The sequence below is a fragment of the Collinsella sp. MSK.8.10 genome (assembly GCF_019041915.1).
GTDB lineage: Bacteria > Actinomycetota > Coriobacteriia > Coriobacteriales > Coriobacteriaceae > Collinsella.
Genome location: NZ_JAHPYF010000001.1, coordinates 115344 through 346029, shown reverse-complemented (window position 1 = coordinate 346029; position 230686 = coordinate 115344). Strand labels below are relative to the sequence as shown.

Here is a 230686-nt window from a genome sequence, read left to right as displayed (position 1 = left end):
GGCGCCCGTGACCTCGATCCAGGAATCCTCGCTCGCTACGACCTCGCGGATCGTGTCGTTTTTCATGGCCTCCTGCATCATCAGCGCTACGTCGTGTGCGGTTGAGTGCATATCGCCAGCCCACTCATCAAAGTCCAGACCATGCGGGTTTTCAAAAAGCGTACCGGTGCAGCCGAGCTTCTTAGCGCGCTCGTTCATGGCCTTCACAAATGTGGCCTCGGCGTCTTTGGTCTTAGGGTCGATCTTCTTGCCCACATATTCGGCGAGCACGATGGCGGCGTCGTTGCCCGAGGGAATCATCAGGCCGCGCAGTGCCTGCTCCACGGTAAGCTCGTCGCCTTCGAGCAAGCCGGCGGTCGAATTACCCACGGTGGCCGCGGCGTTGCTCACTGTGACCTTCTCGTCCATCTTGCAATTCTCGACGGTTAGGATTGCGGTCATGACCTTGGTGATCGAGGCAATCTTGACCTGCTCATCGGCGTCGCGGGCATAGTAGACGGTGCCGTCTTTGCCCATGACGAGGGCATTGGTCGCATCGATATCGGGCAGGTTTTCGGCCGTGATACCGCGCACATCGGCGGTTTTGCCGCAAACATTGTCGGTCGTGAGCACTTGGGCGCCGGCGACGGTGGGCACGCCAGCGGCAAGGGCGATAGCGCAGACAAAGCCGGCGGCAAGTTGGGCTGAGCGCTTTGCAAAAGAGGTGAGGGACTTCACGGATTTCGCTTTCGACGGGATGGTCTCTTCTGAAACTAGAGTATATCGTTTGCCGGCGTCGGCGATCATCGCGTGCGTGCGTGACCCACATCCGCGCCCGAACGGGCACAAGGGTGCTTAAGGCCGACTTAATCACCCACGCTTGTTGTGTGTGACGGGCGCCCCCTCGGGCATAATGGAGCGCGAGAGGAGCACGCATGAACGAGCGCATACTGGTAGTTGATGACGAGAAGGCCATTGCCGACCTAGTGGGCATCTACCTTACAAAAGAAGGCTTTGACGTCCAGATTGCCTATAGCGGGGCCGATGCTGCCAAGGCAATCTTGGAGCAGGAGTTCGATCTGGCGCTGCTGGATGTCATGCTGCCCGATATCGATGGGTTTGAGCTGCTGCGTACGATCCGTTCCAGCCATACCTATCCTGTGATCATGCTGACGGCGCGCGATGCCCAGCAAGACAAGATCGAGGGCCTTTCGCTTGGCGCGGACGATTACGTGGTTAAGCCGTTTCGTCCGCTGGAGCTCGTCGCGCGCGTGCACGCTCAGCTTCGCCGCTACACCAGCTACGGTAGCCGTGCACAGGCGGCCGAGTCGCCGACCATTCAGCTCGACGGCTTGGAGATCAACCGCGACGCTCGTTCCGTGACGGTGGACGGTGCACCGGTACGCCTCACACCCACCGAGTATTCAATCTTGCTGTATCTGGTCGAGCATCGCGGCAGCGTGGTGGCCGTGGAGGACCTGTTCCGTGCGGTGTGGAACGAGGATTTTATGCCCGGCTCCAACAATACGGTGATGGTGCACATTCGCCACTTGCGCGAAAAGATTGGCGACGACGCACAAAAGCCGCGCTTTATCAAAAACGTCTGGGGCGTCGGCTACATAATCGAATAACGCTTTTCGCTTGTGAGGATCTTGATATGACAAAAGACGATAGACAAGCGTTCGAGGTGCCCGATCGGCTCTTTGAATACGTGAGGTCGGTCGTCGACAACCGCGCGCTTGCAACGGTGCTGCTCTTTTTGCTGAGCCTGCTGCTGATTGGCATCGACAACATCGCTGGAATCTTGGCGGTGCTGCTTGTCGGCTTTTTGCTGATCGATCGATTTGAGATCGTGCGCCGCTGCATGGTGATTGGCGGCGCCGCGTGGGCCATGACGTTGGCGATTGGCGCCATGGCGCTCGGCGGCATCGAAGGGCCGGTGCTGTTCGATGCCGGCTTTGTATTCAACATGCTTGGCTTTGTGCTGGCGCTTGCCGCGTGCGTGCTGTTCTTGTGCGGCCGCGCCCTGTACTACCAGGGCTACGAACAGGGCGAGCAGCATGCCGATTGTGTGCTGGCCGCTCGTATTCAAGATCGCCTGATCGATCACCCCGACACCTGGGACAACATTGACGGCGACTTCTTGGAGGTCGAGGGCGCCCTTAACCGCGTGCGTGACCGTGAGCGCAAGGTGCAGCAAGCTCTGCGTGACGAGTCGCATCGCAAGGACGATTTGGTCACGTACTTGGCACATGACCTACGCACCCCGCTTGCCAGTGTGGTGGGCTATCTTTCGCTGCTGCAAGAGGCTCCTGAGCTGCCGGTTGAGCAACGTGCGCACTTTACGGGCGTGGCTCTCGACAAGGCACACCGGCTCGATGCACTCATCGAAGAGTTCTTCGATATCACGCGCTTTGACTTCCACGATATCGTGCTCACGCGCGGCTATGTTGATCTGGGGTTGCTGCTGGCTCAGGTGGCTGACGAGTTCTATCCCATCCTCAACGAGCAGCATAAGGAAGCCCAAGTTGATATTCGCGAGGACCTGACGGTGCTCGTGGATGGCGACAAGATGGCTCGCGTGTTCAACAACATCATGAAAAACGCCGTTGCCTATAGCTATGAGGGCTCGACCATCACGATCGAGGCCAGACGCCGGGACGGCGGTGGCGTGCGCGTGCGCTTTATCAATCAGGGCGATCCCATCCCTGAGGCAAAGCTCAAGGTGATCTTTGAGAAGTTCTATCGCCTGGATGCGGCGCGTGCGACCAATCGCGGCGGCGCTGGACTGGGGCTTGCCATCGCCAAGGAGATCGTATGCGCGCACGGCGGTACCGTTGCATGTGAATCGACGCCCGAACACACGATATTCACCATCGAGCTGCCCGCCGCATAGCCAGTGTGCCCTTACAAACACTTGACAATGCGCTCACGTGCATATGAGCCGCGATTCCTACTATCGATACTGCTGAATTGATATCGATGTGGAGGTATGCGGTATGACGGCTGCTGCGGCTGTGGAGCCCACGGAGCTTGAAGAACTCATGAAAGCGCAGGCCGAGGCCGCGCACGAGCGCGAGGTTGGGGATGCGACTCGCCCCACGGCAGAGGATCTTGCCGCCTCGCCGACGCGCATCGATGTCGAGGGCCTCGACCTGTTCTATGGCGACCATCATGCGCTCAAGGACGTGAATATCAAGATCCGCGACAAGCAGATCACCTCGTTCATCGGGCCTTCGGGCTGCGGAAAGTCCACGTTGCTGCGCTGCTTTAACCGCATGAACGACGGCATCAAGGATTGCCGCATCGAGGGCAAGATTGCGCTCGATGGTCAAGATATCCTGGGCGATTACGACATCTGCCGTTTGCGCCAGCGCGTGGGCATGGTGTTCCAGCGCCCCAACCCGTTTCCCATGAGCATCTACGACAACGTCGCCTATGGGCCGCGCGGCATGGGCGTGCGCGATCGCGCTGTGCTGGATGGGCTGGTCGAGGATTCCCTGCGACGCGCCGCCCTGTGGGACGAGGCCAAGGACAAGCTCAAAGAGTCGGGTCTGAGTCTTTCGGGCGGCCAGCAGCAGCGTCTGTGCATCGCCCGCGCACTTGCCGTGCAGCCCGACATTCTGCTGATGGACGAGCCGACCTCGGCACTCGACCCTGTGTCGACGCTGGTGGTGGAGCAGCTGGCCTGCGAGCTCAAAGAGACCTGCACGCTCGTGGTCGTTACGCACAATATGCAGCAGGCGGCGCGTATCTCCGATTCGGTCGCATTCTTTTTGCTGGGTGAGCTGGTGGAGCACGCGCCCACCGCGCAACTCTTCAAGAATCCGACCGATCCGCGCACGGCGGATTATTTGACGGGGCGTTTTGGCTGATACCATCTAGTAAAGGTACCTTTAGGGTTAAGATGCGGTCATGCCGGCCGCAAAGGGGTTCAACATGATCTATTACGTCGAGGACGATGACAACATCAGGGATTTGACGGTCTATGCGCTGCGCAAGCAGGGGATTGAGGCCGAAGGCTTTTCGTGCGACGGTGAGTTTAAGGCTGCCGTGGCGCGACGGGTACCCGATGCCGTCCTGCTCGACATCATGCTGCCCGATACCGATGGCTTGGCGATTATGCGTCGACTGCGTGCCGATCGCCTGACGGCGACGGTGCCCATCATGATGCTTACCGCCAAGGATACCGAGCTCGACAAGGTGATGGCGCTCGATGGCGGTGCCGACGATTACCTGACTAAGCCGTTTTCGCTCATGGAGCTCGCCAGCCGCTGCCGCGCACTGCTGCGTCGCGGCGGCATGGTCAAACAGGCAAGCGATGTGCTCAGCGTGGGCGACATTGTGCTCTCGCCCAGCCATCGTGAGGTGACCGTTGCCGGCGAGTCGCTTAAGCTCACCCTGCGCGAGTTCGACCTGCTCGAGTACCTCATGCGCAAGCCCGGCGTGGTCTTTACCCGCGAGTCGTTGCTGCAGAGCGTGTGGGGCTGGGACTTCGACGGCGGTTCGCGCACCGTTGACGTGCACGTGCAGACGCTTCGCCAAAAACTGGGCGAGCATGCCAGCGCCATCGAGACCGTGCGCGGCGTGGGCTACCGCTTGGCCGAGCCTTCTGCCGGTGATGGTGCCGAAGGTGACGACACCGCGGCCACCGCATCGGAGGAGTAACCCGTGGTCTTCGCCCCCCAGGGAAAACATACGCTGTCGCACCGCGTTTTTGTGACGATCTTTGTCTGCGCCATGGCGGTTATCGTGGCGTTTACGGTGCTGGGTGCGTTCTTTGTGCAAAACACCTTGGCGGATGCCACGAGTGCCAATCTGGCGCAAGAAACCGAGCTCATTGCTGCCGCCCTCGACGAGCAGCAGGAGCCCATCCCGTTCTTGCGTAGCCTCGATCGAGAGGACTTGCGCATCACGCTGATTAACAAGGATGGATCGGTTGCCTACGACAACGAGGCGTCGCCTTCCACACTGCCCAACCATGGCGATCGCCCCGAGGTCATCGAGGCCTTTGAGAGTGGTTCGGGTTCCGCGGAGCGCGCAAGCTCTACGCTCGACGAGATTATGCTGTATCGCGCCGTCGCCCTTGATAACGGCCAGGTTGTCCGCTTGGCGCAGGCCCAGCCTGGCGTTGCGGCGATTTTGCTGTCGATGGTGGCGCCGATGCTGCTTATCGCAGCAGCGGGTGCGGTACTCTCGTTTTTTATGGCGCGCCGCGAGTCCCGTGCCATCATCGCGCCGTTGCAAGAGGTGGATTTGGACCACCCACGCCGTAGCTATGAGCACGCCTATGCCGAGATGGTCCCCATGCTTGAGCGTATCGAGTCGCAGCGCCAGGAACTCAAGCGCCAAATGGCGGTGCTAGCGGACAACGACCGTATGCGCCGCGAGTTCACGGCGAATATCACCCATGAGCTCAAGACGCCGCTTACGGCGATTTCGGGCTATGCCGAGCTCATCGCAAACGGCATGGTCGAGGGCGAGGGCGACCTGCGCAACTTTGGCGGTCGCATCTATCGTGAGGCGGGCCGCTTGGCAGCGCTTGTCAACGATATCCTTACGCTGTCTAACTTGGACGAGGCCGAGCGTGCAACTGAGGGCGAGGCGGTGCCCATTGGTTCCACGGAGCCTATTGAGCTCTCGCGTGCCATCTACGCGGTCGAGCAGCGTCTTGAACAGGTCGCCCGTCAGGCGAATGTGACGATAAGTCATGAGACCAAGCCTGTGGTCATCGAGGGCGTGTCGCGCTTGATTGACGAGCTCATCTATAATCTGGCAAGCAACGCCATCCGCTACAATCGACCCGGCGGTACGGTTACGCTGCAGTGCGGCACCAACGACGAAGGCCATCCGTTCCTTGCGGTCGCCGACACGGGAATCGGTATCGCGCCTGAAGAACAGGGCAAGGTATTTGAGCGGTTCTATCGCGTGGACAAGAGTAGGTCCAAGGCGCGCGGCGGAACCGGTCTGGGGCTTGCAATTGTCAAGCATGCGGCCCTGTATCATCACGCCACGCTCGATTTGTCGAGCGAGTTGGGCGTGGGAACCACCATTACGGTGACGTTTCCCATACGGCAGGACGAGCCATTCGCATAGCGATACAACATAGATATTGATGCAGACGCCGCATTTGACTTTCGGGTGCGGCGTTGTTGTACAATTTTACGATTGCTTCCGACATTTTTACAGGAGAGCCTGTTTCTTATGTATAGAGTTTGGTCTCGGTAAAAAGATGCGATAACATACGGACAGTTTTGTCAATCCGAACTGGGGAAATGAAAGGCAAGCTGCATGACCCTTCTCGAACTGTTCCAGCTGCTGAAGAAGCACCTTCAGCTGGTCATCACCCTTCCGGTGGTCTGCGCGATCGCCATGGGCATCGTGTCCTTCGTTGCGATGGACAACACCTATACCGCGACGACGAGCATGTACATTCTCGCCAAGACCGACGATAGCGGTCAGATGAGCTACAACGATCTCTCGGCGAGTCAGATGCTTTCCAACGATATCGCCACGCTGCTGGATAGTGATAGCGTTAAGAGCGGCGCAGCCAATGAACTGGGCCTCACCGATCTGGATGACTACAAGGTGTCTGTTTCCTCCGAGACCACCACGCGTGTCATTACGCTTTCGGTTACCGGCACCGATGCCAAGGAGACGGCTAAGGTCGCAAAGGCCATGGCCAGCTCGGTGAGTACGGTCGCTCAGAACGTCGGCGCTGCCCAGAGCATCAACGTTATCGACGAGGCTAAGACCCCCGAAGCCCCCAGCGGTCCCAAGCGTATGCTGTACGTTGCTGTCGCGTTCCTCGCGGGCATCTTTATCGCAGTTGCCTATGTCGTTTTGGCAGACATGCTCAACACCCGCATCCGCGGTGCCGAAGAGGCAGAAGAGCTCCTGGGCATTCCCGTTGTTGGCCGAATTCCGGCTATGAAAGGTGGTAAATAGGCATGGCTAAGGCAAAGAACACCGATAAACTCGTTGTACAGAATGCCGCCAAGACCCTTCTGGCCAACATCCGCTTTGCGAGCGTGGACGACCCCATTCGCACCATCACCGTTACCTCCTCGATTCCCAACGAGGGCAAGTCTACGGTTTCCATTAACCTTGCTCAGGCAATCGCCACGAGCGGCAAGTCCGTGCTTCTGGTCGAGGCCGATATGCGCCGCAGGTCCCTTTCCGATATGCTCGGCGTTCGTTCGCGCGGCGGACTCTATGCGGTCCTTTCCGAGCAGATCTCCATTGACCAGGCAATTGTCGAGACGGGTCAGAAGAACTTCTACTTCCTCGATGCCGAGCCGCATATTCCCAATCCTGCCGACATCATCGTCTCTCACCGCTTTGCCAAGCTGGTAAAGGCGCTGTCCGCCAAGTTCCAGTACGTCATCTTTGATGCTCCCCCGGTCGGCACCTTCATCGATGCTGCCGAGATTGCCAGCCTGACCGACGGCACGCTGTTCGTGGTGCGTGAGGATTTCACCAAGCGCGAGGAGGCGCTCAACGCCATCGGTCAGCTAAAAAAGTCCGAGAAGGTCAAGCTCATCGGTACCGTTATGAACTACTGCGAGACCGAGACCAGCGAGTACTACTACTCCTACTACACCAAGGACGGTAAGAAGGTGAAGAAGGGCTCCGACGATCAGGGGACTTCCAAAAAGGGCATCTTCACCAACCGAGCAAACGTTTAGTTGATTAAGGCTGACCTATGCGTGACATTCATTGCCATATCTTGCCGGGTGTAGACGACGGCGCCGCCGATCTCGATGAGAGCTTGGCGATGCTCGAGGCTGCCAAGCGGGCTGGTGTAACCAGAATTGTTTGCACTCCTCACTGCCGTGATCCCTATTTTGATTACGACAAGATGTGGGATGCCTTTGAGCTGCTGCGCGATAACGCTGACGGTTTTCCGCTCCAGATGGGCTTCGAGGTCAACCATCGAAAGCTCGTTGAGCTTGGTATCGATGCCGCGGAGCACTTGCATTTCGATGGGACCAACGAGTTTCTGCTCGAGCTTTCGACGCATGCCGATGCGTATGCGTTTAGAGAGTACGAGAACACGATTTACGATTTGCAGTGCCGTGGCTACCAGGTGATCATCGCTCATCCTGAGCGCTATCGTGCGGTTCAAAAGGATGTAAGCGTGGCGGAGCGCCTGGTCGATATGGGCTGCAAGCTGCAGGCTTCGGCGGACTTTATTGCCGGCGGTCGCTTTGGTCGCGAGAAAAAGCCGGCACAGCGCCTGTTCGATCAGAACCTGTACAGCTTCATCGCGAGCGATGCCCATAACGTGGGTCATTACGACTGTCTGGCGAAGGCTCGCGCGAAGTTTAGCGTGCGCGGAGCTCATTTTCGCTAAAATCTGTCCCTAACGTTCGTGTCGAATGAAGGGGTGGCTATGGATATTCAACTTAAGACGGGTTGCTTTGAGGACGCGGCGCTGGTGCGCCGCGCCGTCTTTATGGACGAGCAAGGCTACGAGAGCGAATTCGACGCTATCGATGAGGCGCAGACTTGCATCCACGTGACGCTGTACGTGGACGGCGAGCTCACCGGCTGCTCGCGCGTGTTTCCCGAGGAACTGGAGCGCGCGGCAGATGCAGAGGCTCCGGTTTCGCCGGCGTGCGACTTGGACGAAGGCGTCGCAGCGGGGGAGACCTATATTATGGGGCGCGTCGCCGTGCTGTCCACCATGCGCCGTCGCGGTCTGGCAAGCAAGATTGTCGAAGCCAGCGAAGCTGCTGCGCGCGATGCCGGCGCCAAGCTCATAAAGTTGCATGCACAGGAGTACGTGCTGCCGCTCTATACCAAGGCGGGCTACACACAGATTGCGCCGGTGGACTATGAGGACGAAGGCCAGCCCCATGCCTGGATGGCCAAACTGCTAGGCGACAGATAGGGACGTTCCTTTTCTGCCGGCAGCTGGGGACACTCCTTGGCAATCGACGCATGGGTGTTCCAACATACAGTTTTTCGATTCCGTATGTATATATGCGCGCTAATAGGTTATAAAATCTAAGTCTGAACATAGCAGGTCTGCGATGCGGCTCGGGCAACCGGGCCGTTTTTGCGGGCAGGGGTAGCGCGAAAGGACTGCACATGCGTCAATTTAAGACCGAGAGCAAAAAACTGCTCGACCTCATGATCAACTCCATTTACACCAATAAGGAAATCTTCCTGCGCGAGCTTATCTCCAACGCGAGCGATGCCGTCGACAAGCTCAACTTTAAGAGCCTTCAGGATCCGAGTGTCAAACTCGACCAGGGCGACCTGGCCATCCGTGTCTCCTTTGATAAGGATGCCCGTACCATCACTATTTCGGATAACGGTATCGGCATGACCGCCGAGGAGCTCGAGCGCAACCTGGGCACCATCGCCCATTCCGGCTCCGAGGAGTTTAAGACCGAGAACGCCAAGCAACAGGGTTCCGATGTCGACATCATCGGTCAGTTTGGCGTGGGTTTCTACTCCGCCTTTATGGTCGCCAGCCACGTGAAGGTCGTCAGCCGCGCTTACGGCGAGGAGGCCGCCCACGTTTGGGAGTCCGACGGTCTTGAGGGCTACACCATCGAGGATGGCGAGCGTGCTGAGCACGGTACCGATGTCATCCTGACGCTGCGCGAGAACGAGAAGCTCGACGCCGACGGCGAGGCCGAGACCTACGATCGCTTCCTGACCGAGTGGGGCCTCAAGAGCCTGATTCAGCAGTACAGCAACTATGTGCGCTACCCGATTCAGATGATGGTGACCAAGAGCCGCCAGAAGCCCAAGCCTGAGGACGCCGGCGACGACTACAAGCCCGAGTACGAGGACTATCAGGAGCTCGAGACCATCAACTCCATGACGCCGATCTGGAAAAAGCGCAGCTCTGACGTTGAGCAGAAGGATTACGACGAGTTCTACAAGTCCACGTTCCACGACTTTGACGATCCCGCGCGCACTATTAGCTTCCATGCCGAGGGTACACTTGAGTACGATGCACTGCTGTTTGTGCCGGGTCGCGCCCCGTTCGATCTGTACAGCAAGGACTACGAGAAGGGCCTGGCGCTCTATAGCTCCAACGTGCTGATTATGGAGAAGTGCGACGACCTGCTGCCCGACTACTACAACTTTGTGCGCGGTGTCGTGGACTCTGCCGACGTGACGCTCAATATTTCGCGTGAGACGCTGCAGCAGAACCGTCAGCTCAAGGCCATTGCCAAGCGTGTCGAGAAGAAGATTACCGCCGATCTCGAGGACATGCGCGACAACGACCGCGAGGCATACGAGAAGTTCTTTGAGAACTTTGGTCGCGGTCTTAAGTACGGCATCTACTCGAGCTACGGCATGAAGGCCGACGAGCTCGCCGACTTGCTGCTGTTCTGGTCTGCCAAGGAGCAGAAGATGATCACCCTTGCCGAGTATGCCAAGGGCATGCCCGAGGGCCAGAAGGCAATCTACTATGCCGCCGGCGATTCGCGCGAGCGCCTGACCAAGATGCCCGTCGTGAAGGGCGTGCTCGACCGCGGTTACGATGTACTGCTGCTGACGCAGGACGTGGATGAGTTCACCTTCCAGGCCATGCGTGAGTACGTGGCTGCCGATATGCCCAAGGTCTACGAGGATGACGCTGCTCGCGAGGCTGCCGAGAAGGCAGTTGCCGATGGTGCCGAGCCCGAGGTCGAGGATCGTCATCTAGAGCTCAAGAACGTTGCGACCGGTGATCTTGACCTGGCGACCGAGGACGAGAAGAAGGAGGCCGAGGACGCCACCAAGGAGAACGAGGACCTCTTTAGCGCTATGAAGGAGGCGCTCGGTGACAAGGTCGAGAAAGTCGCCGTCTCCGCGCGCCTGACCGATGCCCCCGCTTGTATCACCACCGAGGGCCCACTTTCGCTCGAGATGGAGAAGGTGCTCCAGAAGGGACCCGAGGGCGCGCCCGACGGCATGCCCAAGAGCCAACGCGTGCTCGAGCTCAACGCCAAGCACCCGGTCTTTGACAAGCTTGTCGCTGCCCAGAAGGCAGGCGACGCCGACAAGATCAAGCAGTACTCTGGTCTGCTCTACGATCAGGCCCTGCTGGTCGAGGGCATCCTCCCCGAGGACCCCGTTGCCTTCGCGGCGGCTGTTTGCAACTTGATGTAGTTAGGTAGTTACGCGGTTTTACCAAACCGCGTAACGGCTCGACGCTGCCCTCAGTTCCGCCGTTCTAACGAACGGCGGACCAGTCGACGCTGCGCGGGCGCCAGAGCGACAACTTGTCATTCAAAGAGGACGGCATGACCAGAAGGTCTATGCCGTCCTCTTTTCATGCCAATTTGTTCGCTCTGGCGCCCGCTCGCTGGCATTGCTAAAACATCGATGTTACCGTGGTCCAAACTAGTCGTTGGGGGCGTTCTTGTTTGACCAGTCGTTTAAGAACGTCCCCGATGACTATTTGAATTGCTAATTTGTGCGGGTTGTGGTTTTGTGACCTGCTGAAATTTAGGATACTGTACAACTGTACGTTAACTCATCTTCGTAGTATATTGCTACCCGCAAAACTCAACACCATTGTGCTTTGAGACGTTAAAGCGCCTACTACAATGGTTGTCGATAGTACGATTCGATTCAACGACAGGATGGATGGTCCAAGCGTGAGTCTCGGCAGCAAACTATCCAACGCAAAGGTCTCCTTTGCGATCTTTAAGCGTGACATCAAGCGATTGCTCGTGAACCCCGTCGCCTTGGTGGTTACCCTTGGCGTGTGTGTTATTCCCTCGCTGTATGCCTGGTACAACATCGTGGCAAACTGGGATCCGTATGGAAACACCCAGGGCATCAAGATTGCTATCGCCAACAACGACCAGGGCACTCAGAACGACCTGGTGGGCGAGCTCAACGCGGGCGACCAGGTCGTCGATCAGCTCAAGGAGAACGATCAGTTGGGCTGGACCTTCGTCGATTCGTCGGCCGATGCCAAAGAGGGCGTCGAGAGCGGGGAGTACTATGCGGCCATCGTGATTCCCAAGAACTTCTCGGATAACCTGGTTTCGATGCTCGACGGCAACTACCATCAGCCCAAGCTTACGTACTACGTCAATGAGAAGAAGAGCGCTATTGCGCCCAAGGTTACCGACACCGGTGCAAACACCATCGAGGAGCAGATCAACTCGGAATTTGCCTCCACGGTGGGCGAGACCGTTGCCAGTATTGCCAAGGATGCCGGAGTCGATTTAAAGGACAAGGCAACCCAGACTCAGGATTCGTTGGCCGGTTCGGTATCAGAGGCTTCCGATACGTTGGGCGAAGTGCGTGATTCGATTGGCGACATGAATGCCGCCATCGATAAGACGAGTGGTTCCATTGCCTCGGCAGATGCGGCACTTGCCGGTCTGCAGGGTCAGGCGCCGTCGCTGACGCAGGCGATCTCCCAGGGCAACGACCTGCTGGGCGAGGCTCGCGCCACGGCGGGCAACTCTGTCGCCTCGCTCTCCAAGGCGCTCTCGGAAGGCAGCCTTGCGCTCACCAAGACGTCAGCCTCCGCGAACGCTGCGATTGGCAAGCTGACGGGCACGGTCACATCTACGACTACCCGTATCGACAACTCGCTTGAGTCTCTCCAAGCGACGATTGACCACAATAAGGCCGTTATCGGGCACTTGGAAATTCTCGTCAATGACACGTCGACAGGTTCCAAGGAAATTGACGCGCGCATTGTATCGACCATCGATTTGCTCCGCGAGCAGAATGAAAAGCTTCAGAGCATCAAGGACGGTCTGTCTGCGCAGTCGAGCGCCATGGCGAATGACGCCGCGACTGTCTCGGGCGCCAGCGACGCTATCAATAACGCAATTCAGACCGGTGCGACCAACCTTGGCCAGGCCCAGACGGACCTGGGTCAAAACGCGCTGCCGAAGGCCTCGAGCGCGCTCGATTCCTTTGCCGCCGTCTCGGGTGATCTGACGGGCATCGTGTCTGGCCTTACGCCTACTATTGCAAGTGCGCGTGGTACACTTTCGCAACTCAACGCTACGCTCGGTCAGGCCAAGACCACGCTGTCCCAGACCGATGCCTCGCTTGCCAAGGTCCAGGACAAGCTCGCAACCGCCGCCAACGACATCGCGGCGCTGCAGACCTCCGAGTCTATGGGCGAGCTGTCTGATCTGACGGGCGTCGATGTCAATGACGTTGCAGACTTCATGGCATCTCCGGTCGAGCTGACCTCAAAGTCAATATATCCGGTCAAGAGCTTCGGCTCGGGCATTGCTCCTTTCTACACCAATCTGGCGCTGTGGGTGGGCGGTTACGTGCTCATCGCCATCTACAAGCTCGAGGTCGATCGCGAGGGCATTGGCAGCTTTACGGCGCGTCAGGGCTACTTCGGCCGTTGGATGCTCCTGGTGATCTTGGGCGCGCTCCAGGCCATCATCGTGACGGTGGGCGATCTGGTGATTGGCGTACAGTGCATCAACCCGCTGCTGTTCGTGCTGGGTGGCATCGCCATCTCGTTTACGTACGTCAACATCATCTATGCGCTGTCCACCACGTTTAAGCATATCGGCAAGGCGATTGGCGTCATTCTTGTCATCGTGCAGATCCCGGGTTCGTCGGGCATGTATCCCATCGAGATGATGCCCGGCTTCTTCCAATGGCTGCATCCGCTGCTGCCCTTTACCTACGGCATCAATCTGCTGCGCGAGACGGTCGGCGGCATGTACTCGTTCAACTACCTGTTCAACCTGTGCATCTTGGGCGTATTCCTTGCCATTGCACTCTTTATTGGCTTGCAGCTGCGTCCGTTGCTGCTCAACCTCAACCTGCTCTTTGATAAACAGCTTTCCACGACCGGTATGATGATCTGCGAGTCCAATGACCTGCCGCGCCAGCGCTACTCGCTGCGCACGGCCATGCGCGTCATGCTCGATTCCGATTCGTACCGTCGCGAACTGCTCGATCATGCGGTCGCCTTTGAACATCGCTACCCGTACTACATCAAGGGCGGTTTCGCCGCCGTGGTGGGCGTTCAGGTCCTGCTCTTTGTTCTGTCGACGGTTCTCGATATCGACAATAACGGCAAGATCATCCTGCTTGTCATTTGGATTATCTCGGTCATTGCCATCTGCGGCTGGCTTATCAATATCGAATATATCCGCGCGAGCCTCAATACCCAGATGCGCATCTCGGCGCTTTCGGATGAGGACCTGCGTCGCGAGATGCGCGAGCATACGGCCGCCATTCCTGCCGCCCGCCGCATGTTTGGCCTCAACGCCAGCGAGCGTGGTGCCAAGGGCGGCGATCAGTCCATGGGCCGCTTGCCGCATATAGGCTCGAACCATAAATCTCAGGACAGCGACAGCACAGCCACAAATGATGGAGATACCACCCCGCTCGGCAAGCACTCCAAAGGAGGTGAGGCATAAATGAAGAACATCCTGCATCTGTTTAAGCGCGATGTCCAAAACGTGTCTCGCTCCGTCATCGGCTTGGTTGTCGTGATGGGCCTCATTATCGTACCGTGCCTGTACGCGTGGTTTAACATCGCCGGCAGCTGGGATCCGTACGGCAACACCGGCAATCTTAAGATCGCCGTGGTCAACACCGACGAGGGCTACGAGAGCGATCTGATCCCCGTCGAGGTCAACGTGGGCGAAAACGTGACCGCCACCCTGCGCGGCAACGAGAACTTCGACTGGGTTGTGCTCAACGACCGCGATAAGGCAATTGAGGGCGTTAAGTCGGGCGCGTACTACGCTGCCGTCGTTATCCCTAAAACGTTTAGCGCCGACATGATGACGCTTTTCTCGACTGAGGTGAAGCACGCCGATATCGAGTTTTACGAGAACCAGAAGGCCAACGCCATCGCGCAGATCGTGACCGAGAAGGGTTCGAGCGCCGTTCAAAGCCAGGTTAACGAAACTTTTACCGAGACCATTACGAGCATCGGTCTTAAGACGGTGTCCAGCCTGCTCGATTACATGAGCACCGACCAGGTCAGCAACTTTATCGCCAACCTGTCCTCGACGCTCGGCGATTCGGTCCAGGACCTGCAGGACGTTCAGGCCAGCGCAACGTCGCTTGCGGGCATTTTGAGCTCCACGTCCGATTCGCTGACGTCGGCGAGCGGCATGCTCAAGCAGACCGGTGCCGTCGATGAGTCGACAAAGCAGCTCATGGAACATGCCAAAAGCGGCATCGATGATTCCAAAGAAGCGCTTAAGGCGGCAAACGGTGCCATCGATGCCGCAATCGATGGAAGTGCGGGTTCGTTCGACAATGTGTCTGCCGAGCTCGCGAAGGCGTTCGACACCGCAAACCAGCATGTCGACCTTACGGTGTCCCAACTCAACGATGCCGCTGCGGCCCTCAATGCGCGCGCCAAGGATATCGATGCGATGGCCGATCAGCTCCGCAGCCTTGCCGACCAGGTGAGCGATGAGAATTTGAAGGACGGCCTCAAGTCCGCCGCGACGTCGCTGGGCAGAATCGCCGTTGAGTACCGCAACAATGCCAAGGATCTGGCGGCTACCGCGAAGTCTCTCTCCGATAGCATGGCCGAGGTCAACAACTCGCGTGCCGAGGTCGATCAGGCCATCGCTGATGCCAAGGCCGGCATCGCGGGTGCCAAATCCGATTACGATTCCACGTTCTCGGTTAAGGCCAAGGAGCTCAAGAAGACGGTTTCGGGCATTCTGGACTCGCTTGATGGCATCTCGGGCGACCTGGATAGCGCCGTAGGCGGCCTGACCGACGCATCCGGTTCGCTGGCAAAGGGCCTCTCCAAGGCTGCAAAGCTGGTCAACAAGGCTTCTGATCAGCTGGGCGAGGCGTCGGACAAGATCAGCGCGTTTAAGGACGAGCTCGACGGCGCCTTGATGTCGGATGACCTCGCTACGATCAAGACGATGATCGGCAATGATCCCGAGGGTCTGGCCGTGTCGCTTTCCGGCCCCGTCGCGCTCGATCGCAAGCCGGTCTATCCGATTCGCAACTACGGTTCGGCCATGGCACCGTTTTACACGATTCTGTCGCTATGGGTCGGCTCGATCGTGCTGGCGGCCATGATGAAGGTCTCGGTTGACGATGAGCTCATCAACGAGCTCATCCCCGTGCGCCTGCACGAGATCTACCTGGGCCGCTACCTGTTCTTTGGCGGTCTGGCCCTGCTGCAGGCAACGCTCGTGTGCGCGGGCGACATCCTGTTCTTCGGCATCCAGTGCGACGACCCGCTGCAGTTTGTGCTGGCGGGCTGGGTCGCGAGTCTCGTGTTCTCCAATATCGTCTACACGCTTACGGTTTCGTTTGGCGATATCGGCAAGGCGCTCGCCGTTGTGCTGCTGGTCATGCAGGTCGGCGGTTCGGGCGGCACGTTCCCCATCGAGATGACCGGCCCCGTGTTCCAGGCGATCTATCCGTTCCTGCCGTTTACCCATGGCATTAACGCCATGCATGCCGCCATGGCTGGCGCCTACCATATGGAGTACTGGGTTGAGCTGGGCATTCTGGTGAGCTATCTGATTCCGTCGCTGGCCCTGGGCGTCGTCTTCCGCCGTCCGGTCATCAAAGCCAACGACTGGATCATCGAAAAGCTGGAATCCACAAAGCTGATTTAGTGCGGCAGCGTTAACGCTGACGCAGCGTGAATGCGGCTCGCGCAGCGTCGGCCGGTCCGCCGTTCGGTAGAACGGCGGAACAAAACTCTGCCGACGCTTTAGCGCGGTGAATTGCGTGGGCTGCTTGGTTGTTGCTACAGTAGCGGGGCGTGCCGGGGGTCCGGTGCGCCCCGTTTTTATTTGACCATGAGGCGGCACGCAGCCATACGCGTGCGGACACCACGCCAAGATTGAGTGTGAGGATGTTCCATGGCCCAATACGCTGCCAACGAAATCGAAAACATGCCCGATAGCCCTGTCGCACGGGAGGACCTGGGCGCCGGCGGCACCTCCCGCGGCGCCGGCGCGCGTTCCCCGTTCTTCTGGAAGGTCTTGCTGCTATCGGTGGCGGTCATCTGGGGCTATTCCTTTACCACCATGAAAGATGCGCTCGACACCATTCCGGTGTTCGAACTGCTCTATATTCGTTTTCTTCCGGCTTCGCTGGTTATGTTCGCCATCTTCCACAAACGCATCATCGCGCACTTTAATGCCCGCAACCTTATCGTCGGGCTTGGTATGGGCGCACTTATGTGGGGCGCGTACGGTTTGCAGACGATTGGCCTGGCACAGACCACGGCGGGCAAGAGTGCATTTTTGACGGGTACCTATTGCATCCTCGTGCCGTTTGCGAGCTACGTCCTAAGCGGCGAAAAGCTTACCCGTTACAACTTGGGCGCCGCGTTGCTGTGCCTGGCGGGCATTGGTCTGGTGGCGCTCGATAGCGTCGAGTTCAATGTCGGCGATGTCATCACACTGGGCGGTGCGGTCTTCTTTGCCATCCAGATGGCGGTGACCGCCAAGTATGGCCGCAAGATGGACATCAACGTCATCACGTTTTGGATGTTTGTGGGCAACGGCGTGCTGAGCCTGATCTCGTCGCTGCTATTCGAGACCCAAGCGCCGCTGTCCGTTTGGACGCCGAGCTTTATCAGTGTGATGGCGTTTCTCTCGGTGGGCTGCACATGTGTGGCTCTGCTCATCCAAAACGTCGGCCTGGCGCATGTCCCGGCCTCGACGGGCTCGCTGCTCCTTTCGATGGAGTCGCCTTCGGGTGTGCTGTTCTCGGTGCTGCTGATGGGGGAGGCGCTCACCTCGCGCCTGCTCGCCGGCTTCGCGCTCATCTTTCTTTCGATTATCTTGAGCGAGACGCATTTCGATTTTTTGCGTCGAAAGCCGCGTCTGCAATTGTAAACAATTTGTTGCGCCGTCTCCCGGGGCGGCATTTTTTATGCGTCGCCCTTAAAGTAGTACCTTGCACTTTACACTATCAAAGTGCTTGCTGCAAAAACGTTACTGGAGGGCATCTATGGCACCAGCACTGTCCGATCTTCAACCGCAATCAGCGCCCAAGGCCACCGCGGCGGCGCAGACCGCTATCGGTGACGGTCTTGTTGCAGAAGCTCAGGCTTTTGCAGACGAGCTCGCTGCGTGGCGACACGATTTACATCAGATGCCCGAGCTGGGTAATAGCCTCCCGCAGACCTCTACGTATATCCAAGCGCGCCTGACCGAGATGGACATCCCATTTGCTACGCTCGTCGATGGTTCCTGCGTTGTGGGCCTTGTCGGCGCCGGTGCCGCCGCGGCCCAAGGCAATGGCGTCTGCACGAATGAGCAGGCCGGTACGGTCATCATGCTTCGTGGCGACATGGACGCCCTGCCCGTTGCCGAGGAATCCGGCGAGCCCTTTGCATCCACCAACGGCTGCATGCACGCTTGCGGTCACGATATGCACGCGACGGCGCTGCTTGGTGCGGCTCGTATGCTCAAGGCCCGCGAGGCCGAGCTCGTCGACGCCAATGCCACCGTCAAACTGCTGTTCCAGCCGGGCGAGGAGACCTTTGAAGGGGCACGCGCTGCCATCGCCGATGGCCTGCTGCAGAACCCGCGTCCTCAGGCGGCCTTTGCCATGCATGTCAACAGCCAGTCGCCGCTTGGCCTGGTGCTCTATGGGAGTCCGGCGCTCTCGGGCGTGTACGGTTTCCGCATCACGCTGCAGGGCAAGGGTGGCCACGGCTCCAGCCCCGAGATCTGCATCGACCCCATAACGGCCGGTGTGCATGTGCACCTGGCACTCCAGGAGCTTATCGCTCGCGAAGTGCCGGCGGCCAAGGAGGTCGCACTGACCGTGGGTAAGTTTGCCGGTGGCCAAGCGGCCAACGTCATTCCAGATACCTGCGTGCTGGAAGGCACACTGCGCGGCTTCGACGTCGAGCTCATGGAGCACCTCAAGACCCGCATCGCGGAGGTTGTCAAAGGTGTTGCCGCGACCTATCGCACGCCGGCGGCCATCGAGACCCTCTCGGATGTTCCCCCGCTCGTCCTCGATGACAACATGACCCAGGCTTCGCTTGGCTATGTGGGTGCGACGCTGCCCAAGGTCGCCTTCCTGCCGCTGTTCCACGCCATGGCGAGCGAGGACTTTGCGCTTATCTCGAGTGAGATCCCGAGTGCGTACTTTACCGTGGGCGCTGCCGTGACTGATACGGACGAGCATTTTGCTCAGCATCATCCCAAGGCACGTTTTAGCGATGCCGAGCTTCCCCTTGGCGCCGCGGCTTATGCCGCCGTCGCTTTGGGCTACATCGCCGACCACCGGTAGCACCCAATCTTGCTACTCGTTTGTTTAAGATGGTCGGCGGCACCGTGGGCGCCATCGTTTCGGGTGTGCTGTCCGATGCCACGGGCTCTTTTGCGAGCACCTGGATTGTCTGCTTGGTGTGCTCGGTGGCTATGTTGGTGTTTCTGCTGGCGTCTGAGCCCATCGCCGCCAAGCTGCGTGCAAGCGTGGCGGGGGAGTAGACGTCCGTCGCTCTTTTCTGTTTGCCCCGTTCTGTTTGTGGCCGCCCTGGAAGCCGAATGGATGCTCGTACCATCATTCGGTTTCCAAGGCGGCCACGGGCCTACGAAATGATCCGTTTTCCTCCGTCCCCAGCAGATCATGTGACCCGAAGGGGACGGAGGAAAAGGGATCACAAATAGCGGCGGCGCATCTGGCCGAACGAGTCCCCATACCCTCGTTCGGTCAGACGCGCCGCCGCGTTGCTGCTTTGTGCCGTATAATGTCCACTACCTATGACGCGATACAAAAGAAAGGTGTTTGCCCATGCAGGCACAGAAGGCGGAGGGAACCCGCGACCTTATCGGCGCCGAGATGCGCGCCTGGCAAAAGATGCAGCAGATTGCGGCCAGCGTATTCGAGCCGTTTGGCTTTAAGCCCATCGAGACGCCCGCGATCGAGCAGGTTGACGTGTTTGTCCACGGTATCGGCCAGTCGACCGACGTCGTGCGCAAGGAGATGTTCCGCGTGTTTAGCGGCGCCAACCTGGAGCGCGTCTTTACCGAGGGCACCGACACCAAGCTTAAGCCCAAGCAGCGCCTAGCACTTCGCCCCGAGGGCACGGCCGGCGTGGTGCGCGCCGTCGTCGAGAACAATCTGGTGCCCCAGGGCTCCACGCCGTTTAAGGCGTACTACGCCGAGGCCATGTTCCGCGGCGAGCGTCCCCAGAAGGGCCGCCTGCGCCAGTTCCACCAGGTGGGCATCGAGTGGCTCGGCGCTCCCGATCCGGCGGCAGATGCCGAGTGCATCATCATGCTCATGGAGTTCTACAAGCGCCTGGGCTTCGATCTTTCCAAGCTTCGTCTGCTCATCAACTCGATGGGTGACGCCCAGTGCCGTCCGGCTTATCGCGAGCAGGTTAAGCAGTTCATCCTCGATCACGCCGACGAGATGTGCGATGAGTGCCGCGAGCGCGCCGAGCTCAACCCGCTGCGTGCCTTCGACTGCAAGAACGACCACTGCCGCGAGATCATGGCCGAGGCTCCGCTGATGGGTGACAACCTGTGCGATGAGTGCCGCGAGCACTACGAGCAGGTCAAGCGCTATCTGGATGCCGCCGGTATCGAGTATGTCGAGGATCCCACCTTGGTGCGCGGCCTGGACTACTACACCCGTACTGTCTTTGAGGTCGAGGCCCCTGGCGCCGGCGTCGGCTCCATCGGCGGCGGCGGCCGCTACGATGGCCTGGTCGAGCTCGAGGGTGGCAAGCCCACGGCGGGCGTCGGCTTTGCTGTCGGTTTTGAGCGCGCCCTGCTGGCCCTGCAGGCCTTTGGCAGCGATTTGGGTGCCGATGAGGCCCCGTGCGTCTATGTCGCCAACGCCGGCAAGGAGCTGCGTCAGAACGTCTTTGCCATTACGCAGGAGCTTCGCGCCGCAGGTATCGTGACCGAGGCCGACTATCAGGGTCGTTCGCTCAAGGCCCAGTTTAAGCAAGCCGATAAGGTAGGCGCCAAGCTCATCTTGGTCCTGGGTGGCGACGAGCTTGCCGCCGGCAAGGTCAAAGTGCGCGACATGCAGAGCCATGACGAGGTGCTCGCCGATCTGGACAACGTCGTCGAGGCGGTTCGCGAGCGCCTGTAGCGCATCTTTTTGAGCTTCGGGCCTGCTAACGTGCCCTGCTCATGGAGAGCGATTGTTACGGGGGTGTTTCGCTTTTATGCGGAATGCCCCCGTTTACGTATGCCGCCCACCGAGAAATACGACCATTTAGGGCAAAAATCTTTGCAATGCAGAAAATACTTTTGTGTGGTAAAGCGCAATCAGTGTCGAAAGTATTTCTCAAGCGCCTATAATGAATACCGCATGTTACGTGCATAGAAGGAGGAATGGGAGGAAACGTGGCTGAGAACCTAAGCAACCAGTCTGTACCCGAAGCCGCGGCGCGCGTCGCTGCCGTGGTCAACCGCCTCGTTAACCGAATCGGCTCGAATGCCGAGTCCAGGGAGCGTCTCGCCGAGATCGAGATCCCCGAGGAGCTGCGCGACAATCTGGCGCTGTTCTTGCGCCTGGAGCGCCGTGTGCTTAGCGAGTATGATCCCGAGATCGCGGACCTGTTCGACAAGATTTTGACAGCCGAGATTGTGGTCAATGCCGGCAACCCCGGTACCTGCGCTGCCGACGAAGCCGTCGACGAGCAGGGCGTGCCCACCGCCGACGAGCCCACTGCCGTGGCATTTCGTGAGGTCGTCGATTTGATCGACAGCCTGCCGCTCGATAAGCAGCAGGTCATCGTTCGCGCCTTTACGAGCTTTTTCCATCTGGCAAACCTGTCGGAGGAGAACTACCGTGTGGCGCAGCTGCGCGAGCGCGAGGCCGGTGCGTCGACCGATACCGAGGTCGATCCTGCCAACGAGCTTACCGTTGCCTATCACCAGCTGGTGAATGAGCTGGGTGTCGAGGGTGCCAACGAGCTGCTCGACAAGCTCGAGTTCCACCCTGTCTTTACCGCACATCCCACCGAGGCCCGTCGTAAGGCCGTCGAGGGCAAGATCCGCCGTATCTCCAACCTGCTGGAGGAGCGTCCGCGTCTGGGCGGCTCCGACCTGGTGGAGAACGAGCGCCATATGCTGCAGGAGATCGACGCCCTGGTGCGTACGAGTCCCATCGCGCTCAAGAAGCCCACGCCGGTCGAGGAAGCCGATACCATCATCGACATCTTCGATAACACGCTGTTCGACGTTATCCCCGTTATCTATCGTCGTTTTGACGATTGGGTGCTGGGCGACAAGGCCGGTACTGTGCCGCCGCTGTGCCCGGCGTTCTTCCATCCCGGCAGCTGGATCGGTTCCGACCGCGACGGTAACCCCAACGTCACCGCCAAGGTGAGCCGTGAGGTCGCCGCCAAGTACTTTACGCACATGGTGCTCAAGCTCGAGGACAAGTGCCGCCACATCGGCCGCAACCTCACGCTCGAGGCTACCTACAGCAAGCCGTCGGCCGAGCTCATTAACCTGTGGAACCATCAGGTCGAGATGAGCCCTCGTTACACGGCCCGCGCCGAGCTGATCTCCGAGCACGAGCCGCATCGCGCCGTCATGCTCGTCATGGCCGACCGCCTGAACGCCACCGTCCGTCGTATCACCGACACCATGTACCACAGCGCCGACGAGTTCCTGGATGACCTGCGCGTCGTCCAGCGTTCGCTGGCCGCCTGCGGTGCCGTCCGTGCTGCCTACGGCCCGGTCCAAACCATCATCTGGCAGGTCGAGTCCTTCGGCTTCCATATGGTCGAGATGGAGTTCCGTCAGCACTCCGTGGTGCATGCCCGCGCCCTTAAGGATATCCACGAGAACGGTATCCATGGCGACCTGCAGCCCATGACGCGCGAGGTCATCGATACCTTCCGCGCTATCGGCTCCATCCAAAAGCGCTACGGCAAGAAGATGGCGCACCGCTACATCATCTCGTTCACCAAGAGCGCCCAGCATGTGGCCGACGTCTTTGAGCTTGCCCACCTGTCCTTTGCACACGAGGAGGATGTCCCCGAGCTCGACGTGATCCCGCTGTTCGAGCAGCTCGAGGACCTCGAGGGCTGCGTCGACGTGCTCGACCAGATGCTTACGCTGCCCGTGGTGCAAAAGCGCCTTGCCCAGACCAACCGCCGCATGGAGGTCATGCTGGGCTATTCCGACTCCTCCAAGGACGCCGGTCCTACCACGGCCATGCTCGCGCTGCACTCCGCGCAGGAGCGCATCGCCAAGTGGGCCGAGAAGAACGATATCGACCTGGTGCTCATGCACGGTCGCGGCGGTGCCGTGGGCCGTGGTGGCGGCCCGGCCAATAAGGCCGTGCTGGCGCAGCCCAAGGGTTCGGTCAACTGCTTCTTTAAGCTCACCGAGCAGGGCGAGGTCATCTTTGCCCGTTACGGCAACCGCACGCTGGCTCAGCGCCATGTTGAGTCCGTTGCTGCCGCAACGCTTTTGCAGTCGGCCCCGAGTGTCGAGAAGACCAACACCGAGACCACGCAGAAGTTCTGGGATATGGCCGAGAAGCTCAACACCGCAAGCCACGAGCGTTATCTGGACCTGCTGAACACCGAGGACTTTACACCGTGGTTCTCGACCGTGACGCCGCTGACCGAGGTCGGTCTGCTGCCGATCGGCTCGCGTCCCGCCAAGCGCGGCCTGGGTGCCAAGTCGCTCGACGACCTGCGTACCATTCCGTGGATCTTCAGCTGGAGCCAGGCACGCATTAACCTGGCCGCTTGGTACGGCCTGGGCACCGCCTGCGAGCAGTTTGGCGATCTGGACCAGCTTAAGGCTGCCTACCAGGAGTGGCCGTTCTTCCGCACCTTTATCGACAACATCGAGATGTCGATCGCCAAGACTGACCAGCGCATCGCCAAGATGTATCTGCACCTGGGCGATCGCCAGGATCTATCCGAGAAGGTCTTCACCGAGATGCAGCTCACTCGTAAGTGGGTCCTTGCCATCGTCGGTGACGAGTGGCCGCTGCAGCGCCGCCGTGTGCTTGGCTGTGCCGTTCGCGTGCGCAACCCCTATGTCGATGCTCTGTCCATCGCCCAGGTCCGCGCCCTTCGCGAGGTGCGTATGAACCAGGACGAGATGACCGAGGAGAAGAAGGCCGAGTACATGAGCCTGATTCTTTCGACTGTGACCGGCGTCTCGGCAGGATTGCAGAACACGGGGTAATCGATAGCCCTGTGGCTCTCACCGGGACCCGATGGGTTTCCCTCTGAATGCGTCCTCGCACTTGAAGCCCCCTTATCCTGCTCCTCTGGAGCTGCGGATAAGGGGGCTTCGTGCTGCGGAATGCATTCAGAGGGAAACCCGTCGGGTCCCTTCGTCCTCGGTCTTCGGGGATTAAAGCTGAGGAGAAGAATGGCGCGCTTCGCGCTTAATGTGGAGTGTGGCGAGGGCTTCTTGCGTCCTGCGGAGTGTGCCTAAAAGTAAACTAATGGCGGACCCTGCGATGTCTGCTCTTCGGCGGATCAGCCGCTGGGTGAGGGTGGTGCTTGGGGCGACGTGCAAAAAACGGAGTTTTCAGCAGCCAAAGATTGGTGCATAAGGCTGTGGGTGACGTTCGCGGCCCCTGTTGATGCTTTTGCACGACGATTGGGCTTTGGCGATGTTCATATATGGCTGGTTTCTCGCCGCATGCTATCCAGATGGGACGAGTCATGAGGACTATCTACCTTTTGAAAGACTTTTGACGCCAAAATCTTATCCCGCGATGCTGAATACTCGCAAAAATGCACGCTCCGGAGGGTACCACCCTGTTACGGCTAGAAATCCATGCGCCGTTTTATGCAATTAATTAACGCATTTATGCAAAATGGCTTACGTGCATACGTCTCGGGCTAGATGTTTGCCTCGGCGCTGCGTAAATCATCCTGTCTATAGTGTCTTTGACAGGCGGCCGCGGTCCCCTTTGGGGTCGCGGCCGTTTTATTGTGGGTCAAATATGAACGTTGTGTTAATGAGTCGGTGGACGGTGGTGTTTTTCGGTGAGCGGCGTATCCTTCCAACGGTTTATCTAGTGTGTCAGTTGAAAGGAAGAGGGCGCTCGTCATTGTTTGAATGTGAACTGCCGTTTGACCACAAGACGTTGCATCTGGAGCTCGAGGATAAGAACTTCGCGGGTGTGATGGAAGGTCATCAAAACGAGTTTAAGACCACGAAATCACAGGAAGAGCTGGTAGAGGAGTCACTTGCCAACCCTTATGGCTCGCCTTCGCTCGAGGAGCTTTGTGCTGGCAAGAAGGATATTGTCATCATTAGCTCCGATCATACGCGCCCCGTTCCCTCGCGTGTGACGATGCCTATTCTGCTGCATCACATCCACTCCGCTGCGCCTGAGGCGCGCGTTCGCATTCTGGTTGCTACGGGTATGCATCGTCCTTCGACGCACGAGGAGCTCGTCAACAAGTACGGCGAGGAGATCGTTGCCAACGAGGAAATCGTTATGCACGTCGCGACTGACGACAGCATGATGAAAAAGATCGGCACCCTGCCTTCCGGTGGCGAGTGCATCATCAACAAGATTGCCGCCGATTGCGATCTGCTGCTTGCCGAGGGCTTTATTGAGCCGCACTTCTTTGCCGGTTTCTCTGGTAGCCGCAAGTCCGTCCTGCCTGGCATCGCCAGCTACAAGACCATCATGTACAACCACAACGGTCAGTTTGTGAATGATTCCCACTCGCGTGCCGGCAACCTGTGCCACAACCACGTGAGCGAGGACATGTTTGCCGCTGCCGAGATGGCTCACCTTGCCTTTGTGCTTAACGTGGTGCTCAACGGCAAGCACGAGGTCATCGGCTCCTTTGCCGGCGACATCCACAAGGCGCACGAGGCTGGCTGCGAGTTCGTGAAGAGCCTTGCCGGCGTTGAGCCCGTCGAGTGCGAGATTGCCATCACCACCAACGGCGGCTACCCGCTCGACCAGAACATCTATCAGGCCGTGAAGGGCATGTGCTCTGCCGAGGCTACGCTTCCCGAGGGCGGCGTGATCATCGACGTCGCCGGTTGTGCCGACGGCCACGGTGGCGAGGGCTTCTATCACAACATCGCCGACAACGATCCGGCGGAGTTTGAGCGCGCCTGCATCGACCGTCCTAAGGACGAGACCCTGCCCGACCAGTGGACGAGCCAGATCTTTGCCCGCATCCTGGCGCATCACCCTGTGATCATGGTCACCGACCTGTGCGATCACCAGATGATCAAGGATATGCACATGACGCCGGTCAACACTCTCGATGAGGCGCTCAAGCTCGCCTTTGAGATGAAGGGTGTCGATGCCAAGGTGGCCGTCATTCCCGATGGCCTGGGCGTTGTCGTCGCGCAGCACTAGTACGCGGCCTAAACGAATCGTTTATAACCGACAAGAAAGATAAGGTTTTATGCTTACCAAACTCCTCTGCGAATTCGGCGCAACGGCCCTCATGATCATCTTTGGCGTGGGCGTGCACTGCGATACCGTGCTCAAGGGCACCAAGTATCAGGGCTCCGGCCACATGTTTGCCATCACCACCTGGTCTTTTGGCATCTCGGTCTGCCTGTTTGTCTTTGGCGGCGCCGTGTGCATGAACCCGGCTATGGTGCTTGCCCAGTGCATCGTCGGTCTGGTGCCGTGGAGCAGCTGCATCCCCTTCATGATTGCCGATATGCTCGGCGGCTTTGTGGGCGCCGTAATCGCTTGGCTTATGTATGCCGATGAGTTCAAGGCTTCCGAGGGCGTCGTCGACCCCATTGCCCAGCGCAACATCTTCTCGACCAACCCCACCACCGAGGGCACGAACTATGCCCGCAACTTCTTCTGCGAGGCCATCTGCACCTTCGTGTTCATCAGCGCCATCCTTGCCGCTGCTAGCCGCGCTGGCGAGAACGTTCTGATGCTCGCCATCTGCGTTGGCCTGATCGTTTGGGCCGTTGGCATGGGCATGGGCGGCATCACCGGCTTCGCCATGAACCAGGCTCGTGACCTTGGTCCTCGCATGGCCTATCAGGTGCTGCCGATCAAGAACAAGGCTGACAACAACTGGAAGTACGGCCTGCTTGTTCCTGGCATCGCTCCGTTTGTCGGTGCTATTGTGGCCGCGCTGTTTGTGCATGGTTTCTTGGGCATGTTCTAGTCAAAGGACGGCTCTATAAGGTCCGGGCTCGGTAGGGGTTAACTTTCCAACGCGTCCTCGGACATGCAAAAAGGCTCGCTGCGCACTTCGTGCGGCGAGCCTTTTTGCGTCCTGCGGAGTGCGTTGGAAAGTTAACCCCTACCGAGCCCTGGGCATTCTTGGCTGTGTTCGAACAAGCAACCCAACATATATATCTGAATTTGGATGTGGTGGGCGCTTGGCTGTTGGGTGCTTTGAAATGCAAGCGGTACTTTGGGAAGGGGCGACGCCTTGGGATGGGATGGGGCGTTTAGTTGAAGAGGGGTTTTATGGCTGAGAGGTAGTCTTTGGCTACGTCGGCTTTGGCTGCTTGGAAGTTGTGCCAGGCCCACCATTGGACCATTCCTACGAAGCTTGAGGCTATGTGGTGTAGTAAGAAGCTGCGGTCCATGGTGGCGGCGGGGCCTGCGGGGTCGACGGGGACGGTTTCGGCTGCGCGCGACATGATGGTCTTGCGGAGGCAGTCGGCGAAGACGCGTGAGCCGGCGCCGGCTACGAGGGCTCGAACGCCCTGACGGCGTTCCCAGAGGTTGTTGAGGATATGCTCGACTTGCACGAGTGGGTCGTCGAGCGGCGTACCATCGTCGTCGAGGGCGTGGGTGCAGATGTCGCTCACGAGCTCGGACAGTAGGTCGTCTTTGCTCTTAAAGAGGCCGTAGAATGTCGCGCGGCCTACGTGGGCGCGCGCGATGATGTCGCCGACGGTGATCTTGCCGTAGTCCTCTTCGCGCAGCAGCTCGGAGAACGCCGAAACGATGGCAGCGCGGCTTTTTGCCTTGCGGGCATCCATGGCTATGCGTCCGCGTGAACGAGCAGGCAGCGGAGCGTACCGGAGCAACCCTCGTAGGGGCGCTTGCCAGCGCCGTAGCCGACGGCTTCGATGCGGTAGCGTGAGGGCAGTTGGTCGGACGTACGCAGCGCGGTGACGATGGCGGCGCCCGTGGGCGTCACGAGCTCGCCGGCGACCGGTGCAGGCGTGAGGGCGATATTGCCCGCCTGGCACAGGTTGACGACAGCGGGGACGGGAATGGGCATGAGGCCGTGGGCACAGTGGATGGTGCCGTGGCCCTCGGAGAGCGACTCGACGACAATATCCTCGATGCCCAGGTCATCGAGGCAGATGGCGACAGAGCAGACGTCGACGATGGAATCGACGGCGCCTACCTCGTGGAACATGACGGTCTCGGGCGTTTTGCCGTGGGCCTTTGCCTCGGCGGCGGCGAGCGCGGTAAAGATGGCGAGCGCACGACGCTTGGTGCCATCGCTTAGCTGCGAGCCGTCGATGATAGCGGTGACGTCCGCCAAAGAACGGTGGTGATGGTGGTGGGCGTGATGGTGACCCTCGTGGCCATGGCCGTGGGTCTCATGATCATGCTCATGGCAGTGCTCATGCTCGTCATGGTCATGATGGTGGTGCTCGTGCTCGTGCGTGTGCTCGGCAGCTGCTTCGTTGCCGTAGAGCCATGCCATGTCGTGGTCGTGGTTCTCGAGCTCTTCTGCCAGCTGAACGTCGAAATCGCAGGCGTCGATGCCATGCTTGTTTACGCGCGTCACGGAGATCGAAAAGCCGTCGACCGGCAGCGTGGCGAGCTGTTCGCGCAGGTGCTCCTCGCTGGCGCCCAGGTCGAGCAGGGCCGCGACGGTCATATCGCCGCTGATGCCCGAGGTGCCGTCGATGATAAGCGTATGCTGATGGTTGGACATGGAATGCTCCTTAACGGGCGCGGGATGTACCGGCGCTCAGATGATTGATAAGACTTGCCTGGTAGGCGGCACCAAAGCCGTTGTCGATATTGACGACCGAAACGCCACTGGCACAGGAGTTGAGCATGGCGAGCAGCGCGGCTACGCCACCAAAGCTCGCGCCGTAGCCCACGCTGGTGGGAACGGCAATGACCGGACAGCTCACCAGACCGCCGATAACGCTCGCCAGGGCGCCTTCCATGCCGGCGATGGCGATGACCACCTGCGCCTGGGCAAGTTCCTCGGCGTGAGCGAGCAGGCGGTGCAGGCCGGCGACACCCACGTCGTAGAGGCGGTCGACCTCGTTGCCGTAGAACTCGGCCGTCAGTGCCGCCTCTTCGGCGACGGGCAGGTCGCTCGTGCCGGCGCAGGCGACGACAACGCGTCCGTTACCGGTGGGGGAGGGCTTGCCACCCACCAGGGCGAGCTGGGCGTTCGGGGCATATCCCAGGTCGATGTCGTTGCCGAGAAGCTCCGAGGTACGGGCTGCTTTTTCGCTGTCCAGGCGCGTGACCAGGATGCGCTCCTGACCGGCATCGCGCAGCGCTTCGATAATGGCGGCAATTTGCTCGGCGGTTTTACCGGCGCCGTAGACAACCTCGCCGGCTCCCTGGCGCACCCCGCGCGAAAGATCGAGCTGCGCAAAACCCAGATCGGCGGTTGGCGCCGTCTGGAGGCGCGTGAGGGCGACTGCCGGGGTGACTACTCCGCCGGCAACATCGCTCAGCAATTGCTCAAGATCTCGCTTATCCATATATGTTCCCTTCGACGGCGCAAAGTCTAGCACTCAAAGGGTATGTTTCCGAACACTAAGACAAAATTGTTCGGAAACTATAGGACAGACTGATTCTCTTGTTAGAAGGATCGACTAGTCGCGCAGGATGATGTCCATGGCGAGCATCAGGTTGCGCTCATCGATGGCAAACGGGGCGGCTTCGCGCGTTTTGGGCTTGGCGCAAAACGCGATGCCCGTGCCCGCGGCCTGAATCATGGGGATGTCGTTGGCGCCGTCACCGATCGCGACGGTGTGGGCCATGTCGACACCGCACTCAACCGCCCAATCCAGCAGCTGGATGAGCTTGGATTCCTTGGTCACGATGTCTGCCGCCAGCTTACCGGTGAGCTTGCCGTCCACGACCTCTAGGCGGTTAGCCAGGCAAAAATCGATGCCCGCGGCGGCCACGATCTTGTCGGCCACCTCATGGAAGCCGCCGCTTACCACGCCGACCTTCCAGCCCTTGCTGTGCGCTGAGCGCACAAGCTCCAGCGCGCCAGGAGTAAACGTCACGCGCTCAAAGGTACGCTCGAACACACTCTCGTCCAAGCCGGCAAGCAGCCCCACGCGCTCCTCGAGCGCCTGCTTAAAGTCCAGTTCGCCGCGCATGGCGCGCTCAGTGATCTTCGCCACTTGCTCGCCTACGCCGGCCTCCTCGCCCAACAGGTCGATGACCTCCTGGTTGATGAGCGTGGAGTCGATATCCATAACAATGAGCCGTGCAGTCATGACGGGCCTTTCCAAGTGCTGTTTTATTGGGGCATATTGTCGCACGTGACGCGTGCAGACGGGTGCCGCGACGCATCAATTGTTTCGTCTCCGTCAAGTCTTTGGGCAGGAGCCACTTTTCCGCGGCACATCGACACAGGTGCGATAAGATAGAACGCCATGTCTGGCTGCGCGGTTTACGCAGGCTGGGCAAATCTGTACGACGCCGCCCGGAACGACACGGGGCGGCACAGATCCATAAAGGAGGATCACTGGTATGAGCCAGACCCGTCCCATCGATGAGCATTCCATGCACACCCGTACCTGCGGCGAGCTTCGCTTCGAGAACGTGGGCGAAGAGGTCACCCTCACCGGTTGGGTGAGTCGTCGCCGCGACCACGGCGGCCTTATCTTCTGCGACCTTCGTGACCGCGAGGGCATCACGCAGCTCACCTTCGACCCCGAGCACTCCGACGGCGATGCCTTTAAGATCGCCGAGACCATGCGTCCCGAGTGGCCCATCAAGATCCACGGCGTCGTGCGCGCTCGTGGTGAGGAGACCACCAACACCAAGCTCGCGACCGGCGAGATCGAGGTCCTGACCGACCACGCCGAGGTGCTCAACACGTCCGTCACCCCGCCGTTCCAGATCGAGGACGGCATCGAGACGAGCGAGGACACCCGCCTGCGCTATCGCTATCTGGACCTCCGTCGTCCCGAGATGATGGCCAACCTCAAGCTGCGCTCCGACTTTACCTTTGCCATTCGGGAGGCGCTGCACAACCGTGAGTTCATGGAGGTCGAGACGCCCTCCCTGTTCAAGTCCACGCCCGAGGGCGCTCGCGACTTCATCGTTCCCAGCCGTATTCAGCCGGGTAACTTCTACGCCCTGCCGCAGTCCCCGCAGCTCCTGAAGCAGCTGCTCATGGTCGGTGGCGTCGAGCGCTACTACCAGGTTGCCAAGTGCTTCCGCGACGAGGACCTGCGTGCCGACCGTCAGCCCGAGTTCACCCAGGTCGATATCGAGATGTCCTTCGTGGACCAGAACGACGTCATGAGCGCGCTCGAGGAGGTCCTGGCCGACGCCTTCGGCCGCATGGGCGTCGAGATGCCTACGCCGCTGCGTCGTATGGACTACTGGGAGGCCATGGACACCTATGGCTCCGACAAGCCCGATACCCGCTATGGCATGCACCTGGTCGACCTGACCGACATCTTCGCCAACTCCAAGTTCAAGGTCTTTGCGACTGCCGCAAACGAGGAGGGCTCTGTCGTCAAGGCCATCAACGCCAAGGGCGCCGGTGCCTGGGCACGTGCCAAGATCGATAAGCTTGCCGGCGTGGCCTCCACGTTTGGCGCCAAGGGTCTGGCGTGGATCGCTTTCCGCGAGGACGGCTCCATCAACAGCCCCATCGTCAAGTTCTTCTCGGACGAGGAGATGGCGGCTCTGCGCGAGCGCATGGACGTCGAGCCCGGCGACCTTGTGATGTTCGCCGCCGGCCCGCGCCTGCTCTCTGACGAGATCCTGGGCGGCATGCGTTCCCACATGGCCAACGCGCTCGAGATCAAGCGCGAGGGCCACGACTTCCTGTGGGTCGTCAACTTCCCGCTGTTCCATTGGGACGAGGATCGCAAGGCCTATGCTGCCGAGCACCAGCCCTTTACCCTGCCGACCGAGACCGACATCGCCAAGATCGAGGCCGATCCGCTGGCGGCTGGTTCTTGCACCTACGACTTTGTCATGGACGGCTTTGAGGCTGGCGGCGGCGGTATGCGTATCCACAACGCCGAGATGCAGATGTCCATGCTCAAGCTTCTGGGCTTTACCGAGGAGCGTGCCGAGTCGCAGTTCGGCTTCCTCATGGAGGCGCTCAAGTTTGGTGCGCCCCCGATGGGCGGTTTCGCTCTGGGCCTGGACCGCGTGTGCATGCTGCTCACCGGCTCCGACTCCATCCGCGACGTCATGGCGTTCCCCAAGACGGCCAGCGGCTCCGACCTCATGTCGGGCGCCCCGAGTGCCGTTTCCGGCGCCCAGCTCAAGGACGTCAGCCTGCGCCTGATGTAGGCGAGCGACTACATATTGCCCGTTGCGAGGGAAGGACGCGTGCCTTCCCTCGTTTTTTATACGCCGAGGTTGCGAGGGTATAGGTTGACTGGGCGTCGCGGAAACTACGTCCCAGAATTTGCGTCCAAAACGGGTCGCAGTTTCCCAAACAGGCCCCTTTGGGAAACTGCGTCCCAGAATCCAGCCAAATAACGGGTCGCACTTTCCGGTTGAGCCTTCTGGCGGGCTTCAACAAGCATCTAACGCTACAATAACTACCACATGGCTGGGTTTGCCAGCCGAATGTACGATGTCGTGGGAGGGGACATGGTCGAGTTTACAAAGACGATTAAAGATCCGTTGGGATTGCATGCCCGCCCGGTTGCGCTGCTCTATGACATTATCGCCAAGCATCGTAGTGACGTGTCGGTCAGCATCGGTGACCGCCATACCGACGGTCGCGACGTTATAGGGCTCATGGCACTCTGTGGCGAATGTGGCGAAGACGTCGTGTTCCGCGTTTCGGGCGTGGATGAGGCCTCCTGCGTCACGTCGATCAGAAACCTCTCGCTCTAACCTCAACAATGTGACAAGGGGACAGTCCCCTTGTTGCATAAATTGGTATGACAAGGCACCGCAAAGAGATGGTCTTTGCCGCGCCCTTTTGTTTCGTATAGGAAACTTTTTCGAAATCTGAATGGGGACCCTTTCCAAAAAGTTAACCACGTGTTAGTTTACTAAAGCGAACATAGGCGTGGTTAACTTTTACCGCGTCGATGTTGAGGACGAACTGACGTTAGGAGCCACTCATGTCTTGCGGACCGCAGATGCCGGCAATGCCGCTTTCGATGGTAAAAGCGGGCGAAACCGTGCGCGTGTCTCGTGTAAAGGGCAATGAGGATATGAAGCACCACCTCAAGGACCTCGGCTTTGTCGAGGGCAGCGAAATCCACGTGGTGAGCTCGAGTGGCGCCAATATCATCGTCACTGTGCTCGGCGCACGCTTTGGCATCGATTCCAAGGTTGCCATGCACATCATGACCGTCGGTTAGTCCACAGCATTTGATAAAAACCGAAAGGGGGACAAGAGGATGAAGACGTTGGGTGACGTTAAGGTGGGCGAGAGCTCCACCATCGTCAAGCTTCACGGTGAGGGCGCGCTTCGCCGCCACCTTATGGACCTGGGGCTCATCAAGGGCACTTCGTTCAAGGTCGTAAAGGTAGCACCGCTCGGCGATCCGGTCGAGATCAACGTGCGCGGCTACGAGCTTTCCATCCGCAAGGAGGAGGCGGCCGTCGTCGAGGTCCAGTAGGGGCTTGCTACGTATATTTCTGCAGATAAAGTTAGGTTTTTCTAACTTAATGCAGCACTTTGAAGCACATTATCCAGCCTGCGCGGAGAAAGCAGCGCAGGCACACAAGGAAGAAGGATTGAATGGCGGATTCTCAGATCCATGTCGCGCTGGCGGGTAACCCCAACTGCGGCAAGACCACGCTTTTCAACCTGATCACCGGCGCCAACGGCTACGTTGGCAACTGGCCCGGCGTCACGGTTGAGAAAAAGGAAGCCAAGCTCCTAAGCGACAAGAACGTTACCATCACGGACCTCCCTGGCATCTACTCGCTTTCCCCCTACAGCCCCGAGGAGCAATGCTCGCGCGATTACCTCATGAGCGGCGAGCCCGATGTTGTCGTTCAGGTCGTCGATGCCACCAACCTCGAGCGTAACCTGTACCTGGCGCTTCAGGTTATCGAGACCGGCCTGCCCGTGGTCGTTGCCCTCAACATGGCCGACCTGGTCGAGAAGAACGGCGATAAGATCGACACGGACAAGCTTTCCAAGAAGCTCGGTTGCCCGGTCATGATGATCTCGGCTCTTAAGAACAAGGGCATCAAGGAACTCTTCGAGCAGGTCAAGAAGTCCGCTGCTTCTAAGGGCCAGGTGCCGGAGCACAAGTTCGATTCCTCCATCGAGGACGTTCTGGACCACATCGAGAACAATCTGCCGGCAAGCGTTCCCGCCAAAAAGCGCCGCTATTACGCCGTCAAGCTGTTCGAGCGCGACGCGGACGCCTGCAAGCTCATCAACCTCACTAAGGAGAAGGCTGCTCGCGTGGAGCAGCTGGTCGCCCAGTGCGAGCAGGACTGCGACGACGATGCCGAGTCCATCATCACCGGTGAGCGCTATGGCGTCATCGCGCACATCATCGATGAGTGCATGACCAAGGCTCCGGCCAAGATGAGCACCTCCGAGAAGATCGACCGCGTGGTTACCAATCGTATCCTGGGCCTGCCGATCTTTGTGGTCATCATGTTCTGCGTGTACTACATCGCCGTTTCTACCTTGGGCGGCACGGTGACCGACTTCACCAACGACCAGCTCTTCGGCACCGACGGCTGGTATGTGCTCGGCCAGGGTCGCGACGCCTACGACGCAGCTGTCGAGGCTGCGGGCGACAATGCCGACTCGGTCGACCCGGCACAGTACGGCCCCTATGTTCCGGGTATTACCACCGTGGTGCACGACGCCCTTGTGGCGGGTGGCACCGAGGACGGCGGCCTGGTCGATTCGCTCGTCTGTGACGGTATCGTCGGCGGCCTGGGCGCCATCTTCGGCTTTGTGCCGCAGATGTTCCTGCTGTTCGTCATGCTGTCCTTCCTGGAGGACTGCGGTTACATGGCCCGCGTCGCCTTCATCATGGACCGCGTGTTCCGCCGCTTTGGCCTGTCCGGTAAGTCCTTTATCCCCATGCTCGTGTCCTCGGGCTGCGGCGTCCCCGGCGTCATGGCTACCAAGACCATCGAGAACGAGAAGGACCGCCGCATGACGGTCATGACCACCACGTTCATCCCCTGCGGCGCCAAGCTGCCGATCATCGCCCTGCTCATGGGCTCCATCATCGGCGATTCTTCCACCACCGCCGCGTGGATCAGCCCGCTCTTCTACTTCCTGGGCGTCTTTGCCGTCATCGCCTCGGGCCTCATGCTCAAGAAGACCAAGCTCTTCGCCGGTCGCCCGACGCCGTTCGTTATGGAGCTTCCTGCCTACCACTTCCCGGCGATCCGCTCTTGGGCGCTGCACGTGTGGGAGCGCTGCTGGGCCTTTATCAAGAAGGCCGGCACGGTCATCTTCGCGTCCACCGTCGTGGTTTGGTTCCTCTCCAACTTTGGTAGCTACAACGGTTCTTTTGGTTTCCTGCCTGCGATGGACGGCATCCCCGAGGAGTTCATGGACTACTCCGTGCTTGCCATGCTCGGCAACCTGGTCGCTTGGATCTTCGCCCCGCTCGGCTTTAGCACCTGGCAGGCCACCGCGCTGACCGTCTCGGGTCTCGTCGCCAAGGAGAACGTCGTCGCCACCGCCGGCTCGCTGCTGTCCGTCGCCGACGCGGGCGAGACCGACCCGAGCCTGTGGACCGCGTTTGCCGGCATGTTCCCCACCATGGGCGCTTGCGTTGCCTTCGGCGCCTTCAACCTGCTGTGCGCTCCGTGCTTTGCCGCCATTGGCACCATCCGCAACCAGATGGATTCCGGCAAGTGGACTGCGATCGCCATCGGTTACGAGTGCGCCTTCGCTTGGGTGATCGGCCTGTTCATCAACCAGTTCTACAACTTGCTTGTTCTTGGACAGTTTGGTATCTGGACGATTGTGGCCATCGTGCTGCTGGTTGCGATGCTCTTCCAGATCTTCCGTCCCATGCCCAAGCATGCATGGACCGACGAGGACGAGACCAACACTGCTTCCGCCGCAGTTTCCGCTTAAGTCCGAATAAGGATTAACCCCTTTCCACGAGCCCGGGTGTCCCAGCGACCCCGGGCTTTTTGTGCATGGGAGACAGATTACTTTGCCCCAGAAGTTAAGATGTGGCGTTTCCGCAGATAAAACCGACCAAAATAAACCTGTCCCTTTTTGGTAGGTGGAGAATGGGGTAAAGTAAGTGATGGTTAACTAGAGGAGGCTTGCTATGGCACCTATCGATATTGTTGTACTGGCTGTTATCGGTATTGCGTTTGTCGCGGTATGCGTGCGCATCCACCGTAAGGGCACCTGCGCCGACTGCGCTCAGGGTGGCGTTTGCACCGGGCATTGCTCCAACAAAAAGACGTGCGCCGCACTTAAGGGCGTGGACAAAATCGCCGAAGACCTGGGCCGCGGTATCAAATAAGGTCCGGACATCAAAGCGCCCCGTGGGCATTCGTTCGCGGGGCGCTTTGCGCATTTGAGCGCGAGCGAGGCGAGCTGAAGAGTATTTTTGGGTATCGTTAAATCAGTTGCGGTGAAATACGGACTGTTTTGGCTGTCAAAAGCCTTATCTACTCCGTATTCCACCGCAACTTTTTGTGGGGTGGGCTAGAGACGCTGCATGCGGTACCCGACACCCATGTGCGTCTGAATCATCTTGGGGTGAGAGGGGTCTGCTTCGATCTTCTTGCGCAGGGTGCGCATGAACACGCGCAGACTCGCCAGATCGCTGTCCCAGCTCGTGCCCCATATCTCGCGGGTGATGAAAGTGTGGGTGAGGACCTTGTCGACGTTTTTCGCCAGAAGGACGAGCAATTTGTACTCGGTTGGGGTGAGCGAGAGCTCGCGTCCGTCTTTCGTCGCGTATCCCGCGGCGTAGTCGATATGCAGCGGACCGTTGTCAAACGTGCTCGCTTCTGTCGACTCGCTCGACGCCATCGAGGAGCGCCTCAAATTCGCACGGACGCGCGCGAGCAACTCATCCACAGAAAAGGGCTTGGTGAGGTAGTCGTCTGCCCCTGCGTCAAGTGCTGCAATCTTGTCGGAATCTTCGGTGCGCGCCGAAATGACGATAATGGGGACTGCCGACCAGCTTCGGATCTTCGCGATGACCTCGATACCGTCAATGTCGGGAAGGCCGAGGTCGAGCATGATGAGGCTGGGGCCGTGCGACACCGCATCCATGATGGCGGCCTGGCCGTTGCAAACCTTGCTCACGACATAGCCGTGGAGGTCAAGCGCGGTCGAAACGAGGTTTTGAACGGTCAGGTCATCTTCGACCAGGAGGATGCGTGGCTTAGCGGCATTATTCATGAATCTCGATCTCCTCGGCAGGCAGGGTAAAACGGAAGACGGCCCCATGGGGGTGGTTGTCGCGAACTTCGATGACGCCGCCATGCGCCTCTACGATGGAGCGGCAGAGCGACAGCCCAAGGCCGATGCTTCGACGCGAATCCACGGGCCGCGTATTGCTTGAGGTGAAGAAGCGCTCAAAGATATGAGGCTTGTCGCAGTCTGCCACACCCGGCCCATCGTCTGCGACGTCCACCACGACGAACGCGCCCTCGCGACGTGCGCTGATGGTGACAGTCGAGTCCTCGGGCGTGTATTTGAAGGCGTTCATGATGAGATTCGTAAGCACCTGCATGATGAGATGGACGTCGATGCGTACCAGCAGGATGTCGTCAGTGTGCTCGATGGTGACGGCACGTCCATGCGATGCTTGGGCGACATGGCTGAGGGCGGCCTCGATGACCTCGTCGATGAGCTCGGATGTGAAGTTGAGGCGAATGGTGCCGTCCTCGACGCGTGTGATGGCGAGGAGGTTCTCCACGGTATCGATAAGCCAGAGGGAGTCGTCGTAGATGGCATCGGCAAGATCGCAGCGTTGTTCGAGGCTGAGCTTCTCGTCGCTCTTCCGAAGGATTGCCGCAGATCCGGATATAGCCGTGAGGGGTGTCCTCAAATCATGGCCGATGGAGCGCAAAAGGTTGGCGCGCAGCTGCTCGTTTTTCGCCAAGACCGCAGCCTCTTCGCGCTCTTGCGCCGCCCGGTCGCTTTCGAGCGCCAAGGCGCATTCACCTACGATAGATAGGACGATCGAATGCTCGAAGGCTTCGATCTCGCGCCCCTCCAGGGCGATGCCGATGACACCGAATACCTTGTCGCCGGTGCGAACCGCGAGGTAGAGACAGCGCGCCTCAGGCAGGGTCCGCGTGCTTGCGCCCGCGCGCTTGTTGTTGGTGTAGGTCCAGGTTGCAACGGCGCGCTCGTAGTCGGTGAGCAGCGACGCGGATCGGTTTTCGGTGCCAGCGGACTCATAGAGCGTCTTGCCGAGCGTGCCGTGTTCGGCGGTGTAGAAGACCACGTCGAGTTTTAGCAGTTTGATGAGTTGGTTCATGGCGACGCGGGCGCACTCCTCCGCGCTATGGGCTTGCTGCAAGAGCTGGTTCGTTTCGAGGAGTACGCGCGTTTTGAATGCGTTCTCGGCGGAGGTACGGGCGTTGTCGGCGATGCGCGCAGTTAACTCGCCGGCGACCATAGCGGTAGCGAACATGATGCCGAACGTGACCAGATAGCTTCGGTCGTAGCTGGCGAGCGAAAACAGAGGCGTGACGAAGCAGAAGTTGTAAAGCACTACAGAGAGCACGCTCGATACGATCGTGCAGATACGCCCCGTCGTGGTGACGGCGGTCAGCAGGGCCGTGAGGATATAGAGGGATATGATGCTGGAATCGGCAAATCCCAGATGGCGAAAAGCCGTGCCGATTGCCGTGGCGACAAGAGAGAGGGCCAGCGTGCGAAGTACGTTTCGGCTGCTGGGCGGCTGCAGGGAGAGCGCACGGCGGCGTCCTTTGGGCCGGGAGGGCGGAGTCGACTGGTCTGGAATGATGTAAATGTCGAGGTTCGGGGCGAATGTTATGAGCTGTTCTACGAGAGATTTGCGGCCGAAGAGGGTCTGACGGACGCTGCTGCGCTCGCCCGTGCGCCCCATGACGATCTTCGAAATACCCGACAGGCGCGCGAACTCGGAGATCTGAAACGCGACGTCGTCGCCATAGACGGTTTCCATATGTGCTCCGAGCTGCTCGGCTAGGGCGATATTGGCTGCAAGCTTGGTGCGCTCATCATCGCTCATGGCTTGCGTGCGCGGGCTCTCTACGAACAGGGCGACGAGCTCGCTGCGAAACGCTTTCGCCATGCGTGCGGCGGCACGGACGATGCGGGGATTGGTCGGCGCCGGGGAGACACAGACTAAGATACGCTCCTTGGTGTAGTAGTCACGGTTTCCCAGCACGCGTGCGGCGTCTGTGAGGTGGCCGGTGCGATCGGCGCAGCGGCGCAGCGCGATTTCTCGGAGTGCGGTGAGGTTCTCGACGGTAAAAAAATGCTGTTGCGCTCGGTCGGCTTGTGCGGGACGGTAGACGAGGCCGGCGCGAAGGCGCTCAAGTAGGTCTTCGGGCTCTATGTCGACGAGCTCGACCTGGTCGGCATCATCGAAGATACGGTCGGGGATTCGTTCGCTCACGACAACGCCGGTGATGGATGCAACCATGTCGTTTAGGCTCTCGATATGCTGAACGTTCACGGTCGTATAGACGTCGATGCCCGCATGTAGAAGTTCCTCGACGTCTTGATAGCGTTTGTCGTGGCGAGACCCCGGCGCATTCGTATGGGCGAGCTCGTCGACAAGGATGAGCTGAGGGGCGCGTTCGATAGCCGCATCTAGATCGAACTCGTTGAGCGTAATGCCGTTGTGTTCGATGAGTTTACAGGGCACGTTCTCAAGCCCTTGTGCAAGATGGGCAGTTGCCGGACGTTCGTGCGGCTCGATGTATCCCGCGACGACGTCGACACCTCGCCGCTTGGCGGCGTGGGCGGCTTGAAGCATCGCATAGGTTTTGCCCGCGCCAGCAGCGTAGCCAAAGAAAATCTTGAGGTGTCCCCGGCTGGTTCGAGCGTCATCGGCGACCTCGTCTTTCTCAATTGCCTTGAGGATGAGGTCTGGATTGACGCGAGTGTCCGATGCGTCGCGCTGCATAACGTAGCCTTTCTGAAGCGTTGTCCATGCGTGCATACGCGGTGAGGACGCCACTGTATGCTCGCGAGGTCGAGTATAGGCGCACTGCAGCCGCAATAGTGCTTTCTACCTGCATCTTTACGGCATCTTAAGGACGTGAGCCCCGGCCCTCACGCCTCTTTAATCCCTAGAAGCGTTTACTGTCCCCAGACGCTTGCGAGAGCAGGCGTCCGAGACATCGGACCGCGCGTGAAAGGGGCGGTAAATGGACATCCTCATTCCCATCATCGGAGTTATCTGCATTGGACTCTTTATCTATTACATCTACATTCTGATGAGGAGTGATTCGTAAACTATGGAGGCTGCGATTCAGTACATCTTGTACTTTGCCGTGCTCGTCGTCCTGGCCGTTCCGCTCGGTCGGTTCATGGCCCATATCATGGATGGTGAGCATACGTTCCTGTCGCCCGTGATTGCTCCTGTGGAGCGTGGCGTCTATCGTCTGCTTCGCATCGACGCGGCAGAGCAGATGGGGTGTAGGCGCTATCTGGCAAGCGTGCTGGTCTTTTCGGGGATCGGCCTCGTGGCTCTTGTGGCACTCCAGGCACTTCAGTCTTTCTTGCCAGGCAATCCCCAGCACCTGCCGGGTGTGTCATGGGACCTGTCGTTTAATACGGCTGCTTCCTTCATAACCAACACCAACTGGCAATCCTATTCCGGTGAGACCACCCTGTCCTACTTTGTGCAGTTCATGGGCCTCACCGTGCAGAACTTCGTTTCCGCTGGCACCGGTATTGCGGTCATGTTCGCGCTGATCCGCGGCTTCCGTCAGGTCAAGGAGCAGGGTCTGGGTTCCTTCTGGGTCGACCTCACCCGCGCCGTCCTGTATGTGCTCATCCCGCTGAACCTCGTGTTCGGCATCTGCCTGGCTGCCGGTGGCGTCATCTCCAACTTCCAGCCGGCTCAGAAGGCTGAGCTCGTAGAGCCCGTCGCTGTCCAGCCTAATGCAGGCGGCGGCTGGAGCGTCATCGACGGCGCCCAGATCGAGGGCGACACGGTCAAGGTCGACGGCAAGGTCGTCGAGGGCGCGCGCGTGGTCACCGAGCAGTTCCTGCCCCAGGGTCCTGCGGCCAGCCAGGTTGCCATCAAACAGTCCGGCACCAACGGCGGCGGCTTCTTTGGCGTGAACTCTGCGCATCCGTATGAGAACCCCAATGCCTTCACCAACATCATCGAGATGACCAGCTTGCTGCTGATTCCGGTCGCCTGCTGCTTCACCTTCGGTATCGGTGTCAAGAATGCCAGGCAGGGCAAGGCCATCTTCGCGGCGATGCTTATCCTGCTCGTGGTCTTTACCGGCATCATCGCTGTTAACGAGCATATGGGTACGCCGCAGCTGGCAGATGGCGGCGCGGTCAACATCGAGATGACCGATGGCCAGGCGGGCGGCAACATGGAGGGCAAGGAGAGCCGCTTTGGCATCGCCTCCTCTTCCACCTGGTCCGCTTTCACGACGGCTGCTTCCAACGGCTCGGTCAACTCCATGCACGACTCCTACACCCCGCTCGGCGGGTTTGTCCAGATGCTCCAGATAGCGCTGGGCGAGGTGGTGTTCGGCGGCGTTGGCTGCGGCCTGTACGGCATGATCGGCTTCGCCATCCTCACGGTGTTTATCGCCGGCCTTATGGTCGGCCGCACGCCCGAGTTCCTGGGCAAGAAGATCGAGCCGACCGAGATGCGCTGGGCGGTGGTTCTGTGTCTCGCCACCCCGTTCGCCATTCTGGTGAGCTCCGCTATCGCCTGCATGGTGCCCGGTCTTGTCGACCAACTCAACAACGGCGGGGCGCATGGCTTCTCCGAGGTCCTGTACACCCTTACTTCGGCTGGCGGCAACAACGGCTCCTCATTCGCCGGCATGAACTGCAACATCCCGTGGATCAACGTGCTGCTGGGTATCGAGATGCTGTTCGCGCGGTTCCTGCCGATTGTGGGCACGCTCGCCATCGCGGGCTCGCTGGCCGGGAAGGGCAAGGTCGCCGAGAGCGCCGGCACGCTTTCCACCACCAATGCCATGTTCGTGTTCCTGCTGGTATTCGTCGTTCTGCTGATTGGCGCCCTGAGTTTCTTCCCGGCGTTGGCGCTTGGTCCCGTTGCCGAATTCTTCCAGATGGTTGCGTAAAGGAGTCGCAGATTTATGGCTATGCAAAAAGACATGATGAGCCGCGCGGTGCGCGATTCATTTGCCAAGCTTGACCCCCGTGTCCAGGTCCAAAACCCGGTCATGTTCCTGGTGTGGCTGTCGGCCGCCATGACCTCCATTCTGGCCATCGCCTCTATTTTTGGGGTACAGGACGCCGACGTTCCCACGTACTATGTGATTGCCATTGCCGTCATTCTCTGGCTGACCGACCTCTTTTCAAATTTTGCCGAGGCACTTGCCGAGGGCCGCGGTAAGGCGCAGGCAGACTCCCTGCGTGCGGCGAAAAAGGACGTCGAGGCCCATCGCATCGAGTCCGTCGAGGATAAGGATCGCTTCACGGTCGTTCCCGGTACCGAGCTCTCACGCGGGGATCTGGTGGTCGTGCGCGCCGGCGAGCAGATTCCGGGAGACGGCGATGTCATCGAGGGTGCCGCCTCGGTTGATGAGTCGGCCATCACCGGCGAGTCTGCACCCGTGGTTCGCGAGGCTGGCGGCGACCGTTCTGCCGTCACTGGCGGCACCACCGTGCTTTCCGATTGGATTGTGGTGAAAATTACCAGCGAGCCTGGCCAGAGCTTCCTGGATAAGATGATCGCCATGGTCGAGGGCGCCGCCCGCAAGAAGACCCCCAACGAGGTCGCGCTCGAGATCTTTCTGGTTGCTCTGTCCGTCATCTTCATCCTCGTGACGCTCGCACTGTACTGCTACTCGAGTTTCTCTGCAGGGCTCAACGGTATGGCGAACCCCACCGCTGTGACCACGCTCGTTGCCTTGCTCGTCTGTCTGGCGCCCACCACCATTGGTGCGCTGCTGTCCGCCATTGGCATCGCCGGCATGAGTCGACTGAACGAGGCCAACGTGCTGGCCATGTCCGGTCGCGCCATCGAGGCCGCCGGCGACGTCGACATCCTCATGCTCGATAAGACCGGCACCATCACCTTGGGCAACCGCCAGGCCGCTGAGTTCATTCCGGTCGACGGTGTCGATCCGGCAGAACTCGCCGATGCCGCGCAGCTGTCCTCTCTGGCGGATGAGACCCCCGAAGGCCGCTCCATCGTCGTGCTCGCCAAGGAGCAGTTTGGGCTGCGCGGCCGCACGCTCGAGGACAAGGGCATGGAGTTCATCCCCTTCACCGCGGCGACCCGCATGTCCGGTGTGAACTACGCCGGCAGCGAGATTCGCAAGGGCGCGGCCGATTCCGTTCGCGCTTATGTGGAGGCTGCCGGAGGAGTGTTCTCGAAGGAGTGCGACGAGGCCGTCGAACGCATTGCGAAGGTGGGCGGCACCCCGTTGGTCGTGGCAAAGGACCGACGTGTGCTGGGCGTCGTCTACCTTAAGGACATCATCAAGTCCGGCGTGAAGGAAAAGTTCGCCGACCTGCGCCGCATGGGTATCAAGACCATCATGGTGACGGGTGATAACCCGCTGACTGCCGCCGCTATCGCCGCCGAGGCGGGCGTGGACGACTTCCTGGCCGAGGCCACCCCCGAAGGCAAGCTCGAGAAGATCCGCGCGTTCCAGCGCGAGGGCCACCTGGTCGCCATGACCGGCGACGGCACCAACGACGCACCGGCGCTGGCGCAGGCAGATGTTGCCGTGGCCATGAACACGGGCACCCAGGCTGCCAAGGAGGCCGGTAACATGGTCGACCTCGACTCCAGCCCCACCAAGCTCATCGAGGTCGTGCGTATTGGCAAGCAGCTGCTCATGACCCGCGGTTCGCTCACGACCTTCTCGGTGGCCAACGACGTGGCGAAGTACTTCGCTATCATCCCGGCCCTGTTCTCGCCGATCTACCCGGGCCTTGGCGCGCTTAACATCCTCGGTCTGGCAAGCCCGCTGTCCGCGGTTCTTTCGGCCATCATCTATAACGCGCTCGTTATCGTCGCGCTGATTCCGGCCGCGCTGAAGGGCGTTAAGTACCGCGAGGTCCCGTCCGGACAGCTGCTGACCCACAACCTGCTCGTGTGGGGTCTGGGCGGCATCGTTGCCCCGTTCGTATTCATCAAGCTCATCGACATGCTGCTCGCGTTCTGCGGCATTATGTAAGTGGAGGTTTGTATGTTCAAAGGTGTTGCATCGCGCGCACTGGGCGTGTTCGCGCTGTTTACCGTTGTCTGCGGCCTGGGCTATACGCTCGTCGTGACCGGCATCGCCCAGGTTGCGTTCCCGTATCAGGCGAACGGTTCGCTCATCAAGGTCGACGACAAGATTGTGGGCTCCGAGCTGATCGGCCAGAACTTCGAGGATGAGGACCACATGTGGGGCCGCATCCAGAACGTGACTATCGTCGAGGGGGAGGACGGCGGGCTCATGGCCTACGGCACCCCGTCCAACCTGTCCCCGGCGAGTGAGGAGTATCGGCAGCTGATAGATGCGCGCGTGAAGAAGATCCGCGCCGCCAACCCCGATGCCGATATGGACGCCGTGCCCGTCGACCTGGTGACGTGTTCGGGGTCCGGCCTCGACCCGGAGATCTCTCCGGATGCCGCCGAGTACCAGGTCCCGCGCCTTGCCAAGGCAACGGGCAAAAGTGAGGACGAGGTGCGCGACATCATCGCCGCGTGCACCAAGGGCCGTTTCCTCGGCGTGTTCGGCGAGCCCACGGTCAACGTGCTCAAGGTGAACCTTATGCTGGACGGCGCGCTGTAGGTGAGGGAGTGGCGGATGAGGGCATGACTGACTATCTGAGCCCTCAATTCCACCCCGCCCATCAGTTGCGGTGAAATAGTTCCTGTTTGGTGCGCCAAGCGCCTCATTCAGGAACTATTCCACCGCAACTTTTTTGTGGGCCGAGCAGAGGCTGGGGAGCGCGTGCGGTCGGGTACCGTGCGGTTACTGATACGATAAGTGTGTTAGCAACTGCCGCCGAGCGGCTCAAACGAAAGGAAGCCTGTATGGAGTCCTCCGCCTATCCGATGCTCTTTAGCCCGATCAAGGTCGGTACGACCGAGGTCAAGAACCGCGTCTTTATGCCGCCGGTGTCCACCAACCTGGCCGATCATGGCTATGTGACCGACGACTTGGTCGATCATTACCGTGCCCGTGCCAAGGGCGGCGTAGGCCTGATCATCACCGAGGTCGTGACGGTCGAGCCCACCTATACCTATCTGCCGGGTGACATGTGCTGTTACGATGACACGTTTATCCCTGGCTGGGAAAAGCTCGCCGCGGCCGTCCACGAGTATGGCTGCAAGATCATGCCGCAGCTCTTCCACCCCGCCTACATGGCCTTTAACATTCCGGGCACGCCGCGCCTGATCGCTCCGTCCTTTGTGGGCCCGTCCTATGCCCGCGAGGCGCCGCGCCCCATTACGGTCGATGAGATTCACGAGCTTACGCATCAGTTTGGCGACGCTGCCGTGCGTATGCAGAAGGCTGGCGTCGATGGCGTTGAAGTCCATGCGGCGCACGCCCACGGCATGCTCGGCGGCTTTTTGACTCCGCTCTACAACAAGCGTACCGACGAGTACGGCGGCTCGCTCGACGCCCGCATGCGCTTCCTGCTCGAGGTCATCGCCGAGATTCGCGAGCGCTGCGGTAAGGACTTTATCATCGACGTCCGCATCTCGGGCGATGAGTACACCGATGGCGGCCTGACCCTCAACGACATGATCTACGTCTCGCGTCGCCTGGAGAAGGCCGGCGTCGACATGATTCACGTGTCGGGCGGCACCACCATCAAGCGCGGCTCTGCGATTCCCGCTGCCGGCACGCAGCAGGCCTCGCACGCCGCTTGCTCGCGTGAGATTAAGAAGCACGTGAACATTCCCGTCGCCACCGTCGGCCGCATTAACGAGGCATGGATTGCCGAGGAGCTGATTGAGGACGGTGCTGCCGACATCTGCATGATGGGCCGCGCCAATCTGTGCGATGCCGAGTTCTGCAACAAGGCAGCCGCCGGCAACGCCGATGACATCCGCCCCTGCATCGGCTGCCTGCGCTGCCTGAACGGCATTATGTTTGGCAAGCGCATCTCCTGCACTGTCAACCCGGACGTGGAGCGCGACGAGGCCGGCTACGAGCCTGCCGCTGAGGCCAAGAACGTACTGGTTGTGGGCGCCGGTCCCGCGGGCATGGAGGCGGCGTTCATTGCCGCCAAGCGCGGTCACAACGTGGTGCTCGTGGATAAGCAGGACGAGCCGGGCGGCGAGATGCGTATCGCAGCCGTTCCGCCGGCAAAGCAGGAACTCACCCGCGTGATCAAGTATCAGTATCGTCGCCTGGCCGAGGCCGGCGTGAAGTGCGTATTTGGCACCGAGCTTACTGCCGAGGACATTCAGCGTGACTACGCGGGCTACGAGGTTGTCCTGGCTTATGGCGCCGAGCCCATCGCTCCGGCCTTCATGCAGGGCTTTAAGCAGGTTATGACGGCCGACGACCTGCTGGGCGGCAAGGCTTTTCCGGGCAAGAAGATCGTCATCGTGGGCGGCGGCACCGTTGGCTGCGAGACGGCCGACTACTTGGCCCCGCTGGTCAATGATCTGTCGCCGGCCAACCGCGATGTCACCGTCATCGAGATGACCAAGACGCTCGCCGCCAACGAGGGCGGTGCCGGCCGCGCGGTGCTCATCACGCGCATGCTTTCCAAGGGCGTTCACGTGCTGACCGAGGCCAAGGTGACCGAGATTACCGAGGACACCATCAGCTACGAAAAGGACGGCGAGGTCCACACCATCACCGGTGCCGATACACTGGTGCTTGCCATGGGCTATCGTCCCAACACCAAGCTTGCCGACGACCTTGCCGCTGCCGGCGTTACCACCCACGTGCTGGGTGACGCCAACAAGTGCGGCAACATCCGCGACGCCATCGGCGATGGCTACAAGGTTGCCTGCGAGCTCTAATCAACCCCTTTGCGCCAATCGATTGCAAAAAGCGGCGGCTGCCCTGTGTGTTGGGCGGCCGCCGCTTGCGTTTTGCCAAAGAAAGATTATTGTCGGGCCCTAAATGCCTTTTGCTTCTGCTCCCTCCGCAATCATGTTGCGGTTATACACCAGGTGCAGATACATCGCGTCATGCGCGGCGGTGGGATTGCGCGAGGCGATGGCGTCGGCCACATCGCGGTGCGTGCGGATAGTTTCCTCGACGAGCTTTTTGTCGGTCACGTCGATAAAGAGGGGGACGGATGCCTTGAGCACGCCCATCAGGCGGGGAACGACGAGGTTTCCGCCATCCCAGGGCGGCTACATGGAGTAGCGCCCGTGCGCATCGATTCCCTCTCATTGATGTGCGGCACAAAGAACCCCGAGCTCACACGAGCTCGGGGCCTTTTTCGTCTGGATTGGGGACGCATAGCCGGACGAAAGCGTGTTGCGTTTGGCGTAAAACCATACGAAAGTGCAATTTGCGTCTTATTTCCGAACGTAAAACAGACGAAAACCGTTTACGTCTGCTTTAAATCCGTACGAAAACGGTTTTCGTCTTGCAGGGAAGTTGCCGTTTCTACAGTTCAACTTCCAGTTCGGCTTTGTGTTCGCAGAGGTAGTCGCGCATGTAGGGGATGGCAAATGAGACCTTGCCGTACGAAGGAGCCTCGATAATCGATTCTCTTAACAGGCGGCTGCGGACGGAGCTCACCTGTTGAGGCGTTTTGTTTAGGGCATCGGCAACCATGCTGGTCGAGCTCGTCTGCCCCAAAGACGCCATGCTCAGCAGATAAGCGATGCACGTGGGCGGAATGCGCTGCAGCGCGGGCTCAATCACCATGGCGCAGAAGCGTTCGCGTGCCGTTGCAATGCCACGCTCGGCTTCTTCTTCTCCAATAATCGCTGTATGTGCGCGTCTTGCCAACTGCCATGCGTAGTATCCAACGAGTTGGATCATGAAAGGATAGCCTTGCGTTGCCTCGGCAAGTTGGCCGGCAATACCTGGCTGCAACTCCATGCCAGACGCTTCAATGGTTTCCTCGAGGGAGTACGACACTTCGGTTACTGCCACGGCCTTCAGATCAAAGGGGAGGGCACGGCGCAAAAACGTAAGTGTCTTTCCGTTGATGATGCTTTCAATCATCGAAGGCAGCCCAGCAAAAACAAAGGCGATATCAAGGTCTTCGCCGATAACCTGCTGAATCGCAATGGAGAGCGTTCGGACCTCATCGAGCTCTGCGTCTTGAACCTCGTCGAGAGTGATGAGCAGGCCATTTCCATTCTTGGATATTGTCTGTCTCATGGCGTCGCGTAGCGATGGGCCGATTCGCTCAATATCTATGCTGCCGATGGATATGCCAGCTACGGTGGGCTCAAATCTGGCGTGTTTGGCCTGGAATTTGGGCTGCAGCTGTTCGAGAATGCGCTGGCAAAGTCCCTCGGTTGCGACCTCTTTTATGACCGTCCAGCCACGGCTTTGCGCCAAACGTGAGCACTCGTCAAGGAGGACCGTCTTGCCCGTTCCACGGACGCCAGCTATGCGCATTAGGCGCCCCGGGGCACCAGGCCCGTTGGCGAGGCCTTCACTGAATTCTTCGAGTACATCTTCGCGGCCGATAATCGTGGGAGGTGTTTTACCTGCTGTGGGCTTAAAAGGGTTTGTTTGCATGTGAGCCACCTTTGCTCAAGATATAGCAAGATATAGCAAAGTATAGCAAGATATAGCAAAGTATAGTGAGATATAGCAAAGTAAGCGCTACTCGCGGGTTTTGCGGTGGTGCTATTTTCCAAATGCCGCGCGGATAAAGCGCTGGACGAACAGCTTGTTGGCAACTCACGAGGGCTCGGGGTGCCAATTTGGGGTGCAGTAGTGCTGTGCCACGAATAGGGCCTATCTACTACGTTTAAGCCGCAGAGGTCAACCACAGTCGGCTATTTTGAAAATCGATAAGCTCTCTATCTGCGGTTTTGTTTTCGCACTTTTCAGCATGGTCTGGGCTCTCCGCGTTAACGTAGTAGATGGGCCCCTTTTGTGGCAAGGGGCCGACCTGCGGCCCGGGGTGGCCAAAAAGCCCCGTCCCAAAAAGACTGTTGGAAGTTGCGGTGGAATAGTTCCTGTTTTTGCTGCTGAAGGCTTTGAGCAGGAACTATTCCACCGCAACTTATGAGGGGGCGGGGGATGCGATAGTATTACATGGTGATATTCGACAAACCGTGGGCTTCATCCGAGGGCTTTATGGAACAACACCAGCATTATCAGAGCCTGCAAGATCAGGCATACAACGCACTGCGCTCCAAGATCATCTATGCCGAGCTCAGGCCCGGCACGCGCCTTTCGGCGATTGGTCTGGAAAAGGAGACGGGAATCGGGCGCACGCCCATTCGCGAGTCCTTTGTGCGCCTGCGTGAGCAGGAGCTGGTGGAAACGCGTCCCAAAAGCGGCACCTATGTCTCGAAAATCAGCATGGAGCGTGCCGAGAATGCCTGTTTCTTGCGCGAGAAACTCGAGAGAAGCGTGCTTATTAAATGCTGTTCGGCCGCCTCGCCCGAGCAAAAGCATCGGCTTGAGCAGATTCTTGCCGAGTCCGAGTCGCTCGACCATAGCGAAACGCGTCGCTTTTTCGACTTGGATAACCTGTTTCATGAGACGTGTTTTGTGATTGCCGGTCGCCACATGCTGTGGGATTGGATGAAGAGCATCAATACGCATTTTGAGCGGTATAACTGGCTGCGTATGGTGTCGCAGGATTTGGATTGGGAGCCGATTCGTCGGCAGCATCGTCGGATTCTCGAGGCCATTAAGAGGGGCGATACCGATGCGGCGAGCTATCTGGCCGAGACACACTTGCACCTGATGCCCGAGGAGCAGGGCCCGGTTATTGCCTTGCATCCCGACTATTTTGAGCTGTCCAAAGACTTGTCTATCTAGCCCATTATCGCATCTGTTCGAGACACAAAAATGGTGCTGCTCACCTACGGCACTTTGCAAGCGAGATTTTTAAGAAAATGCCTAAAATGGCTCAGACTGCTGACAATGGGGAAACGGGGTGCGCCATGGCGCAGATGAGAATCAAGGACATTGCCGCCGAGGCGGGCGTGAGCCCGGCCACGGTCTCGCGCTATCTCAACAACCGCCCCGGGCAGATGACCGAGGAAACCCGTGCTCGCATCGCGGCGGTTATCGAGCGCACCGGCTATCGCCCACGTGCCGCCGCGCGCAATCTGCGCAGCTCGCGTACCAACCTCATCGGCGTGATCTTGGCCGACATTGCTAACCCGTTCTCGAGCGCCATGCTCGAAGGGCTTTCCGCCAGCGCCGCCGCGCGCGGCTGCTCGCTTATGACGGCCATTAGCGGCAATGATCCCGCCAAGGAGGCAGAGTCGCTCACCAGACTTATCGATGCCGGCGTGGACGGCCTGGTCGTCAACACCTGCGGCGGCAATGACGAGGCGATTGCCGCGGCTGCGGGGCGCCTGCCCGTCGTGCTGCTCGACCGCGATATTGCCGCCGGCGGTGTCGATCTGGTGACCTCCAACAACCGTGAGCTGGTCGCCGGCCTGGTAGACGCCTTGGCTGTCGCGGGCAGCGAGCGCCTGTGCCTGCTCACCGAGGCAAGCGATGACAGCCCCGTGCGTCGCGAGCGCGCCGAGTCCTTTGCCGACGAGCTTTCGCGCCGCGGTCTTGCGGGCGAGGTCGTCACCCTGGCCGACGGTGGCGCCATGGGCGTTGGCCGCCTGGACGAGACCATCCGCGGCTATGCGGGTAAAAAGCTCGGCCTCATTGCCGTCAACGGTCTGGTCTTCCTGCGCCTGACCGAGGCGCTGGCACAGTTGGGACCTTCGTTGCCGGCGGGTCTCAAGATCGCAACGTTTGACGACTATCCCTGGAACCACGTGCTCTTTGGCGGTGTGACCACGGCCGCGCAGGACACCCTCACCATTGCCGAGCGCGTAGTCGAGCGTCTGTCCGAGCGCATCGACGTCGTTACCACTACGGTGGGCGATGCCGCAAAGCTCGCCCCTAAGCGCATCGAGATCCCCGGCCACATCGAACACCGCGCATCGACCTCGCGCTAACCATTCGTTCGTGACCGCCTGTTCACACACGTTTTTTGAGCGCTTGATACGCTTTAACCCTGCGGAAACATTTTTCTGCGATAGTATCTGCGGTATAGACCAGTCGAAACCCGCCCGAAAGAAAGGGGAGCGACATGAACCAGCAGAACATCGATTACGTACTCCGCTCCGTAGAGCAGCGTGACATCCGCTTTGTGCGTCTGTGGTTTGTCGACATTCTCGGCCGCCTCAAGAACTTTGCCATTAGCCCCGAGGACCTCGAGGTCGCTTTTGAGGAGGGCATTGGCTTTGACGGCTCCGCTATCGAGGGCTTTGCCACGCCCGAGGAAGCCGACATGCTGGCGTTTCCCGATGCTTCGACCTTCCAGATTCTGCCGTGGCGCCCGAGCCACAACGGTGTCGCCCGCGTGTTCTGCGACGTGTGCACTCCCGATCGCAAGCCGTTTGCCGGCGACCCGCGCGATGCCCTGCGCCGCATGTTCCGCAAGGCCGAGAAAGCTGGCTATCTGCTTAACGTGGGCGCCGAGCTGGAGTATTACTATTTCCCCGACGAGCACACCCCCGAGCCGCTCGACAACGTGGGCTACTTCGATCTTTCGGTGAGTGACGCCGCCCGCGACCTGCGCCGCAACACGGTCCTCACGCTCGAGAAGATGTCCGTGCCCGTGGAGTACACCTTCCACGCCGCCGGCCGCTCGCAGCACGGCATGAGCCTGCGTCACGCCGAGGCCCTGAGTATGTCCGACGCCGTCACCACGGCCAAACTCATCATTAAGCAGCAGGCCTACGAGAGCGGTTGCCACGCCTCCTTTATGCCCAAACCGTTGGCGGGCGAGGACGGCAGCGCCATGTTTTTGCATCAGTCGCTGTTCGACCACGACGGCAACAACGTCTTTTGGGGCGAGGACGACGAGAGGTACCACCTCTCCGATATCGCCAAGCACTACATGGCCGGCATCCTTGCGCACGCGCGCGAGATTAGCGCCATCACCAACCCCACGGTCAACTCGTACAAGCGCATCACCACGGGTGGCGATTCCGTGCCGCAGTACGCCACGTGGGGCCTGCGCAATCGTGCGAGCATGATCCGTATCCCGGTCTACAAGCCCGGCAAGCAGCTGTCCACGCGCATCGAGCTGCGCAGCCCCGACCCCATGGCCAATCCGTACCTGGTCAACGCCGTCACGCTGGCGGCTGGTCTCGATGGCATCGAGCGCAAGCTGGAGCTCCCGCCCGAGGCCACGGCCGAGACGCTCAAACTCACCGACCGTCAGATGCTCGAGGCCGGCTACGCGCCGCTGCCGCGCTCGCTCAAAGAGGCGCTTGACGTCTTTGAGGACTCGCAGTTTATGAAGGATGCCCTCGGCGAGCACATTCACAGCTTCTTCCTCAAAAAGAAGCGCAACGAGTGGCATAAGTTTGAGTCCACGATCACCGAGTGGGAGATCAAGCATTATCTGGCGAACTCCTAATCGCGCTGGCTTGTTCCAGTACGATTGAGCTCATTTCCTTGGAGGCCGATATGTCCGAAAAGAGTGCCCTGTTCATGGCGCGCACGACGCGCTTCCACGAGTTTGCCCGCAGCTTGACGACCACCCTGGGTGTCGAGGTGAGCCTGGCTACCCCCGATTCGCCTACTGCGGCGCACGACTTTGACCTGCTGATCCTCGATTCCGACGGCATTCGCAGCGATCGCATCGATCAGATTGCCAAGTGGCTTGACGATCGCGGCGGCGTCCCCATGTTGGTGATCGTTGACGACGAGGCGCTCGGCACCCTGCGCCTGCCGAATCACGCGCATGCCGACTTTGTATGCCCCACGGCGACGCCCAACGAGCTCAAGGCTCGCGCGCAGCGCCTGATGGGCGAGGAGGAGACTGTCACCGCCGACGATGTGCTCAACATCGATAACCTCGAGATTAACCTGGCTACCTACCAGGTGACACTCGATAACGAGCCCATCGACCTGACGCTGATGGAGTACTCGCTGCTGAGCTTTTTGGCGACGCATCCCAACCGCGCCTACAGCCGCGAGGTGCTGCTGCACCGCGTGTGGGGCTTTGAGTACTGCGGCGGCACGCGCACCGTCGACGTGCACATCCGACGCATCCGCTCCAAGGTGGGCCCGCAGATTGCGGCACATATCACCACCGTCCGCGGCGTGGGCTATCTGTTTAAGGACTAGCTTTCCACCACAAAGGGGACAGGCACCTTTGTGGTGGTTTTGACGCAGGTGCGGGTTCCTCTCGAATCTGCAACAGAACTTAAGCCTTCCTAAAAGATTGCGTTCTCATACACGTGCACCCGCATATTGGGGTACAACTCAACGTGAACAATGATGGCCCGCCACATGTTTGGCGGGCCTTTGGTTATTTGACGAAAGGATCGCAGCCATGAGCGAGAACGATTCCCAGCGTCCCCAGGATGCGGGCAACGCTGGCGAGACCCAGCAGCAGCCGCGTGTGCAGGTGGAGTCGACGCCTGCCGGCAGCAACATTCCCTACGTGCAGGCCTACGACACGCAGACCGGCAAGCCGCTCGGCGGTCAGCAGGTTGTGAACAAGCACACGGTGGTCAAGACCAAAACCAAAAAGCTGCCGATCTTTATTACGGCACTCGCCGGTTGCGCCTGCGGAGCCCTGCTGGTCATTGCGCTCATTATGAGCGGCACGCTCGATATCGGTGGCGGCAAGAATGCCGTGACGGCGGGCGCTTCGGGTTCATCGACGCAAAAGATCACGATCGATTCCGAGGACACCACGCTGGCCGAGGCCGTTTCTGCCAAGGCGTTGCCCTCCGTGGTTTCCATCACTGCCACTTCGAGCGGCAGTCAGAATGGCTCGCTTTCGCAGTCTGCCGATGAGTCGGATAGCTCGGGCAGCGTCGGTTCGGGCGTGGTGCTCGATACCGAGGGCCACATCCTCACCAACAACCACGTGGTTGATGGCTATGACCAGTACGTGGTGACCATGGACGACGGCACCACCTATGAGGCCGAGTTCGTGGGCAACGACGCCTCGAGCGACCTCGCCGTCATCAAGCTCAAGGATGCTGACGCCTCCAAGCTCACGCCGATTGAGATCGGTGACTCCTCCAAGCTCAACGTGGGCGAGTGGGTCATGGCGATCGGCTCGCCGTTCGGCAACGAGCAGTCTGTCTCTACGGGTATCGTGTCGGCGCTCTATCGTTCCACGGCCATGAGCTCTACCAGCGGTAACACCATCTATGCCAACATGATTCAGACCGATGCCGCCATCAACCCGGGCAACTCCGGCGGCGCGCTCGTCAACGACAACGGTGAGCTGGTGGGCATCAACTCGCTCATCGAGAGCTACTCGGGCTCCAGCTCGGGTGTTGGCTTTGCCATTCCGGTCAATTACGCCAAGAACATTGCCGACCAGATCATCGACGGCAAGACGCCGGTGCATCCGTACATGGGAGCTACGCTTTCGAGCGTCAATGCGCTTAACGCCCGCACCAACAAGCTGAGCACCGATAGCGGCGCGTATGTGGCGAGCGTCGTTGAGGATGGTCCTGCCGCCAAGGCCGGCATTCAGGAGGGCGATGTCATTACCAAGCTGGGCGACGACGAGATTACGAGCGCCGATGGCCTGATCATCGCGCTGCGCAGCCACGAGGTGGGCGAGAAGGTCGAGATCACGCTCATGCGCGGCAAGGAAGAGAAGAAGGTCACCGTCGAGCTGGGCTCCGATGAGGAGCTGCAGAACCAGCAGCAGGACGACAGTTCGACCGACACCGGCAACGGCGGTATTACCGACGAGCAGCTGCGCCAGTACCTGGAGGAGCTGCTGGGCCAGCAGGGCCAGGGTCAGGGCTACGGCCAGGGTTACTAACGAGCCATTTCGCACATGCCGAAGCCAGAGGGGCTGTCCCATCAACGCGGGACAGCCCCTCTTTTCTTATTGGTCCGTTGGGGGCGGAGGAAAACGGATCACTTGTGGCTGGCAAGAGGCTTAGTTCGGAATGGCCTGGACAGTTAGTTCAGATACGTATAAATCTGGGGCAACTTGGGATGCGTTTTGAACAATTTTTGATTGGGATGGGGCTCGAATGGGTGTTTGGAAGGGAGAGCGGGACGTTTACATGGTCTCGAGGAGCCCAAATTAGTCGAAACAGGGGTGTTCGTGCCTGATTCAGCTCTAGGATTTATACGTATCTGAACTAACTGTCCACCCCAGTCTGGCGGCTGCCGATTCGGTGCGGTTCGAAAGGGTTATTCGGCCCCATCGTGACCGGTGGTACTCTAGTATCCGTTTGAAATCGAGCGAAGGAGTGCCGCTATGGAGCAATCGAGCCTGTTTGGTGACGGCGTGGACATCGATACCGAAACGCCCACGACCGCGGAAGCCACCGCACCGACCGATGCCCGTGCTCAGGCGGCAACGCGCGCGGCCGAGCTGCGCCACGAGCTCGATTACCACGCGTACCGCTACTACATGCTCGACGCACCCGAGATCACGGACGCCGCATTCGATAAAATGCTCGTTGAGCTGCAGGAAATTGAGGCGACCTACCCCGATCTGGTAATGCCTGACAGCTACACCCAGCGCGTGGGCGGCTACGTGAGCGAGCAGTTTACGCCGGTCACGCACATGGCACGCATGTATTCCATGGACGATGCCATGGATCTGGACGAGCTCGACGCGTGGCTCCAGCGCACCGAGGATGCGCTCGGCGCCGGCAGCGTCACCTATACCTGTGAGCTTAAGATTGACGGTCTGGGCGTGGCGCTTACCTACCAAAACGGCACCTTCGTGCGCGCGGCCACGCGCGGCGATGGCACCACGGGCGAGGACGTGTCGCTCAACGTCCGTACCATCAAGGATGTGCCCATGCACCTGTCCGAGCCGGCGCTCGCTCATATGGGCGCCGACCGCGAGCGTACCATCGAAGTGCGCGGCGAGGTCTACATGCCCAAGGGCAGCTTTGTCCGCCTGAATGAAGAGGCCGATGCCGAGGGCCGCGACCCCTTCGCCAACCCGCGCAACGCCGCCGCCGGCAGCCTGCGCCAAAAGGACCCCAAGGTCACGGCGCGCCGCGATCTTGCCACCTTTATCTACGCCATCGCCGATACCGATCCGCTGCACGTCCACAGCCAGCGCGAGTTCCTCGATTGGCTGCGTAGCGCCGGCTTTAGCGTCAACCCCAACGTGGCTCGTTGCGCAACGCCGGCAGAGGTCCACGAGTTCTGTGCCCAGGCGCTCGAACATCGCGGCGACCTGGACTACGACATCGACGGTGTGGTCGTAAAGGTCGACAGCTTCCAGCAGCAGATCGACCTGGGCTTTACCGCCCGCGCACCGCGCTGGGCCATCGCCTTTAAGTTCCCGCCCGAGGAAAAGCAGACCGTCCTGCGCGAAATTCGCATCCAGGTGGGCCGCACCGGTGTGCTCACGCCGGTTGCCGAGTTCGACCCGGTGACGGTCGCCGGCTCCACCATCGCGCGCGCCACGCTGCACAACATCGACGAGATCCGTCGCAAAAACGTGCGCGAGGGCGACACCATCATCGTGCACAAGGCAGGCGACGTAATCCCCGAGGTCGTGGGCCCGGTGCTCGACAAGCGCCCGGCCGATTCGGTCGACTGGCAGATGCCCGAGGTCTGCCCCGTGTGCGGCAGCCCCGTGGTCCACGAGGATGGCGAGGTTGCCTACCGTTGCGTCTCCATCGACTGCCCCGCGCAGCTCAAGGAGCGCCTGCTTCACTGGGTGAGCCGCGGTTGCATGGACGTCGACGGCCTGGGCGACGAGATCGTCGACAAGATGATCGCCGCCGGCCTGATCCACGATGTCGCAGACTTCTACCAGCTCACGGTCGACGATATCGCAGGTCTAGACACAGGGCGCACTTATGCCAGCTCCAACAGCAAAAAGGGCGTCAAGAAGGGCGATCCCATTCCGGTAGGCCTCAAGACAGCCGAGAAAATCATCGCCGAGCTCAACAAGTCCAAGAGCCAGCCGCTCGGTCGCGTGCTGTTTGCTCTGGGTATCCGCCACGTGGGCAAGAGCGTGGGCGAGGTCATCGCCGAGCGATTCCTGTCGATTGACAAGCTCATCTTGGCGAGCGAAGAGGACATCGCCGAGTGCGAGGGCATCGGTCCCAAGATCGCGGCGAGCGTCAAGCAGTTCCTGGCCGTGCCCGAGAACCTTGCCGTGCTGGAGCGCCTGCGTCAGGCGGGCCTGTCGCTCGAGGTCGATTTGGGCGCCGCACACGCGCAAGCTGCAGCCGACGCTGGCGTGGCGGGCGAGCTCGCCGACGCACAACCGCTCGCGGGTCTGACCTTCGTGCTCACCGGCACGCTCGTCAACCGCACGCGCGACGAGGCAGGCGCGGCGCTCAAAGTGCTCGGCGCCAAGGTTTCGAGTAGTGTGTCGAAGAAGACGAGCTATCTGGTCGCTGGCCCCAAAGCGGGCTCCAAGCTCACCAAAGCCGAGCAGCTGGGCGTACCCGTGCTGGACGAGGACGCACTCGAGCAGATCTTGGCTACTGGTGAGGTGCCCCAGGCTTAGGACATCGATAATCAAATTAGAAAACCTCCCGGAAAGGTTGATACTTTCCGGGAGGTTTTTATTTGGGCGTGGTGGCGGGCAGCATGATCTGCGTCATGTAGGTTGCTGAGGGTGACCCTGCGGAGCGGTGTCGTTCCGGAGCGATAGAAGATTCATACAAAGCAAAGGGGGCCCGCAGTGAGGTTCCACAACGGGGCTGCCCCATTGTGATGAGTTTTATACACTTTAACATTAACATTAACGTGTATACTTAGCAGTGAAGATATATGTTGAGAGGAGCAGTTATGGTTACCGTCGCGTTTTCGGAACTGCGCCAAAACCTTACGCAGGTGGCCGAAAAGGTTGCCAATGAGGGCGAGGAGGTTGTGGTCTTCAAGCGGAGCAAGCCGTTGTTCAAGATCGTGCCGCTCGACTATCAAAGCCCGGTTGCAGTGGAATATGACGCTGCCCAGGAGCGCGGGGGTGCAAAGCCGACGTGCGGCTCGGACAAGCCCAAGCGCGACGTGGGTACGATGTGGCATCCCAAGATCACCTGGAAGGAGATCCGTGAGATGCTCGCGGAGAATGAGGACTACCAGGAGTATCTCGATATCGTAGCCAAAATGCCAAAAGGAACGCCGCTCGATACGATGACGGTTGAAGATGAAAAGCGCGTCGCGAGGGAGCGCTACCTATGAGAGCATTTCTCGATACCAATTTTCTGCTCGATTGCGTGCTTCCGGGCCGGCCGGAGCACGCAGCGGCGCAAACGATCAAGGGGCTCGTCGACGTGGGGCTTATCGAAGGCGTTGTTTCGGCCTGCTCTCTCAAGGACGCGTATTACATTCTCACCAAACAGGCCGGCGAGGCGCGCGGGCGCGAGGTAGTGCGCGACTGCCTTAAGAGCTACTCGGTAGAGTCTCTCGACCAAGAGGCTTGTTTTGCCTCCGCCTATTCCGATGAGCCGGACTTTGAGGACGGCTGTATCCGTGCGATGGCCGAGCGTGCCGGCGTGGACTTTATTATCACGCGTGACCGCGCCGCTTTTGTGCGCTCGACCATCAAGACCTTCTCGCCTGCAGAGTTCATCCGTGCGTTTCCGATTCCGGAGGAGTAAAACCGCCATATCGGGGACTGTCCCCGGCGTTTAGCGAGCTTGTTGGGAGGCTCCTGGTTCAGTGACTGTTACAAAAAACGGCTATAGCAAATTTGTTGTACTTCGATACGAGGACTACGACCTCATGGTTCAGGAACAGGCTAAGGCTCGTCTGATGGCTCGTATAGCTGTGGCCGAGCGGGAGCGTGCTGCTGGCACGGCGCGTGATGCCTTTGAGGCTCTCGATGACCTTGAGGCAAAATATGGCCTATAACGTCAAGATTCTGCCTTCAGCCGAACGTTTTCTAGGCAGTTCTTATCTGGACGGGGCAACCGGCACCGTGATTTGCGTCACGTAGGTTGTGGGGTCGTCGCTGATGATGTCGTCGATCAGGGCGATCTCGCGTTGCCCCGCTACGCCACCAGCTTGTCAAAAGCCCCGCGCCGGTTGAGTACGGTAAACGCGACAACACAGATGACCGCCGACAAAATCGATCCGCACGGCGAGGCGATGCCCATGGGAAACAGCGTGTCGGAATAGGCGTTCGACAGCAGCCACGCGCCCGGCACGCGAATGAGCGCCACGGCTAGTACGTTGTGCGCAAAGCCGATGTAGCTCTTGCCATATGCAGCGAAAAAGCCGCTAAAGCAAATGTGAATGCCGGCAAAAATCGCGTCGAAAATGTAGCTGCGCATATAGCCGGTGCCGGCGGCGACTACTGCAGCGTCCTTGGCAAAAAAGCCGATAAACGCCGGTGCCACTAGCCACATCAGCACCGTGATCAGGCAGCCATACACCACCGAGATCGTCATGGCGTCCTTGAGCACCTGACGCGCGCGGTCGCCCTTGCCCGCGCCAGCGTTTTGCGCCGTGAGCGCGCTGACGGTGGCGCCCATGGAGCTCGGCACAATGAACAAAAAGCTGATCATCTTCTCGACCAGGCCCACGGCGGCGGCGTCGACGAGCCCTCGGTGGTTGGCGATGACGGTGATAAACATAAACGCCACCTGGATGCAGCCGTCCTGCACGGCCACGGGCACGCCGATTTTAAGAATGCTGCCGAGCACCTCGGGCTGGGGGCGCAGGTCGCTGCGCTTAACGTGGATGTTCGTGCGGCGGCTCTTGAGCCACACGAGTGCGAGGGCAACGCTGGCCGTCTGGGCGGTTACCGTGCCGAGCGCCGCGCCCACGGGGCCGAGTCCCATGTGCCCGATAAACAGAAAGTCGAGCGCGATGTTGATGATGCATGCCACGCCGATCACGTACATGGGCGAGCGCGAATCGCCCAGCCCGCGAAAGATGGCCGAGAGGATGTTGTATGCGGCGATAAACGGAATGCCGACAAAGCAGATGCGCAGGTAGGCGGCGGTTCCTTCGACCGCCTCGGCCGGCGTGCCAATGAGTGCCACGATTTGCGGGCACAGCGCGAGCAGGACAGCGGCCAGCACCACCGAGACGCCCATAAAGAGCGTGATGGTATTGCCGATGGCGGTCTCGGCGCGGTCGAAGCGGCGCGAGCCCACGGCGTGGCCGACGATCACCGTCGTTCCCATGGCCAGGCCCACGAGCGTCACGGTAATGATATAGAGCGTCTGCGCGCCATTGCCCACGGCGGTGATGCCGGCGGCGCCGCTAAACTGCCCCATCATGTACAGGTCGGCCATGCCGTAGAGCATCTGCAAAAAATACGAGAGCATATAGGGCAGGGCAAAGACCGCGATGGTCTTGAGGACATTGCCGCGTGTGAGGTCGTGTTCCATGGGCGGGGCTTTCTGGCTGGGTTTGTTTAGCTACCAGTGTAGTGAAAACCCTACAACGATTGTAGAGTCAAGGTTTGTGTCGACAGTGGGGCGAAAAAGTCTCGCGCACCATTATTCCGAGCGAATATGGACACACGTCACGAGAACTCGCCGCCGGCGCTAACCTTGCAGAAAACGATTTCGGAATACTTGACACCATTATTCGGCGCGCAATAATACGTGCGTTTGCGAACAACGTTTGATGGGGGTTGAACCTGCGTGCGCAATCTCAAAATACTGTTTTCCTATCTAGGGGCATACCGTCGCGATGCCATCCTCGGCGTGTTCTTTGTGTCGGTCGAGACGGTGCTCGAACTGTTTATCCCGGTCATCATGGCCAACATCATCGATGTGGGCGTGCCTGCGGGTGATATCAACTACATGCTGCTGCAGGGCGCGTACATGTTGGTGTGCGCTGCGCTTTCGCTGGTACTGGGCTTGGGTTATGCCCGCACGTCCGCCCGCGTTGCCTCGGGCCTAGGCGCTAACCTGCGCGAGGCCGAGTACAAAAAGATTCAAACGCTCGCCTTTGGCAACCTGGACAACTACGACGCCAGCTCGCTCGTCACCCGCATGACCACGGACATCACCGTTATCCAAAATGCTGTGGGCAACGGCTTTCGCCCTATGGTGCGCGGCCCGGTGACGCTTATCGTCGGCCTTATCTACGCGCTGATGCTGTCGCGCCCGCTCGCCACCGTCTTTGCGATCATCTTGCCCGTGCTGGCAATCGTACTGGGCGCCATCACCTATCGCGTCAGTCCGCTCTACCGCCAACTCCAGACCTCGATGGACCACCTCAACGGCGTGGTACAGGAAGACCTCACCGCCGTGCGTGCCGTCAAGGCCTACGTTCGTACCGAGCACGAGGAGGCCAAGTTCGACACCGTCAATACCGAGCTCGCGCGCACTGCGACAAAGACCTTTGGCAGCGCGGTGCTCAACCTGCCGGTGTTTCAGCTGTCGATGTACGTGGCTGCGCTCTCCATCCTGTGGATTGGCGGCCGCATGATTCTCGCCGGCAAGCTGGGCGTGGGCTCGCTCACGGGCTTTATGAGCTACGTGCTGCTGATCATGAATTCGCTCATGATGATTTCCAACGTGTTTTTGCTGCTCACGCGCGCTCTTACGAGTGTGGGCCGTATCGCCGAGGTGCTCGATGAGGAGCCCTTTATCGTCAACCCCGCGGGAGACCTCGCGATTGCGGCGCCAGCGGACGGCAGTATCGAGTTTCGCGACGTTTCCTTTAAATACCGCGCGGATGCAGCCGAGGATGTGCTCGAGCATATCGACCTTCGCATCGAGAGCGGCTCGACGGTGGGCATCCTCGGCGGCACGGGCTCGGGCAAGAGCTCACTTGTGCAGCTGATTGCGCGCCTGTACGACGCTACCGAGGGTGCCGTGCTTGTGGGCGGACGTGACGTGCGTGACTACGACCTCGCCGCCTTGCGCGACGCCGTGGGCATTGTGCTGCAAAAGAATGTGCTGTTTACGGGTACCGTGCGCGAGAACCTGCAGTGGGGCAATCCGCAGGCGTCGGACGATGAGCTCCTCGCGGCTTGCCGCGCGGCGTGCGTGGACGAGTTCCTTGATCGCATCGGCGGGCTGGACGGCGAGTTGGGCCAAGGCGGCGCCGGTGTCTCGGGTGGCCAGAAGCAACGTCTGTGCATCGCGCGCACGCTGCTCAAGCATCCGCGCGTGCTCATTTTTGACGACTCCACCAGCGCGGTCGATATGGCGACCGACGCTAAGATTCGCGAGCACATCGCCCGGATTTCCGATACGACCGTGCTCATCATCGCCCAGCGCATCGCGAGCGTCATGGATGCCGATCGCATTGTGGTGCTGGACGACGGTCGTGTCCACGGCGTGGGCACGCACGAGGAACTGCTGGCGGGCGACAACATATACCAGGAGATTTACGCCTCGCAGATGGAGTTTGCGGGGAACGCGGACGCCGGCGATGGCAACGACGGTGGCTGCGCGAATGATCCATTTTCCTCTGTCGCATGCGGATCACCCTTGGAAGGGGGTGAGCGCCATGCCTAAGACCGCAGCCCAAGCACGCCCGGCCGACCTCAAGCGCACGGTGCGTCGCTTGCTCTCCTACATGGGGCACGCCAAGTTCTCGTTGCTCGCGGTGGGCGTGCTCGCCTCCGTCGCCGCCATCGCGAGCCTCGCCGGCACCTACATGGTGCGCCCCATCGTTAACGGTTTGGCTACGGGCGGGGAGGAACTGCTCGCCAAGCAGGTCATCCTGACGGCGATCATCTACGCCGCGGGCGTGCTTTCGGCCCTGGGCTACTCGCAGATCATGGTGCGCGCGGCCCAACGCGTGGTGTCCGATATTCGCCGCGATCTGTTCGCACACATCCAGACGCTGCCGCTCAGTTATTTTGACAGCACGCGCTCGGGCGACATCATGAGCTTTTTCACCAACGATGTCGACACCGTCTCCGAGGCGCTTAACAACAGCTTTGCCAACGTGATTCAGGCCGCCATTCAGGTTGTGGGCACCACGGCCATGCTCATCATCCTTAACTGGCAGCTCACGATTATCACGCTCGTGTGCGATGCGGCCATTGTGCTATATGCGCGCTACTCGGGCGCGCGCTCTAAGCGCTTCTTTGCCGCCCAGCAGGCATCGCTTGGCGACCTGGACGGATATATCGAAGAGATGGTCTCGGGCCAAAAGGTCATCAAGGTCTTTAACCGCGAGGCAGTGAATGTCACCGGCTTCACCTGCCGCAACGACGAGCTTCGCCGCACCGGCACCGCCGCCGTGAGCTATGCCAACTCCATGGTGCCCATGACCGTCGTGATTGGCTACGTCAACTATGCCATCGTCGCCGTGGCGGGCGGCATGCTCTGCATCAAGGGCCTGGCCGACGTGGGTGCGCTTGCAAGCTACCTGGTCTTTGTGCGCCAAGCCGCCATGCCCATCAACCAGTTTACGCAGCTCGGCAACTTCTTGCTCAACGCGTTGGCCGGTGCCGAGCGCCTGTTTGCGGCTATGGACCTTAAGCCCGAGGTGGACGAGGGCTGCGTGGAGCTGGTGCAGACGGGCGACGCCGCGTGGGCGTGGAAGATTCCCGAGGGCCAGGGCGTGGGCGCGTACGGGCATCTGCATGACGTGGCTGCCGTTGATGAGTCGGGTCGCGCGGTGGCTGCCGACGGCACCGAGCTCACGTGCGGCTTGGTTTCGCTTGCCGGCGACGTGCGCTTCCATGCCGTGGACTTTTCCTACGTGCCGGGCGCCCGCGTGCTCACGGACCTCAACCTGTTTGCCAAGCCGGGGCAAAAGATTGCGTTTGTGGGCTCCACGGGCGCCGGCAAGACGACCATTACCAACCTCATCAACCGCTTCTACGAGGTCGATGACGGCGAGATCACGTACGACGGCATCGACGTCAAGCACATTGCCAAGGCCAGCCTGCGCGGGTCGCTTGGCATTGTGCTGCAGGACACGCACCTGTTTAGCGGCACCATTGCGCAGAACATCCGCTTTGGCAAGCTCGACGCGACCGACGAGGAGGTGCGCGCCGCTGCCGAGGCCGCCTGCGCCGACTCGTTTATCCGCCGCCTGCCGCGGGGCTACGACACACCGGTCACGGCCGACGGCGCCAACCTGTCGCAGGGTCAGCGTCAGCTGCTCGCCATCGCGCGCGTGGCCGTCGCCGATCCGCCGGTGCTCATCCTGGACGAGGCCACGAGCTCCATTGACACGCGTACCGAAAAGCTCATCGAACGCGGTATGGACCGCATCATGCGCGGACGCACCACCTTTATGATCGCGCACCGCCTGTCCACCGTCCGCGACGCCGACGCCATCATGGTCCTCGAACACGGCCGCATCATCGAGCGCGGCACGCACGAAGAGTTGCTCGCCCAGCACGGCGAGTACTGGCAGCTGGCGCATGGCTTAAAAGAGCTGGATTAACCCGTTCGAGCACGATGCTTTGATCCCTCCGTGCCCCTCACCTCGCCTCAAACCATCACAACATTCGACGCTTTTTGCCAAAATCGGGAAATGCATCGAATGTTGTGATGGTTTTTCTGCCACTCGACCGGGTGGAATCGCTTTCTTGCGCACGAAGGTGTGCGAACCCGTGAGCAGGGGAATAAGGTTGGTTATCCGACTCCATTGGAGGGCTCATGGACCTGCCGATCGTCCTGTCCCATAAGACTGCCTGGCTGTACCACAACGTGGCGCGCCCGTCCGAGCCGCTCTCGCGAGCAAGCAGCCTATACGATGAGGACTCGCTTGCTAACGAGGCGGAGCCGACCGCGAGCCTGCCCAAATTGGGACTTGATGCCAAAGGGCTGAGGGCTTCAACGGCAGTTGGGATCGTTGCCGACTATCTGGTTTCGCTCGGTATTCCACGAGAAGAGCTCGATCATATCGACGCGCTCGTCAACTTCGATTTTGAGCGCTCGACGCCGGCTGGATTTAGGTGCCACGTGTTTGGAGCGCCGGTACCTCCAGGCCATCTTATCGAGGTGGCAGAGGGCCTTCTGGTGGTTGATGAGGCCATGTGCTTTGTCCAAGCGGGTTCGTGGATGAGCGAACCCGAGCAGCTGGAATATGGCTACGAAATCTGCGCCCGATACCATTTGAATCATCTGTCGACAGGCGATTATATCGAGATGGGGCAGAGGTATACCGTTGCCGACTTGATTGCCTATTGCAATGAGAACCGATCTCGTCAGGGGGCTATACGCGCGGCCGCCGCGCTCAAGCGCGTACACGATGGCGCGCGGTCGCCCATGGAGACGGCCACCGCAATCATGGTCGTAGCAAAACGTTCTCAAGGAGGGCTTGGATACGCCAAGGTCGAGCTCAACCATCGGGTCGATGTTCCCAACGAGTTCAAGTATCTCGCTAAGGCCGGGTATTTTGAGATTGACGTATATGCGCCTGCAAGCGGTACGGGGATTGAATACAACGGTTCGGACCATCTTGATAAACAGCGCAGCGCGTCGGATGCGGAGCGTATGACCGTGCTGAGCGCGCTGGGCTTTAGGATGATCGTCCTCACCGGGACTCAGTTTGCCCACCAGCTGCAATTGCACCGGGCGATGAACGCCATCGCGCTCGCTATGGGCCTCAAGTGCGACCGAAGCGAGACATTCCAGAAACGTCAGAACGACCTGCGAGAATTCGTGATTCGGCACTGGGACGGTGGCCTTTAGGGGTGTTTTGGTCCTTCTACGGGGTACCGTGGGCAGGCAGACCATCACAACATTCGACGTTTTTCGCTAAAAACGGGAAAAGCATCGAATGTTGTGATGGTTTGTATGTTGAGGATGGGCTTGGAAAGACCGTTTTGCTCGAAGCGACCTGTCCTGTCGTACGGGTGTCGGCATGATTCTCGCGTGGGGTATTATGTTTTCCGAAGAATAAAACGCCGTGTGAGGGGAGGGCCGCGTGGACGGGCACGTGCAACATGACGGCTTTGGCCGCGATATCAACTACCTGCGCATTGCCGTTACCGACAAGTGCAATTTCCGCTGCATCTATTGCATGCCGGCCGATGGCGTGGCGCCCCGCGCGCACGACGAGCTGCTCAGCGCCGAGGAAATCGCCCGCTTTGTGCGCCTGGTGGCGGGGGAGGGTATTCGCCGCGTGCGCCTGACGGGCGGCGAGCCGCTGGTCAGCCGCCGCATCATCCCGCTCATTCGCGACATCCGCGCGATTCCGCAGATCGAGGACATCTCGCTCACCACCAACGGCGCCCTGCTGCCCAAGCTGGCACCGCAGCTCAAGGATGCCGGGCTTAACCGCGTCAACATTTCGCTCGACACGCTCGATCCTACGCTCTTTGGAAAGATCACGCGCCTGGGCCGACTCGAGCAGACCATGGCTGGCATCGACGCGGCGCTGGCTTGGGGCTTTGAGCCCGTTAAGGTCAACTGTGTTGTTGTGCGCCGGCTCAACCAGGATGTGACGGCCCTCGCGCGGCTCACGCTCGACCGCCCCATCCACCTGCGCTTTATCGAATACATGCCCATTGGCGACGAACACACGAGCTCGCATTGCGCTGTGGACCCGCATGCGCCCGCGCTCAATCCCGAGCTGTGGGACGCGAGCGATACCGTGCCGAGCGACGAGCTGCGGGCGCGCATCAATGCCGGGGCCGCCGCGGCGGGACTGGGCGAGCTCGAGCCGCTCGGCATCAACGACGCTCCTGCCGGCGCGGGCCCTGCGCGCTATTGGCACTTTCCGGGCGCGGCGGGAACGGTCGGCTTTATTAGCGCCATGTCCAATCATTTTTGCGCGAACTGCAACCGTCTGCGTCTGACGGCAGACGGCAACGTGCGTCCGTGCCTGTTTAGCGATGCCGAGTATTCGGTGCGTGAGGCGCTGCGCCGTGGTGATGATATGCAGGTACTTTCGATTTGGCGCGATGCCGTGGCCCACAAACCGCAGGAACACGCGATAATTGAGGGCACGCAACGATTTATGTCCCAAATCGGAGGATGATCATATGGCCAAGAGCAGGTACGCCGATGCCACCAAGGCCGCTCGCAGGGCCGCGATGTCTGCCCATAAAGCCTCAGTCGCGGCTAATACTGGCAACGCCGACACGTCCGTGCAGCCGACTACCAGCGCTGCCACCGAGCCCGCCCGCGACGCCCGTCGCGACGAGCTGACGCACGTGGATGCCAAGGGCGAGGTTCGCATGGTCGACGTGTCCGACAAGGCCGAGACCCATCGCATCGCCATCGCCGAGGGCACCATCCTCATGCACCCCGAGACGCAGGCCATGGTGCTGCAGGACCGCGCCAAAAAGGGCGATGTGCTCGCCTGCGCGCGCGTGGCGGGCATCATGGCCATCAAACGCACGAGCGATATCATTCCCATGTGCCATCCGCTGCTCATTACCAAGAGCAAGTGCGACATTGCGCCCATCGCTGCGGCGGGGACGCCGGCCGAGGACGTGCCCGAGGGCTGGGCGCCGGCGCGCGCGGACGGGCAGGTTGGCTTTCACGTACTGGTTACGGCCGGCGTGACGGGCAAGACGGGTATCGAGATGGAGGCCCTGACTGGAGCGAGTGCCGCGTGCCTGACCATCTATGACATGTGCAAGGCGGTCGATCGCGGCATGGAGATCGTCGACGTGCGCCTGCTGCACAAGGAGGGCGGCCGCTCGGGCGTGTGGGATCGTGCAGAGCGTCAGGCCGCTGCTGTTGAGGCCGTGGCCGCTGACGGTGCCGCGCCCGCAAGCGCACCCGTCGCCGCCGCGTCCGCAGCTCCGGCACCGGCCGTCCCCGCGATCGCGTTTATCGGCTACCAAAACTCGGGCAAGACCACGCTCGTCGAGAAGGTCATTGCCGAGCTCACCCGCCGCGGCCTGCGCGTGGGTTCGCTCAAGCACCACGGGCACCACGGCTTTGATATCGATGTGCCTGCTAAGGATACGTGGCGCCATCACCAAGCCGGATCCAAGCACGTGGGCCTCATCTGCGCCACGCGCTGGGCGGAGTACGCCGACACGCGCGAGGAGGACGAGATGCCCGCGCGTGAGCTGCTGTCGCGCTACAACGATGTCGACGTGGTGATTATCGAAGGCTACAAGACCGAGGGCTTCGACAACATCGTGGTCGCGCGCTCCGGTGTCGACCGTCTGCGCGGCAAGAGCTCGCTCGACCTGGTCGACGGTCACACGCTGGCCCTTGCCTGCAACGAAGCCCTGGCGCGTCAGGCCTTCGACGCCGGCTTTGCGACCCGAGCCATCAACATCAACGACGCCCGAGCCATCTGCGACCTCATCCAAGATCATCTGGCCTAAAACCTGCCAAAAAGGGACAGGTTTATTTTGGCAGGTTTTATCTGGGCAAACGTCACTTCCACCACAAAGGGGCACCTTTGTGGTGGTTTTTGCTTTAGTAGATGTGTGGGACATGCCTTACAATCTACCAAGTAGTTCATGACGGGCGAAAAACGGGGAGAAGGGTCCTGATGCGTCCTTAATGTTTCATGCGGATAGATTGATTTGACAGGCGGTGGCGAATGCCCACCGCCCGTATTCGTATGAAACAAGGAGTCTCCATGCTCGCATCTCTTCTCTCAAAGCCTCAATCATCGCTGTCCGTGCAGGCCAAGCGCCTGGTGGCGATGCGTTTTCTCATCTACACCGGTTTTCAGACCAGCTACTTTATCGGCGTCATCGGAACGCTCACCTATGCGGACGATGCCTCGGTCGTCGCGACATCGCTGGCAGTCCTCTTTATGAACGTCTTCGTGATTCTTGGGTCCTTTGCGGGCGGCGCGGCGCTCGACGCTTGGGGCCCGCGCCGTCATTTCTTGCTGAGCATCGTCGGCACGCTGGCAACTGGCGAGGCGATCATCGCCTTTGGCAGCGCGACCGGCATCGTCCTGCTCGGCGCGGTGCTCCTGGGCTTCGTGATGGGATTCGCCCAGCCCATTGCCACATCCTATCCGGCCTACCTCACCGATGATCTCGTCGAGCTCAAAGACATCAACTCAGCCATCGCCATGTTCTCAAACGTGAGTATTATCGTTGGCCCCACGCTGGGCGGCTTTGTCGCGGCGGCTGCGTCGTCGCGCGCGGTGTTCGTGCTCATGATGCTCTTTACCGTGCTGGCGTTCGTCGTCGGTTGGGGCTTTAGGCCGCAGACCAGCCATGTCGCCGGGTATGCGGATGCCGATTCGGCAGAGGAAGGGGAGCGTGCGGGACAAAGCTCCAAACCCAGCACGTCCGCCCGTGCCACCTTCGCAGCCAGCATCAAGACAGTCTTCACCAACAGCGTCCTCGCGCTACTTTTCTGCATCATCTTTCTTTCGAACTTTGGCTATGGCGCCTTTGACCCGCTGGAGTCGTTCTTCTACCGCGATGTCCTGCGCGTCGGTGTCGAATGGATGGGCTGGCTCTCGTCTGCCTGCGGCGTGGGCGCGGTGCTGGGCGCCGTCCTCGCGCTCCGCTTGCCGTCGCGCTTTGTCAGCCTCAAAACGCTGCTCGTGGCGCTCATGTCCGTGGGCCTGGGAAGCCTGCTCTATGTGGGAACACCGTACGTGGGTGTAGCCCTCGTCGGCCAGATTGCCCTGGGCATAGCTTGGGGCATCGTCAACCCGCTCCACAACACGATCGTGCAAACGACGGCCCCGCTCGAGCAGCTCGGTCGCGTGAACTCGGTCATGGGCTTTGGCAATATGTTTGCCGGCGTGGCGCCGCTGGCGATTGCCCCGTGGCTGGCAGCGACGTTTGGCGTGCAGCAGACGCTCGTAGGGGCGGGCATGGTCGTGACGGCGGTTCCCGCGGCGTTGCTGCTGTTTGGCCACTGGCATTTTGATCGTGCCGCAAAGCAGTAAAAACCATCACAGCATTCGATGAAAATCGCGATTTTGCCGAAAAACGTCGAATGTTGTGATGGTTTGCGCTCCGGGCCGGGACACCCTTCGGGTCCGGCCACCACAAAGGGGCCAGACGCCTTTGTGGTGATCGGGTCCCAACGGCCTGTGCCTTGGTATACCATGTACGCCGTTCACGAATATACCCCACACCGCCGCACAACCTAGAAAGGCCCCCATGGACACCACCTTCAGCCACATCAAAGCCGTGTTCTGCGATATCGACGGCACGCTGCTCACGAGCCAGCACACGGTGTCCCCGCGCACCGTGGTGGCGATCCGCGCCCTGCGCGAGCGCGGCGTGCTCTTTGGCCTGTGCACCGGGCGCGACGCCCACGCGACCGAGGCCATGTACGAGCTCTGGGGCATCGAAGGCCTGGTGGACGTGCTCGTGGGCTGCGGTGGCGCCGAGGTCATCGGCCGCGCGCACGACATCAACGAGCTGAGTTATCCGCTGCCGGGCGAGACCATCGCGCGCATCTGCAAACACATGGCGGACCTTCCGGCAACGCCCGTCTGTCCCCGAGACGGCGTGTTCTACGTGCCCGAGAGCAACGCGTGCGTCGAGCACCTGTCGCGCGTCGACGGCGTGCCCTACAAGGTGGTCGATTTTGCCGAGTTCTTGCGCGAGCCGCAGCCCAAGGTGATGTTTACCATGGCGCCCGAGGTAATGCCGCGGGTGATTGAGCGGGCGTCGACGCTCGCCGACGACACCGTTAAGGCGGCGGCTCTGCAAACCACGCAGCGACTCTACGAGTTCATGGATCCGCGCGTGTCCAAGACGCGCGGCCTTGTGCGCGTGGCGGAGCTCAACGACATGGAGCTCCAGGACATCTGCGTGTTTGGCGATGCGGACAACGATACCTGCATGGTGGCTGACGCCGGCGTGGGCGTGGCCATGGCAAACGGCAGCGACGCCACCCGTGCCGCCGCCGACTTTGTAACCGCGAGCAACGACAAAGACGGCATCGCGATCTTTATCGAGGAGCATCTGCTGTAGCGCCGGGGGAGAACCACCACAAAGGGAGCAGGTACCTTTGTGGTGGCCTCAGACGATTTGGGTGAATTGATACCTAAAATCTGCGCGAAAATTCAAATAACGTTGTCTGAACATCATGCTTCTAACCACCGATGAGTTAAAAATATTCCCATCAATTTGGTAGTCTATTCCTCCCGGTTAATGATCTACCGCTCACGGTCGATTTTCGACCGTTCGCAGGATGCATGCTCTTGAGCAAAATGTTGTGCAAATAAATAAAATGCTATTAAAAAACTGATAACTGGCTTAATTACCAGCAGAAATAGATATTTCATAGCGAATAAACGAAGGTAAATCCGAGCAAATGTCAAGAGAATTGAGAATTCGCTACAAAACTATCGGTATTTTTGCTTAGATGTTCAAACAATCGTTACAATATGTACTATAAGCGTGCGCAATTACAGATTGCGCAGATACGTTTGATAGTGAAAGAGCAAGATCGCGGTCTCTTGGGGAGGAGACATCGATGAAAGCGAATTCAGAAAAAACTAAGCAGAGTAAAAAAGCGACGCGCCGTGTACTGGCAGGCGTTTTGTGCGGAGCCTCCGTTTTGAGCCTGGTACTGTCGCTCGTCATGCCTCCGATCTCGCAGGCCATTGCCAACGATGCCGAGGCGGGTTCTACCGGAGAAACTGTGACGGTGGGTGGTTCCTCAACTGAGTCTACTGATGTAGGTAACACCAGCGAGGATGCCGAAAACCAGAATAACAACGAGACCGATGACGGCGAGGCTGACTCTTCAAATAGTGTTGAGCAGGCTCAGAGTGCGAATGCGGCTTCAGCGAGAGCGACGGCCACCGTGGGGCCGGGTATTTACGTTCCCACGTCTATCGGTGTCGGCACGGACGTCACCACCGCGCAAAACGATCCCGGCGTTGCCACATTCGTTGGAAGGGACATGTACGTAGGAGGCAAGCCTACGGACCCCTCCTACCTCAGGTCCGACAACGTTGCAGGTTCATATGCCGTCGAGGCCGAGGGCCTTACCGTCGTGCAGGGTAAGCTTGCGCTCAATCCCCTCAAGGAGAGCTGGTCTTACACGGATGGTATGAACAATACGTCTGGCGCGGGATTTCGCTTCGGTACCGTTGGCTTTGGTGCGCAGTTTCGTCCTTCTGCGGGCAGCGTCGTTCTTGCGGTTGCGGGCCTGAGTAACGCGACCTCTATCAACGAAATCCAGGTTGGTACAGACGAGCCCGCCTCGGCGACCGTTGGTGCCTGGAATAAGGGCGCCTGGGTTGGTAGGCAAAAGAGATCACATAACGCTGAAGCCATTGGCTGCGACTATACCGCGGCAATCGCGGGAAACCGTACAACCTGGATGAACAACGCCGATCGCCAGTCTGTCGTGAAGATGCAGGGCAACTGGTCTGACGATGGCCTGTTCTCGGGCAACGATGATGGCGCGAGCATCATGTCGAGCATCAACGGTAAGAATTACACCAATTTCCTGGAGTCCGAAGTAAAGGCGAAGATCTCCGAGCCTCTCGCAAAGCTTAAACCCACCGGGAGTTGTACGGTCGATGTTGCCGAGGAGAATTCCAACTACACCATTGCAAAGTACAACAAAGACAGTAGGGCGACGTACGGCCTCAAGTTCGACAACTCCATTAAGAAGTTTAACCGCAAGACGAGTTACACCGATGTAACCGGCAACAGCGTTTCCGGCGAGGTGACCCTTGTCAACAACGAGAAGCTCATCACGTTTACCGGCGATGCGGACGATAGCGGCAAGGGCTCTTCGCTTCAAGTCTTTAACCTGAAGGCGTCGGATCTTACCAACTCCTATAGAGGCGCGATCTACCGTGGCGTGGACTTCAGCTTCAATAAAATACCCGTGGGCGCCTCCGTGGTCGTCAACATCATCGATGAAGAGGGGACCCGGACCCCGGTTGAGTTCAACACCGGCTGGCGCTTCTGGTGGAATGGTGAGGAAATCTCCCGTGGGTACGAGAGCGGTAGCAACGACAAAACTAAGTCTGAGTACTCCATTGCCGCCCAGAGCATCCTGTGGAATTTCGCAACGGCCAAGCAGGTCACCATCCGAGGTGGTATGGCCCTTGAGGGCAGTGGTGGTGACGGGAAGTGGACAGACGACGACCCGGCAGCCGCCATGTTGGGCAGTATCGTTGTTCCCAACGGCAGCTTCGAGGATCACGTGACCACCAACGGGCGTGTTTATGTTGGCGATGACTTCCAGATGTACAACCCCACGGTCGCGTGGAATTTCGGGGATATCGAGGGTAACTCGGCTTCCGTCATCGATATGGATCAGGAGCGCCACAACTTCCCATGGTCCGGTACTTACACGCCCGACGGGTCCGCGGTTGCGTGGGGCAAGGTTGACGCTGCAGACGACACCACACCGCTCGCAGGTTCTGAGTGGGCGATTTACGCGAGCAAAAATGATGCGGAGAACGATTTGGACCGCATCGTCTCTATTGTGGATAACGGCACGAATGACTCCGATTCTACCGTTGGCACCATTCAGTACGACTACCTGAACCAAAAGGCCACCATTGGCGACACGAACTACTTCACGTACTACATTCGCGAGGTCAAGGCGCCGGAGGGCTACCAGAAGTCAGACACCATCTACTACGCCACTATGAACAATACTGGCGAGAAGCCGAACTATGTTCAGGGTTATGTGGATGAGAACGGGAACAACGTTTCGTTCGAGAATAACCCCAAAGGTGCCATTCCCAACACCAAGATTATCACCGGTACGGTGTCTTGGACCAAGGTGGCGGAGGACGACGCAGATCACACTCCTTTGGCTGGTTCCGAGTGGAAGCTAGCGAAACTGGGTGCCGATGACTTGACTGAGGAGAAGTCCTGGACCGTGAGCGATCAGTCGGCTTCGAGCGAAACCACTTGGGCCGATACCGACGACACGAATGGCAAGTTCACATTGGCCGGTCTGCTGCCGGGCACGTACACGCTCACGGAGACCCAGGCTCCGTTTGGCTACGAACTGAACAAGAACACCTACTACAAGTTCACGGTGGACAGCACAAACGGCTCCATTGCGTGGAAAGAGAACGAGCAGCCGAGCATCGTTAGTGGCACTACGTACATCTCCGACAAGTGCAGTGCTACGTCCGTGAAGATCCCGGTGACCAAATCCGTTCGCAATACGGACTGGCCGAAGGACGATAAAGGCAAATATGTGCCGTTCGAGTTCAGCATTGAGGCTACCGGTGACTATGCAGCCACAGCCCCCATGCCCGAACCCATGCCCGAAGCGTCCAAGATTTCTGTTGCCCCAGAGGCAGGGGAGACCGACGCCGCCAAGCTCAACAACATCACGGCGACCTTTGGCGCCATGACGTTCAACAAGTCGCACCTGTCCGATACCCCCGGTAAGGCGGGTGACTACGCCAGGACCTACACCTACACGGTGAAGGAGATCGCGCCTATCACCGGTGCCATCGATAAGCTCCGCTACTCCAAGGCCGAGTACCAGGTTGCCGTCACGGTGAAGGCCGTCATGAATGAGACCACTGGCAAGTACACCGGTCTTACCACCTCTACCACCGTTACGCAGATGAAGGATGACATGGGCAACACCCTTGGCGAGAACGGGCAGGGCGTCGCGGTTCAAACCTCCGCCGGTGCGGACCCAACCATCATTCCCGTCTCCACCTTCACCAACACCTACTCCACCTCTTTGCCCCTTTCTGGTATGTCGGGCGTCACTCTGACGTACCTTGCCGGCGCGGCGGTGCTTTGCGCTGCTGCGGCCTGGATGCACATTCGTCGCAAGGCGAATGCGAAGGGAGGTAAGCGTCGTGAATAAGAAAGTTTGCTCCTTCCCGATCTTGTTTGCGCTGCTTGCCCTCCTGATCGGCACCTGCGCGGTTGTGTTCCCCGCTTCCGCGCAGGCCGCGCCGACCTCGACCGGTTCCATCACGGTGAGCGGCACCGTGGCGAGCAGCTACGACGCCTACCAGATCTTTAGCGCCAACGTCGTCGACGGCGACAGCGACGCCAAGACCGCCACCGACCTCGCCTGGGCAAGCGACGCCGCGCGCGATGCCGTGTTGCCTGTGCTGCACAGCGCCGGCATGCCCAATTCCCAGACCACCGCGCAGGAAGCTGCCGAGTGGCTCAACACCGATTCCCACCTTACGAGCGCGCTGAGCGCACAGCTCGCTCGTTCCCTCCAGAGCTCTGATGCCGCGTCCGTGGCCCTTAACGCGGGCACGGCGGCCGAGCTGCCCTGCGGCTACTGGCTCATCGTCGCCGACGACGACGCCATCGCCCAGGGCGAGGCCGGCACCGCGCCGGTCATGGCCCTGGTGGGCGGCAGCGCCGTCACCGTCAAGCCCAAGGCGGCGACGCCCAAGGTCGCCAAGCATGTGCTGGAGGACAGCACCGCCGCCTGGCAGAAGGCCGCCGACGCCACGGTCGCCGACGACCTGTACTGGCGCCTCTCGGCCACGGTCCCGGCGGGTCTTACCGCCTACGACACCTATACGGTGCGGTTCGTTGATACCATGGGCGCGGGGCTTGACCCCTCCAAGGTGGCCGCGAGCATGCGCGTGTACGTGGCGGCGGGCGCGGACGGCGGCTTCGACGCCGTCTCGGTCGGCAAGGACGGCCGCGTCGGCACCGAGCCCGCGAAGGGCTGGACCGATATCACGGCCCAGTGCGCCACCAAGGTAGCGGCCGACGGCAAGACCTTCACCGTGCGCACCGGCGACCTGATCGCCGCGCTCGGCGGGGCCGACGCCTTCACCGCGGGCGCCCGCGTGGTCGCCGTGTACAATGCGCCGCTCAACAGCGCGTGCAACCACGGCATCGCGAAGGGCAACCCCAACGAGGTCTACCTGCGCTACCCGCGCTCTCCCTTTGCCGACCAGTCCGGCGACGCCGGCTTTACCCGCACGCCGAGCGACGACGCGTGCGCCTACACCTGGGATCTCGCGCTCACCAAGCGCGGCAGCGACGGCGACAAGCCGCTGTCCGGGGCGGTCCTGAGCATCACCGACGACCGCGGTCGCACGCTGACGGCCGACGGCACGTGGGATGCGGAGGGCAAGGCCACCGTCACCACGGGCGAGGACGGCCGCGTGACCGTCTCGGGCGTGGACTCGGGCAAGCTGGAGGTCCGCGAGCTCAAGGCGCCCAAGGGCTACACCGCCTTTGAGGGCACGCGCTCCGTGACGGTCAAGGCCGAGGGCCTGGACGTCGACCAGGTGGCCGCCGCCAAGCCCAAGCTCACCATCACGGCCGAGTCGCCCCTGCGCGCCGACAGCGCGGACGGGTCGACGGGCAGCCTGGAGGCGTCGCTCATCAACACGCCCACCAGCACACCCCCTAGCATTACCACCGGAGGCTTTATGCCCTCGACTGGCGATATGGCAATGTACGCCGCGGCCGCCGCAGCGGTCGCCGGAGCCGCGCTCATCGTGGTCGCGCTCCTGGTCAAGCGGGGAGGTGGCAGCCATAAAGAGTAGCTGGCAGCCCCACAGAGAGCGGGGCGAGACGTAGCGAAGTAGATGCTAAGACACAGGCAGACAGATTTAGATCAAATGGAATTCGAGCAGAAAGCAGAGGAAAAGAAGATGAGCATGAGCAAGAACATCGCACGCCTGGCAGTAACCGCCGGCCTCACAGCAGCGCTGAGCTTCGGCGGCGTGATGGCCCCGGTGAGTATGGCGTTTGCTGATGGCACGCCAACGGTGGCTCAGGATGGCAATGTAAAGATTGACGAGAAGACCTATACGGATACAACCTTTAAGGGTATCCAGATTTTCAAGGCCAAGGTCACGCAGGATTTGGAAGGCGTTAAAAACTGGAATGGCGCTAAGACGCTTTCCGACATTGAGTGGGCGTCAGATGCCGTTAGGGATGCTGTGATCGGGGCATTTGCCGATACTAGCGACGTTACAAAGCCCTCCGGCAATGATGCTCAGAAGTGGGCTGACTGGCTTAAAGTTAAAACCGAAGGTGAGTACAAGTCAGGTACAGACAAGACTACTAAGCTCGATGCCGGAAAGACTCTCGACAAGATCGCCAAGGCACTGGAGGACGCCAATATCACTGAAGGGACGGATGAGTGCAAAACGAGCCCCAATGGCACCTTCACTGGTCTGAATACCGGCTACTGGCTCTTCGTGACTAAAAACGTCAACACTAGCACTAATCCACCCAAGTGCGACACCGATACCTTCACTTCGCCCATTTTCGTCGTTGTTGGCGGTTCTGCTGAGACCATTGCTCCCAAGAAGCAGGTCCCCACTGTGACCAAGGCCGTTAAGGATGACAAAGAAGGCGGCTCTTTTGGCGATAACGTGTTCACGAATCCCAACATGGCTGCGGACTCCCGAATGGATCAGTTTATCGATTATCAGCTTACCGGTACCGTTGCGGGTAACATCAACACTTACAGCACCTCCTACAAATACATCTTTACGGATAAGCTTCCCGAATCCATGACGCCGAAGTTTAAGGACGGCAGCACGACGCCAGACGTCACGGTCAAAATTGGCAATATAAAGGTCAGCTCCTCTAGCTACGAATTAGACTACAACAACAACGTACTCACAGTTAGTTTCACTGATCTTAAGGCGTGCGTGGACGAGAGCGGCGACCCTATCGCCCTGGATGGCAACTCTAAGGTGACCGTTGAGTACCAGGCCAAGCTTGACTCCACCAAGATCTTCGACGCTAATGATGCCATTAAGACTGATTTCGAGGGACTCGTCGGCAAGGCGCAGAAGAATGAGGTTAAGCTTACCTACTCGAATAACCCGCACGGTGTCGGTGAGGGCACTACGGTCATTCACCGTGCTTATGACTATACCTACGGCATCGATGTCACCAAGGTCGGTAGTGACGCTGTAGATGGCAAAAACCCGACTCTTTCGGGCGTTAAATTCACTCTGCAGGAGAAGAATGGCGATGCTACCGAAAACAAGTACATCGACGCTAAAGGCATAAAACATAACGAGGGCGAAGTGGTGCAGCTTACCACGGATAACGACGGCAAGATTAACGTTGTTGGTCTTGATGAGGGCACCTATGTCCTCAAGGAGGTTGAGCCTGCTCCTGGGTACAACAACTCCGCAGCAAGTGGTGTTACCTTTACTATCAGCCGCACGCTCAATCAGGCCGGTACGGATGTAACGCCTGACACTACGAGTGCCATCGTGGCAGGTCAAGATGTTGTTCAGACTGGCTCTGCAAAGGCTGAGGTCGGTAAGCTCAGCTTCACCATTGTCGACCAGAAGGGCACCGGCCTTCCCCTCACCGGTCTCAACGGCGTGACCTTCACTTGGATTGCTGGTGGCGCGGTGCTGTGCATCGGCGTGGCGCACCTCATCCGCAGCCGTAAGCAGGCTGAGGAGTCCGAGCAGGAGTAACGCTCACTCACCCATCCCTTTGGCAGGTGGGATGTGATGGCCATGAGACTTGCGGACACTTTTCTCGTCCATCCACGTTCTTGCTTTGCCATTCTCTTTTCGGGGCAGACTCCGCACTGGAGTTTGCCCCGTTCTTTTTGGATAACACAGGCAGCCTCCACCGTCCGATGTGGACTCATCCGTCATCGCGTTTCTTGACTCGTATGAAGTTCGGTTTAAGGTCCGTAGGCGCACGCGCAGTGCGGACGGTGGAAGGCATTTGCGCCGCAACAAGCGCAAATAAGAATGCCCGGGGGTAGGATCCCGGGCATTTAACAAAACCAGAAAACTAGGCCGCCCGCGCTCCCAAACATTTACGCGGGGTGTGTCGTTTTCTATTGACATTGTATCCCGAATCGCCCAGCCGATCCGGGATATTTTGAAAACGCAAATGCTGGCTTATCCTCGACTGGACGGTGCAGTCTAGCGGCGTTGTCCGGCGCGGAAGCTTGCTAATCGGTTATTATTTGTTTAGACAACTTGAGTTGTAGAGGAGTGACCGGCGATGGTGCAGGGCGCCAAACATATGAAGAGCAATAACGCTGCGGACAACGGCGGCTCAAGCCCTCAGCCCAAACCTCAACCAAAGCCCAAGCGCCGCCGCAAGCGACTGCCGCGCTGGGCCGACCGGCTCATCACCATCGTCATCATCCTTATTGGCGTGGGCCTTATGACCTGGCCGTGGATCTTGGACCGGCTCGAGGCCTCGGGCGTGTTCAACCAGATCAGCACGGTGTCCAGCACCGTGGACGCGCTGTCTGCCGAGGAGCGCGAGCGCATCCTGCTCCAGGCGCGCTCCTTTAACGAGCAGCTGGCGGGCGAGGCCACCGAGCTTCCCGCCGACCAGATCGAGCCCTACGCCCAGCAGCTCATCTTTGACCGCGACCCCATGATGAGCTGGGTCGAAATCCCTTCCATCGACGTGAGCATGCCCATCTACCACGGCACGAGCGAGGAAGTCCTTATGGCGGGCGTCGGCCACCTGGAGGGCACGAGCCTGCCGGTTGGCGGCACCTCGACGCATTGCGTGCTCACGGCGCACTCGGGCATGCGCAACCTGAGCATGTTCGACGACATCCATTCGCTGGAGCCCGGCGACCTGGTGCTGCTGCACACCATGAACAAGACGCTCGCCTATAAGATGGTGGACTCCGAGGTGGTGCTGCCCGAGGAGATGGAGTCGCTGACCATCGAGCCCGGCGCCGACAAAGTGACGCTCGTCACCTGCACGCCCTACGGCGTAAACGACCATCGCCTGCTGGTGCATTGCGTGCGCACCAAGTACAAAAAGAAGGACGTCGACAAGCAAAAGTCGCTGGCCGGCCGCCACTGGGGCAAGCGCGAGTTTGCCGTGCTCATTGTGGTCGTGGCCATTGTGCTGTTGCTGCTGGACATCGTGATCCACGCGGTCCGCAAGCGCCGCAAGGCCAAGGCCTCGGCATAAGACATTCTCCAGAACCACCACAATGAGGACAGGCACCTTTGTGGTGGTCGGGGGCTTCCAAACCATCACAACATTCGATGAAAATCGCGATTTTGACGAAAAGCGTCGAATGTTGTGATGCTTTTCGTTGCGGGCGCGACGTTTTTCGTTTTGGGCGCGACGGTTTTCGTTTCGGACAGGACGGTTTTCGCTATGGACGGTGCGGTTTCGCTCCAGAACCGCCAGTCCGCAGCCTGCCAGCCCGCCGCTCTCGTTACGTTTTCGCTGCATTTGGGTAAAGCGCCTGCTCCAAGCGGCGTTGCCTTGTATACTAGAGCGGTTTATCTGTTATGCGGAAGGGAGCGCCTATGGCACTCAGCGAGAAAGACGTGCGCGGCATCGCCGAGTACGCAAAGATCGCACTGACCGATGACGAGCTCACCCAGATGACGTCCTACCTGAACGACGCCGTCCAGATGCTCGAGCCCGTCTTGCAATATGACTTGCCCGACGTGGAGCCCACGTTCCATCCCATCGGAAGCCTGTCCAACGTGATGGGCGATGACCTGCGCGAGCCCGAGCGCGACCTGCCGCTTGACGTCGCGCTGGAAAACGCCGGCAGCGCGCGCGACCGCTACTTCCGCGTGCCGTCCATTTTGGGAGAGGGGGAGAGCGAGTAATGGCGCAGAGCTTCGATTCCCTTACTGCCGCCCAGATCGCCGCGGGCGTTGCCGCCGGCGACTTTACCGCTACCGAGGTGGCCCAGGCCTCCCTTGACGCCATCGAGGCGCGCGAGGGCGGGGTCCAGGCATTCCTGCAGGTGGCGCCCGAGCTTGCGCTCGAGGCCGCCGCGCGCGTGGATGCCGACCGTGCCGCCGGAAAGTCGCTGCCCCCGCTCGCGGGCGTGCCGCTGGCCATCAAGGACAACATGAACCTCGTGGGCACGCGCACCACCTGCGCTTCCCGCATGCTCGGGGACTACCAAAGCGTCTACACCGCCACCTGCGTCCAGCGCATGCTCGATGCCGGCTGCCTGCCCATGGGCAAGGCCAACATGGACGAGTTTGCCTTTGGTAGCTCTACCGAGAGCTCGGCCTTCCACCGCACCAACAACCCCTGGGATACCGAGCGCGTGCCCGGCGGCTCTTCGGGTGGCTCTGCTGCCGCCGTCGCCGCGGGCGAGGTCGCGCTCTCGCTGGGATCGGACACCGGCGGCTCCATCCGCCAGCCGGCGGCGCTCTGCGGCGTGGTGGGCTTTAAGCCCACGTATGGCGCCGTGAGCCGTTACGGCGTGGTTGCCTTTGGCTCGTCGCTCGACCAGGTGGGGCCCTTTGGCCGCACGGTCGAGGATGTCGCGCTGGCCATGAACGCGCTTACCGGTGCGGGCCACGATCCGTACGACTGCACCAGCCAGGATTGCGCCGTCGACTTTACCGAGCACCTCAACGACAGCATCGAGGGCAAGCGCGTGGGCATTATCCCCGCGTTTATGGAGGCCGAGGGCCTGACGCCCGAGGTCAAGGCCGCTGTTCAGCGCGCCGCCCAGGAGCTGCAGAACCAGGGCGCCGAGCTGGTCGAGGTCGACCTGCCGCACCTGGACGCCGCCATCGCCGCCTACTACGTCATCGGCCCGGCCGAGGCGTTCTCCAACCTGGCCCGCTTCGATGGCATTCGCTACGGCTATCAGGAGGAGGGCTGCGCCAACCTGTCCGACCAGAGCTCGCTCTCGCGCGCCCACGGCTTTGGCGCCGAGGCCAAGCGCCGTCAGATGCTCGGCGCCTACCTGCTGAGCTCGGGCGTGTACGACAAGTACTACTACGCCGCGCAAAAGGCCCGCACGCTCATCACGCAGGACTACGACGCCGCGTATGCCAAGGTGGACACCATCCTCATGCCCGCCTCGCCCCGCACGGCCTTTAAGTTTGGCGAGATCAGCGACCCCACGCAGATGTACCTCTCCGACCTGTACACCATCTCGCTCAACATCTGCGGCAACGGTGGCATCTCGGTGCCGCTGGGCCTGGGCGAGGATACTCATCTGCCTGTTTCTGCCCAGCTGGTTGGTCCGGCGTTTAAGGACCGTCAGCTGCTCACGTTTGCCCGCGCCCTGGAGCGCGGCTTTGCCGATACCGTCACGGGCACGCCCGCGCTTTCCGTCGCGCCCGATTTTGCCGGGAAGGGAGGCGAGCTGTAATGAAGGAGCTTTCCGAGGTCCTGCAGGATTGGGAGGCCGTGATCGGTCTGGAGATCCATACCGAGCTCACCGCACTCGATACCAAGATGTTCTGCAACTGCAAGCTCAGCCACGATGACGAGCCCAACGCCAACGTGTGCCCGGTGTGCCTGGGCCTGCCCGGCGCCCTGCCGGTGCCCAACAAGCGCGCCATCGAGAGCATCGTCAAGGCGGGTCTGGCCACCAACTGCGAGATTCAGCGCCACTCGATGTTCTACCGCAAGCACTACTTCTATCCCGATATGGCCAAGAACTTCCAGACCACGCAGGGTCCGGTCGCCTTTGCCATGTACGGTCACCTGGATCTGGATGTGACCGGTCGCGGTGCCGCCGAGCGCCCCGACTGCGCGTTTGGCGAGGCCGAGGCCCAGAGCCTGGCGAGCGCCTCGGCCAACGCCGAGGGCCTGTCCACGTCCATGACGTCGACCATGTGCGAGGGCAATCAGCGCGCCGGCCATCTGGCCAGCTATGACGCGTCCAACCTGCAGATGCCCGAGCGCCGCGAGGACGGTTCCTACACGGTGCCCATCCGCATCCTGCGCATCCACATGGAGGAGGACGCCGCCAAGATGGTCCACGTGGGCGGTGCCGAGGGCCGCATTACCGCCGCGGCCGAGTCGCTCGTCGACTACAACCGCTGCGGTACGCCTTTGATTGAGCTCGTGACTGAGCCCGACTTGCGTACGCCTGAGGAAGCGCGCCTATTTATGGAGAAGCTCCGCCGCATCTTTGTGACGCTGGGCATTTCGGACTGCTCCATGGAGAAGGGTTCCATGCGCTGCGACGGCAACGTGAGCCTGCGCCGGCGCGGCGAGACCAAGCTGGGTACCAAGACCGAGCTCAAGAACCTTAACTCGTTTAAGAGCCTGCATGATGGCCTTGCCTACGAGATCTGCCGTCAGGCAGAGGTGCTCGAGGAGGGCGGCATTATCTATCAGGAGACCCGCCACTGGGAGCCCAGCCGCAAGCGCACTGTGGTCATGCGTGTGAAGGAGACGGCAGACGACTATCGTCTGTTCCCCGACCCCGACCTGGCGCCGTTCGACCTGGACGACGAGTTTATCGACCGCTGCCGTGGCGAGATTCCCGAGCTGCCCGATGCCAAGTGCGCCCGCTTTGAGGCCGACTTTGGTATTAAGGCGGCCGATGCCGAGCAGATTGCCGGCGATCCGGAGTTTGCCGACTTCTTTGAGGCCGCCGCTGCCGGTATGGCCGGCAAGGAGGCCCAGACGGTCGCAAACCTGCTGGTCAACGAGATGATCGCCTACCTTAAGGGCGCGGGTGTGTCGCTCGCCGAGTCCGGCATCGCGCCGGCTCAGGTGGCAGCCCTTGCCAAGCTGCTGGCGACCGACGCCATCAGCTCCAACCAGGCGCACGAGGTCTTTGAGGCCATGGCCCAGACCGGCGACGACCCCAACAAGATCGTCGACGAGCGCGGTATGCGTCAGGTGAGCGATGCCGGCGCGTTGCAGCCGATTGTGGACGAGGTGCTGGCAAACTGTGCCGATCAGGCACAGCAGTATCGTGATGGCAACCAGAAGGTCATCGGCTTTTTGGTGGGCCAGTGCATGAAGGCGAGCCGCGGCAAGGGCAACCCGAAGCTCTTCAACGAGTTGCTGAGAACGTCGCTCTCGTAAACGGGAACCCGGGAGCCCCGGCAGGGCGGGTGCTTCCTCAAAATTTCGAACAGTCCTGCGCAAGACGAAGGCCACATTAAGTGGCCTTCTTTGCGTGCGGAACTCATTTTGAGCAAGCACCCGCCCTGCCGGGGCTTCCGGGTTCTGCAACGACTCGGCCGTTCGGGTCAGGTGGGGCCGAATTGAATTTGGTGATGAGGGCGCCGTTGGCGCCCTCATTCTTTATCTTTATATATGTTGGGAGCGCCAGGTGGTGGGGGTGGTGCTGGTGTATTGTCTGAATGCTTGGGCGAAGGCGGCCTGCTGAGGGTAGCCTAGACGCTCTGCCACCTGCGCTATCGTGAGCGCGCTATCGGCCAAAAGGTCCTGTGCTCGCTCCATGCGGCGTCTGCGAATGTAGGCGCCTAGGGACTCGCCAGTTTGGGCCTTAAAGGTGGCGCATAGTTTGGAGCGGCTTGTGTAGAGCCTCTCGGCCACCTCGTTGATACCCACACGTCTGCCTTTGTCGAGCTCGCGCTCAATCATTGCCGTTGCTTCTTCGGCAATGGTTATGCTGGCGCGTGTGTCTGCCGCCTGCTGCGCCTGCTTGTGGGCCGCGCGCGAACAGGCGAGCTCCGCGACCATGGTCTCCACGATGCCTTGCATATAGACGTGTCCGCCTACGGTGCGGGCGCGGTCCTCGTTAATCCGGTGCAGCGTGTGGCAGATGGCAGACGTTGCTTCCTCGTGCCACGACTCGGCAAACGCCTCAAAGACCCCCGCGAACTCAGTGGGATACCGATGCTCCAGCTCGTCAAAATACCCGGGCAAAAAGAGCACCGAGCGCGAGTGATAAAGCTGCCCTGCAAATAGCGGGCTTAGCTCCTCGCCACAGTTATCTTGGATAAAGCTGCAGACGGCATTGTTTGGCCACGGTCCATGCAAGGGTTTAAGGTTCGCAGGCGTTATGCCAGTCTCGGGCATGCATGTAAGTGTGGGCGCGCTGACCTCGCTCACGCAGGCGTACGGCTCGGGTGTGTATTCGGCCAGGTACATATCGTGCGTCGGGGTAATGAAATGTTCCATGACGATGCAGGTGGGGGAGAGGGGCATGATCCATGCGCGGCCGTGCGCCCGGTCGTTTGCCACCTCGCCGGTAAAGACGGCGCCCTTGCCGGTAAGCTCCAGGCCAAACTGCTCAAACTGCGGTGCGTAGAGCTCGGTTATGTCGGTCGCTGCCCGCCGTATTTGCAAAAGCGTCCCTTTCCTTTGCAGAAACGTCCACGCCTGGCTTGATTGTGAGCCATGGCTAACACATCAATGATAAGTTCATTACGGTTAACTCTCAAGCCGTTAGAAAGGAATCTCATGGCAAAGGGATCAAAAAGGGAAGGTGGAGGCATCGGCGAGTTGCTCGCGTATGCTGGTGACCGTAAATTCCTAACGTATTTGGGCATGGCGCTCTCGGCGCTCTCGCAGCTGCTGGGCTTTGGCCCGTACGTGTGCATCTGGTTTGTCGCGCGAGACCTTATCGCTGTGGCGCCTAACTGGAGCGAAGCCACCGATATCGCGATGTATGGCTGGTGGGCCGTTGGTTTTGCCCTGGCAAGCATCGTAGTGTATTTCGTGGGGCTCATGTGCACGCACCTGTCCGCGTTTCGCTGCGCGTCCAATATTCGCAAGACTGCGAGCGAGCACCTGCTTAAGCTGCCGCTTGGCTACTTTGACACGCATGCCACCGGTGAGCTGCGCCGTATCGTAGACGGATGCGCCGCCTCCACCGAGACCCTGCTCGCGCACATGCTACCCGATATCGCCGGCGCCACCGCCATGGTCGTGGGCTTGCTCGTGCTGCTTTTCGCCCTCGATTGGCGCTTGGGCGCGGCATGCCTTATCTCGGTCGCCGTTTCGCTTGGCGCCATGGCCACCATGATGGGCGGCAAGGGCGGCGAGTTTATGAAGGCCTACATGGGCGCGCTGGTCAAGATGAACAAGACCGGTACCGAATACGTACGCGGTATCCCCGTGGTCAAGGTGTTTCAGCAGACGGTCTACTCCTTTAAGGCCTTCCACGATGCGATCGCCGAATACGCCGACATGGCACAAAACTATTCGGGCACGTTCTGCCGAGGCCCGCAGGTGCTCAACCTTACCGCGCTCAATGGTCTTGTGGCATTCCTGCTGCCCGTGGCGCTGCTGTTGGCACCGGGCGAGACGGACTTCGCGCATTTTATGGCAAACTTCACGTTTTACGCGATATTTTCGGCCGTGGTGCCGACGGCCATGACCAAGCTCATGTTTGTGGGCGAGGCCTCTCAGATGAGTGCCGATTCGCTGGCTCGCATCCGAAGCGTTATGGATTCCAAACAGCTCTCCGTGCCCACCCAACCCAAGCACCCTGCCGGCAACGACGTGCGATTTGAGGATGTGAGCTTTACCTACGAAGGCGCCGAGGCGCCTGCCGTCAACCATGTGAGTTATAGCGTTTCCGCTGGTAGTACCCTCGCCCTGGTGGGTCCTTCGGGCGGCGGTAAGTCAACCTGCGCAAGCCTGATCCCGCGTTTTTGGGATGTTTCCTCGGGTCGAGTGCTCGTAGGCGGTGTGGACGTTCGCGATATGGATCCACACGAGCTTATGGACCAGGTCGCCTTCGTGTTCCAGACCAACCAACTGTTCCGACAAACACTTGCCGATAACGTGCGCGCCTCCAAGCCTACGGCCACTGATGACGAAGTACGTGCGGCCCTCTCCGCAGCTCAGTGCGACGACATTGTGGCCAAGCTCCCACAGGGCATCAACACCATGCTCGGCGCCGGCGGAGCATATCTTTCGGGCGGCGAGGTCCAGCGCGTGGCACTCGCCCGCGCGATCCTTAAAGACGCGCCTATCGTGGTGCTCGATGAGGCCACGGCGTTTGCCGACCCCGAGAACGAGGCGCTCATCCAGCGCGCCTTTAGCAAGCTGGCGGCGGGTCGCACGGTCATTATGATTGCGCATCGGCTCTCGACCGTAGTAGGCGCAGACCAAATCGTGGTGCTTAACCAGGGCAGCGTGCAGGAGTCGGGTACTCATGCCGAGCTGCTGTCCCAAAATGGCCTGTATGCCAAGATGTGGGCCGAGTACGAGCAGGCCGCGAGTTGGAAGATTACTGCTACGACCGCGGATGCCGCCGTCGCGAAGGGAGGCGAGGCCTAAATGTTCGCCTCATTCCAAAAGAAGTATTTCCTATCCGATAAAGGCATCGCCGGCGTAAAACGCGGTGTCTTCTGGACCGCGCTCACCAATCTTATTACCATGGCCGGCATGGGCTTTTTATTCCTGGTTATGGCCGGCTTTGTCGAGCATTTCGCCAGCGGGGCTGACCTGCCGGATGCCCTGCCGATCGTGGGCGGCCTCCTGGTCTTTTTCGTGTTGCTCTTTGCCTCTAACTGGCAACAGTATTACTACACCTATTGCATCTTTTACGAGGAGTGCGGCAAGCAGCGTATGGAGATCGCCGAGCGCTTGCGCAAACTGCCGCTGTCGTTTTTTGGTCGTCGTGATCTGGCCGATTTAACCGAGACCATCATGGGTGACGTTCAGACTATGGAGCACGCCTACAGCCATGTGCTGGGAGAACTCTGGGGCGCCATCATCGCAAGCGCCATTGTGTTCGTGGCGTCGCTGTTCTTTTGCTGGCAGCTGGCGGTCGCGGCGTTTTGGAGCATTCCCGTGGCCTTTGCCGTGCTGTATCTGACACGTGGCCCCATGACCCCGGTGTTCGACCGCGTGCGCGCCGAGAAGGTCAAGGTCACCGAGGCGATCCAGGAGACGCTCGACTGCGTGCGCGAAATCCGCGCCACCAACCAGGAGGCCCATTATCTTGAGGGGCTCAACGCCGTGATCGATGCCGAGGAGCGCGAGACCACCAAGGGCGAGCTCGTCAACGGGCTTCTGGTCAACTCCGCCTTCTCCATTCTGCGTCTGGGCATTGCCACCACGCTGGTCACGGGCGCCACGATGGTCGCCTCCGGGCAGGTCGACTTTTTGGTGATGTTTGCCTTCCTGCTTATGGTGAGCCGTATCTACGCGCCGTTTGACCAGGCGCTAATGTTAGTGTCCGAGCTGTTTGTCGCCGAGTCGTCTGCCAAGCGCATGCGTTCCATCATGGAAGAGCCTGTGGCGCGGGGCAGCGAGAAATTTGAGCCCGTGGGCCACGATGTGGTGTTCGATCACGTAGCATTTGGCTATGGTGCGGGCGAGGACGGCCGCGCCGGCGAGAAAGTTCTTATCGATGTGAGTTTTACCGCCAAGGAAGGCGAAGTTACGGCGCTGGTCGGTCCTTCGGGTTCCGGTAAGTCTACGGTGAGCCGCCTGGCTGCGCGCTTTTGGGATGCCACCGAAGGCACGGTCACCGTGGGTGGCGTGGATGTTGCGAGCGTGGACCCCGAGGTGCTGCTGCGCGACTACGCCATTGTGTTCCAAGACGTGCTGCTCTTTGACGACACGGTGATGGGAAACATCCGTCTTGGTCGTCGCGATGCCACCGATGAGGAAGTGCTTGCTGCCGCGCGTGCCGCCAACTGCGACGAGTTTGTGAGCCGCATGCCGCAGGGCTATGACACCATGATTGGCGAGAACGGCTCAAAGCTGTCCGGCGGAGAGCGCCAGCGCATTTCCATCGCTCGCGCGCTGCTCAAAGACGCGCCTATCGTGCTGTTGGACGAGGCGACGGCGAGTTTGGATGTGGAGAACGAGACCGTGGTACAGCAGGCACTCTCCCGTCTGCTTACAGGTAAGACAGTTATCGTTATTGCCCACCGTATGCGTACGGTAGAAAATGCCGACAAAATCGTTGTACTCAAGGACGGTGTGGTTGCCGAGCAGGGCACTCCGGCGCAGCTCAAGGCGGCAGGTGGAGAATTCGCCCGCATGGTTGCGCTGCAAAAGGAAGCAGCTACCTGGCAGTTGTAAGAAGGGGCAAAGGGACAGTCCCTTTGTCACATTGACAATCGGTTACTCCGCATCGTTAATTTTCAAAAGGTTAGCCATGGCTGACCTAGATAGTTAGATAAAATTGAGATATTTCAAAAGCGTGCTCGAGCAAACTTGTTTACTCGGGTGCTGAGGCACCGTGCCGCGTCCAATGCGGCAAAAGGGAGAGACATCATGAAGAAGTCCACGTTCAACACCCTGCTTGTCGGTGGCGGTTTTCTGCTCGGCACGGCCGGCATCAAGCTGCTCACCAGCGCTCCGGTAAAGAATGCCTGCGTGCAGGGTATCGCGTGCGGCATGCGCATCAAGAACGGCTACCAGGACATGGTCGAGCAGGCCAAGGCCAATGTCGATGACATGGTTGCCGAGGCTGCCTACATCACCCAGAGCGAGGCCGCTGCTGACGAGGCAGCCGAGTAACGCTCCCAGGCACAAACTATGAGATTCTCGATTATTAGCGAGATCCCCGGCAGGACCCGTCTTCAATTGGCGGGTCCTGTGCCAGAGAGCGATCTCGATGCACTTCTTAAGCTTGGCGGCGAAATCGACGGCGTGCGCAAAGTGCGCGTGTATGGCCGCATTGGCCAGATGGCGCTGGAGTACGACGAGCAGTGTCGTGCGAGCGTGCTCGACGCCTTGGGCGCACTCGATGCTCAAGCCGTCGCCGATGCCAAGTCGGGCTACGTGATGCAACTCGAGCCGCGCAAGCACAAACTCGTTATGGACCTGGCGACACTCGTCGGTGCCCATTACGCACGTCGCTGGTTTTTGCCCACGCCCCTGCGTGCGGTGTTTGTCGTGGCCGGTTACATGGCATTTTTGCGCGCTGCCCTTCATGAGCTGGCGCAGCCGCGTCTGACCGTTCCTGTGCTCGACGCTTCGGCCATCGGCATTTCGTTCGTCAAACGCGACGTCGACACCGCGGGCCAGACAATGTTCCTGCTCAACGTGGGCGAGCTGCTCGAGGACTACACGCGCGCCATGAGCGAAAACGAGCTCATCAACTCGCTGCTCGACGTGCCCGATAAGGCACAAAAAGTGGTCGGTGACACCGAGGTGAGCGTTCCCGCCACCGAGCTTGAGCCTGGCGATCTGGTCGCCGTGCGCACTGGCATGTCCATTTGCATCGACGGTGTTGTCGAGCAGGGGAGCGCTATGGTCAACCAAGCGACCCTGACCGGCGAGCCACTGGCCGTCGAGCGCAGCGTGGGCGACGACGTGTTCGCCGGGACCGTCGTGGAAGACGGCAGCATCTTGGTGCGCGTGCGCACCAACACGGCTCAGACCAAGCTCCGCTCGATCGTCTCGCTCGTGCAGACGGCCGATTCACTCAAATCCGAGGGCCAGTCGCACATGGAAGACCTCGCCAACAAGATCGTCCCGTGGAACTTCTTGCTCGCGGGTCTTGTCGCTCTCACCACGCGTAGCCTCATCAAGACCTCGGCGGCGCTGATGGTCGACTACTCGTGCGCACTCAAGCTCACGGGTTCCGTTGCCGTCATGACCGCTATGAGCGATGCCGCCAAGATGGGCGTCATGGTCAAGGGTGCGAAGTACTTTGAGTCGTTTGCCAAGGCCGACACCATAGTGTTTGATAAGACCGGCACGCTCACCGAGGCACAGCCGCGTCTTGCCTGCGTGCTCACCACCGATGGTTGGTGCGAGGACGAGGTACTGCGTCTTGCCGCTTGCTTGGAGGAGCATTTCCCGCATCCGGTGGCAAGCGCCGTGGTCAATGCGGCACGCGAGCGTGAGCTCGAGCATCGCGAGCGCCACGCCGCCGTCGAGTGCATCGTGGCGCACGGTATCGCTTCGTCCATCGAAGGGCGTCGCGCCATCATCGGCTCCGCTCACTTTGTGTTCGATGACGAGCATGCCCAGCTAGAGGCAGAGACGCAAGAGCAAATTGAGTCCCAGATGCAGGGTCTGTCGCCGCTGTATCTGGCGGTCGACGGCAAAGTCGTCGGCGTGCTCGGTATCGAGGATCCGCTTAAGCCCGGAGTGCGCGAGGCCATCGCCGATTTGCATGCGCTGGGCGTCAAGCATGTCGTTATGCTCACGGGCGACTCCGAGCGCACGGCCGAGCGCATTGCGCGAGAGGCAGGGGTCGACGAGTTTAAGGCCGAGCTGCTGCCCGAGGACAAGTACGCCTACGTGGAGCAAATCAAGCGCGAGGGCCGTCACGTCGCCATGGTGGGCGACGGCGTCAATGATTCGCCGGCGCTCGGTTTAGCCGACGTGGGCCTGGCGATGGGTGGCGGAAGCGATATCGCTAAGGAAGTTGCTGACATCATCCTGACCGATACGGACCTTGCCGCGATCGTGCGCCTGCGCCGTATGAGCCAGGGTCTCATCGACCGTCTGACGAGCTCCTACTCTAAGGTGATGCTCACCAACTCGGCTCTGCTGGCGCTAGGCATTACCGGCGCGATTACCCCACAGGCGTCGTCGCTGCTGCACAACGGCTCGACGATCGCCTACAGCCTGAGCAACGCGAAGGCTTACCTGCGTTAGGGTTTTCGATTGAGCTTATGGCCTGCATTCGGGCGGTACCGCAGCCGCCAGGGTGCAGGCCTTTTTAGGCAAGTGCAGCTTTGATGGCGGGGATTTCGGTGAGTTGCTCGGCTGCCTTTTCGTCGGAGCTGTCGAGTGCTGCCAGACTGCGGTAGACCCACTCGTTGACCTGGGTGTTCTTGACGCCTGCGGTCTGCATAAGGGTGCCTACTTCGCGGATTGCTGCGAGCAGATCGGCTTTGGGGCCCGCGAGCTCGATCTCGATGTCGTGGTAGGCGGCCACGCCGCGGTTCTCGCTCACGTGGTCGATAAAGCCCTCGACGGTCTCGAGCTGCTGGGCGAGAGCTACATCATCGTCAGCGTCCAGCGCGACGAGTGCGTTCGATACCGTGAGGGCGGGATGCCCGCAGGGGACAAAGCCTTCGATGACATCCATAGCTTCGGTAATGGTTGAGCCCAGGCCTGCGAGGGCATTGACAAGTTGCTGCTTGGTATCCATAACGGTCCTTTCGACGGGTCAATTTTGCTTGGCGAAAATATACGTGACGCGTTCGGTGGCAAAAGTGCGAAGTATGGTGCACATTAGGGTCTTCACAGCTCGTGCATAGAGCAGCTGTCTGCCTTTAGAACGTGGTAAGATAGCTATCCACGAGCGGGGTTCATCCCGCGTGTTCCTTGAAAAGTCGACGGTTATCGGGTGTTTGCAGGCCCGATACCATCCAGACTTTCCCAACATTCGGGGGCGACTGGTTTCGACACGATAGCTCTGAGAGAGGAAGCAAGCCGAGGTCTCCTCGCCTCGTTAAACGGGGGTACCGTCAAATTGAATTGACAACAACTCTTCTTTTGAGCCTATGGCTCTCGCTGCTTAGTTTATAGCGGCGCGTCAACCCGGTGATTTCCCCGACACCGGCGCGACGTCATTTTAGGGGAATGCTCCCGCGCACGTAATCGGTATGGCGCGGGCTAAGACCGAACCGGTTGGGATGCTGCGAGCGTGTCGCTGTGCGCAAGGCGTCCGAGACTAAACCAGCGACTGAGCTTGGAGATGCCAATCAGGGGGCTTTCGTGGACCGGAGTTCGATTCTCCGCGCCTCCACCACTAGTTACAGGCAGGTAGAGAAGTGTCTCTACCTGCTTTTTCATTAATTACAGATACCGCGGAGAATCGAACTCTATGCAGGGCGCGAGCGTCAAGCAAACGCGAAGCGTTTGTAGCGAGCGGGCGAGGACGCCGGCAGGCGGCCGAAGCCGGTGCGTATTTGCGAAGCAAATACGCGGATTCTCCGCGCAACGCCCCGGCCCAATATCTATGCGATGTCGATTAAGCTCCGGCTGCCCATGCCCCGCTCCAACGCAAGCCCCAAACCGCGGAGAATCGAACTCTATGCAGGGCGCGAGCGTCAAGCAAACGCGAAGCGTTTGTAGCGAGCGGGCGAGGGCGCCGGCAGGCGGCCGAAGCCGGTGCGGATTTGCGAAGCAAATACGCGGATTCTCCGCGCAAACTTTCGACTCAAAACGGATGCGATGTTTGTCGAATGTCAGCTGGTCAAGCCCAGCATCAACGGATCCCCCGTACCGCGGAGAATCGAACTCTGCGCAGGGCGCGGGCGTAAAGAAAACGCCGCAGCAACGCAGGGTGGGATGCGCTTTCCCGGCGGCAACTCATACTCTGGGGTTGACTTGACCGCCCCGCCCTCCGCAACTCCAAAACCAATGCGCTCTCTATCCCAAAACTGGGTAGAAGAAGGCCAAAACGAAACAGCAGGAGGTCAACATGACTGCAGAGGATAAGGCAAAGAACGCCGGCAAGGTCGCGCTCGTCCTGGAGGGCGGTAGTTTTCGCGGACAGTTCACCGCGGGCGTGCTCGACGTTCTCATGGAGGCCGGCGTCGAGATTCCGGCGGTATATGGCGTATCGGCCGGCGCCCTCAACGGCGTGAACTACAAGTCGCATCAGATCGGCCGTGCCAACCGCATCAACCTGGCTTTCTGCAACGACAACCGCTTCATGGGCGCCGCATCGTTTGCGTCCACGGGCTCTATTGTGGGTTACGACTTCATCTTCAACGATGTCCAGGACCGCCTGGATCCCTTTGACAACGAGACGTTCGACGCGAGCCCCATCGAGATGTACGCCGTCGCGACGGACATGCTCTTTGGAACCGCCACGTATCTCCCGGTCAAAAGCGCCGTACTTGACCTCGATGCCGTGCGCGCCTCTACGTCGCTGCCGCTGGTGACGCCGCCGGTCGAGATTGACGGGCACAAATACGTCGACGGCGGCGTGGCCGATTCGGTCCCCATCGAGCACGTGCTGGAGGAAGCGGGCTTCGACCGCGCGGTTGTCATTGTCACGCAGGACCGTTCGTATGAGAAAAAGCCCTACGAGTTTATGCCTGCCGCGCGCGCCCGCTATGCCGACTACCCCTATCTGCTCGAGGCTATCGAGACGCGCCACGACCGTTACAACATCCAGCGCATGCACCTGTGGAAGTATGAGCGCGAGGGCCGCGCGTTGGTCGTCGCTCCGCAAAAGCCGGTCGAGGTCGGCCATGTCGAGCACGATTCGGCAAAGCTTTTGGACCTGTATATCCAGGGCCGTCAGGAGGCAAAGCGCCTGCTCGCGGAAATCCAAGAGTTCGTTGAACGCTAGCGACGGCGAACCCTCAAAAAATGACAACAGCTAAAGAGCTGGAAAGATCACGGCTCGTGGATGACATGTGCAGAAACTCTGGTCGGAGTCAAAATACCTGTTGACTCGTACGACGAGCGGGGTAATATGGACGGGTTACTTGCAGAGCCCCGTGAATCTCTGTAACAACACGTACTGTACATGGAGGAGTCTAAGTGATTTCGAAATCGACTCACTACGCCAAGCAGGGCGAGATCCAGCGCAACTGGGTTCTCGTCGACGCCGATGGTGCTGTCCTGGGCCGTCTTGCCACCCAGATCGCAATGATCCTGCGCGGTAAGAACAAGCCCCAGTTCACGCCCAACAGCGACTGCGGCGACTTCGTTGTCGTCATCAACGCCGATAAGGTCCAGCTTACCGGTAACAAGGCCGACACGAAGACCTATTATCGCCACAGCGGCTACAACGGCGGCCTCAAGGCTGAGAGCTTCCGCCAGGCTATGGAGAAGCACCCGGAGAAGGTCATCGAGCGCGCCGTTCGCGGTATGCTGCCCAAGACCACCCTCGGCCGTGCCCAGATGACCAAGCTTAAGGTCTACGCTGGTGCCGAGCATCCGCACGCTGCCCAGAACCCCACGAAGATTGAGCTGGAGGCTTAAAGATGGCTGAGAACACCGTTGTCTACCAGGGTACCGGCCGTCGTAAGAACGCCGTCGCCCGCGTCCGTCTCGTCCCCGGCACCGGCAAGGTGACCATCAACAAGCGTGACGCCGAGCAGTATTTCGGCCGTCATCAGCTCGTTGAGAACGCCCTTGCTCCCTTCAAGGTGACCGACACCGCCGGTCAGTTCGACGTTATCGCTCTGTGCGATGGCGGCGGCATCTCCGGTCAGTCCGGCGCTCTGCGCCTGGGCATCGCTCGCGCTCTTCTGAACGCTGGCGACTACCGTGCTGACCTCAAGAAGGCCGGTTTCCTTACGCGCGATGCTCGCGTGGTCGAGCGCAAGAAGTACGGCCTCAAGAAGGCCCGCCGCGCTCCCCAGTTCTCCAAGCGCTAAGGTTTTATCTCCTTTCGAGATACAATGTACAAGCGGGGCCTGCCGATTTCCTCGGCGGGTCCCGCTTTTCTTTTTCGACTAGGGTGGGCGGTTGCATATCGCCTGCTAGGGAAGGAGCGATCCTATGCCCCAGAACATCTTCGGTACCGACGGCGTCCGTGGCGTCGCCAATGCCGACCTCTCGTGTGACCTCGCGTTTCGCCTGGGCCGCGCGGCGACCAAGTTCCTTGGTCCGGACATCTGCATCGGCCGTGACACGCGCCTTTCGGGCACCATGCTCGAGAGCGCTCTGACCGCCGGCATTATGGCCGAGGGCGGCCGTCCGCACTGCTGCGGCGTCATCCCCACGCCTGCCGTGGCACTGCTCACCGTTCAGAACGAGCTCGACGGCGGCATCGTCATCTCCGCTTCGCACAATCCGCCGGAGTTCAACGGCATCAAGTTCTTTAGCCGCAAGGGCATGAAGCTCCCCGATGCTGTCGAGGAAGAGATCAGCGCCTGGGTCATGTCCGAGGAAGCCATGGCTGCCGATACGCTGCCGACCGGCGCCGGCGTGGGCCACATTATCAAGATGAAGGACGCCCGCAAGGCATATGTCGACCACGCCATCGATACGCTTGATGGCCTGAGGCTCGACGGCCTGGTCGTTGCCGTCGACTGCGGCCATGGCGCTTCTTGCCAGACTACGCCCGCCGCGCTGCAGCGCCTGGGCGCCACGGTGCACGCTATCAACACCGATTACTGCGGCACCGACATTAACGTTGAATGCGGCTCTACGCACCTCGAGCCCCTGCGCGAGCTCGTGCTGCGCACCCATGCTGACATCGGCCTGGCCCACGACGGCGACGCCGACCGCGTACTGTTCGTGGACAGCGAGGGCAATGAGATCGACGGTGACTACATCCTGGCTATCTGCGGTTCTGACCTTGCCGCTCGCGGCAAGCTAGCCAACTCCGAGATCGTCTCGACCGTCATGTGCAACCTGGGCTTCTCCATCGCTATGAAGGAGCAGGGCTTCGAAATGGTTCAGACCGCTGTGGGCGACCGTTATGTTCTTGAGCGCATGCTCGCGGACGGCGCCGTCATCGGCGGCGAACAGTCCGGGCACATCATCTTCCTGGAGCACAACACCACCGGTGACGGCCTGGTGACGGCCCTGCAGCTGCTGGCCGTGCTCAAGCGCACCGGTCGTACCCTCACCGATCTTGCCGGCATCATGAAGAAGTACCCGCAGGTACTCGTCAACGTGCATTCCGACAACAAGGCCGGTCTGGACGATTGCCAGCCCATTTGGGACGCCGTCGCTGCTGCCGAGAAGGAGCTTGACGGCCGCGGCCGCATTCTGGTGCGTCCGAGCGGTACCGAGCCACTGGTCCGCGTGATGGCCGAGGCCGAGACGCACGAGCTGACCCAGCGCGTTGTCGACGACATCGTCGAGGTTGTCAAGCGCGAACTTCCCTAATGGTCAAAAACCGTTGCCGAGTGGTAAACTGTTAAGGTTATTTTGATTGATTGGTATGTCCGAGGGGGAGCATGTTCACTAAAGTCCTAAGGTCTTTTGGTATGCGTGGTCGAGTCCTTACGCTGGATGCTCCCATCTCGGGCGACGTCATTCCGCTTTCCGAGGTAAACGATCAGACGTTTGCCACCGGCCTTTTGGGCCAGGGCGTTGCCATTCAGCCCACCGGAACGCGCGTAATCGCGCCGGCTGATGCCAAGGTCGAGGCCATTTTTCCCACGGGGCACGCCGTTGCGCTTAACACGGTCGATGGCTTGGACGTGCTCATCCACGTTGGTTTGGACACTGTTCAGCTCGAGGGCAAGCACTTTACCGTACATGCGCAAGTGGGTGACATCGTCCATAAGGGCGATGTACTCATTGAGTTTGATCGCGAGGCAATTGCTGCCGAGGGCTACGATGTGACGGTTCCCATCTTGGTGTGCAACTCCGTTGAGTTCTCGAGCATCAAGGGCTCCGTTGGCGTGCATGTCGAGGAGATGGACCAGCTCATCGTTGCTCGCGAGCGCTAGCAAGTGCACGTGGCCATTAGCCTACAATTCAAACACGTTTACGGAGGGCGCCCTTGAAAGAGGACGCCCTCCGTGGCAAGATGGGATTCGTCCGAAGCTAAACGGCTTTGGGTCACCGTGGACGGGCAGGGGCCTCGACGCGGCTAGACACGAGACACATACATTACGCGACCTCGCCCTGGTGGCCGCACACGTTGGTTGCGGCCGACGCGGGCCGCGGGCAAGTGCTTGTAAGGGAGCCTTGCCTCTCTTGTACGAGAAAGGACGCGTAATGAAGATCATTAAAGCTAAAGACTACGAGGATATGAGCCGCAAGGCCGCCAATATCATCTCGGCCCAGGTTATCCTCAAGCCCGACTGTGTACTGGGCCTTGCCACCGGCTCCACCCCGATCGGTGCCTACAAGCAGCTCGCTGCTTGGTACAAGAAGGGTGACGTCGACTTTGCCGAGGTCAGCACCTACAACCTGGACGAGTATCGCGGCCTTTCGCACGACGATCCCCAGAGCTATCACTACTTCATGCGTGAGAACTTCTTCGATCACATCAACATCGACCTGAACAACACGCATGTGCCCGACGGTTCCAACCCCGACGCCGCCGCTGCCTGCTCTGAGTACGACAAGATCGTCGCCGCCGCCGGTTACCCGGATCTGCAGCTGCTCGGCATTGGCAACAACGGCCACATCGGCTTCAACGAGCCCGATGACCACTTCTCCAAGGGCACGCACTGCGTCGACCTCACCGAGAGCACCATTCAGGCCAACAGCCGCCTGTTCGACAGCATCGATGATGTTCCCCGTCAGGCCTACACCATGGGCACTCAGACCATTATGTATGCCCGCATGATCCTGGTTGTCGCCAACGGCGAGGCCAAGGCTCAGGCCGTGCACGATATGTGCTATGGTCCGGTTACGCCCGAGTGCCCGGCTTCGATCCTGCAGCTGCACACCAACTGCGTTGTCGTTGCCGACGAGGCCGCCCTTTCGCTCTGCGAGTAGCGCGAATCCTGCAGCTCGACATAGCCTTGCCTAAGGCCTCCGCTTTGCGGGGGCCTTTTTGCTATCCCTTTTTGCCCACTCGACCAAAAACTTGCCGCAAGCTTGACGAATGCCGGATGTCCAACAGCCTGATTCATTCTATACCAGATTCTATGCAAAAATGCCACTAGAAGGTCGTAGACGGTAGAGGGTGCTAGGCGAGTTGAATGACATAGCTGAACCTTGTTCATCTGCGTTACACTGCCGCTTAGATGGGACAAGCTGACAAGCTCATTTACCTGCTTAAAGACCGATTAGTCGGGGGATTAATAACAATCGGCCCTCGCTGTACAAAAACTTGCCGCTTGCGTACCAAAAGACAACCTAAAACACAAGGTCGCTCTATTCATGGCGCGGCTTGTATGGTCTTGCGGCTACAGTGTCCATACGGTCGAGTTGAGGAGCGGGCATGGTAAACGATTTGAGCAGTATAGACGAGCTCGAGCTGATGCCGCTGGGCGGAGGCTATATGGTGCGACGCGAACGCTTGATGAATGAGCTTATCGCCAAGGGCCGAAAGGCCGGCATCGTGGTTCTTTATGCGCCCGACGGGTTTGGGAAGACCTCGGTGCTGCTGCAGTACACCCATGAGGTTAAATGCGACCCGACGCGAGGCCCCGTGCGGATTATCGAGGCCGATCGCGCCACTGGGCGCGAGGTGTTTATGCAGCTCGAGGTGGTTACCGAAGAACTCAAAGACAAACCGCACTCCCTTATCGCGATTGATAATGTGCCAAACCTCGATCAGCACGATACCGAAGACCTCATCGACAGGATTCGCGGGCTGCGCGCTATGGGGGTAGGGGTCTTTATCTCCTGCCGTCCTTCAAATCGTCAGCTGATTCATGGGCTGGGCGATTCGGTCAAGATCAATGCGCAGATGCTCAAGGTGCATGCCTATGAGTATTCGGCGTGGGCATCGGCGTTTTCGATCAGCACATCGCTTGACTTCTATCAGCTCACGCAGGGCGTGCCCGAGCTCGTCTCGGCATTGCAGACGGGTCTGTATGGCCAAGGTGACGTAGCCGGCCTGCTCGAAAACGAGATTGTCAACGTATATGGCGCGGCACTTGTCGACCTGGCTTCGCTCGACAATAATGCGCTGTTTTGCGTGGCATGTCTCATGGTTTTGATGGGCGAGGGCAATATCGCAGAACTCGAGGCTTGCGGGGTGAGGCTGTCGATGGTCGATCAGTCCTACTTTGTACGCGACTACCCGATCTTTGGCTTTGATCCCGCCGAGCGGAGTTTTACGTGTCTGGGCACGGAGGATAACGGACGCTTGCGTTTGCGTAAGTTGGTGGCCGAGGTTCGCCCCGAACTTGTTCCGAGGGCAGCCCGGATTTTGCTTAAGGCGGGCCGATGCGATGCGGCGATGGGCCTGGCGGACGCCTTTTTGGACCGTGAAGCGGTCCTTGAACTTGCTGGGCAGTATGGGGTCGATCTGGCTCTGACGGGGCACGGGGCCGATATCTGCCGAGCGGCGCTGGGCACGATCGATGCCGACGATCCGGCTCCAGAGCCAACGCCTGCCGAAGCGCTTGGCGTATATCTGGCAGCGGTCAGCGTGTCCAATACAAAGCTCGCTCGCTATATGGCATCGGTCGTCGAACGCGGGGGCGAACGGGCGGCCTGCGAAATAGACCCTGTTTCATGGAGGGTGGCCCAGACACTGACGGCTGTTTGCTATGGGGACAACGGGCTTGGGCTTCCTACGAACCTGGCCGTGCCAGAAATCGAGACATCCCATACCGCACTCGATATGTTGTCTGCGCATGTCGAGGTCAAACGCTGTCTGACCGAGCGGGGAAATGACGGCGGCGTTCTACAACAGCTCAAAACGAGCAAGGCCTACGACTGCGAGCTCGACATCGCGGGGATTGTTATACGGGCCGATAGCATGCTGGTGGAGCTCTTTGACGGGTCGTTTGCGGGAACCGACGAGCGCGACGACGAGATGACGGTGGTGCGGGAGGCGCTCGACGTACGTGGGCTTAGGGCGATGGCCATCTGGGTGCGCATGGTGTTGGCGGCACGGCGGCTCCTTTCCGGCTTGCCGGTAACCGACGATGCGGCGTTCAACGAGCTCGATCGTTTTGCCGTGCGCATGCGCGACAACCAGATTCAGCTGTTTGGCCTGTTGCTAGAAGGCTGGCAGTCACTGGCAGAGGGACGGCCGGTTAATGCAAAGTTCCGTGCGGTCCAAGTGCTCAAACTTGCCGAGGAGTCGATTGCGTACATGCGCGATAACGCATTGCTGCTGGAGCGCGCGGCATATCTGCGTAACACCTCGATGGTTTCGGTGCGCGAGGAAGCGGAGCTACTCGATATAAGCCAGACGCAGGTTGGTGGAGCGGAGGCCTGGATGGTGGCGCTGCATTTGGCCTGTGCGGGCCGAGACAGCGACCTTGCGGCCTGGATGTCCATGAATCGCGCGGGGATTCTAGAGCCATCGTATCGGCTCTTTGCGCGCCTTGCCATGCATTGTCTGGGCGAGCCGGCGGCCAGGATACGCAAGAAGCTTCCCGTGCGCGAGCTGTCGCGGTACTCGCTGCGCGACGATTTGGAAGGGGAGGGCGAGCGTCTGTTCCAGGCCGGCGAGGTTGAAGCCGTTGATACCATCGACCATATCGAGATTCGCATGTTTGGTGCGTTTCGCGCCGAGCGCGACGGGTTTCCCATCACGGACAAAATGTGGCGCCGCAAGAAGGCGGCGACGCTTGCCGAGCGGCTTGCGCTGGGCATGGATGCGCTCGTCGATCGTGAGACGCTGGCCATGGAGCTGTGGCCCCATGCCGAGTTCAATAGCGCCCGCAATAACCTGTACTCGACGATATCGCGCTTGCGGTCAGCTTTGGGACCGACGCCGGATGGCAAGTCGTGTGTGCTCATCCAAAATGAATGCATCGGACTCAACGGCGACTACGTCAAGACCGATGTACGGCTGTTTGACCAGATAAGCCGCGAGGTTTTGGGAAATCGCACGGGTGCGCGCGGGCCCCATTTAGTTGAACTGTGCCTTAAGATTGAGCAACTTTATGCCGGACCGCTGTATGTTCCCAATGGCTGTAATCCCACCTACTTTTTGCGTATGCGACGCATTATGCAGTCAAAGTACATCGATTGCATGATTAAGGGAGCAAATGCCGCTCTAGAAGAAAACGATCTGCAGTCGGCGATTTGGCTGGCGGAGTCGGGGCTTCGGCAGGAAACGGCGCGCGAGGATATGGTGCGCTGCGCCATGCGCGTCTACAGTGCGGCGGGCCGGCGGCGCGATATTGTCGAGCTGTACAGCGGGCATATGCACCATCTGAGGGAGCAGGTCAATGGCGTGCCCGAGCCCGAGACGCGGCGTCTATATGAGCGCTTGGTGGAGGGGCGGCTCAATCGCGTGCTGGTCGAGCGATAAAAAACGGGCGCCCGAATCAATCGGATGCCCGCAGACTACTCGGTATGGCCAGTCAGTTTTAGACGAGCTTGATCTTCTCGATGTCCTTGCGCGAGGACTCGCGATACAGCGAGAACTTGCGGCCGATGACCTGGACGACCTCGGCGTGACAGCGCTCAGCGAGCTCTTCGGCGGCTTCGCGGGCGGAAAGGCTGGAGCCATCGAGCACGGAGCACTTAACGAGCTCGTGCTTCTCCAAGTAGGCGACTGTCTGCTCGACGGTGCCCTCGTTGACATCGGACTTGCCGATGATGATGGCGGGGTTGAGGTGATGGGCCATGCTGCGAAGCTGCTTGACCTGTGCTCCTGTCAGTGCCATGGGTTCTCGCTTTCTATGTATGGGGCGCCCCGCGATGGGGCCTTAATCTACGTGAGCTGTCCCACGATAGCGCAGGAACGGCGTGGTGTGGAGCGCGTTTGCCCAGTTCAAAAAGAATGCGGATGCCGAGTGAGTGGGCGGTGCGGGCTGCGAACAGGCTATGAGCTGGGCGCAGAGACCGGCTCCCATGCAATAAACGCCCAACGAACCTTGCGGACATGATCGAGCATATAGCGCCCCTGCGGCACGCCCTTGGACCCCGGCTCGCCGGCATGGGGGTTCTCGATCATGTGCTGGGCGATGTAGTCGCGCAGACGGTCGATCTTATCCTCGTTGCCATGCTCGAGCATGCGAGAAAAGTCCGCCACACCTGCCTCAAGGCTATCGAAGGTATCGCGACGAGGCGATTCAAAGTACGTAACCTGCGGCAGGGCGCCCATTTGAATGAGGATGTTGAAGGCGTACACAAAGCCATTACTGCAGGTAACCGAGGCACCAATGGCGTTCATCAGGTGCAGATCATAGCGCGGGCTGGAGTTGGCGACCATCGTGACAGCACAACGCCGACGAGCCGTACGATCAAGCTTGGCAAGCGCGCCTTTTAGATTGGTCGTCGTAACCGACCGACTGGCAAAGGCAACATCCACCGCTTTCGCGACCGGTCCAACCAAATCCCAATCATCATCCCAAGCAAGCTCAAGCGGTGTAATGCGATTCTCGAGCCCATAGTACTCAATGCCAGCATCAAGCGTGCCCAACATGGCAGGAGAGAAGTCGGCAGCAATCACGGAATGCCCAGCCTGAGCAAGCGGAATAGCAATCGACCCAGCCCCGCACCCCATATCGAGCACCGACTCGCCGGGCTCAAGCGCCAACAGCTTTATAAAATCCCGAGCATAAGGGGCAGTCTCCAACGGCCGAAAATGCCGAGCCCTTTTATCCCACTCAAAAGAATCATCAGCCCGCCGCCGATCAGCTTGCAGACGCATCCACTCGCCATTCCAATCAGCAGAAAGAAGCTCAGAGCGAGCATCCCCATCAACCACGGGCCAACCTCCTAGCAACAAAAAAGCGACTCCCCCCAAAAGAAGAGCCGCAACCAGCATATATCAGAAAAAGAACCGTTCCAACGCCAAACCGCCCTCACAACCAAGGCGGGCAGGAGCGAAGCGACTGCCATACGGGATAGAATCCAACTGAGGTCCCGTTGTGCGGGAGCCCCGGGGAGGGCAAATATATAAGGTCGATCGCGAGTTCCGCACGAGCCGGAGAGCACTTAATGTGCTCTCCGTGCGAGTCAGGACTGTCCGAGCAGGCGACCTTATATATTTGCCCTCCCCGGGGCTCCTCGCCCGAACCCCTCAGCTAGTTCTTCAGCGAGTTCAACGGCGCCGGGAAGCGTCCACCGCGGTGGGCAAGCACGGTGCCGGCGTTGGGGTTCACCGGCATGATGGGCGCACGGCCAAACAAGCCGCCGTACTCGACGCAGTCGCCCACGCCCTTGCCGATAGCAGGAATCACGCGGACGGCCGTGGTCTTGTTGTTGATGACGCCGATGGCCATCTCGTCGGCGATAATGCCGGCGATGGTCTCGACCGGGGTGTCACCGGGGATGGCGATCATGTCCAGGCCAACGGAGCACACGCAGGTCATGGCCTCGAGCTTCTCGAGCGAAAGCGCACCGGCCTCGACGGCGGCGATCATGCCGGCATCCTCGGACACGGGGATAAAGGCGCCGGAGAGACCGCCCACGCTGGAGCTGGCCATGACGCCGCCCTTCTTGACGGCATCGTTGAGCATGGCGAGCGCACAGGTTGTGCCGGGGCCACCGCAGGTGCCCACGCCGATGATCTCGAGGATACGGGCAACGGAGTCGCCGATGGCAGGCGTGGGAGCCAGCGACAGGTCGACAATGCCCTTCTCGACACCCAGACGATGGGCGGCCTCGCGGCTCATGAGCTCGCCGGCGCGGGTGATCTTAAAGGCGGTCTGCTTAATCTTTTCGGCGACCTCCATCATCGATGCGGAATCGGGCAGCGTCTCCAGGGCTGCGGCCATAACGCCGGGGCCCGAGACGCCAACGTTGATGACGGCGTCGGCCTCGCCACCGCCGTGGACGGCGCCCGCCATAAACGGGGAGTCCTCGACCATGTTGGCAAAGCAGACAAACTTGGAGGCGCCGACGGAATCCTGGTCGGCCGTGAGCTTGGCGGCATCGATGATGGTCTGGGCGGCCATGAGCACGGCGTCCATGTTGATGCCGGCGCGCAGGCTGGCGACGTTGACGCTGGAGCAGACGCGGCTGGTGGTAGCGAGCGCCTGGGGGATGGACTGGATGACGCGGCGGTCGGCGTCGCCGATGCCCTTCTGGACGAGTGCGGAGAAGCCGCCCAGGTAGTCGATGCCGAGGGTCTCTGCCGCGCGGTCGAGGGCATGCGCGATGGGGGTGAGATCCTCATCCTTGCAGCACGCGGCGATCTGCGCCACCGGGGTGACGGAAACGCGCTTGTTGACGATGGGGATACCGTACTCGCGCTCGAGGTTCTCGGCGGTCTCGACCAGATGCTCAGCCGTGTGCGTCACGTGGTCGTAGATCTTCGTGCACATGCGGTCGAGGTTCTCGTCACCGCAACCCATGAGCGAAACACCCATGGTGATGGTCCTGATGTCGAGGTTCTGTTCCTCAACCATGCCGCGGGTTTCCGCGATTTCTGCGGGCGTGATCGCCATCCTTGCGCTCCTATCTGCCAAAACGAGCATAGTCTTATCTATTCTAACGTGCCGCACGTGCCAAGTGGCGCATGCGGCACGTTTTGGTGCTCGGTTGTTTCCGTTGTGTTACTGCCCAAAGACCTCTTCGGCGATACGAGCGCTTTCGGCGGCGTCCTTGGCGTAGTAGTCCGCGCCGATCTGCTTGGCGTATTCGGGGGTGAGCACGGCGCCGCCTACGATGATTTTGACGCCCGGCACCTCGGCATGAAGCAGCTTGATGGTCTCCTCCATGGCGACGACCGTGGTAGTCATAAGCGCCGAGAGGCCGACGAGCTTAATGTCACGCTCCTGCACGGTCTTGAGCACCTCTTGCGGGTCGACGTCGCGGCCTAGGTCAAAGACGGTGTAGCCGTAGTTATCGAGCAGCATCTTGACGATGTTCTTGCCAATATCGTGGATGTCGCCCTTGACGGTGGCCACGCAGATCTTGCCCTTGTCGGCGATCTCGCCGGCGGGCATTAGGCGCTTGATGGTGTCGAAGCCCACGCGTGCGGCCTCGGCCGAAGCCATAAGCTGCGGCAAGAAGAACTTGCCCTGGTCAAAGAGGACGCCAACCTCGTCGAGGGCGGGGATAAAGTGATTGTTGATGAGGTCCATAGCGTCGTGGTCGGCCAGCAGGCGCTCAGTCTCGGTCGCGATCTCGCCTTTGCGGCCCGAGACGACCATTCGACGAATCGGGTCGTCGTCGCCGTCGGCGGTGCCCGCGGCAGGCGCGGCATCACTCGATGCGGCCTGAGCTGCTGCCGGGTTGGCGGCGATCTTGTACGGATCGGTCCAGCCGGCATAGCGCTCGATGTATCCGGTCGAGCCCTCGTCCTCAACGCTCAGGACGCGATAGCTGTAGACGGTATCCATAAAGCGCTTGGAACCCGGGTTCATGATGGGGGCGTCCAGGCCCGCGCCGAAGGCGGCGGCCAAAAAGACCGAGCCCAGCAGCGGGCGGGCAGGCAGGCCAAAGCTGATGTTCGACACGCCGAGCGCGCATTTGACGCCCAGACGCTCCTTGCACAGGGACATGGCGCGCAGGATCTGCTCGGCCTGGCGTTGATTGGTCGAGGCGGTCATGACCAGGCAGTCAATGAGGATGCGATCCGGTCCGATGCCGTAGCGGGCAGCCTCGGCCACGATGCGCTCGGCGATGGCGAAGCGAGCCTCGGCGGTATCGGGGATGCCGCCTTCGTCGAGCGTAAGGCCGACAACGTTGGTGCCGTAGTGGGCGACCAGCGGAAAGATCTCATCCATGATCTGCTGCTTGCCATTGACCGAGTTGATGATGGGCTTGCCGGCGTAGCGGCGCACGGCGGCCTCGACGGCCGCAGGATCGGTGGAGTCGATCTGCAGCGGCAGGAGCGTGGAACCCTGGAGCTGTTCGGTCGCCTGTTGGATAATCTTGACCTCGTCGATCTCGGGCAGGCCCACGTTGACGTCCAGGATGTCGGCGCCCTGCTCCTGCTGGCTGATGCCCTGGCTCACCACGTAGTCCAGATCGCCGTCGCGCAGGGCCTGCTGCAGGCGCTTTTTGCCGGTGGGGTTGATGCACTCGCCGATGACGGCGATTTTGTGGCCATCGCAGGGGAGGTCCACCACGGTCTGGGCGCTCGTGACCGACATGCTGGGCTTGCGGTGGTGCGGACTGGGCGTGTGGTTATCGATAAGCGTGCGCAGCGCTGCCATGTGCGCCGGCGTGGTGCCGCAGCAGCCGCCCACGACGCTCACGCCGTCGGCGATCATGCCGGCGACGGCCTCGGCGTACTCGGGTGCCTGGATATCAAAGACGGTGTTGCCGTCGTCGTCCACATGGGGGAGTCCCGCATTGGCCTGCACCATAACGGGTTTGTCGGTAACGGTGAGCATGCGCGCGGCGAGTCCTCGGAGCTCGGCCGGTCCCTGGCTGCAGTTGATGCCCAAAACGTCGGTGCCGATGGCGTCGAGCGTGATGGCGGCGACCTCGGGGCTCGTTCCCAGGAAGGTGCGACCGTCTTCCTCAAAGGTCATGGTGGCAAAGACGGGCAGGTCGGAGTTCTCGCGGCAGGCGAGGACCGCCGCCTTGATCTCGGCCAGGTCGGTCATGGTCTCGATAATAAAGAGGTCCACACCCGCGGTGACGCCGGCGCGCACCTCCTCGGCAAAGAGGTCGTAGGCCTCGTCAAAGCTGAGGGTGCCTAAGGGACGAAGCAGCGCGCCGATGGGGCCGATATCGCCGGCGACGTAGCGGGCGCCGGCCTCGCGGGCGCAGGTGACGGCCGCGGCAAAGACGTCTGCCACGGTGGCGGCACCGTCGAGCTTGTGGGCATTGGCGCCAAAGGTGTTGGCGGTGATCACATCGCAGCCGGCCTCGACATATTGACGTTGGATATCGGTGATAACCTGGGGCTCCTCAAAGTTGAGCAGCTCGGGCAGGGCGCCCGCCTTCATGCCGGCCGCTTGCAACATGGTGCCCATGCCGCCGTCGAACAGCAGGTGTCCCGTGCCCTCGATGGCCGCACGCAGGCGATCGTCCTTAATGCGCAGGTCGTCGATCGTGCGCGTCTTGTACGTGGCACCGTTGCGACGTGCGGCATCAACGGGTGCCGCCAATGCAGTGCCGTCAGAATCATGAGTGATAAGCGGAGTAAACATCGAGGGCTCCTAATGGCTGGAATAGCAGGTGGTGTGGGCGGCGCGGAAGCGGCAGTGCTCGCGCATGCGGCAGATATTGCAGGTGGGGCGGGTCTGGGCGTCGTGGACCTCGCCGTCAAACAGACCGATCACCGCGGTCACGCTTTTGGTGGGCATGAGCAGGCTGGTGGGCGTGACGGTCAGGCCGATGAGCCGCGTGGCGTTGAGCGCATTGACGATCGAGCGCTGGGCCGAGAGCGGGCAGTCGCCGTAGCCGGGACTAAAGCGCCAGTTGCCGGCGAGCCCATGAACGGCGGCGTCCGTCTTGATCTGCTGGTCCATTTGCTCAACGGCGGCTTCCACGTAAGCGGAGCACGCGGCGTCGAGCACGGCGCCCTCCAGGGGATGTTGGGCTCCCGTGGTGCGCAGGCGACGCTCGGCGTCCATGCCGAGGGTGCATGCCATGAGCGCGGCAAAGCGGGCATCTTTGAGATGTCGATAGATATCGCGACCTCGCAGCTCAACGTTGGTGCCGACCAAGCGAATGCAAGGCTCACTTTGTTCGTCCACGCCCGTGGCATCGACGGCAAATACGCGGCGCACGCCACGGGGCTCAATGTCAAGTTCCAGACGCTCGACCACAAGCTCAATACGTCGTGACAGCTCGGGCTCAATCTGCTGGCCGCCGTAGCCTAGATACCGCAGCATCTCGGCACGGTCGACACGGGGATGGTGCGCAGCATCGACACGGTAAAGCGCCGGCGACGCAAGGTCGGCCGGCACTTCGACAGCGGTTGTATCGATGTGCGGTTTTTCCATTACCCCAGGCGCTCCATAATGGTCGCGGCGATCGCAGGACGGTTCATAGTGTACAGGTGCAGGCCGTCGGCGCCGTGCTCCTTGAGGTCGCAAAGCTGGCGGGCGGCATAATCTACACCGGCTGCCTGCAGGCTCTCGGGGTCGTTCTCGTACTTGGCGAGAATCTTGATGACGGGGGAGGGCAGCGACGCGCCGCACATAAAGACCATGCGGCTAATCTGCGACTTGCCCATAAACGGCATGATGCCCGCGGTGATGGGCACCGTGATGCCCGCTTTATCGGCAAGCTCGCGGAAGCGGTAGAAGCACTCATTATCAAAGAAGAGTTGCGTCACAAAGAAGCTTGCGCCGGCGTCCTGCTTTTGCTTGAGGTGTTCGACCGAGAGGTTGAGGTCCTCACAGGCGATGTGACCTTCGGGGTAGGCTGCGGCGCCCACACAAAAGCCGGCGTCGACGAGCTCGGGGATGAGGTCGCGGGCGTAGGCGTAGTCGGAGGCGGGCTTGTCGTCCTCGGTCGCGCCAGCGGGAAGATCACCACGCAGGGCCAGGATGTTTTCCACGCCGGCGGTGCGATACTCGTCGATCTTGGCGGCGATATCGGCGTGCGACCGGCCCACGCAGGTAAGGTGTGCCACCGAGGGTGTATCGAATTCGCTCGTAATCATATGCGCGATGGGGGCGGTGGTGGCGCCGTTGCCCGAGCCGCCAGCCGAGCAGGTGACCGAGACAAAGCTCGGCGAAAGCTTGCACAGATTGCCTGCCACCTCGCGAGCCGTGTCGAGGGTAAGCTCGCCCTTGGGCGGGAACATCTCAAACGAAACGGGTGCGGTGCCCTGGGATGCTGCCTGCTTAAAAACCTCGTCGACGCGCATATCGTGCTCCTCTAGATACGTAATAGTGTGATGTGTTGTAAGGATTCTACAGCACCACTGTGTCACGGTGGAGTTTCACTCGCTATTTGGGGATACCAATAGAAAATGCTTTGCTATCGGCATTTCCTATAACAGGGCGGTCAATCTAGGATGGGGCTATAAAGACTGGTATCTGATGTGAAATACCAGTTAATAGAGCCCCATCCCAAATTGACTACCCTTAAACCATGGGGAAAGGTCTGCAATTTATACAGTTGATTGGCTGTTGAGGGTGGCAACGCCGCCGCGATGCGGTAACCTCATTGATTGGTTTCGCGACAGCAACATAACGGTAATGTTGCGGAAACACGGCGAGTCTAAGCTATGACTCGTTCGTTAGTAATCAACACCGCTTCTCACGCGGTGCCGATACGAAGGGAGTTCCGTATGGCCGAACTTACTGACCGCTTCGGGACCATGGTGTTCTCTGAGGAAGTCATGAAGGACTACCTCCCCAAGGACATTTGGAAGCGCCTTGCTGCAACCCTCGAGGGCGGTGAGCCGCTCGACCTGGATGTGGCCAACGCCGTTGCCCATGCCATGAAGGTCTGGGCCATCTCCAAGGGCGCGACGCACTACGCGCACTGGTTCCAGCCTCTTTCGGGCATTACTTCCGAGAAGCACGACAGCTTCTTGGAGCCCAACCACGACGGCACCGCCATTACCAAGTTTACGGGCAAGAACCTCATCCAGGGCGAGCCGGACGCCTCCAGCTTCCCCAACGGCGGCCTGCGTGCCACCTTCGAGGCCCGTGGCTACACCGCTTGGGATCCCACCAGCCCCGCCTTTATCAAGGACGATGTCCTGTGCATCCCCACGGCTTTCTGCTCCTACACGGGCGAGGCCCTGGACAAGAAGACCCCGCTGCTGCGCTCCATGACCGCGCTCTCGCGTGAGTCTAAGCGCGTTTTGGCGCTGTTTGGCAAGACCCCCAAGAAGGTCGTTCCTTCCGTGGGCGACGAGCAGGAGTACTTCCTGATCAAGAAGGACGCCTACCGCAAGCGCAAGGACCTGGTCATTACCGGCCGCACCCTCTTTGGCGCCGCTCCCTGCAAGGGCCAGGAGCTCGAGGAGCACTACTTTGGCGCTATCCGCCCCACCGTCTCGGCCTATATGAAGGATCTGGACGATGAGCTGTGGGCGCTTGGCATTCCCGCCAAGACCAAGCACAACGAGGTTGCTCCCTGCCAGCATGAGCTTGCCCCCGTCTATGGCGAAGTCAACGAGGCCATCGACCAGAATCTGGTCATGATGGAGAAGATGAAGCTCATCGCCTCCCGCCATGACTTGGTCTGCCTGCTGCACGAGAAGCCCTTCGAGGGCATTAACGGTTCGGGCAAGCACAACAACTGGTCGCTTGGCACCGAATCCGAGAATCTGCTCGACCCGGGCGACACCCCGCTCGACAACCTGCAGTTCATCGTCTTCCTCACCGCGGTGATCGAGGCCGTCGATAACTATCAGGAGCTTCTGCGTGCCTCCGTTGCCTCGGCCGGCAACGATCATCGTCTGGGCGCCAACGAGGCTCCTCCGGCGATTATGTCCATCTTCCTGGGCGACCAGCTTACCGAGGTCGTCGAGAAGATCATCGATGGCAAGGCTTCCGTCCATGCCACGCGCGGCGTGCTCGACCTGGGCGCCGATACCCTGCCCAAACTGATGCAGGACAACACCGACCGCAACCGCACCTCCCCGTTCGCCTTCACCGGCAACAAGTTTGAGTTCCGTGCCTGCGGCTCCGAGCAGAACGTTTCCGACTCCAACCTGGTGCTCGATGCCGCCGTGGCCAAGTCGCTCAAGTCCTTCGCCGACGCGCTTGAGGGTACGCCCGAGGATGAGTTCCAGGACGCTGCGCTCGAGTACTGCAAGAAGGTCCTGACCGACCACCAGCGCATCCTGTTCTCCGGTGACGGCTACTCCGATGAGTGGCCCGTTGAGGCCGAGAAGCGTGGTCTTGCCAACAACAAGACCACGGCCGACGCCCTGCCCGCCTTTGTTTCCGATAAGGCCATCGCACTCTTTGAGGAGACGGGTGTCCTGACCAAGGCCGAGGCTCAGTGCCGCTACGACTGCAAGCTCGAGAAGTACAACAAGCTCATGAACATCGAGGCCACCACGATGGTTCGCGAGGCGCGTCGTACCTATCGCCCGGTCATTACCGCCTATGCCACCAAGGTCGCTAAGGGCCTTGAGACTATTCGTGCCGCCGGTGCCGAGGCCGCCATGCAGTGCGAGCAGAACACGCTCAACAAGCTCTGCAACGGTATCACCACCATCAACGACTCCATCAAGGCGCTTGACGCCGTGCATCAGAAGGCTGAGGCCCTCGATGGCCAGGAGCAGGCCAACGTGTACGCGCACGAGGTCGTTCCCGCTATGGATGCGCTGCGTGCCGCCGTGGACGCCATGGAGGAGATCGTGGCAGCCGACTACTGGCCGGTCCCGACCTACGACGACATCCTGTTCTACGTGTAGGGCGTAACTGACATATCGTCACGGTATTGAGCCGGGGTCCGCATCATGCGGGCCCCGGTTTTTGTTTGCGAAGGACGCTTTGAAGCCCGTTTTGCCGCCGATTTGCCTAGGTATAAAGGGCTATGGGCAAAAAACGTCAAATATGAGTACTGTCACAAGTCCTGTAACATTATTTATTTGCAAAATATGTAGTGTTACGCAACATATGCCCAAGTACTTAGCCGATAAACGTCTGCAATTTTTCCGCCGTAGGACGCCTGACGGCTAAATCGCCTTCTGAAGGCATGAAATCTCTGTAACTAAAATGGTAACAGTACTCATATTTGCCATTTTTTGACCACAGGCCTTGCGATGATGCCGGGATCCGCACCCTGCCGGGTTCGAATCCCGGCATATCGGTAGCAAAAAGCCCGTCACCGCGGGGGTAACGGGCTTCTTAATTTAAATGGTGCCCCCAGCGGGATGTCCGCGTGCGGCTGACGCCGCCCGCTTTCGCCGCGTCGCTTCGCTCCTTGCGTGCTGCGCTGGAAAACGCTTCGCGTTTCCTCAGCTCCGCACCCTGTCGGGTTCGAATCCCGGCGCATGGGTAGCAAAAAGCCCGCTACCGCGAGGGTAACGGGCTCTTCAATTCAAATGGTGCCCCCAGCGGGATTCGAACCCGCGATATCCACCTTGAAAGGGTGGCGTCCTTGGCCGCTAGACGATGGGGACAGCGGGAAAGAGTATAGCAGACTTTTTTAGCCGTTCACATATCGTTGGCAAACTGAAAAACCACCACAAAGGTGCCTGTCCCCTTTGTGGTGGCGAGGCGTTAGGGGAGGAGCTTCATCGCGGCGTCGTGGGCGGCGTGCTCGTAGGTGTCGTCGAGGGGTTTGAGCGGCAGCAGGGCTGTGGCCTGCGCATCGCCGCGGCGCTCGAGGGCATGCGCGATCAGCCAGTCGGCGAGTTCGGGGTTTTTGGGCAGTGCCGGTCCGTGTAGGTACGTGCCGATGACGCCCTTGTAGATCAGACCCTCAAAGCCGTCGTCGCCGTTGTTGCCGGTGCCCGTGACGACGGACGTTCCGAGCGGCGTGGCATCGGCGTCCAAAAGCGTGCGGCCGCCATGGTTCTCGAATCCCACAAAGGGCTCGGGTGCCAGGTCGGTTTTGACGGCTACGTTGCCGATCAGGCGGTCGGAGCCGCGTACGGTTTCGGCGGCAATGACCCCCAGACCCTCAATGCGATTCTCACCCATATAGTACGAACGGCCGAGCAGCTGATAGCTGCCGCAGATGGCGAGCAGCGAACCGCCATCCTCAACATAGGATGCGACCTTGTCTTTTTGAGCGAGCAGCTCGTGTGCCACGGCTAGCTGGTCGCGGTCGGAGCCGCCACCCATCATGACGATATCGGCATCGGTGAGATCGAGTGACTCGCCCATACGGACCTCGTCCACGCGAACGGGGATGCCGCGCCAGGCGCAGCGACGCTCGAGGGCGATAACGTTGCCGCCGTCGCCGTAGAGGTTGAGGGCATCGGGGTACAGGTAGACGATGCGCAGCGGGCGCGAAAGCTCGACTGGCGCGATGCCGACGGGGACGGCACTGCCATCGGCACACGTTGCAGCGCGGGCAGCAACCGTGGCTGCATCGGCACCCTTCAGCCCATCGAGTTCTTTGACCAGCGGCGGGAAGGCCGTGTAGTTGGCGACGGCATAGAAAGTGTCGCCTGCGGCTTCATCCGCAACGGCGCCAATTGCCTGCGCGACGTCCGAGATAATCGCGGCATCGATGCCGGCGTACTTGAGGCGTACCTGCATGTCGTGCGCACGCGTGCCTCCGGCAAAGGCGACAAGACCCGGTGTGTCGGCGATGCGCTCGAAGTCGACGTCGTAGATCCACGAGACATCGTGGCCGTCGGCGTCGTTGTCGTTCAGGAAGAAGGCGCAGAGCCTGCCGCCTGCCGTTTTAATGGACTGGATCTGGCGATCGAAGCCCACGGGATTTTTGGCCAGGTTTGCCTCGACGATACGGCCGGCGATCTCCCAGCGGCCCATACGTCCGCCGGCGGGGACGTAGGCATCGAGCGTAGGCTGTAGAAACGCCGTGTCCACGCCCAACTCGCGTGCGGCAAAGAAGGCGGCGGCAACGTTATAGACCATGTACAGGCCGTTGTAGCGTGTGGCGATGTGTACGGCAGCCGCGTCGGGCGCAGATCCAAAGACCAGGTCGAAGCCGTAGCCGTCGCAGCCGAGCTTCACGTCCGTCACGCGACGGACAAGCGCAGGGCGGGCCCAGCCGCACGAGGGGCAATGGTAGGCGCCGAGCTGGCCGTATTGCACGTAGTCATACTCCAGCGGCGCGTTGCACTGTGAGCAAAAACGTGAGTCGCTAATGCGGTCGGACTCGGTGTTGGTGGCGCCGTCGATGCCAAAGGCAATACTCGCGTTGGGAACGCGCGCGGCAATCGAGGCACACAACGGGTCGTCTGCGTTGTAGATGAGCGTTGTTGCCGGCGAAAGCTCCAACGCATGGGCGATGACCTCCTGGGTGTGATCGATCTCGCCATAGCGATCTAGCTGGTCGCGGAACAGGTTGAGCAGCACGAAGTACGTCGGCTTGAGCTTGGGCAGAACGCGTACGGTGTAAAGCTCATCGCACTCAAAAACGCCCACGCGCTTGCCACCGGCTCGCTTGAGGCCGCTGCGCGCCTCGAGCAGTGCGCCCACCACGCCCGGCTCCATGTTGTTGCCGGCGCGGTTGCATACCACGGTGGCGCCGCTGGCGGCAACGGCGTCGGCGATGAGGTTGGAGGTGGTGGTCTTGCCGTTGGTGCCGGTGATCACCACGCTGCGGTCGACAAGGGCAGCGAGGTCGCTCAGCAACTCGGGGTCGATCTTCATGGCGATGCGGCCGGGGAGCACGCCACCCTGGCGCTTAAGGACGGAGCGCAGCCCCCAGCGAGCGATATCGCTCGAGGTGCAGGCAAGAGATGAGCGGAGGTTCATGAAACCGTTCCTAACGTAAACGACATGGTCGGGTCGAGTGCGTCACTAAAAACCGTAGCGGCGCGCAAATTCCTGGGCAAGCTGCGACACGTCTTCGCAGGCATTGGCCCAGGGGGCAAAGTCGGGAGTGTCCGAGATAATACCGTCCGCTTCCCAAACGGCCTGGTGCGAAAGATCCCAGGGATCGTGTGGCTCGGGCCGGCAGGGAAGGTACGGTGTCTGGTACATGGGGTTCAGTAAGAAGAACGCACCGCCCTCGCAACGGTTGGCAAACTCACGCAGCGCGCGTGTCGCCGGGCGCATCTTGTTTGTTTTGAACAGCAGAATCGTGCGGGCGAGCAGATACCAAGGAGAGTTCTCGAGCGCGTCAGCCCCGATCTCTTCCTCGAGCTGGTGGGCCAGGGCAAAAAAGCCGTCCTGGTCTTCCAGGCGAGCGAGGGCGAGCAACACGGTGCCTGCGGCTCGGGTGGGGTAGCCTTCCGCCTTAAGAACACGGCGGGCGTAGTTGGCGGCAGCACGGTAGCGAGCGCTCGCCATGCACAGCTGCGAGATGGCCTCGAGTGTGTGAAGCCACCCGATAAGAGCCGGCTCGCTCACGGTGAGCTCTGCCGCCGTCACACCGTCCGTCAAAACCTTATTGGCCCAGTAGTGCGGGGCTTCCATGTCGAACCCGGGCACGCTTTGCTGCAGGTAATCGGTTGTGGTCGCCTCGAGCTTCATCAGGTCGCCCAGGCAGGCGTCAACGGGCGTGTCAGCCAGGATGATGGCGAGCAGCTGGGCATCGAGGACATACGCATCGACGCGGACAATCTTGAGCAGCTCATCGCGCATGTCGTCGAACAGACGATTGCGCGTCTGCTCGAATTCCTCGTCGCTGCCCATGTCCTCGATGCGATGGAGCTCGTCGAGCAGGTGGCGATGAACACCGGCATAGGACAGCAGCGCCTGGGCATGCTCGGACTGCGCGTACTTTTGGGGATTCGCGCTAATGTCGTTATGGACAAGCTCGCGTGCTGCATCGGTGAGCTCGGGGTGCGACGCAACGTAGGCGCGCTCCAGGTAGGCGGGGATGTAGACGCTCGGATCCATTAGAGGTCTCCTCCCTTAAACGGCAAACCCTGCTCGGCCGCCCGCAGTATGCGCTCATCGATTTGGGAACGCACGATATCGTTGGTGGCGACCCAGGCGGCAAAGCTGGCGTTGTCGGGGGCGCCCAGGCCCTCCTGCAGTACCGGCGTCGCCTCGGATAGCGCAAGGACAAGCTCGTCGGTGGAGCCCGCACCCACGTTGACGCGGGCATAGACGCCATCGGGAAACTCGGTTTGGAAGTAGAGCGCCTCGGCCGCGTGCGGACACGAGCGTGCAAGGATACGCAGGTAGTGCTCGGCGCCCTCGTAGTCCAGCTCGCGCCAGGCTGCGCTCATCAGTGCGATGAGCGTCCACGGGTCCAAGTCGCGCTCTGCATCCTTGGGACGGCGGCGCAGCGGGGTATTCGCGAGGTACGGCACGGAGTGTGCGGAGCGAAAGCGCTTGAGCTCCTCGGCGGGGTATTCGAGCTTTGCCATGGCGAGCATCGCGGTGTGGCGGACACCAGCGGGGTCGTTGGGCGCAAAGTCCAAGCTGCGGTTTGCGGCTTCGAGCGACATGCGGTAGCGGCCGCTAATGAGGGCGCGCGACGCAAGGGCGGCAAGCCAGCGCAGGTAGGGACGGCGGGTCAGGTCGCCTGCGGCCTCACGCTCGTAGGGGTCTTGCGCCGAGGCGATCTTGAGCGCCAGGTCGTGCTCGACCTCATCGCACTTGGACACCAGGTACTGTACGTATTCCTCGTTGGATTCGGCGGTGAGTGCCGTCAGCATGCGCTGGGCGTCCCAGTTGGCCGGATCGAGTGCGGCGGCCTCGCGAAGCATGTTCTCGGCAGCGGCCTCTTCCTGCTCGGCCTGGGCATCGTCGGGGATAAAGGGAATGCGGTAGTCGACAGCCTCGACCACCTTGGCAATGAGGTGCCCGGCGCGGTCGCGGTCGTGCACGATGAGCGGTGCGGGGTTGCGGGTGAATTGTTCCATCAGACGCTCTACGGCGGCAGCGTCGGTGAGCGGGATATTGTCGCGGCGCAAGGCCTCAAGAACGAGGCGATGGCAATCCTCTTGAATGGGATCGAATGCCATGGGGCCTCCTTTGCTGCGGTTAGGGTTCAAATATCTCTATATAAGGTTCTAGTTTACCCGCATGTGGCACACCGGGGGTGCCGCACTTGGACATGCACCTTTGCACCACGAAGACGGATGTCGCACAAATGTCGGCACCTTGGACGACTGAGTGGTATCACTGTGCCGCAAACGGTCGATTTTTGGCGGCGAACGGGGCGCATTTTGGAGGGGCACAGTCCTGCCCGGGATATGTGGTCAACCTTGATAAAACGTTTGCCCAGCTTGGGAGTATGGATGCCGCACAAGGGTCTTCAGGGATAGAAAAAACGTTTCATCATTGTTGGCTTTAGGTGAATAACTGACCAACCAGAACGGTAAAATAGTGTTTGTCTGAGCGTTGAGACGTTTAGACATCGCGCATTGTCATCGCCGGCAACGCGCAAACCGGTCCTAACGGAGCCAATTGGGTGCTCCGTTATATACGCAAGTCTAAGAGGGGCTTGTTTAGGAGGCACAGTATGGGACGTTTTACCAATCCTCGCGATCTGTACTTTGGTGAGGGCGCTCGCCACGAGGTGAAGAACCTCAAGGGCAAGAAGGCCATCATCGTTTCTGGCGGCAGCTCTATGCGCCGCGGCGGGTTCCTGCAGGACGTTGAGGCCGACCTCAAAGAGGGCGGCTTCGAGGTCAAGCTGTTCGAGGGCGTCGAGTCCGACCCGTCCATCGAGACGGTCATGAAGGGCGCCGAGGCCATGCGCGAGTTCGAGCCCGACTGGATTATCGCCATCGGCGGCGGCTCGCCCATCGATGCCGCTAAGGCCATGTGGGTCTTCTACGAGTATCCCGAGGAGTCCTTCGATAACATCATCCAGCCGTTCAGCTTCCCTGAGCTGCGTCAGAAGGCTCATTTCTGCGCCATCTCCTCTACCTCCGGCACCGCTACCGAGGTCACCGCGTTCTCCGTCATTACCGACTACGCCAAGGGCATCAAGTACCCGCTGGCCGACTTCAACATCACCCCTGATGTCGCCATCGTCGACCCCGAGCTCACCTACACCATGCCCGCCAAGCTGTGCGCTCACACCGGCATGGATGCTCTGACCCACTGCATGGAGGCCTACGTTTCCACCTGCGCCTCTATGTTCACCGACGCCAACGCCCTGCACGGCATCCGCGAGATCGTCGAGTGGCTGCCCAAGTCCTATGCTGGCGACCATGAGGCCCGTCAGCACATGCACGAGGCTCAGTGCATCGCCGGTATCGCCTTCTCCTCGGGCCTGCTCGGCATCGTTCACTCCATGGCTCACAAGACCGGTGCTGCCTTCGAGAACGGCCACATCATCCACGGTGCCGCTAACGCCATGTACCTGGGCAAGGTCATCCAGTGGAACTCCAAGGATCCCCGTGCTGCCGAGCGTTACGCTTACGTGGCCAAGGAGATCCTGCACCTTCCCGGCGAGACCAACGAGGAGCTCATCGCTGCGCTCGTCCAGAAGATCCGCGACCTCAACGACCAGCTCAACATTCCGCAGTCCATCAAGGATTACGCGAATGGTGGCGTGAAGGTCGACGCCGAGAACCCGCAGATGGTTTCCGAGGAGGAGTTCCTCGCCAAGCTGCCCGAGATCGCCGCGAACGCCGAGCAGGACGCCTGCACGCCCGAGAACCCGCGTGAGACCAAGGCTGCCGACTTCGAGAAGATCCTCAAGGCCTGCTACTACGACACCGACATCGATTTCTAATCGACTCTTGTTATCGTAACGAGGGGCTCCGCACGTATCTGTACGGAGCCCCTTTCTTTTTAATTATTAGAGAATGGGATAAAAATGGCTGCAATTTTCAATAGCCCCAGCAAGTACATCCAGGGTCCGGACGAGCTCGCCAAGCTCGGCTCCTATGTCGAGCCGCTCGGCGCCAAGGCTCTCGTTATCGTGACGCCTTCGGGCAAGAAGCGCGTCGGTGCCAAGATCGAAGGCGGCTTTGCCGAGGCTAAGGCCGAGCTGCTGTTTGAGGACTTTAACGGCGAGTGCTCCAAGGGCGAGGTCGATCGCCTGGTTGCGCTCGCCCGCGACAACGGTTGCGACATCATCGTCGGCGTCGGTGGCGGCAAGATCCTCGACACCGCGAAAGCCGTCGCCTATTACCTGGAGTCCCCGGTTATCATTTGCCCCACCATCGCCTCGACCGATGCACCGTGCTCGGCACTTTCGGTGCTTTACACCGACGACGGCCAGTTCGATAAATATCTCTTCCTTAAGGCAAACCCCAATATCGTCCTGATGGATACGACGGTTATCGCGGCGAGCCCGGTGCGCCTGACGGTTTCCGGTATGGGCGATGCGCTCGCAACCTACTTTGAGGCCCAGGCGACGCATGATGCCGACGGCGGCACCTGCGCTGGCGGCAAGGGCGGTATGGCTGGCCTGGCGCTCGCCAAGCTCTGCTATGAGACGCTCGTGGCCGATGGCGTTAAGGCCAAGGTTGCGTTGGAGAAGGGTGCGCTCACGCCTGCCGTTGAGCACATCATTGAGGCCAACACGCTGCTTTCCGGCATTGGCTTTGAGAGCTCAGGCCTTGCTGCTGCTCATGCCATCCACAACGGTTTGACGATGCTGCCCGAGTGCCATGGCATGTATCACGGCGAGAAGGTCGCCTTCGGCACCATCGTCCAGCTGGTACTCGAGGACGCTCCGACCGAGAAGCTCGAGGAAGTCTTGGGCTTCTGCATTGAGCTGGGCCTGCCGGTCACGATGAAGGAACTTGGCGTTGCCGAGGTTACGCGTGAGAAGGCTATGATTGTTGCCGAGGCCGCGTGCGCGCCCGAGGACACTATGTGCAACATGCCGTTTGAGGTGACGCCCGAGATGGTCGCAAACGCCATTCTGGGTGCCGACGCGCTGGGCCACTACTATCTCATGGATGAGTAAATCAAGCTAAGGAAGGGGCAAAGCAAGCAGATGGCTTTGCCCCTTTTTGCTATGGTGCAAAGTAACCTGTCTCCAATGCAGAAGTTGGTGCAGGGGGGTCAGGTTACTTTGCACCAATCGTTGTTTGATGAAGGGCGGATTCTCGTATGGCGCTTCCTATGGTTTACGGCGGTCCTGGCCGGTATGTTCAGGGGCCGGGCGAACTTTCGCGTCAGGGCAGGTATTTGTCATGGTTGGGCTGCGCTGCCTATGTCTTGTTTGACCAGGGCACCGAGGATCGGCTGTGCAGGCAGATCGTCGATGGATTTCTGGATGAAGATCTAAGCGAGCCGTTCTTTAAGATTTACAACGGTCCGTGTACGGAAGATGCCGTTGTCGAAATGGCCAAGGAAGCCCGGGCCGAGTATTGCGACATGGTGGTGGGCATTGGCGGCGGCAAGATGCTCGATATCGCAAAGGCAGTAGCGTTTTATGCTGAGCTGCCGTTGTGTGTATGCCCCACGGCGGCCTCAATGGATGGTCCGTGCAGCGAGATTTCCGATGCCGATCTGCAGGGTGTTGCAAATGCGGTCTTTAGAAACGAGCGCAATATGGCCAACGAGCAGGCCAAGGTGACCAAACAAAAACTCGTGCAGCTCATGTGCGAGGCATAGCTTGGCACTTGATTGACCTTGTGCAATCGAGGCGGCGATAGGCCATGGGCTATTTGCCGCAAAGATGCTCCGCGTGTAATTTGCCCGAGGCGTGGGCCGATAGCGTATCATTATCTCTTGCTTGTTTGCACTGCTCAGGGAGGGGCCGCGCATGGCGCAGGAACACGATCTGTTTGATGACATTATCGAGATCAGCAAGGGTTTCGACTTTCTTAAAAACCCGCTTGGCGGCGTGACCGATGCACTCGATCCATCGGCGCCGCAGTGGAATCCTGCCGACTACAAGGAGCGCCCGCGCGGCAACACCATTCCGTGCTTGACCTGCAAAAACGAAAAGAGCGGCTGCACCGCGTGCATGGACGTGTGCCCGGTCAACGCTATCGAGGTCGAGGAAGACTCCATCGAGATCCTCGACTCCTGTCGCAAGTGCGGCCTGTGCGCCGCTACTTGCCCGACGGAGGCGATCATCTCTCCGCGCCTTGCACCCAAAAACGTCTACGACGACATTGTCTCGGCGGCTACGAGCCACGAGACCGCCTACGTTACCTGCACGCGTGCCCTTAAGCGCATGCCGCGCGAAAACGAAGTCGTCGTTGCCTGCGTGGGCGATATTACGGTGGAGACCTGGTTCTCGGTACTGGCCGACTATCCCAACGTGAGTGTGTACCTGCCGTTGGGCGTGTGCGATAAATGCCGCAACACCGGCGGTGAGGACATTCTTGGCGAGGCGATTGCGAAGGCCGAAGAGTGGTCTGGCACGGGTATGGGCCTAGAGGTCGACCCCAAGAGCCTCAAGTGCCATAAGCGCCGCGAGTACGAGCGCAAGGAGTACATGGAAAAGATTGCCCGCACCACGGGCCTAACGGTGACCAAGCTCAATCCGGCGACGGCGGCGCTGGCCTCGGTGACGCAGAAGTTGAAGGCTCACCGTCACCAGATCACGCAGCTCGAGCGCACGCTCAACACCATGTGCGGCACCACGACGACCAAGCGTCGCCGTTCGCTCACGCACGGGCGGCAGCTGGTGCTCTCGACGCTGCAGAACCACCCCGAGCTTGCCCAGAATATGCAGGTGAGCACACCGGAATGCGATTTTGACAAGTGCACGTCGTGCGGCGAGTGCGTCAACGTGTGCCCCACGTTTGCCTGCGATTTGGTGGGAAGCGGTCGCTTTGCATTGGAGTCCACGTATTGCCTAGGTTGCGGAGCCTGCGTCAAGGTGTGCCCCGAGCATGCGCTCAAGCTGGTCGAGCACGATGCGTCCAATCTGGTCGTTGTCGACCCCGAGGCCGAGGAAAAGGCCGCTCAGAAGGCCAAGGCCCACGAAGAGGCCCAGAAGGCCAAGGCCGAGGCAAAGGCCAAGCTTGACAAGATGCTCGATCAGGTGGAGAAGCTCGCGGACTAGTCAGCGAGCTCTATCTCTGCTTCATTTGCGCCGCCGTGGTGTCCGGATTCGCCCGGATGCTGCGGCGGCGCTATACTTATACTGTTTGAAGTACTGTACCAAAAGGAGCTGTCGTGTCCCTTTCCATCGGTATCGTGGGCCTGCCCAACGTGGGCAAGTCGACGCTGTTCACCGCGCTTACCAAAAAGACCGGCCTTGCCGCCAACTACCCGTTTGCCACGATCGACCCCAACGTGGGTATCGTCGATGTGCCCGATAGGCGCCTGCAAAAGCTCGCCGACATCGTTAACCCCGGCCGCATTGTGCCGGCGACGGTCGAGTTCGTCGACATCGCTGGCCTGGTGAAGGGTGCCAACGAAGGCGAGGGCCTGGGCAACCAGTTCTTGGCAAACATCCGCGAGACCGACGCCATCTGCGAGGTCGTGCGCTACTTTAAGGACCCCAACGTCATGCGTGAGGTGGGCCGCACGGGCGAGTTTGTCGATCCCGCCGGCGATGCCGACACCATCATGACCGAGCTCATCCTGGCCGACATGGGCACGCTCGAGAAGCAGCTGCCCAAGCTCGAGAAGGAGGCCAAGCGCGACAAAGAGCTCATGCCCAAGTTCGAGGTGGCCAAGCGCCTGCTCGCTTGGCTCAACGAGGGCAAGCGAGCCGCGTCCATGGAGATGACCGACGAGGAGCGTGCCGCCGCCAAGGGCCTGTTCCTGCTCACTATGAAGCCCATTCTGTACGTGGCCAACGTGGACGAGGATATGCTCAACGAGGACCTGGCGCCCATCGATGGCGTCAAGCCGTTGCCCATCTGCGCCAAGATTGAGGCCGAGCTTTCCGAGCTCGATCCCGAGGACGCCGCCGACTACCTGGAGAGCTTGGGCCTGGAGCAGCCCGGTCTGGACGTGCTCGCGCAGGCGGCCTATAAGCTGCTCGGTCTGCAGTCGTTCTTTACGGCCGGCGAGATGGAGGTCAAGGCCTGGACGGTTCGTCAGGGCGCGACCGCCCCGCAGGCCGCCGGCGTCATCCACACCGATTTTGAGCGCGGCTTTATTAAGGCCGAGGTTATTGGCTATGATGACTACATCGAGCTCGGCGGTGAGCAGGGCGCCAAGGCCGCCGGCAAACTGCGTATTGAGGGCAAGGACTATGTCATGGCCGATGGCGACGTCGTGCACTTCCGCTTTAACGTGTAAGGGCGACGCATATGTTTAAATACGGCAAAAAAGCTGGCTACATGGGTATTGCGCTGCTCGTACTTGCGGTGATTCCGCTGGTGGTCGCAGCGTGCGTTATCCCCAACATTGGTCCCGAGGTGGCAACGAAGTTTAACGCCGCCGGCGAGGTGACGCGCTGGGGCAAGAGCTACGAGTTGCTGGCGCTGCCGGTGCTCAACCTGCTGCTGAGCGTGGCGACATACTTTACGGCGGGACGTCAAGCTAAAAACAATGATGACTCCGCCGCCATGGCGCGCATCGTGTGCGAACGCTACCTGCGCAACGGTTGCATCACGGGTGTGTTCCTCAACGTGATCAACGTTTACTTTATGTACTCGGCGATTACCGGAACGGGCTTTGGCTTTGGTTTCTAGCTTGTCCTTTTAGGCAACGAGCCTGCAAGCATATTCGATGGCTGCTGCGAGGCCGCCGCTCGATCGTGGTTTAAAGACCATGTCGGCGGCGGCCTCGTTTTCGTATCCGGCGCCGCGAAGGGCGAGTGCGGTACCGGCTTCCAGGAGAAGGGGCAGACCGCGTTGGCTGGTTGCGATTACGGCAGCCTGATTGAGCGAGCAGCTGTGCGCTTGGCATTGGATGGCAAGTTCACCTTGCGCCGGGCAAGGGACCAGAACGGCGGCGACGCGACTTGATAGCAATGCAAATGCTGTGCGCTCATCGGGCGAAAGGCATTCAGCTTCAACGACGACGAGCTTGGGCGGTGCGCTGTTTGTGCGAAGCGTAGTTCGGTGCATGCGGACCGAAGAACCCGACATAGAAAACTCCTGTGTATTCGGCAAAACGTAAACTATAGTTTACGTTTTTGTTCAGCTCCATTTCAAACTCGGCTGCATGGACGAACGTGCGAAACAGATTCTTGGCAAGCGAGTCGAGCAGACGCGCAAGGACCTTGGTATCTCCAAGGTTGATTTTTGTGTGGCGACAGGAATCAGCCGACCCTACCTCGACCGAATCGAAGATGGGACGGCAAATTTCACGCTCAAGGTTCTATTTAAGATCGCGCCCGCACTCGGCATGACGGTGTCAGAGCTTCTCGAGGATATCGAATAGGGGATACCCGTCGACAACTGAATTACGCCATCGGGATGCGGTCGTGGTTGACTTGACTGTAGAACAGGCGCTGAATCTCGGCCGCATCACGTGATTGGCCGAGCGCCCACATGGTTTTGGCCACGAGCGTCTCGGTGGTCATGTCGTCGCCGCGCAAAATGCCCGGATGATCGGCGTAGGCACGGCCGACCTCATAAACACCCAGGTCAAGGCCCTCTTCGGGGACCTGTGTGGTCATAACGACGGTGCGGCCCGAATCGACCCAGCGGAAAATTGCCTCCTGGAACGACTCGCCGGACTCACCAAACTCGGGGATACCGCCAATGCCAAAGGTCTCCAGAATCACGGCGTCGTAGCTATCGGCAAGGGCGTCCAGGATGCCCGGGTTTACGCCAGGCGTAAGCTTGAGTACAAATACGCGCGGGTCGATGCTGTCGTAGAAACGCACCGGGTTTTCGCCTTGATGCGTGCCGTGAAGCCCGTTGCGTACGATGCGGTCATTGCGGATATAGGCGATGGGCGGATAGTTGACGCTAATGAACGCGTTAAAGCTCATGGTGCGCTGCTTGCGGGCGCGCGTGCCGGCAATGGCTACGCCGCCAAAGACAATCGAGACGTCGTGCGAATGCTCGTCGAGCGCATAGAGCAGGCTCTGGTACAGGTTGAGCTTGGCGTCGGTAAAGGGATTGCCCATGGGCTTTTGCGAGCCGGTGAGTACGATGGGCTTGGGGCTGTCCTGAATCAGATAGGAAAGCGCTGCCGCGGTGTAGCTCATGGTGTCGGTGCCGTGCAGAATCACGAAGCCGTCGTGGTCGGCATAACCCTCGACGATGACGTCGCGGATACGCATCCAGTCGCTCGGACGCATATTGGTGCTGTCGATGTTCATGGGCTGCACGACGTCGAGCTCGCAGAGGCCCGAGATCTCGGGGACGCTCTGGGCGAGCTCCTCACCGGTCAGGGCGGGGGAGAGGCCGTTGCCGTCCTCGGTCGATGCGATGGTGCCGCCCGTGGCGATGAGAAGGATGCGCTTCATGCTGGTATTCCTATCGTATTTGCCGCCCCAGAGGCGGAGTCGTTCGGCAGTATTGTGGCACAGGGCGTCGAATGTTCAAACGTATTACATCATCTGTAACGTTTGGTAATACTTCAATTGCCGTCAAATAGGGGCCCTGGTCGTGCGTTTGCCGTGCGCTGATGGCTGCGAGGGACGAGAAACCCCATATAACGTGTACACTATGGAAGTTATTTTCGTTCATTCACGCGGGTGGGCACCGGCTCCCCGCCAACAAGAGGGGGAAACCATGGATCAAAAGGCTTCCGCAAAGGTCCTCGTACTCGACTTTGGTGCGCAGTACGGTCAGCTCATTGCCCGTCGCGTCCGCGACCTCAACGTGTATTCCGAGATCGTTCCCTGCGACATCTCGGCCGATGAGATTCGCGAGATGAACGCCTCTGCGCTCATCCTTTCCGGCGGCCCGGCCTCCGTGTACGCCGAGGACGCTCCGTCCATCGATCCCGCCATCTTTGACCTTGGCCTTCCCGTCCTGGGCTTTTGCTACGGCCATCAGATCACGGCCGTGACGCTCGGCGGCAAGGTCGGCCACTCCGAGGTGGGCGAGTACGGCCGCGCCACCATCACGCGCACGGCTGGCGCCAAGCTCTTTAACTCCACGCCTATGGAGCAGACCGTGTGGATGAGCCACCGCGACGCCGTGTCCGAGGTGCCCGAGGGCTTTACCATTACCGCCAGCACCGACGTGTGCCCGGTTGCCGCCATGGAGTGCGTCGAGCGCAAAATCTTCACCACGCAGTTCCACCCCGAGGTCAAGCACTCCGAGTACGGTCAGCAGCTGCTGAGCAACTTCCTGTTTGAGATCTGCGGCCTGGAGCCCAACTGGAGCATGGACAACCTGGTCGAGACCATGACGGCCGAGTTTCGCGAGAAGGTCGGCGACGACCGCGTGATTCTGGCCCTGTCCGGTGGCGTCGACTCCTCCGTCGTGGCTGCGCTGGGCGCCCGCGCCGTGGGCAAGCAGATGACCTGCGTGTTCATCAACCACGGTCTGCTGCGCAAGGGCGAGCCCGAGCAGGTGGAGGAGGTCTTCACCAAACAGTTTGACGTCGACTTTATCCACGTCCACGCCGAGGACCGTTATGCCGAGCTTCTGGCCGGCGTGACCGAGCCCGAGGAGAAGCGCCGCATCATCGGCACGCAGTTCTGGAAAGAGTTCTTCGCGGTTGCTCAGCAGCTCGAGACCGATGGCAAGCCGGTCAAGTACCTGGCTCAGGGCACCATCTATCCCGACATCATCGAGTCCGGCGCTCGCAAGACGGGCGGCAAGACGGCCACCATCAAGAGCCACCACAACCTGATCCCGTTCCCCGAGGGCGTGCACTTCGACCTCATCGAGCCGCTCGATCACTTCTTTAAGGACGAGGTCCGCGCGCTTGGCCTAGCGCTGGGCCTGCCGGGTCATATTGTGTTCCGCCAGCCCTTCCCGGGACCGGGTCTGGCCATCCGCATCATCGGTGCGGTCGACAAGGAGAAGCTCGAGATCCTCAAGAACGCCGACGCTATCGTGCGCGAGGAGCTCGACGCCTACAACCAGCGCCTGTTTGAGCAGACCGGCGAGCGCAACTCCGAGCACAGCTGCTGGCAGTATTTCGCGGTCCTGCCCGACATCAAGTCCGTCGGCGTTATGGGCGACGAGCGCACCTACCAGCGCCCGATCATCCTGCGTGCCGTCGAGTCCAGTGATGCCATGACCGCCGACTGGGCCAAGCTGCCCTACGACGTACTGGCCCGCATCTCCGGCCGTATCGTTGCCGAGGTCCCCGGCGCCAACCGCGTGTGCTACGACATCACGTCCAAGCCGCCCGCGACCATCGAGTGGGAGTAGTCTGACAGGGTTCTGACCTGTATTTTTGAGTGCCGCACTGTGCTGCTGAGTTTCGTTTTGTACGAGAGTCACGGCAAAGCCGCCAGCGACATTGGTGAGTAAATCCGATTATCGAGCCTCTGTTCCCGCGTCGGAACGGAGGCTTTTTCTTTGGCTATTTACTCCCTTTCACCTGCAATTTCGCGATTTACTCCCCGTGTTTCGAGACGGCAAGGCACGGGGCGGTATTCGGAGGAATGGGAGTAAGGATTTATCCCGAGTGAGTAGACGCGCGATTTTTGTCCCCGAGAACGAAAAGGGGCCGTTTTAGGTCCTTTGAAACTCAAATCGAACTCAATAGGCCTTTTGACGGTCTCTGTGCGGCGTTTTCCCAGGTCGTTAATGGGGAGTAAAGAATCTCACCGTCTCAAGGAAAGCGGGAGTAATCAGGGGAAATGCCGCGGGGTACCGCCGTGTGCCGCCATGTAAGCCACCGCGTCATTTACTCCCCAGGTGCGCCGAAAATGCCTTTGCATGCAATGGGGAGTAAAAACTCAACATACGCAGGCGTGAGCGGCGCTCACCGCCTAGCTTGGCGTCCTGATTCGGTTGCGCTGGTTGCGAAATGCGGGGAGCCGCTACAGCGAGGCTTTCCAGTCCTCGTATTCGTCGGCGTCGATCTCGCCGTTCTCGAGCTGCGCGCGCTTCTCTGCCCACAGCTCGATCGCCGTCGCGGCTTTGGGCGCGTGCGGAGCCTTGGGGTTCAGGGAGAGGCCCGTGCCGTCGGCGGAGGGAACGATGCCGAACGAGTCCTCGAGCCGCACGAGCAGCGACATGAGGTCGCCCGCGGTCTCGACGCCATAGTCCTTGAGGGCGTTGACGGACACGCCGAGCGCCGCGGAGATGGACTCGAGCAGCTCGGGCTTGACGGCGCGGACGCCGCTCTCGTAGTGGCGCACGGCCCCCTCGGTCAGGCCGACGGCCTCGGCGAGTTGAGCCTGCGTCATGCCGCGCGACTTGCGGTACCGCCTTATGTTTTTGCCTACGGACATGCGCCCTCCTCCTGGAATTACGTATCAGCACATCTTATCAGCGTACGTAAATGTACGCAATTCTATTGACAGTACAGATACGTACGTTTACTCTGAATCTGTAAACCGTACGTATTCGTACGCCATTGATTGGAGGAGCCATGGACGAGAAGGTGGCGAAGACGCCGAGGCCGCACATGCTGGACGCCGACGAGGTCGCGGAGCTGCTGAGGATCAAGAAAGGCAGCGCCTACGAGGTGATCAGGAAGATAAACGCCGAGCAGGAGGCGCGCGGGCGCGTGGTTATCCGCGGACGCGTCCGGAGCGACGTCTTCGACGCCCTGTACTTCCCGGAGGTGGACTGACATGCCCGTGTACAAGGATGGCAACAACGGCACGTTCTACGTGCAGTGCTACTACCGCGACGCCCGCGGCTCGAAGCGCCACAAGACGAAGCGCGGCTTCTCCTCCGAGGTGGAGGCCGCAGTGTGGGAGAGCCAGTTCAAGAGCCTTAACGGCGGGGCCATGGACATGACGTTCTCCGAGTTCGTCGAGGTGTACGCCTCCGAGGTGAAGCCGCGCGTACGCGAGCACACGTGGATCACCAAGGAGTACATCATCAACGACAAGCTCGTGCCGTTCTTCGGAGACATGCGCATGTGCGACGTGAGGCCGATCGACCTCATCAGGTGGCAAAACGAGCTCACCGAGCACCGGGACGCCGACGGGAAGCCCTGGGCGCCGACGTACCTGCGCACGGTGAACAACCAACTGAACGCCATCTTCAACCACGCCGAGCGCTACTACGGCCTCACCGACAACCCGGTGCGCAGGGTCGACAAGATAGGCTCGAAGAAGGGCGGCGAGATGCAGTTCTGGACCAAGGACGAGTACCTGAGGTTCAGCGAGGCGGTCATGGACAAGCCGCTGTCGTTCCACGCCTTCGAGCTGCTGTACTGGACGGGCATACGCTGCGGCGAGCTCCTGGCGCTCACGCCGTCCGACTTCATGCTGGATAGCTCGCGGCTGCGCATCAACAAGTCGTACCAGAGCCTCCACGGCGTGGACACCGTGACCGACCCCAAGACGCCCAAGTCCGTGCGCACGATCGTCATGCCCGCCTTCCTTCGCGACGAGATGGCGGACTTCATCGAGATGCGCGACGACGTCGCCCCCGACGAGCGCCTGTTCGCCGTGACCAAGCACTTCCTGGCCCACGAGATGGAGCGCGGGTGCAAGGCGTCGGGCGTGAAGCGCATCCGCATACACGACATACGCCACAGCCACGTGAGCCTGCTGATCGAGATGGGCTTCTCCGCGCTGGCCATCGCCGAGCGCATGGGCCACGAGGCGGTGGACATCACCTACCGCTACGCGCACCTGTTCCCCACGAAGCAGGACGAGATGGCCGCCGCGCTCGATGGAGCGAGGGGGTAAGCAAGATGCCGTGCGAGAACAGCGCCCGCAAGCGCAGCAAGACGATGGCGTTTCGCTGCACGCCCGAGGAGCACAAGCTCATATGCGAGATGGCAGCCTGGAGCGGCATGAGCAGGCAGGACTACATCATCGCCAAGCTCACCGATACCCAGGTCGAGGTGAGGCCCTCTGTAAGCGTGCAGAAGGCGTTGAAGGACTCGATGGCGGAGTTGTCCAAGGAAGTACGGCTGGCGGCCTCCTACGGCGAGCTGAGCGAGTCCCTGCAGCAGAGGATCGAGCTCGTGATGAGGTTCTTCCTGGCGCTCGGCGAGGGGGTTGAGGCACCAGTGACGGAAGCGCCACCGCAAACCTCGCATTTGGAAGAGCCGACAACATCCGTCATGGATGCGGGCTCCGACACCGCAAGCATCTTCGAGATGGGGCGCATGTAAGGTTTAACGCCAGACCTCCAACGCCTTGTCCGCAAGCCATTCGGCGCGATCGGCGATATCGCCCTCGTCCCAAGACTCCTTCTCCAGGGCGCCGGCCATGGTCGCAAGGCCGGCGGCGCAGAGGGCAAGACCGTCCTTGTATCCCTTTCCCTGCTTCTTGGTGGGCCAATCGGCATCGCGGATGGAGGCGTTGAGCGAATGCGTGATGATGGCGAGGTTGCCGAGCGTGAGGAGCTTCCTGTCCCTTCGCGTGGCAGCCTCATCGTCGAGGGCTCCCCATTTGTTGCGCCACTTCTTGGGCATCATGTGTTCGAGGGTGTACTGGTTGAACCCGAGCAGGGCCGTGCTGCTCATGCCTGGGCGAATGGCGCTTTCCAGCAGATAGAGAACGCCCTTGGACTGAAGGTTGTACAGACACGATTCCTCGAACGCCCTTCGAACCTCGTCATCGCCGGGCATGTACGTCGTCGCCTCTTCGTTTGCTTCAAGAGCCTTCCTCAGCGTCTCCGCGTCCTTCACCTCGTTCAGGATCAGCGAGGTGAACAGCCTGTTGTAGTTCTTCGTGGTCGCCTGAACCAGCGTTCGGCGGACGATGTAGCTCTCAAGCAGGGCGAAGACCTCGGATTCCTCGCCCGAAGACTCCGCGTTCTTGCGAACGTAGAGCACGTACGGGATGAGCGTCGAGTTCTTGAGGCCGAATATCAGCACGTTCAGGCGCTCGACGCCGGGAGCGGAGGGGATGTCCGCGTCGCAGTAGCCGGGGTCGAACGTGGACTCGAACACCTCGGCATACGCCTTCATGCTGTCGAGGATCTCGTCCTTGTCTCCGTTGCAGTACCTGCCGATGAAGTCCTTGTAGGACTGGAAGAGGTTGGACGTGCGCGAATAGAAGAGCTTGTCCTCGGTCGTGACGCCGCGCTTCTTGTCCTGAACCAGGATCTGGAGGAACGCGTCGAAGAACAGGTCGACGAGCGTGCGCTTGATGCGCCCGGTAACGACCTCCTGCTCCCAATACTCCCTCTTCTCCGCCGTGGGTTCGAAGACGTCCTCCCAGCACTCCTTGAACGCCTGCTCGTTCTCGCGGTTGAAGAAGTAGTTCTTGAGGAGCTCCGCCGTCGTCAGGCGCACCCCGAGCGAGTTGATGGTGTCGAATATCTGCTGCTCGTCCTCGCCCTCGGTGAGATCGATGCAGACGAACTGGACGTTCGACTTGATCGTGTTCCTGTCGACCTTCTCTGGGTCGATGTTCTTGAGGAAATAGTTGTAGGCAAGGACGATGGACGAGGAGCCCTCGACAGGCTCGCAGCCCGTGGCGCTGACGACCTTCTCGAAATCCTGCCGGTCGTACTTGCCATGTCTCAAGGCGACTTCGCCGGTCTCCAGGACGAAATCTCGCTCGAACAGCCTATCGGCGTCGATTCTCGCGCAGAGTGCCTTGAAGAAGATGACCATGGTCGTGAGGCGCTGCTGGCCGTCGATGACTGTGCGAACCTCGGACACCTCGGACCAAGTGTTGCCGGAGGAGGCTTGCTTCAGGATGATCGAGCCCAGGAAATAAGGTCGCTTCGAAGCCGTGACGAACTCCATGTCGCCGAGGAAGCGCTCCCATTGCTCTTCTCCCCAGACGTACGCCCTTTGGTAGAAAGGTATTTCGAGCAGGCGCGATCCGTTGAACACGCCGCTTATCGTAGATTTTCCTGCATCCATCCTTAAAGCCCTATCTTTCCTTCGCAGTTGTTACTTATGAGCCAATATCGTCAGTGCGCCGTTCGGCCTCTTAGTATTCCAGGCTCTTGGCATCTTCTCCCAGCAGGCGCTCGAAGACGATACGCAGGTCCTCGTCATCGAGGTAGCCGCCCTCAAGGCAGCCGCGGTCGATGGCGTCGAGCATCGTCTGCTCCTTCTCCTTCAAGCGGTCGTAGATCACGGCGTCGAGGGATAGCTCCCTGCCGTCGCGCATGAACTTCTCGCGCATGAAGTAGTAGCGCGTCTTCTGGTCGTCGGGCAGGCCCAGACGGTGTATGCGGTCCTTTGACTGCAGCAGGTGCACCAAGTTGTAGCTGTACTCGAAATACACCGCGTCGTGGCAGACGCTGTGCAGAGAGACCGACTCGGCAAGCGTCTGCGGGTTGGTCACGAGCACCCTGAAGCGCCCCGCGCGGAAGTCGTCTAGAATCTCGCGTCTCTCTTCCTGTGGCGTGGCGCCGTAGATCGCCTCTGCCGGAATCCCCATGGCGGCGAGGTCGCGGCGGAGGTTGCTGATGCTGCGTACGAAGATGCACCATACTATGACGGGGCGGCCTTCGGCGACGATGCGCTCCACGAGCCGCTCGCACGCCACGAGCTTCGAGCTCGGGCGGCTTCGCTCGATGGCCTCGTAGAACGTCTGCGAGAAGTCGACGTAGTCGATATCCGAGTAGTCATCGCCGACCTGGTCGAGCACGTACTCGAGGTCGCCTGGGTCCACTGCAGAGCAGAGCATCTCGGGGTCGCTCTCGAGCTGCAGGGTGCGTATGATCCTCGCGAGCGCGTTGGGGCAAGACGCGTACAGGACTCGCAGCAATGTGTCCTCATCGGGCGTCGCCTCGACCTCCACGATCTCGTCGGGCTCCGGGCGCGGCACGCCGAGCTCGTCCTTGTTCGTTCGGCAGAAGAAGGGCGCCAGGCTGTCGTTGAGGCTTGCCTGGAGGTCCGCATCGGGCGCGCGGAGCTCGCCCGGCTCGTAGCCGAAGAACGTGTCGTAGTCCTCGGGGTACAGGATGTGCAGCAGGTTGTAGATGTCCTGGTAGGTGTTCGGGATGGGCGTTCCCGTAAGGGCGATCACGAACTTCGCGCCGTCGGCCGCCTCGAGCGCGGCTTCCGCGCGCCTGCCGCCGATGGCCTTCACCCGGTGCACCTCGTCGAAGACGAGCAGGGTCTGGTCGGGGATGATGGCATGCAGCTCCCGCACGTAGCCCGAGAGCGACTCGTAGTTGAACGTGAACAGGTTGCACGCGCCGCTGTCGAGCGACAGCGCGTTGCGCCTGCGCTCGGTCGACATCGCCGCTATGGCGGGGTCTCCCAGCGAGAAGCAGCTCAAAGGCAGCTTATCCCCGAAGGTGGCGACCCACTCCTTCTCCCACGACTCGAAGCCGTTCTTGGGGCAAACCACCACGATGCGGCGCGCGAGCCCCAAATGGCGAAGGTAGGCGAACACGCCGAGCACCGTCGCGGTCTTGCCGGCGCCGGGCACCGAGAAGTCGGCCGCGCGCCCAACCGTCGCCATGAAGAAGGCGTCGAGCATCTGCCGGTCGCGCAGGGGACGCACCATCGAGGCGTTCACTACGTCGCGGAACTCCCGGAAGCGCGGCCCCAGCTGGGGGTCGTCGGCGATGCCCTCGGCGGTCTGCGCCTTGATGGCCAACCCCACCTCGGAGCGCTCGCGGATGTAGGTCTCGCCGGCGTTCACGAAGGCGCCGAAGCTCGGGTCAACCGCGACCTCGACGCCGTGGCCGTCGGCCTCCATGATCGCCTCGAGCATGTCCTGGCACTCGCGAAGGCCCATGCCGCCGTCGAGTAGGATGCGGTCGCGATCGGTGCCGTCGACGGCGCTCGCCGGGTAGTACAGCCAGGCGCGCCATGCGGTCGAGGCCATGAACGAGGCGATGTCTTGCCCCTCGATGCGCAGGTACATGCCGGGGCGCGCCTCGTCGTAGCAGACGACGGCCCTAGGCGCGCTCATCGATCTCACCGATCAGCTCTTCCACCTTGTCGGCGACGGCAACGAGGTTGCGGCGCACCTTCTCGAGCTCGTCGGGTCCCAGCACGTCGAGCATCTCGGGAAGGATCTTCTCGAGCTCGGAGAGGCAGTCGGCGGATTTCTTGGCGGGCGTGTCCATGAGCTTGACGCGGCGCACGGTCTCTCTTGCGCGGTCGCCTGCGCGCTTGAAGCCGTCGACGAGGTTGCCGTCCGAGCGCAGCTCGCTCACCTTCTCGCGCGTGAGGGCGTCGGGACCCATCTTCTCGAGGAGCTCGGACATGGCCTGCAGCTCGGCGGCCTTGAAGTCGGCCTCCGCATCCGTGCCTGCCACGCTGCCGAAGTCTCTCACGTATCGGGTGATGTCGCCCTCGGGCTGCACCACCATGTTGGCGAACATGAGTCGTTTGACAAGCTGTTTGTCGCGCCTGTTGTCGTACTTCTTCAGCACGCGGCTGAACTCGCCCAAGGGGCCATCGACCTTGAGGGCGCGGGCGAGGTGGTACTGCTCGGGGGCCTGGCAGAATTCGAGGAACTCCTCCATGTACTGGGCGCGGTCGACGAGTTTTTTCACCTCCGCCTCGGTCATGCCCGTCGCGTTGCCGTACTCCGCAGGGGTTATGAGGTGGTTCTTAACCACGTCGCGGTATACGCCGACGAGGCGGTCGACGGGATCGTACGCCACCTTCTCCTCTTCGCCGATTTGGATGGCGAGCTCGAGCAGCTTGATGCGCTTGGGGTCGCTGCCTGTGGCGTCGTCGAGGATGGCGGCCTCGAACCAGCCCGCCTCGTTGTTCGCCCGCGCGAGGCGGCGGACGCAGGTCAGGCGTCGGTTGCCGTCGATGACGCGTCCGTCGTTGAGCACGATGCCCGGCCTAAGCTGGCCGCGAAGGGCGATGCTCTTCTCGGTCTTCCTGAGCGCGCCGGGGTTGCTCTCGACGATGAAGTCCTCGATGACGCCGTTGTACTCGTCGCGGCCAAGGGCGAGCAGATCCGCGCCCTGCGCGGAGTTGTACTCGCTTACCCAAGTGGCGATGCGGTCGTTCTGGTCGTTGTAGAACAGCAGATCGCACTTGATGCGGTAGATGTCGAAGTCGCGCGTCACGTTGTCGATGGAGTGCTTCTCCTTGCGACCCGTCGGCAGGACGTTGCCAGTCGCGATCCCTTCCTCAAGCAAGCTCATTTCGTGCCTCCTTCTTCCATGCCTCCATGGATGAGTAATATGCGTCCCCGATGTCGTCGTAGTAGACGTCGGAGTTGTAAATGGTCGTCGTCAGAAGCGGTGCCGGGCACGTGATGCCCAGATCGTTCGCGAGCAGTCTCGGCAGGTCATCGCGCTCGATTCCCTCATGGTGGGCGACGATCCACTCGATGAGGTCGGCTGCGGAAAGCCGCCCCTCGCCTCCGGCGACGAACACCTTGGTTCCGGCGAGCGTGCAGCTGCGCAGGAGCCCTCCCGCGTCGAGCAGTCCCTCGTAGAAGTCGTCGGGCATGTCCAGCCCGTACAGCGGATGCGGAGTGGCGCCGCCCGCGCGCAGGCTCGCCACGGTGAAGGGCTCGCCTTCGGGCGCATCCACGCTCACCGCGGGCGCGTACGACTCGATGTCCGCCATGCGCGCGCCTAGCACGTCGTGCAGCCGCGAGAACGAGATGTAGCTGTCGCCCTCGTAGAGAAGTAAGCGGTGGTCCGAAAGCGCCTGGCGCAGCACCTGGCGGAAGGCGGGGTGCTGCCACACGGCGTTCTCGAAGCCGGCGTCGCCCTTCGCGAAAGACGGATGCTCGGCCAGCAGCCGCGTGAAGTGGTCGTTCGGGGTGCTCCCTTCTCGGAAGAGCAAGCCGCGGTCCTCGTAGTAGCCCGCATCCTCGATGCCGCGGTCGAGCGCTTCGGGCGGATCGTCGGGAAACTCGAAGGCGAAGCGCCGACGCACGAGGCCTTCGTCGCAGATGCGGCCGGCAAGCTCCCGGGCAAGGAAGCCCTCGAGGGTGGGTGCCTCGCGCTCGGTGTCGTGCGCTACGGGCACATCCGCACGGGAGGCCGGGGCGCCCGTCGGGCATTCAGCGACCTCGACGCCAAGCCACTCCGAGAAGCTCACGTCCGCGGGCTCGGCGAACAGGTCGAGCCATATCGCGGCGATGCCTGCGCTGAAGCCGTATTCGCGCTCGTAGGCTTTCGCGGCGACGTTTCTGGGCTCGTCCGCATGGCGCTCGGCGAAGGCGCGCACCTGACGGCGGCGGTCGACCTTGCCGAACCCGACAGAGAGGTGGTCGCCCAGGGTGACGCCCTCGTCTGCGTTCCAGAAGACCTGCTTCAGCTCATCGTAGAGAGCGATGGGCGTGGTGATCCCCACGCGCCTTAGCTCATTGCGCGAGACGCGAAAGACCAGGCGGGCGCAAAGTTCGGTATCCTCACGCCGTGCCGCACTCACCGCCGCTCGCGCAGCCTCTGCACGCCCATCCTGTTTGCTGTCGACTACTTCCGCCACGCGCTACGCCTCGCCCAGCTTGGGCCCGAAGACGCGCTCGACGTATGCCTCCAGCGTGCCCTCCTTGGCGAGCTCCGCGGCGTCCGCGAGCTCGAAGTTAGAGTCACATCCTTGGCCGACCTCGTCGTGGAAACCCAGGATGAAGTGGGTGGCAATCTCGTAGATAATCTTGGTGGGCGCGATGCCGAACACCTGATGCTCCAGGATGTGGTCCAAACGCTCGCGGTCGTCCGGGAAGGCGGCCTTCATGCCCTCGCTTCGGTACAGGCGCTTGATGATCTCGGTGATGTAGAGGCCAGACTTCATATACAGGTCGGCGAAGGTGTGGCTCGGGTCATCGAAGCAGCCCGGGTTCTCCTTCTCGAAGAGGTCCACCATCTGAACCACGACGTTGCGCGGCGTGAAGATCTGATTGGTCTTCTGGGGCGGCACGTAGTCGAAGATGTCCTCTGTCTGGGACTCGTCGAAGTAATTGGCCAGGCGTTCGCGCAGCTTGATGAACTCGCTCACGGAGTCGTTGAATACGACCTCGTCGAAGAGGTGCCCAACGAAGCGCTTTACCTCGCCGGTCTCGCCATCGGTGTAGTCGCCGCCATCACGCAAAAAGCGGAACTCATCAACGGTGATGCTCGTGACGTCCTGGAAGACGTCAGCGGGGATCACGGTGTCGAAGTTCGCGAGCGTCGTGCCCTCTTCGCCGTAGGCCATGAGGAACGACGGGATGGTACGCGAGAAGCCGCGCAGATGAGCGCGCACCTTGTCCTCGATGCCCTGCTTCTCGTCCTCTTTCTTCGCCGTCTCCACCTCGCGCACCACGGTCTCGCCGGCGCGTTGCACGAGCTCCTCGCGGGAGTCCTCGAGCTTCTGGGCGAGCGTCTGGAACGCCTCCGCTTTCTGCTCGTCATGGCGCTTGTTCACCTCGGCGCGCTCGGTCTCGCTTGTCGCCGCCTTGAGCTCGTCCTTGCGCGACTGCTCGATGCGGCGCGCCTGAATCTGGTAGTTGCCGACCTGGCGGTTGAGTTGGATGTCGGCGTCCGCCTGGACCTTGCGCTCGATCTGCTGCTGCTGGCGCGGCTTGAGCTCGCTGCCGTAGCTCTCCTTGGCGGCCTGTACCAGAGGCGCGGTCACGCTCTGCTTGAAGGCCTCCTTGAGGTTGTCGAGCATCACCCGATCGTCGTCATCGGCCTCGTGGGCTTTCGCGATGTCGTCCATGTGGCCTGAGAATTCGACGGCGATGTCGCCGTAGACCTTCGGCCCGAAGATGTCCGCAGCCTTGCCTACGACCTGCTCGTCGGGAATCTCCACCTCGCCCTCGTCGTTGATGGAGAGCTCGTCGGCCGTGCCCTCATCGATCTCGACCTTGTTCTTCTCGGCGTTCTGTGCCTTGCCCTGCTCGTAGGGATCGAAGCGCTGGATGATCTCCACGACCTCTGCCGGCGCGCGGAAGACGCTCGCGATGTTCTGGAACAGGAAGTTGCTCATAAAGCCGCGCCTGACCACCTCGCGGGCATGGATGCGCCTCGGCACGCTGAGCACCTGCTCGGCGTCGAGCTCGACCATCTGCCCCTCTTCGTCCTCGCCGTAGACGGGGAAGAAGTTCAGCAACTGACGGATATGGCGCTCGCGCGTTTCGACATCGCCGCCGCCGCGCGCGGTCTCGCCGTACAGGTCGTTGGCGAACTGCTCAAAGATAGTAAGCGTGCGCGCCGGGTCGAAGTCGAAGACGTAGGCGTTCTCCTTGCGCGCGTAGTTGCCGCCGCCCAGGTCGAACAGGCACGGGTTCTGGCTGCGGAAGGCCGCCTGCATGTACAGTGCGGGGCTCGCCATGTTCGAGAGCATGAGCACGGCGGTCCACTCCGGCACGGTCACGCCCGTGGTCAGCTGGCCGACCGAAAGGGTGATGGTCCTGTCGTGGTCCTTGATCGCGCGGCGTACCTTGTCGAGCGATTTCTCGTTCTCGTCATCGGCGTCGATCTTGCCGTCGCCAGCAGCGAGTACCACCTCGTAATCCTTGAAGACGGGGTGCGCCTGCAGCTTCTTGGCGAGGGCGCGGGCGGAGTCGACGCGGTTGAGCATCCAGAACGTGTGACGCAGCTCGTCGCGCAGCCCGGGTGTCGAGAACGGGAACTTCTCCTGCGTGGTGAGCGCGTCGAGGAACTTATCCACGTCGGCGTCGTGCACGAAGCCGCCGTTGTGCTTGGTCGAGAAGAACTCGTTGAGGTCGAAGGCGAACTCGGTCTGCTCGCCATCAATCTCCATGCCGCCGCGGGCCTCCTGCTCGACGATGTCGCTCATCTGGTAGGTGAGCAGGTTGAGCTTGGGGAGGTTGGCGTAGGGGTTCGGCTGCTCAGAGTCGGCAGGCCAGTCACGCTTGGCCTGCTGCTCGTCGGCATAGGTCCAGTTGTAGATGGCGTCGTCGGCGAACTTCTCGTTTGCGATGGCCTTGAAGGGCGTGCCAGAGAGGTGCAGCGTGAAGCGGCGCTTGATGTGGTCGAATGCCACGTCGGTCTTGAAGGTGTCCACGCCCTCGTGTGCCTCGTCGATGATGAGCACGTCCCAGGTGAGGTCGGCCACCTCGTCGAGCTTCTGGTACACGCCGCCGAAGCGGATGGAGCCCTTGAGGTCCTGAAGGCTCACGAACTCGATGAACCCCTTGGGGCCTTCCGGGTCGTTGCGGATGGCGCGCAGGTACTCCTCGCGGCTGAGGCAGTAGGGCTTGCCGGTCAGAGCGTCCACGCCGCTGATGAAGCGGTAGCCGCCCTCCAAGCCCACGAACTTCACGTAGTCGTCGTACCAGGAGTTGGCGATGGCAGGGCGGTTGGTGACGATGAGCACCTTCTGCGCGCCGATACTGCGGCACAGGTCGTATGCGGTGAGCGTCTTGCCGAAGCGCGGCTTGGCGTTCCACAGGAACTCGCCGCCGTGCGCGCCGCCCTCGTCCCAATGGGCGCGGGCGAAGGCTCCCGTCTGCTCCACTGCGCGCTGCTGCTCGGCGCGCAGGGTGTAGGAGGCAGCGCCGGGTGCGTCCAGCACGCCGTCGGTGTCGCGGAACCGGTAGAACTGCTGGTGAGACTCCTCGCCGCTAATCTTGAACCATTCCTTCTTGGGTTCGCGCTCGACGCCCTGCTTCTCGAGGTAGGCGTGGAAGTCGGTGTCATGGAACGTGCCCGCACGGTGCTCCCACGTGGCGTTGCCGCTCCACTCCAGATGCCACTGCACGTCGGCGGTGTGCGTTTGCTGTTTGATTCGCTCGCGCACGTCCTGCTCGGTGTAGCCGATCTTGGTCCAGCCGTTGTGGCGGACGATCTCGGGCGTGGTGTAGGCATAGATCTGCGGCACCGCGGGAGCGGTGGTCTCGATGATCTGGGAGATGTCGATGCTCGCCATTGCTAGTCCATCTCCTTCACATGGGATTCGATGAACTGAATCTCCTCGTCGTCGAGGCCGTACTTCGCATAGAGCTGACGGTCGATGTCAGCAACAGACTGCGACCAATCGATGTCGGAGTCAGAAGTAAAGTCCTGTAGGGGGACATACTTCCATTTTGGTGCGGGATTGTGCTGCGTAATCTTCAGAATTCCGAGCATGGTCCGAGCGAACTTCGATTTTATGTATTTGAGGAGAGCCGTAGCTTCCGCTTCGGAATTGAAACTGCCAATGCTTATGAAGGACTGCGTATGCCCTATTAAGGGCCGCCCTATTAAGGGCGTAGAAAGCACTTCTCCAAGCGCGCCCGATCCGTTGGCGGCAGGAACAAGTACTTTCCATTTGTCGAGGTTCGGATGCGGAGCGATATATCTGGCGGAAATGAACTTGTAAGCTCTTCCGGCGCGACCTCTGCCAAAGATTCTGATGCAACTATCTCCGTCGCCAGGCATCTCGTCAAAGAAAACTACATTGTTAAGGTTGTCGAGAACGTTTGTCTTAAGGTCATAGTCGTGGTTCTTGCTCAACAGACCATGGTCGTCGTCAACATAACGAATCTCGGGATGGTCTTCGTGCATGGCTTCAGTGAAGTGGTAGCTATCGGCCGCGAAGATGATATCGCCGAGGGGTTGGATGCCATGTTTTACAACCTTCTCTTTGATGGTACGAAGCTCATCGAAATGTGTGAACACTTCTATCGCACCGAAATCCCGATCAGCATCTCGATAGGTAACGGCAACACCGCCCTTGATGTCGGTATTCGGAAAGGCGCTGGACGCATCCGCTTTATAGCTCATCACTTTGAAATGGGGGTCGTTAAGCATCTTCCTGTTCCAGGCCTTTGGGGTTGAGCCGGCGTCAAATAGGAATCTAGCGGGAGTGACAAGCTCCACCTTGTCGGAAACCTTGAACGCCGAGTCCATAAACTCGTGATAGATGGGCGGTGCATAGGTCTTATTGCCAGAATCTTGTTCCGCCACTGAAAGCTGATATGGGGATTACCGATTACCGCATAGAACTTCTTTCCCATAATTGCTGCCTCACCTTTCAATGCGGCGAACTCGAAGGGCTCGCCGTTCTGCCAGTCGTATATCACGCAGAGGGGAACCGTTTCCCTTGGCTCCTCTTCTTTGGTCTCTTCGGTTGTCTCGTCGGGGAATACGTCATCGAACAGGTCGAAAAGCGACGGTTGCATCGGCTCCGGCTCGGGCTCCTCGAACGTCCCCAGGGTCGACTCCACCTCGGCGCCCATCTTGTTGGTGGGCACGGCGTCTGTGAAGCCGTTCATCTGCCAGAAGTTCCAGGAAACGATCCATGCCGCCTGCTCGAGCTCGTCCTGTTGGGGGCCCGACCCCCAGCGATTGCGGAGATGCTCGACGAACGTCTCGAGCACATTGACGCGAGCAATAAGCAGGTTGTCGCCCTGGTACTCGAAGCCGTACGTCGCGCGCAGCGCGTCGAGGGCCCGGCGCACCCATTCCTTGCGAGTCTTGGTCTTCTCGGTCACAACGCGAAGCTTGCGGTCAAGGAAGCCTACGCGCTCGCTTACGGGTAGCTCGTCTCCCGTCACGGTGTCGTAGCGCGAGCACACAAACGGCGCCTCGCCACACGTGATCTCGAGCCGCGTAGCCTCCACGTATGCGCGCCAGCCGTGTCCCTTTGACTTTGGAAATTCGATTGGATCACTAGTCGGCGTCCATGTATTGGCGCCATCATCCGCAACGATCTCGGTGTTGAAGACATCGCGCCGGCCGAACCAAGCCTCGTCCAAGTCGTTGTTCATCTGATTGCACAGCCATGACGGGGTGAACACCTCGGCGCGGCTCTTGGTGCGCTGGGATTGCTTCTCCTGCTCTTTGGCGATGCGCGGCTTGATGACGCCGGAGTTCATGCCCGTGATCTTCTCGACGGTCATCTCGTCATCGCCCATGTAGCCGTCGCCTAGGGCCTCGTATTCGTTGTCGGCCCATATGATGTTGCGCCCCGTAGTGCGGTCGCACAGCAACGTCTTGAGAATGAAAGTCGGGTATCGGCGGTCGAAGGACTCTATGAAGCCTTCGACCGAGATGTCGTGCATTGGCTCCGTCACGGGCTATTGTCCCTTCTTCGCGAGCTCTTCGATCATGCAAGTGCGCACAAAGGCGGAGAAGCTCATGCCGCGAAGGGCAGCCTCCTCCTTCGCCGCGTCGCGCAGGGTGTCGGGGATGCGCAGGGTCACAGATACCTGGTCGCCGTTTACCAGGAAGCTCCTGATCTCGGTCTCGCCGGGGTTACCCTTGATGAGCTCCTTATAGCCGTTAGACATTCGCGCCTCTATCCCTCGAAATGCAATACAAATGCGTTTTCTGAATTATAACGCAGCGGTACGCCGCGGCACTGGGAATAGGGGGACATCAGCCGCTCGGACACAATGCGACACCGGGCGGCGGAGAAGATCATCCGGCCGGAATCAAGGAACAGTTTCCGGACCGGGTTTCGTTCCTCAGTTATCGCGCGGTTTGACTTTGGCCCGCTCCTCCGCATAGAGGACCTCGTTCTGAGCCTCCAGGATGCGCGCCGCGTCGCCGATGCGCTCGGCACACCTCTCGCTTATAGACCTCAGGGCCAGGACCCCCTCGACGTCGAGCGGGTCCAGCTGGTCGGCGTGAGCCAGGGACTCGAGCAGCTGGTCCAGGCCCCTCGCCAGCCTCCCGGCATCTGCCACCGCGTCGAGCAGTTCGAGGCGCTATATCTTTTCTTCGTAACCCAACATCTGCTTGTCTCCTTCTCTCAATGCTCATGTACGGTAAGGAAGCAAGCAACCGAAAACAAGAGATAGACCGCCAGCACTACACTATTCCGAACCAAAGACCAAAAGATAAGCATTGTGGGAAAATCTAAACTTTTGGATTTTCCTACAATGCCAACTACGGCGGAATCCCTCCCACTCCTTATATCTTTCTGTATACATTGAATTTGTATTTAGTAAAATGCAGACAACACCACGGATCGGCTTTTGGTTGGACAATTCCAACCAAACACCACAGCAGACAGCAGAAAACATTCTGAACGCTAGGAAGCCGGTATGATTGTTACATATAAGGGGAAGAAAAATTTCTTTTAGGTACTTGCTTTCCTAAAACTGATGTGATACAATGATTTAATACAGAAAAGGAGTAAAAAATATGCGGCAAGGTATTCTTAAATAAAATTTGATAATGGGCGCAAAAATGATTGCCCCTTGCAGGGGCTTAGTTTTTGTACCCAATTTAAGAATACTTTTGCCTTTTTAGTAAATATCGTGACGGACAGCGGCTCATGTAAGCCGTCATACTTCTGTTTGTCCGAAGTCATGATCCCCAGCGGTAAAAGTATTAGCCGCTGGGGATTTTTGCGCCCATTTGGGCCTTGTATGGAGGATAGACATGAACATTATCAATATCGGGATTCTTGCCCATGTAGACGCTGGAAAGACAACCTTGACGGAGAGCCTGCTATATGCCAGCGGAGCCATTTCAGAACCGGGGAGCGTCGAAAAAGGGACAACGAGGACGGACACCATGCTTTTGGAGCGGCAGCGTGGGATTACCATTCAAGCGGCAGTCACTTCCTTCCAGTGGCACAGATGTAAAGTCAACATTGTGGATACGCCCGGCCACATGGATTTTTTGGCGGAGGTGTACCGCTCTTTGGCTGTTTTAGATGGGGCCATCTTGGTGATCTCCGCTAAAGATGGTGTGCAGGCCCAGACCCGTATTCTGTTCCATGCCCTGCGGAAAATGGACATTCCCACCGTTATCTTTATCAATAAGATCGACCAGGCTGGCGTTGATTTGCAGGGCGTGTATCAGTCTGTTCGGGATAAGCTCTCCGCCGATATTATCATCAAGCAGACGGTGTCGCTGTCCCCGGAAATAGTCCTGGAGGAAAATACCGACATAGAAGCATGGGATGCGGTCATCGAAAATAACGATGAATTATTGGAAAAGTATATCGCAGGAGAACCAATCAGCCGGGAAGAACTTGCGCAGGAGGAACAGCGGCGGGTTCAAGACGCCTCCCTGTTCCCGGTCTATCATGGCAGCGCCAAAAAGGGCCTTGGCATTCAACCGTTGATGGATGCGGTGACAGGGCTGTTCCAACCGATTGGGGAACAGGGGAGCGACGCCCTATGCGGCAGCGTTTTCAAGGTGGAGTATACAGATTGTGGCCAGCGGCTCATCTATTTGCGGCTATACAGCGGAACGCTGCGCCTGCGGGATACGGTGGCTCTGGCCGGGAGAGAAAAGCTGAAAATCACAGAGATGCGTATTCCATCCAAAGGGGAAATTGTTCGGACAGACACCGCTTATCCGGGTGAAATTGTTATCCTTCCCAGCGACAGCGTGAGGTTAAACGATGTATTAGGGGACCCAACCCGGCTCCCTCGTAAAAGGTGGCGCGAGGACCCCCTCCCCATGCTGCGGACGACGATTGCGCCGAAAACGGCAGCGCAAAGAGAACGGCTGCTGGACGCTCTTACGCAACTTGCGGATACTGACCCGCTTTTGCGCTGCGAAGTGGATTCCATCACCCATGAGATCATTCTTTCTTTTTTGGGCCGGGTGCAGTTGGAGGTTGTTTCCGCTTTGCTGTCGGAAAAATACAAGCTTGAAACAGTGGTAAAGGAACCCTCCCTCATTTATATGGAGCGGCCGCTCAAAGCAGCCAGCCACACCATCCATATCGAGGTGCCGCCCAACCCGTTTTGGGCATCCATAGGACTGTCTGTTACACCACTCCCGCTTGGCTCCGGTGTACAATACGAGAGCCGGGTTTCGCTGGGATACTTGAACCAGAGTTTTCAAAACGCTGTCAGGGATGGTATCCGTTACGGGCTGGAGCAGGGCTTGTTCGGCTGGAACGTAACGGACTGTAAGATTTGCTTTGAATACGGGCTTTATTACAGTCCGGTCAGCACGCCGGCGGACTTCCGCTCATTGGCCCCGATTGTATTGGAACAGGCATTGAAGGAATCGGGGACGCAGCTGCTGGAACCTTATCTCTCCTTCACCCTCTATGCGCCCCAGGAATACCTTTCCAGGGCTTATCATGATGCACCGAAATACTGTGCCACCATCGAAACGGCCCAGGTAAAAAAGGATGAAGTTGTCTTTACTGGCGAGATTCCCGCCCGCTGTATACAGGCATACCGTACTGATCTGGCCTTTTACACCAACGGGCGGAGCGTATGCCTTACAGAGCTGAAAGGATATCAGGCCGCTGTCGGTCAGCCGGTCATCCAGCCCCGCCGTCCAAACAGCCGCCTGGACAAGGTGCGCCATATGTTTCAGAAGGTAATGTAAAGATACCTACCGTCAACGCCGAGAAATTTATGGGCATTGTCCGCAAGCACCTTGCCTTTGAAGAACTGACCCCCACTCTCTTGCGGGAAATGATCGAGAAAATTGTGGTGCATGAGTGCAGCTATGATGAGAACGGCACCCGCAGGCAGGACATTGAGATTTATTACAGCTTTGTCGGCAAGATTGACTTGCCCGAATAACCGCCCGACCTATCCGACACAATGGCCAAGTGTCGGATAGGAACGGCAAAATTTTTTGCACTTCTATTGCTTCTTTATCACACATAAGCAAACGGACGTGTCGCGCAGCACCGTAGCCGTTCCGCGCAACGAAAAGCCTCACCGCCAGCGATCTCGTGCGCACATCGGCCGCAAGCGGCACGGGAGAGGCCGTCCCGATTAGGGTAGCGGCGCCGCGACTCGGAAACGCGCCTCCGTCCTCCACGCGACGTCCCGACGTAACCCTCGCGAGCGCCCCGGCAACCGCCGACGGGCCGCATCCCATGCCCGGAGGGTCTCGGCGCCCATGGCCGGTTCCATGCCGCACGCCTCCGCCCCTCCGACCCGAAACCCGCCCCGGCGCTCCTTGGACGCGCAGGGTCGCACGCCGGCAGGCGGCCCGCAAGGGCCGCGACACTTTTTCGGGTTCTTCGCCCCATGCGCTGCGCGCGCGAACAACGCGAAAAACTGACGTCGGGAGATTTCTACAACCACGTCCGACTTCGTTTCCTCCCTTGCCGGCACGCCCGCGCTGCATGCGACTCACGCGACGCAAGGCACGCCACAGGGGCGGGCCTCAGAGTCTAAGGAGCAAGACATGAACGACATGAAGGAAAAGGCGATGGGCGCGGTCAAGGCCTTCCTCGAGCGCAAGGGCTACGAGATCGTCGACGAGGCCTGGCAGGGGCCCGAGGGTATCGGCGGGATCGACCTCGTGGCGGTGGACGAGGACGGGACCCTGGTGTTCGTCGACGCCACGGCCCGGATCGGGACGGACGGCTTCCCCGAGGCCCACAGGGCGCGCGGGCTGCGCGAGGCGCTGGCGGCGACGTGGCTCGCCGGCAACGGCGACGACTACGCCGACACCCCGGTCCGCTTCGACGAGGTGGCGATGATGGTCGTCAAGGAGAACCGCGCGCTCCTGCGCCACCACGTCAACTGCTTCGGCGAGATGGAGCCGCTCTCCTAGGCGGCGCGCCCGGCCCCGGGCTCCCGGGGCCGGGTTTCCCCGAAACTCGGCCCCTGTACCACGAAAGCGTACATATCCGTACGTTTTCGTGGTACACTCCGCTTGTCGGACAAATCCGTACGATTTTGTCCCGACGCTCCGAGACTCGGGGCGCGCCGGACCGGATGCGGCGAGGCGCGCCCCACGCTAGAGAGGACGCGACCCATGCGCACGATAGCCATTTCCAACTACAAGGGCGGCGTCGGCAAGACGACGACCGCCGTGAACCTGGCGGCCATCTTCGCCGCCCGGGGCCTTCGGACCCTGCTCGTCGACCTCGACCCGCAGGCGTCGGCCACCGACTTCTTCGGCCTCTACGACCGGGCCGCCTCCGAGCGGCGCACATCGGTCGAGCTGCTCTACGGCGGCGCGCCCGTGGAGGAGATCGCCTACGCCGCCGGGGAGAACCTCGACGTGGTGGCCTCGACCATCGACCTCGTCGACCAGAACGAGATGCTCCTGCGCGAGCAGCGCCTCAAGTTCGCGCTCGACGACGCCTCGGGCTCCTACGACGTCTGCCTCATCGACTGCAGCCCCGTGATGCGCAGGCTCGCCTTCAACGCCTACCTCGCCGCCGCGGAGGGCGGCATGGTCGTCATCCCCGTGAAGCTCGACTCCACCGTGATGCGCGGCACGGCGCTCACCGTGGAGGCGACGCGCTCAATCGCGGACGCCCTGCGCATGCCCACGCCCAGATGGAAGATACTGCGCACCTGCGTGCCCGGCCGCATGACCAACGCCGAGACCACGGGCGCGGCCGTGCTCGACGGGTTCTTCCCAGACGAGCAGTTCGAGACGGTCATACACGCGAGCAGCAAGGTCTGCGAGGGCAGCTGGCAGTGGAAGCCGGTGGCCGCCTTCGAGCCGGGGAGCCGCCCCGCGCGCGACTACGAGGCCCTCGCCGACGAGGTGTACCGTGAGCTCGCCTAGCCAGGTGGCCGCGGGATTCACCATCACGGGGCTCCTCGACGGCGCGTCCCGCACCCGCGGGCGCTACCCGGTGTCCGAGATCGCGGTGGCCGACATCGCCGACCACCCGGCGAACGCCGCGTACTCCATGGACCCGGCCGGCATAGCCGAGCTCGCCGAGTCGATACGCCAGGACGGCCTCACCGACCTGCCGCTGGTGCGCAAGGTCGGAGACGGCTCGTGGCAGATGGTCTCCGGGCACCGCCGCAAGGCCGCCTACGCGCTGCTCGCCAAGGACGACCCCGCCTACGAGAGGATGCCCTGCCGCGTGATAGAGGGCATCGACGACGAGCGGGCGGTGACGCTGCTCCACGCCGCGAACTACTTCACCCGCGCGCTCACCGTGACCGAGCGCGCCGCCGCGACCGAGGCGCTCAGGGGCGACGCCGTGCGCCTGCGCTCCGAGGACCCGTCGCTTTCCGGCATGCGCGTCGACGACGTGAAGGCCGCCATCATCGAGCGGCAGACGGGCCGCAAGGTCTCCGGCAAGACCATCGCGCGCGAGGAGAGGCTTGCCCGCAGGATCGCCGAGGACCTCTCGCCCGAGTGGGCCGCCGAGGCCGACCGAGGCAACCTCAGCGCCGAGGCGGTGCGCTCGCTCGCGGGCATGCCGAAGGAGCGCCAGGCGGAGATGCACGCCGCGATGGAGCCCTGGCGGCGCACCAAGCGGGAGCTCTCCGACTACGTGAGGAGCGAGAGCAAAACGCAGGCCGGCCCCGACGGGCGCATCGCGAAGGCCGCGAGGCTCGTGGCCGACTTCCTCGAGAGCCCGCCCGAGAGCCCGAGCGCTGCCGACCTCTCGCTGCTGCGGGAGATGGCGCTCATGACCGCGCCCTACGCGGAGGCGGGCGCAGGAGCCCGGAAGGTCCGAAGAAGGGCCTCGCATTCGAAATCCAGCAAGTAGCCTATGGCGTCCGACATCGCGTCGGGCGTCCATAGCACTTGGGGACCGGGCGGCCTCGGACCCGTCATGCCGCGGGCCGTTGGGGAGCCCGCTTACGCGAGGCCCGGTCCCAGAGGCGGCGCCCGAGCCGGGCCGCCGCCTGCGGGGGATCCCCCGCGCCCCTAGAGAGACGCGCCCGCCGCGCGGCGGGCCCGAGGAAAGGAATCCGCAATGGAAGATAGCACCGGCGGCGCCGGGGGCAAGGAGCGCCGCGTCACGTTCCGCATGGAGGGAGGCGACTACGACGCGCTCTGCGAGCGGTGCGAGCGCGCGGGCCTAAGCAAGTCGGAGTACCTGCGCTACCTCGTGCGCATACCGCTGGCGACGGAGGCGAACGCGGGAGACGAGCACCGCATACTCGTCGACCGGAAGGCCCTGTGGGCGATGTCGCGCGAGCTCACGAAGTGGGGCTACCACTACAACCAGGCCGTGCACGCGATGAACCTCATCAACTTCCACGCGCGCCACGGGCACGTCGACCGCGACCTCGTCGCGGAGAGCGTCCCGACGATCGAGCGCGAGCTCGCCGACGTGAACGCCGCGGCCCGCGAGATGGCGGCGGAGCTCGGTCGCATCGGCGCCGACTCGCTCGTGGAGGGCTCGCCATGCCGATCCTGAAGCCGATAAGCGGCCACGGCTCGACCGGAGGCATCCGCCGCTACCTCGAGAAGGGAGGCCGCGCCCTCGCGCGCGACCTGTTCAACCTGAGCTACGACGAGCGCGACGCCGGCGCGCTGGGGGAAGGCGCCAAGGAGGCCTGCGCCTGGGACGCCGAGATGGACGCCACGCGCGCCGCGTTCGGCACGGACGCACCCTGGCGGGGCAAGCCCGCGCGCACGTTCAAGCACTTCGTGCTCTCGCCTGACCCTGGCGACGACATCGACCTGGCGGCGCTGCGCGAGCTCGCGTGCTCGTGGGCGCTCAAGCACTTCGGCGACCACGAGATCGCCATCGTCTACCACGACGACAACGCCCGCGGCATACCGCACGCGCACATCGTCGTGAACAACGCGAACCTCCGCACCGGCTACCGCATGCAGACCCAGCATCCCGAGGACCTCAACCGGGACCTACAGGACATGGCCCGCGAGCGCGGGCTGTCGGGTCTCTCCAACGACCGGGCGCCCGAATCCCCCTCAAAGGCGCGCGGGCATGCTGGCGCGGGCGGGCCCAGGAGCCGCAGGAGCGTCTACCTGGGCCGGGCCGAGAAGGAGATCATGCGCTCGGGCGGCTACTCGTGGGTCGGCGACATCCGCGCCCGCGTCGCGCTCGCCAAGACCACGGCGCGCGACGAGGCGGAGTTCCTCGGCATCCTCGACGCCCTGGGCGTGCACGTCGCCGACAACTCGGCCAAGGCGCGGCGGGACGACTGGGTGTTCAGCCTGGCCGAGGAGCCGTCCAAGAAGGTAAGCGGCGAGCGCCTGGGGTTCGCCTACGGCAAGGAGATGCTGCGCCGCCGCTTCGAGCGCGAGGGGGCCTACCGTCCCACGGACGCGAGCGCCGCGCGCATCCGCGAGGCCGCCGAGCGGGCTCTCGAGCTCAACGACCTCTCGGAGCTGAGCAGGCTCTCCTCGGCGCTCGAGACCTGCGCGAAGTTCGACGTCGAGTCCATCGAGGAGTTCGGGCTCAGGATGGCGACGCTCGAGCGCCGCGGCCAGGCGGGCGGCGAGGGGTACCGCCGCCTCGAGGCTGCGCGCGCCTACATGGCCGAGAACGGTCTCATGCCCCTCAAGACCCGCTACGGGGACGATGGCGGGCGCGGTGCGGCCGAGGGAAGCTCGCGCGACGGGCGCCGCGAGGACGAGCGACAGCGCATCCTCGCCGCCGAGCGCCAGCGGGCCCAGCAGGACCAGCGCAGGGAGAGGGGCCGGAGATGATGGTGAGGATAGAGTACGAGGGCGGCAGGACGACGCTGTTCGACACGCTCTCGTTCACGGAGGGGTCGCCGTTCTCCGGCGCGAACATGCTCACGGAGTTCGAGCTCGAGATGCGCGAGGAGCCCGAGAAGGGGCTCTGGCTCACGGCGAACTGGCACCAGGTGCGCGACGACTGGCGCGCCGACGCGCCCGCGGACGGCATCCCGGCGGCGCGCAGGTCCCGCGGGTGGCGCTTCATGCTGGCCTCGGAGGCCGAGCTCGGACACGCCCGCCGCGTCCTGCTCGACGGGGACGAGGCGTTCGCCCGGGTGCGGGGGTACCTGTGCGACGCGGCAGCGATCGGCGCCTGCTACCGCGAGCACGTGGGCCCTCCCTCAAAACCGCTGAAGTCGCAGATAAGGGACCTGCAGCGCGCGCTGGGGAGGGCGGAGGTCCCGGGCGTGCCCGACGAGCTGGCGAGGCTGCTCGCGGAAGAGAAGGAAGAGGGCGCCGACGAGGGCGCCCGCAAGGTCAATGAAGATTGGGGTGACGTCGATGAAGAGGCTTGGTAGGTTTCTCATGGCGGCGCTTAAGGTCACGCTGAGCTTTTTCGTCTGGCTGTTCCGCGCCGTGTTCAAATGGGTGATGTAGTAAGAGGCGGGCAATTGCCCGCCTCTTTGTCTTTCCTAATCTGTCTGATCGTCGATGAGCCAGCAGTCGGTCCCATCAGTGAGCAGCGTCCTGGCTGACCGGGATACCGCCGCGATGCGTTGGATTTCGCCTTTTCGATCTTCGGCCTCGGACCTCAGCTTCGACTCTCCGGAGCGTAGGCTCGCGCGCATCTCGACCTTAGCTTCGAGGAGTTGCTCTTTTGCGGCGGCTCTGGGCGTCTGAGAGACCAGCCTCTTGAGGGCGTTCCCCTGGGCTCCGCGCGGAAGCGCGATGGGCGCCCCTTTCATGCCCCCGATCTTCATCTCCATGAGCGCTGCGAGGACCTGCCTCTTTTTCAGAAAGCCCTGAGATTTGTCCAGGATCCGCTGCTCTTCGATGAGGGCGCTGCGGTCGTCCATGCTGCCGTCGTAGTACATGCGCGTCATGGCGAGCGCCGACAGGGCCTGGAGGCACCCCCCTTCGAGGCCTTTTGTCTCCATTCTGGGAATATATCCTGCTCATTTAGGGTTATTCGCGCTGAAAGATTTTGACTAGCTTGGTGTCCTTTATTTCGTAAATAATGTCTGCGACGTTCTCGACCAGCCTCTTATCGTGGGAGACGAACACTATCGTTCCGGCATAGGCGCTCATCATCTGCTCGAGGGCTTCGGCGCTCTTGATGTCCAGGTAATTTCCAGGCTCGTCCATGAGCAAGATGTTGTATCTGCCCAGCAGCATCTTCGCGAGCAGCAGCTTGATGACTTCGCCTCCCGAGAGAACGCCAACGTCCTTTGCCAGGTCACGCGGTCCGATTCCCATAGAGGCGAGGATGCTTCGGATTTCGGTCATGCTGTACTCGCAACCATCCTGCATGAACGAGATCGCAGACTGACGGGCGTCGAACTTGTAGCCTGTTTGCTCGAAGTAACCGATCTCTGCCTTGGGAGAGATGTTGATACCGTCGGCGCGTCGAGCGATTGCCTTCAGCAGGCTGGTCTTTCCTGTGCCGTTGCCACCGGTGATGGCCACTTTGGCACCGAGCGGTATCTCGAATTTCGCGTGGTCATAGAGCATGCAGTTGCCGAAGCTCAAGCTGAAATCGTCTGCCGAGATGGGAAATTTACTATGCAGTTCCAGGGCCTTGCTCTGGCGGAACCGCACGGTGCGAATGCTGTCGGGGGCCTCAATCCCTTCGAGCGCTTCGAGGCGCTTCTCCATGTCCTTAGCCGCCTGGTACATCCTCTTCTGTTTGGTGCCGGTTGCTTTCTGATGCCCCAATCGACCTGCATACTCGTTGCTTTTCTTTGCGCCCTTCTGCTTGGCGTCGACCTGCCGTGCTTTTTTCCGTTGTTTTTCGATGGCGGCTTCAAGGCGCTCGCGCTCGCGCATCGCCTCTTCGTATCGAGCCGCCTGAACTTTGCGCTCTTCTTCTTTCTGTCGCAGATAGTCGGAGTAGTCACCCCAGAATTCGGAAATACCGCCGTCTTTGAGCTCCCAGATCTTGTCTACCACCTGGTCGAGAAAATGACGGTCATGGCTCACGATGAGCAGGGCCCCATCAAATGCCTTGAGTTGTCCGACGAGAAGGCTGATGCCGTCTTGGTCGAGGTGGCTCGTAGGCTCATCAGCAAAGATCGCGCTTGCATGCTGGGAGAGCGCAGAGGCAATCTTGGCGCGTGTTTCCTCTCCGCCGCTCATCGTCTCCTGCGCCACTCCGGCGACGTTGAGACGGGAGAGCATCTCACCGTTGTCCTGAGCCGCATCAAGGTCGAGTTCATCGAGCTGGCCGATGAGGGCAATGCTGCCGAAGCGCCTGACGTCGGCGTCCGCAATGGTAAGATTGCCGCTCAGAATTTTAAGCAGGCTGGTTTTGCCTGCGCCATTGTCTCCCACCAAGCCGATGCGATCGTAGGAGTAGATTTCCAACTCTTCGATATCCAGGATATCGCGGCCGGCATATTCCAAAAAGATGTCTTTAGCTTTGACTATGAGTTCCATAGGTTGAACCGCCTTTTGTGTATTAGCCTTTTACTGGAAGCGCAGCCATGCCAATAAAGAATCGTTCACGTCGATTTTTCGCCTTTGCCCAATTGCCGGCGCGAGCGTTTTGACCTTGCGCAAGCCGGCAAATCCGAAAATGATAGTTGGCGACGAATAAGGAGCGCGATGTGGGATGTCGGCGCAATACCTCGTCGTCGCAAGGGCTTGAAGGCTGACGCGCGAACCGATGGCTGCCGCCTCTTTTTTTCGAATACTTGGGCTATTGAATCCGCCCGGTATCTCTTTTCCCCACGTTTCGGACGCTCGGAGCAAGCAGCATAGCCATCGCAAGCAGTACCATGGTCGCTCCAGAGCCGACGAACCACAACGGAGCTCCAAGCATATCCGCAAAAACGGAGGGGGCCGCGAGGCCCATGGGCATGGCCCACGCCATGATGGTTCCGTAGAGGCCGAAAACGCGGCCTAGGTACTCAGGAGGTATCTGCTCCTGCATAAGGGCAGTCTGGGTTCCCGCGTACAACGGGGAGCATGCGCCCATAAGAAAGCTCACCGGCAGGAAAGCAGCGAACAGCGACGGGCCGAGCGATCCGGATACGATTGCGGCAATGCCGAAGCCGGCGATCGCGGCGACCATGGTGAGCGACCTATTGCGGAACCCTCCCGTAACCGCCAAGATGCCGGACCCAGCCAGCATGCCTGCGGAGAAAAGGATTTCCGCCAAAGCGGCATCCCCCGTGCTACCGCCAAAATGCCCCAAGGTCATTATTGGGAACAATGCCGCGAGCGGAGAGAACGCGAAAGCGAAGACGAACCCGCACCAAAGAAGGGCGAACAGCCCCCTGTATCCCCTGATCAGCTTGTAGCCGTCCGAAATCTCAGAGAAAAGTTCTCGAACTTTATTGGAAAAGGACGAGCTGCGGTCGGCTTCGTCGAGTCCTCCTGCGTCTATCTGAGCGGCGAGGACGGCTAGAGAAGCGAAAAGCGCCCCCAGCACGTCGAGGCCAATCATGGCGGTAATGCCCGCCACAGGATAAATCACTGCCGCGAGCGCGGCGCCAAGAATGTATCCGGCGGACTGAATCGCTTGCATCACTCCCGATAGGCGAACGAGATGCTCTGGCGGGGCGAGATGGGGCGTGAGGGATTGGGAGGCCGGCGTGTAGAACGAAGTGCCAGCTGCGCGGAGAAACAGGGCGATGAGTATTGACCACGCAGGTAAGCTGCCGGCCAACGAGGCAATCGCCAAGGCGGCGCCCACCGCGGCAACGAAGAGGTCGGCGCCGATGAGAACACGTTTCAAAGGCAGCCTGTCGACAACGGCGCCCGCAAGGACTCCGAACAAAGCAATCGGCAGAAAGCCTGCTAACGATGCCAGGGAGAGGAGGGAAGATGATCCTGTCGTGAGGGCGATATGCCAAATGAGACCCATTTGGAGAATCGAGCTCGTCAATGTCGACACGAGCTCCCCGCCCCATACGAAACAAAGCTTGAATTGCCATGAATGGCACAGCGAAACAGACCTGCGCCGAGAGGTTTCAAATATCATGGTTATGTCCAATCGTGAAATGGCGTGCAGAAAAACAGCGCGACGCCACAACAGCGCCGCTTTCTAGGCGCTCATCCACGTGCGGAAAAGACCAACCACGACACCCCTCCTTTGTTAATTCGGTCTGGCAAACCATGTAATATTAACGAGGCTTGAGTTTGCCTGTCAAGAATCGACCATCGGTAAGGGCAATCCTCTCTGGCCATTCGATTCCTTTTGTATCTATGGCTGCATAGGTGACCCGCCAGGGCTATTACGCGTGGAAGAGGCGCCTGCCGAGCTGGCCGATGAGGCGCTGAAGATGGCCCTGGTCAGGCGAAACGATCCCAAGGGATGCGTACATCATTCGGATAGTAAGAATGTTGCCAGCAGGTTTTGCGGCAACCGCAAAGGAGCCGTATCCTGCAGCTGGAATCACGTTGCAGCATCCTGACCCGCATTCCGATTGGCGGACGGCCCGCTTCGGCATCCTGACCAGCACAGCGATCGAGCCTTGTCATTCCTTGGATATGCCGGTTGCTCGGGGCGGTCCCGACGGAGGCCCTCGCCTCCCCGGTCCGTGACCCAAGAAGGGCAAGCATGCTGATCTGCATGGCTGGTTCCTCCTTTATGTAGACGACCATGCAAAGAAGGGACAACCGAGGAGGCAGGTTACTGATGCGGGCTCCCGCACGCCCATGACTACCCGACGGGCTGTTTTTCATCTCCGATGCCCGCATTGCAGCATGAACGAATGTGCCTCGACATCTCTGCTTGCATGGTACGACTGGGATCGCACCTCGACGCATCCTTGCGCATACTGCCTTCCAGGTTTCGAAACCGGGAAGGAGAGTGTATGTGAGCGACGATATCGGCGCCGATTCGACGCTCGAGAGGGAGATTGCGCCGATTCTATCCATCGGGGATGCATTCCCGAAGATTCTCATCACTCGCACGAGGCATGAGCCCCATACCCGGGAGGGCGTGCTCGTGCTGAATTTCGCGAGGTGGCTGCTTGGCGGGTAGGGTTCTGAACGTCGCATTGGGATATCGCGCGACAGGGCACGCAGGGCTGTTTGTGCCCGCACGGGAAACGCCGTCGCCATGCGGGCGGCCTGTCGTGTCCGATTAGCCTTTTGCTAAACAGGCTTACGCCAACTCATGGGCAAGCCACCTGAGACTATTCACTTTGCTTATCGTTGACAAAGACCTGTGGCCTGCGGTTTTGTGAACGGCTCGTAAGCCACCCGCGTCGACTCACTTACTGTTGAAGCTGGTGGCTTGCAGGCTCAAAGGCGGTTGAGTTTCAAAACGGGCGTTTTCGGCGATATCGAGCCTCCAAAGGCGGCTCTCCGTGCCCCTTTGGACAAAAATAAAAACTCAATACTCTGAGTTTGAAAATGGTTTTTGAAGTTGTCCCAGCTTTTGTCCCCGAAGCCGATGAAACGCGACGTCGCGTCATTCAGCGGCACTCACTTCGAGATGCCGCCGAAAACTGGGCGCAACTGGAGTGACGAGACGGCAAAACTATAACCACCGAGTGGGAGTAGGAAATTCGTCAGTTATGGGGGTATAAATCGTCGATTCTAACAAAAATACCCCAATAAATCTGATATTTGCTATACTGGCCCCAGTCGGGAGATTGGGGCCAGTATGCGTTTGTTCGAGCGCGGGGACTACCTCGAGAAGATCCGCGGGTTCTATCACGATGACGGCGTGATAAAGGTGCTCACCGGAGTGCGCCGGTGCGGCAAGTCGTGCCTCATGCAGACCATCGCCGAGGAGCTCAAGGAGACAGGGGTCCGGGAGGACCGCATCATCTACCTCGACCTCGATCGGTACGGCTTCCGCTCGGTGAAGACGCCAGACCAACTCGAGGCGCTGATTAAGCCCGCGCTCAAGATCGATGGCATAAAGTACCTCTTCATCGACGAGATACAGAACGTCGAGGGTTTCGAGGAGGTCGTGAACGAGTTCCGCGCCGAGGGCGGATTCTCCATCTTCATTACCGGCTCGAACTCCTACCTGCTCTCCGGTGAGCTGGCCACCAAGCTGACGGGGCGCTACGTCGAGTTCGAGGTGCAGACGCTCAGCTTCAAGGAGTACCAAGAGATGAAGCGCTTCCTTGGGCAGGCGGTCGATTCCAACCCCGTGGCCGAGCTCGACCGCTACATCCTTGAGGGAGGCTTTCCCAAGGCGCTCGACTATCCCAAGATGGCCGACAAGCGCGTCTACGTGGGCTCCGTTATCAGGGAGATTTTCGAGAAGGACATCCGCCGGCGCATGAAGGTGAAGAACGTCTCGGTCTTCAACCGGGTGCGCGACTACGTCATCAACAACTTCGGCGCGACGACCTCGCTCACGAACATCCTCTCGGACCTCGAGCAGCAGGGCGTTCGCATCAAGCGCGAGACGCTCAATCGCTACCTCCAGATACTCGAGGACGTCAAGATCATCAGCAAGTGCGCGCGCTTCGACATGAAGTCGCGCAAGTCTCTCCAGGGCGAGCAGAAGTACTACCTCGCCGACCTCAGCTTCTACTTCGCGCTCAACACGGACAACCGTATCAACTACGGGCCCGTGCTCGAGAACATCGTCTACAGCTACGCCAGGAGCCTGGGCTACGAGGTGAGCGTGGGGCGCATCGGCAAGCTCGAGTGCGACTTCGTCATGCGCTCGCCCGAGATGGAGTACGCCTACGTGCAGGTGGCGATGACCATCGTGAACGATCGGAAGACCGAGGACCGCGAGTACCGTCCGCTCGAGCAGATACGGGACAGCTGGCCGAAGTTCGTCATCACGCGCGGTGACCCCATCCAGCACCGCGGCGGCATCGTGCACGAGAACGTGACGGAGCTGATCGGGGAGGGGCGGACGTGCGGGATGGCACGGTCGAGCTCACCCTAAGATGTGAGTTGCTGAATCAGTGGAATCTCGTCATGGAGGATGGAAGAAAGATAGATTGGAATGTTATTTTCGATGGAATTGGTTCGCAGATTGTCGGAGTGCTTGTCGGTGCTTTGGTCACATCGGCAATAAGCATCCCTATCAGCTATAACGCTGGGAAGAGGTCTGTAGCCCAGAAGCAGAAGGCGGGCAACAACGCCGTTCAGACTCAGGTCGGTGTTTCAAATGAGCGGTAAGGCAATTCAAAAGGCAGGCGCTAATTCAAATCAGGTGCAGGCGGAAACCGTAAATCAGTACTTAGGAATAAGTGAGAATAGGGTTTCGGAGATAATTAACGAACGCTGCTCCCAAGCGCTCGCGAACTGTGTTCTCGAATCTCGATTTGTTGCCGAACAGAGGATTAGTGAATTCAAGACAGAGATTATTGGATTATTTGTTCGCAAGCCCAATTTGGTCAATGCATTAGCAGAGCCTTCCTGTGTCGATTCCTTTGGGCGGGCAGCTCGTGTAGCCACCAGATCAACCGAATATAAGGATAAAGAACTGCTTTCTGAATTGCTTGGCCGTCGATTCGAGGAACCGAACAATCGTCATGTGGCGGCTGGAATTAATAGAGCCATTGAAATCGTTGACTTGATCACAGGCGAGGAGCTGAATGGATTAACCGTATGTTTTGCAGTTAATCAGTACACGCCTATTTCAGGAGCAGTCGGTGAGGGGCTTGCTGCGCTTGACTGCTTATACGGAAAATTGCCAATACACGAACTTCCAAATGGGGGAGCATGGATTGACAATCTTGATATTCACGATGCTTTGCGAGTTTCGCCATTCGGCAGTTTATTGAAGCTCGCCGACTATTATTCCAAAGCTATTTCTGGTTATGTTGTCTGGGGCTTAGAAAAAGATTCAGAGCAGTTTGAAAAGGCCGCTCGCTCACTTTCTGAAGCCAATATTCCTGTAGACGTCTTACTCGATCATGAGTTGCATGATGGTTACGTCAGGCTCAAAGTCCCCAACCGCGGCGCCATCGACGAAATTATCATTATCGGGCAGGGAAATGGTTCGCCAAATGGCGTACCTCTGAATCCTGAACAAATCTCTGTTCTTGATAGATTGTTCGATCAAATGAGCGTTGCGGAGCACGAACAAGAAATGAAGGTCGCGCTTGAACGGAAGCTCGAGAACTATCCAAATATATTAACGGTGCAGGACTGGTGGAACAGCATTCCGTCGGCGCCTAGACTTACCGTTGTTGGCAAGGCCCTCGCCAACGCCAACGCAAGAAGGATTGACCCCACGTTGCCCGATTTGGAGATTTGACTATCAGATAGTCCTGTAAATAAAAGCTTTCATTCGGAGGTATCCACACATCAAAATGAAAAAGATATTAGTTTTGCTCGTGATGCTAATGTAGGAAGCCACAATAAATTGGGCGGCATTTAGGCTCATTCTTCGTATTATGAGTGACTATGGAACGAGCGTTTAAGCAGCATCTATTCTGGACATAATCTGGACAACATTAATATAAATGTCCAGAATAATGTCCGGAATAGAGCGGAGCACCACATGAGCGACGCGCTTGACAGATACATCCAAGCTGGCGAGGGCATAAGCGTCGAGTTCAAGCGCTGCGGCTCCCAGCCGGGCAAGGACACGTTCGAGACCATTTGCTCGTTCGCCAACCGACAGGGCGGTAGCGTGCTGCTCGGCGTGCGAGACGACGGCACTGTTGAGGGTGTGCCCGAGGCCTCTGTACTCTCCATCGAGCGGAACATATCCAACATCACGAGCAACCCGAACCTGTTCAACGTGTCGCCGCTGGTCGAGTTCGAAAGGCTGCGCGACTCTGAGGGCAGGCTCGTCATACGGGTCTGGGTGCCTATGGGGCCGTCCCTCTACATGTTCAAGGGGGTCGTGTACGACCGCGTGGCGGACGCTGACGTGCGCGTGAAAAGCGATGTCCAGATCACCTCGATGATGGCCCGCAAGCAGAGCTACTACTCGGAGCGGACCGTGTACCCCTGGGTGACCGAGGGCGATCTGGAGATGGGACTTCTCGACGCAGTGCGAGATGCGCTGCGCGCGAACGATGCCGACCATCCGTGGCTCTCCCTCTCTGACGGCGAGCTTCTCCGCGCCGCCCGTCTCTACGGGCGCGACCAGCTGACGGGGGAGCGGGGCTTCAACCTCGCCGCCGTCGCGTTGCTGGGGAAGGAGGATGCGATCCTCGACGTCATGCCGCTCTATCGGACCGACGCGGTACTCAGACGCGTCGAGGCCGATCGCTACGACGACCGGCTTGTCTGCAGGAGCAACCTCGTCAGAGCGTACGACGAGCTCGTCGGCTTCTGCGAGAAGTGGCTGCCGGACTCCTTCGTGCTCGATGGGGGGCAGCGCAAGAGCGCCCGCGACGTCATCGTCCGCGAGCTTGTGTGCAACTGCCTCATCCACCGGGAGTTCGTCAGCCCGCACATCGCCCGCATCGCTATCGATGGGGAGGGCATCCGCACGAGAAATGCGAGCCGCGCGCTCTTCGCCGGTCCCGTGACGCTCGAGAGTCTCGACCCTACTCCCAAGAACCCCATCATCGCAAACTTCTTCACGCAGATGGGCCGTTCCGAGGAGCTGGGGAGCGGGACGAGGAGCCTCTACAAGTTCTCGCGGCTCTACACGGGGAGGGACCCCGTTCTTGAGGACGGCGATCAGTTCACCGCGTTCGTACCGGTGCCGCCTGTCATGGCGAGCGCGGCAGGAAACGAGGGAGATCATGATGTTACGGCGAGCGTTGGGGAAAGCGGGGCTGTCGGAGGGCCCAAGGGGAACCGTACGCGTGCGGAGGTCGAAAACGTGGTCGATGACCTTCTCTCACGTTCCAGTTCGTTTGCCGCAACGGATGTCAGCGAGCGGGTTGCCGCGGTGAGCGGGAGGACGGTGAGGCGTTATCTTGCCGACATGGTGAAGGAGGGCAAGCTCGTTTCTGATCCGCGCGGTAGGTCGACGACCTATCGGGCTGGCAATTCGGCTGATGGTCTCAGCGGTGATTGTTGAGCTCAGCCTTATCAGAGGTGCTTATTCTCCTTATGGCATGCGGGTTCCCGTCGGGAAGCCCCCGACCGACAAATCGGCATTGAGTTCAATTTGAGTTCAACTCGGACACGCGAAATGCGGCTGATTTCGGTTAATGGGGAGACGACGATATACCACGTGGACGAGCGGCGATGAGAGTGCGCGATTTGATTACTGAGTGGGAATAGAACATATGTTTGATTCTATGCTATAATGTTTGCCAATGGGCTCGGCGTCTTCCGAAGCCGCGCCCATTGCTGTATTTGTTCGGATATCGACGGAAACCCAAGCTCAGGGAGGTTTGTTGCGATGGCATACGATTTCAAGAAGGAGTTCAGGGAGCTCTACAGGCCATCGGGCAAGCCGGGCGTCGTAACCGTTCCGCCTATGAGCTACGTTGCCGTGCGGGGCAAGGGCGATCCCAATGCCGAAGGCGGCGAGTACCAGAACGCGTTGCCGCTGCTCTACGGCGTCGCCTATACCATCAAGATGTCGAAGAAGGGCCCGCGAGAGATCGAAGGCTATTTCGACTTCGTCGTGCCTCCGCTCGAGGGCTTCTGGTGGCAAGACCGCGCCGATGGCGAGATTGATTATGCGCGGAAGGATGACTTCAACTTCATCTCGTGCATCCGTCTGCCCGATTTCGTCACTCGCGAGGACTTCGACTGGGCAGTTTCGGAAGCTGCCGCCAAAAAGAAGCTGGACTTCTCGGCGGTCGAGCTGCTGAGGGTCGACGAGGGCCTTTGCGTTCAGTGCATGCATACCGGGCCTTACGACGACGAGCCGGCGACCATAGACGCCATGCGCACATTCGCGGCGGAACGGGGCTACGCCCCCGACTTCTCCGAAGCCCGCCTCCATCACGAGATCTACCTCTCCGACCCACGCAAGTGCGCGCCGGAGAAGCTCAAGACCGTGATCCGCCATCCCATAAAGGCGATGTAGCGAAGCGAGTGACGCCGATCGCTCCGGCTTTTGGGGTTTATCAATTGGCAGTCCGCGATGATCGAGCAGGCTGCCCTGCCTCCCGGCAGGCGCGCAATTCCTTTAGTCGATTCGTCTCGAGGTGCGCTTTTTGCTCATCTTGTGGCCCAGAGTTATGATACTCCTAAAAGTGTAACCAGATTCGAGTTTTAGGAGCAGCTCTTGAAGTGCAGCAGGCTCAGGAACCGTGGCAGGTACCTCGAGGAGGCAATGCTCTTCCGTGACACCGACCTCATCAAGGTGATTACGGGCGTGCGCAGGTGCGGCAAGTCGAGCCTTCTCGATCTTATCAGGATAACCATTGAGTCCGAGGGGGTCGCTGACCGCGGTTTTGTGAGCGTCAACCTGGAAAGCAAGGGTGCGGGCATCAAGACGGAAGACCAGCTTTACGATCGCATTCGCGGGTGCCTGTCGGACAAGGGGCGCACCTACGTCTTCATAGACGAGCCCCAGAGAATCGATGGCTGGCAGGATGCGGTCAATGCGATGAGGGTCGACTTCGATTGCGACATCTACCTCACGGGCTCGAACGCGTATCTTCTCTCGAGCGAGCTGGCCACCTATCTGTCCGGGCGCTACGTAGAGGTAAAGATGCTGCCCCTGTCCTTCTCCGAGTTCGCTGACTTCTGCGGGATCGAGTTTGCAGCGGGAAGGTCGGTGGCTCTCACCCCCGAGGGGGACCCCGTTCTCTTTGACGATATGCTTACTCGTTACCTTGAGTACGGGGGCATGCCAGCCATTGCATCCCTATCGACGACCCAGGCGCAGCACTCGGCATACATGTCCGGAGTCTACGAGGCCATCGCCGTGCGCGATATCGTCAACCGCGAGCGCGGGAAGGGCAAAAGCGCGGTGACCGACCCTTCTCTGCTGCGCTATGTGGCCGAATTCCTGGCGGACAACATCGGCAACGAGTGCTCGTCGAACCGAATCGCCGGCGCGTTAACTTCTGCGGGGTCGAAGACCACGAACAAGACCGTTTCCTCGTACGTGGGCGCGCTCGAGGAGGCCTTCCTGTTCTATCGTGCCACGCGTTACGATCTGCACGGCAAGGCGCTCCTTAAGACGAATCCGAAGGAGTACATCGTCGACACCGGCTTCAGGACCTGGATGGCCGGCTATAGGGTCACGGATACTGGGCGCCTGTTCGAGAACGCCGTGTATCTCCAGCTGCTCTACAAAGGGTGGAGCGTGCATGTGGGCAAGCTCTATGGCAAGGAGGTTGACTTCGTCGCGACGAAGGACGGGCGCGTGCTCTACGTGCAGGTGACTGACGAGATGTTCGCAAGCGAGACCAGGGAACGCGAGATCGCCCCTCTGAAGTCGATACGAGACAACCACGAGAAGATCGTGGTCGTGAGGCAGGGTTCCTACGACACGGACATCGGCGGCATTCACATCGTGAGCGCGAGGGACTTTTTCCTCTAGGGCCATGAAATTCATCGCGAAGCAATCAGGTCAAGTCGGGAACAATGTCTGACATCGTGTGGCGATAGCATCGTGCGCGCGATGTCAGTTTTGGCTTCAAGATGGGTAAAACCGCACGGCGCACTGGCTGCCACGTCGGTCACGGATGAACTCATGAGATAGCCACCTGGCACGATTCCTCTTTGCGATCAATAGTTGAAACTTATGACCTGCGGTTTTGCGAACGGCTTGAAAGCCACCCGCGTTAATTCACTTACGATTACAGCTGGCGGCTTGCAAGCTAAAGGGCGGCTGAGTTTCAAAACGGGCATTTTCGGCGCCATCGAGCCTCCAAAGGCGGCCAATCGCGGCCTTTGGGACAAAAACAAAAACTCAACGTCCTGAGTTTGAAAAAAGTTTTTGAGGTTGTCCCAACTTTTGTCCCCGAAGTCGACGAAACGCGACATCGCGTCATTCGGCGGCACACGTTCCGTGTCGATGCCGAAAACTGGGTGCAACTGGAATGACGGGACGACAGAGCCAAAGCCATCGAGTGGGAGTAGCGGGAACTGTGTTCTGAACTCGCGTTTTAGCACTGCTGAGTATCGTCGTATGCTGTTTTGACATCGCCGCAAAGCAAAGCCAGCAGCGAAATAACGGGAATAAAGGCCCCCGAACCCTCTGGTTCGGGGGCCTTTTCCTTGCATTCCTACCCGAAAACGACTCCTCGTCGAAGCCCTCCGAGCATCGGGCGGCACTATCGGGCGTGGGCGTTCTCGTAGGCCTCTTTAATCTCTGCCGGCAAACCGTCTGGAATCAGCGCCTTCAGCTCAGCCTCGTTATCGCCTTGATTTAGCTGCTCGTAGTACCAGCATTTGAACTTCAGCATGTCGAGCGCGCGGTTCATGTCCGCGATCTCCGATTCCATGTGGGCCTTCCGCTCCTCGAACATGGCCTTGCGCTGGGGGTATGTAGATGGGCCCTCCGCGCACCATTCCATGAACAGCCGGATGTCCTTGATCTCCATCCCCGCCTTCTTCAGGCATTCGATGACCCGAAGTGCCTCGAGCTCCCTATCGCCGAATTGGCGAATGCCGGACGCCCGCTCCAATCCCGGGAACAATCCCTGCTTGTCGTAATATCGCAGCGTTGAAGCGGGCAAACCGAACATCTCAGCCATCTGTCCGATTGTGTACATGGCTCCTCCGAAACAATGTCGAATTCATTCCTTGATCTAAAGTCAGGTTTAGGTATTACCTTCATTCTCGTCAATGCAAATCGGGAGCGCAAGGGGTGTTCCGTAATGAGCAAAACGGTTTTGATAGTTTCTTCAAGTCCACGAAAGAATGGCAATTCCGAGACGCTGGCGGAGGCTTTCGCCAACGGCGCGCGGGAGGCAGGTCACAGCGTTGAGACCGTGCGTCTGCGCGAGAAGCAAATGGGCTTCTGCAAGGGCTGCCCTGCCTGCTTAAAGTTGGGGCGTTGCGTCATCCAAGACGATGCCGTGGAAATTGCCGCCAAGATGCACGACGCTGATGTCCTGGTGTTCGCAACGCCCGTTTACTACTACAGCGTCTGTGGCCAGCTCAAAACCATGTTGGACCGCGCTAACCCGCTTTTTGGCTCCGATTATGCATTCACCGAGGCATATCTGTTGGCGACGGCGGCGGAGAACGGGCGCTCGACCTTCGACGGGGCGAAAAAGGCGATGCAGGGATGGGTTGACTGTTTCTCCCGCTGCACGCTCGCTGGAACGGTTTTTGCCGGCGGCGTGAACGGCGTGGGCGCAATCGCTGGGCATCCCGCTCTGGAGCAGGCGCGGCGAATGGGCATGGGAATCTAGCTGGGTTGTTTGGCCGTGCAGAAATAGATTTGTGTCAAAACCATCGACAGGAGGAGATCGATCATGGCAATTAAACAGACGGCGGGCAGAGATGCTCTAGGGGAGTTCGCTCCCAAATTCGCACAGCTCAACGACGACGTGCTGTTCGGCGAGGTGTGGAGCCGAGAGAGTGAGCTCTCCCTGCGCGACCGCAGCGTGGTGACAGTGGTTGCCCTGATGTCGCAGGGACTGACGGACTCTTCGTTCAAATATCACCTGACGTCCGCAAAGAACAACGGCGTGACTAAGGCGGAGATAGCGGAGATCCTTACGCACGCGGCGTTTTACGCAGGCTGGCCCAAGGCATGGGCGGCCTTCCGCATGGCGAAGGAGGTCTGGGCGGACGACGATGCCGCCGACGCAAAGGCTCAGCACCAAAACGAGATGGTTTTCCCTGTCGGTGCCCCCAACGACGCCTTCGCGAAGTTCTTTATCGGTCAAAGCTACCTCGCGCCCCTTTCCACCGAGCAGGTCGGCGTCTACAACGTGACGTTTGAGCCTGGCTGCCGCAACAACTGGCATATCCATCACGCCAAAAGCGGTGGCGGACAAATTCTCGTCTGCGTGGCTGGTCGAGGGTTTTACCAGGAGTGGGGCAAGCCGGCACAGGAGCTGCGCCCCGGCGACGTGGTCAACATCGCCCCGGGAGTGAAGCACTGGCACGGCGCCGCGCCCGACAGCTGGTTCTCGCATCTCGCGTTGGAGGTTCCGGGCGAGGATGGCTCTAGCGAGTGGCTGGAGCCTGTGGACGACGACGCGTACCTTAAAGCGACCAACAAGGAGGCTTAAGCACCGTTGCCCGTCCGTGCCGTCGAGAGCAGCGTGCTCAAATCGGCCTGAATCGCCTCTGCCTTGCTCCCGAGCTGCAATGGGGCTGAGTCGCCCGTGATGTTGACGCTCAACAGGTGCGCATCCGGCAGCTTCGCGGTCATGCTCCAGAACGGGAGCGTGATGATGCCAGGGGTCATTTCGCCCACGCCGAGCTCCAGCAACAGCATGCGGCCATTGCCGCGCTCGCTCACAAAGCGCTCGTATCGCTCGAGGTTCTCGCGCGAAGGCCGGGGCCATATCGCCATCAACGAGAATCGTCTCGCACGAAGCATCGAGCGCCATGGTCTGGCTGTAGTTGAGCACGGTGCACGTGGTGTGTTCGCAGGCGTTTGCGATCTGAGCGAGCATGTGCTTTATGACGCCGTTGCGCAATCCCACGCCCAGTTCAAGGAAAAGAATCTTCTGATGCGCGTGCGCATCGAACCAGTCGGATACCTTGCGGTACTGCTCTTTGTCCACAGCGTTCAGGGAAATCTAGCGGTCAACCGCCTGCTCGGTTGGAGGCGGGGACCCGAGTTCGCCCACGCCCAGGAGCTGCTCAGCGCCTATTCCGAAGGGGGCATGCGAGCGGTATCGGCTCGTCACGATTCCCGTAGTTGATCTTGACTGTGGACTCCTTACAAGTCTTGCTCGAGATCGAGCGGAGACTGGGCCCTGCCGAAGCGGAGCTATGGCGACCAAAAATGTTGCCAGAAGACGCCGTCGACGCTGTTTGCGATGGGGCAGAGCTCGATGGCGGTTCGGCACAGTCTGTTTCGTCGGTTTCGCGGGGCGTTGATGGCCTGAAGGCGACCGTTGGAAAAAGCTCATTTCCGTGGGGAAGAAACTTCTCGGTGAGTAAAGCTCATCGGAGCGGGGATAGAGCTTTGTCTGCGGGGTACGAAATGCTGGCTAGCGGTTGCGACGCCTTGTTGCAGAAATGCCAACTGCCGCAACTACAGCACCGGCAACACTCAGAGCGGCTGCCATCGCACGGTTGTCGCCCGTCGCGGGTAGGGTGGCCGCGGCTGGTTTAACCGCCGCTACTGCCTTGGTGGAAACGGGATTTGCCGTGGGCTTTTTTGCATTGGGCTGCGGTGTGGGCTCGGGCTTGGTTTCCGGTTCGGGTTTGGAACCGCTCGTATCGGTTGCAAACAAGTGCACGTCACTGTCGAAGACGTAACGGATGTAGTAATCGTGCCGCGTTTCGTGCATAATCCCTTGCCCGCTGTCGAAGTCACGGTCAACGTGTGTGCCAAGGTAGGTTGAGCTGTTGAGGTTCAGCCTGTAAGGGATTTGATCGTCGGCGTAACTGCCTGTAAAGACTACGGTTGCTCTAACGTGATTGTCGATCATGGTCAGGGCAATAGAGACGCTGGCCTCTTTGGGGTTCTCGGTTTTTATAAGGCTTTCGGTATCGGTGTCGATCTTGAAGAGATGGACGGTGTCGTTAAGTCCGTAGATGAAGTCCTCGGGTTTGTCGGGAAAATCGTATACAAGAGCCTCGTTCTGGACCAACTCGAAAGCAGGGGGTAGCTCCAAATCGTAGTAATGATCGACGACGGTGGTTGCTGTGAGGCTGCCTTCCGCGTTGACTTCGTCGCAGGTGATGGGTGCTGCGACATCGGGTTCGGGCGTTTCGGTCGCCAGTGCTGCGCAGGGTAGCAAAAGCTGCCCTGCCATAAGAATGCTTACTCCGAAGGCAACGACTCTGGCGCCTGCATGAAGCTTGACGTTGCGGATAGACAGGCCAGTGCGTTTGTAATGGGTTTGCGGTGCAACATGCTGTCCATACATAAGGCGCTCCTTGTTCGTAGGCCGGTTTCCGTGGATCTATATTGCGCCTGCCCGATTCGGCCAGGCGCATACACGCGAACGCTCACGCGAGTAGGAGAAAGCTCTAGTTAATTTTCCCACAGTCGACACTTTGCGGCCAACGATTTGCTGTTCAATTCTCGGAGAGAGAATCAAGACAGTTGAGGAGTTGTCAGGCGATGAGATTGTGTCTAGAGAGCGCGAACAAGAGATGTGGTCTGCGGACGACTGAATAGCTCCATCCGTTTTGGTTGCAACGAAATGTGTGCCGCGCGCCTGCGGCATGAAGGAGGGGGATTCTTATGAATATCGTTGTGTTGAGCGGCAGCCCGCGTAAGGGCGCCAATACCGATACCATGGTCGAGGCGTTTGCCGAGACCGCGCGCGAGGCCGGCCATACGGTCGAGGTCATCCGCGTTGCCGGCAAGAAGATCGCCGGCTGCTTGGGATGCCGGTACTGCTTCGCCCATGAGGGCGTCTGCGTGCAGAAGGATGACATGGCCGACGTGATCGAGTCGCTGAAAGACGCAGATATGGTCGTCTTCGCCTCGCCTATCTACTGGTTTGATATCACCGCGCAGGAGAAGGCCGCCATCGACCGTCTGTACGCCTTCGGTGCCACGGGATTCCCGTTCACCAAGACGGCCCTTTTGCTCGATAGTCACAGCGAGGGTGTCTATGACGCGGCGATCGCCATGTACAAGTCAACCTGCGCATACTGCAAGTGGAAGGACCAGGGCATTGTCACCATCAGCGGTATGACCGAGCGCGACAGCATGGCCTCCTCGCCCAAGCTGGAAGAGGTGCGAGAGCTCGCCCGCAAGCTGGCGTGAGAGTGCACTTCTGCGAGTAAATGGTAAAAGAAAGGGGCCCGGAGTGCAGTTAATCGCACCTCGGGGCCCTTTCTTTTACGGATTCGTGGCGGTACGACTTCCGCGGTTTTAACCAATCGCGTTAGTCAAACAGACTCGGCATGTCGTTTTCCTTCATGAGGGCACCGGCGGAGGGCAGGCTCTGCGCGGTGAACTTCTCGGCCGAGACGCCGGCGCCAAGAATCTCTTCGGTTGTACCGACAGTGGTGACCGAGCGGCCCTTCTTGGCCGTGAAAGCCTGGACGCCCTGCGTGTTGGTGGTCGTCTTGGTCTTGAGCAGCGACGTGTTGAAGTTCATCAAACGATAGTCGCTCGAGACCAGCGCGATGTCGCGATCTTCCTTGAGCACCTGGGCATACAGCAGCTTGCTGCCACCGTAGATGGCGTTTTTGAGGCGCTTGCGGTTGGTCTTGGTGACGTATCCAGAAAGCGCGACGCGCACCACGCGGCCGTTCTCAAAGACAAACAGCACGTCGGCCTTATAGTCCTCAGGGTCGATGACCCAGATGACGCTCTCGTCGGGTTCCATCTCAAGATCGGTCGGCAGGTACGAGCCCAGCTGGGCCGACTTGGTGTCCTCAAACGCTGCAACCTTGCACTTGTACACCTGGCTCTTGTTGGTAAAGACCAGCAGCTCGTGGGTGTTGGAGGACGGGAACTCGATAAAGGGTTTGTCGCCGTCCTTGTACTTGAGCGTGGTCGCCTTCTTGAGCACGCGGTCCGTCATCTTCTTAAGGTAGCCATCGCGCGAGAGCATGATGGTGACCGGGTACTCCTCGACCTCGGGCTCCAGGCTCACCTCGATGACCTCATGGGGTTCGATCCTGCCCGTGCGGCGCGGCATCACGTACTTCTTGTTGACCGCGGCCAGCTCGTCGCTGATGACTTTCTTGATGTTCTCCTCGCTGGAGAGGATCTCCTCAAGTTCGGCAATCTCGCCCTCAAGCTTGGCAATGTCCTTGGTGCGGTTGAGGATGTACTCCTCGTTGATGTTGCGGAGCTTGAGCTCGGCAACAAACTCGGCCTGGGTCTCGTCGATGTCGAAACCCTTCATAAGGTTGGGCACGACCTCGGCCTCGAGCTTGGTGCCGCGGATGATGGCGATCGCCTTGTCGATATCGAGCAAGATTGCCTCAAGGCCGTGCAGCAGGTGCAGGCGCTCGGACTTTTTGCCCAGGTCAAAGTTAATGCGGCGGCGCGTGGACTCAATACGCCACTTGACCCACTCGTGCAGGATCTGGCGCACGCCCATAACGCGGGGATAGCCGTCGACGAGCACGTTGAAGTTGCACGAGAACGAATCCTGCAGCGTGGTCGAGCGATAGAGCTTCGCCATGAGCTTGTCGGGGTCGACGCCGCGCTTAAGGTCGATAGCGATGCGCAGGCCCGAAAGGTCGGTCTCGTCGCGAATGTCTGCGATCTCCTTGACCTTGCCCTCTTTGGAGAGCTTGACGATGCGCTCGATAATGACATCGGTCTTGGTGGTGTAGGGGATCTCGTAGACCTCGATGATGCGCTCTTCGGGAATCCAGCGCCAGCGGGAGCGGATCTGGAGGCTGCCCAGACCGGTCTCGACGATCTTTTCCATCTCCTCGCGGCGGTAGATAATTTCGCCGCCGGTCGAGAAGTCAGGCATGGGCATGTACTCGAGCAGGTCGCAGTCGGGATCCTGCAGGTAATGCATTGTGGCGGTACAGACCTCGTTGAGGTTGAAACCGCAGATATCGGATGCCATGGCGACGCCGATGCCCTTGTTGGCCGAGACGAGGATGTTGGGGAACGTGGTGGGCAGCAGGCGCGGCTCCTTCATGGCGCCGTCGTAGCTGTCGACGAAGTCGACCGGGTCCTTGTCGATGTCCTTGAAGATCTCGGCGCTGATGGGGGAGAGCTTGGCCTCGGTATAACGCGAGGCGGCGTAGCTCAGGTCGCCCGAATAGTACTTGCCAAAGTTGCCCTTCGACTCCACAAAGGGGGCGAGCAGCGCCTCGTTGCCGGTGGCCAGGCGCACCATCGTCTCGTAGATCGCGGCGTCGCCGTGTGGGTTGAGCTTCATGGTCTGGCCCACGATGTTGGCGCTTTTTTGGCGCTCGCCCTTGAGCAGACCCATCTTGTACATGGTGTAGAGCAGCTTGCGGTGCGAGGGCTTAAAGCCGTCGATCTCGGGGAATGCACGCGAGACGTTGACGCTCATGGCGTAGGGCATGTAGTTGACCTCGAGCGTCTGCGTGATCGGCTGGTCGGTGACCTCGGAGTGCAGGCCGATGACGTTCTCGGCGTTGACCTGCTTTTTCTTTGGCTGGTTCTTCGTCTTCTTCTTTGCCACGATTTCCTCTTGAACTTCTTATGGGCCGTCGTTATCGATTTGCTGCTACTGCAGGTCCAGCTGGTCCAGATATTCCTTGCCGTGCTCGGAGATATGACGCTTACGGCCCGCCTCGTCGTTGCCCAGCAACAGGTTGAACATGGTCTCCATCTTGGTGACGTCCTCGGGCTCCACCTTGATCAGGCGGCGCGTCTCGGGGTTCATGGTGGTGAGCCACATCATGTCCGGATCGTTCTCACCAAGACCCTTGGAGCGGTTGATCGAGCACTTCTGGTCGCCGATCTCCTTGAGGATGCCGTTCTTCTCGAGCTCGGTGTAGGCAAAGTAGGTCTTCTCTTTGCAGTTGATCTCGTAGAGCGGCGACTCGGCGATATACACGTAGCCCTCGTCGATAAGCGTGGGCACCAGGCGATAGAGCATGGTGAGCACAAGCGTGCGGATGTGATAACCGTCGACGTCGGCGTCCGTGCAGATGATGACCTTGTTCCAGTTGAGGTTGTCCAGGTCAAAGGCGCCAAGGTTCTTGATGCGCTTGTCCTTGATCTCCACACCGCAGCCCAGTACGCGCATGAGGTCCATGATGATGTCGGACTTAAAGATGCGCGGGTAGTCCTCCTTTAGGCAGTTGAGGATTTTGCCTCGGACGGGCATAACACCCTGGAACTCGGCATCGCGCGAGGTGCGAATGGCACCTGCTGCCGAGTCGCCCTCTACGATGTAGATCTCGCGGCGGCTCTTGTCCTTGGAGCGGCAGTCGATGAACTTCTGCACGCGGTTGGCCATGTCGGTCTTCTGCTGCAGGTTGGTTTTGATGCTCTGGCGCGTCTTCTCGGCATTCTCGCGCGAGCGCTTGTTGATGAGCACCTGCTCCATGATCTTGTTGGCGGCATCTTTGTTCTCGATCAAGTAGGTCGAGAGGCGCTCCTTAAAGAAGGCAGTCATGGCTTGCTGGATAAAGCGGTTATTGATGGCCTTTTTGGTCTGGTTCTCGTAGGACGTCTGGGTGGAGAAGCAGTTGGTCACCAGTACCAGGCAGTCCTGGACGTCCTGCCACTTAATGCCGCTCTCGTTTTTGTTGTACTTGCCCTGTTGCTTGATGTAGGCATCGATGGCGCTGGTCAGAGCACTGCGGGCAGCCTTCTCGGGCGAGCCGCCGTTTTCGAGCCACGATGAGTTGTGGTAGTACTCCTGCATCATGAAAGTGCGCGAGAAGCACATGCAAGCAGTGATTTTTACGTTGTAGTCGGGCAGGTCCTCGCGATCGCGACCGCGACGGTCGGCCTCGATAAAGAAGGGCTCGGTAAGGTAGTCGGTACCGACCTTCTCGAGCACGTAGTCCTCGATGCCCTTGGGGTAGCAAAAATCCTCTTCGGAAAACTCGCCATCGTCGCCCTCGATGCGCAGGCGGAAGGTCACGTTGGCGTTGACCACGGCCTGGCGGCGCATGGTCTCGCGATACCACTCGTGGGGGATACTGATGGAGGTAAAGACCTCAAGATCGGGACGCCACTTGATGGTGGTGCCGGTGCGGTCCTCGTCACTGGGTTCAATCTCGAGTGCCTTCTTTTTGGCGCCGACGACCTTACCCTTCTTAAAGTGCAGGGAGTACTTGTTACCGTCACGCCAAACCGTGACGTCCATGTACTCGGAAGCGTACTGGGTCGCACAGGAGCCCAGGCCGTTGGTGCCGAGCGAGAAGTCGTAGTCGCCGCCCTGGTTGTTGTTGTACTTGCCGCCGGCGTAGAGCTCGCAAAAGACGAGCTCCCAGTTAAAGCGCTTCTCGGAAGGGTTCCAGTCGAGCGGGCAGCCACGGCCGTTATCCTCTACCTGAATGGAGCCATCTCGAAAGGCGGTGAGGGTGATAAGTTTGCCGTAGCCCTGGCGTGCCTCGTCAACGGCGTTAGACAGGATCTCGAAGGCGGCATGCGCGCAGCCGTCGAGTCCGTCCGAGCCAAAGATGACGGCGGGGCGCAGGCGTACGCGCTCCTCGTCCTTGAGCTGGCGGATACTGTCGTTACCATAGTTTGCGGTGTTTTTTGCCATACTCGCTCTCTCGGTGCTCCTTTGCTGCGTTTAAGTCATATAGATAGTCAAGGTAGCATAGCCCAGCCCATAGGCGATTCCAACCAACACGAAATCCATCGAACAATCGTTCGGATTAACAGGGATAGTGTTTAGTGGTAGCGCTGCATTGTTAAACAAATTTGGATACAGATGAATTTTATTTAATAGGGACCTAGTTTTACTAAACAAAATCGAACGATGCTGATCGCACGAGCGGGCACATCGATTGACTATCAATCACGTTTACTCGGAGAAAACCGAGTCGGTTTTGTCCGAGTAAGTTTGAAGACGGCCGAATGCGTCCTGCTGCGTTTGCGGTTGGATGCGTTTATCAAAAACGTGCCATGCGGATTGTTGGCGAAAAGACGCCGTGCCAAGCTCGAGGCAGAACTCGACTCCTCTGACGATATCTAATGCGTAATGGGCTGGCTCTGGGTATCCAGAACCAGCCCATTTTGATGTTCGATGAGCCGAGTTGGCGTCTCTCACAAAGGTAACTAGGAGCTAGCGAGGCCTATCCGAATTGCCCTCATTGGCGGTATCTTTTTCGAGCGCCGTGCGGCGGGCGCTGTAGGCGATAAGGCCGGCGCCTGCCGCGGCGAGTGCTGCAGCGGCTGCCGTAAGGGGAGCGTTGACATCGCCCGTGCCCGCAAGCGCGCCCGCTTTTCCGGAGCGCTTGTTATTGCCGTGGTCCTTGCCACTGCCGGAGCTGCTTCCGCCCGCGCCGCCGCCCTCGTCAGTACCGCCGCCACTCGAGCCACCATCGCCGTCTGCTGCCATCGGGGCGTCGTGAAGTCCTGTCGTATCCGCGCTGTCGCATACGCCGATCTGAACTTCCGAGCGCTCGCATGCCGCGTCGGGCACATGAAGCTCGTGCAGTACGGCACCCAGCGCCGAGTTTGCGCCTGGTCGAATTTCCTCGAGCGTTACGGGATCGAGCGCCACCAGATTACGCGCCTTCGCATACAGCGTTACGCGTTTGCCCACTTCGTCGCTCCAGCTCTCGGGGATGGCGAAGCTCATGCGAAACTGTGCCGTGCAACCCGGTGCCAGCACGGCGTTGCCGTTGTCGGCTACCAGCGGGTGCGTTGCAAAACGTGCGCCCAGCGTCTCGAGCGCGTACTTCACGTGTGCCATGTCGTTGGCCGGAGCATCTTCGGAAAGCTCTGGATCAAAGATCGATGCCGTGCGTGCGTTCGCTCCGAATCCGATGGATGCGCTGGAGAACGGCTGGCTGGAGCCCTCTCGGTATAGATCGATTGTGCCGGCGGTGAGCAGCGTGTTGCCGTCGTTTCGCACCGTGACCATGAAGGATTCGCCTGCTGCTCCGGGCACCACCGCGCCCGAGGTAGCGACCGCGCCCGTCGGAGTGGCACACGCCGCCAAGGGTACTTCGATGCCGTGCAGCTCTGCCTCGCTCTGCTCGGCACTCACAATGTGCGTGGCGAGTGCGGAGAGCATGCCTCCCGACGTCAAAAACGTCGTTATCTGATCGACGGGATGGTCCAGCTCGCACATCACGAACGGCTCCGTGAACAGATCGCCTGCCAAGGTGCTGGCGAAGATGCGGAAGTGCTTGCCCATCACTGCTACCGGGTTGCCTTCTTCGTCGTAGGTTTGTCCCACCTTGCCATCGGTGTTCTCTACATAGAGCACGCACCTGCCGTTGTTGCTTACGCTAAACGATGCCGGGCCACAGCCTGCGGCACCCACAGGCTGCGTTGCAAATGCCGATGCGTCTCGCGTCCAAGTGATATGCTGCAGTTGTTCGTTGACGGTTGCCAAAAAGCCCGAATGTTGTGGCCACGGCACCGCACGGGGTACCGTGGCGTCTGGTGGCATAACGCCCCAGCCTGCAATGGACTGGCCGATCACGGCGTACGATGCGCAGCCGCAACCGTCTGCAGTCTCGTACGCAACGGGCACCACCATTTTGCCGTTGATATTCTCGGGCTCGCCCAGCTCGATACTCGACGGTGCTTGTGGAAAGCGGAGAACTTGGCGGAACGTCAGGCTGTCGCCCGAAACGTCCGACCACAGGGTAAAGCACTCCAGCGCAACCTCAGCCTCGCTGCCGAGCGCCTTTTCTGCGGTGCTTCCACGGCGGTGGAGATAGGCACCCGACAGGCGTCCGTCGACCAGCGTCTTGCCCACCGTGATGCGCGGGCACTGCAGGCAATGGTAACCGTCCTCCTGCAGGCGCCCGCGCGAGATGCTGCGCCACGACGTGTGCGATATCACGCGAACTTCGCTATTACTTATGCGCAGGCGCACAACGGACAGTATGCCGGATGTGCTCGCCGTATCGAAATGGGTGTTGTCGCCGGCGGGGCGCTCGCCCGAGACCAGCAGCACGTAGGCGTCCTGGTTTCCTCTTCCGTCCGTATATTCCACCACGTCGAAGTCGTAATCGTATATGCCGTCGCGCTCCACGTCGCCCTCGCCAAACCCAAGGGGAAAGTCCACGGGCGTGGGAGCGGACCACGTGCCGTTTGCCTTTGTGTGTACCACCAGGCGCGAGCGGCCATTGTCGCCGTAGCGCACCGAGGCGATACGGAACAGGCATTCTACGTCGGCAATCATTGCCAGCTTCATGTGGGCTTCGCTGAGCACGCCAGCAAACAGCACGTTGTCGCTCGAGGGTTTGATGCCGCCACGCTCGTCCTCCGACACGCCGGCAGAATTGGCGTTGGGGTCCGCAACGGCGTTCGTCGCCTGCCCGATATAGGTGTACTCATACATCGGCGCGGTGTTTTCGTCGTTCTCTATCAGTGCATGGACGAAATGCTCGATCTGTCCCGTGTCGTCGCTCTCCGCGTCCGCCTCGAGCTCAATGCGCGTGACCGCCCGGTCCCAATCGCGCACGACGGGCGCGACGTTTACGACGGCGGCCTTAACCTCGGCGCGTGCGAGCAGCTCGGCGTTGGTGACGATGGTGGCCGATGCGATAAATTGCGGCACACCACCTGCCTCGGCGTTGCCGGGCGTGCCGAAGCAGGCATCCAACGTATAAGGCGTATTTCCACCCAATGCCAGCTCAGAGCGCTGGAGTACATACTGGTCGCCATTGTTCGCCGACATATTCCACGAATCGATGAGTGTGGGCCACGACCCCGACCAAGCCTTGGTGGTCCACTTGAACATTACGAACTGGAGTATCACATCGACATCGACGTCTGCACCTACGCGCAGCCGCGGAAGCTGGTGTCCATCTGCCTTCTCGTACCCAATGAACAGCGTGAGGGATGCAGCACCGCGCACGGCAGACGAAGCGACGCCTGCAACGCCGGCGCCAAAGGTGACGGCAAGCCCGATCTGGATGGTGAACGAGCCCGACGTGTTTGAATAGTCGAGCGAAATGTTTTTAAAAAACGCCGCGCCGCTGCCGTGCGTGTGGGCACCCACAGCGAGCGCCAGCTTCGCCAGCACCCAAGGGTTGACGTTTAGGAAAAATGGCACCGGTCCTAGGGTAAACTGCTCGGTCCAATTGAGGTCGGTTCTTACCTGGAAGAGGGCCTTAATATTGCCGTATGCGGGGTCGTTGTTGTTACCCCAGGTTTTGCCCACCCAATCGTAGGCAAGCGAGCCGTACAGCTGTGTGGCGATATCCATCGTGAACAGCGGCGTGCAATGGTGGCGAAGGAGCTTGGTGTTTCTTGGATCGGTGCCCGAACCGGCACTCATACTCTTGTACTGATTCCACTTCCCCTCCATCTCGTCGAGGTAGCGGTTTGCCTGCTTGGCGCCCGACTCGCGCGGCGATTTCTTCCAGTACTCCGGATCCGGATTGCCCGAATCGTTCATATAGCTGGCTGGTTTGTATCCTCCACCAAACAGCACGTATCCAGCAAACGAGAAATCGAAGAGGATCGGAAATGTGGGCATCCAGCACGTGAACTTATTACCACCGATGCCGGGAAACGATGTGGGGAAATCAAACGGAGTGATCTCTTGGTCCATAGTGGTGGGGACGATAGTGGTCGATCCGGATTCCGCCTTTGCCGCCGGCGCGGTGACAACGGCCATGGGGGAGGAGAGCGTGTAGGTTTTGTCCTGGTAGTCGAGGACAAAGCGCAGCTTGCATCCTTCTTCCAGAAGGCTCGACGCTGCATCGAGGAACTTGTCTTCGAGTGTGAACGTCGCCAGATTATCCGCGCCCGATGCGCTGGCCTTGATCTGACCAATCTGCGTGACGGTTTCGGTTGAGCTGCCCGCAGCGGGCATCACTTTATTGATATGCAATGTTGCCTGCCCGCCCTGCGGCAGATGAGCCTGCACGGTAAATGCGTGCGTATCGGGCTGCTCGTTTGCCGTGTCGTCCTTCGGCAATGCCATGAACGTGGCTTCAGCGTACTGGATGTCCCATTCGTCGAATGTGAGCTGGCGGAAGTACGGCTCGCCGTCGGAAAGCGGACGCGTGGGCGCGGTTATGGCGGTGCCGCCCCGGATACGCGCAAGGGGAATCTCGACATCGCGGTAGCCCGCCATGCTAATGGAGATGCCGCCGTTAAAGTCGTACGCGTCAAGGAGCGTTGCCTCGTCCACGTAGCCTTCCGAAAGAGGGGCGACCTCAAAGATGGCCGTGCCTTCGTCATCGGTCGTGGCGGTTAGCTGCTTGCCTACGGCATAGCGCGATGTGAGCGTGACCTGGGCACCTGCGATGGGCGTATTCTTGTTGGCGACGTCGACCACGACCACACCAAACATGGTGCGCGAGAGAACGAGCACCTTGAAGGGGTCTTCTTCGTCGGCATAGGCCGCGGTGGGCGCGAACGGCAGCAGGAAGGCATTTTCGCTTCCCGGCACGCGAGGCAACATGATGCTCGCTAGCGAGGACGCTCCGGCAACAAGTAACGAACGGCGATCAAGCATCTTGGGCTCCCATCCCGCAAATATCGGTGGAAATAATCCAATTGTGCGAGAAGGCGCCCCGTGGCGGTAGTGCCGTTCAAGGGTCAAAATGTCCAAATTGATCGAGCGAAGCGTCGGGTTCCGGAACGTGTTCGATGCGCTTGGCAGCCCGGTCGCTAACGCAACATGTGCGCGACCAGCTCGGCGCGCGTGCCGATGCCAAGCTTTGCATACACGTTGGACAGCCGATTTTTAACGGTACCCGGCGATACTCCCATATGGCGTGCGATTTCGGCGTTGGTCCACCCACGACAGGCGAGCATGGCCATGGTGAACTCCGTGGTCGTTAGATCGTCTGCTACGTCCTCGCCCGAATCGGGGTTGTGGATGCGCCGCCAACCGTAGCTGAAGCGGTATGTGATCTCGATGATGCGAGCGAAATCGTCGGGGTATTGCGTTTTTAGGCACGCCTCGATGAGCCCCTGTAAAAGGCCGTGGTGCTCGCCGATGAGCTCGATAAGGCCGTCGGGACGCGCAATGTTCCAAGCAGCTCCGAAATGCGTCCTTGCGGCGTCGATGTCCTTGAGGCTCATGCATGCCATGGAAGCTGCCAGGTGCAGGAACAGTTCCGAGATGGGATAGCTTCCCTGTTTCATGATCAGGGCGTTTTCCGCCATGCCCAGACTGCGGCCATATTCGCCGCGCAGGTACAGGGCATGCGCCATCACGTAGCTGGCGAACAGGCGCAGGCCTTCGGGCAGATGCGCCGCAAGCGGATAAAACTCTTCGGCAGAATACGGGGAAGGCAAGTGCAGCAGGACGCTCGCGGCCGAGGCGAACAGGATATGCGTGGCGTGGACGGCGGGCGATTCCTCGTCGGCCGGCGTATCGAGGATGCCCGCAAGGCACCGGCGGGCGTCGGCGATACGGTTGAGCGACAGACTGGCGTATCCGCAGATAAAGCATGCGGAATAGCGCAGCGCGGGATCGGTGACGTCAAGATAGGGGTGCGCCGTCTTGGCAGCGAGGGTGGCCTGTCCGCGAAAGTACAGCGCTTCTGCCGTGGCAATGGCGCGTGAATCGGGGTCGGAAATGCCTGCAACCGCAGCGTCAATCTGCCCCGGCACAAAGGCGGTGCACATCAACGGCATGGGAACGCATGGGTAGCCATCGCAGTCCATCTTCCATCTCCCAACAGCTGGCAACACTAGCAGCAATTGTACTCTTGTTGCTCGGGACTGGAATTTGTGGGTATCGCCTACGATTGTGCCGAACGTATAAAGGAAGAGTCTATTGGCGATGCTCCCAAGGTGGCTACCGAAGTCTAGCTGACCTTGGGATATAGAAAAACTGCCGCCCCTGCAAAAAGCTCTGTCGCAGCGATGGGAAACGTATCTCGTTCTGCATATAATGAGGTCATATGACGGTGCGTCTGCATACGCGCGGCGCATTTCCATCGAACCGAGAAGGAGCTCTGCATGGATCCCAACAAGCGTCCCGACGACATGGTACGTATCACCACTCCCGAACTTGCCCAGGCGTTCATCGAAGAGCAGGTCGCTGCAATCCGCGAGCAGATCGGCGACAAAAAAGTCCTGCTGGCTCTTTCCGGTGGTGTCGACAGTTCGGTTGTCGCGGCCCTGCTCATCAAGGCCATCTGCAAGCAGCTCATTTGCGTGCATGTTAACCACGGCCTGATGCGCAAGGGCGAGAGCGAGCAGGTCGTCGACGTCTTCAAGAATCAGATGGATGCCAACCTGGTTTACGTTGACGCCACAGATCGCTTCCTGGACAAGCTCGTGGACGTCGAGGAGCCCGAGGCCAAGCGTAAGATTATCGGCGCCGAGTTCATTCGCGTGTTCGAGGAGGAGGCCCGCAAGGTTGGCGATGAGGTCAGCTTCCTCGCCCAGGGCACCATCTATCCCGACATCCTGGAGTCCCAAGACGGCGTGAAGGCTCACCACAACGTGGGTGGTCTGCCCGAGGATCTGCAGTTTGAGCTCTGCGAGCCCGTCAAACTGCTGTACAAGGACGAGGTCCGCGTCGTGGGTCGCGAGCTCGGCCTGCCCGAGAACATGGTTGAGCGCCAGCCGTTCCCCGGTCCCGGCCTGGGCGTCCGCTGCCTGGGTGCCATTACCCGCGACCGCCTCGAGGCACTGCGCGAGGCCGACGCCATCGTGCGCGAGGAGATCGACAAGGCCGGTCTGACCATCTGGCAGTACTTTGCCGTGGTGCCCGACTTCCGCGCAACCGGCGTGCGCGAGGGTAAGCGCGCCTACGATTGGCCCTGCATCATCCGCTGCATCAACACCGTCGATGTCATGACCGCCGAGGTGCCCGAGCTCGACTGGGCGCTGCTCAAGCGTATTACCGCCCGCGTCACTGCCGAGGTTCCCGGTATCTGCCGCGTGTGCTACGACCTTACGCCCAAGCCCGTCGGCACCGTTGAGTGGGAGTAAGCTTCTACTCTTTTGGACGAATTGCATTGACGGAGAAGGGGTCCCGCGCAAGCGTGTGCGGGACCCCTTTCGTTTTACTGTTCGGTTAACGCTACGGATTGTTTTGGAAGGCTTACGAGCATGGTGGTCCCGTTCTCGGAACTTGCTTCGACCTCTACAGCGCCACCGTGAAGCGCTGCAATCTCCCAAACGAGTGCTAGTCCGAGTCCTGCGCCGCCGTATGCCCTGCTGCGGGATTTGTCTAGACGAAAGAACGGCTGGAAGATGCTCTCTCGGTACTGCTTGGGTATTCCCGAGCCCTCATCTTTGACTCGCAGGAACACGTGGCTGTCGTTGTCGCAGATGGAGACGTTGACAGTCGAGCCGGGGCGGCTGTAACGGATGGCATTTTCGACCAGGTTAAACACCAGCCGATAGAGGAGCGTGTCGCTCCCGATTACTAAAGCGTCTCCAGCACAATTGAGGGCTATGCCCTTATTTTCGGCAAGTGGCGCAAGGTCGGTGAGGACCTCTTCGGACAAGGGACCAAGTTCAACATCGTCCTCGCAAGGAACGCTGCGGAGCTCACTCATCTCGAGCAACACCTTGGTCATCCGCGACATCCGCTCAGTTTGTTCTTGTAGCAGGCCGAGCAGCTCGGCTGTTTCGGGTTGCAAACCGGAGTGCTCGGAGATGAATAGTTCAATCTGTGCTTGCATAAGGGCGAGCGGGGTGCGAAGCTCGTGTGCGGCGTTGCCGGTAAACTGACGCTGTGCAGAGAACCCTTCGCCAAGACGGGCGATCATGTCGTTGAAAGAGGCGCTGCATCGTTGTAGCTCGGTGGGCACATCTTCATTGAGTCTGATTTCGCTTAGGTTGTCAGGTTGCACACGCTCAACCTGAGCTGCAAAAGCCCGTAGCGGTTTGAGTGCACGGCCGCTCACAAAGTATGCCAGCGTGCCGCCAAGGAGTGTGACTCCAGCCGTGATGTACCAGGCTGTCGTGCCAAAAGACTCCTGTGCGTCGTTTACGACGATCGTGACCTTGTCATCGAGGGCTGCTTTCGTTGGGTCGAACGCCTGGAGCGAATCTTCGCCGGTTGCGTTAAAGGCCGAGATGTCGCTGCCGATGGCATCCATGTAGCGCATGCCCGTATAGCCGACCAGGCAGTTCGTCAGCACGCATGCCGCACACGTGAGCAGCGCCGTCATAATCGTTATGCGCCATTGCAGCGAAAGCCTTTTCATTCGCTATCCTCCATAACATAGCCCTCTCCAATCCGATTGCGAATCGGGTCGTATCCCAAAACGATGCGTAGCTTTTTGCGGAGTGATGAGATGTGAACGCGGGTTGCGTTGCTAAAGCTGTTCACGCTGCTATCCCAAACGTGCTCGATAAGCTCCTCTTGACTTACCGGTCGCCCCTGATTAAGCATCAGGTATTCCAAGATTCCCGTTTCTTTGCGCGTAAGAGATAGAGCCTCGCTGTCCACGGAAGCGATGCGCGCCTTGGTGTCAAAGCTGAGCTTTCCGCAGGTTAAAACTATGTCGCTTTGTGTAAAGCGTCTGAGGGTAAGGCTGCGAATCCTTGCCGCAAGCTCGTCCAGATGAAACGGCTTGGTGAGGTAATCGTTGGCGCCGGCATCAAGTCCGGCGACTTTGTCGGATACTTCGCCACGTGCGGACAGAATCAGTACCTTAGTTTCGCAGTCAGTTTTCCTAAGTTCCCTGAGTACGGCCGTGCCGTCGATACGGGGAAGGTTGAGGTCGAGTACCACGAGGTCGAAGGCCTCAACGTTCAGTAGGTCGAGCGCCTCCTGTCCGTCGTGACAGCAGTCGACGCTGTACGCCAAGTTTCGCAAACTGCGTGCGATCGTGTCGCACAGTGCTCGCTCGTCTTCGACGATCAAAATACGCATAACAGTCTCCTTGCACATTCCAAATCGCGCTTAACACGGATTTTATAGTCGATATGGTCCAATGGTCGCGTAACGAAAGGAGTGGTCGGATTGTTCAAAGCGGTAAAACCCGTGGTACAGGTCGCTTTGTTGATCGTCGGAATTGCCATGGTGTGCTTTGGCGTTATGCGTGGCGAGGCGGATGCCGTGCTGGCCAAAGCGATTAGGCTGTGCTTGGAGTGTATCGGAATTGGATAAAAGAAAAAACACTGCATCGCATCTTTTGGCGAGATTCCGCGGATTGATTCAGGCGGCGGCGACGCTTGCGACCAATATTCACCTGCCTAACTTTGCCAAGGGGGGCATCTACCAGGGGGCGGGCAAAGCCGTCTGCGTGCCGGGGCTCAACTGCTACTCGTGTCCGGCGGCCTCGGGTGCGTGCCCCATCGGGTCGTTTCAGTCGGTGGTGGGATCGTCTAAGTTCAGCTTTTCGTATTACGTCACCGGAACGCTCATTCTAATCGGCGTGCTGCTGGGACGCTTTGTATGCGGCTTTCTGTGCCCGTTTGGCTGGCTGCAGGAACTGCTTCACAAGATCCCCGGCAAAAAGCTCTCGACGAAAAAGCTCAAGCCGCTCACGTACATCAAGTATGCCGTGCTGCTGTTTGCCGTGGTGCTGCTGCCTGTCTTGGTGGTCAACGATGTGGGCATGGGCGACCCGTTCTTTTGCAAGTACATCTGCCCACAGGGCGTGCTCGAGGGTGCGATTCCGCTGTCCATCATGAATACGGGAATCCGCTCCGCGCTGGGAAAGCTCTTTACCTGGAAGCTCGCGATTCTCATTGCGGTTGCGGTGCTGAGCGTGTTGTTCTACCGCCCCTTCTGCAAATGGATCTGCCCCCTCGGCGCATTCTACGCGCTCATGAATAAGGTATCCCTACTGGGGATTCAGGTTGACGCGTGCAAATGCGTCTCGTGTGGCAAGTGTTCAAGGGTTTGTCAGATGGACGTTGATGTGGTCCGCGCGCCCAATCATGCCGAATGTATCCGGTGCGGAAAGTGCATCGGGGCCTGTCCCGTCGATGCCATCAGCTATCGCTATGGCCTGGATGTGTCGGCGGAAAAGCTTCCCTTGACCGCCGATAAAAAGTAAACAAGCTTCGACAAAACGGAGGAATGACTATGAAGCTTTCTAAGATTGCGGCCCTGTTTATGGTGCCGGTATTGGCCTTGTGCCTTGTGGCATGTTCGGCGCCCGGTGGCAATGCGAGCGAATCTGCGAGCTCCGATCCTAAGATCGCAGAGCTCACTGCGCAGAAGCCGGCCAATGCCGACGAGGCCGCCGAGCTGTATGCGAAGCTCATGCAGAAGGAGAACGAGATCTTTTCGAGTGATAACGCGCTGTGGGAAAAGGTATTCAATGCGGCAAATAAAGACTCGGCAATGATTGAGGATGGCAGCAATTACGGCGATTTTCTGCTCAAGACCATCGACGGCGCCAAGGATGAGTTTACGGCGGATGAGCTTAAGACACTCAAGGCCGGTGCACAGCAGATCAAGGAGATCGAGGACAAGCTCGAGAGCCTGGAGAAGGAGTTCCCCGGCTGTGGAAGCACGCCGAGTGCAGGCGAGAGCGTCGACGCTTCGACCGCTGGCATGACGGCTGGTGCCAATGCTTCGAGCGAGGCGACGAAGTTCCCCAGCTTTACGGGCAAGGACCTGGATGGCAACGACGTGAACAGTGACGAGCTGTTCTCTAAGAACAAGGTCACCGTCATGAACTTCTGGTTCACCACTTGCAAGCCGTGCGTGGGCGAGCTGGGCGATCTTGAGAAACTGAATCAGGAGCTTGCCGAGAAGGGCGGCCAGGTCGTGGGCGTCAATTCCTTTACGCTCGATGGCAACAAGGGCGAGATCGCAGATGCCAAGGACGTGTTGAGCAAGAAGGGCGTGACGTATAAGAACATCTGGTTCAAGTCGGATAGCGAGGCCGGTAAGTTTACGTCAAATTTGTTCTCGTTCCCGACAACGTATGTCATCGATCAGAATGGCAACATCGTGGGAGAGCCAATCATGGGCGGCATCAACTCCGCCGAGCAGCGAGAGGCGCTCAACAAGCTGATCGATCAGGCGCTTGCTAAGAGCGAGCAGTAAGTCCGAATGTGACAAAGGGACAGTCCCTTTGTCACATCGTCGATGTTATGTGCGGGATGGTGCGCCACGTGGCGTGCCGTCCCGTTCGTTATTTGGGGCGGTTCCCTACATTTCTCACTGGTACCGGCAAAACAGTTTCCATTGATACGGCTCCTAGAGACCCAGAAGGGCACACATAACGGCCTTGATGGTGTGCTGACGGTTCCCTGTCTCACGGAAGATGACCAAAGCGTTGGCCTCAAAGCGCTCGTCGGCAATCTCAAAGCCCTCGGTGATGATCTTGCGGTGCAGGTTATTCTTGTGACAGTTGGCTTTTGCTGCTCCCTATTATTCCTGATAGATTAGACCATGGGAGAAGGAGTCGCAGATGACCATGGTGCAAAACGTTGTAGAGAAGCTCCCTTTTTGGGCGCATCTGTCTTCTGACGAGAGGACGATCGTTTTGGAGCAAGTCGCCTTGCGCACCTTCGATGCCGGCCAGCTTATCGGCGGCAGCGATAGCTCCTGTACCGGCATGTTCCTTATCGTTCAGGGTGGTGTCCGCGTCAGCCTTCTTTCCGAGGAAGGCAAGGAGGTCACGCTCTTTAGGATTGGGTGCGGCGAGTGCTGCGTTACAACGGCTTCGTGCGTAATTCGGCAAATCTCCTTTGGCACGTTGGTTGCCGCAACGGAGAAATCCGAGTTCCTTATCGTGCCTATCGGTGTTTGCGAACATCTTGCTAGCAACAATATCTTCGTCAAAGTCTTTATGCTCGAAGTGGAGGCGCGGCGCTACTCTCAGGTGGTTCGTGTGCTCCAACAGATGCTTTTCCGACGTCTCGACCAGCGTGTTGCCGACTATTTGGTTGAGCGATGCCAGGCAACGGGGTCAATGGAGCTCCGGGTCACTCAAGACGAGTTGGCGCGTGACATCAACTCTGCCCGCGAGGCGGTGACGCGCGTGCTGCGTCGTCTTGCCAATGAAGGTCTTGTCGAGGTGAAGCGCGGGCGAATCCTTGTTCTGGATGTCGACGGTTTGACACGCCTGCCGTAGCGACGGCTTTGCCATGGTGCCTATCCGCCCAGCGCCTGGCACTCGCTTTTAAGAAAAAATTGTCCCATACGGTGACTTGGTCACGGAACCGGTCTGCGCCTTCCGGGCATACTGGCATCAAACGATAGGGCAAGCGAGCAAAGGAGCTCATCATGGGATTGTTCAATCTATTTGCTGGGGCGGATATCAACAAAGGTGTTGAAGAGTGCCGTGCGACCGAAGGTGCGGTGTTGATCGATGTGCGTGGCGCCGATGAGTATCAGCAGGGACATATCCCCGGTGCCATTAACATTCCCCTCGATGGCGTCAATCGCGTGCTTGTCGAGTATCCAAAGAAGGATACGCCTCTGTTCGTGCATTGCCTGAGTGGCGCTCGTAGCGGTCGCGCTGCGAGCTTTCTTCAGCGTGCGGGCTACGTCAACGTGAAGAACATCGGCGGAATCAATAGCTACAGCGGAAAGGTGGTGCGTTAACTATGAAGGTGGTTATCGTGGGGGGCGTTGCTGGCGGTGCGTCGGCGGCAGCGCGCTTGCGCAGGCTTGACGAGCAGGCGGAGATTGTCGTTTTTGAGCGCACAGGTTATGTCTCCTATGCTAACTGCGGATTGCCATACTTTATTGGCGGCGTGATTGAGGAGGAATCTGCGCTCACGCTGCAATCGCCCGAGGGCTTTTGGAATCGATTCCGCATTGCCGTGAAGACGAGCCACGAGGTGATCGCCATTCATCCCGATGCGCATACGGTTGACGTTCGCGACCTGCTCACCGGCGAGGAATTTGTCGAGACGTATGACAAGCTGATTCTTTCGCCAGGCGCGCATCCCATTCGCCCCGCTCTTCCGGGAATCGATTTGGATAAGATCTTTAGCCTTCGAACGGTAGAGGACACGCTGCGCATTCATGGTTATGTGCAAGAGCATGAGCCGAGGAGTGCCGTGGTGATCGGTGGCGGCTTTATTGGTGTTGAGGCTGCCGAGAACCTGCGTGACTTGGGTCTCGAGGTGACGCTTTTGCAGCGCCCCGGGCAGCTGATGAACAACCTGGACTACGACATGGCGACGCTGCTTCATGCAGAGGTCCGCGAGCATGGCATTGACCTGCGCCTTCGTGCCGACGTTACGGGCTTTGAAGAGGCCGATGGCCGTGTGGTCACACATGTGGCGGGCGATGATTCCATTATGGCCGATATGGTGCTACTCGCTATCGGCGTTGCGCCCGAGAGCCATTTGGCAAAGAAAGCTGGTATCGAACTGGGCATCAAGGGCTCCATTGTGGTGAACGACCGCATGGAGACGTCTGCTCCTGACATATATGCCGTGGGTGATGCCGTGCAGGTCAAGCATCAGGTGACGGGCGAGGACGTGGTGATTTCCCTTGCAGGCCCCGCTAATAAGCAGGGACGTATCGTCGCCGACGTGATTTGTGGCTTAGGCAGTCGCTATCAGGGCTCGCTGGGTTCTTCGGTAATCAAAGTGTTCGACTTGACAGCTGCGAGCACGGGCCTTTCTGTGAAGGCAGCGCGTGCGGCGGGAATCGATTACGAGAACGTCGTGCTGTCACCTGGATCGCATGCGGGTTATTATCCCGGGGCCACGCCCATGACCATGAAAGTTGTGTTTGAGAGGGAAACCTTGCGTCTGCTGGGCGCGCAGATTGTGGGCATCGATGGCGTGGACAAGCGCATCGATGTGCTGGCGACGGCAATCCAGGCCGGTATTCGGGCCGATAAGCTCAAGGATTTGGATTTGGCGTATGCGCCGCCATATTCTTCGGCGAAAGACCCGGTGAACATGGCCGGTTTTATGATCGAAAACGTGGGCTCGGGCATGCTCAAGCAGTGGCATTGGGAGCAGGAACCGGATCTGCCGCGCGATGGTAGTGTGCAGCTGCTCGATGTCCGTATGGTTGGCGAGTATGACCGCGGACATATCGACGGCTTTGTGAACATTCCCGTCGATGACTTGCGTGCTCGCTTGGGGGAGCTTGACGTGACAAAGCCTGTTTATGTTATTTGCCAAAGTGGTCTTCGCAGCTACATTGGCTGCCGCATCCTCGCTCAGTACGGTTTTGACTGCTATAACTTCTCGGGTGGCTATCGCTTCTTTGCTGCTGTGACTAAAGACCATCGCGGTAGCGATAACGTGATGCCGTGTGGATTGGAAAAGTAAGGCCTTTTGAGCGGCGTGTATGACAATGACAAGATAGAGTAGGACAAACGCGTCGAATACGAACGGCGGAGGAGAGCGGGCGGGGTGCCTGCGCAGGAGAGGTTGCCGTCCATGCTGGAGCTCAAAGGAATTTGCAAAAGGTACGTCACGCAGTCGTTTACGCAGGTGGCGCTCGACAGCGTGAGCCTGTCTTTTCGCGATAACGAGTTCGTGGCCATTCTGGGCCCCTCGGGTTCGGGTAAGACCACGATGCTCAACGTTATCGGCGGACTCGACCACTTTGACTCGGGCGACCTGCTGATCGATGGCATCTCGACCAAGGACTTCAGCGACCGCGATTGGGACGCCTATCGTAACAATCGCATCGGCTTTGTGTTCCAGAGCTATAACCTCATTCCGCATCAGACCATTTTGGAAAACGTGGAGCTGGCGCTTACGCTCACGGGCGTGGGGCGTGCCGAGCGCCGCCAGCGTGCGCGCAAGGCGCTCGAGGCAGTTGGCCTGGGCGAGCACGTTGACAAGCGCCCGAGCCAGCTTTCGGGCGGGCAGATGCAGCGCGTCGCCATCGCCCGCGCCTTAATCAACGATCCCGAGATTGTGCTGGCTGACGAGCCGACCGGCGCCTTGGACTCAACGACATCCGTACAGGTCATGGATTTGCTCAAGGATGTTGCGCGCGATCGTTTGGTCATCATGGTCACGCACAATCCCGAGTTGGCATACAGGTACGCCACACGCATCGTCACCCTGGCGGACGGCAAGATCACCGACGATTCAGATCCCTTTGATGCTACCGAGGCCGCGCGTCGCGAGGCCAAGCCCACGCGCAAAACCTCGATGAGCTTTGTGACGGCGCTGGGGCTTTCTGCCCGAAACCTCATGACCAAGAAGGGCCGTACGGCCATGACTGCCTTTGCGGGTTCGATTGGCATTATTGGCATCGCAGCGATTCTGGCGCTGTCCAACGGCGTAAACGGCTACATCAAAAAGGTCGAGGAGGACACGCTCTCGAGCTACCCGCTTACGATTTCCAAACAAGATTATGACCTGTCATCCATGATGGGCGGGAATGGGACTGCGGATGAGGAGGCGTCCAAGGGCGAGGGCTCGTCTGACGGCGCCACCGGCGGCAAGGCTAAGGGAACCGATACGATTCCCGTGGTCACGGCCGTAAAGGATATGTTCGCAAGCGTTAAATCTAACGATATGACGAGCTTTAAGACATGGCTTGACGACGGCGGCAACGGTATCGACAAAGAGGTCAACGCTATCCAGTATGGTTACGGTGTGACGCCGGTTGTCTATCGTTTGAACGAGGGCGACGAGAAGCCCGTCCGGCTTGTCCCCAACGCTATGACCGAGGCCATGAGCGGAGGCGCGAGCTCGGCGGCAACGGTGAGCATGGAGTCCATGGGGACCTCGGTCTTTAACGAAATGATTGACGACCAGAGTCTGCTCGATAGCCAGTACGATGTCGTTGCCGGCCATTGGCCTACGTCCGCCAACGAGGCTGTGATGGTGCTTTCGAGCCGCGGCACAGTGGGCGACTACACGCTCTACAGCATCGGCGCGCTGGATATCGATGAGCTCAACGGCCTGGTTAACAGCGCCATGACGGCTGACGGCAGGGTCGAGACGCCCAAGAGCGGCACCGACTTTACCTACGACGATGCGCTGTCCACGACGTTTAAGGTGCTGTCGCCGGCAGATGCCTATCGCAAAAATGAAGAGACCGGCATGTGGACTGACATGTCTGGCGATGCCGACTTTATGGCGGCCAAGGTTGCCGACGGCATTGACGTGCGCATTGTGGGCGTGGTGCGACCCAACGAGACGGCCAACGCGAGCGCATTATCCCCGGGCATTGCCTATACGCATGCGCTGACATGCCAGCTTATGAAGCGCGCCGCCGATTCGCAGATCGTGCAGGAGCAGCTTGCCCACCCCGAGACGGATGTCTTTACGGGCAAAACCTTTGACGAGTTGCAAGGTGAGGCCAAGCAAGGCGTGGATCTGGGCAGTATGTTCAGTGTGGACGAGGCGGCGCTGAAGAGCGCGTTCTCGTTCGATGCATCTGCGCTCTCGGGCGCGGCGGGCGGTGTCGACCTTTCTGGTATCGATTTGTCCGGGCTGAACATTGACCTTTCGGGCGTTGGTAAGGACATCGACTTTAGTGACATCATGGCCAAAGCGCCGGCCCCCGATTTCTCGGGTATCTTTGACGGTCTGGAACTTGCGCCCGAGCAAATGAAGCAGGTGGGAACACTAGCCAACCAGCTGTTTGAGGGCTTTTTGCGGTCTGATCAGTTTAAGGAGCTGACACCCGATGATCTTAAGGACGCGTCAAAGCTTGCCGCCGCGTTCTCGACGTATCTTGAGAACGATACGGCAGCTCAGCAAATCCTGGCCCAGCTCAAAGCGCTCGGCGGCGATGCCCTGGCCGAGCGCCTGCGGCAGGCGATGACCGACTATGTGCAAAAGCAACTGGCTCCGTATCTGCAGCAGGCTATGGATCAGGTGATGAAGGCAATCAGCGAGCAGATAGCGTCGACGGTATCGTCCCAGCTCAAGGCGGGCGCGGCAGGGCTCATGGACCAGATGGCGACGCAGATGTCTTCGAGTTTTGCCAACCTGGCGAGCGCCATGCACGTGGATGCGAGTGCCTTTGCTCATGCTATCCACTTCAACATGGACGCCGAGGACCTGAGTTCGCTCATGATGAGCTATGCCAAGGCGTCGAAGCTCACCTACGATAACAATCTGACCACGCTGGGCTATGCGGATGAGGCAGACCCCATCTCGGTTAAGATTTTCCCGCGCGACTTTGAGGCCAAGGAGCGCGTGCTCGATCACATCGATGCGTACAACAAGCAGGTCAAAGCTGCCGGCCACGATGAACAGGCAATCTCGTACACCGACTACATGGGTATCATCATGGGTTCGGTGACCGACATCGTGAACACCATCAGCTTGGTGCTCATCGCATTCGTGAGCATCAGCCTGGTCGTGAGCTCCATCATGATCGGCATCATCACCTACATCAGCGTACTGGAGCGCAAAAAGGAGATTGGCATCCTGCGCGCGATCGGCGCGTCAAAGCGCAACGTGGCCAACGTATTCAATGCCGAGACCTTTATCGAGGGCCTCATTGCCGGCGTCTTTGCCATTGTCGTTGTGGTGCTCGTGAGTTTTCCGGTCAATGCCTGGGCGCTTGCGGCCAAACAGGTCCCCAACCTGATGAGCCTGCCCGTGCAGGATGCGCTGGTGCTTATTGCGATTTCGGTGCTGCTGACGGTCGTCGCCGGCCTGCTGCCTGCCCGCAGCGCATCCAAAAAAGACCCCGTAGAAGCCCTACGCTCCGAATAATGTGACAAAGGGACAGTTCCTTTGTCACATTGAGTGGCTTGTAAATCGAGGTCTAATACTTTTCCCGAGAAGTGAACGAGTGAAAACGGGCCCCCGAAGTATCGGCGCTTTCGAGATGCAATTTCCTGCGGTTTTGCCAGTCAAATCCTGCGGGCTTGACGTCTAAAAATGTCGATGCTTCGGGGGTCCAAAAACGGTCGTTCACTTCTCGGGAAAAGTATTAGACCTCGATTTTGCAAGGGCCCAATTACCGTTCGGCACGTTAAGAACTCCCTTTCCCCGCTTAATGCTTGACGAAGAGTCCCCTGGTTTATATACCTATCGGTAGGCATATAGGATGTAATGCCGATAGAAATGGAGTGACCATGGCTCTCACCGTACCAGACGAAAAAGACCGTCCTCGCGAGAGCGGCGCATTTGCTTGGATTGTCGTTATTGCGCTCGGCTTAATGTCCGCCGGGACGACTGGCACATATAGCATTATTGCCGGCTCATTCGTTGCTCCAGTATGTGAAGACCTGGGCTTTGAGTACACCTCTTTCTCTTTCTATTTCACTGCGATTCTTCTTGGCCTTGCACTTGGACTTCCACTTTTGAGCCGTTTCATTCCAAAAGTAATAGGCAAACCGGTGCATATTTGCGTTGAACTCGTCCTTATTGCCGCCGGCGCCGCAATGGCGTTCTACACCGAAGTCTGGATGTTCATCGTCTCCGCTGCGGTGATCGGCATCTGCTTTTCATTCACAACGGGCGTCTGCATGTCCGATGTTATTGACCAATGGTTCAGTAAATCGTCCGGTCTTGCCATCGGCCTTGCTTGGGGCGTTAATTCTCTCTGTACGCTGTTGTTGAGCCCTGTCATTACGCTGGTTATCGAGCAACAAGGCTGGCGTACGGGATACATCGTACTCGCGGCCGTTTCTGCAGCTATGATTTTACCTGCGAGTGCATTTATCATTCGCCTTAAACCCTCTGATCGCAACATGCTTCCGTACGGAGAGACCGCCTCTGAAACCCATGAGAGACACAGCGTCGATGAGCGGGAAGATACCCTTTCGGGCATGGCACTACGTGATGCCACGAAAACGCCGTCTTTTATTCTCTGTGTCCTCCTGCTTTGCGTGGCGCAGCTCACCTGCTGCATGAACCAGTTGTTTCCAACCTATGCAAGCGAGGTCGGTTTCAATCCCATCGTAGGAAGCTTAATGGTCTCGGCAGCTTCGTTCTCCGACATCTTCCTAAATCCCTTCGTAGGCAAAACATGTGACAAGCTCGGCTCTATTAAAGCAACGGTCGCGTGGACAGGTGTCAGCATTTTTTCGTTCCTGCTTCTCATCATTGGCGGAAGCAATGAGACTGTTTCAATCATTGCAGCTGGCGTAAACGATGCCATGTTCGCCATTGTTGGAACCGCAATGCCGATGCTTCTCCTCTCGCTCTTTGGATCACGCGATTTTGGAAGGATCTATTCGATCGTTTGCTCAGCGGGCTATGTCGTCGGTGCTTTTGGAATGCCGGTCATGATGAAGGTTTACGGCATGGCAGGGTCATTCCAGGGAGTATTTATCTTCTGCATTGCCTGCAACCTTATGATTGCTGCGTTTGCTATCGTTTCCGGCTTTCTCAGTAAGGCTGCTGAAAAGTAATAAGCGCCGATTGCATCGGCATAGATTGCCACGCAACAGGGGTCGACTCCAAGCCAGACTGGAGTCGGCCCCTGTTTTCGTTTAAAGGTTGCCCGCAGGCACCATGTGTGCCAACATGCGTTTCAGCTTGGCTGGTCTATTTGAACATAAGCTCGACTATTCCCGCCCAAACCGCTTTTTCATCAATATCCTCACCTTGAGCGACCGTATTGCTCGCTCCCTCCAGAACGGTATAAAGAATTTGTACGTAGAGCATCACGTCGGCACTATCGGAAAACGCGCCAATCTCTACACCATGAAGAAGGATGTCTTTAAGCGCATCCATGGTTCGTTTGGTCGCCGTCGCTTGACGTTCCTGAACTGCAGGAATTCGATTTGCTTGAACGCTAACCTCGGCCAGCACGCGCCGGCGTTTTTCATCGCTTCGATAGCCACCTATAACTGAATTGCCGAGCTCGATAAGCGCGGCCTTGAACCCGTCCCTATCGACTATTAGCGAGTAGTCGCGCTGATAGTCAATGGTCGGAAACATGCTGTCCAAGAGCGTAGTGAAAATCTCCTCTTTAGAGGGAAAGTAGTAGTACACCGACGGCTTGGATATACCGACAAAGTCGCAAATCTTTCCGATAGACGCTTTGTCATAACCGACTTCTGCCACAAGATCGTACATTGCGTCCAATATTTTTTTTCTTGTGCTCACGCTGCATTTCTCCATTGCAAATCACTTCCGCACTACCAACATTATTAAGGATGGCAACGGAACATCAATTCGTGTCCAAACATGACCACTATATACGGTGAACGGTACGTATCAGTAGGCGAGCGGCAATTATTCAAAACTATCTACCGAACGGTAGGTATAGTAGTACTATAGCAGGTGAAACCCCGCTATTGTCGCGGCCGGACAGCATCGCGGGAAACCCGACGGAAGGACCAACCATGTACGAGAACTATCGTATGCCGGGCGAGTTCGAGAAGCGCTCCAACGTCTATGTGACATGGCTTCCCGATTACATCCGTGCAGAGGGCTACGATAACCGCCAGCCCTGCGTTGACGTGATCAAGGCTCTGCTCGAGTATGGCGACGTTACGGTCAACCTCAATTGCGGCACCCCCGGCTCCTATGAGGAGGCTTGCTCACGCCTGAAGGAGGAGGGGGTTGATCTCGATCGTATCGAGATCACGCAGTTCGAAGACTCCAACTTCTATGTCCGCGACAACGGCCCCAGCATCATGGTCGACGACAAAGGCCATTCTTATATGGTCAACCCTGCTTGGACCTATTACGGCGTGTGGGACAAGAACTCCCCGGAGTGCCAGTCCGCACGTAAGGCAGCCGTTCACATGGCGGTTGCGCTCGGTTGCTTCGATATCGTCAATTCCGAAATGGTTTCGGAGGGCGGCGATCGTGAGTTTGACGGTCACGGCACCCTGATCGCCATCGAGGACACGGAATGCCGTAAGCGCAATCCCGAGTTCACGAAAGATGAGGTAGAGGCCGAGTATAAGCGCATCTACAACCTCAACAAGGTTATCTGGCTTCCTCAGCCCATGCTTGAGGACGACGATTATCGACTGGGCATCCTCGACGAGAAGGAAGACGGAACCCCCGTTTTTGGCATGAGCTTTGCCGCTCACATCGATGAGATGTGTCGCTTTATCACTCCGAACAAGATTCTTCTTGCCGAGGTGTCCGATGAAGAGGCAGCCTCGAGCAAGGCTGGCGCAGAGTCTCGTCGCCGCATTGAGGCGGCCTACGAGATCCTGAGCAACGAAACGGACTGGGAGGGCAAGCCCTTCGAGATCGTTCGTATGCCCACCGCCGAGCCGATTGAAGTCGTTATCGCCCCTGGCGATGAGGATTACGAGCTCTATAAAGGCTTCATCGACGAAATGGGCGGCAAGTTTATGGATGGCACCCCCTGGCCCGAGGGCCCCGTCCACTTCTACGCTGCAGCGAGCTACTGCAACTTCCTGATCTGCAACGGCGTCGTTCTTGGCCAGCGTTATTACCACGAGGGCATGAGTGAGGTCGTGAAAGAGAAGGACGAGCAGGCCAAGGCGGTTCTTGAGAGCTGCTTCCCCGATCGCAAGGTCATCATGATTGATTCCCTCGCGCTTAACCTGTCCGGCGGCGGCGTGCACTGCTGGACTAAGGACGTGGCGGCCAGTCGTTAGTGAGCCTTAGAGCCTGCGCTCTTTGGCTTAGGCGCCACATGTACCGCTCCCCGAGGGATATCCGTGTTTCCTTCGGGGACACATTTAGCAATAATTTTGATAATAATTCGAAAGGAAAATAGACATGAACAACAGCCTCCGCGGTCGCGACTACATCAACATCCATGATCTCTCCTCCGAGGATTTCCGCTATCTCATCGATCTTGCCTGGAACCTTAAGGCTCAGAAGAAGTCTGGTGTCGACCAGCGCTACTTCCCCGGCAAAAACGTCCTCGCCAACTTTGAGTGGGGCTCGACTCGTACTCGTTGCGCATTCGAGACCTCCTGCAACGATTTGGGCATGGGCTTCACTTATCTGACCAACTCCCACATGGGTGACTGCGAGACCGTCAAGGATGCCATGCGCGTCTTCAACGGCATGTATGATCTCATCGTCTACCGCGCACAGAAGGACGAGCAGTTCCTCTATGACGTCGCCGACCTGGTTGACATCCCGGTCATCAATGCCCTTACTCTCGGCGATCACCCGACTCAGATGCTCGCTGACGCTCTTACGATGGAAGAGCAATGGGGCGGTCTGCGTACGAGCCGCGGCAAGAAGATGGCTTTCGTTGGCAACTGCGCCGGCGCCCCGGTGTGGTATGGCCGTCTGTGCGCGATGCTCGACATGGACTTCCTCGCCATCGGTCCCGACGACCTCCGTCATCAGATGTGCAAGGAAATGGTCGAAGAGGTGGAGGCCTGCTACGCCAAGTACGCTCCCAATAGGACCTTTACCATCACCTCTGACCTCGATGCCTTGGATGGCGTTGACGTTATCGTTACCGAGGAGTGGCGCTACATCAACCCCGAGTGCGGCGAAGAGGTTCTGGATCCCGACGACTACAACTCCTGGCTGGGCGATGCCGAGTCTCTGTACCCCTATCGCGTCACCAGCGAGCTGTGCAAGCGCACCAACAATCCCGACATCTTCTGCATGCATGAGCTTCCTTCTGTCCACAACGCAGATCACCGTGTTGGCAAGATGCTCCTCGACCAGTGCAAGAACGACCTCCATCGCGAGATCATCACCGAGGGTTTCGAGATTGCCGACGAGTGCTTTGAGGCCAACGCTTCGGTCATCTTCCGTGAGGCAGAGAACCGTCAGCACACCATCAAGGCCGTTATGTGTGCCCTTCTAGGTCTCTAGGAGTTGTATCAATGGAAAATGCAAAGTTAAAGAGCAGCAAGGTCTACGCATGGGTTCTCGTAATCGCGCTTGGCCTCATGTCTGCTGGTACGACCGGATCCTATAGCGTAATCGCCGGCTCCTTCGTCGCGCCCGTGTGCGAGGAGTTCGGGTTTGACTATTCAATCTTCTCGTATTACTTCACCGCGACGCTCATCGGTCTTGCGGCGGCGCTTCCGTTTGTCGGAAAACTCATCCCCAAGGTTGTTGGCAAGGTTTGGCTCCCCGTCGTCGAGCTTATTCTGCTCGCCGCCGGCGCAGGCATGGCTTTCTACACCGAAGTTTGGATGTTCATCGCCGCTGGCGCCCTGATTGGCATTTGCTTCGCCTTCACCACCGGCGTCGCCATGTCCGACGTTATTGACCAGTGGTTCAAAAAATCTGGTGGCCTGGCAATTGGTCTTGCTTGGGCAGTGAACTCGATTTACATGCTCATCATGAGCCCCGTCATCACCTCTGTCATCGAGGCCGCTGGCTGGAGGACTGGTTATCTGGTGCTCGCTGGCGTCTCCGCCGTGCTCATTCTCCCCGCTTCCGTCCTGATTATCCGCTATAAGCCTCAGGACAAGGGCATGCTGCCCTATGGCTACGTCGAGGGCGAGACGGTCGCCGAGACCGAGGAGACGACCGAGGATAGCACGCGTGGCGTTAGCTATGCGCGCGCCATTAAGTCGCCTGCCTTCTTCTTCTGCATCGGCTTCCTCTGCCTCGTTCAGCTCACTTGCTGCATGAACCAGCTCTTCCCGACGTATGCTTCCGAGGTTGGTTTTAGCCCCATGGTGGGCGGCTTCATGGTATCCGCTGCATCGCTCTTCGATCTGTTCCTCAATCCGATCGTCGGCACCACTTGCGATAAGTTCGGCAGCACGAAGGCCATTCTGGGCTGGCTCGCTGTCTCCATCCTCTCCTTTGTCATGCTCATGATGAGCAGCGGCAACTCGACGCTCAGCATCTTCGCAGCAGGCGTGAACGACGTAATGTACGTCATCGCTGGCACTGCCCTGACCGTTTTGGTTATGGATGTCTTTGGCTCCCGCGATTTCGGTCGCATCTTCGCGCTGATCTGCTCCGTGGGCTATATCGTCGGCGCCTTTGGCATGCCCGTTATGATGAAGGTCTATGAGCTTGTCGGCTCCTTCCAGGGCGTCTTCATCTTCTGCATCGCATGCAACGTTATTATCGGCCTGTTCTTGCTGCTGGCAAAAAAGACTGGTAAGAACCTCTCCTGGGACGAATAGTCCGATTCGTCTTAGACATACGCTGTAGGGCTTAACCTGCAGCCGCTTTGGGGCATCGACTAACGTCGGTGCCCTTTTTCATCGAATGTGACAAAGGGACAGCCCCTTTGTCACATTGAGTGGCTTGTAAATCGAGGTCTAATGCTTTTCCCGAGAAGTGAACGAGTCAAAATGGACCCCCGAAGCATCGACACTTTTGGCGAGCAATTTCCTGCGGTTTTGCAGTCGAATCCTGCGGTTTTGATGCCTAAAAATGCCAATGCTTCGGGGGTCCAAAAACAGTCGTTCACTTCTCGGGAAAAGTATTAGACCTCGAGATATAGACGATGTTCGCGAGCGGCAATTAGAGCGTAAGCCTTTAGTTCTTTTTTGCAGAGAGCATGAGCCTAATTTCCGGATGGGTGTATTCGTCGAAATCTTCTGCGGCTTCGGTGTCAAAGGTGTAGTACGACTTGATAGATTCGTCCTCCGTCTTGATGCTGATTTCTTTATATAGGGATCCGGCTAAAAATGTCTGTTTAAAATCATCCGACAGGCTGCATGGCGTGAGGAGGCCCGGTGTGGCAACGGAAATGTCCAACCCGTTGAGCGGGGCGCAGAGCGTCGCGATGTCCTGCTCGGCGCGAGCGAGGTTGTCTGCAAGGCTTTCCTCGGGGTTGACCTGACTGGTGTAATCGACGTCCGTGAGCATGCCGTCTGCATCAAAAGAAAGGTAGACATAGGCTGCTTGAGCGCCAAGGTCATTGTCGCGCAGATAGCCGATAATGCGGTAGCCGTAGTCGTGATACGACTCGTATGGGTCGTCTGCCGCGACGCGTTCACACACGGGCTCCAGGGCATCTTGCGCGATGGCGAGCTGCTCGGCAACTGCAGCCTTTCTCGCCTGAAGCTCGTTATTTCCCTGGACAAACTGCGGGATGTAGACGCCAAGCAGCACAATGGCGGGCACCACTGCGAGAGCTATGGCCTGCTTCTTGACGCTTGGAATCGTCACGCCGTATGCGTTTGCCATGGCCTCGGCATTGCTCGAGGTCTCGGCTAGCACGTCTGCCGCGGTGGCAACTGCCCCTACGGCGCCGGCGACCTCCGCGGCGCCGCCCAGGTTGCGCGCGAGATCGTTATCACTGTTCTTGAGCAGGCGGCCGGCAGCTTGCGTGGCGAGCACGCCGGCGACCTCCGCGGAGCGGTCTTTGTTGGTTTGGGCTACCGCAAGCCTGCTCTGCAGCTCCTTCCACTGTTTGCCCTGCATTCCAAAGCGCGGCGCAAGAGCGCAATAGCAAAAGACGACGAGTTCGATTACGGTGAGTGCGATGGCGGTATATATGCCCGCGGGTTGGAATTCCTTTTGGTGGAACGCGATATCGTTGATCATTTGGAGCGGCAGCATGAGCAGACATGCTACGAACGACATGACGAGTGCGGTCGCTGCGATCTTGGGGTACGCACAGTACCGCTGAATGCGTTTCTTTTCACGTTCGGTGAGCTGATGCATGGGGGCCTCGACTCTCATCGTTTTTCGGGGGCGATGCGCACACGCTCTTGAGTATAGATGAGTGGGGGAGCTGCTGCGGGGCGGCCCTACTTGCTGTTCGTGGACACCGTTCACCTTCGTTGCACAGGGATGGTTGGAGGGCTGGTTGGCGTCAAGTAACCGCCTCCGCCTTGTGGGCCGCCTCGAGGACAAGGCATAATGCATGTGACAAAGGGGCAGTCCCTTTGCCACATTGATTTGAGAGTAGATGTTGATGATTCTATCGCTTGCCCCTATGGAGGGGATTACCGGGCATGTGTTCCGTCGCGTGCATGCGGAGTGCTTTGGCGCGCTCGACTGCTATTACACGCCGTTTTTGCCGCCGCCGCGGGTTGGCAACCGTTTTGGTGGCAAGGCGTTTAAAGAGGTCGACCCTGTCAATAACCAGGGGCTCAACGTGGTGCCCCAGCTCATGTCCAAGAATGCGGATGAGTTTGTGTGGGCGGCGCACGTGCTCGCCGACATGGGCTACCGCGAGGTCAATCTCAACCTGGGTTGTCCCTCGGGAACGGTTGTTGCCAAGGGCAAGGGCTCGGGTTTCTTGCGTAATCTCGACGAGCTCGAGGTGTTCTTGGGCGATGTGTGCGAGCGCTCGCCGTTACCGGTATCGGTAAAAACCAGGCTGGGGTTGGAGCGCGATGACGAGTATGAGCGTGTGCTCGATCTGTATTGCCGCATGCCGCTGGCAGAGCTGATCGTGCATCCGCGCGTGCAAAAGGACCGCTATACGGGCTCGCCGCGCAAGGAGTTTTACGGCGAGACGCTGGAACGTGCGCCGTTTCCGGTGGCATACAACGGCGACATTTTTGATCTTGAGGATATGGACGCGCTGGTGGAGGCCTATCCCGGCACGCGCCATGTGATGCTGGGGCGTGGCCTGCTCGCGAACCCCGCTCTGGCTCGTATGGTCAACGGCGGTCCTGCTGCCACGGCAGCCGAACTGCAGCGTTTCCACGACGCGCTATTCGCGGCCTATGCAGAAGAGATTGGTGGCAACGCGGTCTTTCGCATGAAGGAGTGGTGGTTCTACGCCAAGTGCGCTTTCGCCGACCCCGCTACCGTTCACAAGCTCGTACGCAAGACCAAAAAGGTCGACGAATACCGCGCCGCCGTTGATCGTGTCTTTCGCGAACAGTCACTCGCGCCCATAGCCTGTTTCCACGGCTAGCTAGTCATCGGGGACGTTCTTTAACGACTAGCTATTTAAGAACGTCCCCGATGACTATGTTCCCAACGACTATGTTGCAAAAAGCTGTACACCAGCATCCAAAGATGTCGAAAAATGTCGACTTTGGATGCTGGCGTACTTGTTTGGGCCGTATGGGGTGGAGCCTTGGACGGACGGGGTGCGCGTGCTAGAGCAGGTTCTTTTGTGCCCACGCGATGATGTCGCTCGATTCGTAGAGCGGCTTTCCGTCAATGAATAAGCAAGGAACCTGGCGCTTTCCGCCGACGGTGATGAGCGTCTGCTCGGCATCGGAATCGGTCGAGATATTGCGCTCGGGAATGGTCACGCCGTTATCGGCCAAAAAGTGCTTGACCTTTATGCAATACGGGCAGCCGGTCATAACGTAGAGCACGAGCTCGTGATCAGTAGCCATGGGTCTCCAATCGGTTGAGGTTTCAATTGAAATACCCAAAGCCGCCGCGGTCTATGCGCGGGCCAGTGACGACTCGATGGCATGGACCAGAAACGCCGTGGCTCCGGTGCCGCAGGGCTTGTCGTAGTAGTCGATAAAGCGCTGATCGGCAAGATAGCCGTGGGCGAGGCCCAGGTATGCTTCGTCTTGGGGTTCGTGTCCCCAGTTAAGGCCAATCCATCGACGATGCATCGCGACAAGCTTACGAGCCTCGTTGCTCTCTGGGTCGCCAATGCCTATGGCAATCGAGAGCTGGCCCAGAATAGCGTGTTCAAGTTCCTTCATGTCGTTCCATGTCTCGGGGTCCATGTCCAGCAGCGCTTCGTTTGCTGCATCGAAAGCCTCATCGCCATAGCGCGCCCGCGCCTCGGCACCGTAGCGCTCCTCGTTTTCTTGCACGGCGCGCCAGCGCTCCAGTTGCGGCAGGACGGCGCCCATGAGCGAGACGGCTTCGTCGAGCGACATGCCGGTGTTTTGCGCCAGCCGCGGAGCGCAATCCTCGATCATCGCCTCCATGGTGGTGTCGTAGGTGTACTTGCCGTGGGCGTAGCACCACTTGCAGTAATGGTCGGTCGTGGCGCCCGTTGCATCGGTGCCGCAGTCGTCGGGCGTGAGTATCATGCCGCAGCTCTGGCAATAATGCTCGGGCATTTCGAGCAGGTGGGACAGTGGCTCGCCGGTTACGGCGGCAATGAGCTTCATCATGTCGATGCCCGGGGTGACCTCGTCGCGCTCCCAACGGCTGACGGCTTGGCGTGTGACGAAGAGCTTGGCGGCGAGCTGCTCCTGGGTAAGGTGATGGGCGCGACGAACGGCAATGAGCTTTTCTGCAAAGGCCATAGCGGCTCCTTTCTGCTGGTTGATGGCTTAAGCATACGCGGCGGCAGGCGCCCTTCCAAGCAACCGTTGGTTGCACGACAGGAGTCCACGGCGAAGAATTGCGCGCAACGCCCCACGCCTCCATGCCGTACAATGACCGGCATGGAACCTATTGCACACATACATACCGACCTGCCGCAGAAGTTCGGCATTCCGCGCAACAGCTTTTTGGCGCCTCATCTGCAGGGACGCATCGTCTTTGAGCCGGAATTTGCCTCCAGTGCGGCGGTCGAGGGTCTGGACTCCTTCTCTCACCTATGGCTGCTGTGGCGCTTCGAAAACGGAACGCCCGGCGGCACGGCTAAGGACATAGCTGCCGATGCCAAGACGCAGGACAGGTCCGGCACCAACGCAAAATGGTCGAAAACCGTGCGCCCGCCGCGGTTGGGTGGAGCCAAGCGCGTGGGCGTGTTTGCCACGCGCAGTCCGTTTCGCCCTAATCCCATCGGTCTTACCTGCGTCAAGCTCGATCGCGTCGAGCTCACCGACAATGGTCCCATCATCCATGTGCTGGGGGCCGACCTGCGTGACGGCACGCCCATCTACGACATTAAGCCCTATATTCCATTTGCCGACTGTCACCCAGATGCGACGGGCGGCTGGATTGAGGGTACTCCGTGGCAAGAGCTCGACGTCGAGTTCCCACAAGCGCTGCAGGATATGGTCCCGCCCGCAAAGCTCCCTGGTTTGGTCGAGGTCCTTCGCCAAGATCCGCGCCGCGCGGGCAGCAAACACGAGCCAAACCGCATTTACCACTTGGCCTACGCCGGGCTCGACATATCGTTTACGGTCGACGAAACCCAGCTAACCGTAGTCGCCGTCAACGACGCGCAAGACTAACCAGCCATTCGTCCGCACCCGTCAAATTAAGCGCCAAACTCCGCGCCAAAACCGCCCACGCTGGTGGACAATAACGCCTATCGAATCATTCCGCTCTGCACGGGAGTCCAGCATGAAATACGACTTCACTTCAATCATCGACCGCCACGGCATGGACTCCATCGCCGTTGACTCTTGGGGCGAGATCCCCGGTATGGCTCCAAACGCACCCGACGAGGGCTTCGACCGCATTCCCATGTGGGTGGCCGACATGAATTTTGCCACGGTGCCCACGGTCCAGGAGTACATCATTCAGCGCGCGCAGCACCCCATGTTTGGCTATTTCAATCCGCGCCCCGAGTACTTCGACCGCATCATCGAATGGCAGGGTCGCCGCAATGGCGTCGAGGGCCTGGCGCCGGAACATATCGGCTACGAAAACGGCGTGCTGGGTGGTGTCGTGTCGACGCTGCGCGCGTACGTCCAGCGGGCGATGCGGTGCTGGTCCATAGCCCCACCTACATCGGCTTTACCAAGTCTATCGAAGCCGCGGGCTATCGCATTGTCCACAGCCCGCTTAAGCTCGACGATCAAGGCGTGTGGCGTATGGACTCTGAGGACATGGAGCGCAAGCTCGCCCAAAACCACATCCATGCCGCGGTGTTCTGCTCGCCGCACAATCCCTGCGGCCGCGTATGGGAGCGCGACGAGATCGAACGTGCCATGGACATCTATCGCCAGCACGATTGCGTGGTGATATCGGACGAGATTTGGTCCGATATCATCCTGCCGGGTCACAAGCATATCCCGACACAGTCGGTGAGCGAGGATGCCCGCATGCGCACGGTTGCCCTCTACGCGCCTAGTAAGACGTTTAACCTGGCGGGTCTGGTCGGCAGCTACCACATTATCTACAACGAGACGCTGCGCGACCGCGTGTGCGCCGTGTCCAACAAGACCCACTACAACGAGATGAACGTCCTCTCCATGCATGCGCTTATCGGTGCCTATCAGCCGCAAGGCTACGAGTGGGTGGACGAGCTCAACCAGGTGCTTGCCGGCAATATCGAGTACTTCTGCGATTACGTGGACGAGCATTTTGAGGGCGTGTCCTATTCGCGTCCGCAGGGCACGTACATGGTGTTTCTGGACTGCACCGAGTGGTGCCGCGAGCATAGCCGCGATATTCAGTGGTTGCTCGGCGAGGGGGCGCGCGTGGGCGTGGGGTATCAGGACGGCCGTCCGTTCCATGGGCCCTGCCACATTCGCGTGAATCTGGCGCTGCCGCTTTCGCGCGTAAGGGAAGCGTGCGACCGCTTGGACCGCTACGTTTTTAATGCACGGTAAGTGTGCGCTGCATGCGGGGCCTTCTGCCAAGTCGGCTAGAAGGTCCCGCATGGTAATGCGTCTGTAACCATTGGGCGCTTGAGTGGTTTCATTTGCTATTATTTTTAGCATTTCAGTCTGTAAACAGGATCTTCTGGAGCTCGATGAAAAGACCCCGTCGCTCGGTTGCCATATCGTTGTTTGTTGCGCTTGCAGTGGCGAGTGCCTTTGTCGTAGCGATAGCTGGCTGTTCCGGGTCGAACGACGGAGCCTCGACGTCTGCATCAAAAGGTCCGGACGCCTCGCAGGTCAAAGACGACGACCTTAAGACACTCAACGTCGGCAGCGACCTCTATCCACCGTTTGTGTATACCGACGAGTACGGCGATATCGTTGGCCTGGATGTCGAGATATTAACCGAGGCTTTGGCCCGCATTGGTTACAAGCCAAAATACCAGCTGATCGATTGGGAAAAGAAGAAAGAGCTGCTGGCGAGCGGCGAACTCGATTGTGTCATGGGCAGCTTTAGCATGACTGGTCGCGAAAACGAGTATCGTTGGGCTGGTCCGTACCTTGCGAGTCGCCAGGTGGTCGCGGTCGATCCCCAGAGCGATATCTACACGCTTGCCGATCTTGAGGATAAGATCGTGGCGGTTCAGTCCACCACCAAGCCCGAGGGCATTTTGCTCAATCGCACAAATGAAAACGTTCCGCAGATCAAGGAACTCTACTGCTTTTCGGACCGTTCGTGCCTGAACCCGGCGCTCGTCGAGGGCCTGGTCGACGCCATCGCCGCGCATGAGTCCTTGCTGCTCACCTACGAAAAAGACTATGGCGTAACGTATCGCATTTTGGATGAGCCGTTGCTAGAGGTCGGTTTGGGCACCGCTTTCGATATCAACGATACGCGCGGCATCGACGTTAAGCTCACTCATGCCTACCAAGAAATGCTTGCCGATGGCACCATGGAACGCCTGGTGTCAAAGTACTTCGATGACCCTTCGCCATTTTTGAATGTGGAGGGCCTGTCATGATCGATGCGCTCGACCACGCCGCTCAGGAGCGGGGCAATCGTTCGGCAGGGGCATGGCTCCTTGTCGCTCTGCTGGGGATAGCGCTCTCGGTTGCTGCCGGCATGATGAGCTACGGTTACATGACGGCCCAAACCGAGCAGCGCTTTGCCGACGTTGTCGATTACGTGGCGACGCAGAGCCTTTCCTACGATGCATTCAACAGCGCCTATACGACCAAAAACCTGATTCGCGTTATGGAGATCGCCGGAGAGGCTGCCCGCGATATGGAGCGCGACGGTTCGGTGGATAACGCCACGCTGGAGCAATATGCCGACCAGTTCAACGTGAGCGCACTGATCGTGACGGACGCATCGGGCAATTTGGTGTCCGAGTCCTCGACCGATGACGTGGGCTACGAGTCGCTCGCTACGTATCTCAAAGGATCACCCGTGCTGGAGGTGGCAGCTCATCCGCTTAAGTCCTATACCGCCCGCATCACGCTTGCGGATGATTCGGTCGCAGACATTGGCTGCGTGACTCGGCAGGATGGCGAGGGCATCGTTATCGCGGTAAGGCATCAGAGCGCGAAGGCGGTTGCAAGCAATACACTCAAACTGCAGAGCTTGCTTGATGGCTATGAAACCATCGATAGCGGCAATATCGTGATCGAAAGCGACGGCAAGGTCGTTGCGACCAATGCCGTTGAACCCACCGTATTGGGCGTGTTCGATCTGCCTGCGACGGATGTCTTTATTGTCGACGGTATTAAGGATCGATGCCTGGCTGGTAAGGTCAGATTGGTTAACGCCGACGGCGAGTGGTATTTGGGCACATTTGGAAAAGCGCACAAATTCTATGTGTACACCTATGCCTCGGCGCAGCGCTACTTTGAGGTCGCCGCGGCTGTTGCCGCCGGCGTGCTGGTGCTCTACGGCGGTGTTATAGCCGTTGTTGTGACGGTGCGTCGCCGCGCTGATCGTCGACGTTTGACGGACTTGCTGCAGCAGGAGCGCGACTATGGCGACAAGCTGGCAAAGGCGGCGCGTGAGGCCTCGTCTGCCAACTCGGCAAAGACGGAGTTTCTGCGTCGCATGAGCCACGATCTGCGCACGCCCATCAACGGCATTCGCGGCATGGTCGAGGTTGGCGATGCCAATGCGGACGATCTGCAAAAGCAGACTGAGTGCCGCTCAAAAATCTGGACGGCATCGGGACTGCTGCTCGACCTTGCCAACGAGGCGCTCGATATGAGTCGCCTGGAGAGCGGGCAGGTCGACCTGAACCTCGTGCCCATAAATTTGGTGGCCCTCAACTGTGAAGTGCGCGATATTCTGGAGCGCCAGGCCGAGGAGCGTCTGGTGACAATTATCTCCGACCAGCAGACGCTTAATCATCCCTATGCGCGGGTGAGCGTGACGCACCTCAAGCGTTTGTTGCTCAATATTGCCGGCAATGCCGTCAAGTACAACCGCCAGGGCGGCTATGTCCGCCTGGTGTGCCGCGAGGTGGAGCCAGCGGATGGCGTCCCCGTCTATGAATACACGATCGCCGACAACGGTATTGGCATGAGCGAGGAGTTCCAAAAGCACCTCTACGAGCCGTTTTGCCGCGAGGAGCAGCAGGTGGAAGGCGCTTCGTCGGGAACTGGCCTGGGCGCGCCTATCGCAAAACAGCTGGTCGAGCTTATGGGCGGAACCATGAGCTTTACGAGTGTCTTGGGGCAGGGGACGACGTTTACCATTCGCCTGCCGTTCGAGAAGTGCGACCGCTCCGAGATTCCTCAGGCAGTTCCCGCGGATGCGGGAGACGGCGATGCGCTCCAGGGCTTGCGCGTTTTGCTCGTAGAGGATAACGATCTGAATGCCGAGATCGCGCAGTTTACGCTCAGCCGTGCCGGTGCCATCGTGACGCATGCTAAGGATGGTGAGTCTGCCGTCGAGATGTTTACCGCGAGCGCACCGCACGAGTACGACGTGGTGTTGATGGACATCATGATGCCTGGCATCGATGGCCTTGAGGCCACGCGTCAGATTCGAGCACTCGATCGCGAGGATGCCGCGACCACGCCGATTATCGCCGTGAGCGCCAACGCCTTTGCCGACGACCGTAGGCTTTCGCGTGAGGCGGGCATGAACGCGCACCTAAGTAAACCCGTGAGCTCGCAAGAGCTCGTCGAGGCGCTAGCGCACATCGCCGCCGACGCTTCATAAGCATATGGCCCGGTTCCAAGGTGGGTTGGAACTGGGCCATATTGTTATTGATGAGGCCTGCTGAGGGGCTTACTTTTCTTGAATCTGCTTACCGCAAAGATGCTCAATCGTAATCTCGTAGAGTTGGACGCCCTTGATGTCTTTGGCGATTTCCTCTTCGACTTCCTCGGCAGAAGGGTAGTACTTAAGCGCGAGCTGGCGGACTTTGTCCTCGATAAACGCGGGAGTGTCATTTGCCAGGCGACAGCGGCCAAAGACCACGGTACTCATAACGTATGGAGCCCAGTCACCGTCCTGGTACCACTCGTTGCCGTAAACGGTAAAGCAGACCTTGTCATTGCGCTTGAGTGCGTCGACCTTGTGGCCAGCCTTGGCGCCATGGAAATAAATCTTGTCGTGCTCGGCGTCAAAGAAGTAGTTGACGGGAATGGCGTACGGGTAGCCATCGTCGCCGTTGACGGCAAAGACGCCGCGCTTGCAGGTAGCGAGCAGTTCGCGCGCTTCCTCGTCGGTGATGGCGCGTTTCTTTCGACGTAAGGGCCTAAACATCGTTGGTTTCCTTTCTGGTCGTGCGTGGTGGTTGAGCACAAACTATAGCGAAACGGATCCGTTTTTCTTGATGCGGGCGAGTATGTTTTTGAGCTTGTTAAAGTCGAGCGGTTTGGACAGATGGGCGTTCATGCCGGCATCGTGTGCCGCCTTGGCGTCCTCGGCAAAGGCGTTGGCGGTGAGCGCGATGATGGGGATATCGGCTGCATCGACCTTCTCACTCAGACGAATCGCGCGGGTTGCCTCATAGCCGTCCATGCCCGGCATCATGATGTCCATCAGAATCGCATCGAAGCTGCCGGCGGGATGCGACAAGTACAGATCGACGACTTCGTTGCCATTGGCGGCCCGGGTGACCACGACGCCCTCGGATTCTAACAGCGCCTGGGCAATCTCGGCATTCAATTCGTTGTCTTCGGCGAGCAGCACGTTCATGTCGGCGAGCGAGCAGTCGAGCACCCTCTCGACCGTATCTGCCCGCGCCTGAGGGTTCTTGTCGATATCGAGCGGAATCTGGACGTTGAACGTACTCCCCACGCCAACCTCACTCGAAATCTCAATCGTACCGCCCATCAGTTCAATAAGCGACTTGACGATTGGCATGCCCATGCCGGTTCCTTGGAACTTGCTGCGCGCATCGTCACCTTCTTGGGCAAACGGTTCATAGATATGCTTTAAAAACTCGGGAGCCATGCCAATGCCGGTATCCGAAACGCTAAAGCAAAAGAGTGCGCGCCCATCATCGAGTGGCTTGGTCTTTGAACTAAAGGTGACGGAGCCGCCGTGCTTGTTGTACTTAATGCTGTTGTCTAACAGGTTGATTATGATCTGCCGGATATGGGTGGGACTGCCGATCATGTATGGCCCCGTGGCGTACGGCAGACTATTGTCCTGCATTGTGATGCCGTTATCGGATGCGCGGAGCTTGCACAGCACCAGCGTATCGTCACAGAGCTCTTTGAGGTTAAAAGGCGCATGTTCCAGAGTTAGCTTGCGGTCTTCGATTTTGCCCATCTCGAGGATGTCGTTGATCAGCGAGAGTAGGTGATTGGCGGCAACACGCGCCTTGGCGCGGCTTTCGCGGGCGGCCTGCATGTCGCCGTCTTTCAATTCCTCAATTTCGATAAGACCCAGGATGCCGTTGAGTGGCGTGCGGATGTCGTGGCTCATACGCGTGAGGAATGCCGTCTTAGCGGCGTTGGCGGCGTCGGCTTTTTCGCGCTCGGTTCGAGCGCGCACGAGCGTCCAGATGAGCAGGACGATGCCGACCGACAACATACCGATGAGGGCAGCGGCAATAGCGGCGCGGTTGCGATAAAGGAATCGAAGCGTGTCGGATTCCTGGGCTGTGTACGACGTGGAGGAGTAATTGCTTGCGGAGAGCGATTCTCCGGCATTGATGATGCCCTTGTTGATGATTCCCAACAGCTCGGGCTTTCCGCGCGAAATCCAGCACGAGAGCTCACAGGTGCCAGGGAACTCGACCGTCTCGTAGCCCTCGAGATCATGACGGTCGCCAATGGTTTTTACGCGTGAACTGGGAGCGACGATGCAGTGCGCCGTTCCCTTCCTGAGGGCGTCGAACACTTCATCGCCGGATTGGTATTCGGTTACGGTCGCTGTGGGGAACAGACTTTCAAGTGCATTTTTGTTGATAAACGATGATTTGGTGCAGGCGATGTTCTGGAGGTCTTTGTTCAGGTTGCTGCCGGTGTGGATGGCAGTGAGGGACATGGTCCCCAACGATACCGACTGCACAACGCCTGTTTGCTCGGCAAACCAGTAATCTCGGTATACCGGCAGCGCAACGTCTATGCTTCCCTTTGACAGGGCCTTTGACATCATCTTGTAGCTATCAAAGGCGACGGTTTTGACCGTAATGCCAAATTTATCGTGCAGCGTCGTCGCAAGCGATGCGAGCGAACCTTCCATTTCGCCGTCTTCGTCTTCGTTACAGTAGGGGAGTTTGCCTGTAATGTAGCCGAGCGTGATGGTGCTGTCATTTGCTTTGAGCCAGGAACGTTCGGGACCGTTGAGCGATGATGAACCGCTGTTTTGGGCCGAGTAGTTAGATTTGACTTCGTCGATATAGCGTGGGTTGACGCGGGCGATTGCTGTCATGGCGGCATTGATGTCGTCCAACAGGTCGGGGCGGCTTTTGGGAACGGCAAAATAGTAGTCGCTCGAGCCGATGTAGAACATGGGGGAGGCACTGGGCGACGAGGTCGTGTCGTTCATGATGACGGCATCGACTTCGTCGTTTGCGAGCGCGTCAAAGAGATCGGATCCTCCGTCATACTCCCTGTATGTGCAGGTGATTCCTTCGTTGGCGAGCCACTGCTGGCCAACGAAGGTTTGCATAACGCCGGGGTTGCAGCCGATGGTAAGGCCTTGGAGCGCTTGGGGGTCACCCTTGGCTAGATCGTCGCGATCGGGCCTGGCATAGATGTAGTAGCGCTCGGTGCCCTCGGGGTTCGAGGAAAAGAGCAGCTTTTGGGCGCGTTCCTCGGAGTAGGAGATGTTGGGCATGAGGTCGATTTCGCCCGCCTCGAGCATGTCCATAAGTTCGGTGAAGGTGCCGGAGACGTATTCGTACTGCCAGCCGGGCGTATAGTACGACAGGGTCTGGAGGTACTCGTAACCCCATCCCGAGAGGCGCTCGCCGGGGGTGCCGTCCTGGAAGCCCTCGTTGCTGACGAGCCAACCAACGCGGACCGTTTTGACCTGTTGATCGGAGCCGGCGGCAAAGGCGGGGGCGGGCATGATGGTGCTCAGTACGGCGAGCGCGGCAAGCACGACGGCCAGGGTGCGATATATAACTGAACGAAGGACAGCGGAAGCTCTCACATGCAATCCTAACGAATCGAGACATTACCGCACAAGGATACCAGCTCAGCCTGCCTAGCCGGCAGTTGCGCCGCTAAACGGTTCCTCCCAGCACTTGGGGACAGTCCCTTTCTGCCGGCACAAAAGGAACGTCCTCAAGTGCCGGATGTGGGACAATACCGAGCGAATGTGATTGGGCATCTGAGAAAAGGGGTCGCGATGAACAAGTTGAGGACGCTTGCCGACGTGTTGCGCCAGGCTGGCTTTGCGCGCATCACGGGCCTGTTTCTTATCTTCTATCTGCTGTGCTCGACGGCTGTCTGGCTGTCCGAGCCCACGACCCTCACGTTTGGCGATGGTCTCTGGTTTAGCTTTGAGACGGTCTCGACCATCGGCTTTGGCGATATCCCGGCCGAAACGCCGGTCGCTCGCGCTATTACCGTCGTCCTGAGCGTCATCAGCATCTTCTACATCGCCATGCTCACGGGTGTGGCGGTGAACTACTGCAATATGCTCATCAAGCTGCGCCAAAAGGACACCATGGCGCGCTTTATGGACGATCTGGAGCATTTGGAAGAGCTTGATCGTGACGAGCTCGCCGACCTGTCGCGCCGTGTGCGCGAATATCGCCGACGCCAACGCTAGAACGGGCGCCGCGCGTCACGACGAGGGGGACTGAATATGAATATCACGGTATACCTGGGCGCCAGCGTCGGCAATGACCCGGCGTTTCTGCCTGCGGTGCAAGAGCTGGGCAACTGGATTGGCTCCAACGGGCACGCGCTGGTATACGGCGGGTCCAAATCGGGCCTGATGGGCGCGCTCGCCGATAGCGTACTCGAGGCAGGTGGACACGTGACGGGCGTTGAGCCGAGCTTTTTTATAGAGGCCGAGTTTCAGCACGACGGCATCGATGACCTCATCGTGACGAGCGATATGGCCGAGCGCAAAGCCAAGATGATTGAGCTCGGTGATGCGTTCATCGCCTTTCCCGGTGGGACGGGCACGCTCGAGGAGATTGCCGAGGTCATGTCCGCGGTGTCGTTGGGGCACCTGAGTGCTCCGTGCATCCTGTATAACCTTGACGGTTACTACAACGACCTCAAGGCGCTGCTCGGGCACATGATTGATAAGGGGCTTTCGAGCCCGAGGCGCCAGCACGGCATCTACTTTGCCGACGATTTGCGCGAGATTGTCTCGATTATCAACGGATAAGTCTTGAGCCTGCCCCACTATGACTCCCAATGGTGCCGTTTGTGGCGCAGATGGTTGGCTTGTCTGGGCAACGCTCGCTCTACAATAAAACATAACTATGTCGACTTTGACCGCGGGAGGACCCGATGGACAACCTTGCCAAACCCACAAACCGCGTGCTGTTTTTAGTTAGCGTTGCCGTGACCGGTGCGTTCACAGGTGCCGCGGTCTGGCTGTTCTTTTTTGCGATGGAGCACGGTATCGACTATCTGTGGACCGAGATCCCCCACATGCTGGGCGCGGCGTCGCCCGAACTCGCCAGCGGCCCGTTCGGTTTTCTGCCGTATCCGTTTTTCGTCTGCCTGCTGGGCGGCCTGCTGATCGGCCTGTACGAACAGCTTACGGGCACCAAGACCGACGACCTCAACCAGGTGATGGCTAAGGTTAAGCAAGACGGGCGCTACCCGTACGACAACCTGGGCAAGCTTTCGCTCGCGGCATTGCTGCCGCTGCTGTTTGGCGGAAGTATTGGACCGGAGGCCGGCCTGACTGGCGTTATCGCGGGTCTGTGCAGCTGGGTCGGCGACCGCATGCGCCGCTTTGGCGCCGAGTTCAGGGAGCTCACGCTGTTGGGCACCCAGGCCGCGCTGACGGCGCTCTTTACCGCGCCCGTCTTTGGCTTTGTGGCGCCGCTCGCCGGTAGCGCCGACGGCCAGGGCGAAGACGCCGACGATGGGTCCGCGTCCGGCGAGATCACCATCAAGCTGCCCAAGGCACAGAAGACGGTGGTCTACGGTATCGCGATCGCTGGCGGTCTGGGCACCTACCTGCTGCTCGGCCAGGTTATGGGCGGCGGCATGGGCATGCCCAGGTTCGAGGCCGCCGAGGTGGGCAACCTGGAGCTTGCCTGGCTCATCCCGCTGGCGTTGGTTGGCACCGTTTGCGGCTGGCTGTACTTTGTCTCGGAGCACGCGAGCGAGGCGCTGTCCCATGCAATAGGGGAGCGTCCTGTCGTCAAGGCCATGCTGGCCGGTCTGGCGCTCGCCATCTGCGGCACGGTCTTGCCCTACACCATGTTTGCCGGCGAGACCCAGGCCGATGTACTTATGGAGACCTATCTGACCATTCCCGCCGGCGTGCTTATCGCGACCGGTCTGGTCAAGGCCATGCTAACCCCTGCCCTCATCAACTTGGGCTGGCGCGGAGGCCACTTCTTCCCGGTTATCTTCTCGGGTGTGAGCTTGGGCTACGGCCTTGCCATTCTTACCGGTGCCGATCCGGTCTTTTGCGTCGCCGTCTGCACGGCATCGACGATGGGTGCGGTCATGCGTCAGCCGGTCATGGTCGTGGGCCTGCTGCTCATGTGCTTCCCGCTCAAGGGTATCGTCTGCATGATCATCGCCGCAGCCATCGCCGCCGGCATTCCGCTGCCCAAGCCGCTGCGCAAGTAGCGCGGCAGCGCGCGGTCAGTACAAACATCTCAAGTCCGGTGCGGGCGCTGTGTCACGGATTTGCGGGTGGACTGGATTTCGTTCGGTATCGGCGCTACTTCCAAATTGCAAGCGCGGCGGTGCCCAGTACGATGAGGACGAGACCGATGGCGCTGCGGCGGGAGAGTTTTTCGTTGAATGCCAGGCGCGCAAATAGCACCGATACGACAATCGATAGTTTGTCGATCTGCACCACGACACTCACCTGGCCTGCAGCGATGGCATAGTAATAGAGCAGCCACGATGCTCCAGTCGCGATGCCCGATGTTGCGAGAAATGTGAGTTCGCGCCGGTCAACGTGCGCGACCTGCTCCAGTTTTCCCTTGGCTGCCACGATTGCCCATGCCATAACCAGTACCACGCAGGTGCGGATTGCCGTGGCCAGGTTTGACTCGCCGCCTTCGATGCCGATCTTGGCGAGGACGGAGGTGAGTGCCGCGAACACGGCGGCGCCGAGGGCGTAAGCGAGCCAGGTTCGGTCTTGCTGCTGCTCGGGTTCGGCGGACTGCTTCTTCTCGATCATTAAAAACGTGCCGAGGGTGATGACAGCGGTTCCCACGAGCTTAACCGCAAGGTTGCTCGTCTCGTCAAAAAGCGCGATGGCGACCAGCGCGGCGAGCACGGTGCTCATCTTGTCGACCGGTACGACCTTATTGACATTTCCGATGCTCAACGCCTTAAAGTAACAGATCCACGAAGCACCGGTGGCGAGTCCCGAGAGGACGAGAAAGAGCCAGGATCTGGGTTCGATGCTGCCAATGGTTCCAATGGATCCAGAAATGCCCGCCATTGCCCAGGCGAAAACGAGCACCACGCAGGTGCGAATGGCCGTCGCGACATCGGAGTCGGTCTGCTTGATGCCGCATTTGGCCAAGATGGATGTGATGCCGGCAAAGAATGCTGACGCAAATGCTGCGACAACCCACGACACGGGTGCGGTGCCTCCTTGGATAATGGGTTTATCCTGCGAGTTTTATGGACATGAGGATACCGCCCCACCATGAAGGTTTGATATGGCCGCGGCGAGACGGGGGTTATGTTCCGGGGAGCCATTTGGTGAAGGCTCGAATTGTCGATATGCTGTCGACTTCTCTTTGGTTTCCAAGATCTAAACGGCATGCTTCGAAGGGCGGCGGCGTTGTTGCTGCTTCGTCTTATCTAGTAAATGAGGTGGGGCGCCGCCCAAGTCCTTTAGCTGTCGATTACAGATCGCGTGCTCGATAAACCTTGGTGCTGACGGCGCAGCTGATTGCACATAGCGCGAGGGCAAGTGCGGCGATGCCTGCACACAGACAGCCCAGAACGGCAGGATCGGGATTCGCTCCGGCAATCGACATGAGCCAGTTGCTGATGGGGTTGGAGGAGCTCAGCGTGGCCATGGCAAGGCATCCGAGCATGGCAAACAGACCAACGGACAGGCGCAGCGCCTCCATGTGTCCAAAGCGAAAGAACAGCGGCTGCGCCAAAAACACCATCATGAGGGAGATGAGCATCGATGCTGCCGAGGCGATTGCGATTTCAAAGACCGTCTGTCCCGTCGAAGGAATGCCCGCGCTGTTGAAGAGCGGGATGGCGACGATATTCAAAAGCGTAGCTGTACATGCCATGACGGCGGAGAAGACAATAACGCTCAGGTAACGGGCACAAATAATGTCTTTGCGCGAGAGGGGCAGCGTTGCCCGATAACGCTCCCATCCGTTTTGATTGTCGAAGCCGGCCAGCGAGCTCATGACCATGATGGGCGACATGGCACTGACCGCGCAGGCGCCGGCGCTCATGCCGGAATCGCCGTCCGATGCGTTGGCAAGGGTCAGCACGACGAATATGAACAAGCCGACACCCGCAATGCTTGGGGCAAGCGAGCGAACGATGGCGAGCTCGGACATAAAGGCGCGTTTCATTTCGAAGCCCCTTTCAGCATGAGGCGCAGATAGTCATCAATGGTTGCCCGATCGCAGGGAATCTCGGGAAAGGCCTCGAGCGTTTCGCGACGGTTGGGCACGAGCACGTCCACGCTGTAGGCGTGGTGGGCGGCACGGGTGCCTTCGACGCAAGCCATAAGCTCGGCGGCCTGCGCCTGGGTGCAGTGAGCGATGCCGGCGCGGTCGGTAATGTCCTCGCGCGGCAGGTCAAAAATAATCGAGCCATTTTCGATGCAGATGGCGCGATCAGCGGTGCGATCGAGGTCGGACGTAATGTGGCTCGAGAGTAACACGCTGTGCTGGCCATCGGCGACAAAGGCAAGCAGCTCATCAAGCAGTTCCTCGCGTGCCATGGGATCGAGGCCCGCGGTGGCTTCGTCCAAAACGAGCAGCTTGGCATTGTGGCTGAGTGCACAGGCAAGCTGCAGTTTCATGCCCATGCCGCGGGAGAGGTCCTTGACCTTTGTCTTGGGATCGAGGCCAAATCGGTTGATGAATCCGGCGAACGTTTCGCGGTCCCACGTGGGGTACGCCGGGCATACGAGCGACTCGATCTGGCCCACCCTGAGCGTGGAGGGGAAGGGGCACGTGTCCAGGACAAGACCGACGCGGGAGCGTAGATGGCGTTGCGATTCATCGGGCGCGTCGGCGCCACAGCGCTGCCCAAACAGGTGCACCTCGCCGGCATCGAGCTTTATAAGCCCGAGCGCGGCGCGAATGGTCGTTGTCTTGCCGGCGCCGTTTGCGCCTACAAAGCCAACGATCTGGCCGGGCTCCACAGCGAGCGTGACGTCGCGTAGTGAAAAGCGGTCGCTCACACGGCGTGAGATGCCTTTGAGTTCTAAAAGGTTTTGCATGGTATAGCCTTTCTTGCAGATGGCTACTGCATGGTTTCGGGGGCTACCAGGTCGAGCATCTCGTGCAGTTTGTCGCGCGTGACGCCCAGGGTTTCGACTTGGCTCGCCGCTTTCGCAAGTAGCTCTTCGATATGGCAGAGCTGGTTTTCGCGCAAGAGTTCCTGGTTGCCCTCGGCGACAAAGCAGCCCTTGCCCTGCACGGTGCAGATAAACCCGAGTTGCTCTAGGTCGGCGTAGGCGCGCTTGGTGGTGATGACGCTCACACCCAGGTCGCTCGCGAGTGCACGGATGCTGGGGAGTTTGGCTCCCGCAGCGAGCGTGCCCGATAAGATCTGAGCTTTGACCTGCGAGGTTATCTGCTCGTAGATGGGCTTATCGCTCGAATTGGATAGGATGATGTCCACAGCGGCTCCTTAGCTGTTGGGCTACACGTGTATATAACCGGTAAGCACAGTATATATACACTATGCACAGTTATGCAAGAGCTAAATGTGGAATAGACCATCGGCGCCGCGCTTGCTCCAAAACAATCTCAATCTGTAACATCTGGATCCGTTTTTGGTCGCCAGCTGTTACAGATTGAGATGTTATTTTCCCGCCTGCCTATTTGTCTCAATCTGTAACAGTAAGAGTCGATTTGCGCGGCTAGATGTTACAGAACGAGACATTGGCTGCCTGCCTTTCCGTTTATCTCGATTTGTAACAGCTAGACCCAATTTGGGCGGTCAGGTGTTACAGATTGAGATTGTGTCGGCGGGCAGGTTTGTTTGTCTCAATCTGTAACATCTGGGTCCGTTTTGGGTCGCCTGCTGTTACAGATTGAGACAGTCTGCTGCAGAATACTTTCGATAACTAGCCGTTCACGTTCTGACTGATGAATTTGTCCTGATAGGCGCCCTAGAGCGAGATTTCGCGGCTACAATAATACGGTTACATCGACGTAATGCACTCAATGCAAGAAAGGATCCGCATGGCAAGCCTGTCGGATGAAATCTCGTCGCGCCGCACATTCGCGATCATCAGCCACCCGGACGCCGGTAAGACCACGCTTACCGAGAAGCTGCTGCTCTATACCGGCAGCATCCAGACCGCCGGCTCGGTCAAGGGCAAGAGCTCGGCCAAGCATGCCGTTTCGGACTGGATGGACATCGAGAAGGAGCGCGGCATTTCCGTTACCTCCTCGGTGCTGCAGTTCACCTACAACAGCGCCTGCGTCAACATCCTCGATACCCCCGGCCACCAGGACTTCTCGGAGGATACCTACCGTACCCTTATGGCCGCCGACGCCGCGGTCATGGTCATCGACGGCGCCAAGGGCGTCGAGGCCCAGACCAAAAAGCTCTTTAAGGTCTGCACGCTGCGCCACATTCCCATCTTCACCTTTGTGAACAAGCTCGACCACGAGGCCCGCGATCCGTTTGAGCTCATGGAAGAGATCGAGAACGTTCTGGGCATCAATACGTATCCCATGAACTGGCCGATTGGCAGCGGTCGCAACTTCCGCGGCGTGTTCGATCGTCAGACCCGTCGCGTCATTGCCTTTGAGGGCGACGGCCACGCCAACGCCACCAAGAAGGTCGCCGAGGTCGAGGCCGAGCTGGGCGACCCCGCTATGGACGAGCTCATCGGCGAGGAGAACCATAAGAACCTGATGGACGACATCGAGCTGCTCGATGGTGCCGGCGACGAGCTCGACTTGGATGCCGTGGCCTGCGGCAAGCTAAGCCCGGCGTTCTTTGGCTCGGCGCTCACCAACTTTGGCGTGGAGCCCTTCCTCAAGGAGTTCCTGCGCCTGGCCCCGACGCCGCGCGCCTATACCGATACGCTCACCAACGAGCCGGTCGATCCCTGCCGCGACGACTTTAGCGGCTTTGTGTTTAAGATCCAGGCCAACATGGACAAGAACCACCGCGACCGCATCGCCTTTGTGCGCATTTGCTCGGGCAAGTTCGAGCGCGGCATGGACGCCTTCCACGTGCAGGGCAACCGCAAGCTCAAGCTTGCCACGGGTACCTCGATGATGGCCGATGACCGCGCCATCGTGGACGAGGCGTATGCAGGCGATATCGTGGGCCTGTTCGACCCGGGTATCTTTAGCATCGGCGACACTGTGTGCTCCGGCAAGCGCCACGTGCAGTATCCGCAGATCCCGACGTTTGCCCCCGAGATGTTTGCTCGCATTACGCAGGTCGATACGCTCAAGCGCAAGCAGTTCGTCAAGGGTATGGAGGAGCTTGCCCAGGAGGGCGCCATCCAGATCTTCCGCGAACTGGGTGCCGGTATGGAGAGCGTCATCGTGGGCGTGGTCGGCGTGCTGCAGTTTGAGGTGCTCGAGCGCCGCCTCAAGGCCGAGTACCGTGTCGAGGTTCGTCGCCAGCCGCTGCCCTATACGGACATCCGCTGGATCCAGAACGACCCCGATACCATCGATATCCCGGGCCTTTCGCTCACGCGCGACACGCTGCGCGTCGAGGACATGCGCGGCGGTAAGCTGCTGCTGTTCACGAGCCCGTGGAACGTGGACTGGGCAACCGACCACAACCCCGACCTTATCCTGTCGGAGTTTGGCAACGTGGCCTTTTAACGCATCGGCGCGGTGACCCTGCGGGGCTGCCGCGCCATTTACTTGCCTGATGCCGTGTGAGCGGCTATCATACCCACCGTTGTCTCAAGACCGGGGCGTCCGAGCAGTTCGGGTCCGATATCCTGCTCGTTAAACCTAAAACCAAAGGAGTACATAATGATCAAGAAGGTCATGGAGGACTACAAGGTCCTGTTGCGGAGCATTCCCGCGGCAACGGTTTCGCTGTTTTTCGTGAGCGTCATCATGATGAACCTGCTGGCCAACAAAGAGCTTATCAGCCTGCCGTATCTGGCACTCGATTGCGGCTTTGTGGTGAGCTGGGTTTCGTTTTTGTGCCAGGACATGATCTGCAAGCGCTTTGGCGCCAAGGCATCCATCAAAATCTCTATCCTCGCGCTGCTGGTCAACCTGGCCGTGAGCCTGTGCTTTTGGGCATGCTCGCTCACGCCCGGTATGTGGGGCGCCTACTACGACACCGGCATGATCGAGGTCAACACCGCCCTTAACGCCACCATCGGCGGCACCTGGTACGTGGTGCTGGGCTCTTCGCTGGCAATGCTCGTTTCTGCCGTGGTTAACTCCACGCTCAACCAGTCGCTCGGCCGTATGCTCAAGAAGAATAACTTTGCGAGCTTTGCCTTCCGTTCCTATGTGTCCACGGGTGTTGGCCAGTTTATCGACAACTTGGTCTTTGCCATTGTGGTGAGCCACACGTTCTTTGGTTGGACCTGGGTGCAGGTCCTCATGTGCTCGCTGACCGGCGCTGTTGCCGAGCTGCTGTGCGAGGTTTTCCTGAGCCCCGTGGGCTACAAGGTCGTGCGCGGCTGGGAGCGCGAGAATGTGGGCTCCGAGTACCTCGAGCGCCACGCAACCGCCTAAGGAGCAAGTATGCGGGTTTTGATCACGGGCGCTTCGGGCGGTATCGGAGCCGCATGCGTGCAGCGCTTTTTGGACGAGGGCCACGAGGTCGTGGGCTTTGATCTGCTGCCGGCGGTGATCGAACACGAGCGCTACCGCCATCTGATCGTTGATGTTCGCGAGCCGGACGCGTTTCCAGACGATCTTGAACCCCAGGTGATCGTGAACGTTGCCGGTACGCAGGATTCGGCTGACGACATCGCCGCCAACCTGTATGGCACCATCAACGTGACCGAGCGCTACGCCTTTGCGGGGGAGGGGCTTGCCGCCAAGCCGGCGCCGGCTATCAAATCCGTGGTCAATGTGGGGTCGGCGAGCGGGCATACGGGATCGGAGTTTCCTGCCTATGCTGCCAGCAAGGGCGGCGTTATCGCCTACACCAAGAACCTTGCAAACCGCCTGGCACCGCAGGCCATCGCCAACAGTGTGGACCCGGGCGGCGTTATCACGCCGCTCAACCGTTGCGTGATGGAAGACGAACACCTGTGGAACCAGATTATGGAGCTCACGCCGCTTAAACGCTGGGCCACCGCCCAAGAGATCGCCGAGTGGATCTACTTTGTGGGCGTGACCAACCGGTTTATGACCGGGCAGAGTCTGCTAATCGATGGCGGCGAGGCCGGCCGCACACAATTTATTTGGCCCGAATAGAAAACGCGCCCGATGGAAAGCCGTCGGGTGCGTTTTTGATGTATCGACTTCTAGCCGAGGCAAGTCCAGTTGACGGGGGTCGAGCCGTGTTGTTCGAGTAGCCGATTGGCTGCCGAGAAGGGACGCGATCCCATAAAAGCAGGGAGTTCTGCCGTGGCGCGGTTGGCCGAAAGCGGCGAGGGGTGCGTGGAGGCCAGGCAGAACTTGTCGGTTGCCTTGCCCGCGTCAGTTGCGACGAGCTTGCCCTCGACCATCTGCTGGGCAAAGCGGCCCCATGCCAAAAAGACTACCGGCTGGGGCAGCTGACAGCAGCGTTCGATAACGTAGTCGGTGAGCGTGCTCCAGCCCAGTTTGGCGTGCGAGTTGGCGGCATGCTCGCGCACGGTGAGCGTAGTGTTGAGGAGCAGGACGCCCTGTTGTGCCCATGGGGTTAGGTCTCCCGTGGCGGGAATGGGACAACCCAGATCGGCTTTGAGTTCCTTGTAAATGTTGCGCAGGCTCGGCGGCAACTTGGTTTGCGTCGCGGGGACCGAGAACGACAGCCCCATTGCCTGGTTGGGTCCGTGATAGGGGTCTTGACCCAAGATGACAACCTTGACCTGGTCGGCCGGCGTGTAGGCGAGGGCATTGAGGATGTCGTCTTGTGCCGGGTAGATAGTCTGCTCGGCACGCAAAAGGGCGATGCGCTCGAGCAGCTGGTTCGTAGTGTCACGTACCGGCTGCGGTGCATCGCCCAACCAAGTTGCTATGTTGCGGTCGCGGGTCGCGGCGTCCATGGGGCTCCTTTACGTCAGATGCTCTGTTTGCATCTATTGTAAAGGCGCACCGGAGACCTTTATGCCGCGGCCGTATGAGGAGTAGTGTCTACGAGACGTGCTCGGGCGCTCCCGCCATGCGAGCCTGTCCATGTGCGCGGAGGAGCGGAAGCTCGACGGTTGCCACCATGACGCCGCTGAGGATGAGTGCAGCGCCAAAGAAGGCGATGGGGCTCAGAACCTCGCCGACCAGGAAGAACGAGAAGACGGCGGAGCAGACCGGCTCGAGCGAGAAGGCGAAGCCGGTGGTCTCGGCGGGCACGTGGGGCTGCACGAGCGTTTGGGTGATAAAGCCGTAGGCAGAGCAGATGAGTGCGAGTGCGACGACGACCACGACCTCGCTGGGCGTGCTGGGAAGTGTGAAACCGCCAAAGACGCATGCGGCAATGCCCGAGAACAGGCCGCCAAAGCCCAGCTGCCAAACGCCCAGGGACAGCGGATCGACTTCTTCGACAAACCGCTTGGCGACAATGATGTGTCCGGCGTAGACAAAGGCGGAGAGCAGCATGATGAGCGCGCCCGGGTTCAGGCTGGTGAAGTCGGCGCCCGAGAGCAGCAACATACCGCAGGTGACGATGGCGGTGCCGACGAGCACTTTGCGCTCGGGGGCGCGGCGCAGCAGGGCGGCGTTGGCAAACGGCACGATCACGACCGTCAGGCTCTGCAAAAAGCCGGCAGTGGAGGCAGAGGTGAGGCTGGAGCCCAGGCACATGCAGGTGAGCTCGGTTGCCATAATGGCGCCGATGATGGCGGCACGGACCATAAGGTCGCGGTTGATGCGGAAAGCGCGCTTGTGGAAGAGCAGCAGGCAGACCACAAAGGCGATGATGCAGCGTAGCGCGACGATGCTCGTGGCGTTCATGCTGTCCATGCCGATCTTCATGAGGGGATACGAAAAGCCCCATGCGACGGGAACGGAAAATGAGAGCGCGATTGCTTTTTTGCGATCCATGGGACTCCTTTTGTTACAGAACGGTTTCGCAAAAAGGATTCTGCTCCCAGATGTGGATGTAGTAAAGCGAATGTATCTTCAGTATGATTAAGAAATACTAATGTATGCAGAAAAAGCCCTGGCAAAACGTTTTACGGCTTCATTGATGTGGAGGCACGATGGCATCGCGGTATCAGATTGTTTGCATGGTGGTCGATCGCGGCAGTCTTAAGGGCGCGGCGGACGAGCTGGGTTATACGCAAAGCGCGGTGAGCCAGGCCGTCAAGGCGCTCGAGCGTGAGCTGGGCACCACGCTTATCGAGCGCGGTAAGCAGGGTGTGTCGCTTACGCGCGATGGCAAACAGTACCTGCCGTATTTGCGACAGATTGTGACTGCCGAGGCTGAGCTCGAGGGCAAGCGCCAGGAACTGCTGGGGCTTTCGTCGACTGATATTCGCATTGCGACGTTTACCAACGTGAGCCGTACTGTGTTGCCGCGCGTGATCCGCGACTTTGGTGCGCTGCACCCGGGCGTACGCTTTACCCTCAAGCAGGGCGATTATACGCGCAACGCTCAATGGGTGCACGATGGCGTGGTTGATTTTTGTTTTACGGCGCGCGGATTTACCACCGGGCTCGAGAAGCGCGTGGTCTATCACGACGAGTTGGTAGCATTGTTGCCGGCCGCGCATCCGCTGACGGCAAAGGAAAAGGTGACACTCGCCGACCTGGCGTCCGAGCCGTTTGTGCTGCTGGACGAGGGCGAACAGAGTCTGGTGCTCGATGCATTTGCGGCGCATGAGCTGTCGCCGCATGTGACGAGCGAGGTCACCGACGACTACACCATCATGGCGATGGTGGAGGAGGGCCTAGGCGTGAGTATGCTATATCGCCGTACCGTTGAGGGCATGCGGGCCGATATTCGCGTACGTCCCATCGTGCATGCTCCCTCGCGCGACGTAGTGGCGGCTTGGCGCAGCTGGGACACCATGCCCATCGCCACGAGGCGCTTTATCGACTATATGAGCTCGCATATTGTCAATTAATGACTGGCGTGGCGTTGAGTGCGGTGTTTAGCGGGCTGTCGCTTTGGCTTGGGTGGCGCGATAGGTGCGTGCCGGGTGGCAGAGTAGTACCGCCACGACCATAAAGAACGCCGTGGTGCCCAGGCTGATGGGGTAGACCATCATGATGTTCGCAAAGGTGCGGAAGTGCGGGAACACGCAGAACACCCAATAGAAGCGGATGCCGCAGACGCAGATCATGGTGATGAGGGCGGGCGTGAGCGAGATACCAAAGCCGCGCAGGTAGCCTGACATGTTTTCGTAGAACATGCTAAAGGCGTACGCCGGGAAGATCGAGCACACGCGGATATAGCCGATCGAGACGATGTTGGGATCGCTGTTGAACAGCGACAAGATCTCACGCCCCAGGCCGACAATAACGATAATTGTGGTGAGCGCGACGATACCGCCTTCGACAAGGCAGACCTTGAGCGTCTTGGTACAGCGGTCGATCTGACGGGCACCGTGATTTTGTCCCACAAAGGTAGTGCAAGCCTGGCTAAAGCTGTTGAGCAGGTTGTAGCACACGTACTCCAGGCTCATGGCGGCGCTCGATGCCGCCATGACCTCGGTGCCCAGGCTGTTGATGGCGGACTGGATGATGATGTTGGCGACGGCAAAGACAGCGCTTTGGATGCCGGCGGGCAGGCCGATCTTAACGATGCGCTTGAGGGCGACGGGGTCGATAGCCAGGTCGCGCGGGGTGACGCGGACGACGGAGTCGGTCTTGAGCAGGCGAATAAAGAGCGTAGCGGCGCTGACGGTGTAGGCGATGGCGGTGGCGATGGCGACGCCCGCGACGCCCCAGTGGAGTACGGGGACAAAGATGAGGTCCAGGCCAATGTTGAGGACGGTGGACACGGCAAGCGCCTGCAGCGGCATGCGGGTGATGCCGACGGAGCGGAAAATCGCGGCCTCAAAGTTGTAGAGCAAAATCGAGGGCATGCTGAGCAAAAAGACACGTAGGTAGAGTGAAGCGAGCGGCATGGTCTCGGCGGGAACGTTGAGCGCGGCGAGCATGGGCTCGGCAAAGACCTCGCCCAGGGCGATGACGACAAAGCCCACGAGCGCCATTAAAATCGAGGTATGGACGGCGCGTTTGACCATGTTCTGATCGTTGCGGCCGATGGCGTTGGCGATGACCACGTTGGAGCCAAGCGACATGCCTATAAACAGGTTGAGCATAAGACTGGTAAGCGGAACATTGGAGCCGACCGCTGCCATGGCGAGGGTTCCCTGGTCGCCCGAGAAGTTACCGATGATGACCGTGGCGATGAGGTTCGACAGCTGCTCCAAGATGCTCGTGGCGGCCACGGGGAAGGCGAACAGGGGGATATTGCGCCACAGCGAGCCGGTGGTCATGTCAATGTGCTTAGATACGGTGTCAGCCATATGCTCTCAATCTCTAATATGCTCTTTCGTGCTTATTTGCGCAGATGATGATACTCCTAATGCAACCAGTCGGCACGTAGGGACGTTCCTTTTCTGCCGGCAGCTGGGGACACTCCTTATCTCTTCTAACTAGTCATTCAAGAACGTCCCCAATGACTAGGCGGGGAAGGCGTGCGACAATGGTGGGCGTTGTGTTGTTCGCGCTAAGGAGTTGCCATGTTGTTGTGTCCCGTTTGCCATGAGCCGTTGGTGGACGACGAGCGTGGTGCTGCATGTGCGGGCGGACACCGGTTTGACCGAGCTCGCGAGGGCTATCTATATCTACTACGTTCGTCCAAGAGCGGCGACTCCATGGGCGATCCCAAGTCGCAGGCACGCAGCCGTCGTGACTTTCTGAACCGTGGATACTATGCGCCGTTGCGCGATGCGATGGTTGAGCTGGTGCGCAAGCAGGTGTCTGGGCGCGCCGCGTTTACGAAAGATCCCATGACGCTGCTCGATATTTGCTGCGGTGAGGGCTACTACACCAGCGCCATGGGCGCGGTGCCGGGCGTGGATGCTTACGGTTTCGACTTGGGCAAAGAGATGGTTCGCCTGGCCGCCAAGCGCGGCGATGCAGCCTATTTCGTAGCCAACATGAAGGATATCCCCGTGGCCGATGGCGCCTTCGATATGGTGACCGAGCTCTTTGCTCCCTTTAACGAGCGCGAATTTGCCCGCGTGCTGGCGCCAGAGGGCTCGCTCTACACCGTGGTGCCGGGCGCCCGTCATCTCTTTGGGCTTAAGGAGGTGCTCTACGACACGCCGTACCTTAACGATGAGAAGCTGCCGAAGACCACCGAGCTCGAGTTAGTCGGAATGCAGCGGGTGTCTGCGAATATTACGCTTCAGACCCAGGCCGACATCGAGGCAGTGTTCCAGATGACGCCGTACTACTACCGTACGCGCCCTTCCGACAAAGAACGCCTGGCAAATTTGGACACCCTTCAAACCGACATCGACTTCATCATCGCCGAGTACCGCCACTAACCTACCAAAAAGGGACAGGTTTATTTTGGCAGGTTTTATCTGGGCAAACGTAAAGGGCCGACCGCGGAGATGCGCGATCGGCCCTTTTTAGTTGCTTGGCTGAAACAGAGGTTATGAGAAGCGGGCGCTTACAGGCGGTCCTTGTTCTCGGCCTTAACGGCGTGTGCCTGCTGAACAAAGAACAGGTCGTACACCACGACGACAAAGGCGCCAAAGTTGATGGCGTCGCCGCCAAACGCGGGAAGCGTAAGCACCGCTTGGGCAAGCGTGGCGACCGCGGCAACAATACCGAGCTTAAACGCGCCGTCCACCTGCGAAGGCTTGTTGGCGCCCTTGATACCGGCGACGCCTGCGGCAAGGTCGACGAGACCCTTGGCGATAAGCACGACCGCTGCGAGCGTGGCGTACGAACCGTACGTGGAATCGAGACCGCCCGTGGCGATACCGACGCCGGCGGTGACGAGGCTGGCGATGCCCAAAACAAAGTAGATGAGAGCAAGGATTTTGAGAGTCTTGCGAGTGAAGCTCATGGCTGGTCCTTTCGATACGAGTACGCCAACTTGGCGCACCCAATGTACTGCACATATGGTGAAGCACATTGTAGTTCAACGCGGCGATGCATGCGTTTGAAAGCGTCTCTTGCCTGTACGGTCCAACCTTTCAAAAAGGAAAGCTGGACGTAAGCCAAATCGATGGCAGCCCATGTGCGGCGCTGCGATGATGAGGTCGTAACAAGGAGCTGGTCTCAAGGAGGAGCCATGATGTACGGAGCAGGGCAAGTGCGTGAGCCGCGGTCGTTGGGAAGGCGCATGAGTGATTCCGTGATCGCTGCCGTGTGCACGGGATTGATGGCGGTGCTTTGCATTGGGATGCTGTGGGCCATGTCACATGTGGGACAATAGCGGACGGTTGGGTGTCGTCATGAACGGCGCCCACGTATTCGTTTTGCTTGCTAAGGAGTACCCATGGGCGTCGTCGATCCCTTTTCTGTTGCTCGGGCCGCGGGGCTTGAGCTGACCGGGAAGCCCGAGGGCCTCACGCTCACCGACGGCACGATGGAGCTGCGTGCCGATTTTGGCCGCATGCTGCCGCGACTCAAGCAGGGCCGTCTGCAGCAAGAGCTGTTGGTGAAGGCTGCGCGTGCAAAAGGCATCGAGCGGCCGTGGGCAATTGACGCCACGGCAGGCTTTGGCGAGGATTCGCTGCTGCTCGCGGCCGCGGGCTTTGCGGTCGATTTGTATGAGCAGGATTGCGTGATTGCGGCGCTCCTCAAGGATGCCTTGGACCGCGCGGCAGATGATCCGGCGCTTGCGACAGCCGTGGCGCGCATGCGCTTACATGCGGGCGAGGACAGTATTACCGGCCTTCGCCATACGGCTGAGCTGATCGGGCGGGGCGAGCTTGCCGCCCCCGACGTGGTGTATCTGGACCCCATGTTTCCCGAGCGCACCAAGAGCGCGGCGGTGAAAAAGAAGTTCCAACTTTTGCATCATCTGGAACAGCCGTGTGCCGATGAGGAGACGCTGGTCGAAGCTGCGCTTGCGGCGCACCCGCGCAAGGTCGTTATCAAGCGACCGGTGAAGGGGCCACTGCTTGCCGGCGTTAAGCCGAGCTATCAGCTTGCGGGCAAGGCCGTTCGCTACGATGTGTTAGTGCCGCCGCGCCCGTAACTTGCGTGCGATTACCGGCGCTTCGCTAGCGCCGTGCCGATGCGGCGTCTATTTCCATGGGTGCGACGTCAGGTGCCATCCACCGCAGTATTCGCATTTGTAGCAGGCCAAACCACGCCGCCCGCGGTTTTCGCAGTCGGCCATAACTGCCTCGGCCTCGGCGCGCGTATCGTAACGGTTTTTGCGTTCGCACGACTTGTAGCGCCAGGCTTCATTGCGCTCGGCGTTCAGGGCGTCGCGGCGCTCGTCTTCGCGCGCAAACAGGTAGCTCATATCGCCGCCGGTGGCAGCGCCCAAAAACTCGCTTTTGGCCTTTGACCAGGCGGCTCGCTTTTTGCTTCCCATCTGCATCGCGCCCCTCTCCAAACGTTGGTATCATTGCTCAATCAAAGTGATACCAATAAACGTGAGGTCGCCGCGTGATGATCAGAAAAACCCTCGATACCGACATTCCCGCCGTCATGGCTATCTATGACGCGGCCCGCGCCTTTATGCGCGCGCATGGCAACGCCACGCAGTGGCCCGAGGGCACGCCTTCTGCCGAGCAGCTGGCTGCCGATATCGCCGCCGGTGGCAGCTATGTGTGCGAAGTCGATGGTCGCGTGGTGGCAACGTTTGCCTTTTTACCGGGCCCGGACGAGTGCTATGACGTAATTGAGGACGGTCAATGGCGTAGCGACACTCCGTACGCCGTGCTGCACCGTGTGGCATCCGACGGCACCGTGCACGGTATCGCGGCCGCGATGTTTGCCTTTGCCAAGGAGCGTGCCGATCACCTGCGCATCGACACACATCAGGACAACCTGCCCATGCAGGGAGCCATTGCCAAGGCCGGGTTTAAGCGCGCCGGTATCGTATATGTGTCGGACGGTACGCCGCGTGTTGCGTTTGACTGGCTGCGCGAGGCGTAAGAGCGACGCCTCATATCAATAATTCATGCGAACGAAACTGGCCCAGGTGGGGTCATTTTCGTTCGCTGTGCTGATTTGCAAGCCGGCTTTCGCAAGGCGCGAACCTACGAAAATCGCCGCGCGGCAACGCGGGGCGATGAGCTCGGTCGGGGGATAGGGCCCGCTTCGCCCGCCGGCCCGTAAATTGTATCATCCAGTGTGGAACGAGGGTGCCCGTTGCCGCGTGCGATGGGCTTGCAATAAGAGGAGAGCCATGTCGAAGCAAGCGGTCGCTGGAATCTTGGCGCATGTCGATGCCGGCAAGACCACGCTGGCCGAGGCCATGCTGTTTAACGCGGGCCGCATTCGCAAGCGCGGCCGCGTTGACGATGGCGACTCGCATCTGGATACGAACGAGATTGAGCGTGAGCGCGGTATCACGATCTTCTCGTCGCAGGCTGTGCTCGACCATGGTGACACCCACGTTATGCTCGTGGACGCTCCCGGCCATGTCGATTTTTCTGCCGAGGCGGAGCGCACGCTGCGTGCCCTGGACTACGCGATTCTGGTGGTAGGCGCCAACGATGGCGTACAGGGGCACACCGAAACCCTGTGGCGCCTGCTTGCGCGCTATGACATCCCGACGTTCATCTTTATCAACAAGATCGATTTGGAGAATCCCGGCCGCGATGTTTTGCTGGCACAACTTGGGCAACGTCTTTCTGAGGGGTGCCTGGATGCCAACGAACTGCTGGCGGGTGGCGCCGTTCAGGAGGACGCTGCTGCGTTGGACGAAGCGGCGCTCGAGGAGTTTCTTGAGGCGGGTGAGCTTTCCTCCGCGACGCTGTCGCGCATGGTTGCTGAGCGCAAGCTCTTTCCCTGCTTTGCCGGCTCGGCGCTCAAGGACCAAGGTGTGGACGAGCTGTTGGATGGTATATGCGCGCTGATGCGCGAACAGGCGTGGCTCCCGGAGTTTGCCGCCCGCGTCTATCGCGTCAGCCGCGGGGACCGCGGCGAGCGCTTGGCTTGGGTTAAAGTGACCGGCGGCACGCTGCATGCCAAACAGGTGATTAACGGACGTTCCGGTGCCGAGGCATGGGAGCAGAAGGTCGATCAGGTACGCATCTATAACGGCGAGAAGTATGAGCTTGCCCAAGAAGTTGCTGCTGGCGGCATTTGTGCCGTGACGGGCCTTGCGCACGTTCGCCCAGGGGACGCTCTGGGCGCGGAACCCGCGTGCGATGCGCCCGTCATTGCGCCGGTCCTCACCTATACGGTGCTTCCGGGCGAACACGATGTCCACGCGGTGTTCAAAGCGCTGACTGAGTTGGCGGACGAAGATCCCATGCTCGGCGTAGGCTGGAACACCCATCTTGAACAAATACATCTGCAGCTTATGGGGGCGGTGCAGCTCGAGGTCGTGCAGCGGGTGTTGGCCGATCGCTTTGGCCTTTCGGTTGCGTTTGAGTCTGGCGGCATTCTCTATAAGGAGACTATTTCGCAGCCGGTCGAGGGCGTGGGCCACTTTGAGCCACTGCGCCACTATGCCGAGGTGCATCTGCGTCTGGAGCCGTTGCCGGCGGGTTCGGGCGTGCAGTTTGGCACCGTGACCTCGACCGATGAGCTCGATCTTAACTGGCAGCGTCTGGCACTCACCAACGCCATGGAGCGCGATCACCTGGGCGTGCTGACCGGCTCGCCCATCACCGATGTGCGCATTACGCTCACGGGCGGCCGTGCGCATGCCAAACACACCGAGGGCGGCGATTTTCGCCAGGCCACGTACCGCGCGATTCGCCAGGGGCTCATGCAGGCGCGTGAGGCTGGCGCGGCGGTGCTGTTGGAGCCGTGGTACCACTTTGAGCTCGAGGTGCCGGGGGAGTGCGTGGGCCGGGCGCTCTCGGATGCCACGCGCATGGGTGCCGAGTACGAGCCACCGACGATGACGGGGGACCGGGCGAAGCTTGTGGGTCGCGTGCCGGCATCCGAGGTGCAGGACTATGCCCTGGAGGTAGCTGCCTACACGAGTGGCCGCGGGCATCTGTACCTGGAGTTCGCCGGCTATGCGCCTTGCCATGATGCCGAGCGCGTCATTGAGACGGCCGCCTATGAGCCCGAGGCCGATCTGCCTAACACGCCCGATTCGGTCTTTTGCTCTCACGGCGCCGGTTACACGGTCAAATGGTACGACGTACCCGCCGCGGCGCACGTAAAGATCGATCCCGCCGCCTTCCGCCCCTGGCGAGCAGCAGACGCCGAGTTTTTCGGCCACATATGACAAAGGGACAGCTCCTTTGTCATATGCTATTGGTATAACTCGGTATAAGTTGGTATAACTATTAACAGCGTTTGCCAATCCGAGGAGGCCGACATGAATCCAAATCCCTTTAAACCCACGGCTGGCAAGCGGCCTCCGATGCTCATCGGCCGCGAGTCGGTCATCGAAGATTTCGAGGAAGGGCTCGATAACGGCGCCGGTGCGCCGGGCAGGCTCATGCTCATTACGGGAAACCGCGGCTGTGGCAAGACGGTTCTCCTGCGGGAGCTGCAACGTCTAGCTAATGAGCGCGGATGGGCGGTTGTCTCCGATTCCGCTTCGCTTGGCTTATGCGATCGTTTGGCCGACGCGCTTCGCTCGAATAAACCCGTTGTGACGTCAATGGAGTTCGGGCCGTCGTTTGGCCGGATGTCGGTCGAGGCGGCGCGAGCAAAGGGCGAGACGTTACGAGGGCTGGTCAACGAGCGCCTCAAGAAGCTCGGTCCAGGCAAGGGCATACTGTTTGCGATTGACGAGGCGCAATCTGCGTCTATCGAGGAACTGGCGGCACTTGCCGTTCTCTATCAGCAGGTGCTCGGAGATCAGGATGCCACGGGCTTGTCCGATAGCGACCAGCGTGGTCTTGCGCTGGTGTTCGCCGGCTTACCCAGTATGGTTGATGACTTGCTCGAAGAGCCGAGCGTGACGTTTTTGCGGCGTGCTCAGCAGCGTACGCTGGGGGCGATTTCTTTGCCCAAAGTGCGCGATTCGTATATCCAGACGGTCAAAGACGCTGGTCTTTACGTTGATGCGGAGACGGCGGACCTTGCGGCGCGCAAGAGCATGGGGCATCCCTATATGGTTCAGCTGGTGGGCTATTACATGTGGCGCTCTGCTGTCCGGCGTGGCTCGCAGGTCATTGAAGAGCGCGATGTTGAGGCTGGGCACGCGGATGCCGTCTCCGAGTTCTACGAAGCGGTTGACGCGCCCCTGTATTACGGGCTGCGCAGTCCACAGCGCCTCTTTATCGAGGCTATGGCGGTTGACGAGGACAAGCCGACGCGCATGGCGGACATCATTGAGCGTTGCGACCGAACCCAAAGCTGGGCGAGTAAATATCGCGCAAGCCTGATTCGCGAGCGCGTCATCGAGGCTGCCGGATACGGCCTCGTCCGGTTTACCGTGCCCATGCTGGGCGAGTACATCCGCGAACGCGTTTTATGGCACGAGTAATGTGAAAAGGGACGGTCCCTTTGTCACATCGATAGATGTGAGGTCAAAACATGGTGATTCAAACTGAGCGATTGACGCTTCGTCCGTGGCGCGAGACGGATGCGGCGATCCTGTTTACATATGCGAGCGACCCGGACGTGGGACCGGCTGCGGGCTGGCCGCCCCATCGAAGCATTGAGGAGAGCAGGGAGATCATTCGGACAGTTTTTGCGGCACCCCATACCTTTGCCGTTTGCCTGGCTGCGACGGATGAGCCCGTGGGTAGCATCGGTCTCATGCCGTCTCGCTGCGAGTCAAACCGTCGAGATGACGGTCTCGAACTCGAAGTGGGCTATTGGATCGCCAAGCCATTCTGGGGCCGAGGCTTTGCTCCCGAAGCGGTACGAGCCATGCAGCGCTATGCGTTCGAAGCGCTTGGCTGCAAGGCGCTTTGGTGCGGATACTACGAGGGCAATAACAAGTCATTACGCGTTCAGCAAAAGTGCGGGTTCGCGCCGCATCACGTTGAGCGCGACGTGCCCTGCGAGCTTATGGGCGATGTACGTACCGAGTACTTTACGTATTTGACCCGCGAAGACTGGCGCGGGCGGGCAGAAGGGGAGTGATGACGGTGTCGCAACAACCAAGTGCTATCGAGGTGCGTGGCGCACGTGTCCATAACCTCAAGGACATCGATATTGATATCCCGCTGGGAAGGCTCGTGGGTATTGCCGGCGTGTCGGGCTCGGGCAAGAGTTCGCTGGCACTCGGGGTTCTTTATGCCGAGGGCTCGCGCCGCTATCTGGAGGCGCTCAGCACCTATACCCGCCGTCGTCTGACGCAGGCCGAGCACGCCCAGGTGGACGAGGTGCTGCACGTGCCAGCGGCGCTCGCATTACATCAGCGCCCCAGCGTACCGGGCGTGCGCTCGACCTTTGGTACCATGACCGAGCTCAACAATAGCCTGCGTCTACTCTTTAGCCGTTGCGCCCATCACGTGTGCCCGCATTGCGGGGCGCGTGTGGAGCCGAGCCTTAACGTGG

The 230686-nt window shown here is 59.7% G+C and carries 179 protein-coding genes, 1 tRNA gene, 1 other RNA gene and 4 pseudogenes (2 of these 185 only partly in view); 124 read left to right on the top strand and 61 right to left on the bottom strand.

Features of this window, described 5'->3' with window-relative positions:
• On the bottom strand, positions 1–717 hold the 5' portion of the coding sequence (locus KTF55_RS01400; protein WP_217107534.1) for a D-alanyl-D-alanine carboxypeptidase family protein. Its footprint begins 624 nt before the window's first position; the window shows 717 of its 1341 coding nt (coding positions 1–717); it begins with the start codon at positions 715–717; the stop codon falls past the left edge of the window.
• Positions 718–914: 197 nt separating this feature from the next.
• On the opposite strand from KTF55_RS01400, the gene KTF55_RS01395 reads away from it, so the two are divergent.
• The 19 genes from KTF55_RS01395 to larD all read left to right on the top strand — a co-directional run bounded on the left by KTF55_RS01395 (position 915) and on the right by larD (position 27019).
• Positions 915–1610 carry a response regulator transcription factor gene (locus KTF55_RS01395; protein ID WP_195362018.1) on the top strand — a complete coding sequence of 232 codons (696 nt, stop codon included), beginning with the start codon at positions 915–917 and terminating at the stop codon, positions 1608–1610.
• Between the two features lie 26 nt (positions 1611–1636).
• On the top strand, positions 1637–2875 hold the full coding sequence (locus KTF55_RS01390) for a sensor histidine kinase KdpD (RefSeq protein ID WP_217107535.1): 1239 nt from the start codon (positions 1637–1639) through the stop codon (positions 2873–2875).
• A gap of 103 nt (positions 2876–2978) precedes the next feature.
• Entirely contained in the window at positions 2979–3854 is an 876-nt protein-coding gene (gene pstB, locus KTF55_RS01385) for a phosphate ABC transporter ATP-binding protein PstB (RefSeq protein ID WP_217107536.1), read from the top strand.
• 64 nt (positions 3855–3918) lie between these two features.
• Positions 3919–4647 (top strand): response regulator transcription factor, encoded by a 729-nt coding sequence (locus KTF55_RS01380; RefSeq protein ID WP_050766101.1) that lies wholly within the window; start codon positions 3919–3921, stop codon positions 4645–4647.
• Between the two features lie 3 nt (positions 4648–4650).
• Positions 4651–6075: an ATP-binding protein gene (locus KTF55_RS01375; RefSeq protein WP_226790435.1), complete on the top strand. Its 1425-nt coding sequence runs from the start codon at positions 4651–4653 to the stop codon at positions 6073–6075.
• Between the two features lie 195 nt (positions 6076–6270).
• Entirely contained in the window at positions 6271–6927 is a 657-nt protein-coding gene (locus tag KTF55_RS01370; RefSeq protein WP_022094058.1) for a YveK family protein, read from the top strand.
• 2 nt (positions 6928–6929) lie between these two features.
• Positions 6930–7667, top strand: a complete 738-nt coding sequence (locus KTF55_RS01365) for a CpsD/CapB family tyrosine-protein kinase (protein ID WP_055309657.1) — start codon at positions 6930–6932, stop codon at positions 7665–7667.
• Positions 7668–7684: 17 nt separating this feature from the next.
• Positions 7685–8335: a tyrosine-protein phosphatase gene (locus KTF55_RS01360; protein WP_022094060.1), complete on the top strand. Its 651-nt coding sequence runs from the start codon at positions 7685–7687 to the stop codon at positions 8333–8335.
• Positions 8336–8374: 39 nt separating this feature from the next.
• Entirely contained in the window at positions 8375–8875 is a 501-nt protein-coding gene (locus KTF55_RS01355; protein WP_217107537.1) for a GNAT family N-acetyltransferase, read from the top strand.
• Between the two features lie 200 nt (positions 8876–9075).
• On the top strand, positions 9076–11100 hold the full coding sequence (gene htpG / locus KTF55_RS01350) for a molecular chaperone HtpG (RefSeq protein WP_217107538.1): 2025 nt from the start codon (positions 9076–9078) through the stop codon (positions 11098–11100).
• Between the two features lie 491 nt (positions 11101–11591).
• Positions 11592–14357, top strand: coding sequence for a YhgE/Pip domain-containing protein (locus tag KTF55_RS01345; protein ID WP_226790434.1), 2766 nt, complete (start codon positions 11592–11594; stop codon positions 14355–14357).
• Positions 14358–16547: a YhgE/Pip domain-containing protein gene (locus KTF55_RS01340; protein WP_217107540.1), complete on the top strand. Its 2190-nt coding sequence runs from the start codon at positions 14358–14360 to the stop codon at positions 16545–16547. It abuts the gene before it with no gap.
• Between the two features lie 249 nt (positions 16548–16796).
• Positions 16797–17780, top strand: a complete 984-nt coding sequence (locus tag KTF55_RS01335) for a DMT family transporter (RefSeq protein ID WP_217107541.1) — start codon at positions 16797–16799, stop codon at positions 17778–17780.
• Between the two features lie 115 nt (positions 17781–17895).
• Positions 17896–19191, top strand: coding sequence for a M20 family metallopeptidase (locus KTF55_RS01330; RefSeq protein ID WP_217107542.1), 1296 nt, complete (start codon positions 17896–17898; stop codon positions 19189–19191).
• A 20-nt stretch (positions 19192–19211) separates the two neighbouring features.
• Positions 19212–19391, top strand: coding sequence for a hypothetical protein (locus KTF55_RS01325; RefSeq protein WP_217107543.1), 180 nt, complete (start codon positions 19212–19214; stop codon positions 19389–19391).
• A 304-nt stretch (positions 19392–19695) separates the two neighbouring features.
• A complete protein-coding gene (hisS, locus tag KTF55_RS01320; protein ID WP_217107544.1) occupies positions 19696–21009 on the top strand; it encodes a histidine--tRNA ligase in 1314 nt (437 codons plus the stop codon).
• A 245-nt stretch (positions 21010–21254) separates the two neighbouring features.
• Positions 21255–24080: a phosphoenolpyruvate carboxylase gene (locus tag KTF55_RS01315; RefSeq protein ID WP_217107545.1), complete on the top strand. Its 2826-nt coding sequence runs from the start codon at positions 21255–21257 to the stop codon at positions 24078–24080.
• Positions 24081–24960: 880 nt separating this feature from the next.
• Positions 24961–26238: a nickel-dependent lactate racemase gene (gene larA, locus KTF55_RS01310; protein ID WP_196031491.1), complete on the top strand. Its 1278-nt coding sequence runs from the start codon at positions 24961–24963 to the stop codon at positions 26236–26238.
• A 49-nt stretch (positions 26239–26287) separates the two neighbouring features.
• Positions 26288–27019, top strand: coding sequence for a D/L-lactic acid transporter LarD (gene larD, locus KTF55_RS01305; RefSeq protein ID WP_089572653.1), 732 nt, complete (start codon positions 26288–26290; stop codon positions 27017–27019).
• Positions 27020–27308: 289 nt separating this feature from the next.
• Here the strand turns inward: larD and KTF55_RS01300 are convergent, their stop codons facing one another.
• From KTF55_RS01300 to serB, 4 genes are all read right to left on the bottom strand, one after another.
• Positions 27309–27848, bottom strand: coding sequence for a TetR/AcrR family transcriptional regulator (locus tag KTF55_RS01300; protein WP_138339710.1), 540 nt, complete (start codon positions 27846–27848; stop codon positions 27309–27311).
• Between the two features lie 2 nt (positions 27849–27850).
• Positions 27851–28762 carry a LarC family nickel insertion protein gene (locus KTF55_RS01295; RefSeq protein ID WP_217107547.1) on the bottom strand — a complete coding sequence of 304 codons (912 nt, stop codon included), beginning with the start codon at positions 28760–28762 and terminating at the stop codon, positions 27851–27853.
• A gap of 10 nt (positions 28763–28772) precedes the next feature.
• Positions 28773–29555, bottom strand: a complete 783-nt coding sequence (gene larB / locus KTF55_RS01290) for a nickel pincer cofactor biosynthesis protein LarB (protein WP_217107548.1) — start codon at positions 29553–29555, stop codon at positions 28773–28775.
• A 114-nt stretch (positions 29556–29669) separates the two neighbouring features.
• The gene (gene serB / locus KTF55_RS01285; protein ID WP_055285969.1) at positions 29670–30305 is read right to left on the bottom strand and encodes a phosphoserine phosphatase SerB; all 636 of its coding nucleotides are present in this window, start codon (positions 30303–30305) and stop codon (positions 29670–29672) included.
• A 256-nt stretch (positions 30306–30561) separates the two neighbouring features.
• On the opposite strand from serB, the gene aspS reads away from it, so the two are divergent.
• The 6 genes from aspS to KTF55_RS01255 all read left to right on the top strand — a co-directional run bounded on the left by aspS (position 30562) and on the right by KTF55_RS01255 (position 36494).
• Positions 30562–32349: an aspartate--tRNA ligase gene (aspS, locus tag KTF55_RS01280; RefSeq protein WP_117770446.1), complete on the top strand. Its 1788-nt coding sequence runs from the start codon at positions 30562–30564 to the stop codon at positions 32347–32349.
• Between the two features lie 306 nt (positions 32350–32655).
• Positions 32656–32904 (top strand): HPr family phosphocarrier protein, encoded by a 249-nt coding sequence (locus KTF55_RS01275; RefSeq protein ID WP_158556992.1) that lies wholly within the window; start codon positions 32656–32658, stop codon positions 32902–32904.
• A gap of 233 nt (positions 32905–33137) precedes the next feature.
• Complete coding sequence (locus tag KTF55_RS01270; RefSeq protein ID WP_040358815.1) at positions 33138–33380, top strand: FeoA family protein; 243 nt, start codon at positions 33138–33140, stop codon at positions 33378–33380.
• 39 nt (positions 33381–33419) lie between these two features.
• Positions 33420–33641, top strand: coding sequence for a FeoA family protein (locus tag KTF55_RS01265; RefSeq protein ID WP_006234774.1), 222 nt, complete (start codon positions 33420–33422; stop codon positions 33639–33641).
• 122 nt (positions 33642–33763) lie between these two features.
• Positions 33764–36091 (top strand): ferrous iron transporter B, encoded by a 2328-nt coding sequence (locus KTF55_RS01260; protein ID WP_217107549.1) that lies wholly within the window; start codon positions 33764–33766, stop codon positions 36089–36091.
• Positions 36092–36293: 202 nt separating this feature from the next.
• Complete coding sequence (locus KTF55_RS01255) at positions 36294–36494, top strand: hypothetical protein (RefSeq protein ID WP_217107550.1); 201 nt, start codon at positions 36294–36296, stop codon at positions 36492–36494.
• 185 nt (positions 36495–36679) lie between these two features.
• Here KTF55_RS01255 and KTF55_RS01250 read toward each other — a convergent pair whose 3' ends face one another.
• A complete protein-coding gene (locus KTF55_RS01250; protein ID WP_217107551.1) occupies positions 36680–37384 on the bottom strand; it encodes a response regulator transcription factor in 705 nt (234 codons plus the stop codon).
• Complete coding sequence (locus tag KTF55_RS01245; protein ID WP_217107552.1) at positions 37377–40112, bottom strand: sensor histidine kinase KdpD; 2736 nt, start codon at positions 40110–40112, stop codon at positions 37377–37379. The genes KTF55_RS01250 and KTF55_RS01245 overlap by 8 nt, the downstream gene beginning before the upstream one ends.
• Positions 40113–40446: 334 nt before the next feature.
• On the opposite strand from KTF55_RS01245, the gene kdpA reads away from it, so the two are divergent.
• The 4 genes from kdpA (at position 40447) to KTF55_RS01225 (ending at position 47138) form a co-directional block, all read left to right on the top strand.
• Positions 40447–42270: a potassium-transporting ATPase subunit KdpA gene (gene kdpA, locus KTF55_RS01240; RefSeq protein WP_217107553.1), complete on the top strand. Its 1824-nt coding sequence runs from the start codon at positions 40447–40449 to the stop codon at positions 42268–42270.
• Positions 42271–42285: 15 nt separating this feature from the next.
• Entirely contained in the window at positions 42286–44340 is a 2055-nt protein-coding gene (kdpB, locus tag KTF55_RS01235) for a potassium-transporting ATPase subunit KdpB (RefSeq protein WP_217107554.1), read from the top strand.
• A gap of 12 nt (positions 44341–44352) precedes the next feature.
• A complete protein-coding gene (gene kdpC, locus KTF55_RS01230) occupies positions 44353–44943 on the top strand; it encodes a potassium-transporting ATPase subunit KdpC (protein ID WP_217107555.1) in 591 nt (196 codons plus the stop codon).
• A gap of 245 nt (positions 44944–45188) precedes the next feature.
• A complete protein-coding gene (locus tag KTF55_RS01225) occupies positions 45189–47138 on the top strand; it encodes an NAD(P)/FAD-dependent oxidoreductase (RefSeq protein WP_217107556.1) in 1950 nt (649 codons plus the stop codon).
• 99 nt (positions 47139–47237) lie between these two features.
• On the opposite strand, the gene KTF55_RS01220 is transcribed toward KTF55_RS01225, so the two are convergent.
• Entirely contained in the window at positions 47238–47438 is a 201-nt protein-coding gene (locus KTF55_RS01220; protein ID WP_254179304.1) for an FCD domain-containing protein, read from the bottom strand.
• Positions 47439–47736: 298 nt separating this feature from the next.
• Positions 47737–48828: an ATP-binding protein gene (locus KTF55_RS01215; protein WP_217107557.1), complete on the bottom strand. Its 1092-nt coding sequence runs from the start codon at positions 48826–48828 to the stop codon at positions 47737–47739.
• A 567-nt stretch (positions 48829–49395) separates the two neighbouring features.
• On the opposite strand from KTF55_RS01215, the gene KTF55_RS01210 reads away from it, so the two are divergent.
• From KTF55_RS01210 to KTF55_RS10025, 9 genes are all read left to right on the top strand, one after another.
• The gene (locus KTF55_RS01210; RefSeq protein WP_217107558.1) at positions 49396–50088 is read left to right on the top strand and encodes a GntR family transcriptional regulator; all 693 of its coding nucleotides are present in this window, start codon (positions 49396–49398) and stop codon (positions 50086–50088) included.
• Between the two features lie 125 nt (positions 50089–50213).
• Positions 50214–51236 carry a LacI family DNA-binding transcriptional regulator gene (locus KTF55_RS01205; protein WP_217107559.1) on the top strand — a complete coding sequence of 341 codons (1023 nt, stop codon included), beginning with the start codon at positions 50214–50216 and terminating at the stop codon, positions 51234–51236.
• A gap of 134 nt (positions 51237–51370) precedes the next feature.
• Positions 51371–52708, top strand: a complete 1338-nt coding sequence (locus KTF55_RS01200) for a glutamine synthetase family protein (protein WP_217107560.1) — start codon at positions 51371–51373, stop codon at positions 52706–52708.
• 50 nt (positions 52709–52758) lie between these two features.
• Positions 52759–53421: a response regulator transcription factor gene (locus KTF55_RS01195; RefSeq protein WP_006234733.1), complete on the top strand. Its 663-nt coding sequence runs from the start codon at positions 52759–52761 to the stop codon at positions 53419–53421.
• Between the two features lie 208 nt (positions 53422–53629).
• Entirely contained in the window at positions 53630–55090 is a 1461-nt protein-coding gene (locus KTF55_RS01190) for a S1C family serine protease (protein ID WP_217107561.1), read from the top strand.
• Positions 55091–55537: 447 nt separating this feature from the next.
• Positions 55538–57766, top strand: a complete 2229-nt coding sequence (gene ligA, locus KTF55_RS01185) for an NAD-dependent DNA ligase LigA (protein ID WP_217107562.1) — start codon at positions 55538–55540, stop codon at positions 57764–57766.
• A gap of 284 nt (positions 57767–58050) precedes the next feature.
• A complete protein-coding gene (locus KTF55_RS01180; protein ID WP_195246044.1) occupies positions 58051–58443 on the top strand; it encodes a type II toxin-antitoxin system Phd/YefM family antitoxin in 393 nt (130 codons plus the stop codon).
• Positions 58440–58862, top strand: coding sequence for a PIN domain-containing protein (locus KTF55_RS01175; RefSeq protein WP_195246043.1), 423 nt, complete (start codon positions 58440–58442; stop codon positions 58860–58862). The genes KTF55_RS01180 and KTF55_RS01175 overlap by 4 nt, the downstream gene beginning before the upstream one ends.
• Before the next feature lie 124 nt (positions 58863–58986).
• Positions 58987–59115, top strand: a complete 129-nt coding sequence (locus tag KTF55_RS10025; protein WP_006234727.1) for a hypothetical protein — start codon at positions 58987–58989, stop codon at positions 59113–59115.
• 140 nt (positions 59116–59255) lie between these two features.
• On the opposite strand, the gene KTF55_RS01165 is transcribed toward KTF55_RS10025, so the two are convergent.
• Positions 59256–60602: an MATE family efflux transporter gene (locus tag KTF55_RS01165; protein ID WP_217107564.1), complete on the bottom strand. Its 1347-nt coding sequence runs from the start codon at positions 60600–60602 to the stop codon at positions 59256–59258.
• A gap of 258 nt (positions 60603–60860) precedes the next feature.
• Here KTF55_RS01165 and KTF55_RS01160 point away from each other — a divergent pair, with 258 nt between their 5' ends.
• The 14 genes from KTF55_RS01160 (at position 60861) to gatB (ending at position 83758) form a co-directional block, all read left to right on the top strand.
• Entirely contained in the window at positions 60861–62690 is a 1830-nt protein-coding gene (locus KTF55_RS01160) for an ABC transporter ATP-binding protein (RefSeq protein ID WP_217107565.1), read from the top strand.
• On the top strand, positions 62683–64581 hold the full coding sequence (locus KTF55_RS01155; RefSeq protein ID WP_217107566.1) for an ABC transporter ATP-binding protein: 1899 nt from the start codon (positions 62683–62685) through the stop codon (positions 64579–64581). The genes KTF55_RS01160 and KTF55_RS01155 overlap by 8 nt, the downstream gene beginning before the upstream one ends.
• Before the next feature lie 215 nt (positions 64582–64796).
• The gene (locus tag KTF55_RS01150) at positions 64797–65834 is read left to right on the top strand and encodes a hypothetical protein (protein WP_217107567.1); all 1038 of its coding nucleotides are present in this window, start codon (positions 64797–64799) and stop codon (positions 65832–65834) included.
• 235 nt (positions 65835–66069) lie between these two features.
• On the top strand, positions 66070–67125 hold the full coding sequence (gene moaA, locus KTF55_RS01145; protein WP_226790432.1) for a GTP 3',8-cyclase MoaA: 1056 nt from the start codon (positions 66070–66072) through the stop codon (positions 67123–67125).
• Positions 67126–67129: 4 nt separating this feature from the next.
• A complete protein-coding gene (gene mobB, locus KTF55_RS10085) occupies positions 67130–68434 on the top strand; it encodes a molybdopterin-guanine dinucleotide biosynthesis protein B (protein ID WP_217107568.1) in 1305 nt (434 codons plus the stop codon).
• Between the two features lie 260 nt (positions 68435–68694).
• On the top strand, positions 68695–69975 hold the full coding sequence (locus KTF55_RS01135) for an MFS transporter (protein WP_217107569.1): 1281 nt from the start codon (positions 68695–68697) through the stop codon (positions 69973–69975).
• Between the two features lie 217 nt (positions 69976–70192).
• Entirely contained in the window at positions 70193–71014 is an 822-nt protein-coding gene (locus tag KTF55_RS01130) for an HAD family hydrolase (RefSeq protein ID WP_217107570.1), read from the top strand.
• Positions 71015–71519: 505 nt separating this feature from the next.
• Positions 71520–74855 (top strand): SpaA isopeptide-forming pilin-related protein, encoded by a 3336-nt coding sequence (locus KTF55_RS01125; protein ID WP_217107571.1) that lies wholly within the window; start codon positions 71520–71522, stop codon positions 74853–74855.
• Positions 74848–76518, top strand: coding sequence for a SpaA isopeptide-forming pilin-related protein (locus KTF55_RS01120; RefSeq protein WP_217107572.1), 1671 nt, complete (start codon positions 74848–74850; stop codon positions 76516–76518). Before KTF55_RS01125 ends, KTF55_RS01120 begins: the two co-directional genes overlap by 8 nt.
• A 114-nt stretch (positions 76519–76632) precedes the next feature.
• Positions 76633–78426, top strand: coding sequence for a SpaA isopeptide-forming pilin-related protein (locus KTF55_RS01115; RefSeq protein ID WP_217107573.1), 1794 nt, complete (start codon positions 76633–76635; stop codon positions 78424–78426).
• Positions 78427–78991: 565 nt separating this feature from the next.
• Complete coding sequence (locus tag KTF55_RS01110) at positions 78992–79909, top strand: class C sortase (protein WP_217107574.1); 918 nt, start codon at positions 78992–78994, stop codon at positions 79907–79909.
• Positions 79910–80256: 347 nt separating this feature from the next.
• Positions 80257–80568 (top strand): Asp-tRNA(Asn)/Glu-tRNA(Gln) amidotransferase subunit GatC, encoded by a 312-nt coding sequence (gatC, locus tag KTF55_RS01105; protein ID WP_055287082.1) that lies wholly within the window; start codon positions 80257–80259, stop codon positions 80566–80568.
• Positions 80568–82082, top strand: coding sequence for an Asp-tRNA(Asn)/Glu-tRNA(Gln) amidotransferase subunit GatA (gene gatA, locus KTF55_RS01100; RefSeq protein ID WP_217107575.1), 1515 nt, complete (start codon positions 80568–80570; stop codon positions 82080–82082). Before gatC ends, gatA begins: the two co-directional genes overlap by 1 nt.
• Positions 82082–83758 carry an Asp-tRNA(Asn)/Glu-tRNA(Gln) amidotransferase subunit GatB gene (gene gatB / locus KTF55_RS01095; protein ID WP_217107576.1) on the top strand — a complete coding sequence of 559 codons (1677 nt, stop codon included), beginning with the start codon at positions 82082–82084 and terminating at the stop codon, positions 83756–83758. Before gatA ends, gatB begins: the two co-directional genes overlap by 1 nt.
• Before the next feature lie 228 nt (positions 83759–83986).
• On the opposite strand, the gene KTF55_RS01090 is transcribed toward gatB, so the two are convergent.
• On the bottom strand, positions 83987–84991 hold the full coding sequence (locus KTF55_RS01090; protein ID WP_217107577.1) for a helix-turn-helix transcriptional regulator: 1005 nt from the start codon (positions 84989–84991) through the stop codon (positions 83987–83989).
• 114 nt (positions 84992–85105) lie between these two features.
• Here KTF55_RS01090 and KTF55_RS01085 point away from each other — a divergent pair, with 114 nt between their 5' ends.
• From KTF55_RS01085 to KTF55_RS01070, 4 genes are all read left to right on the top strand, one after another.
• The gene (locus KTF55_RS01085) at positions 85106–86932 is read left to right on the top strand and encodes an ABC transporter ATP-binding protein (protein WP_217107578.1); all 1827 of its coding nucleotides are present in this window, start codon (positions 85106–85108) and stop codon (positions 86930–86932) included.
• Positions 86933–88690, top strand: a complete 1758-nt coding sequence (locus KTF55_RS01080) for an ABC transporter ATP-binding protein (protein ID WP_217107579.1) — start codon at positions 86933–86935, stop codon at positions 88688–88690.
• 195 nt (positions 88691–88885) lie between these two features.
• Positions 88886–89131, top strand: coding sequence for a DUF6110 family protein (locus tag KTF55_RS01075; RefSeq protein ID WP_055250999.1), 246 nt, complete (start codon positions 88886–88888; stop codon positions 89129–89131).
• Between the two features lie 78 nt (positions 89132–89209).
• The gene (locus tag KTF55_RS01070) at positions 89210–91225 is read left to right on the top strand and encodes a heavy metal translocating P-type ATPase (protein ID WP_226790430.1); all 2016 of its coding nucleotides are present in this window, start codon (positions 89210–89212) and stop codon (positions 91223–91225) included.
• A gap of 64 nt (positions 91226–91289) precedes the next feature.
• Here KTF55_RS01070 and KTF55_RS01065 read toward each other — a convergent pair whose 3' ends face one another.
• Positions 91290–91724, bottom strand: a complete 435-nt coding sequence (locus KTF55_RS01065; protein ID WP_217107581.1) for a hypothetical protein — start codon at positions 91722–91724, stop codon at positions 91290–91292.
• Positions 91725–91963: 239 nt separating this feature from the next.
• Here KTF55_RS01065 and ssrA point away from each other — a divergent pair.
• The 8 genes from ssrA to KTF55_RS01025 all read left to right on the top strand — a co-directional run bounded on the left by ssrA (position 91964) and on the right by KTF55_RS01025 (position 101396).
• Positions 91964–92327: a transfer-messenger RNA gene (ssrA, locus tag KTF55_RS01060) on the top strand.
• Positions 92328–93002: 675 nt separating this feature from the next.
• Positions 93003–93881 carry a patatin family protein gene (locus tag KTF55_RS01055; RefSeq protein WP_217107582.1) on the top strand — a complete coding sequence of 293 codons (879 nt, stop codon included), beginning with the start codon at positions 93003–93005 and terminating at the stop codon, positions 93879–93881.
• A 194-nt stretch (positions 93882–94075) separates the two neighbouring features.
• A complete protein-coding gene (rplM, locus tag KTF55_RS01050) occupies positions 94076–94519 on the top strand; it encodes a 50S ribosomal protein L13 (RefSeq protein WP_217107583.1) in 444 nt (147 codons plus the stop codon).
• 2 nt (positions 94520–94521) lie between these two features.
• Positions 94522–94917 (top strand): 30S ribosomal protein S9, encoded by a 396-nt coding sequence (gene rpsI, locus KTF55_RS01045; RefSeq protein ID WP_022094634.1) that lies wholly within the window; start codon positions 94522–94524, stop codon positions 94915–94917.
• 124 nt (positions 94918–95041) lie between these two features.
• Positions 95042–96379 (top strand): phosphoglucosamine mutase, encoded by a 1338-nt coding sequence (gene glmM, locus KTF55_RS01040; RefSeq protein ID WP_006234694.1) that lies wholly within the window; start codon positions 95042–95044, stop codon positions 96377–96379.
• Positions 96380–96480: 101 nt separating this feature from the next.
• Entirely contained in the window at positions 96481–96948 is a 468-nt protein-coding gene (locus KTF55_RS01035) for a PTS glucose transporter subunit IIA (protein WP_306421699.1), read from the top strand.
• Between the two features lie 271 nt (positions 96949–97219).
• On the top strand, positions 97220–97948 hold the full coding sequence (gene nagB / locus KTF55_RS01030) for a glucosamine-6-phosphate deaminase (RefSeq protein ID WP_195233705.1): 729 nt from the start codon (positions 97220–97222) through the stop codon (positions 97946–97948).
• 448 nt (positions 97949–98396) lie between these two features.
• The gene (locus KTF55_RS01025) at positions 98397–101396 is read left to right on the top strand and encodes a BTAD domain-containing putative transcriptional regulator (RefSeq protein ID WP_217107584.1); all 3000 of its coding nucleotides are present in this window, start codon (positions 98397–98399) and stop codon (positions 101394–101396) included.
• A gap of 58 nt (positions 101397–101454) precedes the next feature.
• Here the strand turns inward: KTF55_RS01025 and KTF55_RS01020 are convergent, their stop codons facing one another.
• The 6 genes from KTF55_RS01020 to KTF55_RS00995 all read right to left on the bottom strand — a co-directional run bounded on the left by KTF55_RS01020 (position 101455) and on the right by KTF55_RS00995 (position 108815).
• Positions 101455–101754: a YhbY family RNA-binding protein gene (locus tag KTF55_RS01020; RefSeq protein WP_006234690.1), complete on the bottom strand. Its 300-nt coding sequence runs from the start codon at positions 101752–101754 to the stop codon at positions 101455–101457.
• Between the two features lie 158 nt (positions 101755–101912).
• Entirely contained in the window at positions 101913–102743 is an 831-nt protein-coding gene (locus tag KTF55_RS01015; protein WP_226790471.1) for a methyltransferase domain-containing protein, read from the bottom strand.
• A gap of 376 nt (positions 102744–103119) precedes the next feature.
• Positions 103120–104484 carry a PFL family protein gene (locus tag KTF55_RS01010; protein WP_035136908.1) on the bottom strand — a complete coding sequence of 455 codons (1365 nt, stop codon included), beginning with the start codon at positions 104482–104484 and terminating at the stop codon, positions 103120–103122.
• A gap of 108 nt (positions 104485–104592) precedes the next feature.
• Positions 104593–107145: a homocysteine S-methyltransferase family protein gene (locus tag KTF55_RS01005; RefSeq protein ID WP_217107586.1), complete on the bottom strand. Its 2553-nt coding sequence runs from the start codon at positions 107143–107145 to the stop codon at positions 104593–104595.
• Between the two features lie 9 nt (positions 107146–107154).
• On the bottom strand, positions 107155–107943 hold the full coding sequence (locus KTF55_RS01000; RefSeq protein WP_217107587.1) for a hypothetical protein: 789 nt from the start codon (positions 107941–107943) through the stop codon (positions 107155–107157).
• The gene (locus KTF55_RS00995) at positions 107943–108815 is read right to left on the bottom strand and encodes a methylenetetrahydrofolate reductase (RefSeq protein ID WP_138339668.1); all 873 of its coding nucleotides are present in this window, start codon (positions 108813–108815) and stop codon (positions 107943–107945) included. Before KTF55_RS00995 ends, KTF55_RS01000 begins: the two co-directional genes overlap by 1 nt.
• Positions 108816–109241: 426 nt before the next feature.
• Between KTF55_RS00995 and KTF55_RS00990 the strand changes: the two genes are divergently transcribed.
• Positions 109242–111329 carry a glutamine synthetase III gene (locus KTF55_RS00990; RefSeq protein ID WP_195233696.1) on the top strand — a complete coding sequence of 696 codons (2088 nt, stop codon included), beginning with the start codon at positions 109242–109244 and terminating at the stop codon, positions 111327–111329.
• Positions 111330–111963: 634 nt separating this feature from the next.
• Here KTF55_RS00990 and KTF55_RS00985 read toward each other — a convergent pair.
• The 4 genes from KTF55_RS00985 to KTF55_RS00965 form a co-directional block, all read right to left on the bottom strand.
• A tRNA-Glu gene (locus KTF55_RS00985) sits at positions 111964–112040 on the bottom strand.
• 100 nt (positions 112041–112140) lie between these two features.
• Positions 112141–114315: a MurT ligase domain-containing protein gene (locus KTF55_RS09910; RefSeq protein ID WP_226790428.1), complete on the bottom strand. Its 2175-nt coding sequence runs from the start codon at positions 114313–114315 to the stop codon at positions 112141–112143.
• 45 nt (positions 114316–114360) lie between these two features.
• The gene (locus tag KTF55_RS00970; RefSeq protein ID WP_195404638.1) at positions 114361–115404 is read right to left on the bottom strand and encodes a hypothetical protein; all 1044 of its coding nucleotides are present in this window, start codon (positions 115402–115404) and stop codon (positions 114361–114363) included.
• The gene (locus tag KTF55_RS00965; protein WP_217107588.1) at positions 115404–116480 is read right to left on the bottom strand and encodes a hypothetical protein; all 1077 of its coding nucleotides are present in this window, start codon (positions 116478–116480) and stop codon (positions 115404–115406) included. Before KTF55_RS00965 ends, KTF55_RS00970 begins: the two co-directional genes overlap by 1 nt.
• A 500-nt stretch (positions 116481–116980) precedes the next feature.
• Between KTF55_RS00965 and KTF55_RS00960 the strand changes: the two genes are divergently transcribed.
• The 6 genes from KTF55_RS00960 to KTF55_RS00935 all read left to right on the top strand — a co-directional run bounded on the left by KTF55_RS00960 (position 116981) and on the right by KTF55_RS00935 (position 123032).
• Entirely contained in the window at positions 116981–118204 is a 1224-nt protein-coding gene (locus KTF55_RS00960) for an iron-containing alcohol dehydrogenase (RefSeq protein ID WP_035136916.1), read from the top strand.
• 84 nt (positions 118205–118288) lie between these two features.
• Complete coding sequence (locus KTF55_RS00955; RefSeq protein WP_217108518.1) at positions 118289–119389, top strand: glycerol dehydrogenase; 1101 nt, start codon at positions 118289–118291, stop codon at positions 119387–119389.
• Between the two features lie 146 nt (positions 119390–119535).
• On the top strand, positions 119536–120042 hold the full coding sequence (locus tag KTF55_RS00950; RefSeq protein ID WP_217107590.1) for an iron-containing alcohol dehydrogenase: 507 nt from the start codon (positions 119536–119538) through the stop codon (positions 120040–120042).
• Between the two features lie 151 nt (positions 120043–120193).
• Entirely contained in the window at positions 120194–121447 is a 1254-nt protein-coding gene (locus KTF55_RS00945; protein WP_217107591.1) for a 4Fe-4S binding protein, read from the top strand.
• Positions 121448–121560: 113 nt separating this feature from the next.
• The gene (ychF, locus tag KTF55_RS00940; protein WP_217107592.1) at positions 121561–122637 is read left to right on the top strand and encodes a redox-regulated ATPase YchF; all 1077 of its coding nucleotides are present in this window, start codon (positions 121561–121563) and stop codon (positions 122635–122637) included.
• Between the two features lie 11 nt (positions 122638–122648).
• Positions 122649–123032 carry a DUF1648 domain-containing protein gene (locus tag KTF55_RS00935; RefSeq protein ID WP_089572786.1) on the top strand — a complete coding sequence of 128 codons (384 nt, stop codon included), beginning with the start codon at positions 122649–122651 and terminating at the stop codon, positions 123030–123032.
• 9 nt (positions 123033–123041) lie between these two features.
• Here KTF55_RS00935 and KTF55_RS00930 read toward each other — a convergent pair whose 3' ends face one another.
• On the bottom strand, positions 123042–123431 hold the full coding sequence (locus tag KTF55_RS00930) for a hypothetical protein (RefSeq protein ID WP_217107593.1): 390 nt from the start codon (positions 123429–123431) through the stop codon (positions 123042–123044).
• 76 nt (positions 123432–123507) lie between these two features.
• Here KTF55_RS00930 and KTF55_RS00925 point away from each other — a divergent pair, with 76 nt between their 5' ends.
• On the top strand, positions 123508–123726 hold the full coding sequence (locus tag KTF55_RS00925; RefSeq protein WP_217107594.1) for a helix-turn-helix domain-containing protein: 219 nt from the start codon (positions 123508–123510) through the stop codon (positions 123724–123726).
• A 22-nt stretch (positions 123727–123748) separates the two neighbouring features.
• Here the strand turns inward: KTF55_RS00925 and KTF55_RS00920 are convergent, their stop codons facing one another.
• Positions 123749–124762, bottom strand: coding sequence for an asparaginase (locus KTF55_RS00920; protein ID WP_055309953.1), 1014 nt, complete (start codon positions 124760–124762; stop codon positions 123749–123751).
• A 268-nt stretch (positions 124763–125030) separates the two neighbouring features.
• On the opposite strand from KTF55_RS00920, the gene guaA (KTF55_RS00915) reads away from it, so the two are divergent.
• Positions 125031–126629 carry a glutamine-hydrolyzing GMP synthase gene (gene guaA / locus KTF55_RS00915; RefSeq protein ID WP_161155746.1) on the top strand — a complete coding sequence of 533 codons (1599 nt, stop codon included), beginning with the start codon at positions 125031–125033 and terminating at the stop codon, positions 126627–126629.
• Positions 126630–127246: 617 nt separating this feature from the next.
• Here guaA (KTF55_RS00915) and KTF55_RS00910 read toward each other — a convergent pair.
• Entirely contained in the window at positions 127247–127660 is a 414-nt protein-coding gene (locus KTF55_RS00910; protein ID WP_099432716.1) for a helix-turn-helix domain-containing protein, read from the bottom strand.
• A gap of 140 nt (positions 127661–127800) precedes the next feature.
• Between KTF55_RS00910 and KTF55_RS00905 the strand changes: the two genes are divergently transcribed.
• From KTF55_RS00905 to KTF55_RS00895, 3 genes are read left to right on the top strand one after another with little or no spacing between them, the layout of a single operon-like run.
• Positions 127801–128004: a hypothetical protein gene (locus KTF55_RS00905; protein ID WP_006681531.1), complete on the top strand. Its 204-nt coding sequence runs from the start codon at positions 127801–127803 to the stop codon at positions 128002–128004.
• 1 nt (position 128005) lies between these two features.
• Positions 128006–129076: a site-specific integrase gene (locus KTF55_RS00900; RefSeq protein WP_101677768.1), complete on the top strand. Its 1071-nt coding sequence runs from the start codon at positions 128006–128008 to the stop codon at positions 129074–129076.
• Positions 129077–129081: 5 nt separating this feature from the next.
• Complete coding sequence (locus KTF55_RS00895) at positions 129082–129507, top strand: hypothetical protein (protein WP_099432718.1); 426 nt, start codon at positions 129082–129084, stop codon at positions 129505–129507.
• Positions 129508–129510: 3 nt separating this feature from the next.
• On the opposite strand, the gene KTF55_RS00890 is transcribed toward KTF55_RS00895, so the two are convergent.
• The 8 genes and pseudogenes from KTF55_RS00890 to KTF55_RS00860 form a co-directional block, all read right to left on the bottom strand.
• Positions 129511–131214: a DUF262 domain-containing protein gene (locus KTF55_RS00890; RefSeq protein ID WP_101677769.1), complete on the bottom strand. Its 1704-nt coding sequence runs from the start codon at positions 131212–131214 to the stop codon at positions 129511–129513.
• 70 nt (positions 131215–131284) lie between these two features.
• Entirely contained in the window at positions 131285–133228 is a 1944-nt protein-coding gene (locus KTF55_RS00885; RefSeq protein ID WP_217107595.1) for a DEAD/DEAH box helicase, read from the bottom strand.
• Positions 133215–134426 (bottom strand): hypothetical protein, encoded by a 1212-nt coding sequence (locus KTF55_RS00880; RefSeq protein ID WP_079535895.1) that lies wholly within the window; start codon positions 134424–134426, stop codon positions 133215–133217. The genes KTF55_RS00885 and KTF55_RS00880 overlap by 14 nt, the downstream gene beginning before the upstream one ends.
• Positions 134413–135726, bottom strand: a complete 1314-nt coding sequence (locus KTF55_RS00875) for a hypothetical protein (RefSeq protein WP_161155750.1) — start codon at positions 135724–135726, stop codon at positions 134413–134415. Before KTF55_RS00875 ends, KTF55_RS00880 begins: the two co-directional genes overlap by 14 nt.
• A 3-nt stretch (positions 135727–135729) precedes the next feature.
• Positions 135730–139113, bottom strand: coding sequence for a DEAD/DEAH box helicase (locus KTF55_RS00870; RefSeq protein ID WP_217107596.1), 3384 nt, complete (start codon positions 139111–139113; stop codon positions 135730–135732).
• Between the two features lie 2 nt (positions 139114–139115).
• Positions 139116–139976 (bottom strand): hypothetical protein, encoded by an 861-nt coding sequence (locus KTF55_RS00865; protein ID WP_371736606.1) that lies wholly within the window; start codon positions 139974–139976, stop codon positions 139116–139118.
• A 24-nt stretch (positions 139977–140000) separates the two neighbouring features.
• Positions 140001–140075 (bottom strand): annotated as a pseudogene (locus tag KTF55_RS10110) (hypothetical protein); the annotation flags it as partial.
• Between the two features lie 1169 nt (positions 140076–141244).
• Positions 141245–141457, bottom strand: coding sequence for a YlcI/YnfO family protein (locus KTF55_RS00860; RefSeq protein ID WP_172596416.1), 213 nt, complete (start codon positions 141455–141457; stop codon positions 141245–141247).
• A 1099-nt stretch (positions 141458–142556) separates the two neighbouring features.
• Between KTF55_RS00860 and tet(W) the strand changes: the two genes are divergently transcribed.
• From tet(W) to KTF55_RS00820, 8 genes and pseudogenes are all read left to right on the top strand, one after another.
• Positions 142557–144476: a TetM/TetW/TetO/TetS family tetracycline resistance ribosomal protection protein gene (tet(W), locus tag KTF55_RS00855; protein ID WP_217107597.1), complete on the top strand. Its 1920-nt coding sequence runs from the start codon at positions 142557–142559 to the stop codon at positions 144474–144476.
• A gap of 8 nt (positions 144477–144484) precedes the next feature.
• Positions 144485–144676 (top strand): annotated as a pseudogene (locus tag KTF55_RS00850) (DUF4368 domain-containing protein); the annotation flags it as partial.
• A 616-nt stretch (positions 144677–145292) separates the two neighbouring features.
• Positions 145293–145664 (top strand): YraN family protein, encoded by a 372-nt coding sequence (locus tag KTF55_RS00845; protein ID WP_075279297.1) that lies wholly within the window; start codon positions 145293–145295, stop codon positions 145662–145664.
• A 204-nt stretch (positions 145665–145868) separates the two neighbouring features.
• Positions 145869–146633, top strand: a complete 765-nt coding sequence (locus tag KTF55_RS00840; protein ID WP_075279298.1) for a ParA family protein — start codon at positions 145869–145871, stop codon at positions 146631–146633.
• Complete coding sequence (locus tag KTF55_RS00835) at positions 146620–147576, top strand: ParB/RepB/Spo0J family partition protein (RefSeq protein WP_101677773.1); 957 nt, start codon at positions 146620–146622, stop codon at positions 147574–147576. Before KTF55_RS00840 ends, KTF55_RS00835 begins: the two co-directional genes overlap by 14 nt.
• Before the next feature lie 210 nt (positions 147577–147786).
• Positions 147787–148233, top strand: coding sequence for a CopG family transcriptional regulator (locus KTF55_RS00830; RefSeq protein ID WP_217107598.1), 447 nt, complete (start codon positions 147787–147789; stop codon positions 148231–148233).
• A complete protein-coding gene (locus KTF55_RS00825) occupies positions 148221–149492 on the top strand; it encodes a relaxase/mobilization nuclease domain-containing protein (protein ID WP_217107599.1) in 1272 nt (423 codons plus the stop codon). Before KTF55_RS00830 ends, KTF55_RS00825 begins: the two co-directional genes overlap by 13 nt.
• Positions 149489–150043, top strand: a complete 555-nt coding sequence (locus KTF55_RS00820; RefSeq protein WP_217107600.1) for a hypothetical protein — start codon at positions 149489–149491, stop codon at positions 150041–150043. The genes KTF55_RS00825 and KTF55_RS00820 overlap by 4 nt, the downstream gene beginning before the upstream one ends.
• 114 nt (positions 150044–150157) lie before the next feature.
• On the opposite strand, the gene KTF55_RS00815 is transcribed toward KTF55_RS00820, so the two are convergent.
• The 3 genes from KTF55_RS00815 to KTF55_RS00805 form a co-directional block, all read right to left on the bottom strand.
• Positions 150158–150622 (bottom strand): hypothetical protein, encoded by a 465-nt coding sequence (locus KTF55_RS00815; protein WP_217108517.1) that lies wholly within the window; start codon positions 150620–150622, stop codon positions 150158–150160.
• Positions 150623–150650: 28 nt separating this feature from the next.
• Entirely contained in the window at positions 150651–152120 is a 1470-nt protein-coding gene (abc-f, locus tag KTF55_RS00810; RefSeq protein WP_217107602.1) for a ribosomal protection-like ABC-F family protein, read from the bottom strand.
• 262 nt (positions 152121–152382) lie between these two features.
• Positions 152383–153669: an MFS transporter gene (locus tag KTF55_RS00805; protein ID WP_217107603.1), complete on the bottom strand. Its 1287-nt coding sequence runs from the start codon at positions 153667–153669 to the stop codon at positions 152383–152385.
• 837 nt (positions 153670–154506) lie between these two features.
• On the opposite strand from KTF55_RS00805, the gene KTF55_RS00800 reads away from it, so the two are divergent.
• From KTF55_RS00800 to KTF55_RS00775, 6 genes are all read left to right on the top strand, one after another.
• Positions 154507–154674, top strand: a complete 168-nt coding sequence (locus KTF55_RS00800; protein ID WP_157966984.1) for a hypothetical protein — start codon at positions 154507–154509, stop codon at positions 154672–154674.
• A gap of 627 nt (positions 154675–155301) precedes the next feature.
• Entirely contained in the window at positions 155302–156555 is a 1254-nt protein-coding gene (locus tag KTF55_RS00795) for an ATP-binding protein (RefSeq protein WP_217107604.1), read from the top strand.
• A gap of 225 nt (positions 156556–156780) precedes the next feature.
• Entirely contained in the window at positions 156781–157875 is a 1095-nt protein-coding gene (locus KTF55_RS00790) for a hypothetical protein (RefSeq protein WP_217107605.1), read from the top strand.
• A 246-nt stretch (positions 157876–158121) separates the two neighbouring features.
• On the top strand, positions 158122–159603 hold the full coding sequence (locus KTF55_RS00785) for an RNA-binding domain-containing protein (RefSeq protein WP_152073771.1): 1482 nt from the start codon (positions 158122–158124) through the stop codon (positions 159601–159603).
• Positions 159604–159930: 327 nt separating this feature from the next.
• Positions 159931–160566 carry a GyrI-like domain-containing protein gene (locus KTF55_RS00780; RefSeq protein WP_217107606.1) on the top strand — a complete coding sequence of 212 codons (636 nt, stop codon included), beginning with the start codon at positions 159931–159933 and terminating at the stop codon, positions 160564–160566.
• Between the two features lie 201 nt (positions 160567–160767).
• The gene (locus KTF55_RS00775; protein WP_217107607.1) at positions 160768–162033 is read left to right on the top strand and encodes an ATP-binding protein; all 1266 of its coding nucleotides are present in this window, start codon (positions 160768–160770) and stop codon (positions 162031–162033) included.
• Positions 162034–162769: 736 nt separating this feature from the next.
• Here KTF55_RS00775 and KTF55_RS00770 read toward each other — a convergent pair.
• On the bottom strand, positions 162770–163210 hold the full coding sequence (locus tag KTF55_RS00770) for a MerR family transcriptional regulator (RefSeq protein WP_217107608.1): 441 nt from the start codon (positions 163208–163210) through the stop codon (positions 162770–162772).
• Positions 163211–163315: 105 nt separating this feature from the next.
• Between KTF55_RS00770 and KTF55_RS00765 the strand changes: the two genes are divergently transcribed.
• Together KTF55_RS00765 and KTF55_RS00760 are read left to right on the top strand one after the other, a co-directional pair.
• Positions 163316–163855 carry a flavodoxin family protein gene (locus KTF55_RS00765; protein ID WP_217107609.1) on the top strand — a complete coding sequence of 180 codons (540 nt, stop codon included), beginning with the start codon at positions 163316–163318 and terminating at the stop codon, positions 163853–163855.
• Positions 163856–163918: 63 nt separating this feature from the next.
• The gene (locus tag KTF55_RS00760) at positions 163919–164683 is read left to right on the top strand and encodes a carboxymuconolactone decarboxylase family protein (protein ID WP_217107610.1); all 765 of its coding nucleotides are present in this window, start codon (positions 163919–163921) and stop codon (positions 164681–164683) included.
• Here KTF55_RS00760 and KTF55_RS00755 read toward each other — a convergent pair.
• The gene (locus tag KTF55_RS00755; protein WP_217107611.1) at positions 164680–164970 is read right to left on the bottom strand and encodes a hypothetical protein; all 291 of its coding nucleotides are present in this window, start codon (positions 164968–164970) and stop codon (positions 164680–164682) included. The two genes, KTF55_RS00760 and KTF55_RS00755, sit on opposite strands and share 4 nt — an antisense overlap.
• A 646-nt stretch (positions 164971–165616) precedes the next feature.
• Complete coding sequence (locus tag KTF55_RS00750; protein WP_217107612.1) at positions 165617–166501, bottom strand: LPXTG cell wall anchor domain-containing protein; 885 nt, start codon at positions 166499–166501, stop codon at positions 165617–165619.
• A gap of 320 nt (positions 166502–166821) precedes the next feature.
• Between KTF55_RS00750 and KTF55_RS00745 the strand changes: the two genes are divergently transcribed.
• The gene (locus tag KTF55_RS00745; RefSeq protein WP_217107613.1) at positions 166822–167352 is read left to right on the top strand and encodes a flavodoxin family protein; all 531 of its coding nucleotides are present in this window, start codon (positions 166822–166824) and stop codon (positions 167350–167352) included.
• A gap of 121 nt (positions 167353–167473) precedes the next feature.
• Here the strand turns inward: KTF55_RS00745 and KTF55_RS00740 are convergent, their stop codons facing one another.
• From KTF55_RS00740 to KTF55_RS00725, 4 genes are all read right to left on the bottom strand, one after another.
• The gene (locus KTF55_RS00740; protein WP_217107614.1) at positions 167474–169714 is read right to left on the bottom strand and encodes a DNA gyrase subunit A; all 2241 of its coding nucleotides are present in this window, start codon (positions 169712–169714) and stop codon (positions 167474–167476) included.
• 45 nt (positions 169715–169759) lie between these two features.
• Positions 169760–171757 (bottom strand): type IIA DNA topoisomerase subunit B, encoded by a 1998-nt coding sequence (locus tag KTF55_RS00735; RefSeq protein ID WP_217107615.1) that lies wholly within the window; start codon positions 171755–171757, stop codon positions 169760–169762.
• A gap of 525 nt (positions 171758–172282) precedes the next feature.
• Positions 172283–176650, bottom strand: a complete 4368-nt coding sequence (locus tag KTF55_RS00730) for a hypothetical protein (RefSeq protein WP_217107616.1) — start codon at positions 176648–176650, stop codon at positions 172283–172285.
• Between the two features lie 155 nt (positions 176651–176805).
• The gene (locus KTF55_RS00725; protein ID WP_217107617.1) at positions 176806–177810 is read right to left on the bottom strand and encodes a helix-turn-helix transcriptional regulator; all 1005 of its coding nucleotides are present in this window, start codon (positions 177808–177810) and stop codon (positions 176806–176808) included.
• A gap of 297 nt (positions 177811–178107) precedes the next feature.
• Here KTF55_RS00725 and guaA (KTF55_RS00720) point away from each other — a divergent pair, with 297 nt between their 5' ends.
• Positions 178108–179088 carry a glutamine-hydrolyzing GMP synthase gene (gene guaA / locus KTF55_RS00720; protein ID WP_217107618.1) on the top strand — a complete coding sequence of 327 codons (981 nt, stop codon included), beginning with the start codon at positions 178108–178110 and terminating at the stop codon, positions 179086–179088.
• 74 nt (positions 179089–179162) lie between these two features.
• Here the strand turns inward: guaA (KTF55_RS00720) and KTF55_RS00715 are convergent, their stop codons facing one another.
• Both KTF55_RS00715 and KTF55_RS00710 read right to left on the bottom strand, forming a co-directional pair.
• Positions 179163–180314 (bottom strand): cell wall metabolism sensor histidine kinase WalK, encoded by a 1152-nt coding sequence (locus KTF55_RS00715; RefSeq protein ID WP_217107619.1) that lies wholly within the window; start codon positions 180312–180314, stop codon positions 179163–179165.
• Positions 180311–180985 carry a response regulator transcription factor gene (locus tag KTF55_RS00710; RefSeq protein WP_302052938.1) on the bottom strand — a complete coding sequence of 225 codons (675 nt, stop codon included), beginning with the start codon at positions 180983–180985 and terminating at the stop codon, positions 180311–180313. Before KTF55_RS00710 ends, KTF55_RS00715 begins: the two co-directional genes overlap by 4 nt.
• A 90-nt stretch (positions 180986–181075) precedes the next feature.
• On the opposite strand from KTF55_RS00710, the gene KTF55_RS10105 reads away from it, so the two are divergent.
• The 8 genes from KTF55_RS10105 to KTF55_RS00670 all read left to right on the top strand — a co-directional run bounded on the left by KTF55_RS10105 (position 181076) and on the right by KTF55_RS00670 (position 191330).
• Positions 181076–181222 (top strand): CD1871A family CXXC motif-containing protein, encoded by a 147-nt coding sequence (locus KTF55_RS10105; protein ID WP_040219972.1) that lies wholly within the window; start codon positions 181076–181078, stop codon positions 181220–181222.
• Positions 181223–181268: 46 nt separating this feature from the next.
• On the top strand, positions 181269–182117 hold the full coding sequence (locus KTF55_RS00705; protein ID WP_371734665.1) for a 4Fe-4S binding protein: 849 nt from the start codon (positions 181269–181271) through the stop codon (positions 182115–182117).
• A 29-nt stretch (positions 182118–182146) separates the two neighbouring features.
• Positions 182147–183118, top strand: a complete 972-nt coding sequence (locus tag KTF55_RS00700) for a TlpA disulfide reductase family protein (protein ID WP_226790422.1) — start codon at positions 182147–182149, stop codon at positions 183116–183118.
• A 367-nt stretch (positions 183119–183485) separates the two neighbouring features.
• Positions 183486–184151: a Crp/Fnr family transcriptional regulator gene (locus KTF55_RS00690; RefSeq protein WP_217107623.1), complete on the top strand. Its 666-nt coding sequence runs from the start codon at positions 183486–183488 to the stop codon at positions 184149–184151.
• 152 nt (positions 184152–184303) lie between these two features.
• Positions 184304–184624: a rhodanese-like domain-containing protein gene (locus tag KTF55_RS00685; RefSeq protein ID WP_217107624.1), complete on the top strand. Its 321-nt coding sequence runs from the start codon at positions 184304–184306 to the stop codon at positions 184622–184624.
• A gap of 2 nt (positions 184625–184626) precedes the next feature.
• A complete protein-coding gene (locus KTF55_RS00680; protein WP_217107625.1) occupies positions 184627–186318 on the top strand; it encodes an FAD-dependent oxidoreductase in 1692 nt (563 codons plus the stop codon).
• 111 nt (positions 186319–186429) lie between these two features.
• Positions 186430–189684: an ABC transporter ATP-binding protein/permease gene (locus tag KTF55_RS00675; protein WP_217107626.1), complete on the top strand. Its 3255-nt coding sequence runs from the start codon at positions 186430–186432 to the stop codon at positions 189682–189684.
• 365 nt (positions 189685–190049) lie between these two features.
• Positions 190050–191330 carry an MFS transporter gene (locus KTF55_RS00670; protein WP_117757258.1) on the top strand — a complete coding sequence of 427 codons (1281 nt, stop codon included), beginning with the start codon at positions 190050–190052 and terminating at the stop codon, positions 191328–191330.
• A 136-nt stretch (positions 191331–191466) separates the two neighbouring features.
• On the opposite strand, the gene KTF55_RS00665 is transcribed toward KTF55_RS00670, so the two are convergent.
• Positions 191467–192000, bottom strand: a complete 534-nt coding sequence (locus KTF55_RS00665) for a TetR/AcrR family transcriptional regulator (protein WP_161162250.1) — start codon at positions 191998–192000, stop codon at positions 191467–191469.
• Positions 192001–192269: 269 nt separating this feature from the next.
• Between KTF55_RS00665 and KTF55_RS00660 the strand changes: the two genes are divergently transcribed.
• From KTF55_RS00660 to KTF55_RS00650, 3 genes are all read left to right on the top strand, one after another.
• On the top strand, positions 192270–193508 hold the full coding sequence (locus KTF55_RS00660; protein ID WP_117757260.1) for an agmatine/peptidylarginine deiminase: 1239 nt from the start codon (positions 192270–192272) through the stop codon (positions 193506–193508).
• A gap of 124 nt (positions 193509–193632) precedes the next feature.
• Positions 193633–194697, top strand: a complete 1065-nt coding sequence (locus tag KTF55_RS00655; protein ID WP_117757261.1) for an ornithine carbamoyltransferase — start codon at positions 193633–193635, stop codon at positions 194695–194697.
• Positions 194698–194708: 11 nt separating this feature from the next.
• Entirely contained in the window at positions 194709–195974 is a 1266-nt protein-coding gene (locus KTF55_RS00650) for an MFS transporter (protein ID WP_117757262.1), read from the top strand.
• A 358-nt stretch (positions 195975–196332) separates the two neighbouring features.
• On the opposite strand, the gene KTF55_RS00645 is transcribed toward KTF55_RS00650, so the two are convergent.
• Complete coding sequence (locus KTF55_RS00645; protein ID WP_117757263.1) at positions 196333–197466, bottom strand: hypothetical protein; 1134 nt, start codon at positions 197464–197466, stop codon at positions 196333–196335.
• A gap of 253 nt (positions 197467–197719) precedes the next feature.
• Between KTF55_RS00645 and KTF55_RS00640 the strand changes: the two genes are divergently transcribed.
• Positions 197720–198673 carry a tRNA-dihydrouridine synthase gene (locus tag KTF55_RS00640; protein WP_117757317.1) on the top strand — a complete coding sequence of 318 codons (954 nt, stop codon included), beginning with the start codon at positions 197720–197722 and terminating at the stop codon, positions 198671–198673.
• Positions 198674–198860: 187 nt separating this feature from the next.
• Here KTF55_RS00640 and KTF55_RS00635 read toward each other — a convergent pair whose 3' ends face one another.
• Together KTF55_RS00635 and KTF55_RS00630 are read right to left on the bottom strand one after the other, a co-directional pair.
• Positions 198861–199106 (bottom strand): glutaredoxin, encoded by a 246-nt coding sequence (locus tag KTF55_RS00635; RefSeq protein ID WP_195644477.1) that lies wholly within the window; start codon positions 199104–199106, stop codon positions 198861–198863.
• Positions 199107–199157: 51 nt separating this feature from the next.
• Positions 199158–199985, bottom strand: a complete 828-nt coding sequence (locus KTF55_RS00630) for a TipAS antibiotic-recognition domain-containing protein (RefSeq protein WP_217107627.1) — start codon at positions 199983–199985, stop codon at positions 199158–199160.
• Between the two features lie 141 nt (positions 199986–200126).
• Here KTF55_RS00630 and KTF55_RS00625 point away from each other — a divergent pair, with 141 nt between their 5' ends.
• The 4 genes from KTF55_RS00625 (at position 200127) to KTF55_RS00610 (ending at position 205392) form a co-directional block, all read left to right on the top strand.
• Entirely contained in the window at positions 200127–200864 is a 738-nt protein-coding gene (locus tag KTF55_RS00625; protein WP_226790420.1) for a tRNA (N6-threonylcarbamoyladenosine(37)-N6)-methyltransferase TrmO, read from the top strand.
• Between the two features lie 477 nt (positions 200865–201341).
• Entirely contained in the window at positions 201342–202190 is an 849-nt protein-coding gene (locus KTF55_RS00620) for a MalY/PatB family protein (RefSeq protein WP_367303215.1), read from the top strand.
• Between the two features lie 143 nt (positions 202191–202333).
• Complete coding sequence (locus KTF55_RS00615) at positions 202334–203203, top strand: ABC transporter substrate-binding protein (RefSeq protein ID WP_217107629.1); 870 nt, start codon at positions 202334–202336, stop codon at positions 203201–203203.
• Positions 203200–205392, top strand: coding sequence for a response regulator (locus KTF55_RS00610; protein WP_217107630.1), 2193 nt, complete (start codon positions 203200–203202; stop codon positions 205390–205392). Before KTF55_RS00615 ends, KTF55_RS00610 begins: the two co-directional genes overlap by 4 nt.
• A 69-nt stretch (positions 205393–205461) precedes the next feature.
• Here KTF55_RS00610 and KTF55_RS00605 read toward each other — a convergent pair whose 3' ends face one another.
• Both KTF55_RS00605 and KTF55_RS00600 read right to left on the bottom strand, forming a co-directional pair.
• Entirely contained in the window at positions 205462–205941 is a 480-nt protein-coding gene (locus KTF55_RS00605) for a pyridoxamine 5'-phosphate oxidase family protein (protein ID WP_217107631.1), read from the bottom strand.
• Between the two features lie 42 nt (positions 205942–205983).
• Positions 205984–208788 (bottom strand): ATP-binding protein, encoded by a 2805-nt coding sequence (locus tag KTF55_RS00600; RefSeq protein ID WP_217107632.1) that lies wholly within the window; start codon positions 208786–208788, stop codon positions 205984–205986.
• A 198-nt stretch (positions 208789–208986) separates the two neighbouring features.
• Here KTF55_RS00600 and KTF55_RS00595 point away from each other — a divergent pair, with 198 nt between their 5' ends.
• From KTF55_RS00595 to KTF55_RS00585, 3 genes are all read left to right on the top strand, one after another.
• The gene (locus KTF55_RS00595; RefSeq protein WP_117820851.1) at positions 208987–209412 is read left to right on the top strand and encodes a potassium channel family protein; all 426 of its coding nucleotides are present in this window, start codon (positions 208987–208989) and stop codon (positions 209410–209412) included.
• Positions 209413–209448: 36 nt separating this feature from the next.
• Complete coding sequence (locus tag KTF55_RS00590) at positions 209449–209982, top strand: TIGR00730 family Rossman fold protein (protein ID WP_117769865.1); 534 nt, start codon at positions 209449–209451, stop codon at positions 209980–209982.
• A 125-nt stretch (positions 209983–210107) separates the two neighbouring features.
• Positions 210108–211412 (top strand): chloride channel protein, encoded by a 1305-nt coding sequence (locus KTF55_RS00585; protein ID WP_217107633.1) that lies wholly within the window; start codon positions 210108–210110, stop codon positions 211410–211412.
• A gap of 94 nt (positions 211413–211506) precedes the next feature.
• Here the strand turns inward: KTF55_RS00585 and KTF55_RS10020 are convergent.
• The 5 genes and pseudogenes from KTF55_RS10020 to KTF55_RS00565 all read right to left on the bottom strand — a co-directional run.
• A pseudogene (locus KTF55_RS10020) lies at positions 211507–211911 on the bottom strand (EamA family transporter); the annotation flags it as partial.
• 57 nt (positions 211912–211968) lie between these two features.
• Positions 211969–212382: pseudogene (locus KTF55_RS10015) on the bottom strand (EamA family transporter); the annotation flags it as partial.
• A 271-nt stretch (positions 212383–212653) separates the two neighbouring features.
• Positions 212654–213352 carry an ABC-2 transporter permease gene (locus KTF55_RS00575; protein WP_217107635.1) on the bottom strand — a complete coding sequence of 233 codons (699 nt, stop codon included), beginning with the start codon at positions 213350–213352 and terminating at the stop codon, positions 212654–212656.
• Complete coding sequence (locus tag KTF55_RS00570) at positions 213349–214230, bottom strand: ABC transporter ATP-binding protein (protein ID WP_217107636.1); 882 nt, start codon at positions 214228–214230, stop codon at positions 213349–213351. The genes KTF55_RS00575 and KTF55_RS00570 overlap by 4 nt, the downstream gene beginning before the upstream one ends.
• Before the next feature lie 23 nt (positions 214231–214253).
• Positions 214254–214634, bottom strand: coding sequence for a GntR family transcriptional regulator (locus tag KTF55_RS00565; protein ID WP_217107637.1), 381 nt, complete (start codon positions 214632–214634; stop codon positions 214254–214256).
• 566 nt (positions 214635–215200) lie between these two features.
• Between KTF55_RS00565 and KTF55_RS00560 the strand changes: the two genes are divergently transcribed.
• From KTF55_RS00560 to KTF55_RS00550, 3 genes are all read left to right on the top strand, one after another.
• The gene (locus KTF55_RS00560) at positions 215201–216814 is read left to right on the top strand and encodes a peptide chain release factor 3 (RefSeq protein WP_217107638.1); all 1614 of its coding nucleotides are present in this window, start codon (positions 215201–215203) and stop codon (positions 216812–216814) included.
• A gap of 156 nt (positions 216815–216970) precedes the next feature.
• Positions 216971–217693, top strand: coding sequence for a VUT family protein (locus tag KTF55_RS00555; protein WP_022093974.1), 723 nt, complete (start codon positions 216971–216973; stop codon positions 217691–217693).
• A 9-nt stretch (positions 217694–217702) separates the two neighbouring features.
• Entirely contained in the window at positions 217703–218383 is a 681-nt protein-coding gene (locus tag KTF55_RS00550) for an SDR family NAD(P)-dependent oxidoreductase (protein WP_217107639.1), read from the top strand.
• A gap of 50 nt (positions 218384–218433) precedes the next feature.
• Here KTF55_RS00550 and KTF55_RS00545 read toward each other — a convergent pair whose 3' ends face one another.
• Together KTF55_RS00545 and KTF55_RS00540 are read right to left on the bottom strand one after the other, a co-directional pair.
• Complete coding sequence (locus tag KTF55_RS00545) at positions 218434–219159, bottom strand: uracil-DNA glycosylase (RefSeq protein ID WP_217107640.1); 726 nt, start codon at positions 219157–219159, stop codon at positions 218434–218436.
• Positions 219160–219247: 88 nt separating this feature from the next.
• Positions 219248–220150: a DMT family transporter gene (locus KTF55_RS00540; RefSeq protein WP_217107641.1), complete on the bottom strand. Its 903-nt coding sequence runs from the start codon at positions 220148–220150 to the stop codon at positions 219248–219250.
• Between the two features lie 158 nt (positions 220151–220308).
• Here KTF55_RS00540 and KTF55_RS00535 point away from each other — a divergent pair, with 158 nt between their 5' ends.
• Positions 220309–221175, top strand: coding sequence for a LysR family transcriptional regulator (locus KTF55_RS00535; RefSeq protein WP_217107642.1), 867 nt, complete (start codon positions 220309–220311; stop codon positions 221173–221175).
• A 27-nt stretch (positions 221176–221202) separates the two neighbouring features.
• Here KTF55_RS00535 and KTF55_RS00530 read toward each other — a convergent pair whose 3' ends face one another.
• Positions 221203–222585, bottom strand: a complete 1383-nt coding sequence (locus KTF55_RS00530) for an MATE family efflux transporter (RefSeq protein WP_217107643.1) — start codon at positions 222583–222585, stop codon at positions 221203–221205.
• 216 nt (positions 222586–222801) lie between these two features.
• Between KTF55_RS00530 and KTF55_RS00525 the strand changes: the two genes are divergently transcribed.
• The gene (locus KTF55_RS00525; protein WP_217107644.1) at positions 222802–223614 is read left to right on the top strand and encodes a putative RNA methyltransferase; all 813 of its coding nucleotides are present in this window, start codon (positions 222802–222804) and stop codon (positions 223612–223614) included.
• 128 nt (positions 223615–223742) lie between these two features.
• Here the strand turns inward: KTF55_RS00525 and KTF55_RS00520 are convergent, their stop codons facing one another.
• Positions 223743–224144 (bottom strand): hypothetical protein, encoded by a 402-nt coding sequence (locus tag KTF55_RS00520; RefSeq protein ID WP_217107645.1) that lies wholly within the window; start codon positions 224142–224144, stop codon positions 223743–223745.
• Between the two features lie 435 nt (positions 224145–224579).
• Between KTF55_RS00520 and KTF55_RS00515 the strand changes: the two genes are divergently transcribed.
• Positions 224580–225284, top strand: a complete 705-nt coding sequence (locus KTF55_RS00515) for a class I SAM-dependent methyltransferase (protein ID WP_217107646.1) — start codon at positions 224580–224582, stop codon at positions 225282–225284.
• 48 nt (positions 225285–225332) lie between these two features.
• Here the strand turns inward: KTF55_RS00515 and KTF55_RS00510 are convergent, their stop codons facing one another.
• On the bottom strand, positions 225333–225629 hold the full coding sequence (locus tag KTF55_RS00510; protein WP_217107647.1) for a hypothetical protein: 297 nt from the start codon (positions 225627–225629) through the stop codon (positions 225333–225335).
• Positions 225630–225706: 77 nt separating this feature from the next.
• Between KTF55_RS00510 and KTF55_RS00505 the strand changes: the two genes are divergently transcribed.
• From KTF55_RS00505 to KTF55_RS00485, 5 genes are all read left to right on the top strand, one after another.
• Positions 225707–226195, top strand: a complete 489-nt coding sequence (locus KTF55_RS00505) for a GNAT family N-acetyltransferase (protein ID WP_138375184.1) — start codon at positions 225707–225709, stop codon at positions 226193–226195.
• Between the two features lie 253 nt (positions 226196–226448).
• Entirely contained in the window at positions 226449–228452 is a 2004-nt protein-coding gene (locus KTF55_RS00500; protein ID WP_217107648.1) for a translation factor GTPase family protein, read from the top strand.
• 93 nt (positions 228453–228545) lie between these two features.
• The gene (locus tag KTF55_RS00495; protein WP_217107649.1) at positions 228546–229664 is read left to right on the top strand and encodes an AAA family ATPase; all 1119 of its coding nucleotides are present in this window, start codon (positions 228546–228548) and stop codon (positions 229662–229664) included.
• 50 nt (positions 229665–229714) lie between these two features.
• The gene (locus KTF55_RS00490) at positions 229715–230269 is read left to right on the top strand and encodes a GNAT family N-acetyltransferase (RefSeq protein ID WP_217107650.1); all 555 of its coding nucleotides are present in this window, start codon (positions 229715–229717) and stop codon (positions 230267–230269) included.
• Positions 230269–230686, top strand: partial view of an excinuclease ABC subunit UvrA gene (locus KTF55_RS00485; RefSeq protein WP_217107651.1) — the beginning only. 2075 nt of this gene lie beyond the right edge of the window; only the first 418 of its 2493 coding nucleotides appear in the window; its start codon is at positions 230269–230271; its stop codon lies beyond the right edge, outside the window. Before KTF55_RS00490 ends, KTF55_RS00485 begins: the two co-directional genes overlap by 1 nt.

Excerpts from the sequence above, each read along its gene's own strand:
- KTF55_RS01395 (WP_195362018.1), top strand. The coding sequence starts at position 915 with ATGAACGAGCGCATACTGGTAGTTGATGACGAGAAGGCCATTGCCGAC.
- KTF55_RS01390 (WP_217107535.1), top strand. The coding sequence starts at position 1,637 with ATGACAAAAGACGATAGACAAGCGTTCGAGGTGCCCGATCGGCTCTTT.
- pstB (WP_217107536.1), top strand. The coding sequence starts at position 2,979 with ATGACGGCTGCTGCGGCTGTGGAGCCCACGGAGCTTGAAGAACTCATG.
- KTF55_RS01380 (WP_050766101.1), top strand. The coding sequence starts at position 3,919 with ATGATCTATTACGTCGAGGACGATGACAACATCAGGGATTTGACGGTC.
- KTF55_RS01370 (WP_022094058.1), top strand. The coding sequence starts at position 6,271 with ATGACCCTTCTCGAACTGTTCCAGCTGCTGAAGAAGCACCTTCAGCTG.
- KTF55_RS01365 (WP_055309657.1), top strand. The coding sequence starts at position 6,930 with ATGGCTAAGGCAAAGAACACCGATAAACTCGTTGTACAGAATGCCGCC.
- KTF55_RS01360 (WP_022094060.1), top strand. The coding sequence starts at position 7,685 with ATGCGTGACATTCATTGCCATATCTTGCCGGGTGTAGACGACGGCGCC.
- KTF55_RS01355 (WP_217107537.1), top strand. The coding sequence starts at position 8,375 with ATGGATATTCAACTTAAGACGGGTTGCTTTGAGGACGCGGCGCTGGTG.
- htpG (WP_217107538.1), top strand. The coding sequence starts at position 9,076 with ATGCGTCAATTTAAGACCGAGAGCAAAAAACTGCTCGACCTCATGATC.
- KTF55_RS01340 (WP_217107540.1), top strand. The coding sequence starts at position 14,358 with ATGAAGAACATCCTGCATCTGTTTAAGCGCGATGTCCAAAACGTGTCT.
- KTF55_RS01335 (WP_217107541.1), top strand. The coding sequence starts at position 16,797 with ATGGCCCAATACGCTGCCAACGAAATCGAAAACATGCCCGATAGCCCT.
- KTF55_RS01330 (WP_217107542.1), top strand. The coding sequence starts at position 17,896 with ATGGCACCAGCACTGTCCGATCTTCAACCGCAATCAGCGCCCAAGGCC.
- hisS (WP_217107544.1), top strand. The coding sequence starts at position 19,696 with ATGCAGGCACAGAAGGCGGAGGGAACCCGCGACCTTATCGGCGCCGAG.
- KTF55_RS01315 (WP_217107545.1), top strand. The coding sequence starts at position 21,255 with ATGGGAGGAAACGTGGCTGAGAACCTAAGCAACCAGTCTGTACCCGAA.
- larD (WP_089572653.1), top strand. The coding sequence starts at position 26,288 with ATGCTTACCAAACTCCTCTGCGAATTCGGCGCAACGGCCCTCATGATC.
- KTF55_RS01300 (WP_138339710.1), bottom strand. The coding sequence starts at position 27,848 with ATGGATGCCCGCAAGGCAAAAAGCCGCGCTGCCATCGTTTCGGCGTTC.
- KTF55_RS01295 (WP_217107547.1), bottom strand. The coding sequence starts at position 28,762 with ATGTCCAACCATCAGCATACGCTTATCATCGACGGCACCTCGGGCATC.
- larB (WP_217107548.1), bottom strand. The coding sequence starts at position 29,555 with ATGGATAAGCGAGATCTTGAGCAATTGCTGAGCGATGTTGCCGGCGGA.
- serB (WP_055285969.1), bottom strand. The coding sequence starts at position 30,305 with ATGACTGCACGGCTCATTGTTATGGATATCGACTCCACGCTCATCAAC.
- aspS (WP_117770446.1), top strand. The coding sequence starts at position 30,562 with ATGAGCCAGACCCGTCCCATCGATGAGCATTCCATGCACACCCGTACC.
- KTF55_RS01275 (WP_158556992.1), top strand. The coding sequence starts at position 32,656 with ATGGTCGAGTTTACAAAGACGATTAAAGATCCGTTGGGATTGCATGCC.
- KTF55_RS01270 (WP_040358815.1), top strand. The coding sequence starts at position 33,138 with ATGTCTTGCGGACCGCAGATGCCGGCAATGCCGCTTTCGATGGTAAAA.
- KTF55_RS01265 (WP_006234774.1), top strand. The coding sequence starts at position 33,420 with ATGAAGACGTTGGGTGACGTTAAGGTGGGCGAGAGCTCCACCATCGTC.
- KTF55_RS01260 (WP_217107549.1), top strand. The coding sequence starts at position 33,764 with ATGGCGGATTCTCAGATCCATGTCGCGCTGGCGGGTAACCCCAACTGC.
- KTF55_RS01255 (WP_217107550.1), top strand. The coding sequence starts at position 36,294 with ATGGCACCTATCGATATTGTTGTACTGGCTGTTATCGGTATTGCGTTT.
- KTF55_RS01250 (WP_217107551.1), bottom strand. The coding sequence starts at position 37,384 with ATGAATAATGCCGCTAAGCCACGCATCCTCCTGGTCGAAGATGACCTG.
- KTF55_RS01245 (WP_217107552.1), bottom strand. The coding sequence starts at position 40,112 with ATGCAGCGCGACGCATCGGACACTCGCGTCAATCCAGACCTCATCCTC.
- kdpA (WP_217107553.1), top strand. The coding sequence starts at position 40,447 with ATGGAGGCTGCGATTCAGTACATCTTGTACTTTGCCGTGCTCGTCGTC.
- kdpB (WP_217107554.1), top strand. The coding sequence starts at position 42,286 with ATGGCTATGCAAAAAGACATGATGAGCCGCGCGGTGCGCGATTCATTT.
- kdpC (WP_217107555.1), top strand. The coding sequence starts at position 44,353 with ATGTTCAAAGGTGTTGCATCGCGCGCACTGGGCGTGTTCGCGCTGTTT.
- KTF55_RS01225 (WP_217107556.1), top strand. The coding sequence starts at position 45,189 with ATGGAGTCCTCCGCCTATCCGATGCTCTTTAGCCCGATCAAGGTCGGT.
- KTF55_RS01220 (WP_254179304.1), bottom strand. The coding sequence starts at position 47,438 with ATGGGCGTGCTCAAGGCATCCGTCCCCCTCTTTATCGACGTGACCGAC.
- KTF55_RS01215 (WP_217107557.1), bottom strand. The coding sequence starts at position 48,828 with ATGCAAACAAACCCTTTTAAGCCCACAGCAGGTAAAACACCTCCCACG.
- KTF55_RS01210 (WP_217107558.1), top strand. The coding sequence starts at position 49,396 with ATGGAACAACACCAGCATTATCAGAGCCTGCAAGATCAGGCATACAAC.
- KTF55_RS01205 (WP_217107559.1), top strand. The coding sequence starts at position 50,214 with ATGGCGCAGATGAGAATCAAGGACATTGCCGCCGAGGCGGGCGTGAGC.
- KTF55_RS01200 (WP_217107560.1), top strand. The coding sequence starts at position 51,371 with ATGAACCAGCAGAACATCGATTACGTACTCCGCTCCGTAGAGCAGCGT.
- KTF55_RS01195 (WP_006234733.1), top strand. The coding sequence starts at position 52,759 with ATGTCCGAAAAGAGTGCCCTGTTCATGGCGCGCACGACGCGCTTCCAC.
- KTF55_RS01190 (WP_217107561.1), top strand. The coding sequence starts at position 53,630 with ATGAGCGAGAACGATTCCCAGCGTCCCCAGGATGCGGGCAACGCTGGC.
- ligA (WP_217107562.1), top strand. The coding sequence starts at position 55,538 with ATGGAGCAATCGAGCCTGTTTGGTGACGGCGTGGACATCGATACCGAA.
- KTF55_RS01180 (WP_195246044.1), top strand. The coding sequence starts at position 58,051 with ATGGTTACCGTCGCGTTTTCGGAACTGCGCCAAAACCTTACGCAGGTG.
- KTF55_RS01175 (WP_195246043.1), top strand. The coding sequence starts at position 58,440 with ATGAGAGCATTTCTCGATACCAATTTTCTGCTCGATTGCGTGCTTCCG.
- KTF55_RS10025 (WP_006234727.1), top strand. The coding sequence starts at position 58,987 with ATGGTTCAGGAACAGGCTAAGGCTCGTCTGATGGCTCGTATAGCTGTG.
- KTF55_RS01165 (WP_217107564.1), bottom strand. The coding sequence starts at position 60,602 with ATGGAACACGACCTCACACGCGGCAATGTCCTCAAGACCATCGCGGTC.
- KTF55_RS01155 (WP_217107566.1), top strand. The coding sequence starts at position 62,683 with ATGCCTAAGACCGCAGCCCAAGCACGCCCGGCCGACCTCAAGCGCACG.
- KTF55_RS01150 (WP_217107567.1), top strand. The coding sequence starts at position 64,797 with ATGGACCTGCCGATCGTCCTGTCCCATAAGACTGCCTGGCTGTACCAC.
- mobB (WP_217107568.1), top strand. The coding sequence starts at position 67,130 with ATGGCCAAGAGCAGGTACGCCGATGCCACCAAGGCCGCTCGCAGGGCC.
- KTF55_RS01135 (WP_217107569.1), top strand. The coding sequence starts at position 68,695 with ATGCTCGCATCTCTTCTCTCAAAGCCTCAATCATCGCTGTCCGTGCAG.
- KTF55_RS01130 (WP_217107570.1), top strand. The coding sequence starts at position 70,193 with ATGGACACCACCTTCAGCCACATCAAAGCCGTGTTCTGCGATATCGAC.
- KTF55_RS01125 (WP_217107571.1), top strand. The coding sequence starts at position 71,520 with ATGAAAGCGAATTCAGAAAAAACTAAGCAGAGTAAAAAAGCGACGCGC.
- KTF55_RS01115 (WP_217107573.1), top strand. The coding sequence starts at position 76,633 with ATGAGCAAGAACATCGCACGCCTGGCAGTAACCGCCGGCCTCACAGCA.
- KTF55_RS01110 (WP_217107574.1), top strand. The coding sequence starts at position 78,992 with ATGAAGAGCAATAACGCTGCGGACAACGGCGGCTCAAGCCCTCAGCCC.
- gatC (WP_055287082.1), top strand. The coding sequence starts at position 80,257 with ATGGCACTCAGCGAGAAAGACGTGCGCGGCATCGCCGAGTACGCAAAG.
- gatA (WP_217107575.1), top strand. The coding sequence starts at position 80,568 with ATGGCGCAGAGCTTCGATTCCCTTACTGCCGCCCAGATCGCCGCGGGC.
- gatB (WP_217107576.1), top strand. The coding sequence starts at position 82,082 with ATGAAGGAGCTTTCCGAGGTCCTGCAGGATTGGGAGGCCGTGATCGGT.
- KTF55_RS01085 (WP_217107578.1), top strand. The coding sequence starts at position 85,106 with ATGGCAAAGGGATCAAAAAGGGAAGGTGGAGGCATCGGCGAGTTGCTC.
- KTF55_RS01080 (WP_217107579.1), top strand. The coding sequence starts at position 86,933 with ATGTTCGCCTCATTCCAAAAGAAGTATTTCCTATCCGATAAAGGCATC.
- KTF55_RS01075 (WP_055250999.1), top strand. The coding sequence starts at position 88,886 with ATGAAGAAGTCCACGTTCAACACCCTGCTTGTCGGTGGCGGTTTTCTG.
- KTF55_RS01065 (WP_217107581.1), bottom strand. The coding sequence starts at position 91,724 with ATGGATACCAAGCAGCAACTTGTCAATGCCCTCGCAGGCCTGGGCTCA.
- KTF55_RS01055 (WP_217107582.1), top strand. The coding sequence starts at position 93,003 with ATGACTGCAGAGGATAAGGCAAAGAACGCCGGCAAGGTCGCGCTCGTC.
- rpsI (WP_022094634.1), top strand. The coding sequence starts at position 94,522 with ATGGCTGAGAACACCGTTGTCTACCAGGGTACCGGCCGTCGTAAGAAC.
- glmM (WP_006234694.1), top strand. The coding sequence starts at position 95,042 with ATGCCCCAGAACATCTTCGGTACCGACGGCGTCCGTGGCGTCGCCAAT.
- KTF55_RS01035 (WP_306421699.1), top strand. The coding sequence starts at position 96,481 with ATGCGTGGTCGAGTCCTTACGCTGGATGCTCCCATCTCGGGCGACGTC.
- nagB (WP_195233705.1), top strand. The coding sequence starts at position 97,220 with ATGAAGATCATTAAAGCTAAAGACTACGAGGATATGAGCCGCAAGGCC.
- KTF55_RS01025 (WP_217107584.1), top strand. The coding sequence starts at position 98,397 with ATGGTAAACGATTTGAGCAGTATAGACGAGCTCGAGCTGATGCCGCTG.
- KTF55_RS01020 (WP_006234690.1), bottom strand. The coding sequence starts at position 101,754 with ATGGCACTGACAGGAGCACAGGTCAAGCAGCTTCGCAGCATGGCCCAT.
- KTF55_RS01015 (WP_226790471.1), bottom strand. The coding sequence starts at position 102,743 with ATGCGTCTGCAAGCTGATCGGCGGCGGGCTGATGATTCTTTTGAGTGG.
- KTF55_RS01010 (WP_035136908.1), bottom strand. The coding sequence starts at position 104,484 with ATGGCGATCACGCCCGCAGAAATCGCGGAAACCCGCGGCATGGTTGAG.
- KTF55_RS01005 (WP_217107586.1), bottom strand. The coding sequence starts at position 107,145 with ATGTTTACTCCGCTTATCACTCATGATTCTGACGGCACTGCATTGGCG.
- KTF55_RS01000 (WP_217107587.1), bottom strand. The coding sequence starts at position 107,943 with ATGGAAAAACCGCACATCGATACAACCGCTGTCGAAGTGCCGGCCGAC.
- KTF55_RS00995 (WP_138339668.1), bottom strand. The coding sequence starts at position 108,815 with ATGCGCGTCGACGAGGTTTTTAAGCAGGCAGCATCCCAGGGCACCGCA.
- KTF55_RS00990 (WP_195233696.1), top strand. The coding sequence starts at position 109,242 with ATGGCCGAACTTACTGACCGCTTCGGGACCATGGTGTTCTCTGAGGAA.
- KTF55_RS09910 (WP_226790428.1), bottom strand. The coding sequence starts at position 114,315 with ATGAACCTCCGCTCATCTCTTGCCTGCACCTCGAGCGATATCGCTCGC.
- KTF55_RS00970 (WP_195404638.1), bottom strand. The coding sequence starts at position 115,404 with ATGGATCCGAGCGTCTACATCCCCGCCTACCTGGAGCGCGCCTACGTT.
- KTF55_RS00965 (WP_217107588.1), bottom strand. The coding sequence starts at position 116,480 with ATGGCATTCGATCCCATTCAAGAGGATTGCCATCGCCTCGTTCTTGAG.
- KTF55_RS00960 (WP_035136916.1), top strand. The coding sequence starts at position 116,981 with ATGGGACGTTTTACCAATCCTCGCGATCTGTACTTTGGTGAGGGCGCT.
- KTF55_RS00955 (WP_217108518.1), top strand. The coding sequence starts at position 118,289 with ATGGCTGCAATTTTCAATAGCCCCAGCAAGTACATCCAGGGTCCGGAC.
- KTF55_RS00950 (WP_217107590.1), top strand. The coding sequence starts at position 119,536 with ATGGCGCTTCCTATGGTTTACGGCGGTCCTGGCCGGTATGTTCAGGGG.
- KTF55_RS00945 (WP_217107591.1), top strand. The coding sequence starts at position 120,194 with ATGGCGCAGGAACACGATCTGTTTGATGACATTATCGAGATCAGCAAG.
- KTF55_RS00935 (WP_089572786.1), top strand. The coding sequence starts at position 122,649 with ATGTTTAAATACGGCAAAAAAGCTGGCTACATGGGTATTGCGCTGCTC.
- KTF55_RS00930 (WP_217107593.1), bottom strand. The coding sequence starts at position 123,431 with ATGTCGGGTTCTTCGGTCCGCATGCACCGAACTACGCTTCGCACAAAC.
- KTF55_RS00925 (WP_217107594.1), top strand. The coding sequence starts at position 123,508 with ATGGACGAACGTGCGAAACAGATTCTTGGCAAGCGAGTCGAGCAGACG.
- KTF55_RS00920 (WP_055309953.1), bottom strand. The coding sequence starts at position 124,762 with ATGAAGCGCATCCTTCTCATCGCCACGGGCGGCACCATCGCATCGACC.
- guaA (WP_161155746.1), top strand. The coding sequence starts at position 125,031 with ATGGATCAAAAGGCTTCCGCAAAGGTCCTCGTACTCGACTTTGGTGCG.
- KTF55_RS00910 (WP_099432716.1), bottom strand. The coding sequence starts at position 127,660 with ATGTCCGTAGGCAAAAACATAAGGCGGTACCGCAAGTCGCGCGGCATG.
- KTF55_RS00905 (WP_006681531.1), top strand. The coding sequence starts at position 127,801 with ATGGACGAGAAGGTGGCGAAGACGCCGAGGCCGCACATGCTGGACGCC.
- KTF55_RS00900 (WP_101677768.1), top strand. The coding sequence starts at position 128,006 with ATGCCCGTGTACAAGGATGGCAACAACGGCACGTTCTACGTGCAGTGC.
- KTF55_RS00895 (WP_099432718.1), top strand. The coding sequence starts at position 129,082 with ATGCCGTGCGAGAACAGCGCCCGCAAGCGCAGCAAGACGATGGCGTTT.
- KTF55_RS00890 (WP_101677769.1), bottom strand. The coding sequence starts at position 131,214 with ATGGATGCAGGAAAATCTACGATAAGCGGCGTGTTCAACGGATCGCGC.
- KTF55_RS00885 (WP_217107595.1), bottom strand. The coding sequence starts at position 133,228 with ATGAGCGCGCCTAGGGCCGTCGTCTGCTACGACGAGGCGCGCCCCGGC.
- KTF55_RS00880 (WP_079535895.1), bottom strand. The coding sequence starts at position 134,426 with ATGAGCTTGCTTGAGGAAGGGATCGCGACTGGCAACGTCCTGCCGACG.
- KTF55_RS00870 (WP_217107596.1), bottom strand. The coding sequence starts at position 139,113 with ATGGCGAGCATCGACATCTCCCAGATCATCGAGACCACCGCTCCCGCG.
- KTF55_RS00865 (WP_371736606.1), bottom strand. The coding sequence starts at position 139,976 with ATGCTTAACGACCCCCATTTCAAAGTGATGAGCTATAAAGCGGATGCG.
- KTF55_RS00860 (WP_172596416.1), bottom strand. The coding sequence starts at position 141,457 with ATGTCTAACGGCTATAAGGAGCTCATCAAGGGTAACCCCGGCGAGACC.
- KTF55_RS00845 (WP_075279297.1), top strand. The coding sequence starts at position 145,293 with ATGAACGACATGAAGGAAAAGGCGATGGGCGCGGTCAAGGCCTTCCTC.
- KTF55_RS00840 (WP_075279298.1), top strand. The coding sequence starts at position 145,869 with ATGCGCACGATAGCCATTTCCAACTACAAGGGCGGCGTCGGCAAGACG.
- KTF55_RS00830 (WP_217107598.1), top strand. The coding sequence starts at position 147,787 with ATGGAAGATAGCACCGGCGGCGCCGGGGGCAAGGAGCGCCGCGTCACG.
- KTF55_RS00825 (WP_217107599.1), top strand. The coding sequence starts at position 148,221 with ATGCCGATCCTGAAGCCGATAAGCGGCCACGGCTCGACCGGAGGCATC.
- KTF55_RS00820 (WP_217107600.1), top strand. The coding sequence starts at position 149,489 with ATGATGGTGAGGATAGAGTACGAGGGCGGCAGGACGACGCTGTTCGAC.
- KTF55_RS00815 (WP_217108517.1), bottom strand. The coding sequence starts at position 150,622 with ATGGAGACAAAAGGCCTCGAAGGGGGGTGCCTCCAGGCCCTGTCGGCG.
- abc-f (WP_217107602.1), bottom strand. The coding sequence starts at position 152,120 with ATGGAACTCATAGTCAAAGCTAAAGACATCTTTTTGGAATATGCCGGC.
- KTF55_RS00805 (WP_217107603.1), bottom strand. The coding sequence starts at position 153,669 with ATGATATTTGAAACCTCTCGGCGCAGGTCTGTTTCGCTGTGCCATTCA.
- KTF55_RS00795 (WP_217107604.1), top strand. The coding sequence starts at position 155,302 with ATGCGTTTGTTCGAGCGCGGGGACTACCTCGAGAAGATCCGCGGGTTC.
- KTF55_RS00790 (WP_217107605.1), top strand. The coding sequence starts at position 156,781 with ATGAGCGGTAAGGCAATTCAAAAGGCAGGCGCTAATTCAAATCAGGTG.
- KTF55_RS00785 (WP_152073771.1), top strand. The coding sequence starts at position 158,122 with ATGAGCGACGCGCTTGACAGATACATCCAAGCTGGCGAGGGCATAAGC.
- KTF55_RS00780 (WP_217107606.1), top strand. The coding sequence starts at position 159,931 with ATGGCATACGATTTCAAGAAGGAGTTCAGGGAGCTCTACAGGCCATCG.
- KTF55_RS00770 (WP_217107608.1), bottom strand. The coding sequence starts at position 163,210 with ATGTACACAATCGGACAGATGGCTGAGATGTTCGGTTTGCCCGCTTCA.
- KTF55_RS00765 (WP_217107609.1), top strand. The coding sequence starts at position 163,316 with ATGAGCAAAACGGTTTTGATAGTTTCTTCAAGTCCACGAAAGAATGGC.
- KTF55_RS00760 (WP_217107610.1), top strand. The coding sequence starts at position 163,919 with ATGGCAATTAAACAGACGGCGGGCAGAGATGCTCTAGGGGAGTTCGCT.
- KTF55_RS00755 (WP_217107611.1), bottom strand. The coding sequence starts at position 164,970 with ATGGCGATATGGCCCCGGCCTTCGCGCGAGAACCTCGAGCGATACGAG.
- KTF55_RS00750 (WP_217107612.1), bottom strand. The coding sequence starts at position 166,501 with ATGTATGGACAGCATGTTGCACCGCAAACCCATTACAAACGCACTGGC.
- KTF55_RS00745 (WP_217107613.1), top strand. The coding sequence starts at position 166,822 with ATGAATATCGTTGTGTTGAGCGGCAGCCCGCGTAAGGGCGCCAATACC.
- KTF55_RS00735 (WP_217107615.1), bottom strand. The coding sequence starts at position 171,757 with ATGGCAAAAAACACCGCAAACTATGGTAACGACAGTATCCGCCAGCTC.
- KTF55_RS00730 (WP_217107616.1), bottom strand. The coding sequence starts at position 176,650 with ATGCTTGATCGCCGTTCGTTACTTGTTGCCGGAGCGTCCTCGCTAGCG.
- KTF55_RS00725 (WP_217107617.1), bottom strand. The coding sequence starts at position 177,810 with ATGGACTGCGATGGCTACCCATGCGTTCCCATGCCGTTGATGTGCACC.
- guaA (WP_217107618.1), top strand. The coding sequence starts at position 178,108 with ATGGATCCCAACAAGCGTCCCGACGACATGGTACGTATCACCACTCCC.
- KTF55_RS00715 (WP_217107619.1), bottom strand. The coding sequence starts at position 180,314 with ATGAAAAGGCTTTCGCTGCAATGGCGCATAACGATTATGACGGCGCTG.
- KTF55_RS00710 (WP_302052938.1), bottom strand. The coding sequence starts at position 180,985 with ATGCGTATTTTGATCGTCGAAGACGAGCGAGCACTGTGCGACACGATC.
- KTF55_RS00700 (WP_226790422.1), top strand. The coding sequence starts at position 182,147 with ATGAAGCTTTCTAAGATTGCGGCCCTGTTTATGGTGCCGGTATTGGCC.
- KTF55_RS00690 (WP_217107623.1), top strand. The coding sequence starts at position 183,486 with ATGACCATGGTGCAAAACGTTGTAGAGAAGCTCCCTTTTTGGGCGCAT.
- KTF55_RS00685 (WP_217107624.1), top strand. The coding sequence starts at position 184,304 with ATGGGATTGTTCAATCTATTTGCTGGGGCGGATATCAACAAAGGTGTT.
- KTF55_RS00680 (WP_217107625.1), top strand. The coding sequence starts at position 184,627 with ATGAAGGTGGTTATCGTGGGGGGCGTTGCTGGCGGTGCGTCGGCGGCA.
- KTF55_RS00675 (WP_217107626.1), top strand. The coding sequence starts at position 186,430 with ATGCTGGAGCTCAAAGGAATTTGCAAAAGGTACGTCACGCAGTCGTTT.
- KTF55_RS00670 (WP_117757258.1), top strand. The coding sequence starts at position 190,050 with ATGGCTCTCACCGTACCAGACGAAAAAGACCGTCCTCGCGAGAGCGGC.
- KTF55_RS00665 (WP_161162250.1), bottom strand. The coding sequence starts at position 192,000 with ATGTACGATCTTGTGGCAGAAGTCGGTTATGACAAAGCGTCTATCGGA.
- KTF55_RS00660 (WP_117757260.1), top strand. The coding sequence starts at position 192,270 with ATGTACGAGAACTATCGTATGCCGGGCGAGTTCGAGAAGCGCTCCAAC.
- KTF55_RS00655 (WP_117757261.1), top strand. The coding sequence starts at position 193,633 with ATGAACAACAGCCTCCGCGGTCGCGACTACATCAACATCCATGATCTC.
- KTF55_RS00650 (WP_117757262.1), top strand. The coding sequence starts at position 194,709 with ATGGAAAATGCAAAGTTAAAGAGCAGCAAGGTCTACGCATGGGTTCTC.
- KTF55_RS00645 (WP_117757263.1), bottom strand. The coding sequence starts at position 197,466 with ATGCATCAGCTCACCGAACGTGAAAAGAAACGCATTCAGCGGTACTGT.
- KTF55_RS00640 (WP_117757317.1), top strand. The coding sequence starts at position 197,720 with ATGATTCTATCGCTTGCCCCTATGGAGGGGATTACCGGGCATGTGTTC.
- KTF55_RS00635 (WP_195644477.1), bottom strand. The coding sequence starts at position 199,106 with ATGGCTACTGATCACGAGCTCGTGCTCTACGTTATGACCGGCTGCCCG.
- KTF55_RS00630 (WP_217107627.1), bottom strand. The coding sequence starts at position 199,985 with ATGGCCTTTGCAGAAAAGCTCATTGCCGTTCGTCGCGCCCATCACCTT.
- KTF55_RS00625 (WP_226790420.1), top strand. The coding sequence starts at position 200,127 with ATGGAACCTATTGCACACATACATACCGACCTGCCGCAGAAGTTCGGC.
- KTF55_RS00615 (WP_217107629.1), top strand. The coding sequence starts at position 202,334 with ATGAAAAGACCCCGTCGCTCGGTTGCCATATCGTTGTTTGTTGCGCTT.
- KTF55_RS00610 (WP_217107630.1), top strand. The coding sequence starts at position 203,200 with ATGATCGATGCGCTCGACCACGCCGCTCAGGAGCGGGGCAATCGTTCG.
- KTF55_RS00605 (WP_217107631.1), bottom strand. The coding sequence starts at position 205,941 with ATGTTTAGGCCCTTACGTCGAAAGAAACGCGCCATCACCGACGAGGAA.
- KTF55_RS00595 (WP_117820851.1), top strand. The coding sequence starts at position 208,987 with ATGAACAAGTTGAGGACGCTTGCCGACGTGTTGCGCCAGGCTGGCTTT.
- KTF55_RS00590 (WP_117769865.1), top strand. The coding sequence starts at position 209,449 with ATGAATATCACGGTATACCTGGGCGCCAGCGTCGGCAATGACCCGGCG.
- KTF55_RS00585 (WP_217107633.1), top strand. The coding sequence starts at position 210,108 with ATGGACAACCTTGCCAAACCCACAAACCGCGTGCTGTTTTTAGTTAGC.
- KTF55_RS00575 (WP_217107635.1), bottom strand. The coding sequence starts at position 213,352 with ATGAAACGCGCCTTTATGTCCGAGCTCGCCATCGTTCGCTCGCTTGCC.
- KTF55_RS00570 (WP_217107636.1), bottom strand. The coding sequence starts at position 214,230 with ATGCAAAACCTTTTAGAACTCAAAGGCATCTCACGCCGTGTGAGCGAC.
- KTF55_RS00560 (WP_217107638.1), top strand. The coding sequence starts at position 215,201 with ATGGCAAGCCTGTCGGATGAAATCTCGTCGCGCCGCACATTCGCGATC.
- KTF55_RS00555 (WP_022093974.1), top strand. The coding sequence starts at position 216,971 with ATGATCAAGAAGGTCATGGAGGACTACAAGGTCCTGTTGCGGAGCATT.
- KTF55_RS00550 (WP_217107639.1), top strand. The coding sequence starts at position 217,703 with ATGCGGGTTTTGATCACGGGCGCTTCGGGCGGTATCGGAGCCGCATGC.
- KTF55_RS00545 (WP_217107640.1), bottom strand. The coding sequence starts at position 219,159 with ATGGACGCCGCGACCCGCGACCGCAACATAGCAACTTGGTTGGGCGAT.
- KTF55_RS00540 (WP_217107641.1), bottom strand. The coding sequence starts at position 220,150 with ATGGATCGCAAAAAAGCAATCGCGCTCTCATTTTCCGTTCCCGTCGCA.
- KTF55_RS00535 (WP_217107642.1), top strand. The coding sequence starts at position 220,309 with ATGGCATCGCGGTATCAGATTGTTTGCATGGTGGTCGATCGCGGCAGT.
- KTF55_RS00530 (WP_217107643.1), bottom strand. The coding sequence starts at position 222,585 with ATGGCTGACACCGTATCTAAGCACATTGACATGACCACCGGCTCGCTG.
- KTF55_RS00525 (WP_217107644.1), top strand. The coding sequence starts at position 222,802 with ATGTTGTTGTGTCCCGTTTGCCATGAGCCGTTGGTGGACGACGAGCGT.
- KTF55_RS00520 (WP_217107645.1), bottom strand. The coding sequence starts at position 224,144 with ATGAGCTTCACTCGCAAGACTCTCAAAATCCTTGCTCTCATCTACTTT.
- KTF55_RS00515 (WP_217107646.1), top strand. The coding sequence starts at position 224,580 with ATGGGCGTCGTCGATCCCTTTTCTGTTGCTCGGGCCGCGGGGCTTGAG.
- KTF55_RS00510 (WP_217107647.1), bottom strand. The coding sequence starts at position 225,629 with ATGGGAAGCAAAAAGCGAGCCGCCTGGTCAAAGGCCAAAAGCGAGTTT.
- KTF55_RS00505 (WP_138375184.1), top strand. The coding sequence starts at position 225,707 with ATGATCAGAAAAACCCTCGATACCGACATTCCCGCCGTCATGGCTATC.
- KTF55_RS00500 (WP_217107648.1), top strand. The coding sequence starts at position 226,449 with ATGTCGAAGCAAGCGGTCGCTGGAATCTTGGCGCATGTCGATGCCGGC.
- KTF55_RS00495 (WP_217107649.1), top strand. The coding sequence starts at position 228,546 with ATGAATCCAAATCCCTTTAAACCCACGGCTGGCAAGCGGCCTCCGATG.
- KTF55_RS00490 (WP_217107650.1), top strand. The coding sequence starts at position 229,715 with ATGGTGATTCAAACTGAGCGATTGACGCTTCGTCCGTGGCGCGAGACG.